The 223,316-nt window shown below is 63.8% G+C and carries 222 protein-coding genes and 3 tRNA genes (1 of these 225 running past the window's edge); 133 read left to right on the top strand and 92 right to left on the bottom strand.

Annotated features, from left to right (window positions below; translation table 11 throughout):
- The 4 genes from EPD66_RS03345 to EPD66_RS03330 form a co-directional block, all read left to right on the top strand.
- Positions 1-135 carry the end of a helix-turn-helix domain-containing protein gene (locus EPD66_RS03345; RefSeq protein WP_185961229.1) on the top strand. The gene continues 219 nt to the left of window position 1, outside the view, so only the last 135 of its 354 coding nucleotides appear in the window; its start codon lies beyond the left edge, outside the window; its stop codon occupies positions 133-135.
- A 56-nt stretch (positions 136-191) separates the two neighbouring features.
- On the top strand, positions 192-1,139 hold the full coding sequence (locus EPD66_RS03340; protein WP_185961228.1) for a site-specific integrase: 948 nt from the start codon (positions 192-194) through the stop codon (positions 1,137-1,139).
- 329 nt (positions 1,140-1,468) lie between these two features.
- Positions 1,469-2,374 carry an alpha/beta fold hydrolase gene (locus EPD66_RS03335; protein ID WP_142847057.1) on the top strand — a complete coding sequence of 302 codons (906 nt, stop codon included), beginning with the start codon at positions 1,469-1,471 and terminating at the stop codon, positions 2,372-2,374.
- 125 nt (positions 2,375-2,499) lie between these two features.
- On the top strand, positions 2,500-3,396 hold the full coding sequence (locus tag EPD66_RS03330) for a LysR family transcriptional regulator (RefSeq protein ID WP_142847056.1): 897 nt from the start codon (positions 2,500-2,502) through the stop codon (positions 3,394-3,396).
- 78 nt (positions 3,397-3,474) lie between these two features.
- Here EPD66_RS03330 and EPD66_RS03325 read toward each other — a convergent pair whose 3' ends face one another.
- From EPD66_RS03325 to EPD66_RS03315, 3 genes are read right to left on the bottom strand one after another with little or no spacing between them, the layout of a single operon-like run.
- Entirely contained in the window at positions 3,475-5,127 is a 1,653-nt protein-coding gene (locus EPD66_RS03325; RefSeq protein WP_142847055.1) for a hypothetical protein, read from the bottom strand.
- The gene (locus EPD66_RS03320; protein ID WP_142847054.1) at positions 5,124-6,398 is read right to left on the bottom strand and encodes a glycosyltransferase; all 1,275 of its coding nucleotides are present in this window, start codon (positions 6,396-6,398) and stop codon (positions 5,124-5,126) included. The genes EPD66_RS03325 and EPD66_RS03320 overlap by 4 nt, the downstream gene beginning before the upstream one ends.
- Positions 6,395-8,668, bottom strand: a complete 2,274-nt coding sequence (locus tag EPD66_RS03315) for a hypothetical protein (RefSeq protein WP_142847053.1) — start codon at positions 8,666-8,668, stop codon at positions 6,395-6,397. Before EPD66_RS03315 ends, EPD66_RS03320 begins: the two co-directional genes overlap by 4 nt.
- Before the next feature lie 176 nt (positions 8,669-8,844).
- On the opposite strand from EPD66_RS03315, the gene EPD66_RS23945 reads away from it, so the two are divergent.
- Positions 8,845-9,168, top strand: a complete 324-nt coding sequence (locus EPD66_RS23945) for a hypothetical protein (RefSeq protein WP_185961227.1) — start codon at positions 8,845-8,847, stop codon at positions 9,166-9,168.
- Positions 9,165-9,740 (top strand): DUF1080 domain-containing protein, encoded by a 576-nt coding sequence (locus tag EPD66_RS23940; RefSeq protein ID WP_185961226.1) that lies wholly within the window; start codon positions 9,165-9,167, stop codon positions 9,738-9,740. Before EPD66_RS23945 ends, EPD66_RS23940 begins: the two co-directional genes overlap by 4 nt.
- A 60-nt stretch (positions 9,741-9,800) precedes the next feature.
- Here the strand turns inward: EPD66_RS23940 and EPD66_RS03305 are convergent, their stop codons facing one another.
- The 4 genes from EPD66_RS03305 to EPD66_RS23935 form a co-directional block, all read right to left on the bottom strand.
- Positions 9,801-10,595, bottom strand: a complete 795-nt coding sequence (locus EPD66_RS03305) for a peptidoglycan-binding domain-containing protein (RefSeq protein WP_142847051.1) — start codon at positions 10,593-10,595, stop codon at positions 9,801-9,803.
- 20 nt (positions 10,596-10,615) lie between these two features.
- Positions 10,616-10,909 (bottom strand): DUF2934 domain-containing protein, encoded by a 294-nt coding sequence (locus EPD66_RS03300; RefSeq protein WP_142847050.1) that lies wholly within the window; start codon positions 10,907-10,909, stop codon positions 10,616-10,618.
- Between the two features lie 135 nt (positions 10,910-11,044).
- Positions 11,045-11,251: a DUF2795 domain-containing protein gene (locus EPD66_RS03295; RefSeq protein WP_185961225.1), complete on the bottom strand. Its 207-nt coding sequence runs from the start codon at positions 11,249-11,251 to the stop codon at positions 11,045-11,047.
- 35 nt (positions 11,252-11,286) lie between these two features.
- Positions 11,287-11,454 carry a hypothetical protein gene (locus EPD66_RS23935; protein WP_185961224.1) on the bottom strand — a complete coding sequence of 56 codons (168 nt, stop codon included), beginning with the start codon at positions 11,452-11,454 and terminating at the stop codon, positions 11,287-11,289.
- A gap of 142 nt (positions 11,455-11,596) precedes the next feature.
- Here EPD66_RS23935 and EPD66_RS03290 point away from each other — a divergent pair, with 142 nt between their 5' ends.
- Positions 11,597-12,019, top strand: coding sequence for a hypothetical protein (locus EPD66_RS03290; RefSeq protein ID WP_142847049.1), 423 nt, complete (start codon positions 11,597-11,599; stop codon positions 12,017-12,019).
- Here EPD66_RS03290 and EPD66_RS03285 read toward each other — a convergent pair.
- Positions 12,009-12,266, bottom strand: a complete 258-nt coding sequence (locus tag EPD66_RS03285) for a hypothetical protein (protein WP_142847048.1) — start codon at positions 12,264-12,266, stop codon at positions 12,009-12,011. The genes EPD66_RS03290 and EPD66_RS03285 overlap by 11 nt on opposite strands.
- A gap of 427 nt (positions 12,267-12,693) precedes the next feature.
- Here EPD66_RS03285 and EPD66_RS03280 point away from each other — a divergent pair.
- From EPD66_RS03280 to EPD66_RS03185, 20 genes are all read left to right on the top strand, one after another.
- Positions 12,694-12,770: transfer RNA gene (locus tag EPD66_RS03280), tRNA-Asp, on the top strand.
- Between the two features lie 219 nt (positions 12,771-12,989).
- Positions 12,990-13,355: an NADH-quinone oxidoreductase subunit A gene (locus EPD66_RS03275; protein ID WP_142847047.1), complete on the top strand. Its 366-nt coding sequence runs from the start codon at positions 12,990-12,992 to the stop codon at positions 13,353-13,355.
- The gene (locus tag EPD66_RS03270) at positions 13,346-13,888 is read left to right on the top strand and encodes an NADH-quinone oxidoreductase subunit B family protein (RefSeq protein ID WP_142847046.1); all 543 of its coding nucleotides are present in this window, start codon (positions 13,346-13,348) and stop codon (positions 13,886-13,888) included. Before EPD66_RS03275 ends, EPD66_RS03270 begins: the two co-directional genes overlap by 10 nt.
- A 24-nt stretch (positions 13,889-13,912) precedes the next feature.
- A complete protein-coding gene (locus EPD66_RS03265; RefSeq protein WP_142847045.1) occupies positions 13,913-14,515 on the top strand; it encodes an NADH-quinone oxidoreductase subunit C in 603 nt (200 codons plus the stop codon).
- Position 14,516: 1 nt separating this feature from the next.
- Positions 14,517-15,701, top strand: a complete 1,185-nt coding sequence (locus EPD66_RS03260) for an NADH-quinone oxidoreductase subunit D (RefSeq protein ID WP_142847044.1) — start codon at positions 14,517-14,519, stop codon at positions 15,699-15,701.
- Entirely contained in the window at positions 15,698-16,330 is a 633-nt protein-coding gene (gene nuoE / locus EPD66_RS03255) for an NADH-quinone oxidoreductase subunit NuoE (protein ID WP_142847043.1), read from the top strand. Before EPD66_RS03260 ends, nuoE begins: the two co-directional genes overlap by 4 nt.
- Positions 16,330-17,619, top strand: a complete 1,290-nt coding sequence (nuoF, locus tag EPD66_RS03250) for an NADH-quinone oxidoreductase subunit NuoF (protein WP_142847042.1) — start codon at positions 16,330-16,332, stop codon at positions 17,617-17,619. The genes nuoE and nuoF overlap by 1 nt, the downstream gene beginning before the upstream one ends.
- 8 nt (positions 17,620-17,627) lie before the next feature.
- Entirely contained in the window at positions 17,628-19,691 is a 2,064-nt protein-coding gene (nuoG, locus tag EPD66_RS03245; protein ID WP_142847041.1) for an NADH-quinone oxidoreductase subunit NuoG, read from the top strand.
- Positions 19,684-20,697 (top strand): NADH-quinone oxidoreductase subunit NuoH, encoded by a 1,014-nt coding sequence (nuoH, locus tag EPD66_RS03240; RefSeq protein ID WP_142847040.1) that lies wholly within the window; start codon positions 19,684-19,686, stop codon positions 20,695-20,697. Before nuoG ends, nuoH begins: the two co-directional genes overlap by 8 nt.
- A 14-nt stretch (positions 20,698-20,711) precedes the next feature.
- On the top strand, positions 20,712-21,203 hold the full coding sequence (gene nuoI / locus EPD66_RS03235; RefSeq protein ID WP_142847039.1) for an NADH-quinone oxidoreductase subunit NuoI: 492 nt from the start codon (positions 20,712-20,714) through the stop codon (positions 21,201-21,203).
- 75 nt (positions 21,204-21,278) lie between these two features.
- Positions 21,279-21,887 (top strand): NADH-quinone oxidoreductase subunit J, encoded by a 609-nt coding sequence (locus EPD66_RS03230; protein WP_142847038.1) that lies wholly within the window; start codon positions 21,279-21,281, stop codon positions 21,885-21,887.
- Entirely contained in the window at positions 21,887-22,195 is a 309-nt protein-coding gene (gene nuoK, locus EPD66_RS03225; protein ID WP_142847037.1) for an NADH-quinone oxidoreductase subunit NuoK, read from the top strand. Before EPD66_RS03230 ends, nuoK begins: the two co-directional genes overlap by 1 nt.
- A 7-nt stretch (positions 22,196-22,202) precedes the next feature.
- The gene (gene nuoL / locus EPD66_RS03220) at positions 22,203-24,131 is read left to right on the top strand and encodes an NADH-quinone oxidoreductase subunit L (RefSeq protein ID WP_142847036.1); all 1,929 of its coding nucleotides are present in this window, start codon (positions 22,203-22,205) and stop codon (positions 24,129-24,131) included.
- 6 nt (positions 24,132-24,137) lie between these two features.
- Positions 24,138-25,652: an NADH-quinone oxidoreductase subunit M gene (locus EPD66_RS03215; RefSeq protein WP_142847035.1), complete on the top strand. Its 1,515-nt coding sequence runs from the start codon at positions 24,138-24,140 to the stop codon at positions 25,650-25,652.
- Positions 25,653-25,664: 12 nt separating this feature from the next.
- Positions 25,665-27,101 carry an NADH-quinone oxidoreductase subunit NuoN gene (gene nuoN, locus EPD66_RS03210; RefSeq protein WP_142847034.1) on the top strand — a complete coding sequence of 479 codons (1,437 nt, stop codon included), beginning with the start codon at positions 25,665-25,667 and terminating at the stop codon, positions 27,099-27,101.
- A gap of 3 nt (positions 27,102-27,104) precedes the next feature.
- Positions 27,105-27,878 (top strand): biotin--[acetyl-CoA-carboxylase] ligase, encoded by a 774-nt coding sequence (locus tag EPD66_RS03205; protein ID WP_142847033.1) that lies wholly within the window; start codon positions 27,105-27,107, stop codon positions 27,876-27,878.
- A gap of 71 nt (positions 27,879-27,949) precedes the next feature.
- Entirely contained in the window at positions 27,950-28,723 is a 774-nt protein-coding gene (locus EPD66_RS03200) for a type III pantothenate kinase (protein WP_142847032.1), read from the top strand.
- Positions 28,720-30,396, top strand: a complete 1,677-nt coding sequence (locus tag EPD66_RS03195; RefSeq protein ID WP_142847031.1) for a ribonuclease J — start codon at positions 28,720-28,722, stop codon at positions 30,394-30,396. The genes EPD66_RS03200 and EPD66_RS03195 overlap by 4 nt, the downstream gene beginning before the upstream one ends.
- An 18-nt stretch (positions 30,397-30,414) precedes the next feature.
- On the top strand, positions 30,415-30,819 hold the full coding sequence (mce, locus tag EPD66_RS03190) for a methylmalonyl-CoA epimerase (protein ID WP_142847030.1): 405 nt from the start codon (positions 30,415-30,417) through the stop codon (positions 30,817-30,819).
- On the top strand, positions 30,816-31,358 hold the full coding sequence (locus EPD66_RS03185; RefSeq protein ID WP_142847029.1) for a DNA-3-methyladenine glycosylase I: 543 nt from the start codon (positions 30,816-30,818) through the stop codon (positions 31,356-31,358). Before mce ends, EPD66_RS03185 begins: the two co-directional genes overlap by 4 nt.
- Before the next feature lie 232 nt (positions 31,359-31,590).
- On the opposite strand, the gene EPD66_RS03180 is transcribed toward EPD66_RS03185, so the two are convergent.
- The gene (locus tag EPD66_RS03180) at positions 31,591-32,880 is read right to left on the bottom strand and encodes an NCS2 family permease (protein WP_142847028.1); all 1,290 of its coding nucleotides are present in this window, start codon (positions 32,878-32,880) and stop codon (positions 31,591-31,593) included.
- A 107-nt stretch (positions 32,881-32,987) separates the two neighbouring features.
- On the opposite strand from EPD66_RS03180, the gene EPD66_RS03175 reads away from it, so the two are divergent.
- From EPD66_RS03175 to lpxB, 20 genes are all read left to right on the top strand, one after another.
- Positions 32,988-33,380, top strand: a complete 393-nt coding sequence (locus tag EPD66_RS03175) for a hypothetical protein (RefSeq protein ID WP_142847027.1) — start codon at positions 32,988-32,990, stop codon at positions 33,378-33,380.
- Positions 33,381-33,484: 104 nt separating this feature from the next.
- On the top strand, positions 33,485-34,768 hold the full coding sequence (proS, locus tag EPD66_RS03170; RefSeq protein ID WP_142847026.1) for a proline--tRNA ligase: 1,284 nt from the start codon (positions 33,485-33,487) through the stop codon (positions 34,766-34,768).
- A gap of 27 nt (positions 34,769-34,795) precedes the next feature.
- Positions 34,796-36,040, top strand: a complete 1,245-nt coding sequence (locus EPD66_RS03165) for a lipoprotein-releasing ABC transporter permease subunit (protein WP_142847025.1) — start codon at positions 34,796-34,798, stop codon at positions 36,038-36,040.
- The gene (locus tag EPD66_RS03160) at positions 36,033-36,737 is read left to right on the top strand and encodes an ABC transporter ATP-binding protein (RefSeq protein ID WP_142847024.1); all 705 of its coding nucleotides are present in this window, start codon (positions 36,033-36,035) and stop codon (positions 36,735-36,737) included. Before EPD66_RS03165 ends, EPD66_RS03160 begins: the two co-directional genes overlap by 8 nt.
- A gap of 172 nt (positions 36,738-36,909) precedes the next feature.
- The gene (gene dnaE / locus EPD66_RS03155; protein WP_142847023.1) at positions 36,910-40,386 is read left to right on the top strand and encodes a DNA polymerase III subunit alpha; all 3,477 of its coding nucleotides are present in this window, start codon (positions 36,910-36,912) and stop codon (positions 40,384-40,386) included.
- A 215-nt stretch (positions 40,387-40,601) separates the two neighbouring features.
- The gene (gene rpsB / locus EPD66_RS03150) at positions 40,602-41,423 is read left to right on the top strand and encodes a 30S ribosomal protein S2 (RefSeq protein ID WP_142847022.1); all 822 of its coding nucleotides are present in this window, start codon (positions 40,602-40,604) and stop codon (positions 41,421-41,423) included.
- 96 nt (positions 41,424-41,519) lie between these two features.
- On the top strand, positions 41,520-42,443 hold the full coding sequence (gene tsf / locus EPD66_RS03145) for a translation elongation factor Ts (RefSeq protein ID WP_142847021.1): 924 nt from the start codon (positions 41,520-41,522) through the stop codon (positions 42,441-42,443).
- A gap of 164 nt (positions 42,444-42,607) precedes the next feature.
- Complete coding sequence (gene pyrH / locus EPD66_RS03140) at positions 42,608-43,333, top strand: UMP kinase (RefSeq protein ID WP_142847020.1); 726 nt, start codon at positions 42,608-42,610, stop codon at positions 43,331-43,333.
- 55 nt (positions 43,334-43,388) lie between these two features.
- Complete coding sequence (frr, locus tag EPD66_RS03135; protein ID WP_221930867.1) at positions 43,389-43,910, top strand: ribosome recycling factor; 522 nt, start codon at positions 43,389-43,391, stop codon at positions 43,908-43,910.
- A gap of 11 nt (positions 43,911-43,921) precedes the next feature.
- A complete protein-coding gene (locus tag EPD66_RS03130; protein ID WP_142847018.1) occupies positions 43,922-44,653 on the top strand; it encodes an isoprenyl transferase in 732 nt (243 codons plus the stop codon).
- Positions 44,654-44,658: 5 nt separating this feature from the next.
- A complete protein-coding gene (locus tag EPD66_RS03125; RefSeq protein ID WP_142847017.1) occupies positions 44,659-45,432 on the top strand; it encodes a phosphatidate cytidylyltransferase in 774 nt (257 codons plus the stop codon).
- Complete coding sequence (locus EPD66_RS03120) at positions 45,423-46,643, top strand: 1-deoxy-D-xylulose-5-phosphate reductoisomerase (RefSeq protein ID WP_142847016.1); 1,221 nt, start codon at positions 45,423-45,425, stop codon at positions 46,641-46,643. Before EPD66_RS03125 ends, EPD66_RS03120 begins: the two co-directional genes overlap by 10 nt.
- Before the next feature lie 42 nt (positions 46,644-46,685).
- A complete protein-coding gene (gene rseP, locus EPD66_RS03115) occupies positions 46,686-47,825 on the top strand; it encodes an RIP metalloprotease RseP (RefSeq protein WP_255448350.1) in 1,140 nt (379 codons plus the stop codon).
- Positions 47,826-47,850: 25 nt separating this feature from the next.
- Positions 47,851-50,157, top strand: a complete 2,307-nt coding sequence (gene bamA / locus EPD66_RS03110) for an outer membrane protein assembly factor BamA (RefSeq protein WP_370511852.1) — start codon at positions 47,851-47,853, stop codon at positions 50,155-50,157.
- Positions 50,158-50,204: 47 nt separating this feature from the next.
- Positions 50,205-50,753: an OmpH family outer membrane protein gene (locus tag EPD66_RS03105; RefSeq protein ID WP_185961223.1), complete on the top strand. Its 549-nt coding sequence runs from the start codon at positions 50,205-50,207 to the stop codon at positions 50,751-50,753.
- 6 nt (positions 50,754-50,759) lie between these two features.
- Positions 50,760-51,782, top strand: coding sequence for a UDP-3-O-(3-hydroxymyristoyl)glucosamine N-acyltransferase (gene lpxD, locus EPD66_RS03100; protein ID WP_142847014.1), 1,023 nt, complete (start codon positions 50,760-50,762; stop codon positions 51,780-51,782).
- A 13-nt stretch (positions 51,783-51,795) separates the two neighbouring features.
- On the top strand, positions 51,796-52,263 hold the full coding sequence (gene fabZ / locus EPD66_RS03095; RefSeq protein WP_142847013.1) for a 3-hydroxyacyl-ACP dehydratase FabZ: 468 nt from the start codon (positions 51,796-51,798) through the stop codon (positions 52,261-52,263).
- Positions 52,263-53,063, top strand: coding sequence for an acyl-ACP--UDP-N-acetylglucosamine O-acyltransferase (lpxA, locus tag EPD66_RS03090; RefSeq protein WP_142847012.1), 801 nt, complete (start codon positions 52,263-52,265; stop codon positions 53,061-53,063). Before fabZ ends, lpxA begins: the two co-directional genes overlap by 1 nt.
- Positions 53,053-53,919: an LpxI family protein gene (locus tag EPD66_RS03085; protein WP_142847011.1), complete on the top strand. Its 867-nt coding sequence runs from the start codon at positions 53,053-53,055 to the stop codon at positions 53,917-53,919. The genes lpxA and EPD66_RS03085 overlap by 11 nt, the downstream gene beginning before the upstream one ends.
- A gap of 65 nt (positions 53,920-53,984) precedes the next feature.
- Complete coding sequence (gene lpxB, locus EPD66_RS03080) at positions 53,985-55,142, top strand: lipid-A-disaccharide synthase (RefSeq protein ID WP_255448349.1); 1,158 nt, start codon at positions 53,985-53,987, stop codon at positions 55,140-55,142.
- A 36-nt stretch (positions 55,143-55,178) separates the two neighbouring features.
- On the opposite strand, the gene EPD66_RS03075 is transcribed toward lpxB, so the two are convergent.
- Positions 55,179-56,147 carry a Gfo/Idh/MocA family protein gene (locus EPD66_RS03075; protein WP_142847009.1) on the bottom strand — a complete coding sequence of 323 codons (969 nt, stop codon included), beginning with the start codon at positions 56,145-56,147 and terminating at the stop codon, positions 55,179-55,181.
- A gap of 106 nt (positions 56,148-56,253) precedes the next feature.
- On the opposite strand from EPD66_RS03075, the gene gloA reads away from it, so the two are divergent.
- On the top strand, positions 56,254-56,658 hold the full coding sequence (gene gloA / locus EPD66_RS03070) for a lactoylglutathione lyase (protein WP_142847008.1): 405 nt from the start codon (positions 56,254-56,256) through the stop codon (positions 56,656-56,658).
- On the opposite strand, the gene EPD66_RS03065 is transcribed toward gloA, so the two are convergent.
- The 3 genes from EPD66_RS03065 to gltX all read right to left on the bottom strand — a co-directional run bounded on the left by EPD66_RS03065 (position 56,659) and on the right by gltX (position 59,663).
- Entirely contained in the window at positions 56,659-56,856 is a 198-nt protein-coding gene (locus EPD66_RS03065; protein WP_142847007.1) for a hypothetical protein, read from the bottom strand.
- A 5-nt stretch (positions 56,857-56,861) separates the two neighbouring features.
- Positions 56,862-58,184: a citrate synthase gene (gene gltA / locus EPD66_RS03060; RefSeq protein WP_142847006.1), complete on the bottom strand. Its 1,323-nt coding sequence runs from the start codon at positions 58,182-58,184 to the stop codon at positions 56,862-56,864.
- A gap of 69 nt (positions 58,185-58,253) precedes the next feature.
- Positions 58,254-59,663 (bottom strand): glutamate--tRNA ligase, encoded by a 1,410-nt coding sequence (gene gltX / locus EPD66_RS03055; RefSeq protein WP_142847005.1) that lies wholly within the window; start codon positions 59,661-59,663, stop codon positions 58,254-58,256.
- Between the two features lie 284 nt (positions 59,664-59,947).
- Here gltX and EPD66_RS03050 point away from each other — a divergent pair, with 284 nt between their 5' ends.
- Positions 59,948-61,894 carry a ComEC/Rec2 family competence protein gene (locus tag EPD66_RS03050; RefSeq protein ID WP_221930857.1) on the top strand — a complete coding sequence of 649 codons (1,947 nt, stop codon included), beginning with the start codon at positions 59,948-59,950 and terminating at the stop codon, positions 61,892-61,894.
- 9 nt (positions 61,895-61,903) lie between these two features.
- On the opposite strand, the gene lexA is transcribed toward EPD66_RS03050, so the two are convergent.
- The 5 genes from lexA to EPD66_RS03025 form a co-directional block, all read right to left on the bottom strand.
- Positions 61,904-62,617, bottom strand: a complete 714-nt coding sequence (gene lexA / locus EPD66_RS03045; protein ID WP_142847003.1) for a transcriptional repressor LexA — start codon at positions 62,615-62,617, stop codon at positions 61,904-61,906.
- 143 nt (positions 62,618-62,760) lie between these two features.
- Complete coding sequence (gene moaC / locus EPD66_RS03040) at positions 62,761-63,237, bottom strand: cyclic pyranopterin monophosphate synthase MoaC (protein ID WP_142847002.1); 477 nt, start codon at positions 63,235-63,237, stop codon at positions 62,761-62,763.
- Between the two features lie 14 nt (positions 63,238-63,251).
- Positions 63,252-64,061 carry an indole-3-glycerol phosphate synthase TrpC gene (trpC, locus tag EPD66_RS03035; protein WP_142847001.1) on the bottom strand — a complete coding sequence of 270 codons (810 nt, stop codon included), beginning with the start codon at positions 64,059-64,061 and terminating at the stop codon, positions 63,252-63,254.
- Positions 64,058-65,107 (bottom strand): anthranilate phosphoribosyltransferase, encoded by a 1,050-nt coding sequence (gene trpD / locus EPD66_RS03030; RefSeq protein ID WP_370511854.1) that lies wholly within the window; start codon positions 65,105-65,107, stop codon positions 64,058-64,060. The genes trpC and trpD overlap by 4 nt, the downstream gene beginning before the upstream one ends.
- Positions 65,104-65,694: an aminodeoxychorismate/anthranilate synthase component II gene (locus EPD66_RS03025; RefSeq protein WP_142846999.1), complete on the bottom strand. Its 591-nt coding sequence runs from the start codon at positions 65,692-65,694 to the stop codon at positions 65,104-65,106. Before EPD66_RS03025 ends, trpD begins: the two co-directional genes overlap by 4 nt.
- A 298-nt stretch (positions 65,695-65,992) precedes the next feature.
- On the opposite strand from EPD66_RS03025, the gene EPD66_RS23930 reads away from it, so the two are divergent.
- Complete coding sequence (locus EPD66_RS23930) at positions 65,993-67,141, top strand: divergent polysaccharide deacetylase family protein (protein ID WP_255448348.1); 1,149 nt, start codon at positions 65,993-65,995, stop codon at positions 67,139-67,141.
- Between the two features lie 70 nt (positions 67,142-67,211).
- Here EPD66_RS23930 and EPD66_RS03020 read toward each other — a convergent pair whose 3' ends face one another.
- Positions 67,212-68,537 (bottom strand): DEAD/DEAH box helicase, encoded by a 1,326-nt coding sequence (locus EPD66_RS03020; protein ID WP_185961221.1) that lies wholly within the window; start codon positions 68,535-68,537, stop codon positions 67,212-67,214.
- A gap of 228 nt (positions 68,538-68,765) precedes the next feature.
- Positions 68,766-69,221 carry a YaiI/YqxD family protein gene (locus EPD66_RS03015; RefSeq protein ID WP_142846998.1) on the bottom strand — a complete coding sequence of 152 codons (456 nt, stop codon included), beginning with the start codon at positions 69,219-69,221 and terminating at the stop codon, positions 68,766-68,768.
- Positions 69,222-69,310: 89 nt separating this feature from the next.
- Between EPD66_RS03015 and EPD66_RS03010 the strand changes: the two genes are divergently transcribed.
- Positions 69,311-69,517 (top strand): heavy-metal-associated domain-containing protein, encoded by a 207-nt coding sequence (locus EPD66_RS03010; RefSeq protein ID WP_142846997.1) that lies wholly within the window; start codon positions 69,311-69,313, stop codon positions 69,515-69,517.
- A gap of 202 nt (positions 69,518-69,719) precedes the next feature.
- Here the strand turns inward: EPD66_RS03010 and trpE are convergent, their stop codons facing one another.
- Positions 69,720-71,240, bottom strand: coding sequence for an anthranilate synthase component I (trpE, locus tag EPD66_RS03005; protein WP_142846996.1), 1,521 nt, complete (start codon positions 71,238-71,240; stop codon positions 69,720-69,722).
- 2 nt (positions 71,241-71,242) lie between these two features.
- Entirely contained in the window at positions 71,243-73,129 is a 1,887-nt protein-coding gene (locus tag EPD66_RS03000; protein WP_185961220.1) for a SurA N-terminal domain-containing protein, read from the bottom strand.
- A 197-nt stretch (positions 73,130-73,326) separates the two neighbouring features.
- Here EPD66_RS03000 and tpiA point away from each other — a divergent pair, with 197 nt between their 5' ends.
- From tpiA to EPD66_RS02970, 6 genes are all read left to right on the top strand, one after another.
- Positions 73,327-74,085, top strand: coding sequence for a triose-phosphate isomerase (gene tpiA, locus EPD66_RS02995; RefSeq protein WP_142846994.1), 759 nt, complete (start codon positions 73,327-73,329; stop codon positions 74,083-74,085).
- 107 nt (positions 74,086-74,192) lie between these two features.
- On the top strand, positions 74,193-74,546 hold the full coding sequence (secG, locus tag EPD66_RS02990; RefSeq protein ID WP_142846993.1) for a preprotein translocase subunit SecG: 354 nt from the start codon (positions 74,193-74,195) through the stop codon (positions 74,544-74,546).
- 137 nt (positions 74,547-74,683) lie between these two features.
- Positions 74,684-76,309, top strand: coding sequence for a CTP synthase (locus EPD66_RS02985; RefSeq protein ID WP_142846992.1), 1,626 nt, complete (start codon positions 74,684-74,686; stop codon positions 76,307-76,309).
- Between the two features lie 10 nt (positions 76,310-76,319).
- On the top strand, positions 76,320-77,165 hold the full coding sequence (kdsA, locus tag EPD66_RS02980; RefSeq protein ID WP_142846991.1) for a 3-deoxy-8-phosphooctulonate synthase: 846 nt from the start codon (positions 76,320-76,322) through the stop codon (positions 77,163-77,165).
- A gap of 32 nt (positions 77,166-77,197) precedes the next feature.
- Positions 77,198-78,472: a phosphopyruvate hydratase gene (gene eno / locus EPD66_RS02975; RefSeq protein WP_142846990.1), complete on the top strand. Its 1,275-nt coding sequence runs from the start codon at positions 77,198-77,200 to the stop codon at positions 78,470-78,472.
- 118 nt (positions 78,473-78,590) lie between these two features.
- Positions 78,591-78,908, top strand: coding sequence for a septum formation initiator family protein (locus tag EPD66_RS02970; RefSeq protein WP_185961219.1), 318 nt, complete (start codon positions 78,591-78,593; stop codon positions 78,906-78,908).
- Between the two features lie 18 nt (positions 78,909-78,926).
- Here EPD66_RS02970 and EPD66_RS02965 read toward each other — a convergent pair whose 3' ends face one another.
- Positions 78,927-79,277: a hypothetical protein gene (locus tag EPD66_RS02965; protein WP_142846989.1), complete on the bottom strand. Its 351-nt coding sequence runs from the start codon at positions 79,275-79,277 to the stop codon at positions 78,927-78,929.
- A gap of 506 nt (positions 79,278-79,783) precedes the next feature.
- On the opposite strand from EPD66_RS02965, the gene pdhA reads away from it, so the two are divergent.
- The 6 genes from pdhA (at position 79,784) to EPD66_RS02935 (ending at position 86,386) form a co-directional block, all read left to right on the top strand.
- Positions 79,784-80,791: a pyruvate dehydrogenase (acetyl-transferring) E1 component subunit alpha gene (gene pdhA, locus EPD66_RS02960; protein ID WP_142846988.1), complete on the top strand. Its 1,008-nt coding sequence runs from the start codon at positions 79,784-79,786 to the stop codon at positions 80,789-80,791.
- An 11-nt stretch (positions 80,792-80,802) separates the two neighbouring features.
- Complete coding sequence (locus tag EPD66_RS02955) at positions 80,803-82,182, top strand: pyruvate dehydrogenase complex E1 component subunit beta (protein ID WP_142846987.1); 1,380 nt, start codon at positions 80,803-80,805, stop codon at positions 82,180-82,182.
- An 11-nt stretch (positions 82,183-82,193) separates the two neighbouring features.
- Positions 82,194-83,492 carry a pyruvate dehydrogenase complex dihydrolipoamide acetyltransferase gene (locus EPD66_RS02950; RefSeq protein WP_142846986.1) on the top strand — a complete coding sequence of 433 codons (1,299 nt, stop codon included), beginning with the start codon at positions 82,194-82,196 and terminating at the stop codon, positions 83,490-83,492.
- A gap of 12 nt (positions 83,493-83,504) precedes the next feature.
- Entirely contained in the window at positions 83,505-84,905 is a 1,401-nt protein-coding gene (gene lpdA / locus EPD66_RS02945) for a dihydrolipoyl dehydrogenase (RefSeq protein WP_142846985.1), read from the top strand.
- A gap of 67 nt (positions 84,906-84,972) precedes the next feature.
- Positions 84,973-85,911, top strand: coding sequence for a lipoyl synthase (gene lipA / locus EPD66_RS02940; RefSeq protein ID WP_142846984.1), 939 nt, complete (start codon positions 84,973-84,975; stop codon positions 85,909-85,911).
- Between the two features lie 7 nt (positions 85,912-85,918).
- A complete protein-coding gene (locus tag EPD66_RS02935) occupies positions 85,919-86,386 on the top strand; it encodes a type II toxin-antitoxin system RatA family toxin (RefSeq protein ID WP_142846983.1) in 468 nt (155 codons plus the stop codon).
- Positions 86,387-86,402: 16 nt separating this feature from the next.
- On the opposite strand, the gene EPD66_RS02930 is transcribed toward EPD66_RS02935, so the two are convergent.
- Both EPD66_RS02930 and EPD66_RS02925 read right to left on the bottom strand, forming a co-directional pair.
- Positions 86,403-86,894 carry a CinA family protein gene (locus EPD66_RS02930; RefSeq protein WP_142846982.1) on the bottom strand — a complete coding sequence of 164 codons (492 nt, stop codon included), beginning with the start codon at positions 86,892-86,894 and terminating at the stop codon, positions 86,403-86,405.
- Positions 86,891-87,394: a phosphatidylglycerophosphatase A gene (locus EPD66_RS02925; protein WP_142846981.1), complete on the bottom strand. Its 504-nt coding sequence runs from the start codon at positions 87,392-87,394 to the stop codon at positions 86,891-86,893. Before EPD66_RS02925 ends, EPD66_RS02930 begins: the two co-directional genes overlap by 4 nt.
- A 279-nt stretch (positions 87,395-87,673) precedes the next feature.
- Between EPD66_RS02925 and EPD66_RS02920 the strand changes: the two genes are divergently transcribed.
- On the top strand, positions 87,674-88,720 hold the full coding sequence (locus EPD66_RS02920; RefSeq protein ID WP_185961218.1) for a M23 family metallopeptidase: 1,047 nt from the start codon (positions 87,674-87,676) through the stop codon (positions 88,718-88,720).
- 6 nt (positions 88,721-88,726) lie between these two features.
- Here the strand turns inward: EPD66_RS02920 and EPD66_RS02915 are convergent, their stop codons facing one another.
- The 3 genes from EPD66_RS02915 to EPD66_RS02905 are packed head-to-tail and all read right to left on the bottom strand — an operon-like array spanning position 88,727 to position 92,348.
- On the bottom strand, positions 88,727-89,698 hold the full coding sequence (locus EPD66_RS02915; protein WP_142846979.1) for a threonine/serine dehydratase: 972 nt from the start codon (positions 89,696-89,698) through the stop codon (positions 88,727-88,729).
- Between the two features lies 1 nt (position 89,699).
- Entirely contained in the window at positions 89,700-90,386 is a 687-nt protein-coding gene (locus EPD66_RS02910) for a haloacid dehalogenase type II (RefSeq protein WP_142846978.1), read from the bottom strand.
- Between the two features lie 6 nt (positions 90,387-90,392).
- Positions 90,393-92,348, bottom strand: a complete 1,956-nt coding sequence (locus EPD66_RS02905; protein ID WP_142846977.1) for a lytic transglycosylase domain-containing protein — start codon at positions 92,346-92,348, stop codon at positions 90,393-90,395.
- Positions 92,349-92,559: 211 nt separating this feature from the next.
- Between EPD66_RS02905 and dapA the strand changes: the two genes are divergently transcribed.
- Genes dapA through EPD66_RS02890 form a run of 3 tightly spaced genes read left to right on the top strand, consistent with a single transcriptional unit; the run spans position 92,560 to position 94,578 of the window.
- Positions 92,560-93,432 (top strand): 4-hydroxy-tetrahydrodipicolinate synthase, encoded by an 873-nt coding sequence (dapA, locus tag EPD66_RS02900; protein WP_142846976.1) that lies wholly within the window; start codon positions 92,560-92,562, stop codon positions 93,430-93,432.
- Positions 93,433-93,439: 7 nt separating this feature from the next.
- Positions 93,440-93,913, top strand: a complete 474-nt coding sequence (smpB, locus tag EPD66_RS02895; protein ID WP_142846975.1) for an SsrA-binding protein SmpB — start codon at positions 93,440-93,442, stop codon at positions 93,911-93,913.
- A gap of 17 nt (positions 93,914-93,930) precedes the next feature.
- Positions 93,931-94,578: a sulfite oxidase-like oxidoreductase gene (locus EPD66_RS02890; RefSeq protein WP_142846974.1), complete on the top strand. Its 648-nt coding sequence runs from the start codon at positions 93,931-93,933 to the stop codon at positions 94,576-94,578.
- A gap of 4 nt (positions 94,579-94,582) precedes the next feature.
- On the opposite strand, the gene recQ is transcribed toward EPD66_RS02890, so the two are convergent.
- Genes recQ through EPD66_RS02875 form a run of 3 tightly spaced genes read right to left on the bottom strand, consistent with a single transcriptional unit; the run spans position 94,583 to position 97,688 of the window.
- Positions 94,583-96,376, bottom strand: coding sequence for a DNA helicase RecQ (recQ, locus tag EPD66_RS02885; protein ID WP_142846973.1), 1,794 nt, complete (start codon positions 96,374-96,376; stop codon positions 94,583-94,585).
- 52 nt (positions 96,377-96,428) lie between these two features.
- Entirely contained in the window at positions 96,429-97,088 is a 660-nt protein-coding gene (locus EPD66_RS02880; RefSeq protein WP_142846972.1) for a uracil-DNA glycosylase, read from the bottom strand.
- A gap of 3 nt (positions 97,089-97,091) precedes the next feature.
- Complete coding sequence (locus EPD66_RS02875; protein WP_142846971.1) at positions 97,092-97,688, bottom strand: NYN domain-containing protein; 597 nt, start codon at positions 97,686-97,688, stop codon at positions 97,092-97,094.
- Positions 97,689-97,877: 189 nt separating this feature from the next.
- Between EPD66_RS02875 and folK the strand changes: the two genes are divergently transcribed.
- The 13 genes from folK (at position 97,878) to EPD66_RS02810 (ending at position 110,503) form a co-directional block, all read left to right on the top strand.
- On the top strand, positions 97,878-98,378 hold the full coding sequence (gene folK, locus EPD66_RS02870) for a 2-amino-4-hydroxy-6-hydroxymethyldihydropteridine diphosphokinase (protein WP_142846970.1): 501 nt from the start codon (positions 97,878-97,880) through the stop codon (positions 98,376-98,378).
- A 77-nt stretch (positions 98,379-98,455) separates the two neighbouring features.
- Positions 98,456-98,869 (top strand): DNA-directed RNA polymerase subunit omega, encoded by a 414-nt coding sequence (rpoZ, locus tag EPD66_RS02865; RefSeq protein ID WP_142846969.1) that lies wholly within the window; start codon positions 98,456-98,458, stop codon positions 98,867-98,869.
- A 146-nt stretch (positions 98,870-99,015) separates the two neighbouring features.
- Entirely contained in the window at positions 99,016-101,163 is a 2,148-nt protein-coding gene (locus EPD66_RS02860) for a bifunctional (p)ppGpp synthetase/guanosine-3',5'-bis(diphosphate) 3'-pyrophosphohydrolase (RefSeq protein WP_142846968.1), read from the top strand.
- Between the two features lie 80 nt (positions 101,164-101,243).
- Positions 101,244-101,855, top strand: a complete 612-nt coding sequence (locus tag EPD66_RS02855; protein ID WP_142846967.1) for a DUF2062 domain-containing protein — start codon at positions 101,244-101,246, stop codon at positions 101,853-101,855.
- Positions 101,855-102,610, top strand: coding sequence for a pyridoxine 5'-phosphate synthase (locus EPD66_RS02850; RefSeq protein ID WP_142846966.1), 756 nt, complete (start codon positions 101,855-101,857; stop codon positions 102,608-102,610). Before EPD66_RS02855 ends, EPD66_RS02850 begins: the two co-directional genes overlap by 1 nt.
- Positions 102,607-103,029 carry a holo-ACP synthase gene (acpS, locus tag EPD66_RS02845; protein ID WP_142846965.1) on the top strand — a complete coding sequence of 141 codons (423 nt, stop codon included), beginning with the start codon at positions 102,607-102,609 and terminating at the stop codon, positions 103,027-103,029. The genes EPD66_RS02850 and acpS overlap by 4 nt, the downstream gene beginning before the upstream one ends.
- A gap of 94 nt (positions 103,030-103,123) precedes the next feature.
- Positions 103,124-103,864: a signal peptidase I gene (lepB, locus tag EPD66_RS02840; RefSeq protein ID WP_142846964.1), complete on the top strand. Its 741-nt coding sequence runs from the start codon at positions 103,124-103,126 to the stop codon at positions 103,862-103,864.
- A gap of 5 nt (positions 103,865-103,869) precedes the next feature.
- Positions 103,870-104,562, top strand: coding sequence for a ribonuclease III (gene rnc, locus EPD66_RS02835; RefSeq protein ID WP_142846963.1), 693 nt, complete (start codon positions 103,870-103,872; stop codon positions 104,560-104,562).
- Positions 104,559-105,455 carry a GTPase Era gene (era, locus tag EPD66_RS02830; protein WP_142846962.1) on the top strand — a complete coding sequence of 299 codons (897 nt, stop codon included), beginning with the start codon at positions 104,559-104,561 and terminating at the stop codon, positions 105,453-105,455. Before rnc ends, era begins: the two co-directional genes overlap by 4 nt.
- Positions 105,456-105,458: 3 nt before the next feature.
- Positions 105,459-106,175 carry a DNA repair protein RecO gene (gene recO, locus EPD66_RS02825; protein WP_185961235.1) on the top strand — a complete coding sequence of 239 codons (717 nt, stop codon included), beginning with the start codon at positions 105,459-105,461 and terminating at the stop codon, positions 106,173-106,175.
- 41 nt (positions 106,176-106,216) lie between these two features.
- Positions 106,217-108,439, top strand: a complete 2,223-nt coding sequence (parC, locus tag EPD66_RS02820) for a DNA topoisomerase IV subunit A (RefSeq protein WP_142846960.1) — start codon at positions 106,217-106,219, stop codon at positions 108,437-108,439.
- Positions 108,440-108,560: 121 nt separating this feature from the next.
- The gene (locus EPD66_RS02815) at positions 108,561-109,106 is read left to right on the top strand and encodes a TRAP transporter small permease subunit (RefSeq protein WP_142847128.1); all 546 of its coding nucleotides are present in this window, start codon (positions 108,561-108,563) and stop codon (positions 109,104-109,106) included.
- Positions 109,107-109,111: 5 nt separating this feature from the next.
- Positions 109,112-110,503 carry a TRAP transporter large permease subunit gene (locus EPD66_RS02810; RefSeq protein ID WP_142846959.1) on the top strand — a complete coding sequence of 464 codons (1,392 nt, stop codon included), beginning with the start codon at positions 109,112-109,114 and terminating at the stop codon, positions 110,501-110,503.
- Between the two features lie 151 nt (positions 110,504-110,654).
- Here EPD66_RS02810 and EPD66_RS02805 read toward each other — a convergent pair whose 3' ends face one another.
- From EPD66_RS02805 to motA, 6 genes are all read right to left on the bottom strand, one after another.
- Positions 110,655-111,764, bottom strand: coding sequence for a TRAP transporter substrate-binding protein (locus EPD66_RS02805; RefSeq protein ID WP_142846958.1), 1,110 nt, complete (start codon positions 111,762-111,764; stop codon positions 110,655-110,657).
- Between the two features lie 272 nt (positions 111,765-112,036).
- Entirely contained in the window at positions 112,037-113,137 is a 1,101-nt protein-coding gene (locus tag EPD66_RS02800) for a TRAP transporter substrate-binding protein (protein ID WP_142846957.1), read from the bottom strand.
- 126 nt (positions 113,138-113,263) lie between these two features.
- A complete protein-coding gene (locus EPD66_RS02795) occupies positions 113,264-114,091 on the bottom strand; it encodes an arginyltransferase (protein WP_142846956.1) in 828 nt (275 codons plus the stop codon).
- A gap of 82 nt (positions 114,092-114,173) precedes the next feature.
- Positions 114,174-114,701: an RDD family protein gene (locus tag EPD66_RS02790; RefSeq protein WP_255448347.1), complete on the bottom strand. Its 528-nt coding sequence runs from the start codon at positions 114,699-114,701 to the stop codon at positions 114,174-114,176.
- Between the two features lie 144 nt (positions 114,702-114,845).
- Positions 114,846-115,745, bottom strand: coding sequence for a flagellar motor protein MotB (gene motB, locus EPD66_RS02785; RefSeq protein WP_142846955.1), 900 nt, complete (start codon positions 115,743-115,745; stop codon positions 114,846-114,848).
- Positions 115,746-115,753: 8 nt separating this feature from the next.
- Positions 115,754-116,614 carry a flagellar motor stator protein MotA gene (gene motA, locus EPD66_RS02780; protein ID WP_142846954.1) on the bottom strand — a complete coding sequence of 287 codons (861 nt, stop codon included), beginning with the start codon at positions 116,612-116,614 and terminating at the stop codon, positions 115,754-115,756.
- Positions 116,615-116,820: 206 nt separating this feature from the next.
- Here motA and EPD66_RS02775 point away from each other — a divergent pair, with 206 nt between their 5' ends.
- The 10 genes from EPD66_RS02775 (at position 116,821) to EPD66_RS02730 (ending at position 126,915) form a co-directional block, all read left to right on the top strand.
- On the top strand, positions 116,821-117,315 hold the full coding sequence (locus EPD66_RS02775) for a flavin reductase family protein (protein WP_142846953.1): 495 nt from the start codon (positions 116,821-116,823) through the stop codon (positions 117,313-117,315).
- Positions 117,316-117,393: 78 nt separating this feature from the next.
- Complete coding sequence (locus EPD66_RS02770) at positions 117,394-118,365, top strand: lytic transglycosylase domain-containing protein (protein ID WP_142846952.1); 972 nt, start codon at positions 117,394-117,396, stop codon at positions 118,363-118,365.
- A 39-nt stretch (positions 118,366-118,404) separates the two neighbouring features.
- Positions 118,405-119,343: a septal ring lytic transglycosylase RlpA family protein gene (locus EPD66_RS02765; RefSeq protein ID WP_142846951.1), complete on the top strand. Its 939-nt coding sequence runs from the start codon at positions 118,405-118,407 to the stop codon at positions 119,341-119,343.
- A gap of 79 nt (positions 119,344-119,422) precedes the next feature.
- Positions 119,423-120,580: a D-alanyl-D-alanine carboxypeptidase family protein gene (locus EPD66_RS02760; protein WP_142846950.1), complete on the top strand. Its 1,158-nt coding sequence runs from the start codon at positions 119,423-119,425 to the stop codon at positions 120,578-120,580.
- An 8-nt stretch (positions 120,581-120,588) separates the two neighbouring features.
- Positions 120,589-121,239 carry a dTMP kinase gene (tmk, locus tag EPD66_RS02755; RefSeq protein ID WP_142846949.1) on the top strand — a complete coding sequence of 217 codons (651 nt, stop codon included), beginning with the start codon at positions 120,589-120,591 and terminating at the stop codon, positions 121,237-121,239.
- Positions 121,236-122,327 carry a DNA polymerase III subunit delta' gene (locus tag EPD66_RS02750; protein ID WP_142846948.1) on the top strand — a complete coding sequence of 364 codons (1,092 nt, stop codon included), beginning with the start codon at positions 121,236-121,238 and terminating at the stop codon, positions 122,325-122,327. The genes tmk and EPD66_RS02750 overlap by 4 nt, the downstream gene beginning before the upstream one ends.
- 50 nt (positions 122,328-122,377) lie before the next feature.
- Positions 122,378-123,928 carry a methionine--tRNA ligase gene (metG, locus tag EPD66_RS02745; RefSeq protein WP_142846947.1) on the top strand — a complete coding sequence of 517 codons (1,551 nt, stop codon included), beginning with the start codon at positions 122,378-122,380 and terminating at the stop codon, positions 123,926-123,928.
- Positions 123,928-124,722 (top strand): TatD family hydrolase, encoded by a 795-nt coding sequence (locus tag EPD66_RS02740; protein ID WP_142846946.1) that lies wholly within the window; start codon positions 123,928-123,930, stop codon positions 124,720-124,722. The genes metG and EPD66_RS02740 overlap by 1 nt, the downstream gene beginning before the upstream one ends.
- On the top strand, positions 124,719-125,486 hold the full coding sequence (locus EPD66_RS02735; RefSeq protein WP_142846945.1) for an MBL fold metallo-hydrolase: 768 nt from the start codon (positions 124,719-124,721) through the stop codon (positions 125,484-125,486). The genes EPD66_RS02740 and EPD66_RS02735 overlap by 4 nt, the downstream gene beginning before the upstream one ends.
- A 106-nt stretch (positions 125,487-125,592) precedes the next feature.
- A complete protein-coding gene (locus EPD66_RS02730) occupies positions 125,593-126,915 on the top strand; it encodes a nitrate regulatory protein (protein ID WP_142846944.1) in 1,323 nt (440 codons plus the stop codon).
- A gap of 200 nt (positions 126,916-127,115) precedes the next feature.
- On the opposite strand, the gene EPD66_RS02725 is transcribed toward EPD66_RS02730, so the two are convergent.
- On the bottom strand, positions 127,116-128,798 hold the full coding sequence (locus EPD66_RS02725; RefSeq protein WP_142846943.1) for a catalase: 1,683 nt from the start codon (positions 128,796-128,798) through the stop codon (positions 127,116-127,118).
- A 359-nt stretch (positions 128,799-129,157) separates the two neighbouring features.
- Between EPD66_RS02725 and EPD66_RS02720 the strand changes: the two genes are divergently transcribed.
- The gene (locus EPD66_RS02720) at positions 129,158-130,153 is read left to right on the top strand and encodes a fatty acid desaturase (protein ID WP_142846942.1); all 996 of its coding nucleotides are present in this window, start codon (positions 129,158-129,160) and stop codon (positions 130,151-130,153) included.
- A 63-nt stretch (positions 130,154-130,216) separates the two neighbouring features.
- Here EPD66_RS02720 and EPD66_RS02715 read toward each other — a convergent pair whose 3' ends face one another.
- Positions 130,217-130,420, bottom strand: a complete 204-nt coding sequence (locus EPD66_RS02715; protein ID WP_142846941.1) for a hypothetical protein — start codon at positions 130,418-130,420, stop codon at positions 130,217-130,219.
- Between the two features lie 164 nt (positions 130,421-130,584).
- On the opposite strand from EPD66_RS02715, the gene mazG reads away from it, so the two are divergent.
- The 3 genes from mazG to EPD66_RS02700 are packed head-to-tail and all read left to right on the top strand — an operon-like array spanning position 130,585 to position 132,806.
- Positions 130,585-131,382: a nucleoside triphosphate pyrophosphohydrolase gene (gene mazG / locus EPD66_RS02710; RefSeq protein WP_142846940.1), complete on the top strand. Its 798-nt coding sequence runs from the start codon at positions 130,585-130,587 to the stop codon at positions 131,380-131,382.
- A gap of 24 nt (positions 131,383-131,406) precedes the next feature.
- Positions 131,407-132,021, top strand: coding sequence for a hypothetical protein (locus tag EPD66_RS02705; RefSeq protein ID WP_142846939.1), 615 nt, complete (start codon positions 131,407-131,409; stop codon positions 132,019-132,021).
- 17 nt (positions 132,022-132,038) lie between these two features.
- On the top strand, positions 132,039-132,806 hold the full coding sequence (locus tag EPD66_RS02700; protein WP_142846938.1) for an SDR family oxidoreductase: 768 nt from the start codon (positions 132,039-132,041) through the stop codon (positions 132,804-132,806).
- A 3-nt stretch (positions 132,807-132,809) separates the two neighbouring features.
- Here the strand turns inward: EPD66_RS02700 and EPD66_RS02695 are convergent, their stop codons facing one another.
- The 12 genes from EPD66_RS02695 to ccsA form a co-directional block, all read right to left on the bottom strand.
- The gene (locus tag EPD66_RS02695) at positions 132,810-133,595 is read right to left on the bottom strand and encodes an inositol monophosphatase (RefSeq protein WP_142847126.1); all 786 of its coding nucleotides are present in this window, start codon (positions 133,593-133,595) and stop codon (positions 132,810-132,812) included.
- A gap of 6 nt (positions 133,596-133,601) precedes the next feature.
- A complete protein-coding gene (gene hflX, locus EPD66_RS02690) occupies positions 133,602-134,879 on the bottom strand; it encodes a GTPase HflX (RefSeq protein WP_142846937.1) in 1,278 nt (425 codons plus the stop codon).
- A gap of 48 nt (positions 134,880-134,927) precedes the next feature.
- Positions 134,928-135,176: an RNA chaperone Hfq gene (gene hfq, locus EPD66_RS02685; protein WP_142846936.1), complete on the bottom strand. Its 249-nt coding sequence runs from the start codon at positions 135,174-135,176 to the stop codon at positions 134,928-134,930.
- 74 nt (positions 135,177-135,250) lie between these two features.
- The gene (locus tag EPD66_RS02680) at positions 135,251-135,919 is read right to left on the bottom strand and encodes an HAD family hydrolase (protein ID WP_142846935.1); all 669 of its coding nucleotides are present in this window, start codon (positions 135,917-135,919) and stop codon (positions 135,251-135,253) included.
- A gap of 8 nt (positions 135,920-135,927) precedes the next feature.
- Positions 135,928-136,782: a D-amino-acid transaminase gene (locus EPD66_RS02675; RefSeq protein ID WP_142846934.1), complete on the bottom strand. Its 855-nt coding sequence runs from the start codon at positions 136,780-136,782 to the stop codon at positions 135,928-135,930.
- Between the two features lie 8 nt (positions 136,783-136,790).
- On the bottom strand, positions 136,791-138,167 hold the full coding sequence (gene trkA / locus EPD66_RS02670; protein WP_142846933.1) for a Trk system potassium transporter TrkA: 1,377 nt from the start codon (positions 138,165-138,167) through the stop codon (positions 136,791-136,793).
- 133 nt (positions 138,168-138,300) lie between these two features.
- The gene (locus EPD66_RS02665; protein ID WP_142846932.1) at positions 138,301-139,698 is read right to left on the bottom strand and encodes a sigma-54 dependent transcriptional regulator; all 1,398 of its coding nucleotides are present in this window, start codon (positions 139,696-139,698) and stop codon (positions 138,301-138,303) included.
- Entirely contained in the window at positions 139,688-141,943 is a 2,256-nt protein-coding gene (locus EPD66_RS02660) for a PAS domain-containing sensor histidine kinase (protein ID WP_255448345.1), read from the bottom strand. The genes EPD66_RS02665 and EPD66_RS02660 overlap by 11 nt, the downstream gene beginning before the upstream one ends.
- A 6-nt stretch (positions 141,944-141,949) precedes the next feature.
- Positions 141,950-143,392: a nitrogen regulation protein NR(I) gene (gene ntrC / locus EPD66_RS02655; RefSeq protein WP_142846931.1), complete on the bottom strand. Its 1,443-nt coding sequence runs from the start codon at positions 143,390-143,392 to the stop codon at positions 141,950-141,952.
- Entirely contained in the window at positions 143,392-144,510 is a 1,119-nt protein-coding gene (locus tag EPD66_RS02650) for a nitrogen regulation protein NR(II) (RefSeq protein ID WP_142846930.1), read from the bottom strand. Before EPD66_RS02650 ends, ntrC begins: the two co-directional genes overlap by 1 nt.
- A gap of 6 nt (positions 144,511-144,516) precedes the next feature.
- Positions 144,517-145,503, bottom strand: coding sequence for a tRNA dihydrouridine synthase DusB (dusB, locus tag EPD66_RS02645; RefSeq protein ID WP_142846929.1), 987 nt, complete (start codon positions 145,501-145,503; stop codon positions 144,517-144,519).
- 94 nt (positions 145,504-145,597) lie between these two features.
- A complete protein-coding gene (ccsA, locus tag EPD66_RS02640; protein ID WP_142846928.1) occupies positions 145,598-146,398 on the bottom strand; it encodes a cytochrome c biogenesis protein CcsA in 801 nt (266 codons plus the stop codon).
- 137 nt (positions 146,399-146,535) lie between these two features.
- Here ccsA and EPD66_RS02635 point away from each other — a divergent pair, with 137 nt between their 5' ends.
- Positions 146,536-147,687: a bifunctional 2-C-methyl-D-erythritol 4-phosphate cytidylyltransferase/2-C-methyl-D-erythritol 2,4-cyclodiphosphate synthase gene (locus tag EPD66_RS02635; protein ID WP_142846927.1), complete on the top strand. Its 1,152-nt coding sequence runs from the start codon at positions 146,536-146,538 to the stop codon at positions 147,685-147,687.
- Here EPD66_RS02635 and cutA read toward each other — a convergent pair.
- The 10 genes from cutA to EPD66_RS02585 all read right to left on the bottom strand — a co-directional run bounded on the left by cutA (position 147,684) and on the right by EPD66_RS02585 (position 154,346).
- Positions 147,684-148,010 (bottom strand): divalent-cation tolerance protein CutA, encoded by a 327-nt coding sequence (gene cutA / locus EPD66_RS02630; RefSeq protein WP_142846926.1) that lies wholly within the window; start codon positions 148,008-148,010, stop codon positions 147,684-147,686. The two genes, EPD66_RS02635 and cutA, sit on opposite strands and share 4 nt — an antisense overlap.
- Positions 148,011-148,217: 207 nt before the next feature.
- Entirely contained in the window at positions 148,218-149,267 is a 1,050-nt protein-coding gene (locus tag EPD66_RS02625) for a hypothetical protein (protein WP_142846925.1), read from the bottom strand.
- Positions 149,268-149,696: 429 nt separating this feature from the next.
- Positions 149,697-149,773, bottom strand: a tRNA-Pro gene (locus EPD66_RS02620).
- A gap of 53 nt (positions 149,774-149,826) precedes the next feature.
- Complete coding sequence (locus EPD66_RS02615) at positions 149,827-150,414, bottom strand: MerR family transcriptional regulator (protein ID WP_142847124.1); 588 nt, start codon at positions 150,412-150,414, stop codon at positions 149,827-149,829.
- A gap of 2 nt (positions 150,415-150,416) precedes the next feature.
- Positions 150,417-150,734, bottom strand: coding sequence for an integration host factor subunit alpha (locus tag EPD66_RS02610; protein WP_142846924.1), 318 nt, complete (start codon positions 150,732-150,734; stop codon positions 150,417-150,419).
- A 122-nt stretch (positions 150,735-150,856) separates the two neighbouring features.
- The gene (locus EPD66_RS02605) at positions 150,857-151,828 is read right to left on the bottom strand and encodes a beta-ketoacyl-ACP synthase III (protein WP_142846923.1); all 972 of its coding nucleotides are present in this window, start codon (positions 151,826-151,828) and stop codon (positions 150,857-150,859) included.
- A 29-nt stretch (positions 151,829-151,857) separates the two neighbouring features.
- Positions 151,858-152,904, bottom strand: coding sequence for a phosphate acyltransferase PlsX (gene plsX, locus EPD66_RS02600; RefSeq protein WP_142846922.1), 1,047 nt, complete (start codon positions 152,902-152,904; stop codon positions 151,858-151,860).
- Between the two features lie 30 nt (positions 152,905-152,934).
- A complete protein-coding gene (gene rpmF / locus EPD66_RS02595) occupies positions 152,935-153,129 on the bottom strand; it encodes a 50S ribosomal protein L32 (RefSeq protein ID WP_142846921.1) in 195 nt (64 codons plus the stop codon).
- Positions 153,130-153,213: 84 nt separating this feature from the next.
- On the bottom strand, positions 153,214-153,762 hold the full coding sequence (locus tag EPD66_RS02590) for a DUF177 domain-containing protein (RefSeq protein ID WP_142846920.1): 549 nt from the start codon (positions 153,760-153,762) through the stop codon (positions 153,214-153,216).
- Positions 153,759-154,346, bottom strand: coding sequence for a ubiquinol-cytochrome C chaperone family protein (locus tag EPD66_RS02585; RefSeq protein ID WP_142846919.1), 588 nt, complete (start codon positions 154,344-154,346; stop codon positions 153,759-153,761). The genes EPD66_RS02590 and EPD66_RS02585 overlap by 4 nt, the downstream gene beginning before the upstream one ends.
- A gap of 154 nt (positions 154,347-154,500) precedes the next feature.
- Between EPD66_RS02585 and EPD66_RS02580 the strand changes: the two genes are divergently transcribed.
- Positions 154,501-154,962 (top strand): outer membrane protein assembly factor BamE, encoded by a 462-nt coding sequence (locus EPD66_RS02580; RefSeq protein ID WP_142846918.1) that lies wholly within the window; start codon positions 154,501-154,503, stop codon positions 154,960-154,962.
- Between the two features lie 78 nt (positions 154,963-155,040).
- Here EPD66_RS02580 and EPD66_RS02575 read toward each other — a convergent pair whose 3' ends face one another.
- The 3 genes from EPD66_RS02575 to EPD66_RS02565 form a co-directional block, all read right to left on the bottom strand.
- Entirely contained in the window at positions 155,041-156,690 is a 1,650-nt protein-coding gene (locus tag EPD66_RS02575) for an acyl-CoA synthetase (protein ID WP_142846917.1), read from the bottom strand.
- Between the two features lie 129 nt (positions 156,691-156,819).
- Positions 156,820-157,020 (bottom strand): HIG1 domain-containing protein, encoded by a 201-nt coding sequence (locus EPD66_RS02570; RefSeq protein ID WP_255448343.1) that lies wholly within the window; start codon positions 157,018-157,020, stop codon positions 156,820-156,822.
- A gap of 46 nt (positions 157,021-157,066) precedes the next feature.
- Positions 157,067-157,873: an undecaprenyl-diphosphate phosphatase gene (locus tag EPD66_RS02565; protein WP_142846915.1), complete on the bottom strand. Its 807-nt coding sequence runs from the start codon at positions 157,871-157,873 to the stop codon at positions 157,067-157,069.
- 163 nt (positions 157,874-158,036) lie between these two features.
- On the opposite strand from EPD66_RS02565, the gene EPD66_RS02560 reads away from it, so the two are divergent.
- The 6 genes from EPD66_RS02560 to cydB all read left to right on the top strand — a co-directional run bounded on the left by EPD66_RS02560 (position 158,037) and on the right by cydB (position 163,918).
- On the top strand, positions 158,037-159,485 hold the full coding sequence (locus tag EPD66_RS02560; protein WP_142846914.1) for a DUF294 nucleotidyltransferase-like domain-containing protein: 1,449 nt from the start codon (positions 158,037-158,039) through the stop codon (positions 159,483-159,485).
- A gap of 115 nt (positions 159,486-159,600) precedes the next feature.
- The gene (locus EPD66_RS02555; RefSeq protein ID WP_255448342.1) at positions 159,601-160,521 is read left to right on the top strand and encodes a lipid kinase; all 921 of its coding nucleotides are present in this window, start codon (positions 159,601-159,603) and stop codon (positions 160,519-160,521) included.
- A complete protein-coding gene (locus tag EPD66_RS02550; RefSeq protein WP_142846912.1) occupies positions 160,508-160,957 on the top strand; it encodes a PA2169 family four-helix-bundle protein in 450 nt (149 codons plus the stop codon). Before EPD66_RS02555 ends, EPD66_RS02550 begins: the two co-directional genes overlap by 14 nt.
- A gap of 165 nt (positions 160,958-161,122) precedes the next feature.
- Positions 161,123-161,329 (top strand): hypothetical protein, encoded by a 207-nt coding sequence (locus tag EPD66_RS02545; RefSeq protein ID WP_142846911.1) that lies wholly within the window; start codon positions 161,123-161,125, stop codon positions 161,327-161,329.
- 148 nt (positions 161,330-161,477) lie between these two features.
- Positions 161,478-162,914: a cytochrome ubiquinol oxidase subunit I gene (locus EPD66_RS02540; protein ID WP_142846910.1), complete on the top strand. Its 1,437-nt coding sequence runs from the start codon at positions 161,478-161,480 to the stop codon at positions 162,912-162,914.
- On the top strand, positions 162,911-163,918 hold the full coding sequence (gene cydB / locus EPD66_RS02535; protein WP_142846909.1) for a cytochrome d ubiquinol oxidase subunit II: 1,008 nt from the start codon (positions 162,911-162,913) through the stop codon (positions 163,916-163,918). Before EPD66_RS02540 ends, cydB begins: the two co-directional genes overlap by 4 nt.
- A gap of 38 nt (positions 163,919-163,956) precedes the next feature.
- Here the strand turns inward: cydB and bioB are convergent, their stop codons facing one another.
- A complete protein-coding gene (gene bioB / locus EPD66_RS02530) occupies positions 163,957-164,958 on the bottom strand; it encodes a biotin synthase BioB (protein ID WP_370511850.1) in 1,002 nt (333 codons plus the stop codon).
- Positions 164,959-165,092: 134 nt separating this feature from the next.
- Between bioB and bioF the strand changes: the two genes are divergently transcribed.
- From bioF to EPD66_RS24520, 6 genes are read left to right on the top strand one after another with little or no spacing between them, the layout of a single operon-like run.
- Positions 165,093-166,274 (top strand): 8-amino-7-oxononanoate synthase, encoded by a 1,182-nt coding sequence (gene bioF, locus EPD66_RS02525; RefSeq protein ID WP_142846907.1) that lies wholly within the window; start codon positions 165,093-165,095, stop codon positions 166,272-166,274.
- Positions 166,271-166,894, top strand: coding sequence for an alpha/beta fold hydrolase (locus tag EPD66_RS02520; protein WP_142846906.1), 624 nt, complete (start codon positions 166,271-166,273; stop codon positions 166,892-166,894). Before bioF ends, EPD66_RS02520 begins: the two co-directional genes overlap by 4 nt.
- Positions 166,891-167,655, top strand: coding sequence for a methyltransferase domain-containing protein (locus EPD66_RS02515; RefSeq protein WP_185961216.1), 765 nt, complete (start codon positions 166,891-166,893; stop codon positions 167,653-167,655). The genes EPD66_RS02520 and EPD66_RS02515 overlap by 4 nt, the downstream gene beginning before the upstream one ends.
- Complete coding sequence (bioD, locus tag EPD66_RS02510) at positions 167,646-168,275, top strand: dethiobiotin synthase (RefSeq protein ID WP_142846904.1); 630 nt, start codon at positions 167,646-167,648, stop codon at positions 168,273-168,275. Before EPD66_RS02515 ends, bioD begins: the two co-directional genes overlap by 10 nt.
- Positions 168,272-169,579, top strand: a complete 1,308-nt coding sequence (bioA, locus tag EPD66_RS02505) for an adenosylmethionine--8-amino-7-oxononanoate transaminase (protein ID WP_142846903.1) — start codon at positions 168,272-168,274, stop codon at positions 169,577-169,579. Before bioD ends, bioA begins: the two co-directional genes overlap by 4 nt.
- A 42-nt stretch (positions 169,580-169,621) precedes the next feature.
- A complete protein-coding gene (locus EPD66_RS24520) occupies positions 169,622-169,753 on the top strand; it encodes a hypothetical protein (protein WP_255448341.1) in 132 nt (43 codons plus the stop codon).
- A 54-nt stretch (positions 169,754-169,807) separates the two neighbouring features.
- Here the strand turns inward: EPD66_RS24520 and EPD66_RS02500 are convergent, their stop codons facing one another.
- Positions 169,808-170,245, bottom strand: coding sequence for a response regulator (locus EPD66_RS02500; protein ID WP_221930856.1), 438 nt, complete (start codon positions 170,243-170,245; stop codon positions 169,808-169,810).
- 46 nt (positions 170,246-170,291) lie between these two features.
- A complete protein-coding gene (locus EPD66_RS02495) occupies positions 170,292-170,804 on the bottom strand; it encodes a bacteriohemerythrin (protein WP_142846901.1) in 513 nt (170 codons plus the stop codon).
- A 147-nt stretch (positions 170,805-170,951) separates the two neighbouring features.
- Here EPD66_RS02495 and EPD66_RS02490 point away from each other — a divergent pair, with 147 nt between their 5' ends.
- The 5 genes from EPD66_RS02490 to metC all read left to right on the top strand — a co-directional run bounded on the left by EPD66_RS02490 (position 170,952) and on the right by metC (position 175,239).
- Positions 170,952-171,608: an NUDIX domain-containing protein gene (locus tag EPD66_RS02490; protein WP_370511849.1), complete on the top strand. Its 657-nt coding sequence runs from the start codon at positions 170,952-170,954 to the stop codon at positions 171,606-171,608.
- Positions 171,609-171,739: 131 nt separating this feature from the next.
- Positions 171,740-172,744, top strand: coding sequence for a cysteine synthase A (locus EPD66_RS02485; protein WP_142846900.1), 1,005 nt, complete (start codon positions 171,740-171,742; stop codon positions 172,742-172,744).
- A gap of 37 nt (positions 172,745-172,781) precedes the next feature.
- The gene (gene sseA / locus EPD66_RS02480) at positions 172,782-173,639 is read left to right on the top strand and encodes a 3-mercaptopyruvate sulfurtransferase (RefSeq protein WP_142846899.1); all 858 of its coding nucleotides are present in this window, start codon (positions 172,782-172,784) and stop codon (positions 173,637-173,639) included.
- A gap of 149 nt (positions 173,640-173,788) precedes the next feature.
- On the top strand, positions 173,789-173,983 hold the full coding sequence (locus EPD66_RS02475; RefSeq protein ID WP_255448340.1) for an entericidin A/B family lipoprotein: 195 nt from the start codon (positions 173,789-173,791) through the stop codon (positions 173,981-173,983).
- Between the two features lie 95 nt (positions 173,984-174,078).
- Positions 174,079-175,239, top strand: a complete 1,161-nt coding sequence (metC, locus tag EPD66_RS02470; RefSeq protein WP_142846898.1) for a cystathionine beta-lyase — start codon at positions 174,079-174,081, stop codon at positions 175,237-175,239.
- Positions 175,240-175,279: 40 nt separating this feature from the next.
- On the opposite strand, the gene znuB is transcribed toward metC, so the two are convergent.
- Genes znuB through EPD66_RS02455 form a run of 3 tightly spaced genes read right to left on the bottom strand, consistent with a single transcriptional unit; the run spans position 175,280 to position 177,342 of the window.
- Positions 175,280-176,074, bottom strand: coding sequence for a zinc ABC transporter permease subunit ZnuB (gene znuB / locus EPD66_RS02465; RefSeq protein ID WP_142846897.1), 795 nt, complete (start codon positions 176,072-176,074; stop codon positions 175,280-175,282).
- Entirely contained in the window at positions 176,067-176,855 is a 789-nt protein-coding gene (gene znuC, locus EPD66_RS02460; RefSeq protein WP_142846896.1) for a zinc ABC transporter ATP-binding protein ZnuC, read from the bottom strand. The genes znuB and znuC overlap by 8 nt, the downstream gene beginning before the upstream one ends.
- The gene (locus tag EPD66_RS02455) at positions 176,845-177,342 is read right to left on the bottom strand and encodes a Fur family transcriptional regulator (protein ID WP_142846895.1); all 498 of its coding nucleotides are present in this window, start codon (positions 177,340-177,342) and stop codon (positions 176,845-176,847) included. The genes znuC and EPD66_RS02455 overlap by 11 nt, the downstream gene beginning before the upstream one ends.
- 75 nt (positions 177,343-177,417) lie before the next feature.
- Here EPD66_RS02455 and znuA point away from each other — a divergent pair, with 75 nt between their 5' ends.
- Genes znuA through EPD66_RS02440 form a run of 3 tightly spaced genes read left to right on the top strand, consistent with a single transcriptional unit; the run spans position 177,418 to position 179,960 of the window.
- Positions 177,418-178,422, top strand: a complete 1,005-nt coding sequence (gene znuA, locus EPD66_RS02450) for a zinc ABC transporter substrate-binding protein ZnuA (RefSeq protein WP_142846894.1) — start codon at positions 177,418-177,420, stop codon at positions 178,420-178,422.
- 57 nt (positions 178,423-178,479) lie between these two features.
- Positions 178,480-178,872: a phosphoribosyl-AMP cyclohydrolase gene (gene hisI / locus EPD66_RS02445; RefSeq protein WP_142846893.1), complete on the top strand. Its 393-nt coding sequence runs from the start codon at positions 178,480-178,482 to the stop codon at positions 178,870-178,872.
- Positions 178,869-179,960, top strand: a complete 1,092-nt coding sequence (locus tag EPD66_RS02440; protein WP_142846892.1) for a GTP-binding protein — start codon at positions 178,869-178,871, stop codon at positions 179,958-179,960. Before hisI ends, EPD66_RS02440 begins: the two co-directional genes overlap by 4 nt.
- 224 nt (positions 179,961-180,184) lie before the next feature.
- Here the strand turns inward: EPD66_RS02440 and EPD66_RS02435 are convergent, their stop codons facing one another.
- The 13 genes from EPD66_RS02435 to rpiB form a co-directional block, all read right to left on the bottom strand.
- Complete coding sequence (locus EPD66_RS02435) at positions 180,185-180,643, bottom strand: MarR family winged helix-turn-helix transcriptional regulator (RefSeq protein ID WP_142846891.1); 459 nt, start codon at positions 180,641-180,643, stop codon at positions 180,185-180,187.
- A gap of 156 nt (positions 180,644-180,799) precedes the next feature.
- Positions 180,800-182,437: a nif-specific transcriptional activator NifA gene (gene nifA / locus EPD66_RS02430; protein WP_142846890.1), complete on the bottom strand. Its 1,638-nt coding sequence runs from the start codon at positions 182,435-182,437 to the stop codon at positions 180,800-180,802.
- Between the two features lie 361 nt (positions 182,438-182,798).
- On the bottom strand, positions 182,799-184,880 hold the full coding sequence (locus tag EPD66_RS02425) for a sodium-translocating pyrophosphatase (protein ID WP_142846889.1): 2,082 nt from the start codon (positions 184,878-184,880) through the stop codon (positions 182,799-182,801).
- A 120-nt stretch (positions 184,881-185,000) separates the two neighbouring features.
- Positions 185,001-185,465, bottom strand: a complete 465-nt coding sequence (locus EPD66_RS02420; RefSeq protein WP_142846888.1) for a hypothetical protein — start codon at positions 185,463-185,465, stop codon at positions 185,001-185,003.
- Between the two features lie 13 nt (positions 185,466-185,478).
- Positions 185,479-186,474, bottom strand: coding sequence for a thiamine-phosphate kinase (thiL, locus tag EPD66_RS02415; protein WP_142846887.1), 996 nt, complete (start codon positions 186,472-186,474; stop codon positions 185,479-185,481).
- Positions 186,458-186,997, bottom strand: coding sequence for a transcription antitermination factor NusB (nusB, locus tag EPD66_RS02410; RefSeq protein ID WP_142846886.1), 540 nt, complete (start codon positions 186,995-186,997; stop codon positions 186,458-186,460). The genes thiL and nusB overlap by 17 nt, the downstream gene beginning before the upstream one ends.
- Complete coding sequence (gene ribH, locus EPD66_RS02405) at positions 186,994-187,455, bottom strand: 6,7-dimethyl-8-ribityllumazine synthase (protein WP_142846885.1); 462 nt, start codon at positions 187,453-187,455, stop codon at positions 186,994-186,996. The genes nusB and ribH overlap by 4 nt, the downstream gene beginning before the upstream one ends.
- Complete coding sequence (gene ribB / locus EPD66_RS02400; protein ID WP_142846884.1) at positions 187,455-188,576, bottom strand: 3,4-dihydroxy-2-butanone-4-phosphate synthase; 1,122 nt, start codon at positions 188,574-188,576, stop codon at positions 187,455-187,457. Before ribB ends, ribH begins: the two co-directional genes overlap by 1 nt.
- A gap of 5 nt (positions 188,577-188,581) precedes the next feature.
- Positions 188,582-189,169, bottom strand: coding sequence for a riboflavin synthase (locus tag EPD66_RS02395; protein WP_142846883.1), 588 nt, complete (start codon positions 189,167-189,169; stop codon positions 188,582-188,584).
- A 13-nt stretch (positions 189,170-189,182) separates the two neighbouring features.
- Positions 189,183-190,295, bottom strand: a complete 1,113-nt coding sequence (gene ribD / locus EPD66_RS02390; RefSeq protein ID WP_255448339.1) for a bifunctional diaminohydroxyphosphoribosylaminopyrimidine deaminase/5-amino-6-(5-phosphoribosylamino)uracil reductase RibD — start codon at positions 190,293-190,295, stop codon at positions 189,183-189,185.
- Positions 190,279-190,743: a transcriptional regulator NrdR gene (gene nrdR, locus EPD66_RS02385; protein ID WP_142846882.1), complete on the bottom strand. Its 465-nt coding sequence runs from the start codon at positions 190,741-190,743 to the stop codon at positions 190,279-190,281. The genes ribD and nrdR overlap by 17 nt, the downstream gene beginning before the upstream one ends.
- A gap of 17 nt (positions 190,744-190,760) precedes the next feature.
- A complete protein-coding gene (glyA, locus tag EPD66_RS02380) occupies positions 190,761-192,044 on the bottom strand; it encodes a serine hydroxymethyltransferase (protein WP_142846881.1) in 1,284 nt (427 codons plus the stop codon).
- 43 nt (positions 192,045-192,087) lie between these two features.
- The gene (rpiB, locus tag EPD66_RS02375; RefSeq protein WP_142846880.1) at positions 192,088-192,540 is read right to left on the bottom strand and encodes a ribose 5-phosphate isomerase B; all 453 of its coding nucleotides are present in this window, start codon (positions 192,538-192,540) and stop codon (positions 192,088-192,090) included.
- Positions 192,541-192,866: 326 nt separating this feature from the next.
- Here rpiB and EPD66_RS02370 point away from each other — a divergent pair, with 326 nt between their 5' ends.
- Positions 192,867-193,322, top strand: a complete 456-nt coding sequence (locus EPD66_RS02370; protein ID WP_142846879.1) for a MucR family transcriptional regulator — start codon at positions 192,867-192,869, stop codon at positions 193,320-193,322.
- A gap of 54 nt (positions 193,323-193,376) precedes the next feature.
- Here EPD66_RS02370 and EPD66_RS02365 read toward each other — a convergent pair whose 3' ends face one another.
- Positions 193,377-193,511 (bottom strand): hypothetical protein, encoded by a 135-nt coding sequence (locus EPD66_RS02365; RefSeq protein WP_255448338.1) that lies wholly within the window; start codon positions 193,509-193,511, stop codon positions 193,377-193,379.
- 147 nt (positions 193,512-193,658) lie between these two features.
- Positions 193,659-194,735, bottom strand: a complete 1,077-nt coding sequence (locus tag EPD66_RS02360; protein WP_142846877.1) for an enoyl-CoA hydratase/isomerase family protein — start codon at positions 194,733-194,735, stop codon at positions 193,659-193,661.
- A 308-nt stretch (positions 194,736-195,043) separates the two neighbouring features.
- Here EPD66_RS02360 and EPD66_RS02355 point away from each other — a divergent pair, with 308 nt between their 5' ends.
- Positions 195,044-196,336: an O-acetylhomoserine aminocarboxypropyltransferase/cysteine synthase family protein gene (locus EPD66_RS02355; protein ID WP_142846876.1), complete on the top strand. Its 1,293-nt coding sequence runs from the start codon at positions 195,044-195,046 to the stop codon at positions 196,334-196,336.
- Between the two features lie 4 nt (positions 196,337-196,340).
- Entirely contained in the window at positions 196,341-197,351 is a 1,011-nt protein-coding gene (gene hemB / locus EPD66_RS02350; protein WP_255448337.1) for a porphobilinogen synthase, read from the top strand.
- 40 nt (positions 197,352-197,391) lie between these two features.
- On the opposite strand, the gene EPD66_RS02345 is transcribed toward hemB, so the two are convergent.
- A complete protein-coding gene (locus EPD66_RS02345) occupies positions 197,392-198,279 on the bottom strand; it encodes an alpha/beta fold hydrolase (RefSeq protein WP_255448336.1) in 888 nt (295 codons plus the stop codon).
- A 128-nt stretch (positions 198,280-198,407) separates the two neighbouring features.
- On the opposite strand from EPD66_RS02345, the gene EPD66_RS02340 reads away from it, so the two are divergent.
- Together EPD66_RS02340 and EPD66_RS02335 are read left to right on the top strand one after the other, a co-directional pair.
- Positions 198,408-200,741, top strand: coding sequence for a penicillin acylase family protein (locus EPD66_RS02340; RefSeq protein WP_142846875.1), 2,334 nt, complete (start codon positions 198,408-198,410; stop codon positions 200,739-200,741).
- The gene (locus tag EPD66_RS02335; RefSeq protein WP_142846874.1) at positions 200,738-201,949 is read left to right on the top strand and encodes a threonine ammonia-lyase; all 1,212 of its coding nucleotides are present in this window, start codon (positions 200,738-200,740) and stop codon (positions 201,947-201,949) included. The genes EPD66_RS02340 and EPD66_RS02335 overlap by 4 nt, the downstream gene beginning before the upstream one ends.
- A gap of 3 nt (positions 201,950-201,952) precedes the next feature.
- Here EPD66_RS02335 and EPD66_RS02330 read toward each other — a convergent pair whose 3' ends face one another.
- Entirely contained in the window at positions 201,953-202,735 is a 783-nt protein-coding gene (locus EPD66_RS02330; protein WP_142846873.1) for a YdcF family protein, read from the bottom strand.
- A 105-nt stretch (positions 202,736-202,840) separates the two neighbouring features.
- Here EPD66_RS02330 and EPD66_RS02325 point away from each other — a divergent pair, with 105 nt between their 5' ends.
- The 5 genes from EPD66_RS02325 (at position 202,841) to EPD66_RS02305 (ending at position 208,835) form a co-directional block, all read left to right on the top strand.
- On the top strand, positions 202,841-205,282 hold the full coding sequence (locus EPD66_RS02325) for a PAS domain S-box protein (RefSeq protein ID WP_142846872.1): 2,442 nt from the start codon (positions 202,841-202,843) through the stop codon (positions 205,280-205,282).
- A 66-nt stretch (positions 205,283-205,348) separates the two neighbouring features.
- Positions 205,349-205,438 (top strand) — tRNA-Ser (locus EPD66_RS02320).
- A 348-nt stretch (positions 205,439-205,786) separates the two neighbouring features.
- Complete coding sequence (locus EPD66_RS02315) at positions 205,787-208,021, top strand: helicase HerA domain-containing protein (protein WP_185961213.1); 2,235 nt, start codon at positions 205,787-205,789, stop codon at positions 208,019-208,021.
- A 74-nt stretch (positions 208,022-208,095) separates the two neighbouring features.
- Positions 208,096-208,356 (top strand): hypothetical protein, encoded by a 261-nt coding sequence (locus tag EPD66_RS02310; protein WP_142846870.1) that lies wholly within the window; start codon positions 208,096-208,098, stop codon positions 208,354-208,356.
- A 44-nt stretch (positions 208,357-208,400) separates the two neighbouring features.
- Complete coding sequence (locus EPD66_RS02305; RefSeq protein ID WP_142846869.1) at positions 208,401-208,835, top strand: GNAT family acetyltransferase; 435 nt, start codon at positions 208,401-208,403, stop codon at positions 208,833-208,835.
- A gap of 197 nt (positions 208,836-209,032) precedes the next feature.
- Here EPD66_RS02305 and EPD66_RS02300 read toward each other — a convergent pair whose 3' ends face one another.
- Complete coding sequence (locus EPD66_RS02300; RefSeq protein WP_185961212.1) at positions 209,033-209,467, bottom strand: PACE efflux transporter; 435 nt, start codon at positions 209,465-209,467, stop codon at positions 209,033-209,035.
- A gap of 620 nt (positions 209,468-210,087) precedes the next feature.
- Here EPD66_RS02300 and EPD66_RS02290 point away from each other — a divergent pair.
- The 5 genes from EPD66_RS02290 to EPD66_RS02270 all read left to right on the top strand — a co-directional run bounded on the left by EPD66_RS02290 (position 210,088) and on the right by EPD66_RS02270 (position 215,904).
- The gene (locus EPD66_RS02290) at positions 210,088-211,323 is read left to right on the top strand and encodes an MFS transporter (protein WP_142846868.1); all 1,236 of its coding nucleotides are present in this window, start codon (positions 210,088-210,090) and stop codon (positions 211,321-211,323) included.
- Between the two features lie 254 nt (positions 211,324-211,577).
- A complete protein-coding gene (locus EPD66_RS02285) occupies positions 211,578-212,552 on the top strand; it encodes a TAXI family TRAP transporter solute-binding subunit (protein WP_255448335.1) in 975 nt (324 codons plus the stop codon).
- Positions 212,553-212,575: 23 nt separating this feature from the next.
- Positions 212,576-214,420, top strand: coding sequence for a TRAP transporter fused permease subunit (locus tag EPD66_RS02280; RefSeq protein WP_142846867.1), 1,845 nt, complete (start codon positions 212,576-212,578; stop codon positions 214,418-214,420).
- 147 nt (positions 214,421-214,567) lie between these two features.
- A complete protein-coding gene (locus tag EPD66_RS02275; protein WP_142846866.1) occupies positions 214,568-215,206 on the top strand; it encodes an exopolysaccharide biosynthesis protein in 639 nt (212 codons plus the stop codon).
- 41 nt (positions 215,207-215,247) lie between these two features.
- Positions 215,248-215,904 (top strand): SPOR domain-containing protein, encoded by a 657-nt coding sequence (locus tag EPD66_RS02270; protein ID WP_142846865.1) that lies wholly within the window; start codon positions 215,248-215,250, stop codon positions 215,902-215,904.
- Positions 215,905-215,916: 12 nt separating this feature from the next.
- Here the strand turns inward: EPD66_RS02270 and EPD66_RS02265 are convergent, their stop codons facing one another.
- On the bottom strand, positions 215,917-216,681 hold the full coding sequence (locus tag EPD66_RS02265) for an SDR family oxidoreductase (RefSeq protein WP_142846864.1): 765 nt from the start codon (positions 216,679-216,681) through the stop codon (positions 215,917-215,919).
- Positions 216,678-217,268, bottom strand: a complete 591-nt coding sequence (locus EPD66_RS02260) for a TetR/AcrR family transcriptional regulator (protein WP_142846863.1) — start codon at positions 217,266-217,268, stop codon at positions 216,678-216,680. Before EPD66_RS02260 ends, EPD66_RS02265 begins: the two co-directional genes overlap by 4 nt.
- 122 nt (positions 217,269-217,390) lie before the next feature.
- Here EPD66_RS02260 and EPD66_RS02255 point away from each other — a divergent pair, with 122 nt between their 5' ends.
- Together EPD66_RS02255 and EPD66_RS02250 are read left to right on the top strand one after the other, a co-directional pair.
- The gene (locus EPD66_RS02255) at positions 217,391-218,500 is read left to right on the top strand and encodes an efflux RND transporter periplasmic adaptor subunit (protein ID WP_142846862.1); all 1,110 of its coding nucleotides are present in this window, start codon (positions 217,391-217,393) and stop codon (positions 218,498-218,500) included.
- 11 nt (positions 218,501-218,511) lie between these two features.
- Positions 218,512-221,598: an efflux RND transporter permease subunit gene (locus tag EPD66_RS02250; RefSeq protein ID WP_142846861.1), complete on the top strand. Its 3,087-nt coding sequence runs from the start codon at positions 218,512-218,514 to the stop codon at positions 221,596-221,598.
- A 54-nt stretch (positions 221,599-221,652) separates the two neighbouring features.
- Here EPD66_RS02250 and EPD66_RS02245 read toward each other — a convergent pair whose 3' ends face one another.
- Both EPD66_RS02245 and EPD66_RS02240 read right to left on the bottom strand, forming a co-directional pair.
- Positions 221,653-222,171 (bottom strand): hypothetical protein, encoded by a 519-nt coding sequence (locus EPD66_RS02245; protein WP_142846860.1) that lies wholly within the window; start codon positions 222,169-222,171, stop codon positions 221,653-221,655.
- 586 nt (positions 222,172-222,757) lie between these two features.
- The coding region (locus EPD66_RS02240; RefSeq protein WP_142846859.1) for a type I secretion C-terminal target domain-containing protein at positions 222,758-223,316 on the bottom strand (559 nt) is incomplete at its 5' end.

Below are 223,316 nucleotides of genomic sequence, written 5' to 3'. Positions count from 1 at the left end.
CAGCGAGATGCTATCCCACCATGTCGGTCTACCGGCCAAAAAACTCGCCGCACTACCACTATGACTTTGTCATCCAAGGTCGTCGCTTTCACGGATCTACAGGCGCAACGGGCCGGGAAGACGCCAAAGCGATAGAAGCCGAGAAACGCCGGGAGGCGGCCAGGCAGATTCATCTTGGGGAAAAACCTAAGATGACCCTAGACCAAGCCTTGGGCCGGTACTGGACGGAGGTCAGCCAGCACAGGGCGAGCGCCAATGACGATTTCGCCCGCATGGCCCGCCTCAACGAATTGATCGGCAAGTCGCGCCTGCTGTCAGAGATCACTGACAACCAGGTAGCCCTGTTTGTGGCCAAGCGCCGGGGACAGAAGGCACGTTACAAGGACACCCTTGTCGCCCCTGGCACCGTGAACCGGGATACTGAGCTGTTGCGCAGGGTCTTCCGCCGCGCGAAGCGTGTCTGGAAAGTCGAGATGGGGGAGGAGATCGACTGGAGCCTGCATCTCCTCGAGGAGCCTGACGAGCGCGTCCGCGAACTGACGGCCGAGGAACAGGAAAAGCTCTTCAAGCATCTGCGCGAGGACATGCGGCCCATGGTGGAGTTCGCCATCATGGCCGGTATGCGCCTGGCTAACGTGATCCGGCTGACCTGGAAGCAGATTGACCTGCAGGCCGGCGTCATCACCATGAAGATGAAGTCTTCCAAGCCCGGCGGGCGCATCCACACTCTGCCCATCACCCCGGCGATGCGCGTTCTGCTGGCCAACCAGGTCGGCCACCACCCGATCTACGTCTTCACCTATGTCTGTGAAAAATCGCGCCAGAGCCGCCAGAAGGGGGAACGCTATCCCTATTCCAAGGACGGGTGGCGCAAAAAGTGGAAAGACGCCCTGAACGCCGCCGACATCGAGGATTTCCGTTTCCACGACACCCGCCATACCGCCGCGACCCGAACCCTGCGCGCCAGCGGGAATCTCAAGGTGGTGCAGAAGATGCTGGGCCACACCGACATCCACACCACCGCGCGCTATGCTCATGCCATGCATGACGACATCCTCGCCGCTATGACAGCCGCCCAGTCCCGGAATAGTCCCGAACAAAAGCCTCAAGCCTCCAAGCGCAAGCGCCAGAAGGCCTAGAAAAATTGCGGATTACAGAGGGAGCGGGGGAGAAGGCAGGCGACTGATCCCAAAGCTGGCGCTCTACCAGGCTGAGCTACACCCCGTGCCGCGCTTTGTAAGGGGTTTTAGACACTTTGGCAAGCCCGCCAAAAGAGGTCGTTTGCGCACTTTTCAGCAGGTTCCGGGACGATAGTCCCGAAATAGACCTGTATAATGTTCTCTTTATGTTCTTTCCTCGTTTCCGTATCTCCTCCCTGCGTTCGGCATAACTGATCATTATTTCCGAACAATTTTTTCGGATGCTCCTGGGATAATGGGAAAGCCATGACTTTCCCGGAGGGGCCGAAATGTTTCAGGGTTTTGTGGAGGAGCGGATCGAAGGCGAAGGCGCTTTCCTGTTTGTCCGCCGTGCCGGTCCCCAGGACGCACCGCCGCTTGTGCTCTTGCATGGTTATCCGCAGACCTCGGCCATGTGGCACCGGGTCGCCCCGGAACTTGCCCGGTCGTATCAGGTCATTTGCCCCGATTTGCGCGGATATGGCCGGTCGGACAAGCCGATCTCCAATCCCTCGCATGAGCCCTATTCCAAGCGCGCCATGGCACGGGACATCGTCGCCGTGATGAGGCGGCTGGGGCATGAGCGGTTTCTGGTGGGGGCTCATGACCGCGGGGCACGGGTGGCCCATCGGCTGGGCCTCGACCATCCGGAACGGGTCATCGCGATGACCCTCCTGGACATCGCCCCCACCCGCGAAATGTATGCCGGGACCACCGCCAAATTTGCCCAGGCCTATTGGCACTGGTTCTTCCTGATCCAGAACCACCCAATCCCCGAGCAGATGATCGGCGCCGATCCCGAAGGCTACTGGAAGCTGAAATGCTTCAATCAGGCAGGCGGCGGGACTCCGTTTGCCCCCGAGGCTTTGGCGGAATATTTGGCGGCATTCTCGGACCCGAGCGCCATTCATGCCAGCTGCGAGGATTACCGTGCGGCGGCGAGCATCGATATCGACCATGACGATGCCGATCAGGGTCGGAAACTCGCGATGCCAGTTCTGGCGCTCTGGGCAAGGCGCGGTGTGATCGAGAGCTGCTTCGACGCACTGGATCTGTGGCGCCAGCGCGCGGAACGGGTCGAAGGGAGGGCCCTCGACGCCACCCATTACATGGCCGAGGAAATCCCGGATGAGATCGTCGCCCAGATGACCAGCTTCTTTGCCCGTCACGTGTCTCCGGAAAAAGCGGGTCGGTGAGCCGGACGCGGACAGGACGAGCGCGTGGAGGTACGCAGGGTGTATGATCCGCGAGGCGGAGTTCGGCGGGCGGAGTGAATGCGCCCCCGTCGGCAGTTCCCTGTCATTGCGTGGAAGGAATCGGCTTGGATATCAGGCAGCTGGAATGTTTTGTTGCCGTCGCGGAAGAACTTCATTTCCGCCGCGCGAGCGAGCGTCTGGGGCTCAGCCAGTCCGCCTTGTCCGAACGCATTTCCGCCCTCGAATACGAGATCGGCGCCCGGCTCCTTTTCCGCACGACTCGTCAGGTCAGCCTGACCCAGGCGGGGGCGGAGTTCGTCAAGGACGCGAAGAAGATTCTCGCGGATATCGAAACATCACTTTCCAACATCCGTCGCACTGCCGAATCCGACCTGCGCCATATCCGGGTGAGCGGGGTGGACGAGGCCATTACCATGTTGCTGCCCCGTGCCTTGCTGGCGTTCCGGAAAACGGACCCGAAGGTGCATGTGCAATTGCTGGAGATCTCCTCTTCCGAACAGCATCTCCAGGAACTGGTCAGTCACCGGACGGATGTCGCTTTCATCCGTTCTCCTTGCGCCGATGACTTCATCGCCAGCGAATTCCTTTACCGTCAGCCTGTCGTGGTGGTGTTGGCCGAGACGAATCCCTTGGCGAAGGCTGCCTCGCTTTCCGTTTCGGACATCTTGGATCAGCCGGTTGTCGGCTATCCCAAACATGCGCGGCCGATCCTGCACGAGACGCTTTGGAGCGGCTTCCGGCAGCTTGGCGCACAGCCGAACATCGTGTGCGAGGTCATGGACAAGTCGACCCTGCTTCGCTTCGTGGCGCATGGCCTCGGCATCGCCTTGGTGCCGGAATGGGTCAAGAATATCGCCCCGCCCGGTGTCACCTTCGTTCCGTTCCAGTCCTGCGGAAATGTGATCGAACTCCACGTCGCATACCGGAAATCCAACACCTCCAACACCCTAGGCAGCTTCCTCGATGTCGTCAGGGAATGTTGCCGGAGCGATCGGGCCTGATCTCCTTTCCGGAACACCCTGCTTCCCAGCCGCCGGAGGAGTTTTCCTTCAGCTCGGATTCCCGAAGGCGATAGCGCTTCACTGCGCCTTTTCGGCTTCGCGTTCGCCGGCTTCGGCCTCTTCCCACCGGCCCAGGAAGCGCAAGGCGGCTTCGTGGAAGACGAGGGGGCGCAGCAGGTCGTGGTCGGGCAGGCGAGTGTCGGGGGGCAGCAGCAGGAAGGCGCTGGTTTCTTCCGGCGAGGCGCCGCCATGGGAGCCGTTCTCGATGGCGAAATTGATTGGGCGCACACCATGGCGCCAGCCGCAGATCACCATGTCTCCGGCATCGACGTGATGGGCCAGGGCGACAAGGTCCTCGGCGGCGGCATCCAGGAAGGGATGGTCCGCCCCCAACAGCTGTACGCGGTCGCGCGGCAGCTGGAATTCCCCTTCCTCGGTCCAGGCCCGGGCGAGGCCGGGGCCGCCGGCGACCAGGACCAGGGGAACCTTGGCCTTCACCGCCAGGGCTTCGGCCAAGCGTTCGCGCTCGCCCTCGGCCAGAGGGCGGCGGGCATAGACCAGCCCCACCGGTCCCAGGGCCGTGACGACGAAGGCGCTGTCGGGATCGTCGTCATCCTCGAGCGTGGTGCCGGGAACCATCTTCTTCAGCCAGCGCAGGTCCAGAAGGTCGGCCCGCTGGTATTGCATGCTGGCTTCGCCGCCCCGGCGCTGTACCCGCAATTCGGAAAAGGCGTCCGAGATGGCGGCTTCGATCATGCGGCCATGGATCTTGTGATAGGAGGTGGCATCGATCTGGCCGTGGTCGGAATAGATCCAGACCTCGTATTCCCGGCCCGCCGTCGGCCCCTTGGCGGCGCGCCAGATGCGGGCGATGGAATCGTCGATGCCCTTCAGCCCCCAATGGGCGAAATAGGAGGAGGGACCACGCCGGTGGGATTGCTCGTCATAGCCCAGGAAATTGAGCTGGACCACGGGCAAGCCGCGGGCGATGTCGATCTTGGCGCCGATGGTGATCAATTCGCGCAGGCCGACCGCGATGGCGACGCGCACGGGAACGAACTTCATTTCCTGGGTCAGGCGGTGGCCCTTCATGATGCCGTGCAGGGCATCCCAGAGGGCGAGGCCGAATTCCAGCATCAGCAGGGCGAAGATGCGCAGGAAGCTGTAGAGATTGGTCAGGACCAGCAGGGCCAGCGAGAAGGGACGGGCCGAGCGCAGGATCGGTCCCAGCCCCAAAGCGGACGAGCAGAAATGCGCTTCTTCCTCGCTGGCGCCACCGGTGAAGATGTTGGAATAGGCGCTGCCGCCGGTCATCAGGGGGCGGCCGCAACTGCACAGGCGGGCTTCGATCTCCGAGGCCGCGCCGGGCGAGAACATGCGCACCACCTGACCGGAATGGCTGTCGCGGAAACTGAAGGCCGGGACGGCCGATTTGACGCCGTAGAACAATTCCGCCTGGACCGCCGGGGTGGTCGAGGGCAGGCCGGAATACATGCGGTGCAATTCGTGATCCTTCTTGCGGATCAGGCGCTTGAGGAACGGCATGCGGTTGTTGGCCAGGGCCCGCTTCAATTGCTCGAAGGCAAGGCCGTCCACCTGGATCAGCACCAGCCCCTTCTGGCTGGGGGCATGGGTGTCGCGCGACAGCCGCAACAGGCGGATGGCGAATTCGCTGCGGTTGAAGCGGCGGCGCAGGCTGCGCCATAGTACGGAAAGGCGGCGTATCTTCATTGCCTGGGCCGTTCGCGATGTTCGCTTCCGGTGGCCGCGCCGACCAAAAGATCCCATTCGGCACGGATCATGCGCAGGGCGGCGCTCCAGCCGCTGAGTTCGGCTTCGCTGTCCTTCTTCAGGCGCCGTTCCAGCGTCAATTCCCGGTAAATCCCCACGGCCCGTTCCACCGACCGTTCCAGCGAGAAGGCCACTGCGGTTTCCCGTACCTCTTGCAGGATACCGGCCCGTTCATCGGGAGAAAGGCGCGACATCCACATCAGCGCCCCGGCGAAGGTCACTTCGTTCTCGGCGGGCAGCAGGCAGCCGTTCCGCCGGTCGCGCACCACTTCGCGGCAGCCGGGCGCATCGACCGCCACCACCGGCACGCCAGCGGCCATGGCCTCGGCCAGGACCATTCCCTGAGTCTCGCTTTGCGAAGCGAAGGCGAAGACGTCCATGGCACGATAGGCGGAGGCCAGCATGGCACCCTCCAACTGGCCGGGCATGTGCAGGCGGCTGGTCAGGCCGGCGCGGACGAAAGCCTCGCGGACCACCTTTTCCGAAGGACCCTTGCCGACCAGCAGGAAATGGGCGCGCGGTTCGGCGGCCATGAAAGCGATCACGGCGCGGGCGAGGAATTCCAAGTTCTTTTCCGGCGCCAGCCGTCCGACATGGCCGACCAGGAAGGCATCGGGTGGAATATCCAGCACGGCGCGCATGCCGGGCCCGCTGCCGCGATCGAATTCTTCCAGCCTGACGCCGGTGGGGATCACGGTGATGGGCGTCTCCACATTGCGCTCGCGGAGGATATCGGCCACCGACTCGCTGGGGGCGAAGATGTGGTCGCAGAGATTGGCGTAGCTGGTCGAGAGATTGACCACGAAACGGCGCAGGGTTTCCGAATCGCCCGGCACGTAATGAGTGTACTGCTCGTACATGGTGTGATGGGTGAAGACCAGCGGCAGGTCCAGGCGCCGCGACAGGCGCAGCGCCGTCGAGCCCAGCAGGAAGGGGTGATGGGCGTGGATCAGCTCCGGGGCGAAGGCCTCGATGGCCTCGTCGAGCAGGCCGGGTACGGGCAGGACGACGGAGAAGTCGCTGCCGTTGAAATGCTGGAGGGCGGGAACCCGGACGACATCCTGCTCATGCTCGGGCATGTCCTCGAATTCCGGGGCGACCACCAGGACCTTGTGTCCGAGGCGGCGGTATGCCTGGGTGAAGGCATCCACCGAGCGGGCCACGCCCCCCACATGAGGGGCGTAGGTATTGGTCATCATCATGATGTTCATGATGCGACACCAACCCTGCCGATGATGACGGAACCGGCCTCGCCGCCGATTTCCACGGGATCGTAGCCGGGCAGACGGACCTGGACCGGCGGCGCCTTGCCGTCATGCCAGTCGGCCTGCCAGGTCACTTCGACCTCGTCCGCATTGCGCATGGCCGCCGTAACGGTGACGGTACCGAAAGTGGTGGGGGCGGGGCCCAGGCTCACCGGTCGTTCTCCCAGCCATTCCTGGGGGACGCCGGAACACAGAACCAGCATGTCTTCTTCCTCGCGCAGGAAACAGTTACGGACCATCAGGACCCATTCAGCGGCCGCCCAGATATGCTGGCCGTCGCCCATGCAGCCGCCGCCGGAATGGGGGTGAATGGCTTCGGGCCATTGTCCGGTGGGCGAGGCGAGATTGGCGACAATGCGCATCAGGTCCCAATAGCGGGGGTCACCGCCACGTAGCAGTACCTGGGCGACATGCAATGTCAAGTAGGCGTTCAGGCCGCTGTGGATCATGTCCTGGAAGAAGGCGCCATCGACGAAGCAGGCATCCATCAGGTATTCCGCCGTATCCAGGGCGCGCTCGTCCCGTGGCGGGCACAGCGCCAGCGGATAGGACAGGACCAGCGAACCGACTGCCCCGGCATCCAGGCGTCGGCCCGGCGCGGCGGGCAGGGCGGGGCGCTTCAGCCGCTGGCGGACCTTTTCCAGGCTGCGGTCGATAGCCTGGGCGAAGGCTCCGGCTTCGCAGGAGAATTCCGCGCGCGTGGCGGAATCGCCCAGGCTGGCGGCCATGCGCATGGCGGCCTGCAATCCGGCCAAGCCCCAGAAATCGTCCCAGTAGTAATAATCGTTGGGGCCCAGATGCTCGGCCGAGAAGCCGGCGGGCAGCAATCCGGCATGCAATTCGTCGCCGCCGCCTTTCAGCCGCTTGCCGCCGATCCAACGGGCACCCTTCTTGATGGACTCCCACCATTCGGACTTGGGCTTGCGGTTGGTCATGCGGCAGAAGCGTTCCAGGATCCAGATGGCCTCGCCGTTGGAATCCCATTCGCCATCCTGGGAATGGTAATAGCCGTTGGCCTTCTGGCGCGAGGGGAAGCGGTCGAGCGACCGTTCGGCGCGGTCGGTCAGCCCGGCGCAGAGCAGGGCATGGATGATGAAGGCGGCATCGCGGAACCAGAAGCGCTTGTAGGTATAGGGGCCGGGATAGATGTCTTCCGAGGAATGCAGCACCAGCGAACGGATGGCCGTATCGTAAAGACGCTGGAAGCGGACGTCGGGAACGGTCAGGCGGCAATGGCCTTCCAGGGCCTTGCTCCAGCTAACGCTGGACGGGGAACCCTCCAGCGGGATGTCCACCACCACCTTCTTCGGCGCGCCGGGCTGAAGGCGGAACAGGGCGGCCACGGTCAGCATACCCACGTCGCATTCGCCCGCGGTCTCGTCGCTGAGGTCGTTGAGATGGATGTAGACGTCGCCATTGCCGTAGGGCGAGACATGATGGCGGTCGGCGGGCTGGTCGAACACGACCGTCTTCCCAGATGTTTCGGGCGTGCCGCCTTCGACGGACCAGCTGCGCCGGTCGCCCGACAGGCGCACCTTCTGTACCAGGCTGACGCCTTCGGGATTGTAGGGCCGCAGGGTGACGATCACCCATCCTTCGGCATCGGCTTCGGCGGTCACCGTCTGCCGGCAGATCTGGCGGCCGCCTTCCTGTGCCACTTCGGCCCGGGTGATCAGGGACAGGCGCTCCTGATTGGTGCGCGTGACGACCGCCAGCCCGTCGCCCAGTTCCAGGCTCTGGTCGGCATGGCCCTTGTCGCCATGGCTGACGCGCGAGGGCAGCAGGATGCGCCCGTCGTCGCTCATCACCCAGGCATCCAGCGACCAGCCGTCGAAGAAGGGAGTGAGCAGGCCGCGCGCGTCGACAATGGGTAATTCATTGTTGTCGGGCATGCCCACGGCCGTCCAGTTGCGCTGGCTCAGATTGACATGGGTGATGGAAAAGGCGCGCGGAACGAAGGAGATGTCCTTGGGGTCGAACTGGCGTTCCACCCAATAGGGCCAGACCCAATCCCGGTTGTGCTGGATCACGCGGCTGTTGATCAGGCCACGGGCATGGAACACCACCCCGGCGCGCAGTAATTCGATGGGCTCGGCGACCTCGGAAGGCTGCGCGAAACCCTGCAGCCGGGCCAGCAGGGCCATGGGATCGATAAAGCCGTGGGCGCGTGCGGCACGGCGCACCATGTATTGCCAGGGGAGCCACTTCCATAGCATGGCCGGGCCTTCCTCCTCTTCTGCGTCGCATGTTGGGCAATGATCCGTAAGAGCATATGGGGCCATCATTCCCGCCGCGCAGCCCTGCCCTCAGGAGAATTGGAAAAGTCGCGTTCGCGGCCACATGAGAGGACAGCGAGAAATATGGATAAACAGCCAAGACGAGGAAGCCGCCCATGACGACCGATCTCGTCCTCATGCTCGTCATATGGGTCGCGGTTCTGGCATTGGCCGTACCCTACGTGAACAGAAAGCGCCATCCGGACCATCAGCCTTTCGCTGCCTGGATGATCTTCGCCAGCGTTTTCACCATTGCGGCGGCGGTGATCTATGCCGTTCTTTCCGCGATCCTGGTGCTGACGGGGGCGTCGAACATCCTGCGGATGGGGGCGGGGACCATCCTGTTCCTGGGGCTGGTCTTCGTGCCCGCCTTCTTTGCCGCGCGGCTGATGATCCTCAAGAAACCGGGCAAAGCCCCGCATACGAGGCCGCCGGGATGACTGAGCCGGGATTCGAGAAGATCGCCTTGGATACGGGCTGGGTGATGGCCGGGCGGGGGAGATTCATTGTCCTCGCCCCTGATCTGGTGCAGAGCGAGGGTGGCACCGGACTCTATTGGTATCCCCACCGTGAATTCGGGGATTTCGTCCTGCGTATCGAATGGATGGCGACGGAGAAAGAGGACAATTCCGGCGTTTTCATCCGCTTTCCCCCCTTGGGCAGGGACAATCCGGACCAGGATTGGAAGCTGGCCGTGGACCAGGGGCTGGAGGTGCAGATCGACGATACCGGGCTCGACCCGCGCAGCGGGGCGCTGGACCAGCCGCTGCACCGCACCGGGGCGATCTATGGATTGGCCCCGGCCGAGGTCCTGGCCTCCAATCCCTTGGGGGAATGGAATGAATTCCAGATTACCGCGGAAGGGCCGGTGGTGACGGTGATGCTCAACGGCATCACCGTTGCCCAATTGACCGAGGATCGCGGAAGGCCAAGAAGTGGTCATCTGGGGTTGCAGAACCATCATCCGGATTCCCGCGTCCGCTTCCGTAATCTGCGGATAAAGGTGATATGAAAAACCGGGAGGGGCTTGCGGCTCCTCCCGGTTTTCAAAGTCTTGCCAGCGCAACCCCGTTCACTGCATCTGGGGCTGCTGCTGTTGCATCGGCACCTGTCCTTGCTGGGGCTGCATACCGGGGGCGGTCTGGCCCATCAGGGTGGACATGCTTTGCTGATCCGGAACGCCGGTAACCGGCAGTCCCTGTCGCGCCTGATAGGCAGCCATGGCATTCAAGGTCGCGGTATCCAATTCCCCGCTGGGCGTCACCTGGTAACCCTGCTGCGCCAGGCGCTGTTGCAGCGCCTGCACCGTTCCCCGGTTCATCCGGCGAATATCCATGGCCTGGCCGCCCATGCCGCCCTGCATCTGGCGGGCACCGGGGCTCATGCGCTGTTGCATGCCCTGCATGCCGGGCTGCTCGGCCATGCCCGCCTGTCCCTGCATGCCCATCGGTTGCCGGCCCTGCATGGCGGCGGCCCCCGGCGTGGAACGTTGCTGCATCTGATCCATGCCGCCGGGCTGCCGCAGGGCCCTCTCCTGACCCGTTACCGCATTTGGCGGGACACCCTGCTGCATGGTGCCGGGCTGGTTGAGGCCTTGCTCGCCGAGGCCTTGCTGCATTGTTCCATGCTGCATGACGTCCGGCTGGCCGCCCCAGCCATGCTGGTCCATGCCTTGCTGCATCCTCCCGGGTTCGGTGCCGTATTGGACATGGCCCTGCTGCATCTGCCCGCCGGTCCGGGGAGTCATGTTTTCCTGCTGCTGCTGTCTCAGCAGGCTTTCCATCTGACGCCGGGGCGCGTCGTCCTGGGCCAGGGCGGGGCCGACGGTGAGACTGCCGGCCAAGGCGATGGCGACGATTGTTCTCATCCTATCCTCCTGCTTCTGAATTATGAGCGCCCTGCGGAGCCCCGCCCGATTCCCGTGTCCAGGGAGGAAGGCGTGCCGCCGCGTTCGTCATGCCTACCGGCTTCCTGTCCCGAAACCGGTCCGGTGGCGGGATCGACGCGGCTGCCGGCCTGGTCGGGAGCTCCGCCCGAAACCTCGCCGCCTTGGCCGAGTATTTCCCTTTCGGCCTGCAGCCAGTGTTCATGTTCCCGTCCGGCGGGGCGGCCTTGGTCTTCCCAAAGCTCGTAGGCCCGTCGGCGAATCTGCTCTTCGACAGGGAAGAGTCGCTGCGGCATGAATCCATCTCCGCTCCAGCATTGCATCCAGACTCAGAACGAATGGGGCGGGGGGATGTTCCCAAGGAGGAGGGATGCAAAAGGCGGGAGCCGCGAGGACCCCCGCCAGGCAACTGACAACGGGACCGGCCAGCCCTACTTGGTTTCGCCAAGGCCCTTCATCACATCGGCCATGTTGCCGTATTCGCGCTGGGGCATCTGTTGCAGGACGTCCAGGACGTCCTTGTCGGCATCGTTGCCCTTGGCATGCTTGACCAGGTCATCCTTCTTTGCCGGGAAGTCCATGTTCTTGAGAAAATGGGCGATATTCGAGGGCGAATGCCCACCCATGCCTCTGGCCATGTCGTTTCTCCTCTAGCAGTTGAATGGCTCCGTGCTCAGTGGCTCTTGTCCTTGTCGCTGGGTCTTTCTTTCTGCTGATTGACCTCGCTTGCCTTGCTTTCGGTCTCTTCGAAATCATCCGGATTGCGGGAGGCGGCCTCGGCCCATTCGCCAGGCGTCATCACCTTGTCGGGTTGCTTCTGGGATTTGTTCTGCTCGGCCATCTGCCTCTCCTTTCGAGCGGGGGTGGTGCAAGAGAGAACAGGCCGCGTGCCTTTTGGTTCACCGGGAATTCTTCTTTCGGAACATGTCATGCGGAACAGTGTTCCGCGCGTATCGGGAATCCGAAGAGGAAAGGAGGCGGTAATGGCGGTCCTGTTCCTGATGCAGGCTGGGCCTGCCTTGTCCCAGGCGCCGGGGAGTCAGGAACAGCGTTTCGACCCCGAAGCGCGGCAATGCTGGACCGAGGTCCTGGACTTCACCCGCCAGTGGTACATCACTGCCTACGGCATAGAAACACAGGAGGAGGAGCGGGACCGGGAACCTCACGGCCAGCCGCTGACGCCGCGGCAGGAAATCTGGCAATTGCGCGAGGCGGCGCGGGTGCTGGCCGATAACGGCCAGGTCGATGAATGCCGGATGCTGCTGGCCGAGATGCGGGAACTGGCGGACGGCTATGCCGCCGGGCAGGAGCCAGGGCTGATGCGCGACCCCATCGAGGCGGCGCGACCCGAGGATGATTCTTCTGACACTGGCGCCGGAGAAGGAGAGGGGGCTGCTACCAGATGACCTTGCTGAGGTCCTCGCCCCTGTCCCGCAAATCGGCGAAGCGGCGCTCGGCCGTGGCGCGGTCGCTCCAGCCGTCTTCGCCGACCACCCGCTCCATTCCCTCGGGCGTGTCCGGTCCCTCTCGCCGGGTCCCGCCCTGCAGGGAATAGACATGGCCGTTGCGTGTCTCGACCAGCGCATAGCGGTCATTCCCGTCGGTGATCAGTCTCAGGCTTCCCGCCTGTTGCAGGATGCTGATCCGCGCCATATATGCTGCCTCCCGATTCCCAGGACCGCCGATAGCGGAGTCTTCATTTCCTTATTCATATAAGGGTGCCCTCGGGTGCGTGCAGGGGGCTCGGCGAGGCGGATGAGGCAGGGGGCGGCTTTCCCTGCTTTTTTCGTGGAAGAGGCCTGGAAATAGGCTATGCCGAAAGCTATATGCGCCTTCAACATCATATTCCCGGGAATGGGTGCCTCCATTGAGCCTCCGCAAGGCATGACTCCGTGACCATCGCTCTGATTCCCGGCATTCATTTGTGAACAGTTAATCGAAAAAACAATTTTTCGGCCGACCCACCGGCAGGGCCGATTCCTACCCGTTGGGGGAGGAAATCGCGGCGATTCTATGGCTTGTCGTCTTGACAGTGACACAGGGCTGGATTAAACCAGCGCCACTCGCGCGGGTTCGCTCCGGGGGTGTAGCTCAGTCGGTTAGAGCGCTGGCCTGTCACGCCAGAGGTCGCGGGTTCGAGCCCCGTCACTCCCGCCATTCCCGGGTATTCTTTCCGGAGCGGGCGGGTCTGTCGCGCAACGATTTAGTTAACGGCTTGGAGGCGTTGCGCGGACCAATTCTTTGGCATCATTTCCCAGACGTTGGCGATTCCTTTGGCTGATTTCATCTCAGTCGCTTGACCGCTGCGTGGTTAACCGTGCCCAGGAAAATGCCGCACCCCGCCACCGGCTTCGTCTTACCTGAAGGGCAGACAAGATGGACGGATTGCTCCTCGAATACCTGCCGATCCTGATCTTCATCGGCATCGCCGTGGTGGTCGCTGGCGCTGCCGTGGCCGCCTCCTATATCGCTGCAAGGCAGCGGCCTGACAGCGAGAAGACCTCCGCTTATGAATGCGGCTTCGATGCGTTCGACGACGCTCGCAGCAAGTTCGAGGTCCGTTTCTATCTCGTCGCCATCCTCTTCATCATCTTCGACCTGGAAGTGGCCTTCCTCTTCCCCTGGGCGGTGTCGCTCGGCGAAGTCGGCATGTTCGGCTTCTGGTCGATGATGGTCTTCCTGGGCGTGCTGACCATCGGCTTCATCTATGAATGGAAGAAGGGAGCCCTGGAATGGGAGTGACCCACGGTAACACCGCCCCCCTGCAGCCCGGCGCCGCACAGGACCGCGTCATGCAGGCTGTGGCTGAAGAGCTCAACGAAAAGGGCTTCGTCCTGGCGAATGTGGACAAGCTGGTCAACTGGGCGCGCACCGGCTCGATGTGGCCGATGACCTTCGGTCTGGCCTGCTGCGCCGTCGAGATGATGCACACGGCCTGTTCGCGCTACGACCTCGACCGCTTCGGCATCGTCTTCCGTCCCAGCCCGCGCCAGTCCGACGTGATGATCGTCGCCGGCACGCTGACCAACAAGATGGCCCCGGCCCTGCGCAAGGTCTACGACCAGATGGCCGAGCCGCGCTGGGTGATCTCGATGGGCTCCTGCGCCAATGGCGGGGGCTATTATCACTATTCCTATTCGGTGGTGCGCGGCTGCGACCGCATCGTGCCCGTGGACATCTACGTCCCCGGCTGCCCGCCGACCGCCGAGGCGCTGCTCTACGGCATCCTGCAACTTCAGAAGAAGATCCGGCGGACCGGCACGATTGCCCGCTGATCCAGGCCTGACCGGCGAGGGACTATGACGCAAGTGCTTCAAGACCTGGGTGATTACATCTCTGCCGCGCTTCCCCAGGAAGTGCTGAAGGTGGAAATCGCCCATGGCGAACTCATGATTACGGTGCGTGCCAGTGCCGTCGTCAAGGTTCTTACCTTCCTGCGCGATGACAGCAACTGCCTGTTCAAGCAGTTGATGGACCTGTGCGGCGTCGATTATCCGGCGCGCGAGCTGCGCTTCGATGTCGTCTACAACCTGCTTAGCCTGAAGCACAACCAGCGCATCCGCGTGAAGATCGAAACCGACGAGGACACGCCCGTTCCGTCGGTGACCGGCGTCTTCTCCACGGCGGCCTGGTTCGAGCGTGAAGCCTGGGACATGTACGGGATCTTCTTCTCCGATCATCCCGACCTGCGCCGCCTGCTGACCGATTACGGCTTCGAGGGGCATCCGCTGCGCAAGGACTTCCCGCTGACCGGCTATGTCGAAGTGCGTTACGACGACGAGCAGAAGCGTGTGGTCTACGAGCCGGTGAAGCTGCAACAGGAATTCCGCAGCTTTGACTTCCTGAGCCCCTGGGAAGGCGGCGGCATGCTGCCGGGCGACGAGAAGGCGGGAGAACGCTGAGATGGCCGAAGCCGAAATCAAGAACTACACGATGAATTTCGGGCCGCAGCATCCGGCGGCCCACGGCGTGCTGCGTCTCGTGCTCGAACTGGGCGGCGAGGTGGTCGAGCGCGCCGATCCTCATATCGGCCTGCTCCATCGCGGTACCGAAAAGCTGATCGAGCACAAGACCTATCTCCAGGCGACGCCCTATTTCGACCGCCTGGACTATGTCTGCCCGATGAACCAGGAACACGCCTTCGTGCTGGCGGCGGAAAAGCTGATGGGGCTGGAAGTTCCCAAGCGCGCCCAGTACATCCGCGTGCTCTTCTCCGAAATCGGCCGCATCCTGAACCATCTGCTGAACGTGACGACCTATGCCATGGACGTCGGTGCCATGACGCCGATGCTCTGGGCGTTCGAAGAGCGCGAGAAGCTGATGGAATTCTACGAGCGTGTGTCGGGAGCCCGGCTGCACGCCAACTATTTCCGCGTCGGCGGCGTCGCTTTCGACCTGCCGGAAGGGCTGCTTGAAGACATCGCCGTGTGGGCGGACGAATTCCCGAAATTCACCGGCGACATGGAAGCCATGCTGACGGGCAACCGTATCTTCAAGCAGCGTACGGTCGATATCGGCATCGTCACGCCCGAACAGGCGCTGGATTGGGGCTTCTCCGGTCCGAATCTGCGGGCCTCCGGCTTTGCCTGGGATCTGCGCAAGGCGCAGCCCTACGATTCCTACGAAGATTTCGAGTTCGATATTCCCATCGGCAAGAACGGCGATTGCTACGACCGGTATCTGGTGCGTGTGGAGGAGATGTATCAATCTCTCTCGATTATCAAGCAGTGCCTCGAAAAAATACCGCAGGCCGAGGGACGCCACCGCATCAACGACCGCAAGGTGTCGCCACCGCCGCGGGCCGAGATGAAGCGTTCGATGGAAGCCCTGATCCATCACTTCAAGCTCTACACCGAGGGTTATCACGTGCCAGCGGGCGAGACCTATTGCGTGGTCGAGGCGCCCAAGGGCGAGTTCGGCGTCTATCTGGTCTCGGACGGCACCAACAAGCCCTATCGCTGCAAGATCCGGGCGCCGGGCTATGCCCACCTCCAGGGCCTGGACTTCATGAGCAAGGGCCACATGCTAGCCGACGTTGTGGCCAATATCGGCTCCATTGACATCGTTTTCGGCGAGATCGACCGATGAGCGCAAGCACTACCCAGACCGAGAAGGCCGATGTCCAGCCGGAAAGCTTCGCCTTCAGCGAAGAGAACATGGCCAAGGCCCGCGCCTTCATCGCCAAGTATCCCGAAGGCCGCCAGCAGAGCGCGGTGATGCCCCTGCTCGACCTGGCCCAGCGCCAGGAAGGCTGGGTGTCGCTGCCGGCGATGAACTATATCGCCGACATGCTGGGCATGGAGCCGATCCGGGTTTACGAGGTCGCGACCTTCTACACCATGTACCAGCTCAAGCCGGTCGGTAAGCATCACCTGGAAGTGTGCACCAACCTGCCGTGCATGCTGCGCGGTGCCGAGGACATCGTCGACGTGCTGAAGCAGGAACTGGGCGTGGATGTGGGCGAGACCACCGCCGACGGCCTGTTCACCCTGTCCGAGGCGGAATGCCTGGGTGCCTGCGCCAATGCGCCCATGATGCAGATCGGCGATTTCTATTACGAAGACCTGGACGCCGAGAGCGTCCGCTCGATCATCCAGGCCCTGAGGAAGGGCGAGCAGCCCAAGCCCGGCTCGCAGATCGGCCGCACCGGCTCCGAGCCGGCCGGCGGTCTGACCTCGCTTTGCGGCGGCTGCGGCCAGAAGGGGGAGAAGTCCTGATGCTGCGCGACCAGGATCGCATCTTCACCAATCTCTACGGTCGTGAGGACTGGCGCCTGTCCGGTGCCCGCGCCCGTGGCGATTGGGACAATACCAAGGACATCATCGCCAAGGGCCGCGACTGGATCATCGAGGAGATGAAGCAGTCGGGCCTGCGCGGCCGTGGCGGCGCGGGCTTCCCAACCGGCGTCAAGTGGTCCTTCATGCCCAAGCAGTCGGACGGCCGGCCCCATTATCTGGTGGTCAACGCCGACGAAGGCGAGCCGGGCACCTGCAAGGACCGCGAGATCATGCGCCACGACCCGCATAAGCTGGTCGAGGGCTGCCTGCTCGCGAGCTTCGCCATGGGCGCCCATGCCGCCTACATCTATATCCGCGGTGAATTCGTCCAGGAGGCCGTTCATCTCCAGGCCGCCATCGACGAGGCCTACGATGCCGGTCTGATCGGCAAGAATGCCTGCGGGTCCGGCTGGGATTTCGACCTCTACATCCATCGCGGCGCCGGGGCCTATATCTGCGGCGAGGAAACCGCGCTGATCGAAAGCCTGGAAGGCAAGAAGGGCCAGCCGCGCCTGAAGCCGCCTTTCCCGGCCGGTGTCGGCCTGTACGGCTGCCCGACCACGGTCAATAACGTCGAATCCATCGCCGTGGCGCCGACCATCCTGCGTCGTGGCGCCACCTGGTTCGCCGGGATCGGCCGCCCCAACAATACCGGCACCAAGATCTTCTCGATCTCCGGCCACGTGAACAATCCGTGCAACGTGGAAGAGGAAATGGGCATTCCGCTGCGGGAACTCATCGAGAAGCATTGCGGCGGCGTGCGCGGCGGCTGGGACAACCTGCTGGCCATCATTCCCGGCGGTTCGTCGGTTCCGGCGCTGCCCAAGCATATCTGCGACGACATGCTGATGGACTTCGACTCGCTGCGCGCCGTCAAGTCGGGCCTGGGCACGGCAGCGGTGATCGTCATGGACAAGTCCACCGACATCGTCCGCGCCATCACCCGCCTGTCGCGCTTCTACAAGCATGAAAGCTGCGGCCAGTGCACGCCCTGCCGTGAAGGCACGGGCTGGATGTGGCGTGTGATGGAACGCATGGCCACCGGCAACGCGACCATCGACGAGATCGACATGCTCGAAGACGTCACCCGTCAGGTCGAAGGTCACACCATCTGCGCCCTGGGCGATGCGGCCGCTTGGCCGATCCAGGGCCTGATTCGTCACTTCCGCCCGGAAATGGAGCGGAAAATCGCGGAATACCGCGCGGCCGCTACCGGCCGGGCGGCCTAGGAGGACCCATGCCCAAACTGACCATCGATGGCATCGAGGTTGAAGTCGAGGCCGGGACGACGATCCTGCAGGCCTGCGAGACCATCGGCGTCGAGATTCCGCGCTTCTGCTACCACGAACGCCTGAATATCGCCGGCAATTGCCGCATGTGCCTGGTCGAGGTGGAGAAGGCCCCCAAGCCGGTGGCTTCCTGCGCCATGCCGGTCGCCGAGGGGATGGTGGTGCATACCGACACGCCCGGCGTCCACAAGGCCCGCAAGGGCGTCATGGAATTCCTGCTGATCAACCACCCGCTGGATTGCCCGATCTGCGACCAGGGCGGTGAATGCGACCTGCAGGATCAGGCCATGGCCTTCGGCGGCGACCGTGGCCGCTATGCCGAGAGCAAGCGCGCGGTGCGCGACAAGGATTTCGGTCCGCTGATCTCGACCTGGATGACCCGCTGCATCCATTGCACCCGCTGCATCCGCTTCTCCAAGGAAGTGGCCGGCGTGCCCGAACTGGGCGCGACGGGGCGTGGCGAGAACATGGAAGTCACCACCTATGTCGAGAAGGCTCTGTCGAGCGAGCTTTCCGGCAACATGATCGACCTTTGCCCGGTCGGCGCCCTGACCAACCGGCCCTATGCCTTCAAGGCGCGGCCCTGGGAATTGCGCAAGACCGAGAGCATCGACGTGATGGACGCCGTCGGCGCCAACATCCGCGTCGATGTGCGTGGCAACGAAGTCCTGCGCGTCCTTCCCCGTCTGAACGAAGAGATCAACGAGGAATGGATCAGCGACAAGACCCGCTTCGCCTGTGACGGCCTGAGCAAGCAGCGCCTGGACCGGCCCTATCTGCGCGTCGACGGCAAGCTGCAGCCCACCACCTGGGCCGCCGCCTTCGCCGCCATCGCCGATAAGGTCAAGGGTCTGCCCGGCAGCAAGATCGCCGCGATCGCCGGCGACCAGGCCGATGCCGAAGCCATGATGGCGCTGAAGGATCTGATGGCCGGGCTGGGATCGGCCAATATCGATTGCCGCCAGGACGGTGCCGCCATCGATGCCTCGACCCGCGCCGCCTATCTGTTCAACAGCACCATCGCCGGTATCGAAGACGCCGACGCCATCCTGCTGATCGGCAGCAATCCGCGCTGGGAAGCGCCGCTGGTCAACGCCCGCATCCGTAAGCGCTATCTGCGCGGCGGCCTGAAGGTCGGCGTGCTGGGCGAGCGCCTGAACCTGACCTATGGCTACGAGCATCTGGGCACGGATGCCGGTCCGCTCCAGTCCATCCTGGACGGCAGCCATGCCTTCGCCCAGGTCCTCAAGGACGCCAAGCGTCCGATGATCATCCTCGGCATGGGCGCCCTGAGCCGTCCCGACGGCGCGGCGATCCTTGGCCTAGCCCGCAAGCTGGCCGAAGCCACCGGCGCCGTGAGCGAGGAGTGGAACAGCTTCAACCTGCTGCACACCGCCGCCGCGCGCGTCGGCGGCCTGGATCTCGGCTTCGTGCCGGGGCAGGGCGGCCGTGATGTCGCCGGTATCCTGGACGGGGCGCAGAAGGGCGAGATCTCGGTGGTCTACCTGCTGGCGGCCGACGAGATCGACACCGCCAAGCTGGGCAACGCCTTCGTGATCTATCAGGGCCATCACGGTGATGCCGGCGCCCATCGCGCCGACGTGATCCTGCCGGGTGCCGCCTATACCGAGAAGAACGCGACCTACGTCAATCTGGAAGGCCGCGTCCAGCGCACCCAGCTGGCCGTCTTCCCGCCGGGCGACGCCAAGGAGGATTGGAAGATCCTGCGTGCGCTGTCCGAGGCGCTGGGCCACAAGCTGCCCTATGACGGCATCGTGCAGCTGCGCGCCCGCATGGCCCAGGTCAATCCGGTCTTCGCCACCGTCGATGAGGTGGTGCCGGCGTCCTGGGGCAGCTTCGGCGGGGAAGGGGAACTGTCCGGCGCGCCTTTCGTCTCGCCCATCAAGAATTTCTACATGACCGACCCGATCAGCCGCTCGTCCAAGACCATGGCCGATTGCTCTGCGCTGTTCGTTAACGGCCAACAGGAGAAGACGGGGACCCATGGCTGACTTCGTCGATGGCTACGTTCTGCCGACGGCCATAATTGTCGCGCAGATTTTGGCGATTGTTCTGCCTCTGCTGGTGGCGGTCGCCTACCTGACCTATGCCGAGCGCAAGGTCATCGCCGCAATGCAGATGCGCAAGGGTCCCAATGTGGTGGGGCCCTTCGGGCTGCTGCAGCCGCTGGCTGACGGCCTGAAGCTGTTCATGAAGGAAACGGTCGTGCCGTCGGGCGCCAACCGTGCGGTCTTCGTGCTGGCGCCGATGCTGACCTTCATCCTCAGCCTGATCGCCTGGGCCGTGATCCCCTTCAACGAAGGCTGGGTGCTGGCCGACATCAATGTCGGCGTGCTCTATCTCTTCGCCATCTCCAGCCTTGGCGTCTACGGCATCATCATGGCCGGTTGGGCGTCCAACTCGAAATACGCCTTCCTGGGCGCCATGCGCTCGGCCGCGCAGATGGTGTCCTACGAGGTCTCCATCGGCCTGGTGATGATCTCGGTCCTGCTGACTGCCGGCACGCTGAACCTCTCGCAGCTGGTCGAGGCGCAGAAGACGGTGTGGTACGTCATTCCGCACCTGCCGATGTTCGTCATCTTCTTCATTTCGGCCCTGGCCGAGACCAACCGCGCGCCCTTCGACCTGCCTGAAGCGGAAGCCGAGCTGGTGTCGGGCTACAACGTCGAATATTCGTCGATGACCTTCGCCCTGTTCTTCCTGGGCGAATACGCGAACATGATCCTGATGAGCGGGATCATGACCATCCTGTTCCTGGGAGGCTGGCTGCCGCCGCTGGACATCGCGCCCTTCAACTGGATTCCCGGCATCGTCTGGTTCGGCCTGAAGGTCGCCCTGCTGCTGTTCGGTTTCCTGTGGGTGCGTGCCACGTTCCCGCGCTACCGCTACGACCAGCTGATGCGTCTGGGCTGGAAGGTTTTCCTGCCGTTCTCGCTGATCTGGCTGGTCCTGACCGCTGGCGTGCTGATGGCAACCGGCTGGGTTCCCACCAAGTGAGAGGGCTCTAGACCATGTCGTTTCTCGATCGCAGCGCTCGGGCCTTCCTGCTGACGGAACTTCTGTCGGGTATGGCTCTCACTCTGCGCTACATGTTCAAGCCGAAGGCGACCATCAACTATCCCTTCGAAAAGGGCCCGCTCAGCCCGCGTTTCCGTGGCGAGCACGCCTTGCGCCGCTATCCCAACGGGGAAGAGCGCTGCATCTCGTGCAAGCTGTGCGAGGCGGTCTGCCCGGCCCTGGCCATCACCATCGAAGGTGACGTCCGTGCCGATGACGGTTCGCGCCGTACCCGGCGCTACGACATCGATATGACCAAGTGCATCTATTGCGGCATGTGCCAGGAATCCTGTCCGGTCGACGCCATCGTCGAGGGGCCGAACTTCGAGTTCGCCACCGAGACCCGGTCCGAGCTGATGTACAACAAGGAAAAACTTCTGGCGAACGGCGACCGGTGGGAAACCGAACTGGCCGCCCGCATCGCGGCCGACGCGCCGTACCGGTAAGGGGATTAGACCGGTTATGACATTCTTCGCATCCAAAAGCTCCGGCACCGCCGGAGCTTTCGCAAGGGGGGCCGCATGATCGTCCAGGCTCTTGTTTTCTACATGTTCGCGGCCATCGCGGTCGCCGGGGGGGTGATGGTCATTTCGGCCCGCAACCCCGTCCATTCCGTGCTCTTCCTGATCCTGGTGTTCTTCAACGCCGCCGGCCTGTTCCTGCTGCTGGGCGCGGAATTCCTCGCCATGGTGCTGGTCGTGGTCTATGTGGGCGCGGTCGCCGTTCTCTTCCTCTTCGTGGTGATGATGCTCGACATCAATTACCTGAAGCTCCGGGAAGGCTTCCTGCAATATCTCCCCACGGGTGCCCTGGTCGGTCTGGTGCTGCTGGTCGAGCTTGGACTGGTTTTGGGAAGCTGGGTCTTCGCGCCCGAAGCCCCGGCCCAACTGGCCGCGCCGACGCCTGCCGACCTCACCAATACCGAGGCGCTGGGTCAGATCGTCTACACCCAGTACGTCTATCTGTTCCAGGCTGCCGGTTTGATCCTGCTGGTCGCCATGGTGGGCACCATCCTGCTCACCTTGCGGGCCCGTGACGGCGTGCGCCGGCAGAATATCAGCCGGCAGATCAGCCGCACCCGCGAGGAATCCGTCGAGATCCGCAAGGTACCGACCCGGGGGGGCATCTGATGGAAATCGGTTTGGCACATTACCTGGTGGTGGCGGCGATCCTGTTCACCACCGGCGTTCTCGGTCTCTTCCTGAACCGGAAGAACGTCATCATCATCATGATGTCGCTCGAGCTGATGCTGCTTGCGGTGAACATCAACCTGGTGGCCTTCTCGGCCTATCTCCAGGACATGGTCGGGCAGGTCTTCACCATGTTCGTCCTCACCGTCGCCGCGGCCGAAGCCGCCATCGGTCTGGCCATCGTGGTGATCTTCTTCCGTAACCGCGGCACCATCGCCGTGGAAGAAATCAGCCAGATGAAGGGGTGAGGCGATCATGTATGTCGCAGCAATCTTCCTGCCGCTGATCGGCTCGATCCTCGCAGGCTTGTTCGGTCGCCAGCTCGGCGACAAGGGTTCCCAGATCGTCACCACCGGGCTGGTCGGCATTTCGGCCATCCTGTCGGTCTTCATCTTCATCGACGTCGCCCTGGGTGGCAATCCGCAGACCATCACCCTGTTCCGGTGGTTCGAATCGGGTGCGCTGGAGGTGTCCTGGGCGCTGAAATTCGACACCCTGACGGCGGTCATGCTGATCGTCGTCAACTGGGTCTCGTTCATGGTGCATATCTACTCGATCGGGTACATGCACCACGACCCGTCGATCTCGCGCTTCCAGTCCTATCTGTCGCTGTTCACCTTCGCCATGCTGATGCTGGTGACGGCGGACAACCTGGTGCAGATGTTCTTCGGCTGGGAAGGCGTCGGTGTCGCCTCCTACCTGCTGATCGGCTTCTGGTACGAGCGCAAATCGGCCAATGCCGCGGCGATGAAGGCCTTCATCGTCAACCGCGTCGGTGACTTCGGCTTCGCGCTGGGCATCTTCGGGGTGTTCTTCCTGTTCGACAGCGTGCATTTCGACACGATCTTCGCCGCCGCCCCGGATTATGCCCAGGCGACGGTGACCTTCTTCGGCGTCGAATGGCATGCGATGACCATCATCTGCCTGCTGCTGTTCATCGGCGCCATGGGCAAGTCGGCCCAGTTGGGCTTGCATACCTGGCTGCCCGACGCCATGGAGGGCCCGACCCCGGTCTCAGCCCTGATCCATGCCGCGACGATGGTGACCGCCGGCGTCTTCATGGTCGCCCGTCTGTCGCCGCTCTTCGAGCTCTCCGATACCGCCCTGATCGTGGTGACCCTGGTCGGTGCCTTCACCGCCTTCTTCGCCGCGACCATCGGCTGCGTGCAGAACGACATCAAGCGCATCATCGCCTTCTCGACCTGCTCGCAACTCGGCTACATGTTCTTCGCCATCGGCGTCTCGGCCTATCCGGCAGCCATTTTCCACCTGATGACGCACGCCTTCTTCAAGGCGCTGCTGTTCCTCGGTGCCGGTTCGGTCATTCACGCCATGTCCGACGAACAGGACATCCGCCGCATGGGCGGCATCGGCAAGCATATCAAGCTGACCACGGCGATGATGTATATCGGCAGCCTGGCCCTGGCCGGTGTGCCCTTCTTCGCCGGTTACTACTCCAAGGACATGATCCTGGAAGCCGCCTTCGCCTCGCATACCGGGGTGGGCTATCTCGCCTACTGGCTGGGTGTCGCGGCCGCCTTCCTGACCGCCTTCTACTCTTGGCGCCTGCTGATCCTGGTGTTCCACGGCAAGCCGCGCGCCGACGAGAAGGTCATGGCCCATATCCATGAATCGCCGCCGGTCATGACGGTGCCGCTGCTGGTCCTTGCCGTCGGCGCCATCTTCTCGGGCTGGGTCGGTTATTCCGCCTTCGTCGGCGAAGGATTCGAAGCCTTCTGGGGTCCCGCGATCTTCATCCTCGAAGGCCGCACCTCGATGGTCGAAGCCCATCACATCCCCGGCTGGGCCATCCTGCTGCCCACCATCATGGGCATCTCGGGCATCGCCCTGGCCTATGTCCTCTACATGCTGATGCCGAGCATTCCCGGCAAGCTGGCCCGCACTTTCGCGCCGACCTACGAGTTCCTGTTGAACAAGTGGTATTTCGACGAACTCTATGACCGCATCTTCGTCAAGCCGTCCTTCTATCTGGGCCGCGGCCTGTGGAAGAGCGGGGACGGTGCGCTCATCGACGGTGTCGGCCCCGACGGCGTCGCCGCTGCCTCTCGCTCGATCGCCAAGAGCATCAGCAAGCTGCAAAGCGGTTACGTCTATCACTACGCCTTCGTCATGCTCATCGGTGTCGCGGCGTTCGTGACCTGGTACATGTTCAATATGGGTTGACGCGCGATGACTGATTGGCCCCTGCTTTCCATCGTCACCTTCCTGCCTCTGGCGGGTGCGCTGTTCATCCTGTTCATCCGGGACGAAAACCCGGATGTGGTGGCGCGCAACTCGCGGAACGTGGCGCTTCTCACCTCTGTCGCGACCTTCCTGGTCTCGCTGTTCGTCTGGGTCAATTTCGACCCGACGACGGCGGCCTTCCAGATGGTCGACCAGGCTCGTTGGCTGCCCGGCCTCAACATCAGCTACCATATGGGCGTTGACGGCATTTCGCTGTTCTTCGTCCTGCTCTCCACCTTCCTGATGCCGATCTGCATCCTGTCGGCCTGGGAAGCGGTGCAGCACCGGGTGAAGGAATACATGATCGCCTTCCTGGTCCTCGAGACCATGATGGTCGGCATGTTCTGTGCCCTGGACATGGTGCTGTTCTACATCTTCTTCGAAGGCGTCCTGATCCCGATGTTCATCATCATCGGTGTCTGGGGCGGTTCGCGCCGCGTCTATGCCGCCTTCAAGCTGTTCCTCTACACGCTGCTCGGCTCGGTGCTGATGCTTCTGGCGATGCTGGCCATGTACTTCCAGGCCGGTACCACCGACATCCCGACGCTGATGGCCTATAACTTCCCGTTCCAGCTCCAGATCTGGCTGTGGCTGGCCTTCTTCGCCTCCTTTGCGGTGAAGATCCCGATGTGGCCGGTCCATACCTGGCTGCCCGACGCCCACGTCGAAGCCCCGACTGCGGGCTCGGTGATCCTGGCCGGCGTGCTGCTGAAGATGGGCGGCTATGGCCTGCTGCGCTTCTCGGTGCCCATGTTCCCGCTGGCGACCGACATGTTCGTGCCGCTGGTCTATACGCTGAGCGTGGTCGCCGTGATCTACACCTCGCTGGTCGCGCTGGTGCAGGAAGACATCAAGAAGCTGATCGCCTATAGCTCGGTCGCCCACATGGGCTTCGTGACCATCGGTATCTTCACGCTGAACCAGCAGGGTATCGAAGGCGCCATCTTCCAGATGCTCAGCCACGGCATCGTCTCCGGCGCGCTGTTCCTGTGCGTCGGCGTCATCTACGACCGCATGCATACCCGCGAGATCGCCCGTTACGGCGGCCTCGTGACCCGCATGCCGAAATACGCCGTCATCTTCCTGCTGTTCACCATGGCCAGTGTCGGCCTGCCCGGCACCTCGGGCTTCGTCGGCGAATTCCTGGTGCTGCTGGGCGCCTTCCAGGACAGCAGCTGGGTGGCCTTCTTCGCCGCCAGCGGCCTGATCCTCGGTGCCGCCTACATGCTGTATCTTTATCGCCGCGTGGTGTTCGGCAAGATGACCCGCGAAGACCTCAAGTCGATCGTCGATTTGAGCCCGCGCGAGGTTGCCATGTTCGCGCCGCTGATCCTGCTGGTCTTCTGGATGGGCATCTATCCTTCGTCCTTCCTGGATCTGATGCACGCTTCGGTGGGCAACCTGATCGACAAGTACGAGCTGGCCCTGAGCGCCTCCGGCGCTGCGGTCGCGGCGCGGTAAGGGGATTTACGAATGGAACTCAACATTCTCCCGGCCCGGCCGGAGATCTTCATCGCCCTCTCGACGATGGCCCTGATGATGATCGGTGTCTTCCGCAAGGATCAGGGTATGCGTCTGCATACCCTGCTGGCGGTGGGTGTCATGGCCGTGGCCGGTCTGCTCGTCCTGTTCGGGACGGGCGAACGGGATCTGGCCTTCGGCGGCCTGTTCATCGCCGATGGCTTTGCCGTCTATACCAAGATCCTGGTGCTGATCGCGGCCGCGGTCAGCCTGGTCATGTCGGTCGGCTTCATCGAGCGTGAGAAGATAGAGCGCTTCGAATACCCGGTGCTGGTGCTGTTCGCTACGCTGGGCATGATGATGATGATCTCGGCCAACGACCTGATGTCGCTGTATATGGGCCTGGAGCTGCAGAGCCTGTCGCTCTACATCCTCGCCGCCTATCACCGTGACAATTCCCGCGCCACCGAAGCTGGTCTGAAGTATTTCGTCCTCGGCGCGCTGGCCTCGGGCCTGCTGCTCTACGGTGCCTCGCTGGTCTATGGCTTCGCCGGCAGCACCAGCTTCGACGTATTGGCTGAGACCTTCGCCTCCGGCGAGCCCCATGTGGGCGTGGTCGTCGGCCTGGTCTTCGTCCTGGCCGGTCTGGCTTTCAAGATTTCGGCCGTTCCCTTCCACATGTGGACGCCCGACGTCTATGAAGGCGCGCCGACCCCGGTCACCGCCTTCTTCGCCGTGGCTCCGAAGATTGCCGCCATGGCCCTGCTGGTCCGCGTCATGATCGGTCCGTTCGGCGACATGATTGCCCAGTGGCAGCAGGTGATCATCTTCGTGGCTGCAGCCTCGATGATCGTCGGCTCCTTCGCCGCCATCACCCAGACCAACATCAAGCGCCTGATGGCTTATTCCTCCATCGGCCATGTGGGCTACGCCCTGATGGGTCTGGCGGCGGGCAGCGAGTTGGGTGTGCGCGGCCTGCTGGTCTATCTGGCCATCTACCTGTTCATGAATGTCGGCGCCTTCGCCATCATCCTGAGCATGCGCCAGAAGGGCCGGGCGCTGGAGGGCATTAACGATCTGGCGGGTCTGTCCAAGACCAACCCGGCGATGGCTCTGGCCATGGCCGTGCTGATGTTCTCGATGGCCGGCATTCCGCCCATGGCCGGCTTCTGGTCGAAGTTCTACGTCTTCCTGGCCGCCATCGAGGCGAACCTGATCACCCTGGCCGTGATCGGCGTGCTGACCAGCGTCGTCGGTGCCTATTACTACCTGCGCATCATCAAGGTGATGTATTTCGACGAACCGACCGAGGTCTTCGACCGTCCGGTGGGCCGGACGATCGGCGTGGTGACGGCGGCCAGTACGATCCTGGTCCTGGTCTTCACCTTCATCCCCGCGCCGCTGGTGGACAGTGCCGGGGTTGCGGCCGCAGCCCTCTTCCCCGGCTGACGGATGGGTTCGGACCTATCGAAAGGTGCCGGGAAGGGCGGTGGCAGCTTGCCGCCGCCCTTCCGTCTTTTGGCACTGGACAGTATCGACAGCACCAATGACGAAGCGCGCCGCCAAGCCGATGCCGGGGCCGGTCATGGTCTGGTGATCATGGCCGCCGAGCAGACGGCAGGGCGTGGACGCCGGGGACGGCAATGGGTGTCGCCGCGAGGCAATCTGCATTGCTCGCTGCTGCTCCAGCCGGGCCGTCCCTTGGCCGAGGCCGCGCAGCTTTCCTTCGCCGCCGGCCTGTCCCTGGCCGAGGCGCTGGAGGGGCTGTGCCCGGGGGTGCGCTTCCAGTGCAAATGGCCCAATGACGTGCTGTGCGAGGGACGCAAGATCGCGGGCATGCTGCTGGAAACGGTGGGGCAGGGGGATCACCTGATTCTGGGACTGGGCGTCGATGTCGTGGCGGCCCCCGATCCGGCTTTGTATCCTGCCATCAGCCTGCGCGAGGCCGGCAGCGAGGTCTCGGCCGAGGAAGTCCTGTCCGCCTTCGTCGCCCGTTTCTCCCATTGGTTCACCCTCTGGCAGTCCCAGGGCTTCGCGCCGCTGCGCGAGGCTTGGCTGGCGAAGGCGAAGGGATTGGGCGAGGAAGTTGTCGTGCGGCTTGACAAGGAAAGCGTAACGGGCATTTTTGCCGGCCTCGACTCCGCTGGCGGCTTGATGCTCGATGTGGCCAATAACGGCGGACGACGCTTGATCCTTGCGGGCGACGTCTTCTTTCCCGTCCGCTGAAAGAGAAGAAAGCGCCAAGCGGGGCCTCCGCATTCCGCCCCGCGGCTTGCGCGATAAAAAGGAGGGGGACGATGCTTCTTGTCATCGATTCGGGGAATACCAACATCGTCTTCGCCGTCTATGACGGGGATGAACTGCGCGGCGAGTGGCGCTCGTCCACGGACGGCAACCGTACTGCCGATGAATTCGGCGTCTGGCTCAGTCATTTGATGGAGTTGCAGGGCCTGAAGCGCGACGAGGTTACTTCCGCCATCATCGCCTCCGTCGTGCCGGCTGTGGTCTTCAGCCTGAAGACCCTGTGTCGGCGCTATTTTAATTGCGAGCCGCTGGTGGTCGGCGACGAGGGGCTCCAGCTCGGCCTGCGCATCCTGCTCGATCGCCCCGAGGAAGTGGGGGCGGACCGTCTGGTGAATGCGGTGGCGGCCCATAAATTCTACAAGGGTCCGCTGATCGTCATTGATTTCGGCACGGCCACCACCTTCGACGTGGTGGACAGCGACGGCAATTACTGCGGCGGCGCCATCGCCCCCGGCATCAACCTGTCGCTCGAGGCGCTGCATTCGGCGGCCGCCAAGCTTCCCCGCGTCGCCATCGGACGGCCCAAGCAGGTGATCGGCAAGGCCACCGTGCCGGCCATGCAATCGGGCATCTTCTGGGGCTATCTGGGCCTGATCGAGGGCCTCGTGGCCCGGATCAAAGCAGAATTCGGCGGCCCCATGACGGTGGTCGCCACGGGTGGTCTGGCACCGCTCTTCGTCGATGCGACCGATGCCATCGACCATCTTGATCACGACCTCACCCTTCGCGGTCTCGTGGAGATCCACCGCCGTAACAAGAGACAATGACAAATTCCAATGGAACGAACTTTCCGCCGCGGGATGAACTGATCTTCCTGCCTTTGGGCGGTGCCGGTGAAATCGGCATGAATCTCAACCTCTACGGCTGCGCCGGAAAGTGGTTGATGGTGGATTTGGGCGTCAGCTTCGGGGACGATTACCTGCCCGGCATCGAAGTGGTGATGCCCGATCCCGCCTTCATCGAAGAGCAGCGCGAGCATCTGGCCGGGCTGGTCGTCACCCATGGTCACGAAGACCATTTGGGTGCCGTCGCCTGGCTGTGGCCGCGCCTGCGTTGTCCCATCTACGCCACCCCCTTCGCCGCCGCCCTGCTGCGCAACAAGCTGCACGAGCATGGCCTGACGGAGGATGCCGAGGTTTCGGTGGTCGAACTGGGCAGCCGCTTCGAGGTGGGGCCCTTCGATATCGAACTGATCACGCTGACCCATTCGATCCCCGAGCCCAATGCGCTGGCCATCCGCACGCCTCACGGCACGGTGCTGCATACCGGTGACTGGAAATTCGACCCGTCGCCCCTGGTCGGCGAGGCGAGCGACCTTGACGCTCTGCGCCGCCTGGGGAGCGAGGGTGTGCTGGCGCTGGTGGGCGATTCCACCAATGTCTTCACGCCGGGACATGCGCGGTCGGAAGCCGAGGTGCGGGAAAGCCTGGTGGAGTTGTTTGGCAGATTCACCGGCCGCATCGCCGTGGGCTGCTTCGCCACCAATGTGGCCCGCCTGGAAAGCATCGCCCATGCCGCCGCCGCGCATGGCCGTCAGGTGGCCTTGGTGGGACGTTCGCTGTGGCGGGTGCAGGAGGCAGCGCGGGAGAACGGCTATCTGGCCGATACGCCGGCCTTCCTGAACGAGCATGATGCCGCCCATCTGCCCAAGGACAAGCTGGTCTATATCTGCACCGGCAGCCAGGGAGAGCCGCGTGCCGCCCTGTCGCGGATCGCGTCGGGCAACCACCCCCATGTCTCGTTGGGCAAGGGCGATGTGGTCGTCTTCTCTTCGCGCATGATTCCGGGCAACGAGAAGGCCATTGCCCGTCTCCAGGATGCGCTGGTCAAGCAGGGCGTCCAGCTGATCACGGAAAAGGATCACTTCGTCCATGTCTCCGGTCATCCCGGCCGCGAGGAACTGGCCGAGATGTATCACATGGTCCGCCCTCAGGTGGCAGTGCCGGTCCATGGCGAGGCGCGCCACCTGATCGCCCATGCCAAGCTCGCCCGCGATTGCCAGGTCCCGAAGTCGGTGGTGATGGAGAACGGCGCGGTCCTGCGCCTGGCGCCGGGCGAGCCCGAGATCGTCGATCATGTCCATTCCGGCCGTCTGGCGGTGGACGGCACCCGCGTCGTGCCCATGCAGTCGGAAATCCTGCGTGCCCGCCATCGTGCCTTGTTCAACGGTTCCGCCGTGGTGACCCTGGTGGTGGACGAGGACGGCCTCCTGCTGGCCAAGCCCAAGCTGACGGCCACCGGTATTCTCGATCCCCATCTCGAAGCCGAGGAACATGAGGCGGTGGTCATGGCCGTGCGCGACGCGGTCGAGGACCTGCCCCAGCGGGAACGGCGCGACGATGCCGCCATCACGGAGGCCGCGCGTCTTGCGGTCCGTCGCTCTTTGCGCGACAGTCATGGCAAGAAACCTATCACTGATGTGCATCTGGTGCGTGTCTGACCAAGGGAGAAATCGCAGATGATCGGGAGGCTCAATCATGTCGCCATCGCCGTTCCGGACCTGGAGGCCGCGTCGGCCCTCTACCGGGACACCCTGGGGGCCAAGGTCTCCGATCCGGTGCCTCAGCCGGATCATGGCGTGACGGTGGTGTTCGTCGAACTGCCCAACACCAAGGTCGAATTGCTGCATCCCTTGGGCGAGGCCTCGCCGATCGCCGGTTTCCTTGCCAAGAACGCTTCCGGCGGCATCCATCACATTTGCTATGAGGTCGAGGATATCCTGGCCGCCCGCGACAAGCTGAAGGCCGAGGGCGCCCGGGTTCTGGGGGATGGCGAGCCCAAGATCGGCGCCCATGACAAGCCGGTCCTGTTCCTGCATCCCAAGGATTTCAATGGAACGCTGATCGAATTGGAGCAGGCTTGAGCGCCTACTGCTTGGCGGCCGTGGGGCATCCGTTCCACGGCCCCTATCACGACCATGAATACGGTTTTCCGCTTGAGGACGAGGCGCAGCTTTTCGAGCGGCTGTGCCTCGAAATCTTCCAGGCCGGTCTGTCCTGGCTGATTGTCCTGAAGAAGCGCCCGGCTTTGGTGGCCGCTTTCGACTCCTTCTCTCCCGACAAGGTCGCCGCCTATGGCGATGCCGATATCGAGCGGCTGATGGCCGATCCCGGTATCATCCGCAACCGGCGCAAGATCATGGCGGTCATCGAGAATGCCCGCCGCGTGGTGGCCTTGCGCGCCAGCCATGGGGGATTGGCGGCCTGGATCGAGGCCCATCACCCGTTGGAGAAAGAGGAATGGGTGCGCCTGTTCCGCAAGACATTCGTCTTCATGGGGGGCGAGGTGGTCGGGGAATTCCTGATGAGCATCGGCTATCTGCCCGGTGCGCATGCCCCGGACTGCCCAGTCTTTTCCCGGATTTCCCTTTTGCAGCCCCCTTGGATGCAAGGGAAAGGCTGATCATCTCGCAGTTGCGAGAAAACGAAAAAGCGGCAGAGTGCCAAGGCATCTGCCGCTTTTCGTTTGCGCCGTGCTGGCCCGTATTCGGGGATCACCCGGCGTCCACCTCCCTAAACTTGGACCACTTCGTTTTTCGAAGCTTTATCCTTTGTTCTGGAGGCAACTTACGAAATTTCGTTCCGCGAGTCCATACCTAATCATTGTATTTCTTACGCGCTATGCCTTTTGGCCACTATAAGAAGGCAAATTTGAGCACGAAAGCCCCGGCGATGAGGTAGATCGCGATCCCCGCCTCACGGGCGCGGCCGCTGATCAGCTTGATTCCGGCATAGGCGATGAAGGCCAGACCGATGCCGGTGGCGATGGAGAAGGTCAGCGGCATGGTGATGGCCGCCACCAGCGCCGGGGCGAATTCGGTGACGTCCTTCCAGTCGATATCGACTAGTCCGCGCGCCATCAGGCAGGCGACGAAGAACAGGGCGGATGCCGTGGCGAAGGCGGGGATGGTGCCGGCCAGCGGTGCGAAGAACAGGGCCAGCAGGAACAACAGGCCGACGACAACGGCGGTCAAGCCGGTGCGGCCGCCCTGCTCGATGCCCGAAAGGCTCTCGATATAGGACGTGGTGTTCGAGGTGCCGAGGACCGAACCGGCGACGGTGGCGGTGCTGTCGGCGAACAGCGCCTTGCCGATGCGGGGCAGGCGGCCCTTTTCGTCGAGCAGACCGGCGGCATGGCCCGTGCCGATCAGCGTTCCGGCGGTGTCGAACAGGTCGAGGAAGAGCAGGGTGAAGATCACCGAGATCAGGGCGGGCTCCAGGGCGCCGGCCAGATCCATCTGCATGAAGGTGGGAGCCAGCGAGGGCGGGGTCGAGACGATGCCCTGCCACTGCACTAGGCCGAACAGCCCGGACAGAACGGTCACGGCCAGAATGGCGATCAGGATCGAGCCGGGAACGCGCCAGGCATGCAGGGCGACCATGATGGCGAAGCCGAGGGCCGCCAGAATCGGTTCCGGACGGGTCAGGTCGCCGATGCCGACCAGAGTGGCGGGATGGGCGACCACGAAGCCAGCATTCTTCAGCGCGATGAAGCCGATGAAGAAACCGATGCCGGCGGCGATCGACATCTTCAGGCTGCGCGGCACGGCATTGATCACCCATTCACGTACCTTGAACAGACTCAGGGCCACGAAGAGGATGCCGGAGATGAAGACGCAGCCCAGCGCCACCTGCCAAGTATGCCCCATGCCGATGACGATGGTGTAGGTGAAGAAGGCGTTCATGCCCATGCCCGGAGCCTGGGCGATGGGATAATTGGCCAGCAGGCCCATGATCATGGTGCCGATGACGGCGGCCAGGCAGGTGGCGGTGAAGACGGCGCCGCGGTCCATGCCCGCATCCGCCAGAATGGCCGGATTGACAAACACAATATAGGCCATGGTGAGGAAAGTGGTGAAACCAGCTAAAACCTCGGTGCGAACGGTTGTTCCGTTCGCTTGAAGATGAAAAAACCTTTCCAACATTACGTTGTCTCCGGCAAGACGAGCATCTTTTGTTTGTGCCTTTAGAGGGCTTGCGGCGCAAGGGGAAACGCGGCAGCCTCATGACGGAACTTGAAATGGAGCCGGCCATGACGCGCTTTCTCCTGGCGATCCTGCTGTTGTGGAGCGGCCCGCTCTGGGCCGAGGATCGGGGGCTTTATATCACCATCACCAAGCCCGCCTGCTGGCGTCTGGTCGAACATCGGCCGGATGACGACGTCGCCTATCAGCCGGGTAGGGATGTCTACGGCAGGCCGGTCGTACCGGCCGATGCCGGGGGATTCCAATGGCAGCCGCCCGAGGAACTGCGCTTTCCCATCGAGGTCGATCTGGCCCGCGGTCTCGGCCTGGGACCTCATGTGAAAGGGCCCGCGCAGGTCGGCACGGTGACGTGGCGCGACGGCGCGGTCTATCTGGACGGGCAGCCGGTGACCAGCGAACAGCAGGCGATGCTGGCCCGGCTTTGTGCGCGAAAGCGATAGTGGGTCCTTGACCTTGGCCACCATTGCCTTCGTCGCGCCCTTGGCCTAGAGTTCCCCCGCTTTTTTCCAGCGCACGCCGACCACCGAAATCTTCGAGGAATTCCATGCGTCTGTCCGCCTATTTCATGCCGACCCTCAAGGAGAACCCGGCCGAAGCGCAGATCGTCTCGCACCGCCTGATGCTGCGGTCGGGCATGATCCGCCAGCAGGCCGCCGGCATCTATGCTTGGCTGCCTCTGGGCTATCGGGTTCTGCGCAAGATCGAACAGATCGTGCGCGAGGAACAGGATGCGGCCGGCGCGCAGGAAATCCTGATGCCCACCGTCCAGCCCGCCGAGTTGTGGCAGCGTTCCGGGCGCTATGACGATTACGGCAAGGAAATGCTGCGCTTCAAGGACCGGCACGAGCGCGAGATGCTGTTCGGCCCCACCGCCGAGGAAATGGTCACCGATATCTGCCGCGAGATCCGCAGCTACCGTGACCTGCCGAAGATTCTTTATAATATCCAGTGGAAGTTCCGCGACGAGGTGCGTCCGCGTTTCGGCGTGATGCGCGGCCGTGAGTTCCTGATGAAGGACGCCTATTCCTTCGACCTGGACAAGGACGGTGCCCGCCGGTCCTACGAGGCGATGTTCCGCGCCTATATGCGCACCTATGCCCGCTTAGGCATGACCGCCATCCCGGTCAAGGCCGATACCGGCCCCATCGGTGGCGATATGAGCCATGAATTCCATATTCTGGCGGAGACCGGCGAAAGCGCCATCTTCTTCGACCAGGAACTGGAAGAGAAGTCGCGCGCCGGCGAACTGACCGTGGATTCCATGAACCAGTACTACGCCGCCGCCGAAGAGAAGCACGACGCGGACAAGTGCCCGGTGCCGGCCGAGCGCCTGCGCACCATGCGCGGCATCGAGGTCGGCCATATCTTCTATTTCGGTACGAAATATTCCGAGCCGATGGGCGCGGTGGTGCAGGGCCCCAACGGCGAGACCATCGCCGCCGAGATGGGATCCTATGGCATCGGCGTGTCGCGCTTGGTCGGCGCCATCATCGAAGCCTCCCATGACGAACGCGGCATCATCTGGCCGGAAGCGGTTGCCCCCTTCAAGCTGGGCCTGATCAACCTCAAGAGCGGCGATGCCGCCTGCGACTCGGCCTGCGAGGACATCTACCGCACCCTGTCGGAACAGGGCGTCGAAGTGCTGTACGACGACCGCAACGAGCGCGCCGGGGTCAAGTTCGCCGATATGGACCTGATCGGCCTGCCCTGGCAATTGGTCATCGGCCCCAAGGGATTGGCGGCCGGTGTGGTCGAGCTGAAGAACCGCAAGAGCGGCGAGAAGCAGGAAGTCTCGCTTGAAGCAGCCCTGGCCCGGCTGACGGCCTAACTTCATTAAGCCTAAAAGGACATCTGCATGGTCTTCGACGCCTTCGAACGCATGGTTGCGTTCCGGTATCTGCGGGCGCGGCGCAAGGAAGGCTTCATCTCGGTCATCGCCGGCTTTTCCCTGTTGGGAATTGCCTTGGGGGTGGCCACGCTGATCATCGTCATGGCGGTGATGAACGGCTTCCGGGCCGAGCTGATGAGCCGCATCCTCGGCCTCAACGGCCATATCAGTGTCTATGCGGCCGGTGCGCCCATGACCGATTTCGACGATCTGGCGGAGCGCATCCGCCAGATGCAGTCGGTCCATCGGGTGGTGCCGACGGTCGAAGGCCAGGTCATGGCGACCAATCAAGGGGCTTCGTCCGGTGCCATGGTCCGTGGCGTCCGTCCCTCCGACCTGCTTTCCCGCGAGGTGGTGGCCGAGGGACTGCATGGCGATCCCTCGCAATTCACCGGCGATGACGCGGTGATCGTCGGTTACCGCCTGGCCCAGAAGCTGGGCCTGTCGGTGGGTGACAACATCACCCTGATCTCGCCACAGGGGACGGCGACCGCTTTCGGCACGGTACCGCGCATGCGGGCCTATCGCATCGTGGCGACCTTCGACGTGGGCATGTTCGAATACGATTCCGGCTTCATTTTCATGCCGCTGGAGGCCGCGCAGGTCTATTTCCGCCTGCCCGAAGCGGTGACCTATCTGGAAGTCTTCGCCACCACGCCCGAGGCCGTCACGGCGCTGCGCAGCGCCATTCCGAACAATGCCGACCGGCCGGTGACCCTGTATGACTGGCAGCAGGCCAATGCCAGCTTCTTCAATGCCATCCAGGTGGAACGGAACGTCATGTTCCTGATCCTGACGCTGATCATCCTGGTAGCGGCCTTCAACATCATTTCCAGTCTGATCATGCTGGTGAAGGACAAGGGCCGCGATATCGCCGTGCTGCGCACCATGGGGGCGACGCGGGGCATGATCATGCGCATCTTCTTCCTGTCGGGGGCCAGCATTGGCGTGGTCGGTACGGTTTCGGGTGTCATCCTGGGGCTGTCCTTCGCGCTGAACGTGGATAGGATCCGGCATTTCCTCGAAGGCATAACGGGCGTGGATCTGTTCGCCGCCGAAATCTACTTCCTGTCCCAGCTTCCCGCCCGGGTCGATCCCATGGAAGTGCTGTGGGTGGTGGGGATGGCGCTGGGCTTGTCCTTCGGCGCTACGATCTATCCTGCCTGGCGCGCCGCGCGCCTCGATCCGGTGGAGGCCCTGCGCTATGAATAAGGTCAATGTAAGGACCGATGCCGCCTTGCACCTGGACGGTGTCCACCGCTGCTTCAAGCAGGGCCGCGAGACGCTGGACGTGCTGCAGGGCGCCAATCTGGAGGTCCGCGTCGGCGAGATCGTCGCCCTGGTCGGCCCTTCGGGAGCGGGCAAGTCCACCTTGCTGCATATCGCGGGTCTGCTGGAGCGCCCGGATGCCGGTGAAGTCATGGTCGGCGGGGAAGGGACGGCCAAGCTGTCCGACGACCGTCGCACGGAATTGCGGCGCAGCCATCTGGGCTTTGTCTATCAGTATCACCACCTGCTGCCGGAATTCTCGGCTATCGAGAATGTGATCCTGCCGCAGATGATCGCCGGCAAGACCCGTAAGGCAGCCGCCGAACGGGCGATGGAATTGCTGACCAAGATGGGGCTGGCCAAGCGTGCCGAACACCGTCCCGGCCAGTTGTCGGGCGGCGAGCAGCAGCGCGTCGCCATCTGCCGCGCGCTGGCCAACAAGCCGCGCCTTCTGCTGGCCGACGAGCCGACCGGCAACCTGGACCCGCATACGTCGGAAGGCGTCTTCGACGAATTGCTGCGCCTGGTCCGCGACCAGGGGCTGGCGGCCCTGATCGCTACCCATAATCCCGATCTGGCACGCCGCATGGACCGGACCATCACCCTGCAGGAAGGGACCCTGGTCGAAGTGGCGCGGTAATTTTTGGGAGGGGCTTCCCGCGCCGGAAAAGCTTCGTCATGTCCGCATTCGCGGGCATGACGAAGGAAAGCCGTGAGGTCCGGGTGACTCGTTCCCGCGGCAGTGCAAGGCAGCGCTGCGCAACTCGGCCGGAACGTGACTTGCGCGGCGATTTCCCCTATCCTCTGTCGCCATGCCTCATGCCGATTTCGTCCATCTCCGCGTCCATTCCGCCTATTCGCTCTCCGAAGGTGCGATCAAGCTCAAGGAGCTGATCAAGCTTTGCGTCAAGCATCGCATGCCGGCGGTGGGCATTGCGGATACCAATAATCTTTTCGGTGCGCTGGAGTTCTCCTCCGCCTGCGCCGATGCCGGGATTCAGCCCATTGTCGGCGCCCAGCTTTCGATCCGGCGCGAGGACGATCCGCGCGGCGGAGCGGGGCGGGAAGGCCGCAAGCCCGATCCGGATTCCCTGGTGCTGCTGGCGCAGAACGAGGCCGGATACCAGAACCTGCTCAAGCTGGTCTCCAAGGCCTATCTCGGCACTGATGCGGGCGAGGCGCCCCAGGTTTCGGTCGCCGATCTGGAGCAGCGCTCAGCGGGGCTGATCCTGCTGACGGGCGGCCCTTCCGGACCGGTAGGACGCATGCTGTCCGAGGGGCAGAAGGACAAGGCCGCGGCGATGCTGCAGCGCCTTGCTGCCGCTTTCCCCAGGCGGCTCTATGTCGAGCTGATGCGCCACGGCCTGGAGGTGGAGGACCGGATCGAGGGCGATCTGGTGGACATGGCCTATGAATACGACCTGCCACTGGTCGCCACCAACGAGCCCTTCTTTCCCGACCGGGATATGTTCGAGGCCCACGATGCCCTGATCTGCATCGCCGAGGGCGCCTATATCTCGCAGGAAGAGCGCCGTCGCCTGACGCCGGAGCATTATTTCAAGTCCGCCGAGGAGATGCGGACCCTGTTCGCAGACCTTCCCGAAGCGGTGGACAACACCCTGGTGGTGGCCCGGCGCTGCGCCTATAAAGTCAACAAGATCAAGCCGATCCTCCCACCTTTTAAAGTAGACGGCATGACCGAGGCGGAGCTTCTGCGCCAGAAGGTCCTGGAAGGGCTGGAAGACCGGCTGAAGGTCCATGTCTTCAAGCCGGGAATGAGCGAGGAAGAGAAGGCCCAGCTTGCCAAGCCCTATCGCGAGCGCGTCGATTACGAGCTGGGCATCATCGAGCAGATGGGCTTTCCCGGCTACTTCCTGATCGTGTCCGACTTCATCCAATGGTCGAAGCAGCAGGGCATTCCCGTCGGTCCGGGTCGTGGCTCCGGGGCCGGCTCGGCGGTGGCCTGGGCGCTGACCATCACCGACCTCGACCCGCTGCGCTTCGCCCTGCTGTTCGAACGCTTCCTGAACCCGGAACGCGTCTCGATGCCTGACTTCGATATCGACTTCTGCCAGGACCGGCGCGAAGAGACGATCCGTTACGTCCAGCAGAAATACGGCTACGATCAGGTCGCCCAGATCATCACCTTCGGTAAGCTTCAGGCGCGTGCGGTGCTGCGCGACGTGGGGCGCGTCCTGCAGATGCCCTATGGCCAAGTCGACCGTATCTGCAAGCTGGTGCCGAACAATCCAGCCAATCCGGTCACCCTGGAACAGGCGCTGGAAACCGAGCCGCTGTTGCGCGAGCAGCGCGAGGCTGACGAGAACGTGGCCCATCTGCTCGATCTCGGCATGAAGCTGGAAGGCCTGTACCGCCACGCCTCGACCCATGCCGCCGGCGTGGTGATCGGCGACCGCCCGTTGGACGAACTGGTTCCGCTCTACCGCGATCCGCGCTCGGATATGCCGGTGACCCAGTTCAATATGAAATGGGTGGAATCCGCCGGTCTGGTCAAATTCGATTTCCTAGGCCTGAAGACCCTGACGGTCATCTCGACGGCGTTGAAGCTGATCAAGCAGACCGAGGGCAAGGACATTGATATTTCAGCCTTGCCGCTGGACGATCCCAAGTCCTTCGAGCTTCTGGCGCGCGGCGAAACGGCCGGGGTGTTCCAGCTGGAAAGTTCGGGCATGCGCGACGTGCTGCGCAAGATGCGGCCCGACGTCTTCGAAGACATCATCGCCGTGGTGGCGCTCTACCGCCCCGGCCCGATGGACAACATCCCGATCTACATCGCCGTGAAGCATGGCGAGATGCAGCCCGATTACCTGCATCCCACACTGGAGCCGATCCTGAAGGAAACCTACGGGATCATGATCTACCAGGAACAGGTGATGCAGATCGCCCAGGTCCTGTCCGGATACTCCCTCGGCGCCGCCGACCTGCTGCGCCGTGCCATGGGCAAGAAGATCAAGGAGGAGATGGATGCCCAGCGCAAATTGTTCGTCGATGGCGCGGTGGCACGCGGCGTCGATGCGCAGAAGGCATCGGACATCTTCGACCAGGTCAACAAGTTCGCGGGCTACGGCTTCAACAAGTCCCATGCCGCCGCCTATGCCCTGGTGGCCTATCAGACGGCTTGGCTGAAGGCCAACCATCCGGTCGAGTTCATGGCCGCGTCGATGACGCTGGATATGCACAACACCGACAAGCTGGGGGCCTTCCGCCAGGAGCTGGATCGCTTGAAGATCAAGCTCTTGCCGCCCGATATTAACAAGTCGCGTGATGACTTCACCGTCGAGCGTCTGCCCGACGGGCAATTGGCGGTGCGCTATGCCCTGGCGGCATTGAAGAATGTCGGGCAGGCGGCGATGCAATCGCTGGTGCAGGAACGCGACAAGAATGGTCCTTTCAAGGACTTGAACGACTTCGTCAACCGGTTGGACACGAAGCAGATCAACAAGCGCCAGATGGAAAACCTGGTGCGGTCGGGTGCTTTCGATTCCATCCATCAGAACCGGGCACAGCTCTTCGCCGGACTGGAAAGCTTGATGCGTCATGCGGCCACGGCGGCCGAGGAACGCGAAAGCGCCCAGGTCTCGATGTTCGGCATGGCCGGACCCCAGGCGCCGAAGATCGCCCTGCCCAAGGTGCCCGACTGGCCCCCGGCCGAAAAGCTGAGCCAGGAATTCGGCGCCATCGGCTTCTATCTCTCGGCCCATCCCATGGATGCCTATGCCAAGAGCCTGGAACGTCTGGGCGTAATCAAGGTGGCGGAATTGCCGCGCCATCTCGCCGGGGGGGGCAATTCGCGGGTCAAGCTGGCGGGCAACATGCTGTCCAAGCAGGAGCGCACCTCCGCAAAGGGCAGCCGTTACGCCTTCGTGACCTGTTCCGATGCGTCGGGGGTGTTCGAGGTCACCCTGTTCTCGGAGATCCTGGCCCAGGCGCGGGAATTGCTCGACGCCAACGTGCCGCTTCTCTTCACCGTGACCGCGCGCATCGAGGACGAGCAATTGCGCATGACCGCCCACCAGGTGCAGAACCTGGACCAGGAGGCGGCCAAGGCGGCGGCGGGGCTCAAGATCTTCTTGCGCGACGAGGCTCCCCTGCCTGCCATCCGTGAATTGCTGGCGAAGGAGCGCAAGGGCGCGGGCCAGATCAAGCTGGTCGCCGAATTCGGGAACCGCCGGGTCGAGATCCAGCTCGATCAGCGTTTCGCCCTGTCGCCCAACATGATCGGGACGCTCCGGACCATCCCGGGCGTGGCCGATCTTCAGGAAATATAGACGATCGGGAAAGGACTGGCCTTGCGGCCAGGGTCCGTAAGGGCTTGCCAAAGCCTTTCTCAGACGTTATGTACCCGACCACAAATCCGCACGTGGGAGCGCGGCCGCGAAGAAGCATCTTCTCTGCGGTCGCTCCGGTGTCGGCTCCGGCCTCTTGGCCGGGCTGCCGACTCATCTCCTACGGAGGTTCAACCGGAGAAACAAAGGATTCTCTTATGTCCGCTCTGCCGACCTTCACCATGCGTCAGCTGATCGAAGCTGGCGTTCATTTCGGTCACCACACCCGCCGCTGGAACCCCAAGATGGCTCCGTTCATCTTCGGCGTCCGCAACAACATCCACATCATCGACCTGCAGCAGACCGTTCCGATGCTGCATCGCGGCATGCAGGCCGTGCGTGACGTGGTTGCCGCCGGTGGCCGCGTGCTGTTCGTGGGCACCAAGCATCAGGCCGCCGACGTGGTCGCCGATGCCGCCCGCCGTTGCGGCCAGTACTATGTCAACCATCGCTGGCTCGGCGGCATGCTGACCAACTGGAAGACCATCTCGCATTCCATCAAGCGCCTGCGCGAAATGGACGAGCAGTTTGCCCAGGGCAACCTGCAGGGTCTGACCAAGAAGGAACAGCTGAACCTTGACCGCGAGCGCGAGAAGCTCGAGCGCGCCCTGGGTGGCATCAAGGAGATGGGTGGCCTGCCGGACATCATCTTCATCATCGACACCAACAAGGAAGCGCTGGCCGTTCAGGAAGCCAACAAGCTGGGCATCCCGGTCGTCGCCATCCTGGACAGCAACTCCGATCCGAACGGCGTGACCTTCCCGATCCCGGGCAATGACGACGCCATCCGCGCCATCACCACCTATTGCGACCTGATGGTCGGTTCGGTGCTGGCCGGTATCCAGGCTGAAATGACCCGTTCGGGCGTCGATGTGGGCGAGCAGGCGGAAACCATTGCCGAGCCGGCCCTCGAGGAAGAAGGTGAAGTCGAGGCCAACCCGGCCGCCGTCGAAGCCGCTTCCGAACAGCCCGGCGCCTGATTTAAAGTCGCCGAAAAAAGATGGCGGCGGCGCAGGTCGCCGCCATTTCTTTAAGCGAAGTCTTACGAAATTCGAATTCTGCGAGAAGAGGGACCCATGGCCGAGATCACCGCCGCGCTCGTCAAGGAACTGCGCGAAAAAACTGGCGCCGGCATGATGGATTGCAAGAAGGCGCTGAACGAAACCTCGGGCGACCTGGAAGGCGCCATCGACTGGCTGCGCAAGAAGGGCCTGGCCGCTGCCGCCAAGAAGGCCGGTCGCGTTGCCGCCGAAGGTCTGGTTGGTGTGGTCACCGAAGGCAAGAAGGGTGCGGTTCTGGAAGTCAATTCCGAAACCGACTTCGTCGCCCGCAATGACAAGTTCCAGGATTTCGTCGCCAATGCCACCAAGGTGGTGCTGACCGCCGGTGCCGATATCGAGCAGGTCAAGGCTGCTCCCTACGGCAACGGCAAGAGCGTGCAGGACGAACTGACCGCCCTGATCGCCACCATCGGCGAGAACATGAACCTGCGTCGCGGCCAGGTGCTGGAAGTGGGCCAGGGCGTCATCGCCTCCTACATCCACAATGCTGTCGCTCCGGGCTTGGGCAAGATCGGCGTTCTGGTCGCCCTGGAATCGTCCGGCGACGAAGCCAAGCTGCAGGAAATCGGCAAGCAGATCGCCATGCATATCGCTGCCGCCCAGCCGCAGTTCCTCGACACCAGCTCGGTGGACCAGGATGCGCTGAACCGCGAGCGCGACGTGCTGACCGAACAGGCCAAGGCTTCGGGCAAGCCCGAGGAAGTCATTGCCAAGATGGTCGAAGGCCGTCTGCGCAAGTACTACGAGGAAGTGGTGCTGCTTGAGCAGGTCTTCGTCATCGACGGCGAAACCCGCATCAAGAAGGTGATCGAGAACGCCGCCAAGGAAGTCGGCGCTCCCGTCGCCATCACCGGTTTCGCCCGTGTTGTCCTGGGCGAGGGCATTGAGAAGGAAGAAAGCGACTTCGCCGCCGAAGTGGCGGCTCAGGCCGGTCGCTAAGTTTTCCGGTCCTTCGGGCGGCGGATTTTCGCCGCCCGAAATGGGCGCGCGACACGAAGCGGGAATGGTGTATCATCCCTCGGCGCGCCAATATGTTTGATTGATGATAGTCTTCTCCTGCGGTTCTCGCAGGTCATTCAGCGACGGACGATCCGAGGCCCGACATGCCCAACGATATGAAATACCGCCGCGTTCTTTTGAAAATTTCCGGCGAGGGCCTGATGGGCTCGCGCGAATACGGCCTGGACAATGAAACCGTTTCGCGGCTGGCCCGCGAGATCAAGGCGGTGGTTGAGGCCGGGGTCGAAGTCTGCATGGTCATCGGCGGCGGCAACATCTTCCGGGGGGTCTCGGGAGCAGCCACCGGAATGGAGCGGACCAGCGCCGATTACATGGGCATGCTGGCGACCGTCATCAACGCGCTGGCCGTCCAGAGCGCGCTGGAGCGCGTGGGCGTCGCTACCCGCGTCCAGTCCGCCATCCCCATGTCTATGGTCTGCGAGCCCTATATCCGCCGCCGGGCCGTGCGGCATATGGAGAAGGGGCGGGTGGTCATTTTCGCCGCCGGGACTGGCAATCCTTTCTTCACGACCGATACGGCGGCCGCTCTGCGCGCCGTCGAAATGAACTGCGATGCCCTGCTCAAGGCGACCCAGGTGGATGGTGTCTACAGTGCCGATCCCAAGAAGGTTGCCGATGCCTCGCGTTACGAACAGCTGACCTATATGGACGTGCTGGCGAACGATCTGGCGGTCATGGACGCCTCGGCGGTGTCGTTGTGCCGCGAGAACAAGATTCCGATCCTTGTCTTCTCGTTGCACAGTGAGGGCGCCTTCAGCGAGGTCCTGGCGGGCCGCGGGCGGTTCACCATCATCAAGGAAGAGGAATAACAACGTGTCCGCAGCAGGGAATTACAGCGATCTTAAAAAGGACATCAAGCACCGTATGGACAATACGGTGGAGGTCCTGAAGAAGGAGTTCGGCGGCCTGCGCACGGGTCGTGCGTCCACCAGCCTGCTCGAACCGGTGATGGTCGACGCCTATGGCAGTTCCATGCCGATCACCCAGGTCGGCACGATCGGCGTGCCCGAACCGCGCATGCTGACCGTACAGGTCTGGGACAAGGGGCTGGTGAAGGCGACCGAAAAGGCGATTCGCGATTCCGGCCTGGGCCTCAATCCCTCGACCGATGGCCAGATCATCCGCGTGCCGATTCCGGCCCTGAACGAAGAGCGCCGCGTCGAACTGACCAAGATCGCCGGAAAATATGCCGAACAGGCTCGCGTTGCGGTGCGTAACGTCCGCCGTGACGGGATGGACACGCTCAAGAAGATGGAAAAGGACAGCGTTATTTCGCAGGACGAACAGCGGAAATACGCCGACGAAATCCAGGCCCTGACCGACGAGACGATCAAGAAGATCGACGACGCGCTGGCGCAGAAAGAAAAAGAAATAATGCAGGTTTGAGGAAGAGACCGATGGTTGCGGTCTCCTCCAAGGACGAGGGTCTTCGTCCGCCGGTTCATGTCGCCATCATCATGGATGGCAACGGCCGCTGGGCGAAGGCCCGCGGCTTGCCGCGCACCGCTGGTCACAAGCGGGGTGTCGATGCCGTGCGTACGGTGATCGAGGCCGCAGGCAAACTCGGTATTTCTTATCTTACCCTGTATGGTTTTTCCTCCGAAAACTGGCGGCGTCCGGAAACGGAAGTCCGCGACCTCATGGGGCTGCTGCGGCTGTTCCTGCGCAGCCAGATCGCCGATTTGCACAAGAATGGCATCTGCCTGAAGGTGATCGGCGAGCGGAATCGCCTTGCTCCTGACATTGTGCGCCAGATCGAAGAGGCCGAAGCCCTGACCGCCGCCAATAATGGTTTGGTGCTTACTGTAGCTCTGAGTTACGGCGGGCGTCAGGAATTGGCCGAGGCGGCCCGCCGTCTGGCGGCGGACGTGGCGGCGGGGCGGATGACGGTCGATCAGATCGACGAGGAAAGCCTGGGGGCGCGTCTCTATACGGCGGGAACGCCCGACCCTGATCTTATCATCCGGACCAGCGGCGAACAGCGCATCAGCAATTTCTTGCTGTGGCAGTCGGCTTACGCCGAATTCGTTTTTGTCGATACGCTGTGGCCCGATTTTTCCGCGAGTGATCTCGAGGCCGCCATCGGTACCTTCCAAAGGCGAGAGCGGCGCTACGGCGCCGCTGGCTGACTACCTTGCTACGCACACGCATCCTTTCGGCTCTGGTCCTGGCACCCCTGGCCCTGGCCGCCATCTGGTTCGGCTCTCCCTGGTTCACGTTGCTGGCGGCCCTGGCGGGTGCCATCATGGGATGGGAATGGGCGCGGATCGTCACCGATCGCTTTGGCAAAGCTGGCTTTGCCTTGTCCGTCTTGGCGGCGGCTGCCGCCGTCCTGGCCCAGATCGAACCAGCTTTCGCCTTCCTGGTGCTTGCCCTCGCTGTTGCCGGCGGCTACAGCCTTGGCAGGGAACAACGCGACTGGCTGGGCCTGGGGGCTTTCTATATCATCCTGCCGGTGATCGCCCTGGTCTGGCTGCGCAATCTGGAGGGCGGGCTGGAAACCGTTCTCTGGCTGATGCTGCTGGTCTGGGCGACCGATACCGGTGCTTATTTCGCCGGCCGGACCATTGGCGGGCCGAGGCTGGCGCCCCGGATCAGTCCGAAGAAGACCTGGGCCGGATTGATCGGTGGAATGCTGTCCGCAGCCCTCGTCGGTGCGGCCGTTGCGGCTTTCTGGAACCTCTCCGTAATCGTCCTCGTGGCGGTGAGCGCCCTGCTTGCAGTGGTGGCGCAACTGGGTGATCTTGGCGAATCTGGGGTCAAGCGCCATTTCGGCGTGAAGGATTCGAGCGCCATCATCCCCGGCCATGGTGGTGTGCTGGACCGTGTCGACGGTATCATGCCCGTCGCCGTGGTCGTTGCCGTCGTGGTCCTGGTGATGGGCGGTGGAGTGCTGCAATGGCATTGACGTTTTCCGAGGTCGAAGCTTCTGTCCTGGCCGTGGCTGGCGAGGATGAGCCTCGCGCCGTCACCATTCTTGGCTCGACCGGTTCCATCGGCTGCAATACCGTCGATCTGCTTGCGCGTGAGCCGGGCCGCTGGCGGGTCGAGGCGCTGACGGGCAACCGCAATGTCAGCCTGCTGGCCGAGCAGGCCCGTCTCCTGAAGCCCCGTTTCGTCGCCATTGCCGATGAAAGCTGCTTCGCTGCCTTGCGCGAGGCTTTGGAGGGGACAGGCATCGAGGTCGCCGCCGGACGTGCCGCCGTGATCGAAGCCGCCTGCCGCCCTGCCGATTGGGTCATGGCGGCCATCGTCGGAGCCGCCGGGCTCGAGCCGACATTGGCGGCGGCGCGGCGCGGTGCTGTCGTGGCCCTTGCCAACAAGGAATGCCTGGTCTGCGCCGGTGAGTTGATGATGGCCGAGATGAACGCCCATGGCGCCACACTGCTGCCGGTCGATTCCGAGCATAGCGCCATCTTCCAGGTCTTTGATTTTTCCCAGGCCGAGAAGGTGGAGCGGATCGTCCTGACCGCCTCTGGCGGTCCGTTCCGCCAGAGCAGCCTGACCGAGATGGCCAGGATGACGCCGTCGCAGGCCGTGGCTCATCCCAATTGGGAGATGGGTGCCAAGATCTCCATCGATTCCGCCACGATGATGAACAAGGGCCTGGAACTGATTGAGGCTCATCACATTTTCGCGGTTCCGGAAGAGAAGATCGATATCCTGGTCCATCCCCAATCGGTCATTCATTCCATGGTGTCCTATGTGGACGGATCCGTGCTCGCTCAGTTGGGCACGCCGGACATGCGGACCCCCATCGCCTATGCGTTGGGCTGGCCCCAGCGGATGACGGCCCCTTCGCCGCGCCTTGATCTGGCGGCCATTGCCAGCCTGACCTTCGAACAGCCCGATCCGGAACGCTTCCCGGCGCTGCGCCTGGCTCGCCAAGCCTTGCGCGCAGGGGGTGCTGTCCCAACTCTATTGAATGCCGCCAACGAGGTAGCGGTGCAGTCCTTCCTGGCTGGCGAGATCGGCTTCCTCGATATCGCCCGCACGGTGGAGGAGACGTTATCGGCGGTCGCCAATACGTCGCTGACCTCGATCGAGGACGTCCTCGACCGTGACCGTGCCGGACGTGAGGCGGCGGTGCGGATCGTGGCCGGCTTGTCCGGCCGCTAAGACAGGCTTGCGCGTGAGCGCACTATCGTAAGGTAAAAGGGCGTGTTCGAATTTCTGTTCGGTTTCTGGAACTACGTCATCGTCTTCCTCGTCATCCTGACGGTAGTGGTCTTCGTTCACGAGATGGGGCATTACCTGGTGGCCCGTTGGAATGGCGTGAAGGTCGAAGTCTTCTCGGTCGGGTTCGGCCGTGAATTGTTCGGCTGGAACGACCGATCCGGCACACGCTGGCGGGTGAGCATGCTGCCGCTGGGCGGTTATGTGAAGATGTTCGGCGATGCCGATGCCACCAGCACCACGGGCGAGAAGCGCGAGCTGACGGCCGAAGAGAAGGCGGTGTCCTTCCATCACAAGCGCGTCGGCCAGCGTGCTGCCATCGTCGCTGCCGGGCCGATGGCCAATTTCATCTTCGGCATCCTGGTCCTGGCGATCATGTTCTTGGTCCTGGGGCAGCCCCGGACGGCTCCAGTGATCAGTGAGGTGCGTCCGGAGTCGGCGGCGGCGGAAGCCGGTCTCCTGCCCGGTGACCGCATCCTTGCCGTCAATCGCAGCGAAGTCGGATCCTTCCAGGAGATCCAGCAGATCGTGCGTCTGCGGCTTGGCGAGACCTTGACCCTGCGTATCGATCGCGACGGCCAGATCATCGAGATTCCGACCCAGCCGCGCATGGAAGAGGTGCGCGACGCCCTGGGCAATCTCCAGATGGCGCCGGTTCTCGGTATCATGGCCGAGGCGGGCGCGACAGAGATCGTCAGGCACAATCCATTCACCGCCACTTGGGAGGCAACCAAGGAAACGGCGGGGATGATCAGCAATACCTTCACCGCCTTGGGCCAGATGATCGTCGGTACCCGCGGCACGGACGAATTGGGCGGGCCGCTGCGCATCGCCAAGGGGGCAGGGCAGGCGGCCCAACTGGGTATCGGAACGGTTGTATTCTTCACCATCCTGCTGTCGATCAATCTAGGGCTGATCAACCTTTTCCCCATCCCCATGCTGGATGGCGGACATCTTTTGTATTACGGCATCGAGGCCCTGCGCGGCCGTCCCCTGAGTGAAAGAGCCCAAGAATATGGTTTCCGAATCGGGCTGTTTCTGGTATTCGGCTTAATGCTTTTTGCCACCCGGAACGATCTCATCGACCTTAGGGTATGGGACCTTCTGAGGGGGGTCGTGAGTTAGCGCCGAATCTTTTGGGGGGCCTTAGGTGAAACTTCTCCGCACGCTGGCGCTGTACAGCGCCGTCGCTGTGTCTGCCACTCTGCCTTCCGCCTTGCATGCCCAGTCCTTGATGGAAATCGCCCAGGCGGGCGGTACCATCCAGGCTATCGTCGTGGAAGGCGTGCAGCGCATCGAGCCAGAGACGGTACGCTCCTATATGGGCCTCAGTGAGGGAGAACCCTTCGACCCCCTGCGCATCGACGAGGCGTTGAAGAATCTGTTCGCGACCGGCCTGTTCGCCGATGTGGCCTTGCGCCGCGAAGGCGACACGTTGATGGTGCGGGTGGTCGAGAATCCAATCATCAACCGCATCGCCTTCGAGGGGAACCGTCGCGTCCGGGACGAGGTGCTGGAACGCGAGGTGCAGCTGCGACCCCGTGTCGTCTTCACTCGCACCCGCGTCCAAAGCGACGTGCAGCGCCTGCTCGACATCTACCGCCGTTCCGGTCGTTTCGCCGCCACCGTTGAGCCCAAGGTCATTCAGCTCGAGCAGAACCGCGTCGATCTGGTCTTCGAGATCGACGAGGGGCCGGCGACCAATGTCCAGCGCATCAATATCATCGGCAACCGTGCCTTCAGCGATTCCCGTCTGCGCGAGGAACTGTCGACTCGTGAGTCGCGCTGGTATCGTTTCTTCTCCACAGATGACACCTATGACCCCGATCGCTTGACCTTCGACCGGGAATTGCTGCGCCGCTTCTATCTGCGTCATGGTTATGTGGATTTCCGCGTGGTGTCCGCGGTCGCCGAACTGACCCCCGATCGCGAAGCCTTCTTCATCACCTTCACCATCGAGGAAGGGGAGCGCTATCGCGTCGGTGACGTGCAGGTGGATGCCCAGTTGCGCGACCTGGATTCAGCAACGCTGGAGCCGCTCGTGCTGACCCAGACCGGGGACTGGTACAACGCGGATCGCGTCGAGAATACCATCCAGGCCCTGACCGATGCCGCCGCCAGCCGTGGCTATGCCTTCGCCGAGGTGCGCCCGCGCCTGGAGCGCCAGCAGGATGAGCGCGTCATCAACCTGGTCTACGAGATCCTGGAAGGTCCGCGTGTGTATGTGGACCGGATCGACATCCAGGGCAATGTCCGCACGCTTGACCGCGTCATCCGCCGCGAGATGCAACTGGTCGAAGGCGATGCCTTCAATGCCGCGAAGCTGCGCCGCTCGCGCCAGCGCATCCAGGATCTCGGCTTCTTCGAGCGCGTCGAGGTGACGGAAACGCCGTCCGACACTGCCCCCGACCGGGCGAATGTCGTGATCGACGTGCAGGAACGTTCCACCGGGGAACTGAGCTTTGGCGTGGGCTGGTCGACCTCGGCCGGCCCCTTGGCGGAAGTCAGCGTGCGTGAACGCAACCTGCTGGGCCGGGGCCAGGACCTGCGCGCCTCCTTCAGTGTGGGCGAGCGCCGCAACCAGTTGAGCCTGGGCTTCACCGAGCCCTATTTCATGGACATGCCGGTTGCCGCAGGCTTCGACCTGTACCACATCAACCGCAAGCTCCAACGCGAAAGCTCCTACGATTCCCGCACGACGGGCGGCTCCCTGCGTCTGGGCTATCAGCTTGATGAATACCTGCGCCAGGACTGGTCTTATACCCTGCGCCAGACCACCATCGAGAATGTGGATGCCGACGCCTCGCGCTACATCCAGGACCAGGAGGGGACGAGCGTGCTTTCCTCGGTGGGACATAGCATCACCTATGACCGCCGCGACAGCCGTCTTGATCCCACCGAAGGCTACATGCTGCGCTTGAGCACCGAATTCGCCGGTCTGGGCGGAACCGAGACGTTCCTGCGCAACAATCTGGCGGCGGCGCATTACTGGCCCTTGGCGGACCAGGTCGTGTTGCAGGTCGGGGGTACCGCTGGCTATATCTTCGGGATCAACGGCAAGGACGTGCGCATCAGCGAGCGCTATTTCGTCGGGGGCGACGATGTCCGCGGATTCGAATCCGCCGGTATCAGCCCCCGCGACCCGGCAACCGGGGATGCGCTGGGGGGCGTGTGGTCCTATACTGGAACCGTGCAGGTGGACTTCCCGCTGGGCCTGCCGCAGGAATTGGGCTTTACCGGCCGCGTCTTCACCGATTTCGGCGCGATCGGTCCGACCGAGAAGACCTCGGCCGGCGGGAGTGTCGAGGAGGCCTCCAGTGTCCGCCTGTCGATCGGCACGGGTGTCCGCTGGCGTTCGCCGATGGGGCCGATCAATGTGGATTTCGGCTTCCCGCTGCTTAAGGAAGACTTCGACAAGACGGAAACCTTCCGTCTCAACTTCGGCACGAGGTTCTGATTATGTTTTTCCCCAAGGGTCTTCGACGTGTTGCCGGGGCTGCGCTGATGGCGATGGCTTTTCTGGCGCCGTCCCTGCCGGCTGCTGCCCAGCAGGCACAAGGCGGAACTCCGCCGGCTGCTGTCGTGCTGGTCATCGACCTGCAGGAGATCTATCAGAAGGCCAAGGCCGCGCAGGGTGTGCGGGCGGAGCGCGAGAAGCTGGCGCAAAGCTATCAGGCCGAGTTCTCGAAGGAAGAGGATGCCCTGCGCAAGGCCGAGCAGGATCTGCTGAAGCAGCGTTCCCTGCTGTCGCCCGAGGCTTTCGCCGAAAAGGCCCGGGCTTTCGAGCAGCAGGCCGGGAGCTTTCAGCGGCGTGTCAATGAACGGCGGGAGGCGTTGGAGCGGTCCTTCGGGACGGCGATGAACCAGGTCCAGGACGGCCTGATCAAGGTGATGGACGAGATCGCGACGCAGAAGGGCGCTAACATGATCCTCTTCCGCAGCCAGACCTTCCTGTTCGATCCGGCCATGGACGCGACCGACCTGGCGATCGAACGCCTGAACGCCACGCTGCCTTCGGTGGCTTTCCCGACGCCGCAGACGCCCGCCCAGTAGATTGTCATGGCAGATCCCCGCTTCTTCGCAGTCGCCGGCCCCTTCACGCTAGGGCGGCTTGCCGAACTCGCCGGGGCGGAGCTGGCGCCGGGCGCCGATGCCTCCGCCCTTTATCGCGACGTGGCACCGCTGGACGTGGCGGGGCCGGAAGAGGTTAGTTTCTTCGACAACCGGCGCTATCTCGATGCCTTCACCAGCAGCCGGGCCGGTGCCTGCATCGCCCGGCCGACGGATGCCGACAAGGCTCCCGCCGGAATGGCGCTGATCCTCGCCATGGACCCGCATCAGGCCTATGCCCGCATCGCCCAGGCCTTCTATCCCCGCAAGGCGCCGGAGGCATGGACGGCACCCACGGCTTGGGTCGATTCTACGGCGAAGATCGGGGAAGGGTGCCGCATCGAGCCGGGCGCCTGCATCATGGCCGGAGCCGAGATCGGGCCGCGCTGCCTGATCGGGGCCAATGCGGTGATCGGGGAAGGGGTGGTGCTGGGTGAGGATTGCACCATCGGCGCCAATGCCTCGGTGTCCCATTCCTTGATCGGCAAGCGCGTGACCATCTATCCGGGGGCGCGCATCGGCCAGGACGGTTTCGGTTTCGCCATGTCCCCGCAGGGCCATCTCAAGGTGCCGCAATTGGGGCGCGTGGTGATCCATGACGATGTCGAGATCGGCGCCAACACCACCATCGATCGGGGAGCCGGGCCGGATACCGTCATCGGCGCGGGATGCTGGATTGATAATCTGGTGCAGATCGGGCACAACGTGCAGCTTGGTCGAGGCTGTGTCGTGGTGGCGCAGGTCGGTATCTCCGGCAGCACGAAGCTGGGCGATTTCGTCGCCTTGGGCGGGCAGGCCGGTGTCACAGGGCATCTGAAGATCGGAACGGGCGCGCGGATCGCCGCTCAGTCCGGCGTGATGCGCGATGTGGAAGCCGGCAGCACCGTTGCCGGCAGCCCCGCCCTCGATGCCAAGGAACATTGGCGCCAAATGGCGGCGCTTGGAAATCTGGCCAAGAAAAAGGCCCGCTGACGAAGCAGGAAACATGGATACGACCGTGGAACAATCCAGCCAGAAGATCATCGATATCAACCGGATCATTCAGATGATCCCGCACCGCTACCCTTTCCTGCTGGTCGATCGGGTGACCCAGGTCGTGCCTCATGAAAGCGCGGTCGGCATCAAGAATGTGACGATCAGCGAGCCGTTCTTCCAAGGCCATTTCCCTCAGCGCCCGGTCATGCCCGGCGTCCTGATCATCGAATCCATGGCCCAGACGGCGGCGGTCCTGGTGGTGGAATCGCTGGGCGAATCCGCCGAAGGCAAGCTTGTCTATTTCATGTCCATCGACAGCGCCCGCTTCCGCAAGCCTGTCGTCCCGGGCGACCGCATGATGATCCATGTGGCCAAGGAGCGCAGCCGCGGCAATGTCTGGAAATTCCGGGCGGAAGCGCGCGTTGATGACACCTTGATGGCGGAAGCCACCTATTCCGCGATGATTCTGGACAACTGATGCCGATTATTCATCCCACCGCCATTGTCGAAGATGGTGCGAAGATTGCCGACTCCGTCCAAATCGGTCCCTTCTGCCGCGTCGGTCCCAATGTGGAACTGGGCGAGGGGGTCGTGCTTGAGTCCCATGTGGTCATTGCCGGCCATACCAGCATCGGCGACCAGACCCGTGTTTTTCCCTTTGCTTCCCTGGGCCACCAGCCGCAGGACCTGAAGTACAAGGGCGAGCCGACCCGTCTGGTGATCGGTCGGAACAACGTCATCCGGGAACAGGTGACGATGAATCCAGGCACCGTCGGCGGTGGGGGCCTGACGGAGGTGGGTGACAACGGCCTGTTCATGGTCGGTGCCCATATCGCCCATGACTGCCGGGTCGGCAACAATGTGGTGATGGCCAACAACGCCACCCTGGGCGGCCATGTTTCCGTCGGCGACTACGCCTTCCTGGGCGGCCTGTCCGCCGTCCACCAATTCGTCCGCATCGGCAAGCAGGCGATGATTGGTGGCATGACGGGTGTCGAAGCCGATGTGATTCCCTTCGGCCTGGTGATGGGCAACCGCGCCTCGCTGTCCGGCTTGAACCTGGTCGGGTTGAAGCGTCGGGGCTTTTCGCGCGACGACATCCATGCCTTGCGCAATGCCTATCGCATGCTGTTCGCCCAGGAAGGGACCTTCCTGGAGCGTCTGGCCGATGTGGCCGAGATGTTCGGCGGGAATGCGACGGTGATGGAAGTCGTCGATTTCATCCGGGTCGATGCCCACCGTTCCCTGTGCCATCCTAAGGCGGGTAATGGCGCGTAAACTGGGAATCCTGGCCGGCGGTGGCGATCTGCCGGCCCAACTGATCAATGCTTGCCGCGAAACCGGGCGTGACTTTTTCGTCATTGCCTTTGAAGGCTTCGCCGAGAAGAGCATGGTCGAAGGGGTTCCCCATGTCTGGCTGCGGCTGGGCGAGGCGGGAAGCGGCTTCAAGATCCTCCACGACCAGGGCGTCGAGGATGTGGTGATGGCCGGGCCCGTGCGCCGGCCTTCCCTGCGCGATCTGCGTCCGGACTGGCAGACGACCCGGTTCCTGGCGCGCATCGGCATGTCGGCCTTGGGCGATGACGGCTTGCTGCGGGCGGTCATCCGCGAACTCGAGGACGAAGGCTTCCGCGTTGTCGGCATCGATGATGTCCTGTCCGATATCCTGGCCCGTCCCGGCCTCTACGGCAGTATCGAGCCTGATGAACAGGCGCGAGTCGATATCGCGCGCGGCCTGGAAGTCGCGCGCGGCCTGGGACGGCTGGATGTGGGGCAATCGGTCGTGGTCCAGCAGGGCATCGTGCTGGCTGTCGAGGCGGTTGAAGGCACCGATGCCATGATCGCGCGGGCTGGCGAACAGCGCAGGCCGGGACCGGGGGGCGTGCTGGTCAAGACCTGCAAGCCGGGGCAGGAGCGCCGCGCCGACCTGCCCACTGTCGGCCCCCGTACGGTGCAGAACGCGATCCGGGCCGGATTGCGGGGTATTGCCATCGAAGCCGGTTCCACCCTTATGGTCGGCACGGAAACCATGGTGGCCGAAGCCGATGCCGCCGGGCTTTTCCTGATCGGCATCGAGAGCATGAGCGGGCTTCCTTCCGCGCCCGGCCGGAGCGATACTCCGGGCGCTTCCTGAGGCCTTGGGAAAGGGATTGGGACTCGATTGATCCTGTCCCTTCCAGAAAAAAACGGATCGCGCCTGTGTCCAGCAATGCCCCACCTTTGATCTATGTAATTGCCGGCGAGCCCTCGGGGGATTTGCTGGGCGGGCGCATGATGGCTGCCCTGTCGCATCTGACCGATGGTCAATTGCGCTTTGCCGGGATCGGCGGCGAGCAGATGCGCGCCCAAGGACTGGACAGCCTGTTTCCCATGTCGGAATTGTCGATCATGGGGCTGGTCGAGGTCCTGCCGCGTGCGCTGAAGCTGCTGCGGCGGATCGACCAGACGGTGGAGGCCATCATCCAGGCGCGTCCGGCGGCGGTGGTGACCATCGATTCCCCCGGCTTCACCTGGCGGGTCGCACGGAAACTGCGCCAGCGCAAGGTGGACTTCCCGCTGATTCATTATGTCGCCCCTCAGGTCTGGGCCTGGAAGCCCGAACGGGCCGTGGAAACGGCGCATTTGTTCGATCGGCTGATGGTGTTGCTGCCCTTCGAACCGCCCTTCTTCGAGAAAGAGGGGCTGGCGACGGATTATGTCGGTCATCCGGCCATCGAAAGCGTGAAGGGGGATGGCCCGGCCTTCCGCGCGCGCCATGGCATCAAAGAGGATGCGACGCTTCTGGGCGTGCTGCCGGGAAGCCGCCAGGGCGAGGTGACCCGTCTGTTGCCGGTCTTCGGCAAGGCGGTGGCCCGCCTGGCGCGGCGCTATCCGGATCTGCAGGTGGTGTTGCCGGCCGTTGCCTCGCAGGCGGCGCGTATCAAGTCCGTGGTTGCGTCCTGGCCGCTGCCGGTCACCCTGATCGAACCTGGCGAACGTTATGATGCCTTCGCTGCCTGCGACGTTGCCATGGCGGCTTCGGGAACGGTGACGCTGGAACTGACGCTGTCTGGGCTGCCCTTCGTCACCGCTTATAAGGTCAATCCCATCACGGCGGCGATCATCCGGCGGGCGATTAAGGTGGATTATGTCACCTTGTCCAATGTCATCCTGGGCCGGCCGGCCATTCCGGAATTGCTGCAGGAATGCTGCACGCCCGAGACCTTGGAACAGGCGGTGGCGCGGCTTTTGTCCGATCCCCAGGCCCGGCGGGCGCAAATGACGGCTTTCGCGGAAGTCCGTTCCGCCTTGGCCCATGGCGATATTCCGCCCTCGGAACAGGCCGCCCGCGCCGTGCTGCGGGCCATCGAAGGCTAGAGGAAAGGCGGGAAGATGACTTCCCGCCTTTCCTCCTTAGACCAGCCTGGAACTCACCAGAGCCAAGTGTTCGCGCAGCTTGGTGGTGATGTCGATGGCGGTTTCCAGGGCCCGCAGGCCGGCCTCGCCATTGACCAGGGGTTCCTTGCCGTTGGCGATGCAATCCAGGAAGGATTCGATCTGGCTCTTCAGCGGATCGTCGCCTTGGAATTCCTGGTTCTCGAATTCCACATTCGGGAAACCGGCCAAGCCCTCGCCGGGTTTCTTGCGGGCGATGGCCATCTTGTTGGCGGCCATGTCCACCGAGATATAGGCATCGGGCTGGAAGATGCGCAGCTTGCGTTCCTGCTTCATCGCGATACGGCTGGCGGTGACCGTGGCCACGCAGCCATTCTCGAAGCGCAGGCGCGTATTGGCGATGTCTTCATGGCCGGTCAGGACAGGCGCGCCGATGGCATCCACATGCACCACCGGCGAATCCACCATGCTGAGGATCATGTCGATATCGTGGATCATCAGGTCCAGGATGACGCTGACATCGGCGACACGCGGCTGGAAAGGCGTGATCCGCGTGGATTCGATGTAGAGGGGATCCTTCAGCACCTTCTCCAGCGCCAGGCGCGCCGAGCGGAAGCGCTCCAGATGGCCGACCTGAAGGACGAGGTTGTTCTCGCGGGCGATGCGGATCAGCTCCCGGGCCGTCTCGGGCGTATCCGTGATGGGTTTCTCCATCATCACATGGATGCCGTGTTCCAGGAGGTAGCGGCCCACTTCGTAGTGAAGGCTGCTGGGGACGGCGATGGAGACGGCATCGACCTTGCCGGGCAGGTCGCGATAGTCGAAGATGGCCTCGACCCCGCGCTCGGCCGCCATGGCTTGGCAGTGGTCGCGATTGGCGTCGCAGATGGCAACCAGCTGCGATGCGGGAAGTTCGGCATATTTATTGACGTGGTAGCGCCCGAAATGTCCGGTGCCGACCACAGCAGTCCTGATTTTATTGGTCATCCCTGCCTTCCCATAGGGGCTCTAGCTGAACGGCCAGGGATGCAATCACCCTGCCGCAGGCCCACACTATCCTGCATTACCGGCCTGGGGCAATGAGAGGAGAGCAATGAGCAATACCGAAGGCTTCCGCCTGCTTCACACCATGATCCGCGTGCGTGACCTGGAGAAGTCCCTGGACTTCTATACGGGGAAGCTGGGCATGCGTCTTTTGCGAAAAAAGGATTATCCCGAGGGCAAGTTCACGCTCGCCTTCGTCGGCTATGGCGACGAGGCGGATCATTCCGTGATCGAACTGACCTATAACTGGGATCGGGAGGAGCCCTACGAGCTGGGTACGGGCTACGGCCATATCGCGCTGGGCGTGCCCGATATCTACGGCACCTGCGAGCAACTCGCGGCTGCCGGGGTCAACATCACCCGGCCGCCGGGGCCGATGAAGCATGGCACAAGCGTCATCGCCTTCGTGGAGGACCCCGATGGCTACAAGATCGAATTGATCCAGCGTAGCTGATCAGAAGGACAGGCCGGCGGCGAGCAGGGAGATGGCTCCCGCCGCCACGGCCAGAACCAGTGCGGCCCGCTTGAGGCGAAGTGGCAAAGGCCAGTGATTGTCGTTTGCCGCGACCAGACGCATCGGGACGTTGGCGGAGGCTTGGGGCCTCCGCCAGGTCTCGGTGCTCTTGCGTGCAGTATTGCGACGCTGAGCCATAGGCATTAGCCGCGCGCGTGCAGGGGCACGAACTTGCGATGCGTATAGCCGGTGTAGAGCTGACGCGGACGGCCGATCTTCTGGGCCGGATCCTCGATCATTTCGCTCCACTGGGCGATCCAGCCGACGGTACGGGCGACGGCGAACAGCACGGTGAACATGCTGGTCGGGATGCCCATGGCGCGGAAGATGATGCCCGAATAGAAGTCCACGTTCGGGTAGAGCTTCTTCTCGACGAAATAGGGATCCTCCAGCGCGATGCGCTCGAGTTCCATCGCCAGTTCGAGCAGGGGCTCGTCGCGCACACCGAGTTCGTCCAGCACTTCGTGGCAGGTGCGCTGCATCACCTTGGCGCGCGGATCGTAGTTCTTGTAGACGCGGTGGCCGAAGCCCATCAGGCGGAAGGGATCGCTTTTGTCCTTGGCGCGCTTGATGAATTCCGGAATCCGCTCCTTGCTGCCGATCTGCTCGAGCATGTTCAGCACGGCTTCGTTGGCGCCGCCATGGGCGGGACCCCACAGCGAAGCGATGCCGGCGGCGATGCAGGCGAAGGGATTGGCGCCCGACGAACCGGCCAGACGGACGGTCGAGGTCGAGGCATTCTGCTCGTGGTCGGCGTGCAGGATCAGGATCTTGTCCATGGCCGAGGCCAGGACCGGGTTGACCTTGTATTCCTCGCACGGCACGGCGAACATCATGTGCAGGAAGTTCTCGGCATAGGACAGCTCGTTCTTCGGATAAACGAAGGGCTGGCCGATGGAGTACTTGTAGGCCCAGGCGGCAATCGTCGGGATCTTGGCGATCAGGCGATAGCTGGCGATCATGCGCTGATGCGGATCGCGGATGTCCAGGCTGTCGTGATAGAAGGCCGACAGGGCGCCGACCACGCCGCACATGATGGCCATCGGGTGGGCGTCGCGACGGAAGCCGCGATAGAAGTTGTTGATCTGCTCATGCACCATGGTGTGGCGCGTGATGTCGCTCTCGAACTTCTTCTTCTGCTCCGACGTCGGCAGTTCGCCCTTCAGCAGCAGATAGGAGACTTCCATGAAGTCGGCATGTTCGGCCAGATCGTCGATGGCATAGCCACGATGCAGCAGAACGCCTTCGTCACCGTCGATATAGGTGATCTTCGATTCGCAGCTGCCCGTCGAGGTGAAACCCGGATCATAGGTGAAATACCCGGTGTCGCCGTAGAAAGAGCGAACATCCATGACCTTGGGACCGACAGTGCCGGAAATCAGCGGCAGTTCGAACGTACGTCCGGTCGAATTATCCGTAAGGGTCACCGTCTCTTTCTTGTCGACGGCGGCGGAATTCTGCGTCATGTGCACCATTCCCTGTAGTTTAGCGTTGATGATGAACGAACGTCGTCATTCCACGACGGCCCTTGTCTTTCATGCCGCCCGCGTGACGGCGTCACCGATGCGGGCGAGCGTTTCTTCTTTCCCCAATATCTCCATGACTTCGAAAATCGGCGGCGACACCGTGGAGGCGGTGAGCGCAGCCCGCAGCGGCTGTGCCAGTTTGCCGAGCTTCAGTTCGGCTTCCTCGGCCAGCTTGCGCGTTTCTTCCTCCAGGGCTTCGGCACGCCATTCGGCGGCGGCAGCGAAGCGCGAGGCTAAACGGTCAAGCAGGGCGCGGCCATCGGCGTCGAGAAGCTTGGCGGCCTTCTCGTCGGGCTGGAGCGGGCGAGAGCGCACGTAGAACAGGGCGCTCTCGGCCAGTTCGACCAGGGTCTTGGCGCGTTCCTTCAGACCCTTCATGCCGGCCAGCAGGCGGGCCTTTCCGGTTTCATCCAGCGGCTGGCCCAGCGCCGTTTCAAGGCGCGGTACGATCAGATCGACCAGACGCGCATCATCGGCTTGACGGATGTAATGGCCGTTCAGGTTGGTCAGCTTGACCATGTCGAAGCGAGAAGCCGAGCGGCCCACGCCGTCGAGGTCGAACCATTCGATCGCCTGTTCGGTCGAGATGATCTCGTCGTCGCCATGGCCCCAGCCCAGGCGCAGCAGGTAGTTGCGCATGGCTTCGGGCAGGAAGCCCATGTCGCGGTAGGCTTCGGCGCCCAGCGCACCGTGACGCTTGGAAAGCTTCGCGCCGTCGGGGCCGTGGATCAAGGGAATATGGGCGAAGACCGGCACGTCCCAGCCGCAGGCGGCATAGAGCTGGTACTGGCGGAAGGCATTGGTCAGGTGATCGTCGCCGCGAATGACATGGGTGATGCCCATGTCATGGTCGTCCACCACCACCGACAGCATATAGGTCGGCGTACCGTCGGCGCGCAGCAGGACCATGTCGTCGAGCTGTTCGTTCGCCACCCGCACTTCACCCTGGACCAGGTCCTGGATGACCGTCTCGCCGCTTTGCGGTGCCTTCAGGCGCACCACGCCCGGCACGCCGGGAGGCGCTTCCGACGGATCGCGGTCGCGCCAGATGCCGGGATAGCGCATGGGCTGTCCCTTGGCCTTCTGCTCTTCGCGGATGGCGGTCAGTTCGTCGGGCGTGCAATAGCAGTAATAGGCTTTCCCTTCGGCCAGAAGACGCTGCGCGACCTCGGCATGGCGGCCGGCGCGCGAAAACTGGAAGACGGGTTCCTCGTCCCAGTCCAGTTCGAGCCAGCGCAGGCCGTCGAAGATGGCGTCCACGGCTTCGGGAGTGGAACGGGCGCGGTCGGTGTCCTCGATCCGCATCAGGAATTTGCCGCCGTGATGGCGGGCGAAAAGCCAGTTGAACAGTGCCGTGCGGGCACCGCCGATATGAAGGAAACCAGTAGGGGAAGGCGCGAATCGCGTGACGACTGTCATAACGTCAGCAAGACCTCGTACTCCGTGAGTAGCCGTTGGCGCGCTTTGTGTAGCATATTCTTCCCGCGGGTGCAGCATGGGTTTGCTCTGGGATGGGAAATAACCTGCCCGATAGGATGGGCGCAAGCCTCGTTATGAGCTTGGGCTGGAAAATCGTCCAAACGAAAGAATCTTTCCTTTCGGTCTTCTATGACGAGAGGGAGCGGTGGTGCCTATGGCTCCCGGTATTCCTCGGGGGTGGGGTGGCGTTTTATTTCTCCCTACCCGTGGAGCCACCCGTTTGGTTGGGCCTGCTTCTCGTCCTGAGCCTCTGTATCCTGCTGTATATGACCCGCCGCCGCCCCGGAATGACGGTGCTGCTGCCGGGGGGTGTGGCAATGGCGCTCGGTTTCGCTGCAGCGCAAGGCTGGGCCTGGAATGCAGCGGCGCCGGTGGTCGAGCGTCAGGTTACCTGGTCCCTGTCCGGCACGGTCGAACATGCCGAGGAAACGCCGAGGGGACAGCGCGTGATCATAAGCGATCTGTCCGTCCAAGGGCAGGAGAGCCTGCCCCGGCGGGTGCGCGTGCTCCTGACCGCGCGCAGCGAGAAGGTCGAGCCCGGCCAGCGGGTATCGGTCAGGGCCGTCCTGATGCCGCCGCCCCTCCCGGCGCAGCCGGGGGCCTACGACTTTTCCCGCGACGCATGGTTCCGGGGAATCGGCGGCGTCGGTTATGCCGTTTCGCGCGTGCAGATCCTGCCGCAGCCGGACGCGACGGGACTGGCGGCCCAGGCTGGGCACAAGCTGGCGCGGTTGCGCCATACCATTACGGGCCGTATTCGCGAAGGCGTCGGGGGCGAGGAGGGCACCATCGCCACGGCCTTGATGACGGGGCAGCGTGCGGCGATACCGTCGCATCTGCTCGAAGCCTATCGGAATTCGGGTTTGGCCCATCTTCTGGCGATTTCAGGCCTGCATATGAGCCTGGTGGCGGGACTGGTCTTTGTCGGGGTGCGCGGAGTCCTGGCGCTGGTGCCATCGGTGGCCCTGCGCCATCCCATCAAGAAGTGGGCCGCCGCCGTGGCCTTGCCGGTAACCTTCTTCTACCTGCTCATCGCAGGTGCCCCGGTGCCGACCCAGCGGGCTTTCCTGATGACCGGGATCGTCTTGTTGGCGGTGATGGTGGACCGCAATCCCATCTCCATGCGGCTGGTGGCCTGGGCAGCGGCGCTGGTGCTGCTGTGGCAGCCGCACAGCCTGACCGGGCCCAGCTTTCAGATGTCCTTCGCCGCCGTCATCGCCCTGGTGGCCCTGTACGAGATCCTGGCCCCGCGCATGGCGTCCTGGCGCGGCCTGAGCGAAAGCGTGGCGGGACGGATGGGGCTGTATCTGTTCGGCGTGATGACGGCGACGGCGGTGGCCGGTTTCGCGACGGCGGCCTTTGGCCTGTTCCACTTTCACAGCGCCGCCTTGTGGTCCATTCCCGCCAATCTGGTGGCCGTGCCGATCATGGCCTTCTGGACCATGCCCTGGGCTGTGCTGTCCTTCCTGCTGATGCCGCCGGGGCTGGAAGCCTGGGCGCTGATCCCGATGGGGTGGGGTATTGCCTGGGTCAATCAGGTCGCCCTGACCGTCTCGTCCTGGCCCGGTGCGACGTTGCAACTGCCTGCCATGCCGGTCTGGGGGCTGGCCGTTTTTGCCTTGGGCGGGGCGTGGCTGTGCCTTTGGCGGCAGCGCTGGCGGTTGCTGGGTCTGCCCTTGATGCTGCTGGGCCTGCTTTCTCCGGGGATGAACGAGCGGCCGGACCTGCTGGTGGATGGCGAAGCGGAAGTGCTGGCGGTGCGGGGCGGCGACGGCCTGCTGGTGATGTCGGAAAAGCGCAAGGCGGAGTTCATCCGCGATATCTGGCGCAGGCGCGATGGCGGGTTGTCCGGGCAGGACTGGCCGACACAGGGAAGCGGAGCGGGCGGGGTTCTGTCCTGCGATTCCCTGGGCTGCCTCTATACCGCGCAAGGCAAGGTGATCGCCCTGGTACGCAATGAAGGCGCCCTGTCCGAGGATTGTGCCGCCGCCGATGCGGTGATCGCGCTGGTGCCGGTTCGCCGCCGCTGCGCCCCCGTCACCATCGACCGTTTCGATCTTTGGCGGGAAGGGGGGCATGCGGTCTTCGTCACCCCGAATGGCATCCGGGTCGAAAGCGTGGCGGCTTATCAGGGCAAGCGGCTATGGAGCCGCCAGAGAGGACGCCAATAGGGAGAGAGGTCAGTAATTCCGCAGCAGCCCGACCAGACGGCCCTGCACGCGCACGCGGTCGGGGCCGAAGATGCGGGTTTCGTATTTCTTGTTGGCCGGTTCCAGGGCGATGGAGGCACCCTTGCGGCGCAGGCGCTTCAGGGTGACTTCGTTCTCGTCCACCAGGGCGACGACGATGGAGCCGGTTTCTGCCGTGTCGCAGCGGCGGATGATGACCGTGTCACCGTCGAGAATGCCGGCCTCAATCATCGAATCCCCGTCCACCGTCAAGGCGTAATGCTCGCCGCTGCCGATCAGCCCGGCGGGAACGGCGATGGAGGCGCTGTTGTCGCGCAGGGCTTCGATGGGGGTGCCCGCGGCGATCTTGCCGTAAAGGGGCAACTGGACGGCTTCGGCATCGCCGTCGAAGGACGGGGCACCGGTCAGGCTGGGTTTGAAGTCGCCCCGGATGACATTGGGCGAAAAGCCGGAGGCGGAGGGCGTGGCGGCCGGCTGGCCGGGCGGCGCGTTGTCGGGCAGGCGCAGCACTTCCAGCGCGCGGGCGCGGTGGGGCAGGCGCCGGATGAAGCCGCGTTCCTCAAGCCCGGTGATCAGGCGGTGGATGCCCGATTTGGACTTCAGGTTCAGGGCGTCTTTCATCTCGTCGAAGGACGGCGAAACTCCGGTCGCGCGAAGGCGCTGATCGATGAACATCAGCAATTCGTGCTGTTTGCGCGTCAGCATGGCCGCTCCCTGGGAACTGAAAGAAGACGAGGGGGAGGTATCTGGAACAAACCAAAAACCTCCAGCCTTGTTCTAGTTTAGTTCCTTGCTTCCGTCAAGCCCCCTGCGGGCTTCGGGCGATTTTCCAGGAGGGAGGGAAGGCGTCAGGCAGCCTCGAAAACACCCGATTTGCCGCCGCTCTTGTGGGTCAGGCGGATATCGGTGATGCGCATGCCCTTGTCGACCGCCTTGCACATGTCGTAGACGGTGAGGCAAGCGATGGAAACCGCTGTCAGGGCTTCCATTTCCACCCCCGTGCGGCCCTTAAGCTTGCAGGTCGCCGAGACCAGGACGGCGCTGCGCGCAGGGTCGAGGGAGAGTTCCACCTTGACCGAAGTCAGGGCCAGGGGATGGCAGAGCGGGATCAGGTCCGGTGTGCGCTTGGCCCCCATGATCCCGGCCAGTTGGGCGACGCTCAGCACATCGCCCTTCTTGACGCCGCCTTCCTGGATCAGGGCCAGGGTCGCGGGCTGCATCAGGATGGTGCCCTGGGCCGTGGCGATACGTTCCGTCTCGGCCTTGTCCGAGACGTCCACCATCACGGCATTACCCTCGGCGTCGAAATGGGTGAAGTCCGACATGGCTCGCTCGTTACTCAGGCGGAAAGGGGCAGGGGATCGGCCAGGAGCTGGCGCGTGGCGGCTTCCACATTGCCTTGGCGCATGATCGATTCGCCGATCAGGAAGCGACGGGCACCTACCCGCGCCATGCGGCTCAGGTCGGCGGGGGTCTTCAGCCCGCTTTCGGCCACCAGCACGCGCCCTTCCGGCAGCATGGCGGCCAAACGTTCCGTGGTGCCGATATCGGTGACCATGGTCTTGAGATTGCGGTTGTTGACGCCGATCAGCGAAGATTTCAGCTTCAGCGCCCGCTCGAACTCGGCTTCGTCATGGACTTCGATCAGGACATCCATGCCGAGCTCGGTCGCGGCTTCCTCCATCTCGGCGGCCAGACCGTCCTCCAGCGCCGCCAGGATCAGCAGGATACAGTCCGCCCCCAGGGCCCGGCTTTCATAAACCTGGTAAAGATCGACCAGGAAGTCCTTGCGGAGACAGGGTAAATCCACCGAGGCGCGGGCATCGGCGAGATATTCGTCGGCCCCTTGGAAGTAGGGTTCGTCCGTCAGCACCGACAGGCAGGCGGCGCCTCCGGCCTGATAGGCGGTGGCCAGGGCGGCGGGGTCGAAATCGGGGCGGATCAGCCCGGCCGAAGGCGAGGCCTTCTTGATCTCGGCGATCAGCCCGTAGCCCCCGGCCTGGACCTTGCGCGCCAGGGCGGCGGCGAAGCCACGGGTAAGCCCGGCGCGGACAATGGAGTCACGCAGGGCGCCCAGGGGCTTGGCCGCCTTGCGGGCGGCGACATGTTCGCGTTTATCGTCACAGATGCGGCGGAGAATATCGCTCATTGAGCCGCGACCTCGCGGTTGGTGATGTCGGCCAGTCGGGCCAGGGTCTTGGAGGCGGCGCCGGAATCGATGGCCTGGGCGGCCTGGATCAGGCCGGAAGCCAGATCGCCGGCCTTGCCGGTTACCACCAGGGCGGCGGCCGAATTCAGCAGGACGATGTCCCGATAGGCGCCCTGCCGGCCTTCCAGCACGGCCCGCAAGGCCGCCGCATTGGCTTCGGCATCGCCACCTTTCAGCTCTTGCGGATCGGCGCGGCGCAGTCCCAGGCTTTCCGGTTCGACCTGGAAGGTGTTGACGCGGCCCTGATGCCATTCGGCAACGAGGGAGGGGCCGGTCGTGGTCAATTCGTCCAGGCCGTCGGAGCCATGCACAACCCAGGCGCGTTCGGCGCCCAGGCGGCCCAGCACATCGGCGAGCGGCTCGACCCATTGGGCGGAGAAGACGCCCATGACCTGGAAGCGGGTTCCGGCGGGATTGGACAGCGGACCGAGCAGATTGAAGATGGTGCGGGTCCCCAGCTCGACGCGCGGCCCGGCCACGTGGCGCATGGCATTGTGATGGCGCGGAGCCATGAGGAAGCCGAGATTGTTCTCCCACAGGCTCTCGCGCACCAGCTCCATCTCGGCATCGATCTTGACGCCGAGTGCGGTCAGCACGTCGGCCGAGCCGGATTTGGAGGACAGGGCGCGGTTGCCGTGCTTGGCGACCGGCACGCCGCAGGCGGCGACCACGATGGCAGCCGCCGTCGAGATGTTGTAGGTGCCCGAGGCATCGCCGCCGGTGCCGCAGGTATCCACCGCGCCGTCAGGGGCGTCCATATGGAAGGCCTTGGCCCGCATGACCCGGGCGGCCCCGGTGATTTCGTCCACCGTCTCGCCGCGCACGCGCAGGGCCATCAGGAAGCCGCCGATCTGGGCGGGGGTGGCATCGCCCGACATGATGATCTCGAAGGCCTGGGCGGCCTGCTCCTCGGTCAGGCGGGCGCCGCCGCCGACATGGGCGAGCAACTCTTTCATGCTGCTCAAGCTGTTGTAGGCGGTCATCAGGCGGCACGCCCCTTGTCCTGGCGCGACAGGTCCAGGAAGTTGCGCAGGATCTGGTGGCCGTGCTGCGAGGCGATGCTTTCCGGATGGAACTGCACGCCATAGATCGGCAGTTCCTTGTGCGCGAGGCCCATGATCAGGCCGTCCTCGGTCTCGGCGGTCACTTCCAGGCAGTCGGGCAGGGTCGAACGCTCGACCACCAGCGAGTGATAGCGCGTAGCCTGGAAGGGCGAGGGCAGGGCGGCGAAGACGTTGTGGCCGGTATGGATGACGGGGCTGGTCTTGCCATGGACAGGCATGGGCGCCCGGATCACTTTCCCGCCGAAGGCCTGGCCGATGGATTGATGGCCGAGGCAGACGCCGAACAGAGGAATGCGGCCGGCGGCGCGGCGGATCAGGTCCAGGCAGATGCCGGCGCGGTCAGGATCGCAGGGGCCGGGCGAAATGACGATACCCTGGGGCGCCATCGCCAGCACTTCGTCGGTGGTGACGGCATCGTTGCGGCGCACGACGACCTCTGCACCCAGTTCGCCCAGATAGTGCCAGAGATTGTAGGTGAAGCTGTCGTAGTTATCGATAAGCAGGAACATGCCGCAACCCAAGCCCTTGTTTCAATTCGTCTTTCCTCCGCGCAATCGCCCTGTTTACTCCGTCCCTTACGCGGTGTGGCGTGAAATGCATGCGATCACAAAAGAACGATAGCGCAGAATGCAACTCATCCCCCCAGGCGTCAAGCGCGCGGCCGGGCGAATATTCGGCACCGCCCGGGTGTGGATCAGACGCTGGAGGAGGAAAACTCCGTTCGTGTCTGATAATGCTCACTTTGCGCGCTCCTCCTGCTTGGTTATAAGGGGCTTCTTTCTTTTCGCAGCCCGCCAGGAGACAGACGTGGCGAACCGGCCCAGCCGCAAACCCCAGAAGAAAACCACGCGCCGCAGGACGACGGCGTCTCGCAGGGGCAAGGCGAAGGCCTTTCCCCTCAAACGGGCCGCCCTCGCCGCGTTCCTGCTTGTCGCTCTGGGCATGGCGTTGGGCCTGGCTCTTTCCGCTTGGACTCGGGACGATGGTGCGGCTCCGGTCGTGGCCGAGACGGTCGTGGAACCGCCGCCTCCCACTATCCGCACGCCTATGCTGGAAAAGCAGGATAACCTGCCGCCCTTGCCGCCGCCGCCTCCTCTGGCGGTGGATCCGGCTCCCGTGGTGATACCGCAGCAGCCCGCCGTCCCGCCCAAGGCAGCCGCCGAGCCGTCTCGGGTGGAAGAAGCCGCCTTGCCGCCGCCGGTTTCGCCGATGCCCGAGAAAAGCGAGGAGCTTCCGCCCTGGCAGCGTTATGCGGTGCCGATGCCGCAGACCAACGGACGGCCCATGATCGCCATCGTCATCGACGACATGGGGCTGGATCGCCGCCGCTCGGACCTGATCGCCGCCCTGCCGGGCCCATTGACCACGGCCTGGCTGCCCTATGCCCGCGATCTGCCCCGCCAGACGGCTGCAGCGCGGGCACGCGGGCATGAACTGATCGTCCATGTGCCGATGGAACCCCAGAATCCCAATGTGGACGCCGGGCCGGACGTGCTGCGGGTAGGGCTGCCGCCAGAGGAGATCCGCCGCCGCCTGATCAGCGGCCTGGAAAGCTTCGACGGTCATATCGGCATCAACAACCACATGGGCAGCAAATTCACTGAAGACTTGGCCGGCATGTCCGTGGTGATGGAGGAATTGAAGGAACGCGGCCTGATGTTCCTGGATTCCCGGACCAGCCCCGTCAGCGTCGGCGTCAAGGCAGCCCAGCAGGCCGATGTGCCCAATGCGGGCCGCCATATCTTCCTTGACAATGACGACGACGCCACTCTGGTCCTCGGCCAGTTGGCGAAGACGGAGGAAGTGGCCCGTCGGCACGGCATGGCGATCGCCATCGGCCACCCCCGCGACGGCACCATCGAAGCGCTGCGTCAGTGGCTTCCGACGCTGGAGCAGAAGGGATATGTCCTCGTTCCGTTGAGCGCGATCATCCGGAAGCGATACGCAAAGGGATAACAAGAAAGGCCGCCAAGACATTGTCCTGGCGGCCTTTTTTATCGGAACTGGTCGGGCTGTTCCCCGGCGCTTACGCCGCGCGGGATGGACGACGCGGGCGGGAACCGGCCGGAGCCTGCGGCCGGGCATTCTTGTTCCCGGCGGCAGGACGGGGCTTGGCCGCCTGAGGCTTGCCGCCTTGCGGCCGGGCCCCTTGCGGGCGGCTGCCTTGGGGACGCTTCGGCGGCACCTTCAGGCCCTTCTGGTGGCGCAAGGCTTCGACCGCCGGATCGTGCCAAGCATGTTCGGTATCGGCGGGGACGGTCTGACGGATGGTCTTTTCGATCTGCGTCAGCAGCGGCACGTCCTCGGGATCGACCAGCGAGAAGGCGATGCCGTCGGCCCCGCCGCGGGCGGTGCGGCCGATGCGGTGGACATAGCTTTCAGGCTCGTTGGGCAGGTCGAAATTGATGACATGGGTCAGGCCGTCGATATCGATGCCGCGTGCGGCGATATCGGTGGCGACGAGAACGCGGATGCGCCCTTCACGCAGGTCCAGCAACGCCTTCTGGCGGGCGTTCTGCGACTTGTTGCCGTGAATGGCGGCAGACGGCAGGCCGTCCTTGACCAGGTTCTCGGCCACGCGGTTGGCGCCGTGCTTGGTGCGGGTGAAGACCAAAGCGCGGTCGATGCCTTGCAGCAGATGGGCCAGCAGGGCGCGCTTGTCGCCGCGATTGACGAACAGCACCTTCTGCTCGACCCGGGCGGCCGTGGTGGCGGCCGGGGCCACTTCCACGCGCTCGGGATTGTGCAGGATGCTGGCGGCCAGCTTGGCGATGTCGTCGGGCATGGTGGCCGAGAACATCACCGTCTGACGGCGTGCCGGCAGCTTGGCGGTGATGCGGCGGACGTCATGGACGAAGCCCATGTCGAGCATGCGGTCGGCCTCGTCTAGGACATAGGCCTCGACCGAGGACAAGTTCACATGGCCCTGGTTCATCAGGTCGAGCAGGCGGCCCGGCGTCGCCACCAGGATGTCGAGGCCGCCCTGCAGCGCCTTGATCTGGGGATTCTGGCCGACGCCGCCGAAGATCACGGCGCTGCGCAGGCCAAGGCCCTTGCCATAGGTGGCGAAGCTTTCGGCCACCTGAAGGGCGAGCTCGCGGGTCGGGGTCAGGATCAGGGCGCGCACATGGCGCGGCGCATGGCGGCTGCGGTCGGCCGAAAGACGCTGGAGCAGGGGCAGGGCGAAGGCGGCGGTCTTGCCGGTGCCCGTCTGGGCGATGCCCAGCATGTCCTTGCCGGCCAGCAGATGGGGAATGGCGCCGGCCTGGATCTTGGTGGGCGTGTCATAGCCCTCGGCGGTCACAGCAGCCAGCAACGGCGCGATCAGGCCGAGTTCGGAAAAAGCGGTCATGGAAATCCTCGGTGGGCGCGCACAGGCAGTGGACTGAAGCACAGTTCCGGCCTTGCGCGTTGCGCGTCCGCCCGGGCGCGCAGCCGAACGGTAGAGCGATGTGTGTAAGGGAAATCTCAGGACGGGCTGCCACCGGCACTGTTGGCCGGGGCGCCTGCGCGCAATCGCGAGACGTCGGGGAGATGCCTACAGCAAGCCAGTCGCCCTGTCAAAGGAATAGGAAGCGTCCTATCCTTCGCGCTTGGCGGCCTGCACCATGGTATCGAGCGCCGAGAGGAAGCGCGAGCGGTCGTTCTTGCCGAAACTACCCGGCCCGCTGGTGATCTCGCCGATCTCGCGCAGATGGGTCATCAGATTGCGGGTGGCCAGGACATTGCCGATGGAGGCTTCCGTGAACGGCTTGCCGTTGGGGGCCAGGACGCGGGCCTGGTTGGCGATGCAACGGGCGGCCAGGGGGATGTCGCTGGTGATCACGATATCGGCAGGTCCCGCGCGTTCGGCGATCCAGTCATCGGCCTTGTCGGGACCTTCGGGAACCACCACCGGGCGGACCAGCGGATGTCCCATGGCGAAGCGCAGATAGGCATTGCTGACCAGATGGACCACCAGGTCGTATCGTTCGGCTACGCGCAGCACCTCGTCCTTGACCGGACAGGCATCGGCATCGACGAAGATTTCGGGCACGGGCGTCTCCGTTTAGGGGCTTGACCTTCCAATCGTGGAAAGGCCCATAATATCCCTATCTGTAGCATTTCATCGGCAGCGAGGACATCATGGCCAAGACTTACCGAGTTTCCGGCATGACCTGCGGCGGCTGCGCCCGCTCGGTCGAAAAGGCGATCCAGACCAGTGTTCCCGGCGCACAGGTGACCATCGAGCTGCAATCGGGCCGCGTGACTGTGGAAGGAGCCTGCAGCGACGACCAGATCGAACGCGCCGTCACCGAAGCCGGTTTCGACTACGAGGGCGTGGCCTCGTAAGCATATTCCGGGCCCTGTCCGGTCCTGCCAAAGGCCTTGGCCCTTGAAACCCGTTGATTTCCTTCGTCCTTCCCGCGAAAGCGGGAATCCATGCCGCATCATCTTCCGAAGATGACGTGGACTCCCGCTTCCGCGGGAGTGACGCAACAGGGAATGGTTTCAAGAACCCGAGGTCCTTTGGCGGGTCCGGGGCAAAGCCCTGTTAATTCCCCCGCACCTCGAACTTCACCGCCTCCTCGGCGGCGCGGATCAGGGCGCGGGCCTTGTTCCAGCTTTCCTGGTATTCGGATTCGGGATCGCTGTCGGCGACGATGCCTGCACCGGCTTGGGCATACATGATGCCGTCCTTGACCAGGGCCGTCCGCAGCGCGATGCAGGTGTCCAAGCTGCCGTTGGCCGCGATATAGCCGATGCAGCCGGCATAATAGCTGCGCCGTTCTGGCTCCAGTTCGTCGATGATTTCCATCGCCCGCACCTTGGGAGCACCCGAGACGGTGCCTGCGGGGAAGCCCGCGAACAGGGCGTCCATGGCGTCGTGTTCGGGAGCGATCTCGCCTTCGACGTTCGACACGATGTGCATGACCTGGGAATAGTACTCGATCACCATCTGCTCGGTGACCTTGACGGTTCCCACCTTGGCGACCCGGCCGACATCGTTGCGGCCCAGGTCCAGCAGCATCAGATGCTCGGCCAATTCCTTGGGATCGGCCAGCAGATCCTCGGCCAGGGCCTTGTCCTCGGCGGCATCGGCGCCGCGCTTGCGGGTGCCGGCCAGCGGGCGGATCGTGACCTTGCCGTCGCGCAGGCGGACAAGGATTTCCGGGCTGGAGCCGACGATGGCGAAGCGGCCGAAATCGAGAAAGAACAAGAAGGGGCTGGGATTGGTCCGGCGCAGGGCCCGGTACAGGGCGAAGGGCGGCAGGCGGAAGGGCACGGCGAAGCGCTGGGACAGCACCACCTGGAAGACGTCGCCGGCCAGGATGTAGTCCTTGGCCCGCGCCACCATGGCGTGGAAGTCCTCGCGCGACATGTTGGGCACCGGCACCGGCGGCTCGCCGCTGTCCTCGCCGCGTTCATGGCGATAAGGCAGGGGACGGTCGAAATCGGCCACCACGTCGGCCAGGCGTTCGCAGGCTTGGCCGAAGGCGGCGCGCGCGCCCACACCGGCCTTGGGACGGACCGGCGTGACGACGATCACCTTGTCCTCGACCGAATCGAAGATGGCCATCACCGTGGGGCGAAGATAGATGCCGTCCGGAACATCGATGGGGTCGGGATTCTCGTCGGGCAGCTTCTCGACCAAGCGCACGACGTCATAGCCCATATACCCGACCAGACCGGCCGCCATGGGCGGCAGGCCCTCGGGCAGGTCGATGCGCGATTCCTCGACCAGGGCGCGCAGCGAGGCGATGGTGCCCTGCGCGGCCGCGACCGGGCAGGGCTCGAAGGCATCGGCATCGAAGCGTGCGTCGCGGTTGATCTCCGCCCGATTGCCCCGACAGCGCCAGATCAGATCAGGCTTAAGCCCCAGGATGGAATAGCGTCCGCGTACCGCCCCGCCTTCCACCGATTCCAGAAGAAAGGAATTGGGGCGGCCCGCCGCCAGTTTCAGCATGGCCGAAACCGGCGTTTCCAGATCAGCGACCAATGTGGTCCAGACGACCTGGGCCTTTCCCGCCTCATAGGTTGCGGCAAAGCTGTCGAAGTCGGGCAAGACCTTCATAATCAGTTATCGATCCGGATCTGTTGCGGGTTGATCTGCACGTCATAGCGGCTGCGCAGGGCGGTGAGGAACTGCTCGAACATGTCCGAAGCCTGCGCCTGACGCAGTTGTTCGCGCAGGCCTTCGATCTCGTCGGGATTGGCGGCGGGGTCGGCCGGCTGGATTTCCGCCAGGCGGGCCACCACGGCACCATTCTCATAGCTGCCGGTGACGACTTCGCCGGGCTGGGCCTGGAAAAGCTGGTTGATCACCGGCGGCGACAGGTCTTCGGTGCTTTCCTGGCGGGTGAAGGGATCGGAGGTGCGGCTCGTCAGCCCGAACTCTTCGGCGAGGGCTTCGGGCTGCTGCCCTTCGCGCAGGCGCCCGGCGATCTCTTCGGCACGTTCGGCAGCCAGTTCCTGGCGGCGTTCGCCCTGCCATTCCACCAGGATTTCCTCGCGCACCTGTTCGAAGGGGCGGCGGGCCGGCGGCGTTACGCCGTCGACGCGCAGCACGAAGAAGCCGCGGCGGTCCTCGTATTCCACGGTCTGGCTTTCCATGCCCTGAGGAGTGCTGAAGGCGGTTTCCAGGAAACGGCGGTCGCGGGGCATGTCCGGGGGAACGTCGCCCTCGGGATCGTGTCCGGCGATATCGACGGCGGGAATCTGCACGAGGCGAAGATTCTGGCCTTCCGCCACTTCCTCCAGCGTGGCGCCACCGGCCAAGGCATCGTCCAGGCGATTGGCGGCATCATAAAGAAGATCGGCGGCGCGTTCGGCCTGGATATCCTGGACGATCTGGTCGCGCACCTCGTCCAGCGGGCGGGTGGTGCCGGCATCGATGGCCGAGACGCGCAGCACGTGCCAGCCCAGCGGAGTCTGCACCGGCTGCGAGATCTGGCCTTCCTCCAGTCCGAAAATCACGTCGGCCAATTGGGGCAGGGTGTCGTCGCGGCTCATCCAGCCGAGCTCGATGATATCGACCGGCTGCGGCGCGGCCTCGGCGGCGATCTGCTGAAGGTCGCTGCCTTCCTCGATCATGGCGCGGGCGCGCTCGGCCTCTTCCGCGCTGTCCAGCAGGATCTGCTGGACGTTGCGGCGCTCGGGCGAGCCGAATTCGGCGAGGCGCTGCTGATAGGCGGCTTCGATCTCTTCTTCCGAGACCACGACTTCCTCGGCCACGTCGCCGGCCTGCACCACCACGGCGGTCACCTGGCGGTATTCGGGGGCCATCCAGCGTTCGGCCTGCTCCTCGAAGCGGGCGCGCAGGACGTCGTCGCCGGGATCCTCGGGAGCGGGGAAGGATTCGGCGGGCACCGTCATCACCTGGGCCACGCGCTGTTCGGCGCGGAAGCTATAGAGCGGATCGGCCAGCATCCCGGGCGCGGGCACGTCACCGGCACCGGTGACGGCTTCCATCAACTGGGTGCGCAGCATGTCGCGGCGGACGAGCGTCTCGTAACGCTCTTCCGTGAAACCGGCGGAGAAGAGGGTCTGGCGATAGAGATTGGGGTCGAACTGCCCCAACTGGTTCTGGAAGGCCGGGGTCCCGGCGATCTCGCGGCGCAGGGCGTCGACATCGGCGACCATGTTCAGGTCGCGTGCCGCCTGGTCGATCAGTGCACCGGTCACCAATTGGTCGATCACGCGGTCGAGCAGGCCCAGCTGGCGTGCCTGCTCGGCATTGAGCTGGCCGCCGAACAGGGGCTGAAGGCGCTGGATCTCGCGCTGGAACTCGGCGGTGACTTCCTGTCCGCGTATCTCGACCTCGCCGACGCGAATGGCCGGGCGATCGTTGACCCGCCCACCGACCATGTCACCCACGCCCCAAACGGCGAAGCTGAGGGCGATGATGATGAGGAAAGCCCTGAAGAACCAGGACTTGGAATGTTTGCGAATGGCTTCGAGCATACGGGGGATGTTTCCGTGACCAGCAGGACAGCCCATATCGGGCGTTGATGGGCGGCATCATAAAAGCCGACCCCCGCCCCGGCAATACGGAAGTGGGATGGGCCCCGACGGCGTGTCGCCTGCCGGTGGAAAAGCGGGGGTGGCTATGCTAAAGCATCGTACCCATCGAAAGATCAATATTTGCAACGAGGTGGAGGATGACCGTGAGACGGCCGCTGATCGCAGGCAATTGGAAGATGAACGGCCTCCGCGCCGATGGCGTGGCACTCGCCGAAGGGATTGCCGCCAAGGCCAAGGCGGAAGCCGGCCTGAAATGCGACCTCCTCGTCTGCCCTCCGGCGACGCTGATCGCCGATGTGGCCCGCGCCCTGGATGGCGCCCCGGTCGCCGTCGGCGGCCAGGATTGCCATATGGACGAGAAGGGCGCCCATACCGGCGATATCGCCGCGCCGATGCTGGCGGACCTGGGCTGCCGCTATGTCATCCTGGGCCATTCCGAGCGCCGCGCCGATCACGGCGAAAGCGACGAACTGGTGAAGGCCAAGGCCCAGGCGGCCTTGCGCGCAGGCTTGGTCGCCGTCATCTGTATCGGCGAGACGGAAGGCGAGCGCGATGCCGGCAAGACCATTGAAGTGGTGGCGGGTCAATTCAACGGCTCGCTGCCCGAGGGCGCCAGCGCGGCCAATGTGGTGATCGCCTACGAGCCGGTCTGGGCGATCGGCACCGGCCGCACCCCGACCACGGCCGAGGTGGCCGAGGTGCATGCCGCCATCCGCGCCGAGGCGCGCAAGCGCATGGGCGGCGAGGCCGACTCGCTGCGTATTCTTTACGGCGGTTCCATGAAGCCCTCGAATGCGGCGGAATTGCTGGCGCTGGAGGATGTGGACGGCGGCCTGATCGGCGGCGCCAGCCTCAAAGTGGAAGATTTTTGGGCCATCGCGCAAAGTTGCCCCTAGCCTTTGTGGCTCATGGCGACTAAAAAGCCCCCTGACGGTTTTACCGCCCCGGATGCGATGGCCCTCCTGGCCCCGCCTCCGGGGTGGCTGCTTTGTTGGTGAAGGACATGATTACAGTCATTCTGGTCGTTCATCTGCTCATCGCCATCGCCCTGGTGGCAGTCATCCTCCTGCAGCGCAGCGAAGGCGGTGCGCTGGGGATCGGTGGCGGCGGGGGCGGCGGCATGATGAGCGGGCGCGCGGCGGGCAACCTGCTCACCCGCACCACGGCCATCCTGGCCGCTGGTTTCTTCGTGACCAGCATGACGCTGGCCCTGCTTCAGGATCGTGCCACCGGCCCCTCGTCGGTGATGGACCGCCCCGGGCCGATCGAGCCCTTCGGCGGCTCGCAGCCGCCGATGGCGCCCGTGGTTCCGGAAACCCCAGCGGCTCCTGCTGCTCCGGCTGCTCCGGAACGCTGATCTGGCAGGAACACCCCGAGGCGGCGATGGCCGCCTCGGCTCTTTTTGAACCGCTGTTCACACCGCCCCGCCCGGGCCTGCGCTCCTTGCGGGCGTGCTCTTGGGCTGGGCTTCCTCTTGGATTACAGTAACGGTCCATGACGCGATTCATATTCATCACCGGCGGCGTGGTCTCTTCCCTGGGCAAGGGCCTCGCCTCCGCCGCCCTGGGTTCGCTGTTGCAGGCCCGTGGCTTCAAGGTGCGGCTGCGCAAGCTGGACCCTTATCTGAACGTCGACCCCGGCACCATGAGCCCCTATCAGCATGGCGAGGTCTATGTCACCGATGACGGTGCCGAGACCGACCTCGATCTGGGCCATTACGAGCGGTTCACCGGCGTTGCCTCCCGGCAGAGCGACAACGTCACCACCGGACGCATCTACTCCAACGTCCTGGCGAAGGAACGGCGGGGTGATTACCTGGGCGCCACCGTCCAGGTGATTCCCCATGTCACCGACGCCATCAAGGAATTCGTCCTGTCGGATGTGACCGACGAGGATTTCGTGCTGTGCGAAATCGGCGGCACGGTGGGCGATATCGAAAGCCTGCCCTTCCTCGAGGCGATCCGCCAGTTGGGCAACGAACTGGGCCGCGACCGGGCCATGTTCGTGCACCTGACCCTGCTGCCCTATATTCCCTCGGCCGGTGAACTGAAGACCAAGCCGACCCAGCATTCCGTCAAGGAATTGCTGTCGGTGGGGATTCAGCCGGACATGCTGATGTGCCGCTCCGACCGTCCCATCCCGCAGGGCGAGCGGCGCAAGATCGCGCTGTTCTGCAACGTGCGTGAAGAGGCGGTGATCCCCGCTTTGGACGTCGACACCATCTACTCGGTGCCGCTGTCCTATCACGAGCAGGGGCTGGACGCGCAGGTCTGCAAGCATTTCCGCATCGATGCGCCCGAGCCGGACCTGACGCCCTGGCGCAAGGTGGTGGAGCGCATCCGCCAGCCCGAGGGCGAAGTCACCATCGCCGTGGTCGGCAAGTATACCAGCCTGCTCGACAGCTATAAGTCGCTGGCCGAGGCCCTGCAGCATGGCGGCATCGCCAACAATGTGCGGGTGCGCCTGAACTGGATCGACAGCCAGATCTTCGAGAGCGAGGATGTCGTCCAGTATCTCGACGACGTTCACGGCATCCTGGTGCCCGGCGGCTTCGGCGAGCGCGGCGCGTCCGGCAAGATCGAGGCCGTGCGTTTCGCCCGCGAGCGCAAGGTGCCCTATTTCGGCATCTGCTTCGGCATGCAGATGGCGGTGATCGAGGCGGCCCGGAACCTGGCCGGCATCCCCAAGGCCAGCTCGACCGAGTTCGGCCCGGCGGAGGAACCGTTGGTCGGCCTGATGACGGAATGGGTGCGCGGCAACCAGCTGGAGAAGCGCAGCCAGGCCGGTGACCTGGGCGGCACCATGCGCCTGGGGGCCTATGAATGCCGCCTGACGCCCGGTACCCATGCCCATCAGATCTATGGTGCGGACATCATCAGCGAGCGCCATCGCCATCGCTATGAGGTCAACATCAATTACCGCGAGCGGTTGGAGGCGGCCGGTCTGGTTTTCTCGGGCATGTCGCCCGACGGCCTGCTGCCCGAGATCGTCGAGTTCCCGGACCATCCCTGGTTCATCGGCGTGCAGTTCCATCCGGAACTGAAGTCCAAGATCTTCGACCCCCATCCGCTCTTCACCTCCTTCGTGAAGGCGGCCGTCGAACAATCCCGCTTGGTGTGAGGAAGCTTCCATGACCAGCCAGTCGCGTCACGTCCAGATCGGTTCCGTCACCCTCGGCAATGACTTGCCCCTGGTGGTCATCGCCGGCCCCTGTCAGATGGAAAGCCGGGACCACGCGCTGGAGACGGCCCAGGCGCTGGTCGAGATGACCGGCGCCCTGGGCATGGGGCTGATCTACAAATCCTCCTTCGACAAGGCCAATCGCACTTCACTGTCAGGTAAGCGGGGCATCGGACTCGACGGGGCTCTGCCGGTCTTCGCGGAGATCAAGGAACGCTTCGGCTGCCCGGTCCTGACCGACATCCATACTGAAGAGCAATGCGCCAAAGTCGCCGAAGTGGTGGACGTGTTGCAGATCCCGGCCTTCCTGTGCCGCCAGACCGATTTGCTGCTGGCGGCCGGGCGCACCGGCCGGGCGATCAATGTCAAGAAGGGGCAATTCCTCGCCCCCTGGGACATGGCCAATGTCGCGGCCAAGATCGAAAGCACGGGCAACATGAACGTGACCCTGTGCGAGCGCGGCGCCAGCTTCGGCTACAATACCCTGGTGACCGACATGCGCAGCCTGCCGATCATGGCCAAGACCGGCTGCCCGGTGGTGTTCGACGCCACCCATTCCGTGCAGCAGCCGGGCGGGCAGGGCACGTCTTCGGGCGGCGACCGCCGTTTCGCCCCGGTCCTGGCCCGCGCCGCCGTCTCGGTGGGGGTGGCGGGCGTCTTCATCGAATGCCATCCCGATCCCGATTGCGCGCCGAGCGACGGGCCGAACATGATTCCCATGGCCCAAATGCCCGAGCTTCTATCCACGCTGGCCCAATTCGACCGGCTGGCGAAATCGCATCCGTTATCCATCTGATATTCGAAATTCGTTTGAGCCGGAGAGATCGCATGAGCGCCATTACCGATATCCACGCCCGAGAGATCCTCGACAGCCGTGGCAATCCCACCATCGAAGTTGATGTCGTTCTGGAAAGCGGTGCTTTTGGCCGCGCGGCCGTGCCCTCGGGGGCCTCGACCGGGGCCCATGAGGCGGTCGAACTGCGCGACGGCGATGCGAGCCGCTATCTCGGCAAGGGTGTGCAGCAGGCCGTCGAATCGGTGAATGGCGAGATCTACGACGCCCTGGCCGGCATGGATGCCGACGAGCAGGTGATCATCGACCAGACGATGATCGACCTGGATGGCACCCAGAACAAGTCCCGCCTGGGCGCCAATGCCATCCTGGGCGTCAGCCTGGCCGTGGCCAAGGCGGCCGCCGAGGAAGCCAACCTGCCGCTCTACCGTTATGTCGGCGGCGTCTTCGCCCAGACTCTGCCGGTGCCGATGATGAATATCATCAATGGCGGCGCCCATGCCGACAATCCCATCGATATCCAGGAATTCATGGTGATGCCGGTTTCGGCCCCCAGCATGGCGGATGCGATCCGCATGGGTGCCGAGATCTTCCATAACCTGAAGAAGCTCCTGAAGGATGCCGGCCATAACACCGCCGTCGGCGACGAAGGCGGTTTCGCCCCCAATCTGGCGAGCACCGACGAAGCCCTGTCCTTCGTCATGAAGTCCATCGAGAAGGCCGGCTATCGCCCCGGCGAGGACGTCATGCTGGCGCTCGACGCCGCTTCGACCGAATTCTTCAAGGACGGCAAGTATGTCCTGGCGGGCGAGGGCAAGACGCTGGATGCCGAAGCCATGGTGAAGTATTACGAGGCCCTGGTCTCGAAATATCCGATCCTGTCCATCGAGGACGGCATGGCCGAGGATGACATGGATGGCTGGGCCGCCCTGACCGAAGCCCTGTCCAGCCGCGTCCAGCTGGTCGGTGACGACTTGTTCGTGACCAATCCGCAGCGTCTGGCCGACGGCATCGCCAACGGCCTGGCCAATTCGATCCTGATCAAGGTCAACCAGATCGGCACCCTGTCCGAGACCCTGGAAGCCGTCGAGATGGCGCACAAGGCCGGCTACACCGCCGTCATGTCGCACCGTTCGGGCGAGACCGAGGACGCGACCATCGCCGACCTGGCCGTGGCGACCAATTGCGGCCAGATCAAGACCGGTTCGCTGTCCCGTTCGGACCGTCTGGCCAAGTACAACCAGCTGATCCGCATTGAGGAACAGCTGGGTTCCGCCGCCCGCTATGCCGGCAGCCGCATCCTGCGCTAGAGGCAGGCCCTGACCGGGGCGCGGATTTTTCCCTCCGCACCCCGTGGTTACGTATTCACGGCCGTTTGCCGTCGTCTTCTCCATTGACGGCGGAAAACGGCCGTGATTCATTAGAGCCATGAACATCCTCGGGGAAATCCGCCGCCGGTCGCGCCACATCATCGGCCCCTTGCTGGGGGTGAGCGCCATCGTCTATTTCGGCTATCACACGATCCAGGGCGACCGCGGCCTGCTGGCCTGGCACCGCCTGGGCCAGGAGATCAAGGAAGCCGAGCAGGTGCTGGCGCGCGTCCAGGAGGAGCGCGATCAGCTGGCTCATCGCGTCTCGCTGCTGCGGCCCGAATCCCTTGATCCCGACATGCTGGAAGAGCGGGCGCGGATGATGCTCCACATGGGGCGGGATGACGAGATCGTGATCCTGACGCCGACCCGCTGATTTCCCTTCTCCTGCCGGTCATTCTTCCAGGCTGTTGCGGGACATCTCTTCATAGGCCTTCATCAGCCCCGCTATCTCCAGCCCCAACTGGCGGCTGAAGAGACGGCCATGGCAGGCGGTGGCGCAGCCGTGACATTCCTCCACGATCCGCTCCGTCAGGCCCGGAATGCGGTAATGGCATTCCGTCCGCTTTTGCGCGTGCATTTCCAGCAGCGCCAGGACGCGCATGATCAGCCATTGGCTGGTGTCGCTCTTGCCGGGGCAGCTTTCCAGGGTCCAGGCAAGCTCGGCTGCGATCGCTTTCGATGCCCGCAGGGCAAGCTCATGCGCCGTCTCGTCCGGCACTTCCGGGAACGGGGGAAGGCTCATCTCGCCGCCTGTTCTGAATGGTTCCATCCGTTCCGAAATGGGGGCGGCGCTGACGCATTCGAGTAGGAGAGAGGGAGGGGCGGCGGAATGGCGGATGGCTCCCCGCCGTCACAGATCATCCGTGGGTGATGTCTAGGCCCATCGGGGATGACGGGGCTGCCTGCGCTATCCATCCGGGCGAGGGGCACGGTCTTTCCATCTTCGCCTTTCCCTTCGGGTGACCCTCACTATATGCCGACAAACCCGTCCGTGACCCGGGAAGAGGGGTGGGTTCCCTCCTGGATGAAGTCCTACTGCTTTGGGCTGGTGGACAGACAGGGCAGGGGAAAGGGATTATGCCGGGAGAGGGAAGCTTCCAGCGTCATGATTAACCAAAACCCCGTTAATTGCTATTTGTGCATTGCAAAACAACGACTTAATCAAGTCCTAAAGCTTGCAGCTTTCGGTCTTTCAGGGTAGGAGTTGCCGAGCCGGCGGTGCCGGCTTCAGCCCAATGGGGAGTGAACATGGCCACGCAAAAACGTAGATCCAAGGCGGTTGCGTCCGAGCCTTCGGGCGAGGACCTGATCCGCTATTACCGCGAGATGCTTCTGATCCGCCGCTTTGAAGAAAAGGCGGGCCAGCTTTACGGCATGGGGCTCATAAACGGCTTCTGCCACCTCTATATCGGCCAGGAAGCCGTGGTGGTGGGCATGCAGGCCTGTATCGAGACCGGCCATGACACCGTCATCACCAGCTACCGCGATCACGGCCACATGCTGGCCTGTGGCATGGACGCGAAGGGCGTGATGGCCGAGCTGACGGGGCGCCGGGGCGGCTATTCCAAGGGGAAGGGCGGCTCGATGCACATGTTCTCGCGCGAGGCGGGATTCTATGGCGGCCATGGCATCGTCGGCGCGCAGGTGCCGCTGGGGGCCGGTCTGGCCTTCGCCCACAAATACCGCGGCGATGGCGGCGTGAACCTGTGCTATCTGGGCGACGGCGCCGTCAACCAGGGCCAGGTCTATGAATCCTTCAACATGGCCGCGCTGTGGAAGCTGCCGGTCGTGTTCATCATCGAGAACAACAAATACGGCATGGGCACTTCGGTCGAGCGCGCTTCGGCGGGCACCGAACTGTTCCGCCGCGGCGAAGCCTATGGCATTCCCGGCCGTGCCGTCGACGGCATGAACGTGCTGAGCGTGCGTGAGGCCGGCATGGAAGCCGTGGCCCATGCCCGTGCGGGCGAAGGCCCCGTGGTCCTGGAGATGAAGACCTACCGCTATCGCGGTCACTCCATGTCCGACCCGGCGAAGTACCGCTCGAAGGAAGAAGTCACCCGCATGCGGTCGGAGCACGATCCCATCGACCAGTTGCGCAAGGTGCTGGAAGAGCGCCAGCTTCTCGACGAAGCGCGTCTCAAGGAAATCGACCGCGAGGTCAAGGCCATCGTCACCGAGGCCGCTGACTTCGCTCAAACCTGTCCGGAGCCCGATCCGTCCGAGCTGTGGACCGACGTGCTGATCGAGGCCTAGGGGAAACGCCAATGCCGATCCAAGTATTGATGCCTGCGCTTTCGCCGACCATGACCGAAGGCAAGCTCTCCAAGTGGCTGAAGAGCGAGGGTGACGCGGTAAACTCGGGCGACATCATCGCCGAGATCGAAACCGACAAGGCGACGATGGAATTCGAAGCCGTCGAGGAAGGCGTGCTGGGCAAGATCCTGGTCGCCGAGGGCACCGAAGGTGTCGCCGTCAACACGCCCATCGCCATTCTTCTGGAAGAAGGCGAGGATGAAAAGGCCCTGACCCGCGCAATGGAAGACCCCACGCCGTCGGTCGCCGCGCAGCCGGTCGAAGCTAAATCCGAGGCGCCCGCCACCCAGATGCCTGCTCCGGCGGTGCTGTCGGGCGAGGTCGAGGCCGAACCGGAATATACCGGCAAGATGGTCCGCCAGACCATCCGCGAAGCCCTGCGCGACGCCATGGCCGAGGAAATGCGCCGCGACGACAAGGTCTTCCTGATGGGCGAGGAAGTCGGCCAGTATCAGGGCGCCTACAAGGTCAGCCAGGGCCTGCTCGACGAATTCGGCCCGCAGCGCGTGGTTGACACTCCGATCACCGAAATGGGCTTCGCCGGTCTGGGCGCGGGCGCGGCTTTCGCCGGCCTGAAGCCGATCGTCGAGTTCATGACATTCAACTTCTCGATGCAGGCCATCGACCACATCATCAATTCGGCGGCCAAGACCCTGTACATGGCCGGTGGCCAGATGGGCTGCCCCATCGTCTTCCGTGGCCCGAACGGCGCGGCGTCTCGCGTCGGCGCCCAGCATTCCCAGTGCTATGCCTCGTGGTACGCCCATTGCCCGGGCCTGAAGGTCGTCGCCCCCTATTCGGGCGCCGATGCCAAGGGCCTTCTGAAGGCCGCCATCCGCGACCCGAACCCGGTCATCGTGCTCGAACACGAACTGATGTACGGCCAGAGCTTCGATGTGCCGGAAGACCCGGATTTCATCATCCCGATCGGCAAGGCCAAGATCGAGCGTAAGGGTGAGCATGTCACCATCGTCGCTTTCTCGCGCATGGTGCAGCTGGCCCTGGAAGCCGCCGAAGCCCTGAAGGGCGAAGGCATCGAAGCCGAAGTGATCAACCTGCGTTCGATCCGTCCGCTCGACATCCCGACGATCGTCAATTCGGTCAAGAAGACCAACCGCATCGTCACCATCGAGGAAGGCTGGCCCTTCGCCGGCATCGGCTCGGAAATCGCGTCGGTGATCATGGAGAACGCCTTCGACTACCTCGATGCCCCGGTGACCCGCGTACATGGCGCCGACGTGCCCATGCCCTATGCCGCGAACCTGGAGCGCCTGGCCCTGCCGCAGGTCGATCAACTGGTCGCCGCCTGCAAGGCCGTCTGCTATCGCTAAAGGGGAACGAGATGCCGATTGAGATTTTGATGCCGGCTCTCTCGCCGACCATGAGCGAGGGGAAGCTGGCCAAGTGGCACAAGAAGGAAGGCGATCAGGTCTCCTCGGGCGATGTCATCGCCGAGATCGAGACCGATAAGGCGACCATGGAATTCGAAGCCGTGGACGAGGGCGTGATCGGCAAGATCCTGGTGCCGGAAGGCACCGAGGGCGTGGCCGTCAACGAACTCATCGCCCTGCTGCTGGAAGAAGGCGAGGACGCCTCGGCCCTGGAAGGCGCCGGCAAGGCGAAGGCTGCCCCCGCTCCGGCCGAGGCCGGCTCTTCCCAGCCGGCAGCCTCCGAGGCGGCCGTTTCCGCTCAGGCGGCAGCGCCTCAGCCGGCGGCTCGCAGCGGTGGCCATGGCGGCGCGCGCATCTTCGCCTCGCCGCTGGCCCGGCGCATCGCCAAGGAAGCCGGCCTCGACCTGGCGGCACTGAAGGGCTCCGGCCCCCATGGCCGTATCGTCAAGGCCGATGTCGAGAAGGCCAAGGCCGAAGGAACGGCCAAGGCTGCTCCGGCTGCCGCCGCCGCTCCGCAGGCTGCCAAGCCGGCGGCTCCGGCGCCCGCTCCGGTGCCGGAATTCGGCCCCAAGTTCCACGAAGTGCCGCATTCCGGCATGCGCAAGACCATTGCGCGCCGCCTGTCGGAATCCAAGCGCGACGTGCCGCATTTCTACCTGACCATCGACTGCAATCTCGACGCGCTGATGGCCCTACGCAAGGACCTCAACGGCCGTTCGGATGCCTACAAGCTGTCGGTCAACGACTTCATCATCCGCGCCTCGGCCCTGGCCCTGCGCAAGGTGCCTGCTGCCAACGTCTCCTGGACGGACACGGCGATGCGGGTCTACGAGGAAGTCGATATCTCGGTCGCCGTGGCCACGCCTGCGGGCCTGATCACCCCGGTCATCAAGAATGCCGACCAGAAGGGCCTGGCCGCCATCTCCAACGAGATCAAGAGCCTGGCCGCCCGTGCCCGCGAAGGCAAGCTGAAGCCCGAGGAATACCAGGGCGGCGGCTTCACCATCTCGAATCTGGGCATGTACGGCATCAACAACTTCGCCGCCATCATCAACCCGCCGCAGGCCTGCATCCTGGCCGTCGGCGCGGGCGAGCAGCGTCCGATCGTCAAGGACGGTGCCCTGGCCATCGCTACGATGATGACCGCGACATTGTCCGTGGACCATCGCGCGGTCGATGGGGCTGTCGGCGCCGAATATCTGGCGGCGCTGAAGCAGCTCATCGAAGATCCGCTGACCATGCTGCTGTAAGGGGGCCATGGCATGTCGAACACTTCCTTTGACCTCGTCGTCATCGGCGGCGGCCCCGGCGGCTATGTCGCCGCCATCCGCGCTGCCCAGCTGGGCATGAAGACGGCGCTGGTCGAGCGCGAGCATCTGGGCGGGATCTGCCTCAACTGGGGCTGCATCCCGACCAAGGCGCTGCTGCGTTCGGCCGAGGTCTATCGCAACATGAAGCATGCGGCGTCCTATGGGCTGTCGACCCAGGGCCTGTCCTTCGACCTGGACAAGATCGTTCAGCGTTCGCGCGGCGTGGCCAAGCAGCTCAATTCGGGCGTCAAGAGCCTGCTGAAGAAGAACAAGGTCGAGGTCTTCGACGGCCATGGCCGCCTTGCCGGCAAGGGCAAGATCGCCGTCGAGAAGGACGGCAAGGCCGTGGCCGACATCCAGGCCAAGAACATCATCCTGGCGACCGGTGCCCGTGCCCGCGTGCTACCGGGCCTGGAGCCGGACGGCAAGCTGGTCTGGACCTATCGCGAGGCGATGGTTCCGAAAACCATGCCGAAGTCGCTGCTGGTCGTCGGCTCGGGCGCCATCGGCATCGAATTCGCCAGCTTCTACAACGAGTTCGGCGTCGATGTGACGGTGGTCGAGGTGATGGATCGCGTGGTGCCCGCCGAGGATGAGGAAATCTCGGCTTTCGCCCGCAAGGCCTTCGAAAAGCAGGGCATGAAGATCATCACCGGCGCGACGGTCAAGAAGCTGGACAAGGGCGCCGACAACGTCACCGTCACCATCGAGACCGGCGGCAAGGCACAGCAGGTCACGGTGGACCGGGTGATTCTGGCCGTGGGCATCGTCGGCAATGTCGAGAATATCGGCCTCGAGAACACCGCGGTGAAGGTCGAGAAGACCCATGTGGTGGTCAACGAATGGCTGGAAACCGGCGAGCCCGGCGTCTATGCCATCGGCGATCTGGTGCAGGGGCCGTGGCTAGCCCACAAGGCCAGCCATGAAGGCGTGATCTGCGTCGAGAAGATCGTGGGCCTGCCCGATGTGCATCCGCTCAACATCCGCAACATCCCGGGCTGCACCTACTGCCATCCGCAGATCGCCAGCGTCGGCCTGTCGGAAGCCAAGGCCAAGGAACTGGGCTACCAGGTCAAGGTCGGCCGCTTCCCCTTCATCGGCAACGGCAAGGCCATTGCGCTCGGCGAGGCCGAGGGCCTGGTCAAGACGGTGATCGATGCCAAGACCGGCGAATTGCTGGGCGCGCATATGATCGGCGCCGAGGTGACCGAACTGATCCAGGGCTATGGCATCGCCAAGACCCTGGAGACGACGGAAGCCGAACTGATGCATACGGTCTTCCCGCATCCGACCCTCTCGGAGATGATGCATGAGTCCGTGCTTGACGCCTTCGGTCGTGCCATCCATTTTTGAGTAAGCATGATCCCCGGCCGGTTTCTTCCGGCCGGGGCCTCCTTTTTCTCTTAGTTTCGGTGCCGTCGTGACCCATCAGCTGCGCCATCCCGAAAAAGCCAAGAATCCCGACAGCCCGCGCGTGCCCAAACCCGACTGGATCAGGGTCAAGGCGCCGACCTCGAAGGAATATGGCGAGACCCGACAGTTGATGCGCGAGCGCAACCTGCATACGGTCTGCGAGGAAGCGGCCTGCCCGAATATCGGGGAATGCTGGTCGAAGAAGCATGCCACCGTCATGATCCTGGGTGACATCTGCACCCGGGCCTGCGCCTTCTGCAATGTCGCGACCGGCAAGCCCAAGGGGCTGGACCCGATGGAGCCGGAGAATCTGGCCATCGCGGTGGGCCAGATGGGGCTGAAGCATGTCGTCATCACCTCGGTGGACCGCGACGACCTGGAAGACGGCGGGGCGAACCATTTCGTGCGCAGCATCGAGCGTATCCGCGAGACCGCGCCGGGCACCACCATCGAGATCCTGACTCCCGATTTCCTGCGCAAGGACCCGGACCTGACCTGGAAGCGCATCGCCGCCGCCCGTCCGGACGTCTTCAATCACAATCTGGAAACGGTACCGCGTCTCTATCCCTCCATCCGTCCCGGTGCGCGCTATTTCAACTCGTTGCGCCTGCTCGACGACGTGAAGAAGGCCAATCCGGAAGTCTTCACCAAGTCGGGGATCATGGTCGGTCTGGGCGAGACCAAGGAAGAAGTCTATCAGGTCATGGACGACCTGCGCGCCGCCAATGTGGATTTCCTGACCATCGGCCAGTATCTCCAGCCGACGCCCAAGCACGCCCCCATCGACCGCTTCGTCACGCCCGACGAATTCGCGGAATATCGCAATGTGGCGCGCTCCAAGGGCTTCCTCCTGGTGGCCGCCACTCCTATGACGCGGTCGTCCTATCATGCCGACCGTGACTTCGCTGCCCTGCAGGAAGCGCGTCGGCGCAGCTTGGCTGGTTAATACAGGAATGCCCACACACGCCGAACGGCGCCCGCTGCCTTATACGCCGCAGCAGCTCTTCGACATGGTCGCGGATATCGAGCGTTATCCCGAGTTCCTGCCCTGGTGCGTGGCGGCCCGCATCCGCCGCCGCGAGGGCAACACCATCTGGGCCGACCTGATGATCGGCTTCAAGATGGTGCGGGAACGCTTCACCTCGAAAGTGGTGCTCGATCCCGAGGCGAAGAGGATCGACGTGACCTATGCCGAGGGTCCGTTCAAGTACCTGAACAACCACTGGATCTTCGAGCCCGGCCAGGATGGCGGCACGGTCATCGATTTCTATGTGGATTTCGAGTTCCGCTCGCGGATCCTGCAAAGCATCATGGGGGCCTTGTTCAACGAAGCCGTGCGCCTGATGGTTTCGGCTTTCGAGAAACGCGCCCGCCAGCTTTACGGTCCCGACGGCCGCCCCGGCGCCACGTCGGGAAGCTGACGCGGCCTTCTCCGTCCTATTCCGCCAGTTCCGTCATCATCGCCAGGGCGACCCGCAGGGTCTGTTCGCGCACGGCATCGCGGTCGCCGGGGAAGACCTCCCGCCGGTGCAGCAGCTTGCCGTCCCGGTGGGCGGCCGCCAGATGAACGAGCCCGACCGGCTTCTCAAGGGTGCCGCCGCCCGGCCCCGCTATCCCTGTGACGGCGACGGAGAGGGTGGCCTGGCTGCGCTCCAGGGCGCCTTGGGCCATGGCGCAGGCCACCTCCTTGCTGACGGCTCCCTCTGCCGCGATCATTCCGGCCGGAACGCCCAGCATGTCCTGCTTCGCCTGATTGGAATAGGTGACGAAGCCGCGATCATAGACGGCGGAGGAACCGGAGACGGCGGTCAAGGCCGCGCCGATCAGGCCGCCGGTGCAGGATTCGGCGGTGGCGACCATATAGCCTGCCGCGCTGCAACGGTTGATCAATTCGGCAGCCTGATCAATGACTTCTCGTGGAATATTCATGTCATCCTCCAGGGATCGATCCAGCCCACGATGAAATAGAGGGCGATGGCGGCGTAGACGGCGGCCAGCATGTCGTCGACCATGACCCCCAGGCCGCCTTTGATGCGCCGGTCCGCCAAGCTGGCCGGCCAGGGCTTGATGATATCGGCGATACGGAAAAGGACGAAACCGATCAGGTAATGCAGCGGGTCGAGACCGGCCAGCAGCAGGACCAGCCATTGCCCGGAGACCTCGTCGATGACGATGGCACCGGGGTCCTCCAGCCCGCTCCGCTGCACATAGATTTCCGAGGCCCACCATCCCGCCAGGAAGGTGACCACGACGCCGACGGCCAAGGCGGCATGGCCGCCCCACCAGACGATCAGCCAAGCCACGGGGAGGGCGGCCAGGGAGCCCCAGGTTCCCGGCGCTCCGGGCAGGCGGCCTGAGCCGAACCAAGTGGCGATCAGGAAGGCCGGGTGCCAGACTGGCAGATGGACGGGCTGTCGGTCGGGGAACATCTGACGCCTTCTCTCCTCATTTTCGTGGCGGTCATATCCGAATTCGCTATCTTCGCTTTGACGGCGCGACATTAGCACTAGCCACATGAGAGCGCCATTTTCTCCAGTCGATGCGCCCTTTAGAGAGGTCGATCAAATTCGTCTGTTTCGTACATGATCGAAGCAGGCAGAAGTGGAGTTGACATGCGCGGGTCACAGCCACCGATCGGTAGGACGTTGGGAAGGCTTCCGGATATTCGGGTTCTTGCCACCGCCCTTGCGATTATCCTTACGGGATGTGTGCCTGCGTCCATCATTGCCCATCACCGCGAAGTCGCCATCACCACCCATGACACCGATATCGCCCAGCTGCGCCAGCGCCTGGACCAGGTGACCTGGGAAACCAATGTCCTGCGCGAACGGATCATGACGGTGCGGGGACGGCTGCCCATGCCCATCGACAAGCCGGGGCTGATCCTGCACGACCAGTTGGGCAGGATGGAGCGGCGGCTCCAGGGGCTGGCGGTCCGGGGAGAGGTGGCCTCCACTTGGCTTGATCCCCTGGAGATGCGACAGAGTGTCGATTATTGGGCCCTTCCCAAGCGACGCCAGCGTGTGGAGACGGTGGAAGCCTTGCTCAAGGGGATGGAATACGGCAAGCGCCAAGTCCTCAGTCAGTTCGGTTCGCTGGCCGAAGGGACCATCAACGATCTGCAACGCACCATCGCTGCAACAGGATTGGACCCCAGGGATTTTCTCGAAGGGCGGCTGCGGATCGGGCAGGGCGGCCCGTTGGTGAATGTGGAGCCCCTGGGGCGCGGCTTCGTGCCGTTGCCGTTCAACCTGCCGCGCTGGGACGAATTGTCGGCCGACCCGACGGCAGTGCTGGCTCTGCTGCAATTGCATGTCGAGCGCTGGGACGGTCTGTCGTCCCTGCTTGAGTCGCTGCCCTTGGGATCGCCGCTGGAGCAATACACGATCACCAGTCACTATGGTCTGCGCAGCGATCCCTTCCGCCGCACCCGCGCCCTTCATACCGGCATCGATCTCTGGGCCCCCCGGCGGACACCGGTCTATGCGACCGCCGCCGGCAAGGTCATTACCGCCGGCTATTATTCAGGCTGGGGCCGTCTGATCGAAATCGACCACGGCAATGGCGTGGTCACCCGCTTCAGCCATCTGGACAGAATGTATGTGATGCCGGGTCAGCGGGTCAGCAAGGGCGACCGCATCGGCCTGCTTGGCAATACCGGCCGCAGCACGGCTCCGCATCTTCACTACGAAGTGGTGGTGCACGGCATTCCCCGCGACCCCATAAACTTCATATCCGCCTCGTCCCGTTCCTGATCCCGCTCAGCCAGCGATCGCCCGGGCGAAAGTGGCGCTGTCCACATTGCCTCCGGAACAGATGACGGCGATTGTGCGGCCCCGGCAGTCGATGCGACCGTTCAGGACGGCGGCCAGGGCGACGGCCCCGCCCGGCTCGACCACCAGCTTCAGGCGCTCGAAGGCCAGCTTCATGGCCTGGGAGACCTCGGCGTCCGAGACGGCAAGGCCGCCGGACAAGAAGCGCTGATGGATGGGGAAGGTGATTTCCCCCGGCATGGGGGCCATCAAGGCATCGCAGAAAGAGCGGGATTGGCCGTCATTGGCGACGCGCTGTCCGGCCTCGAGGGAGCGGCGCAGGTCATCGAAGCCTTCCGGCTCCACGCCATAGATCTCGGCTTTCGGGAATTCGGCCTTCACTGCCAAAGCCACGCCGGCGACCAGCCCACCGCCCGAGACGGGGACGAGCACCGCATCCAGACCGGCCCCCAGGGCCTTGGCCTGGCGCGCCAGTTCCAGGCCGCTGGTGCCTTGCCCGGCGATGATGTCCGGGTCGTCGAAGGGCTTGACGAGGACGCTGCCGCGTTCCTCGGCGATGCGCCCGCCGATGGCTTCGCGGCTTTCCGTCCAGCGGTCATAGAGCACGACCTTGGCGCCATAGGCGCGGGTATTGGCGATCTTCATGGCGGGAGCGTCGGCAGGCATGACGATCACCGCCGGAATGCCCAGCATCTTCGCCGCCGCCGCCACACCCTGGGCATGATTCCCCGAGGAATAGGCGACAACGCCGGATTTTCTTTCTTTTTCCGTCAGTTGCGAGAGCTTGTTGAAGGCGCCGCGGAACTTGAAGGAGCCGGTGAGTTGCAGCATCTCGGCCTTGACCAGCAGCCGCCCGCCGATCAGGTCATTCAGGTCCGGGCTTTCCAGTACAGGCGTAGCGACGGCATGGCCGGAAAGGCGTTCCGAAGCGGCGAGGATGTCGTTGTAGTCAGGGGGCATGTCAGAGACCGAGAAGGGGGGGAATGTCGGTAAGGCCGCTGACCACATGGTCCGGGCCGGCGGGAAGGCGTTCGGGCTGGATGCCCTGGCGATTGACCCAGATGGCATGGAAGCCGAAGAAAGCCGCACCGGCGACATCCCAGCCATTGGCCGAGACCATGGCGATCTGCTTGGGCGGCAGGTCCAGGGCATTGGCCGCCATCTCATAGACGGAAGGATGGGGCTTGTAGATGCCCAGATTGTCGACGCTCAGCCTGACATCGAGCAGGTCGTAGAGATCGGCTGATTTCACCCCGGCCGTCAGCATGGTCTTGGAACCATTTGAAAGAATGGCCGTTTTCCTGCCGCTGGCCGTGATGCGCTGCAAGCAGCCGGCGGCATCGTCATAGGCCTTGGGGCGAAGCCAAAGCTGCATCAGGCTGGCGCGGAAGGCGGGATTCTTCAGGCCGTGGGTTTCCAGGGCGTAGTCCAGCGCCTCGCCGGTGACATGCCAGAAATCCTGGAAACGCCCCATCAGGCTGCGAAGCCAGGAATATTCCAGCTGTTTACGCCGCCATAGGTCGAGCAGCGCCGGAGCCTTGTCTCCGGCGCCGTTGCGGCAGACATCGATCATGGCCCCCAGGTCGAACAGGGTGCCATAGGCGTCAAACAGGACGGCCCGAATATCCTCTGGCTTTGCGAAAGTCATGGAACCTCAACGTTTCAAATCACCTTCCAGCGAGTGAACGAAGCCGGTTTCACCAAGTCGCGAACGATAGACTTGCACGCTTTCCAGCACGCGCTGGATATAATTCCGAGTTTCATAGAAGGGGATACTTTCGACCCAGTCAACGGCGTCGACGTCCGGACTGCGGGGATCGCCATATTCCTGCAGCCATTCCCGCGCCCGCGACGGACCGGCATTGTAGGCCGCCAGGGCAAGAACGTAGGAGCCGTTGAAGCTCTGCAGCAGGTTCTCGAGATAGGCGCTGCCGATTTGCACGTTAAGGTCCGGATCGCCGGTCAGGTGGCTGGGATTGAAGTCGATGCCCAGCGATTTCGCGACCTGGCGGGCCGTCGAAGGCAGGACCTGCATCAGCCCCATGGCCCCGGCCGAGCTGACGGCGCCGTGATGGAAGCCGCTTTCCTGCCGGATGAGGCCGAGCACCAGGGCCCGTTCCGGCTTGTCCACGGTCTTCAGCGGGGGAATGGGGAAGGCGGAACCGATCAGCGGAATGCCGTCGCGGTCGGAACGCTTGGCGAGGTTCACCGCCCAGTCGGGGCGGTTCAGGCTGTTCGCCAGCGAGGTTACCAGGGCGCGCTGTCCCGGCGTGGTCATGCTGTCGTTCAGGCGCGTCAGGAAGGGCTGCACGGCATCGACCATGCCGACTTCGCCCAGCATGCGCGCGACGCGGGTCAGCTCGTTCTTGTCGAAGGCCTCGATATCCTCGGCCGAGGGCAGGGGATCGGCGGGCAGGACCCATTGCCGGTCCTTGCCCAGCCGCCCGGCGGCAAGTTGCCCGTAATAGGTGGTGATATGCTCGGCGGCGCGGGAATACCACTCGGCCGCCTGTTCCTTCTTGCCCATGGCTTCGGCGGCGCGGCCGGTCCAGTAGGCCCCGCGGGCGCGGCTGACGGGGAAGCTGACCCCTTCATACAGGCGCTTGAAATGGTCGAAGGCCTTTTCGGGCTCCTGCAGGAAGCGCAGGGCGATCCAGCCCGACAGCCATTCCGCATCGGCGAAACCGACGCCTTCGGTCTGGCCGTGATCCTTGGCGATGTTGTAGGCAACCGAGATATTGCCTTCCCGCAGCGAGCGGCGGGCCAGGATTGCCCGCTCGGTCCACCAGCGGTCCGGCCGGACCTGATTGCGCGACGGATGGGACAGCAATTCGATGGCGGTGTCCGTCAGGTCCTTCTGGCGGCGCCAGCGCAGGCGCTCGTAGACTAGGCCGGGATCGTTCTGCAGCTCCTTCGGCACCTGAGCGATCAGGCCGTTGACGTTTCCGGCCATGGCGATCAGGCCGAAACGGGCTTCGGCCAGTTTCTTATAGGAGGCATTGACGCGCGGAACCATGCGCTTTGCCGCGTCGATGTCGCGGTCCCACAGCAGCCGGTCCAGCCGCGCCCAATGGTCGTCATGGGTCAGCAGATTGCCGAAGGTGGAGGCGAAGTTGCGTTCCTGGAGGACACCGAAGGTGCCGTTGATCCAGGCGTCGCGGGCGACCTCGACGGCTTTCTCCTTCTGTCCGGAATTCAGATAGGCCTTGGCCAGGGCCATGCGTCCGTCCACGGTCAGGGGCTTGCGGTCGGCGAACCAGGCGAGGATCTGTGAATCCGGCGTTGCCACGGTGATCGCCTCTTCCGCGCGGCGCTGCATCGTCCCCATCTGCGGCCAGTCGGGATTGGCGTCGATGAAGGCGGTGATGTCGGCGAAGGTGGCGCCCGAGCGGGGGCGGATCAGTTCCTGCCAGCGCACGACCTTGGCCAGCAGCTTGTCCTTGGCCTGGGCGGCGACCTTGTTGGCCTCGTCGAACTTCCCTTCCTGGGCCAGGGACAAGGCCTGGGCATAGAGCTTGCCGTCCTCGGGCGACAGCAGGGCGGCATGGCTGGCGGCAGGCACGGCGAAGAGAGCGGCGGCCACGATGAAAGCGGCGGCAGTGGTTCTCACGGCAAAGGCCTCATGAGCTGTGTCGCCCGCTGGAGCGGACAGAAATTGGTGGAAAAAGTCGGTTCCGCCTAATGGCGGGTAGTCTGCCTTCGAAGATACCTCGAAGGGGGGCTGCGCAGCAAGTGCGGCGGCATGAGATGGCCCGCTTGCCCAGGCGTCTCTTCCCGGCTATGGTCGCAATCTTTTCATGCTGCGTATTTCGGAGTTTGGCATGTTCAAGGGTTCGATTCCCGCGCTTATTACGCCCTTCCGCGACGGCCGTGTCGATGAGAAAGCCTTCCAGGATTTCGTTGAATGGCAGATCGTCGAGGGCAGTAGTGGTGTCGTCCCCTGCGGCACCACGGGCGAGTCCCCCACGCTGAGCCATGACGAGCACAACCGCGTGGTCGAGTTGTGCGTCGAAGTGGCGAAGGGGCGGGTGCCGGTGATCGCCGGCACGGGGTCGAACTCGACCGATGAAGCCATCTACATGACCCGCCACGCGAAGGAAGTGGGGGCCGATGCGGCGCTGATCGTCACGCCCTATTACAACAAGCCGACCCAGGAAGGGCTGTACCAGCACTTCAAAGCCATCCACGACGCCGTTGATCTTCCTCTCATCATTTACAACATTCCGGGTCGGTCTGTCGTAGACATGACGGTGGAGACGATGGCGCGTTTGGCGAAGCTGCCTAATATCGTCGGGGTGAAGGACGCGACGGCCGACCTGGTCCGCCCGCTGCGCACCCGCATCGCCCTGGGGCCGGATTTCTGCCAATTGTCGGGCGAGGACGCCACTATCACCGCCTTCATGGCGCAGGGCGGCCATGGCTGCATCTCGGTGACGGCCAATGTCGCGCCGCGCCTCTGCGCCGATCTGCATGCCGCCTGGGCCAAGGGCGACTTCGCCACGGTCAACGAGATCCGCGACCGCCTGCTGCCGCTGCATGACGCCATGTTCTGCGAGACCAGCCCGGGCCCGGTGAAATATGCAGCCGAATTGCTGGGCAAGTGCAGCAGCGAGATGCGTCTTCCCATGGTCGAGATCGCCGATGCCAGCAAGCGGCGCGTCGAGGCGGCCATGCGCAGCGTCGGACTGATCTGACGGGACCATGGCGAAGAGCACCCTTATAGCCGGCACCATCGCCGCCCAGAACCGCAAAGCGCGTCACGACTACAGCATCGATTACACCGTCGACGCCGGCATCATGCTGGTCGGCACCGAGGTCAAGTCGTTGCGCACGGGGCGGGCGAACATCACCGAATCCTATGCGGGGCAGCAGGACGGCGAATTGTACCTGTTCAACGCCTATATCCCGGAATATCAGTCAAACGCGGCCTTCGGCCATGAAACCCGCAGGCCGCGCAAGCTGTTGGTCCATAGGCGTGAGTTGCGCAAATTGTTGGGGGCGATGAGCAAGGAAGGCATGACGCTGATCCCCTTGAGCATCTTCTTCAACGAGCGCGGCATCGCCAAGGTGCAGTTGGGTGTCGCCAAGGGCAAGAAGGCCTATGACAAGCGGGCGGCAGTCAAGGAGCGGGAATGGAACCGCGACAAGGCACGCCTGATGCGGGACAAGGGCTGACACTCACGCGAGGGCGCATGGACGAGAAGCGGGAAAAGCTGATCCGCAGCAAGCAGCAATGGGCCGCCGAAGGGCGGCTGCTGACGGGACGCAAGGCCGATCCTTCCCGCGAGCGCCTTCCGCCCGGCCAGCGCCTGGTGAAGGACTGGCCGGTCCTCGACCTGGGCATCCATCCCGAGATCGCGCCCGATGACTGGAGCCTGACGGTCGGAGGTTTGGTGGAAGCGCCCTTGCGCTGGGATTGGGCGGCCTTCATGTCCCAGCCGCAGGCCGAAAGCGTTTCCGACATCCATTGCGTGACATCATGGTCCCGCTTCGACAATCGTTGGACCGGCGTGGCGACGCGGCACCTGATCGACCTCGTGAAGCCCAGACCCGAGACGCGCTTCGTCCTGCTGAAGTCCTTCGACGGCTACACCACCAATCTGCCCTTCGAGAATTTCGCGGCCGAAGACGCCCTGATCGCCCATTCCTGGGAGGGCAAGCCCCTGAGCCGCGAGCATGGCGGCCCGGCCCGTCTGGTGGTGCCCAGCCTCTATTTCTGGAAAAGCGCGAAATGGCTGCGCGCCATCGCCTTTGCCGAACGCGACGAGCCCGGCTATTGGGAAAAGCTGGGCTATCACGACGTGGGTGATCCCTGGAACGAAGAGCGCTACCAGGACTGAACGCTTATTTCCTGTGGCTCAGCAGGACGTCCAGGAAATCCTGGCCGTAACGTTCCAGCTTGGACGCACCGATGCCGTCCAGGGCGGCCATCTCGTCCAGGTCGGCTGGACGATGGATGACCATGTCCAGCAGGGTGGAATCGTGGAAGATCACATAGGGCGGCACCTTCTGGCGCTGGGCCAGGTCCCGGCGGCATTTGCGCAGCGCCTCCCATAGCGGTTCGTCCTCGGCCGAGACCATGCCCGGCGTTCCGCCCTTGGGCCTGCGGGTGCGCGCGGCTTCGGGGTCCTTGCGCAGCATGACCTTGCGTTCGCCCTTGAGGACCGGGCGGGACTCTTCGACCAGATGGAAGCCGCCATGCTCGTCCACCCCCATCAGCCCCTGGGCGAGGATCTGGCGGAAGACCGACTGCCATTCCTTGCTGGTCAGGTCCTTGCCGATGCCGAAGGTGGATACCTTGTCGTGGCCGTTCAGGCATACCTTCTCGGTTTCCAGGCCCAGCAGAACCTCGATCAGATGCCCCATGCCGTGGCGCTGCCCGGTGCGGTAGATGCAGGACAGGGCCTTCTGCGCGGCAAGGCTGCCGTCCCATTCCAGGGCCGGATTCAGGCAGGTGTCGCAATTGCCGCAAGGCTCGCCCTTCCCCTCGCCGAAATAGGAGAGCAGGATCTGGCGGCGGCACTGGGTGGTTTCGCAATAGCGTAGCAACGCGTCAAGCTTGGCCCGCTCGATCTGGCGACGCTGCGGGTCGCTGTCATTGGCCGCCAGCATCTGGCGCATGGCGACGACATCGCCGAAGCCGTAGGCCATCCAGGCATGGGCGGGCAGGCCGTCGCGGCCGGCGCGTCCGGTTTCCTGGTAATAGGCCTCCAGCGAGCGGGGGGCGTCGAGATGTGCGACGAAGCGCACGTCGGGCTTGTCGATGCCCATGCCGAAGGCCACCGTCGCCACCATCACCAGCCCTTCCTCGTTGAGGAAGCGGTCCTGGTTGCGCTGGCGGATGGCCGGGTCCAGCCCGGCATGATAGGGCAGGGCCTCGAAGCCGCGTTCGCACAGCTTGGCTGCCGTCTCTTCCACCTTGGCCCGGCTCATGCGGTAGACGATACCCGACTGGCCCGCGAAACCGCTTCGGATGAAGGAGGTCAGCTGTTCCAGCGGGCTGCGCTTAGGCACGATGGTGTAGCGGATATTGGGGCGGTCGAAACCGGAGACGAATTGCCGGGCTTCTTCCAGTTGCAGGCGCTGGACGATGTCCTTGCGCGTCGGGCCGTCGGCGGTGGCGGTCAGGGCGATCCGGGGCACGTCGGGGAAGCGTTCGTGCAGGATCGAGAGCTGCAGGTAGTCGGGGCGGAAATCGTGCCCCCATTGCGAAACGCAATGGGCCTCGTCGATGGCGAACAATCCCAGGCGGCAGCGTTCCATCAGATCGAGGAAGCGCGGCTGGCTCAGGCGTTCGGGGGCGACATAGACCATGTCCAGCTCGCCGGTGAACATGGCGCGTTCGATCTCGCGCTGTTCCGGCAGGGACAGGGTCGAGTTGAGGAAGGCAGCCTTGACCCCGGCCTGGCGCAGGGTCTCGACCTGGTCGCGCATCAGGGCGATCAGGGGCGAGACGACGATGGCCAGTCCCTCGCGGCACAGGGCGGGAATCTGATAACACAGGGACTTGCCGCCCCCGGTGGGCATCAGGACAAGGGCATCGCCGCCTTGGACGACATGATGGACGATTTCTTCCTGCGGACCACGGAATTTGTCGTGGCCGAAGACGCTGCGCAGGATTTGGAGCGGTTCCGGCATGGCCGGGAAGCTATCCCTCCGTTCCCGTTCCTACAAGCCTAAACACCGCGCTTCAGCCAAGCTCGCGGCGCAAGGCGGCAAAGACCGAGCGGAACATCTCGGGCGTCAGGCGGCCGGTATTGGTGTTGTAGCGTGAGCAATGGTAGCTGTCGGCCAGCAGCAATCCCCCCGGCAGGACATGGCGGGCGCCGTGGGCGAAGGGGAAATCCGCCTGCCGCCCCTTCAGCGTTGCCACCACCGAATTGTGGGAGATGGATCCCAGGGCCAGGATGGCGGCCAGATTGGGCATGGCCGCGATTTCCTCGACCAGGAAGTCGCGGCAGGACTTGATCTCGGCGCCCACCGGCTTGTTTTCGGGCGGTACGCAGCGCACGGCATTGGTGATGCGGCAATCGGTCAGGCGCAAGCCGTCGTCCGGCCGCCGTTCGTACCGGCCCTCGGCGAAGCCGAAATCCACCAGCGTGTCATAGAGAAGGTCGCCGGCATAATCGCCGGTGAAGGGCCGGCCAGTGCAGTTCGCCCCCCGCAATCCCGGCGCGAGGCCGACGATCAGCACGCGGGCGGACAGCGGCCCGAAGGGGGAGACGGGGGCGTTGTGCCAATCGGGATGGGCTTGGCGCTGGGCCTCGCGGAAGGCAACGAGGCGGGGGCAGCGGGGACAGTCGCGCCCCGGTAGGGACGGGGCGGCGGCCTGGGAAGAGGGGAGGTGCATGGATCAGGCTTGTTGGTCGTCATCGTCGCGCGGAGCATAATTCTCGCGCGGCTGGGGGGATTCACGGTGGATGGGCGCCCGCGCGATGTCGGGTTCCAGTTCCAGCAATTCCACAAAATTATCGGCTTGGCGGCGCAATTCGTCGGCGACCATGGGCGGCTGGGACCGCACGGTCGAGACCACCGTGACCCGCACCCCCTTGCGCTGCACGGCATCGACCAGCCGGCGGAAGTCGCCATCGCCCGAGAACAGCACCACGTGATCCAGATGCTGGGCCATCTCCATCACGTCGATGGCCAGTTCGATATCCATGTTCCCCTTGATCTTGCGGCGGCCGGTGGCGTCGGTGAATTCCTTGGTCGGCTTGGTGACCATGGTATAGCCGTTGTAGTCCAGCCAGTCGACCAACGGGCGGATGGGGGAGTATTCCTGGTCTTCAACCAAAGCAGTATAGTAAAAAGCGCGAACCAGATGTCCCTTGGACGCAAACAGTTCAAGAAGTCGTTTGTAATCGATGTCGAAGCCCAAGGCGCGGGCAGCGGCATAAAGGTTCGACCCGTCTATAAAAAGGCCGAGCCGCTCTTGCGGATAAAATATCATGGCTTTTTACTCACAAATGAATCTGAGGTAGTCATATGGCAGACGGCCGAGAAGCAGTGCCGAATTTTCGCTGCCGGGCCGGATCAGGCTATGGTAAGTCCTCACATAACATGACTAAGGTAAGTGGCACGGGTAAGCGCCGCAAGGGTTTCCCCAGGACATAGCACGGTAATAAAAGGGGATGAAAACGTGATTCTCATCGGCCTGGGTGCCAACCTTCCCAGCCGCTACGGCTCCCCCCGCGAGACCCTGGAAGCGGCCTTGGCCGAGATCGAGCGGCGAGGGGCTCGGGTGGTGGCTTGTTCCCGCTGGTGGAAGACGGCGCCGGTGCCGGTCTCGGATCAGCCCTGGTACGTGAACGGCGTCGCCAGGGTGGAAACCGGGATGACGGCAGCGGAATTGCTGGCGCTTCTCCATGACGTTGAGCGGGAATTCGGGCGCGTGCGCGGCGAGCGCAACGCCGCCCGGGTGGTCGACCTCGACCTGCTGGCCTATGGGCGGGAACGGATCACGGAAGGGCTGGAGGTGCCGCATCCTCGCCTGGCCGAGCGCGCCTTCGTTCTGTTGCCCCTGGCCGAACTGGCTCCGGATTGGGTACATCCCGTGACCGGGAAGGGCATCGGAGAGATGATCGCGGCCCTGCCGCCAGGGCAGACGGCAGAACCGGTGATTCAAGGGGAAGAGATATAAGTCTCTTTCTTGCTTTCGCCGCTCTGCCCAAATATATATCCTAATTAATTGTCCATGAGATTTGGAGAAGCTGTTCCATGGCTCGCGTAACGGTCGAAGATTGCGTCCAGAAGGTTCCTAATCGCTTTGAGCTGGTGCTCCTTGCCGGCCAGCGCGCTCGCGAGATTTCGTCGGGCGGTCCTCTGACCGTCGATCGTGACAACGACAAGAACCCGGTCGTCGCTCTGCGTGAAATCGCCGAGGAAACGGTCGATCTGGATCACCTGCGCAATGCGGTGATTTCGGGCCTGCAGCGCCATGTCGAAGTGGACGAGCCCGAAGAGGACGAAATGGAAGCCTTCGCCGCCGAGCGCGACATGGCGCTCGACCAGAGCGAAGCGGCCATTGACGAAGAACTGGCCGAAGATGTGCTTTCGGTCAACGAAGACGGCACGTCGTTCGACGGCGACGCCTTCGGCATGGACGACCTGGGCGATTCCGTCGAGGACTGAATTTTGATAGGGGGCAGCATGGAAGATTCGTCAGGTTCCGGCTGTCCCCTGTTCCTCATGTCATATCGTCATAGTCTTGCGCCGTTAGGCACGCAACGGCGGCAGGTCATCGCATTTGCGAGCCATATCTCCAGGCCCGTCCGCCCATGATGCGCCAGTTCGAACTCGTTGAACGCGTCAAAACCTACGACTCGTCAGCCGACGAGAGCGCGATCAACCGTGCCTATGTCTTCGCCATGAAGATGCACGGGTCGCAATTGCGGGCTTCGGGCGACCCCTACTTTTCCCATCCCATCGAAGTGGCCGGCATTCTGACCGGCTATCGCCTCGATGCGGCCTCGATCATCACTGCCCTGCTGCATGATACGATCGAGGACACGCCGGCGACGCTGGAAGACATCGAGAAGCTGTTCGGCAAGGAGATCGGGCGGCTGGTCGATGGCGTCACCAAGCTGACGCGGATCGAACTGCAATCGGATCATTCCAAGCAGGCGGAGAATTTCCGCAAGCTCGTGCTGGCCATGTCCGAGGACATCCGCGTCCTGCTGGTCAAGCTGGCCGACCGGGTGCACAATATGCGCACCCTGCATTACATCTCCAAGCCCGAGAAGCGCCGCCGCATCGCGCTCGAGACGATGGAGATCTATGCGCCGCTGGCCGAGCGTATCGGCATGCAGGAGATGAAGAGCGAGCTGGAAGACCTCGCCTTCGCCGAACTTCACCCCGATGCCCGCTCCTCGATCATCGCGCGCCTGAACTTCCTGCGCGACCAGGGGGGCGATCTGATCGGGCGCATCCTTGAGGAATTGCGCAGCATCCTGGACGAGGCGGGGGTGAAGGCCACCGTCTCGGGGCGCGAGAAGACGCCCTATTCCATCTGGCGCAAGATGCAGCGCAACAATGTCGGCTTCGAGCAGCTTTCGGACATCATGGCGTTCCGCGTGGTGGTGGATTCCATCGAGGACTGCTATCGCGCCCTGGGCGTGATCCATTCCCGCTACCCGATGGTGCCTAACCGCTTCAAGGACTACATCTCGACGCCCAAGCCCAACGGCTATCGCTCGCTGCATACCGGCGTCTACGGCCCGGAGCGCCATCGCATCGAGGTGCAGATCCGCACCCAGGAAATGCACGAGATCGCCGAGCTGGGCGTGGCGGCCCACTGGCAGTACAAGCAGGGCGGCAAGGTCACAGAAGGGCGCCAGTATCGCTGGCTGCGTGAATTGCTCGACATCCTGGAACATGCGGCGGGGCCCGAGGAATTCCTCGAGCATACCAAGCTGGAGATGTTCCAGGACCAGGTCTTCTGTTTTACGCCCAAGGGCGACCTGATCGGCCTGCCGCGCGGTTCCTGTCCCGTGGACTTCGCCTATGCCGTCCACTCGGAGGTGGGCGATACCTGCGTGGGGGCCAAGATCAACGGCCGCATCATGCCGCTGCGCACCCAGCTGGGGAATGGCGACCAGGTCGAGATCATCACCTCCAAGGCGCAAACGCCGTCACCGACCTGGGAACGCTTCGTCGTCACCGGCAAGGCCCGCGCCCGTATCCGCCGTTTCATCCGCACCCAGCAGCGCAGCCAGTATCTGGACCTGGGCCGCGCCATCCTCCAGAAGGCCTTCAAGCAGGAAGGCTACGATTACACCGAAAAGGGCCTGGAAGGCGTCTTGAAGATCTTCAAGGCGAACAGCCTGGACGATCTGCTGGCGGCGGTGGGCGAGGGCGTGCATACCGGCCGCGAAGTGGTCCAGGCCGTCTATCCCGGCATCAAGACGGTGGCGCGTGCCGGAACCGACAACGTGGTGCCGCTCAAGCGCGCCAGCAAGAAGCCCGACGGCAAGCACGCCGTGCCGATCAAGGGGCTGATTCCCGGCATGGCCATGCATTTCGCGGGCTGCTGCCATCCCTTGCCCGGCGACCGCATCGTCGGCATCGTGACCACCGGCAAGGGCGTGACCATCCACACCATCGACTGCGATACGCTGGAGCAATTCGCCGACGCGCCGGAACGCTGGCTCGACCTAGCCTGGGAATCCGACGTGGATGGGAACGACGTCCATCTGGGCCGCATGCATCTGGTGGTGGCCAACGAGCCGGGCAGCCTGGGCAACCTGTCCACGGTGATCGCGAAGAATCTCGGCAACATCACCAATTTGAAGATCACGAACCGCAATCCGGACTTCTTCGAAATGATCATCGACGTCGAAGTCCGGGACGTGAAACACCTGACCCATATCATCGCCGCCTTGCGCGCCACACCGGCTATCAATTCGGTGGAGCGGGCGCGCAATTAAGATGATTTCCAGAGTGGCGTGGGTCATGATTTCTCCCATAATTTTGGGCGAAGGCCCAGATGGGAGAGCCGTGAAGTAACATGCTGTTTCGACGCCGACAAAAGCCGGGCTTGGCCCGTCGTCTGAGCGACCTTGTATGGCCCCGCTCAGGCTGGAGCCGTGCAGCGCGCTATGTGGGGCATCGCCTAGCCCGTTTGCCGGGCACGCCCTACGGCATCGCGGCCGGTTTCGCTTGTGGTGCCGCATCCTCGGTGCTGCCGTTGGTGGGAGCGCATTTCATCCTCGCCGCCCTGGCCGCCTGGGCGATCCGCGCCAATGTGGTGGCCTCGGCCATCGGGACTGTGGTGGGCAATCCCTGGACCTTCCCGGCCATCTGGTGGTCGACCTATTGGCTAGGTGACTGGATCCTGGGGGATGCCTCCCCGGCGGTTTCGAGCAGGCCAGATTTCGTCGGTATGTTCACTGGCCTGTGGCAGGCCGTGATCTTTCTTGATCTCCAGCAGATCGGCGGCAAGATCTGGCCGGTCCTGGCTCCGATGCTGGTGGGCAGCATTCCCTTGTCCATCATCACCGGAATTGCGTTCTATATTCCCCTGCGCCGACTCGTGGCCAGTTATCAGCATCTGCGCTTGACCCGCCGCCTCAGCAAGGTGGCCGTGCTGCGCCAGGCCAGCAAACAGGAGGGCCAGTGATGAAGTACCCGTTGCGCCTTGGTGTCAATATCGACCATGTCGCGACCATCCGGAATGCACGCGGAGGCGGCCATCCCGATCCCGTCCGCGCCGCCCGGATGGCTGCCCAGGCGGGAGCGGACGGCATCACGGCGCATCTGCGCGAGGACCGGCGCCATATCTCGGATGAAGACATCCTGCGCCTGGTCGAGGAGATCGACCTGCCGCTGAACCTGGAAATGGCTGCCACGCCGGAAATGCTGGAGATCGCCCTGCGCCATCGTCCGCATGCAGCCTGCATCGTGCCCGAGCGGCGCGAGGAGCGGACGACCGAGGGCGGCCTGGATGCCGCCGGTCAGATGGAGCAACTGCGTCCCTTCGTCGGCGCGCTGCGTGAGGCGGGCATCCGTGTTTCCCTGTTCGTCGAGGCGGACCCTCGCCAGCTCGACGCCGCCGTGGCGCTGGGGGCGCCGGTGGTCGAGTTGCATACCGGCGCCTATTGCGACGCTCCGGCCCATCTGCACGGCCGCGAACTGGACCGGCTTGCCGCTGCCGCCGCCCATGCCGACGCGTTGGGGCTGGAATGCCATGCCGGTCATGGGCTGACTTTCGAGACGGTACAGCCGGTCGCCGCGATTCCCACTCTCGTCGAGTTGAATATCGGCCATTTCCTGATCGGCGAGGCCATCTTCGGCGGGCTGGACAGCGCCATCAAGCGCATGCGCGCCCTGATGGACCAAGCCCGCGCGGAAAGCACCGGCGAGCGTTCGGCATGATCATCGGCCTGGGAAACGATCTCGTCGATATCCGCCGCATAGAACAGACCCTCGAACGTTTCGGCGAGCGCTTCGTCGGGCGCATCTTCACCGCTGCCGAGCGCAGCAAGGCGGAACGCCGGGCGGGCGCGCCGCGTCAGCTGGCCTCGACCTACGCCAAGCGTTTCGCCGCCAAAGAAGCTTGCTCCAAGGCCCTGGGAACGGGGTTCCGTGACGGCATCTTCTGGCGCGACATGGGCGTCGTGAACCTGCCCTCGGGCAAGCCGACATTGGCGCTGACGGGCGGGGCGGCCGAGCGTCTGGCCGCCATGACGCCGCCGGGCATGGTGGCGCAGATCGACCTGACGATGACGGATGAATACCCCCTGGCCCAGGCCGTGGTCATCATCTCTGCCGTGCCGGCCGGGCATGCGACTTGACAGATGGGGCCCAGGCTGGCTTGATCTGCCGGTCCGATGACATCGGACTTTCCATTCTTTTTATTTCCTTTCAAATATTTAGAGCTAGCAGTTAATGTCGGGAAAGAAGCCGGGCGGAGTTGCGGAAACGGTCAAGACGATCGTTTACGCCGTACTGATCGCCATTTTCGTCCGTACCGTGGCGTTCGAGCCGTTCAATATTCCCTCGGGTTCGATGATCCCGTCCTTGCTGGTCGGCGATTACCTGTTCGTCTCGAAATATTCCTACGGTTACAGCCGCTATTCCTTGCCCTTCGGCCTGCCGCTTTTCGAGGGCCGCATCATGTTCACGCCGCCCGAGCGCGGTGACGTGGTGGTCTTCAAGCTGCCGACCGATTCCTCGAAGGACTTCATCAAGCGCGTCGTCGCCCTGCCGGGCGAAACGGTGCAGATGGTCGGGGGCGTGCTGCATATCAACGGCGAGCCGGTCCAGCGCCGCCAGATCGAGGATTACGTGGTCCGCGGCCCCCTGGGTGGCGTCGAGCGTATTCCGCAATATATCGAGACCCTGCCCAACGGCACCGAGCACCGCATCCTCGAAGCCCATGGCGACCGCGGCATGATGGACGAAACCCGCGTCTATCACGTTCCCGAAGGCCATTACTTCATGATGGGCGACAACCGCGACAACTCGCAGGATAGCCGCTATCCCGAGGTGGGCTTCGTGCCCGTCGACCATCTGGTCGGCCGTGCCGAGGTGCTGTTCTTCTCCACCGACCGCAGCGCCGCCTTGTGGGAAGTGTGGAAATGGCCGTGGGCGATCCGGTGGGAGCGCATCTTCAGCAGGATCGAGTAGCCGCCATGGCGAAGGAACGGGCACGGCTTCATCAGGCGCTGGAATACAAATTCTCCAATCCCAGGCTTCTGGACGAGGCGCTGACCCATCCCAGCGCCTTGCAGGGACGCCAGGGCCGCGCCTCGGGGCGCGGCGGCTATGAGCGGCTGGAATTCCTGGGCGATAGGGTGCTAGGGTTGGTGGTGGCTGAAATGCTGTTCAACGCCTTCCCCAATGAGAATGAAGGGGCCCTGGCGCGGCGCCATGCCGCTCTGGTCCGGCGCGAGGCGCTGGCCCGGGTCGCCGCCGAGATCGGGCTGGGTGCTTGCCTGGCCATGTCGCGTGGCGAAGAGGAAACGGGGGGGCGCAATAATCCGACGCTGCTGGCCGATGCCTGCGAGGCGGTGATCGGCGCCCTCTATGCCGATGCCGGCTTGGATGTGGCCGCTTCCTTCGTACGCCGCCATTGGGAACCGTTGATGGGCGAGGCCCTGACGCCGCCCAAGGATGCCAAAACGGCCTTGCAGGAATGGGCGCAGGGACTGGGCCGCAAATTGCCCCTCTATACGACGCTGGGGATGGAAGGGCCACCGCACGAGCCTATCTTCCTGGTGGAGGTGATGGTCGAAGGCGTTGAAAGCGTGACCGGCCGAGGCACCTCGAAACGGGCGGCCGAGCAGGCCGCCGCGCAAGCCATGTTGGAAAAGGTGAAGTCGTGAGCGAAACCCGTTGCGGCTTCGTCGCCCTGTTGGGGGCACCGAATGCCGGTAAATCGACCCTGATGAACCAGATGGTGGGGACCAAGGTCTCCATCGTCTCGCCCAAGGTCCAGACCACGCGCTCGCGCGTGCTGGGCATCGCGATGGTCGATGAAGCCCAGATCATCTTCGTCGATACGCCGGGCATCTTCACGCCCAAGCGTCGTCTGGAACGGGCCATGGTGGCTGCTGCCTGGACGGGGGCCGGCGATGCCGACCGCATCGCGCTGCTGATCGATTCCGCCAAGGGCCTGGACGAGGATACCCGCAGCATCCTGGACAAGCTGTCGGAATCCGGCCGCAAGGCGATCCTGGTGCTCAACAAGGTCGATCTCGTCAAGCGCGAGACCTTGCTGGGCCTGGCCGACCAGTTGAACCAGACCGGGCTGTTCACCGATGTCTTCATGGTCAGCGCCCAGACCGGCGACGGCGTGGCCGATCTGCTGAAATTCTTCTCCGGTATCCTGCCGCCCGGGCCGTGGCTTTATCCCGAGGACGAAGTCTCGGACATGCCCATGCGCCTGCTGGCCTCCGAGATCACCCGCGAGAAGGTGTTCCTGCAGCTTCACCAGGAATTGCCCTATTCCATCGCCGTCGAGACCGAATCCTGGCAGGACCGCGACGACGGCAGCGTCCGCATCGATCAAGTCATCTATGTCCAGCGGGAAAGCCAGAAGCCCATAGTGCTGGGCAAGCAGGGCCGCCAGGTGAAGGCCATCGGCGCTGCTTCGCGCACGGAACTGGAACATATCCTGGAACGCCGGGTCCATCTGTTCCTGCATGTGAAGGTGCGGGAGGATTGGCTGGAGCGCCGGTCCCATTACAGCGACATGGGCCTGGATTTCGACGTCTAGCCGCTGATGGAATGGAGCGAGGAAGCCATCCTGCTTTCGGCCCGCCGTCATGGCGAGGCAGGGGCGGTGGCGACGCTCTTCGCACGTGGCAAGGGCGTGCATGCCGGCATGGTGCCGGGCGGGGCGAGCCGGGCCATGCGGGGCGTGCTCCAGCCCGGCAATCTGGTCCTGGCGACATGGCGGGCGCGGCTGTCCGAGCAATTGGGCAGCTTCCATCTCGATCCCCTCCGCGACGTGGCCGGGGCGTTACTGAGCGACGCCGCCCGGCTTTCTGCCCTCAGTTCGGCCTGCGCCCTCGTCGAGGCGGCCTTGCCTGAGCGCGAGGCCCATCCCGCCCTGTGGGATGCCACCCGCGCCCTGCTCGATGCCTTGCCCTCCGAATCCTGGGCCACCGTCTATGTGCATTGGGAATTGGCCCTGCTGCGCGAATTGGGCTTCGGCCTGGACCTCTCGGCCTGCGCGGCGACCGGCGTGACCGAGGAATTGTGTTGGGTCTCTCCCAAGAGCGGGCGGGCCGTCTCGCGTCAGGCGGGCGAGCCCTGGCGGACCAAGCTTTTGCCTTTGCCCGCTTTCCTGCTGGCGGGCGGCGAGGGCAGGGCGGAAGACCTGCTGGCCGGACTGGCCTTGACGGGATATTTCCTTGACCGGCATGTCATGGCGGCCCATGGCCTGTCTCTGCCCGCGGCCCGGTCCCGTTTGGTTGACCGGCTGCGTCCATAAGCTAGTATACTGGCCATCTTTCTCGATTTGTTCAGGTTAGCATGCCGAAAACAGCCCCCGCCGATCTTGTTCAGGACGTGAAGCTGTCCGACGCCCTGGGCGAGCGTTACCTCGCCTATGCCATGTCCACCATCGTCTCGCGCTCGCTGCCCGATGTGCGCGACGGCCTGAAGCCGGTCCATCGCCGGCTGCTCTATGCCATGCAGCAATTGAAGCTGGATCCCGATGCCGGCTTCAAGAAATGCGCCCGTGTGGTCGGCGATGTGATCGGTAAGTACCACCCCCATGGCGACGTCGCGGTCTATGACGCCATGGTCCGTCTGGCCCAGGATTTCGCGGTACGCTATCCGCTGGTCGAGGGGCAGGGCAATTTCGGCAATATCGACGGCGACAATGCTGCGGCCATGCGTTACACCGAGGCGCGGCTAACGGCGGTGGCCCAGGCCCTGATGGACGGGCTGGACGAGGATGCGGTGGACTTCCGCCCGACCTATGACGGCACCGAGCAGGAGCCGGTGGTCATGCCGGCGGCCTTTCCCAATCTGCTGGCCAACGGCTCCTCGGGCATCGCCGTGGGCATGGCGACCAATATCCCGCCGCATAATGTCGGCGAGCTGTGCGACGCGCTGGTCTACCTGATCGCCCATCCCGATTGCGCCGTGGACGCCTTGTTGCCGCTGGTGCCGGGGCCGGACTTCCCCACGGGCGGCGTGCTGGTGGAAACCGCCGAGAATGTGGCCGAGGCCTATCGTACGGGACGCGGCAGCTTCCGCCTGCGTGCGCGGTGGAGCCAGGAAAAGCTGAGCCACGGCCTGTATCAGATCGTCGTGACCGAAATCCCCTATCAGGTCCAGAAGTCCAAGCTGATCGAGAAGGTGGCCGAGCTTCTGGCCCAGCGCAAATTGCCGCTTCTGGCCGATATCCGCGACGAATCGGCCGAGGACGTGCGGATCGTGCTGGAGCCGCGCAACCGCAGCGTCGACCCCGAAGTCCTGATGGAACAATTGTTCCGCCAGACCGATTTCGAGGTGCGTTTCGGCCTCAACATGAATGTGCTCGATGCCGATTCCACGCCGAGGGTGATGAACCTGAAGGAAGTGCTGCGCGCCTTCCTCGACCATCGCCATGAAGTGCTGCTGCGCCGGTCGCGCCATCGTCTGGCCAAGATCGAGCGCCGCCTGGAAATCCTCGAAGGCTATCTGATCGCCTATCTCAACCTGGACGAGGTCATCCGCATCATCCGCGAGGAGGACGAGCCCAAGCAGGAGATGATGCGGCGCTTCAAGCTGACCGAGATCCAGGCCGAGGCCATCCTGAACATGCGCCTGCGCAGCTTGCGCAAGCTCGAGGAAATCGAGATCCGTACCGAGCATGACAAGCTGTCGGGCGAAAAGGCGGAACTGGAAACCCTGCTCTCGGACGAGAAGCGCCGCTGGAAGGTCATCTCGAAGCAGATCGCCGCGACGGCTAAGCAATTCGGCAAGAACACCGAACTGGGCCGCCGCCGTACCGAGCTGGGGGCGGCTCCTTCCGTGGTCGACGTGCCGCTGGAAGCCTTCATCGAGAAGGAGGACATCACCGTCATCCTGTCCGAGAAGGGATGGATCCGGGCGGTGAAGGGGCATGTTTCCAGCGTCGAGGACATGAAGTTCAAGGACGGCGATTCGCTGCTCTTCTCGGTCCAGGCCTCGACCACCGACAAGATCCTGTTCTTCGGCAGCAATGGCCGCTTCTACACCCTTTCAGGCGACAAGATCCCGCGCGGGCGCGGCTTCGGCGAACCGTTGCGCCTGTCCGTCGACCTGCCCAACGACGCGGAAGTCGTGGCGATGCGCGTCCACCAGCCGGGAACCAAGCTGCTGGTGGCGTCGAACCTGGGCAAGGGGTTCCAGGTCGATGAAAGCGAGGTCCTCGCCCAGACCCGCCAGGGCAAGCAGATCCTCAACCTGCCCGAAGGGACGAAAGCCGCCTTCTGCCTGCCCGTGGAAGGGGATGCCGTGGCGATTATCGGCGAGAACCGCAAGATGCTGGTGTTCAAGCTGGAGGAAGTTCCGGTGATGACCCGGGGTCAGGGCGTCATCTTCCAGAAATACGCCGCCGGCGGGGTCGCCGACATCAAGATCTTCACCCTCGCCGAAGGATTGCGCTGGAAGAGCGGCGAACGCGAACGCCATGAACCGGACCTGACGGCATGGCTTGGCAAGCGCGCATCCGCCGGTCGTCTGCCGCCGACCGGATTTCCCCGTGCAAACCGGTTTACCTGAAGGTCCGGGACTGCTATTACCACCAACGTATAAGAACGATTCGTAATGTTGCGGATGTTCTGTTTTTGCAATCGTTGCGGCCGGCATGACGCCGGCCGTAATGCAGCACGGGGGGGTGAATGTGATCGCGCTGGCTGGCCTCGTCCGCTTGATATGCACAATCAATAAAATCCTCGGACATATCTTTTCCTGGTTCACGCTGGGAATCGTCCTGATCTGCTTCACGGTCGTCGTCATGCGTTACGCCTTCTCCACCGGTTTCGTGTGGATGCAGGACCTTTACGTCTGGCTCAATGCCATGATGTTCACGGGAATCGCGGGCTATACGCTGATGCGGAACGGTCATGTGCGCGTCGATATCTTCTATCGCCCTGCTTCGACGCGGCGAAAGGCGATGGTCGATCTGCTGGGCTTCTTCGTGTTCCTGCTGCCCTTCGTGACGGTGATCTGGCTCTATTCCTGGTCCTTCGTGATGCGGTCCTGGACCTTTGCCGAATCCTCGAGCAATGCCGGCGGCTTGCAGGGGCTGTATGTCCTGAAATCCTTCATCCTGGTGTTCTGCGTCGTCGTCGGCCTGCAAGGTCTGGCCATGGTCGGACGCAGCATCCTGGTCCTGACGGGTAACGAACATCTGCTCCCCGAAGATCTGCGCTACGAAGGAAACTAAGGACCATGGATACCGTTCTGATCGGCGAGATTCTCAGCCTGGTGATGTTCTTCGGCATCATCCTGGTGCTGATGCTCGGTTATCCGGTGGCCTTCGCGCTGGCCGGCACGTCTCTTATCTTCGGTGGCATCGGCTGGTTGCTGGGAGCCTTCGATCCCTCCAATCTGGGTGCGCTGGCCACGCGCTATACCGGCATCATGGTCAATGAAGTGCTGGTTGCTGTGCCGCTGTTCATCTTCATGGGCGTCATGCTCGAGCGCTCCAAGATCGCCGAGCAATTGCTGATGACCATGGGCCAGCTTTTCGGCAGCCTGCGCGGCGGCCTCGGCCTGTCGGTCGTGGTGGTCGGCGCGCTGCTGGCGGCCTCGACCGGCATCGTCGGCGCCACCGTCGTCACCATGGGCCTGCTCAGTCTGCCGGCCATGATGCGCGCGGGCTACGACCCCAAGCTCGCTTCGGGCGTCATCTGCGCCTCGGGCACGCTGGGGCAGATCATCCCGCCCTCGACCGTGCTGATCTTCATGGGCGACATGCTCTCGGGCATCAATGCTCAGGTGCAGATGGAGAAGGGCAATTTCGCGCCCGATCCGGTGTCGGTGGGCGACCTCTTCGCCGGTGCCTTCCTGCCCGGCGTCCTGCTGGTCCTGCTGTATATGGGCTGGGTGATGGTCAAGGCCGTCATCGATCCCAAGAGCTGCCCTGCCATGCCCATGAACGAGACCGAGCGCAAGAATATCGTCCGCCAGGTCGTCGTGGCCTTGATCCCGCCGCTGGCCCTGATCGTCGCCGTGCTGGGTTCGATCCTGCTGGGGATTGCCACGCCGACGGAATCGGCTTCGGTCGGCGCCGTGGGGGCGAGCGTCCTGGCCGCCCTGCGCGGACGCCTGACCTTGCAGAATCTGCGGGACGTGATGAAGTCGACGGCCGAGATCACCTGCATGGTCTTCATCATCATGTTCGGTGCGACCGTCTTCTCGCTGGTCTTCCGCATGATGGGCGGTGAAGCCCTGGTCGAGGAATTCCTCTCCTCGCTGCCCGGCGGCGCCCTGGGTGCGGTGATCTTCGTCATGCTGCTGATGTTCGTGCTGGGCTTCATCCTGGACACGTTCGAGATCATCTTCATCGTCATGCCGATCACGGCACCGATCCTGCTGATGATGGACGTCAACCCGATCTGGCTCGGCGTGATGATCGGCGTGAACCTGCAGACCAGCTTCCTGACGCCGCCTTTCGGCTTCTCGCTCTTCTATCTGCGCGGCGTGGCGCCCAACAGCGTCTCGACCTTGCAGATCTATCGCGGCGTGATCCCCTTCGTGGCGTTGCAGATCCTGGCGCTGGCCGCCCTGTTCATGTGGCCCAACCTCGCCACTTGGCTGCCGACCATGATCTTCCGCTGATCGCGGCAATCATCCGGCCCTGATTACAAGGCCCGCGTCCGATGGCGCGGGCCTTTCTTCTTTTCTTGTCTCGCCGGGTCTCCATCCAGTCATGAAAAAAGGCCCGCACCTTGGGGTGCGGGCCTTGCCCTCAGGTCGCTTGTGGGAAGGATCAGCTGAGATTGGTGAAGAACTTCTCGCGGGCCTGCAAGAAGGCCATGTCCACGTTCTGCGTGCGCTCACGCAGCAGGGTCATGGCCTTGATGAAGGATTCGGCGGTCTTCTGGGTCAGGGGATCGCCGCCTTCGCGCAATTCGCGCAGGATATCGGCCGAGGCCTTGGCACCGGCTTCGACGATCTCCTCGGGGAATTGATGGACCTGGACGCCATGCTTTTCGACCAGGACACGCAGGGCCTGCGGATCATGGGCATAGAAATCGGCGGTGACCTGCTCGTATTCGGCCTGGCAGGCGATCTCGACGATCTTCTGCAGGTCCTTGGGCAGGGCCTCGAACTTGGCCTTGCTGACGGTCAGTTCCGTCGCCATGCCCGGCTCGATGAAGCTGGGGAAATAGTAGTTCTTGGCGACCTGGTGGAAGCCCAGGGCGAGGTCGTTGTAGGGGCCGACGAATTCGGCGGCATCCAGGGCACCCGATTGCAGGGCCTGGAACAGTTCGCTGGCCGGCAGGTTGACCACGGTGGCGCCCAGACGCTCCCACACCTGGCCGCCGAGGCCGGGGGTGCGGAACTTCAGGCCGCGGATGTCCGACAGGCCGGTCAGCTCGCGGCGGAACCAGCCGCCCGCCTGGGTGCCGGTCTGGCCGCTCAGGAAGGCCTTGACGCCGAACTGGGCATAGACCTCGTCCCAGACTTCCTGACCGCCGAGATAGCGGATCCAGGCGCTGAGTTCGTTGGCCGTCATGCCGAAGGGCACGCCGCTGAAGAAGTTCGCCGCGCGGGACTTGCCGTGCCAGTAATAGGGGGTGCCGTGGCTCATCTCGGCCGAGCCTTCGATGACCGCATCGAAAGCCTGCAGGGCGGGCACCAGCTCACCTTGGGAATAGACGCGCACCGTCAAGCGACCGTCGGACATTTCGGTGATACGCTGGCCCAAGCGGGCGGCGCCGACGCCGATGCCGGGGAAATTCTTGGGCCAAGTGGTGACCATGCGCCATTCCTGCTTCCCCTGGGCGATTGCTGGCTTGGGGAAGGAGGAGGCGGCGAAGGCGGCACCTGCGACGCCGGTGACAGCTGCACCGGAGAGGAATTCGCGACGTTTCATATTTCGTAATCCTCCCTGAGGGTCGGAGTGTCGAGACCATCCCTGCAGCCAAAGAAACGATGACGCTGGGGCGTGTCCCGAGCCGATCTACTTTCTGCAAGGCATTGCGGATAAAAGGCGGCCATATAACGAGCCGGGCGGGCATTATAGGGACAAAAGTTGGGGGTGCAATGCCCAGTCGTATGCCGAAGGCCTTGGTTTTGGCTGCCCAATAGTAAAAGAAGGCCCGTGCCTTGCGACACGAGCCTCCTTCCTATCCGGTGAGCCGGCGTTTAGCTCAGACCGTTGAAGAACTTCTCGCGCGCCGCGAGATAAGCCATGTCCACGTTCTGGGTGCGCTCGCGCACCAGGGCCAGGGAGGTGGCGTAGGAATCGGCGGTCTTCTTGGTCAGGGCGTCGCCGCCTTCGCGCAATTCCCGCAGGAGATCGGCCGAGGCCTTGGCGCCGGCTTCGATGATGTCCTCGGGGAATTGGTGGATCTTGACCCCATGCTTCTCGACCAGCGTGCGCAGGGCTTGCGGGTCGTGGGAATAGAAGTCGGCAGTCATCTGCTCGTATTCGGCCTGACAGGCGATCTCGACGATCGTCTGCAGGTCCTTGGGCAGGGCCGTGAACTTCGACTTGCTGACGGTCAGTTCGAAGGCCAGGCCGGGTTCGATGAAGCTGGGGAAGTAGTAGTTCTTGGCGACCTGGTGGAAGCCCAGGGCGAGGTCGTTATAGGGGCCGACGAATTCGGCGGCATCCAGGGCACCCGATTGCAGGGCCTGGAAGATTTCGCCACCGGCCAGGTTGACCACGGTGGCCCCCAGGCGTTCCCACACCTGGCCGCCGAGGCCGGGGGTGCGGAACTTCATGCCCTTGATGTCATTCACCGATGACAGTTCGCGGCGGAACCAGCCGCCGGCCTGGGTGCCGGTCTGGCCGCAGAGGAAAGCCTTGACACCGAACTGGTCGTAGACTTCGTCCCAGATTTCCTGGCCGCCGAGATAGCGGATCCAGGCACTGAACTCGTTGGAGGTCATGCCGAAGGGAACGCCGCTGAAGAAGCTCGCCGCCCGCGACTTTCCATGCCAGTAATACGCGGAGCCATGGCTCATTTCCGCCGAGCCTTCAATGACCGCATCGAAGGTCTGCAAGGCGGGAACCAGTTCGCCGGCGGAATAGACGCGCACCGTCAAGCGGCCGTCGGACATTTCGGTGATGCGCTGAGCCAGACGATTGGCGCCGACCCCCATGCCGGGGAAATTCTTGGGCCAAGTGGTGACCATCCGCCACTCTTGCTTGCCTTGAGCAATGGCAGGAGTCGCAAAAGTGGCAGAGGCGGCGGCGACGCCCGTCACGGCGGCGCCGGTCAAAAAATCGCGGCGTTTCATTAAAGGTCTCCTCCCGGGGACTTATTATGATCTGTTTATGATCTGGCAAAGCGGTGATGGAGACATATCCATCCTCGCGCGCAGCCCCTGGGGGTTGATCCTTACCTTGGGGTTGCGTTTGACGAATTATAAATACAAATCGCCCGAACGCAACTGTCCTCCTTTAGCGGTATCCTCAAGAACTTGCCGCTCTTTCTGCTCTTCGCGCTTTCTGGCCGCGTCGGTCTGCGCCTTGGCGTCGATGACGCGCCATCCGCCGGGGCCGAAGGCTTCCAACGGGGCGAAGCGGGCCTTGTAGGCCATCTTGCGGCTTTCGGCGATCCAATAGCCCAGATAGACATAGGGCAGTCCCAGGCGCTTGGCCTCCTGCACCAGCCACAGGATCACATAGGTGCCCAGGCTGCGCTCGGGCTGGGTCGGCTCGAAGAAGCTGTAGACGGCCGACAGGCCGTCGCTCATGCGGTCGGTCAGGCAGCAGCCGATCAGTACCCCCTGCGGGTCGCGGAACTCGATCAGGACGGTGTCGATGGGGCTGTCCTCGACCATCGAGCGGTAGTCGTAGAAGCCCATCAAGGCCATGTCGCCGCCGGAATGGCGGGAGTCCTGGTAGCGCGAGAACAGGCGGTACTGTTCCGAGGTAGCGCGTGCCGGCACTTCCGAGGCGCGCAGGTCGCCGTTGATCTTCTGCAGCCGCCGCATGGACCGCTTGGAGGTGAATTCATCGACGACGATGCGCACCGGGACGCAGGCATTGCAGCCGGGGCAGGCGGGAGTATAGGCGATGGAATGGCTGCGGCGGAAGCCGGCCCGGGACAAGGCTTCGTGGAGGACTTCCGAATCCGGCCCCGTCAGTTCGGTGACGATTTTTCGTTCCAGCCTTCCCGCAATGTAGGGACAGGGCAGGGGTGCTGTGGTGAAGAAGAAATGTGGCCGCTTAAGGGGAATATGATCCATTGTCCTGCATCGGTCCCGCTTGTTCATACAGTCCCAATATGGTGCTGCGTGGTAAGTCCTGCCAGCATCGACAAGAGGCAGGTCACCTGCCTGTCTCGGAGGAGAGAGCATTTACCACGATCGTACCTGACAGGAAGTCGTGCAAGGTCCGACGGCGGGGGTTGAAGAACACCACGAGAAGAATAAGTGCGCCGGTCAGGGCCAGGGAGCCGTAGAAGCAGATCGTCTGGATCGCCGCCTGAAGCAGGGTCGGCGGCGTCTGGGCCACCGGGGCTGGGCCGACCAAGCTGCGGACATGCAGGCCCATGACCCGCATCCCCAAGGTGGCAGAGCGGCGGCCGCCGATCAGCAGGATGTGGTAGGCCAGCGGCGTCAGGGCCGTAGCCAGGGCCTGGAACGGCGCGAGAAGGCCGAAGGTCAGCAGCGTCGCCATGCCCGTCAGCAGCCAGACCCCGGCGATGAGGAAGAACAGGATCACCGCATCCAGAAGATAGGCGAGGCAGCGCTTGAGGGTCACGCCGTCATAATATTGCGGCTGACGCACCGGGTCGGGCGCTTCCTGCCGTGGCGAGGTGCTGCCGTTTTCGAAGCTGGGCATGGAACCGGACATGGACGAAGACCCTCCCTAGCCGCGGCGGAACTGGGCCGCGGCGCCAGTACGGTTCCCGCCGGGGCGGGAACCGTGAAAACCATGCCACCTATCTGGCGCTGCCCGGGGACAATTGAAGCCCGGACCGGCTAAAGGAAGGGCCCTTTAGCGGCTTTCCACCCGCAGAACCCCGGGCACGGGCTGTTCGCGCAGCAGGACGATGCTGATCCGGCGATTGCGGGCATCGCTGGGATCGTCGGCCACCAGCGGGTCCTGGTCGGCCCGGCCGACGACGCGGTCGATGCGTTCCTCGGGCACGCCGGCCATCATCAGGACGCGCCGGCTCGCCAAGGCACGGTCAGCCGACAATTCCCAGTTGGTGTAGCCCGAGCCGTCGGCGAAGCGGGTCGCGTCGGTATGGCCGGAAATGGCGATCTGCTTGGGCAATTGCTGCACCACGCGGCTGACCAGTTCCAGAAGCGCACGGGTATGGCCGTACATATTGGCGCTGCCGCGCGGGAACATCGCCAGGCCTTCCTGGTCGACGATCTGGATCCGCAGTCCTTCCGGCGTGTTGTCCACCATCAGGCTGTCCTTGAGCTTGGCGAGCTCGGGGATCGACTGCATGGCCTGTTCCAGCGCCTGCATGGCCCGTTCGAACTGCTGCTGTTCGCGTTCGGCCATGGCTTCTTCGAACTCTTCCTGGGTCAGCCCTTCCGACGGGTCCGTCAGGTCCTCGCCGCCCGAGCCGATGGTCGGCGGCGGCAGGGAATGGCGAATGGCGGGCGAGCTCAACTGGCTGGTCATCGCGCCTTCGCCGATGGTCATGCCGCCCAGCATGCCACCGGCGCCGCTGCTCGAACGGGACAGGGATGCCGGCGCGAAGTAATCGGAAATCCCCTTCAGCTGCTCTTCCGTGACGGCATTGAGCAGCCACAGCAGCAGGAAGAAGGCCATCATGGCGGTCACGAAGTCGGCGTAGGCCACTTTCCAAGCGCCGCCATGGTGGCCGTGGCCACCCTTCTTGATACGCTTGATGATGATTGGCTGGTTGCTGTCGGCCATGATCGTTATCAGTCAGGAGGCAGGTTGGTGACCGTATCCTCGACCTCCGAGAAGGAGGGGCGGACTTCCGGGGGCAGGGTCTTGCGAGCGAATTCGATCGAAACCTGCGGGGCGTAGCCCTGCATATGGGCCAGCAGGCCGGCCTTGATGCATTGCATGTAGCGGGTTTCGGAGTCGAAGACCTTGGCCATGCTGTTGCCGATCGGGCCGACGAAGCCGTAGGACAGCAGAACGCCGAGGAAGGTCCCGACCAGGGCCGCGCCGATCAGGCCGCCCAGCACTTCCGGCGGTTCGGTGATCGAGCCCATGGTGTTGATGACGCCCAGCACGGCGGCGACGATGCCAAGCGCCGGCAAGCCGTCGGCCATGGTGGTGACCGCCCCGGACATGGCGTGGGCTTCCTCGTGGTGGGATTCGATCTCGGCGTCGATGATCGCTTCCACCTCGTGGGCATTGTTGGTGCCCAGGGTCAGCAGGCGCAGATAATCGCAGAGGAAATCGCGGCTGTGATGGTCGGCGGTGAATTTCGGGAACTTCTGGAACAGCGGGCTTTCGTCGGGCTTTTCCACATGGCTTTCCAGGGCGAGGTCGCCCTTGGTCTTGGCCAGCTTGAACACCGAATAGAGCAGGCTGAGAAGCTCGATATAGCTGGCTTTGTCATGGCGCGGGCCGCGGAAGATCAGCTTGATGTTCTTGACGGCCCCCATCCAGACCGGGCGGGGATTGCCCAGGATGAAGGCGCCGATCGCGGCCCCGCAGATGATCAGCACTTCGAAGGGCTGCCACAGGATGGACAAGTTACCGCCATGCGCCCCATAGCCCACAAGGACCGAGCTCGCTACGACAACCATGCCGATGATTGCAAACATACTGAAAAACCCTGAAGTGTGGCCGGTGGGGCCTATAACCCATTAGAGGTAGCTATAATTCCCGTTGCGGTGCACAAGTCAATGGAAGATATGCCTTAACGAGCGATACCCGAGCACGGCAAAGGGCCTTATTGCTAGCTTTATCCTTCCATCCGTTTCCTGTATGAAGCATTAACGACCAATCGATTTCGACCGGAACGGAGCTCATGACTGTCGATCCGCGCAGCTTTCGCAAAGCCCTGGGTTGCTTTCCCACGGGAGTGACCGTGGTGACCACGGTGAGCGAGACGGGGCAGCCGGTCGGCGTTACCGTCAGTGCCTTTTCTTCGCTTTCGCTGGAACCGCCGCTGGTTCTGTTCTGCCTGGACAAGAAGAACAACAGCCTGGAAGCGCTGCGGGCTTCGGGTCACTTCGTCATCAACGTCCTGCGCGACGATCAACGGGAATTGTCGATCCGCTTTTCTTCCCGCATGGAGGAAAAGTGGAAGGGCCTGTCCTATGACAGCTGGGTCACGGGCTCGCCTGTTCTTCCCGGTTGCCTTGCCAACATCGAATGCCGTACCAGCGAAGTCATCGACGGGGGCGACCACGCCATCTTCATTGGCCAGGTGGTGCGGCTGGAATCGCGCCCGGCGGGCCAGCCGCTGGTCTATTTCCGGGGTGCCTATGCCGATATCGGCTGCACCGCCGGTTTGCCCTAAGGGGCCGGAACCGCCTCTGTTCGCCTTTTCCGCCATCGAGGCTTTGCGGCCGATGCGCCCTTTGGAAGAGGAGGTTGGATGTTGAAGGCCTTGCGCCTTGCCGCCGCGACCACATTGCTGCTTGCCGGTATGGCCCTGCCGGTTTCGGCCCAGGAGGACTTCGCGGCGTTCCTCGAAGGGCTCAAAGCCGAGGCGCGTTCGGCCGGAATCAGCGAGGCCACGATCGAGGCCGCGTTGAGCGGAGTGGAGCCGGTGCCGCGCGTGATCGAACTGGACCGCAGCCAGCCCGAGCGCACCCTGACCTTCGAGCAATACCGCAACCGCATCGTTTCCCAGGAACGCATCGCCCGGGGACGGCAGCTCTACGACGAGAACCGCGAATTACTGGAGGAGATCGGCCGCCGCTATGGCGTGCAGCCGCGCTTCATCGTGGCGCTGTGGGGAATCGAATCCGATTACGGCCGCGTGACCGGGGACTTCCAGGTGGTGCCGGCCCTTGCCACCCTGGCTCATGAGGGGCGCCGGGCGGCCTTCTTCCGCCAGGAATTGCTCGCCGCCCTGCGGATCCTCGATGAAGGGCATATCCCCGTCGGGCAGATGACCGGTTCCTGGGCCGGGGCGATGGGCCAAAGCCAGTTCATGCCTTCGAGCTTCCTGCGCTTCGCACAGGACGGCAACGGCGACGGCCGCCGGGATATCTGGAATTCCCGTCCCGATGTCTTCGCCTCGATCGCCAATTACCTGTCCCAGTCGGGCTGGAACCGTAACCAGACATGGGGCAGGGAGGTGCGCCTTCCGGCCGGATTCGACCAGCGTCTGATCGGAACCGCCACCCGCCGCAGCGTCAATCAATGGCAGGCGCTGGGTGTGCGCCGTGCCGATGGCGGCAATCTTCCTTCCAGCACGATTCAGGGCTCGCTGGTAAGGGCCGGGGAGGGCGGGCCGGTCTTCCTCGTCTACGACAATTATCGCACCTTCCTTACCTGGAATCGGTCCACTTTCTTCGCAGCATCGGTCGGATTACTTGCGGACGCGATCGGCAGTCAGTAAGGTCTACCACCTAAGTGGGGACATTGCTGAAGGTCGTTGATGATGCGAAAGGCTGTCTGGACGAAGTTGCTCGCCATCTCGGTGGTGGGCGGCATAACGGCAGGTTGTGCCCAGACAGAGCTGGCCGTTCATACGGCCAAGACCCTGACCCCGGCCCCGAGCACCAAGAGCACGGGCAACTACAAGGTCGGGAATCCTTATCAGATCAGGGGCGTATGGTATTACCCTGCGGTCGATTACAATTACGACGAGACCGGCATCGCCTCGTGGTACGGCCCGGGCTTCCATGGCAAGCAGACCGCCAACGGCGAGATCTTCAATCAGAACGACATAACGGCGGCGCATCGTACCCTGCCGATGCCTAGCCTCGTGCGGGTAACCAATTTGGAGAATGGCCGGTCGATCGTCGTGCGGATCAACGACCGGGGGCCCTTTGCCCATGGCCGCATCATCGACCTGTCGCGGCGCTCGGCCCAGCTTTTGGGCTTCGAGCAGCAGGGCACGGCCAAGGTGCGGGTGCAGATCCTGGCCGAGGAAAGCCGCCTGATGGCGCAAGGGCAGGACCCGGGGACGCCCGCTCCGTCGGCCGCGCCGCGCGTCACCGTCGCCGCCGAGACCCTGCCGCCGCCGGGAAGCAACGAAAGGCCCCAGCCGGTGGTGCATACGCCTCCGCCGGAACGTCTTTCCCCGCCGCCCGCTCCCGAAATGGTCCTGGAAAACCAGACGGTGCTTCAGGGAACGCCGGTCAACACCCAGGTCTATGTGCAGGCCGGGGCCTTTTCCCTCTATGACAATGCCAATCGCCTGAGCGCGCAATTGTCCGGCCTGGGCATGGCCCAGATTTCCACCGTCCATGTCAATGGCTCGGAGTTATACCGCGTCCGTCTTGGTCCCTTTGCCAGTGTCGAGGAAGCCGACCGTCTACTCGCCACGGTGATCCATTCGGGCTATACCGATGCAAGGATAATCGTCGATTAACGGATGCGCGTCATACTTAAGGCGCAATCTAGGTCTATGGACGCCGTTGATCCGTCTCCAAGCACAGGCATCGAGAGTAATGGTAGCAATCACGCCCTCCTTCCTCCGTCGACCGCTCGCCGCAGTCATTACCGCCACGCTTCTCGTGGTTGGCTCCGCCGCCCATGCGGTCGAGGTCGAAACTGCCGCCCGCGAGGCCATCCTGGTGGATTTCGCCACCGGGAAGGTTCTGTTTGAGAAGAACGCCGACGAGCTGATGCCGCCGTCCTCGATGAGCAAGCTGATGACCAGCTACATGGTCTTCGACCATATCAAGGACGGCAGCCTGTCGTTGGAAGACACTTTCCCGGTCAGCGAGCGGGCTTGGCGCAAGCAAGGTTCGAAGATGTTCGTCCATGTGGGCGACCAGGTCAGCGTCGAGGACCTGCTGCGCGGTGTCATCGTCCAGTCCGGTAACGATGCCTGCATCGTGCTCGCCGAGGGACTGGCGGGCAGCGAAGAGGCCTTCGCCGAGCGGATGAACCGCCGGGCGCGTGAGATCGGCCTGACCTCCTCGACCTTCCGCAACGCCACAGGCTGGCCGGATGAAGGCCATCTGATGACCGCCCGCGACCTGGCGACCCTGGCGCGGCGTCTGATCATGGACCATCCGGAATATTACCACCTCTATTCCGAGCGGAATTTCACCTATGCCGGCATCACGCAGGGCAACCGCAACCCGCTGCTTTACCGCAACATGGGAGCCGACGGCCTGAAGACCGGCCATACCGAGGCCGCGGGCTATGGCTTGACCGCCTCGGTGCAGCGCGACGGCCGTCGCCTGATCCTGGTGGTCAACGGCCTGAAGAGCATGCAGCAGCGCGCCGACGAATCCGCCCGCCTGCTGGAATGGGGCTTCCGCGAATTCGATAATTACACCCTGGCCGAGGCCGGCGAGGCCTTCACCGAGGCCGAGGTCTGGCTGGGCCAGAAGGCCACCGTGCCGCTGATCGCCGCCGACAAGGCCGTGGTCACGCTGCCGCGCCGTGCGCGTGAGAACATGGAAGTGAAGGCGGTCTATGAAGGCCCCGTCGCCGCCCCCATCCGCAAGGGTGACCAGATCGCCAAGCTGGTGGTGTCGGTGCCCGATCAGGCCCCCATCGAATTGCCGCTCTATGCCGGCGCTGATGTCGAACGCCTGGGCTTCGTCGGCCGTATCGGGGCCGCCCTGCAACATGTGGTCTTCGGACCCAACTGACGGATGTCATGACCACCACAGGACGGCGCGGCCGTTTCATTACGCTGGAAGGCGGCGAGGGAGGGGGGAAATCTACCCAGACCCGTCTGCTGGTCGAAGCGCTGCGCCGGTCCGGTCATGCGGTGGTCCAGACCCGCGAGCCGGGCGGATCGGCCGGGGCCGAGGAAATCCGGCGCCTTCTGGTCGAGGGGGCGACGGATCGCTGGGACCCGATGACCGAGGCCCTGCTGCATTACGCCGCGCGCCGTGACCACGTCCTGCGGACCATCGAACCGGCCCTGGCCGCCGGGCAATGGGTGGTCAGCGACCGCTTCGCCGATTCCACCCTTGCCTATCAGGGCTTCGGCCATGATCTGGGGGCAGAGGCCATCGAGCGGCTGCATCATGCCGCCATCGGCGATTTCGCTCCGGACCTGACCCTGATCCTCGACCTGCCCGTGGAAGAGGGGCTGAAGCGCGCCCTTGGCCGGGGCGGCGCCGAGGACCGTTACGAACGCATGGACAGGGATTTCCATCAACGCATGCGGGACGGTTTCCTCTCGATCGCCCGCAGGCAGCCGCAACGCTGTGTGGTCCTGTCCGCTCTGGGGAGCGTGGGAGAGGTCCATGGGCGGGTGATGGAGGCAGTGGCCGCCAAGTTCGACCTTGCACTGTCATGAGTGCCGACATTCCGCTTCCCCGTGAGACGCCGCTTCTGCTCGGACATGCGGCAGCTGAACGCGCCCTGGTCGATGCCTGGTCTTCCGGGCGCATGGCCCATGCCTGGCTGATCTGCGGCCCGCGCGGCATCGGCAAGGCCACCCTGGCCTATCGCTTCGCCCGTTTCGTGCTGAGCGGCGGTGCGGCGGAGCAGGGCGGGGGCTTGTTCGGCGATGCAGTCCCGCCCGGCCTGGATATGGCTGCCGACCATCCGGTCTTCCGCCGTGTCGCCGCCGGAGGCCATGCCGACCTGAAAGTGGTCGAGCGCGGCTGGAGCGACGACAAGCAGACGCGCAGACGCGGCGAGATTGTGGTGGAGGACGTCCGCGGCGTCGGTGCCTTCCTGTCCTTGACCGCCGCCGAGGGCGGCTGGCGCGTGGTCATCATCGACGCTGCCGACGAGATGAACCGTTCCAGTGCCAATGCCGTGCTGAAGGTGCTGGAGGAACCGCCGCGCAACGCCTTGCTGCTGCTGGTGGCCCATAGCCCGGGACGGCTGCTTCCGACCATCCGGTCGCGCTGCCGCCGCCTGATGCTCCAACCGCTGTCCGAAACCACCGTGCTGGAACTGCTGCGGCGCAATCGGCCAGACCTGAGCGATGACGATGCCAGGGCCTTGGCGCGGCTGGGCGAGGGCAGTGTCGGCCGGGCCCTGGCCTTGGCGGGCGAGGGCGGGCTGGACCTCTACCGCGACATGGTCGGGCTGTTGCAGGGCCTGCCCCGGCTGGATATTCCCGCCTTGCATGCCTTCGGTGACCGGGTGTCGCGCAGCGGCGCCGATCAGGCCTGGCGCACGGTGACCGAGCTTTTCGGCTGGTGGCTGGCCCGCGTCATCCGCACCGGAGGCGCCCGCCAGTCCATCGCCGAGGTCGTACCCGGCGAGGCGGAGGTGGCCGAACGGCTGCTTTCGGCGGCCAGCCTTGATCAATGGGTTGAGGTGTGGGAAAAGAATACTTCCTTGTTCGCCCGCGCCGACGCGGTGAACCTCGACCGCAAGCAGGTCGTTCTAAACGCTTTTCAGACCGTGGAGCGGCTGGCGCGCCCTTGACCCGCCGGCCGGGACCCATAGGTCTTCTATAGCCTTCTCGGGAGAGACCGATGTCCGGGCCGAAGCCCTTCTACATCACCACGCCGATTTACTACGTCAACGACGTCCCGCATATCGGCCATGCCTATACCACCCTGGCCTGCGATGTGCTGGCGCGTTTCAAGCGGCTGGACGGCTATGACGTCAAGTTCCTGACCGGTACCGATGAACACGGCCAGAAGGTGGAGAAATCCGCCGCGGCCAAGGGCATCGCCCCCCAGGCCTTCACCGATACGGTCTCGCAGAATTTCCGCGATCTCGCCGTGCGGATGAATTTCTCCAACGACGACTTCATCCGCACCACGGAGCAGCGCCACAAGCAGGCCTGCCAGGCCTTGTGGAAGCAGTTGATCGACAAAGGCGAAATCTATCTGGGCGCTTATGCCGGCTGGTATTCGGTGCGTGACGAAGCCTTCTATGGCGCCGACGAACTGAAGGACGGTCCCGACGGGCAGAAGATCGCCCCCACCGGCGCGCCGGTGGAATGGGTCGAGGAGCCGAGCTATTTCTTCCGCCTCTCGGCCTGGCAGGAGCGGCTGCTCGACTTCTATGAGAAGAATCCGGATTTCATCGCCCCCAATTCCCGGCGCAACGAAGTCATCAGCTTCGTCAAGGGCGGCCTGACCGACCTGTCGGTGTCGCGCACCAGTTTCAAATGGGGCGTGCCGGTGCCCGGCGATGACCAGCATATCATGTATGTCTGGCTCGATGCCCTGACCAACTACATCACCGCCGTCGGCTATCCCGAGACCGGTGGCGAGTATGCCCGCTACTGGCCCGCCGACCTGCACATGGTCGGCAAGGACATCCTGCGTTTCCATGCCGTCTACTGGCCGGCCTTCCTGATGGCCGCGGGCTTGGAGCCGCCCAAGCGCGTCTTCGCCCATGGCTGGTGGACGAATGAAGGCCAGAAGATTTCCAAGTCGCTGGGCAATGTGATCGATCCGCTGCAGCTGATCGAGCGCTACGGCCTGGACCAGGTGCGTTACTTCCTGCTGCGCGAAGTGCCCTTCGGCAATGACGGCGACTTCTCGCATCGCGCCATGGTCAACCGCATGAATGGCGAACTGGCCAACGACCTGGGCAATCTGGCCCAGCGCGTGCTGTCGATGATCGCCAAGAATTGCGAGGGCAAGGTGCCGGAGCCCGGCGCGCTGTCCGGCGACGACGAGGACCTGCTGAGCGAGGCCGGGGCGCTGCTGGAACGGGTGCGCGACCTGTTCGACCGCCAGCTTTTCCACGATGCCCTGGAAACCATCTGGGTGGTGGTGCGCGCGGCCAATGCCTATGTGGACCGTCAGGCTCCCTGGGCGTTGCGCAAGACGGATCCCGACCGCATGAAGACCGTCCTCTACGTCCTGGCCGAGACCATCCGCCGCATCTCGCTGCTGATGCTGCCGGTGGTGCCGGATTCGGCGTCGCGGATGCTCGACCAATTGGCGGTGGGCGGTGAGGAGCGGACTTTCGCCGCTTTCGGCACGGCCTTGGTGGCCGGGACGGATCTGCCCAAGCCGCAGGGCGTGTTCCCGCGTTTCGTCGATGCCGAGGAGGATGTGGCCTGATGCTGGTGGATAGCCACTGCCATCTGGATTTTCCGGACTTCGCCGAAGAATTGGATGATGTCGTGGCCCGCGCCGGCGATGCCGGCGTCGGGCTGATGCTGACCATCTGTACCCATGTCACCCGTTTCGAGCAGGTCCTGGCGGTGGCCGAGCGCTATCCGCAGGTCTATTGCACGGTCGGCATCCATCCCCATGAAGCCGGGAACGAGCCCGATACCGATGCGGCCCGGCTGATCGAGATGGCCCAACATCCCAAGGTCGTGGGGTTCGGCGAGACGGGGTTGGACTATTTCTACGACCACAGCCCCCGCGATCGCCAGCAGGCCAGTTTCCGTGCCCATATCCGCGCAGCCCGGGAAACCGGCCTGCCGGTCGTGATCCATACTCGCGATGCCGACGAGGATACCGCCCGGATCATCACCGAGGAAATGGGGCAGGGGGCTTTCCCCGGGCTCATCCACTGCTTTAGCTCTGGACCAGAACTGGCTGATATCGCAGTGAAGAACGGGCTTTACATCTCGCTGTCCGGTATCCTGACCTTCAAGACGGCGGAGCCTATTCGCGAGACGGTGAAGGGCCTGCCGCTGGACAAGTTGCTGGTGGAAACCGACTCTCCCTTCCTGGCGCCCATCCCCAAGCGGGGCAAGCGCAACGAGCCGTCCTTCGTGGCCTATACGGCCGCCAAACTGGCTGAACTGAAAGACACGGATTCCGCGGCCATCGCCGAGGTGACGACGGAGAACTTCTTCCGCCTCTTCGCCAAGGTGCCGCATAGCGCGAAGGTGCCGGGGTGAAAGTCACGATCCTGGGCTGTGGCGCGGCCGGCGGCGTGCCGGTGATCAGTGTCGGCTGGGGCGATTGCGATCCCGGCCAGCCCAGGAACCGGCGCAGGCGCCCCTCGATCCTGGTGGAGGAGGGGGGCACGGCCATCCTGGTCGATAGCGGCCCCGACCTGCGCCAGCAATTGCTCGATGCCCAGGTGCGGCGCCTGGATGCCGTCTTCTATACCCACGATCACGCCGACCACGTGCATGGCATCGACGAGTTGCGCGAGATCAACCGGCTGATGAACGGCCCGCTCGACGTTTTCGCCGAGCCCCAGGTCCTGGACTCCATCCGGGGGCGGTTCGGCTATGTCTTCGCCGAACTCGATACCGGCAAATACCCGATTTACAAGCCGCTGTTGATTCCGCGTCCCCTGACCGCCCCGGTCGAGGTCGGCGGCATTGCCGTCAGCTTCTTCGAGCAGGACCATGGCTGGAGCAAGAGCACCGGCTTCCGCTTCGGCGATTTCGCCTATTCCACCGACGTGGTGAACCTGCCCGAGGAATCCTTCGCGGCTTTGGCGGGCGTGAAAACCTGGATCGTCGGCTGCCTGCAGTTCAAGCCCCACCAGACCCATGCGCATCTGGACAAGGTGTTGGAATGGGTCGCGCGCGTGAAGCCGGAACGCGCCATCCTGACCCATATGGGGCCGCGCATGGATTACGACCATGTCCGCGCCCTTTGCCCGCCGGGTGTCGAGCCCGGCTATGACGGCATGGTGATCGAAGTCTGATCCGCCGCCTTCCTTTCCTGGCATCGAACTTGCGTAGCGTGGGCACCATCAAGCGGTGCAAGCCCCACCCTTGGTGCCTTTGTTGTTGGGATTGGATGGGGAAAGCATGGTCGAGGATCTTCGAACTCCTCAAAGCGGCTCTGCATTGCGTTTTCTGATCTCAGCCAAACAGAGCGAAATCCGCAGCCTGGAACAGCTGGCCGTGATGAGCGAGCTGGTGCAAGGCTTCAGCGTCTTGACCCATGCCATGCAGAAGGAGAGGGGGCTTTCCAGTCTCTATCTCGGGTCGCGGGGAGGGCGCTTTGCCGATCAGCTTGCCCAACATGTGAGCGAGTGCCTGAAAACGGAGCAAAGCCTCCGGCTTTGGCTGGATCGCTTCGTCGAGGATAGCGGCAGCATGAATGCCGGGGCGCGCCTGCTCAGCCGTATCGCCTATGTACTGCACAAGCTCGATGCTCTGCCGGGCATTCGGGCGCAAATCCGGCGATTGGCCATTGCGCCCCAGGACGTCGTCACGGCGTTCAGCGAGATTGTCGCGGGGCTTCTGGCCGTAGTGTTCGAAGCTGCGGATACGGCTGCCGATCCCGAGGTTTCACGGGCCTTGGTGGCCTTGTTCAACCTGATGCAGGGCAAGGAATTCGCCGGGCAGGAAAGGGCGATCGGCGCCGCAGGCTTTGCGCTGGGGCGGTTCGAGGCGGCCCAGCATCAGCGTTTCCTGCATCTGATCGAAGCCCAGCACCGTTCCTTGCAGATTTTTAGCGAATTCGCCCAGGCGGATCAGGCGGAATTCAGCCGCGATATCCTGTCGGGGCCGGAAATCGCCGAATTCGAGCGGATGCGCCGTTTGGCCTGCGTCGGCGGTTTGAGCGGGGAACTGAAGGGCGTGGAAAGTACGGCCTGGTTCGATCAGGCCACCCGGCGCATCGACGCCATGCGGTGCGTGGAGGAGCGCCTTGCCGGCGATTTGCAGGTGTTGTGCACGGCCAAGCTGGAAAAAGCGCGCGCCGATCTGCATAGCCAATACCATCATCTGGAAAGCCTGACACCCGGCACCGCGACCGACAGCACGCAATCGGTCGCCATTTTCCTGGGGAAGGCCGATCCGGCACTGATCGAAGGCGCCATCGAGACGGGTGTCAGCGTCTACAGCGTCGATGGCCTGAGCCCGCAATTGGGACGTTCTATCCTGGATCTGGTCCAGGCGCAGTCGCGTCGCCTTCAGGACATGAGCGACGAACTGAAAATGGCGCGTGCGGCCCTGAACGAACGCAAGGTGGTTGAACGCGCCAAGGGATTGCTGATTACTCATCGCGGCCTGACAGAGGATCAGGCCTACAAGCTGTTGCGGCAGATGGCCATGAACCAGAACAAGCGCTTGGTCGAAGTGGCCGAAGCCGCCTTGGCCATGGCCGACGTTCTGAAAAAGTAGAGGGAAAAGCGCCGGAAGACGTTCCAGGCGAAAGTCGCATAATTCTCTGTATGAAGCCAAAGCCGTGAAAGCCAGATGGCTTCACCGCTTTCTCTCCATAATATACATTATGCGACAATTGGTGATTAGGCTTTTACGCCTTCTGATGGGATGGTGCAGCCGCTTTGGCTACGCCATCCCAGAAAGAAGCTCCCTTCCCGTTAGGTTTTAATCATGCCGCTCAGGACTTCCTCGGCGCTTGCCTGATAGTTCTTCACCGAGCTGGTCCACTGGCCCCAGATTTCAGTGTCGATCGTGTCGCCGTTATTGCCGAGATTTTGCAGGCGGCGCTGGTCCTCTTCGGTCAGGACCTGTTTCGGCAAGGGTTCGAGATGCCGGACATCCTCGGCGGTGAGCCCGATGGCCTTCCCTACCCTGTTTCCGTAATCGTCATGGACCAGCAGCAGATGCCAGAGCATGCGTTCCTGCACGTCGCGTTCGCACTGGCTCAGCATCTCTCCCATGTTCTTGACGAGGTCGTCGCGCTCCCAGTCCATCATGGTCACATAGCGCCCGCGGGCCTGCACATAATCGTTGCGCCGCTCGATGACGGTGCGTGTCAGGCGCCCCTTTATTTCCGGCGGCAGATTGGGTCCATCCTCGGGCGCTTCCTTCAGGCCGCTATGGAGGGACGGCTCGTAGTTGACATGCGGGTTCTGCCCCGGCGCCAGGTCCACATGATACGACATCTGCCCGCCGCGCTGATTGGTCGCAACTTTCTTGGCGGCATTCTTGGGCTGGTTCACCGGAAGCTGCAGATAGTTCGGCCCGACGCGATAGCGCTGGGTGTCGGAATAGGAAAAGGTCCGGCCGACGAGCATCTTGTCGTCCGAGAAGTCGAGCCCATCCACCAGGACGCCGGTCCCGAAGGCGATCTGTTCGTTTTCATTGTGGACGTCCTGGATGTTGCGGTTCAGGGTCATCACCCCGACATGCCGCAACGGGAAGTCCTTCTCGGGCCAGATCTTGGTGTCGTCGAGCGGATCCCAGTCCAGTTCCGGATGTTCGTGGTCTTCCATGATCTGCACGAACATGTCCCATTGCGGGTAGTCGCCCCGTTCGATGGCCTCGTACAGATCCTTGGAGGCGCTGCCCAGGTCCTGGCCCTGCACCTTGGCCGCTTCGGCCGCCGTCAGGCTGGCGATGCCCTGACGTGGGTGAAAATGGTATTTCACCAGCACCGTCTCGCCTTCGGCATTGACCATCTTGTAGGTGTTGACTCCGAAGCCCTCCATATGCCGGTAGGATGCCGGAATGCCGCGCGGGCTGAACAGATGCGTCAGCATATGCATCGATTCGGGCGTCTGGCTCATGAAGTCGAAGATGCGGTTCGGCTCCTGGCGGAAGGTCACCGGATCTGGCTTCAGCGAGTGGATGACATCCGGAAACTTGATGGCGTCGCGGATGAAGAACACGGCCAGATTGTTTCCCACCAGGTCCCAGTTGCCGTCCTCGGTATAGAATTTCACGGCGAAACCGCGCGGATCGCGGGCGACTTCCGAGGAATCCCGCCCCCCGATCACGGTGGAAAACCGGATCGCCAGATCCGTCTTCTTCCCCGCCTGCTGGAAGATCTTGGCACGGGTATATTTCGAAGCCGGTTCATCCCCGATCTTGCCGGTCGCCTCGAACTCGCCATAAGCCACGAAGCCCCGGGCATGGACCACGCGCTCGGGGATGCGCTCGCGGTCGAAATGGCTGATCTTTTCTAGGAATTGATAATTTTCCAAGGTCGCCGGGCCGCGGCTTCCGACCGTGCGCTGTGACTGGTTGTCGATGACGGGGTGGCCTTGGCGATTAGTCAGGATGCGGGGATCGTTCCCCTTGTCATCATTGCTGCTCATCGCGATCTCCTTGGCTTGGCTTCCAGGGAAATGGGGCCTTGCCTATCCCCGTCAACACGCCATGCGGGAAGCGTGGACTACGAATGGGGGGCTTTGCCGCGTCCTTGCTCTTATTAGCGCTTGGGTTCTCCCGACGACGGCAGGCCGGGGCACCGCACGAGGAAGGGGATCGGCTTGCCGGCGCTTGTGCGAGCCCTACTTTTGAACCATCTCCTATTCGCGGGAATCCGAGATTATGTGTCGCATCCTCCTCTTTCCCCGAAATAACAAAAGCAATATTGCCTCTAAAGAGATAGATTGCGGCCCTCCCCGCTTCCTTTCTGCCCCTGGGTGAACACGAGGACCTATCATCCGTGTCAATGACGTCCATAAATGCTTGGAACAGGCGGCTTTCCGCTTATGCAGCCCCTGTTGCCTGGCGCAGCTTCACCCAGTTGGGGGTGACGCTCTTTCTTTTCGCGATCGCCATCGTCGGCGCGCATGCCCTCTACCAGTTGTCCTGGGCCCTGGCCCTGCCATCGAGCATCGCCGCCGGCCTGCTGCTCGTCCGGCTGTTCATCGTCCAGCATGATTGCGGCCATTATTCCTTTCTGCGCAGCCGTGCTGCTTGCGACTGGATCGGCCGTGGCCTCTCGATCCTGACCTTCACCCCCTATTATTTCTGGCGGCGGGACCACGACAAGCATCACGCCACCTCGGGCGACCTGGACAGACGGGGCGTCGGCGACATTGATACGTTGACGGTCAAAGAATACCGGGCGATGGATTTCTGGGGACGGTTCCGCTACCGCCTCTACCGGCATCCGGCGGTCCTGTTCGGGATTGGCCCGGCCTGGCAGTTCATCATCCGCAACCGCCTGCCTCTCTGGCTGAGCGGCAAGACCGCCCGCAAGGCGGCGCGCAGCATCCTGCTGACGAATGTCACGATGGTGGTCTTCTTCGGCGGCCTTGGCTGGCTGCTGGGCTATGGCGAGGTTGCGGCGGTGTGGCTTCCGGCCATCCTGGTCGGCGCCTCGGTCGGCGTGTGGCTGTTCTACGTCCAGCACAATTTCGAACACACCTATTGGGCCCGGCACGAGGAATGGACCTATGTCGATGCCGCCTTGCGGGGATGTTCCTATTACAAGCTGCCGGGCTGGCTGCACTGGCTGACCGGCTATATCGGCTTTCACCACATCCATCATCTGTCGGCGAAGATCCCGAACTACAACCTGCCCCGCGCTTTCGCCGAGGTCAGCGAATTGCAGGATGTCCGCTCGATCGGCCTGCTGGAAAGCCTGGGGGCGGTCCGGCTGGCCCTGTGGTGCGAAGAGCGGCGCCACATGGTGTCGTTCCGCGAGGCGGCAGCAGCCTGACCGCTTGACGGCAATGGATTTTTAGATCGGGGGCGTTCGGCAAGGACGCCCCCGATTTCTTTTTCAGCGCTTGACGAAGCGGGCGAGCTTCAGGATGACCCGCAGCGTGCGCAGGACCGGCCCCAGCTTGCGCATGGAGGGCAGGCCCAGCCCTGGACGGGCCGCCGGTGCACTCGCCCTGGCGGCGGGGCGGCGCTGGCGCGCGGCGGATTTGGCGCGGCCCGTGGAAGGAACGGAACTGCGCCGGGTGGTGTTCGACTTCTTCATGAAAAGCCCCTGGAGAGCATGAGACGGTGGGCTTCGTTTGTAGGGCCAGGATTCGGGCTTATCAAGCCCTTGCTGCGGCCTCGCCCTGCCCGCCTTCCCTGCCCGTTTGACACGGGCTTTGCGATCGGCCTTTAATCGCCGGCACAGCAACGACCGGAAAGACCATGTCGGAAACTCCACTCGACCGCCTGCTTCAGATCATGGCCCGCCTGCGCGATCCCGAAACCGGCTGCCCCTGGGACCTGGAGCAGACTTTCGCGACCATCGCACCCCATACCATCGAGGAAGCCTATGAGGTGGCTGACGCCATCGCGAAAGGCGACATGGCGCATCTGAAGGACGAGCTGGGCGATCTGCTGTTCCAGGTGGTCTTTTACGCCCAGATGGCGCGCGAGGAAGGACATTTCGATTTCCAGGATATCGCGGCCGCCGTCGCCGAGAAGATGCTGCGCCGTCACCCGCATGTCTTCGGCGATGCCGAAATCGGCTCGGCCGAGGCCCAGACGCGGGCTTGGGAAGAGACCAAGGCCGCGGAACGCGCCGCCAAGGGGCAGGAGGAACAGGGCGCCCTGGCAGGGGTGGCGCTCGCCCTGCCCGCCCTCACCCGCGCCCTGAAATTGCAGAAACGCGCCGGACGGGTCGGATTCGACTGGGCCGAGGCCCATCAGGTGCTGGACAAGATCGAAGAGGAAATCGCCGAACTGCGCCACGAGATCGACGAGGGGGCGCCGTCCGACCGTCTGGAAGACGAAATCGGCGATGTCCTCTTTGCTTGCGTCAATCTGGCGCGTAAGCTCGACCTCGACCCGGAAGGCGCCTTGCGCCGGACCAATGCCAAGTTCGAGCGGCGGTTCCGCCATATCGAAGCTCGACTCGCCGCGCAGAATCGTTCTCCGAAGGACGCCTCTCTCGACGAGATGGAGGCATTGTGGGTCGAGGCCAAACTGGCCGAGCGTCAGTAGGATTGCATAGGGGAACGGGGCAAAATGGGGGCGTTGTATCGTGGGGGGCGTTTCGCCCTGCTGTCCGGGCTGTTGGTCTTGCTGCTTTCCGGCTGCTACCTGCCCAACAAGTTCATGGCGGAGCTGCGCATCAGCCGGGCTGGTGCCTATGCCTTGTCCTATAACGGCGAGCTGATCTACGGCCCGCTCTTCCGCGATGCCATGACCGGGAAGGTCAGCATGGCGGAGGCCCGCGAGAAGGTGCCGCTCTACGAGCGCGACCTGAAACGGGATGCAGCTTTCAAGACGGTCCAGCCCGTCGGCGATACCGGGGTCTATCGGGTAAGCTACGAGCGGGAATCCGTGCTCGATCCCAGCCAGTTGGTCAGCTTCGTGCGCCGCAATGCCGAGATCTTCTCGCTGCGTGCCGTCGATGACGGCCGCGTCATCCTGCAAGGCCGCACCCTGTCCGTGGCGGAAGCCAACCGGATGATGGCGCTCGGTTTGAATGTCGAGGGCGAATTCCGCGTTGTCACCGATGCCCGCGTGCTCGAACACAATGCCGGCGAAGTCCGGTCCTATGCGGGGTATCTGGTCTATATCTGGAAGATCGAGAACGCGCTGTCGCCTGCCCCTCGGCTGGTGCTGATGCGCGGATGACGGGAGAAGAAAAGATCATGAGCGATTTCACCGGCCGTACCGTCTTCATCACGGGTGCCACCGCCGGCTTCGGCCAGGCTGCCGCGCGCCGCTTCGCCCGGGCCGGAGCCAAGCTGGTCATCTGCGGCCGCCGCACCGATCGGCTGGAGAATCTGAAGGGGCAACTGGACGTGCCGGTCCATGCCCTGACGCTCGATGTCCGCGACCGCGAGGCCGTTCTCGCCGCCGCCGCGTCCCTGCCTGCCGATTTCGCCGAGATCGATGTGCTGGTCAACAATGCCGGTCTGGCCCTGGGGCTGGAACCGGCCCACAAGGCCAGCCTGGACGACTGGGAGACCATGGTCGACACCAACATCAAGGGGCTGATGTACTGTACCCGCGCCCTGCTGCCGGGCATGGTCGAGCGCCAGCGCGGCCATGTCATCAATATCGGTTCGGTCGCGGGCACCTATCCCTATCCCGGCGGCAACGCCTATGGCGGCACCAAGGCCTTCGTGAAGCAGTTCTCGCTGGACCTGCGCGCCGACCTGAGCGGCACGGGCGTGCGCGTCACCAATATCGAGCCGGGCCTGTGCGAGACCGAATTCTCGATGGTGCGCTTCAAGGGCGATGCGGAAAAGGCGGGCAAGGTCTACCAGGACACCACGCCGCTTTCAGCCGAGGACATCGCGGACTGCATCTTCTGGACGGCCGCCCTGCCCGCCCATATGAATATCAACCGTCTGGAAGTCATGCCGACGGTGCAGGCCTTCTCGCCCTTCTCCATCACCCGCAAGACTTCCTAGCCGTCAGGGCGAGGTCTGCGCGATCAGCGGCCGCAACTCTTCCCAGCTTTGCCGCCCGGGGGCCAACAAGGCGCCCCCGGCATTGCTGGGCAGCGGACGATAGGGAGTGCCGTCGAGCAGGGCGCAGAAGCCGCCTGCCTCGGTGAACATCAGGATGCCGGCGGCATGGTCCCAGGGGTTGAGGCGCTTGTAATAGGCGAAATCGAGGCGCCCCCGCAGCATCTCCAGATAATCATGCGCGGCGCTGCCGTGGCGGATCAGCCCCTTGACGGCGGCTTGCAGGGGCTTGTTCCTGCGGAACCCCAGCGAACCGGTCATCTGGTCGAGGGGAGATTCGGCAGGGATGGTGACGCGCCGTCCGTCCAGCCAGCTCCCCTGCCCGCGCACCGCCGTGGCCATCACCCCATTGACCGGATCGTGGATCCAGCCCGCCATGGTCCGCGCGCCCATGACCAGGGCGACGATGACGCCGAAAACCGGCGTGCCGTGGGCGAAATTGCGGGTGCCGTCCACCGGATCGATGATCCAGACCGGCTGATCGCCCGACAGCAGGTCGAGGACGCGGGGATCGGCGGCCACCGCTTCCTCGCCGACGACCAACGAGCCCGGCAGCAGTTCGGGCAGCAGGCGCGAAAGCAGCTTTTCCGTCTCGGTATCGGCCTCCGTCACGAAATCGCCCGGCGACTTCTCGCGGATCTGGTGGGCTTCAAGGGCCTTGAAGCGGGGCAGGATCTCGGTCTCGGCAGCCTGGCGGATGAGATCCGAGACGTGGTCGATATCGGGAAGCATCACTGACTAGGGTCCTGAGTTGTCTCCATCCCTCCGCCGCAAGCGGTGGAGCCGCTGGACGTCGGCCGCATCGAGGCGCACCATCATATAGGCGTGATCCTCGTCGTCGCGACGTTCGACCACTTCGCCATGCTGATACAGCCAGGAAATAGTGGCCCCGTCGGTCAGGCGCAGGGAAACCTCCACCATTTCGCGGTTGGCGGCCAAGCGCTGGTCAAGCAAGTCGAGCAAGGCGGCGCTGCCCTCGCCGGTCAGGGCGGAGATCGGCATGATGCCTTCGGCGCGGCTGGCCTGGTTGAGCACCTCGGCCCGGCGATGCTCGTCGAGCAGGTCGATCTTGTTCAGCACCTCGACCAGGCCCTTGTCCACCTGCTCGCCGATTCCCAGTTCCCGCAGCACGGTTTCCACATCCTGTTTCTGCGCCTCGGCGTCGGGATGGGCGACGTCGCGGACATGGACCACGATATCGGCCTCCAGCACCTCTTCCAGCGTGGCGCGGAAGGCGGCGACCAGTTCGTGCGGCAGGTCGGAAACGAAGCCCACCGTATCGGACAGGATGACCCGGCGGCCAGACGGCAGGACCAGGCCGCGCATGGTGGGGTCCAGCGTGGCGAACAACTGGTCCTTGGCCAGCACGTCCGACTGGGTGAGGCGGTTGAACAGGGTGGACTTGCCGGCATTGGTGTAGCCGACGAAGGCGACGATGGGATAAGGCACGCGGCGGCGCGCCTTGCGGTGCAATTCGCGCGTCCGCTTGACCTCTTCCAGCTCGCGTTTCAGCTTCGTGATGCGCTCGCCGATCATGCGGCGGTCGGCCTCGATCTGCGTTTCGCCCGGGCCGCCCAGGAAGCCGAAGCCACCGCGCTGGCGTTCGAGGTGGGTCCAGGACCGCACCAGGCGCGAGCGCTGATAGGACAGCGAGGCAAGCTCGACCTGCAGCCGCCCTTCCCGCGTGCGGGCGCGCGCGCCGAAGATCTCCAGGATCAGGCCGGTGCGGTCTATGACCTTGCAGTTCCAGGCCCGTTCCAGGTTGCGCTGCTGCACGGGCGAGAGATGGGTATCGACCACCGTCACGCCCACCTGTGCATCATGCACGACCTCGGCCAGGCGCTCGACCGCCCCCTGCCCCAGCATGGTCGCGGGACGGATCTTGGAGACGGGCACCACCTCGGCATGGACGACGGCGAGATCGATGGCCTCGGCCAGACCGACCGCTTCGTCCAATCGGGATTCAGGCAGACGGCTTCCCTCCGCCGCCGATTTGACGGCGGGGTGAACCACCATGGCCCTTGCGGGAAGTTTGGACTCGCTGCCTGCCGCTTCGCCGCCCACTTATTCTTCGCCGGCTTCTTTACCGCCGTCGAAAAGCTGGACGGGCGCCGACGGCATGACCGTGGAAATGGCGTGCTTGTAGACGAGCTGGGTATGGCCGTCCCGGCGCAGCAGGACGGAGAAATTATCGAACCAGGTGACGATCCCCTGGAGCTTCACCCCGTTGACCAGGAAGATCGTGACCGGGGTCTTGTTCTTGCGGATGTAATTCAGGAAGACGTCCTGAACATTTTGGGATTTTTCCGACATGGGTGTTGCCCGTTGTTATTGCCCCAAGGAAATGGGACAGGAATTACCCTGCCCCCGAACGGAAGTCGTTAGCATCAAATCGGGGATATGGGAACCGATAGTTCATGCACAAGGGCGGCAAATTCGCCACAGCCGATTACATGACGCTTGGGAGGATAGGCGTCGAACTCGCCCTCGCCCGGCCGATGCTCGCGCATGAGCACGGGAACGCAGCCGGTCGCCAGCGCGCATTGCATGTCCACCACCGCATCGCCGAGGAACCACACATCCTCGCCCGGTTCGATGCCCGATCCTTCCAGGGCCATGAAGACCGGCGCGGCGCTGGGCTTGTCCTGGGCGGCATCGGTGGCCCCGACCAGACGCCCGAAATAGGGCGTCCAGCCCAGATGCTCGGCCTCGCGGCGCAGGAAGGCGCCGTTCTTGTTGCTGACCACGGCGAGATAGAGGCCCGCCTCATGCAGGCCGCGCAGCATTTCGGCGGCTCCCGGCAGCGGCTTCAGGCGTTCGATATGGACGGCGGCGAAGCTGGCATAGAAGACGTCGCGCGCTTCCATCCAGCGATCGCCGAAGAGAATGGGGAAATGATCCCGCAGCGACAGCGCCACGCGCGCCCGCGTCTCTTCCAGGCTCCATTCGGGATGGCCCATATGGAGCATGGTCGCGTTCAGGGCTTCATGGATGCAGCCCCAGCTATCGACCAGCGTATTGTCCCAGTCGAAGATCACGGCACGCGGTTGCTTCATGGATTTCGTTAAACTCCCAGACCGATGGCGTCGAGATAGAGCGCGCGCAGGCGCTTGGTGGTTTCGCCGGGTTTGCCGTCGCCGATGGCGCCGCCGTCGAGGCGGGTGACCGGCAGGATATGGTTGGTGGTGCTGGTGATGAAAGCCTCGCGTGCCGCCTTGGCTTCTTCCAGCGTGAAGGCGCGCTCGACCAGACGCAGCCCCTGCTCGGCGGCAAGCTCCAGCACGGCCCGGCGGGTGACGCCGTTCAGGATGGCATTGCTGGCGTCGCGGGTAACGAGTTCACCATCGCCGGTGATGATCCAGGCATTGGTGGCCGAGCCTTCGGTGACGAAGCCCTCGTCGTCCACCAGCCAGGCCTCGAACGCCCCCTGTTCCTTCGCCGCCTGTTTTGCCAGGACATTAGGAAGAAGCGACAAGGATTTGATATCACGGCGTTTCCAGCGGATATCGGGAACCGAGACCACGGCGATTCCCCGGTCCAGAACGGCCTGCGGCGTCGGCTTCTTGCTGCGGGCGAAAATGACCAGGCCTGGGCGGGCGTGAAGCGGGAAAACATGATCGCGCCGGGCGACGCCGCGCGTGACCTGCAGATAGACATAGCCGTTCCGCACGCCGTTACGGCGGATAACCTCGCGCATCACCAGCATCAGGGGCGCGCGCTCCATGGGCTGGGCCATGCGCAATTCCCGCAGCGACCGGTCCAGGCGGTCGAGATGGCGCTCCTCGTCCACCAACTGCCCCTTGACCGCGGCAATGGCCTCGTACACCCCGTCGGCGAACTGATAGCCCCGGTCCTCCACATGGACCTTGGCCTCCGCATAGGGCTGGTAACGGCCATTCACATAGATGATGCGCGACATGACGGCTCCTAGAAGTATTCCAGCCGGACCGTGAACATCTTCTCGACCTTCTTCACCGCCTCGGCCGTGGAGAAGAGTACCACCCTGTCGTCGGTCTGCACCACGGTATTGCCGCGCGGGCTGATGACATGGCCGTCACGGACGATGGCGCCCAGCAGCACGCCATTGGGCAGCTTGATCTCCTTCAGCGGCTTGCCCACCAGCGGCGAGGTCTCCAGCGCATCGGCCTCAATCAGTTCGCCGAAGCCCTCATGCAGCGAATGGACAGCATGGATGCGGCCCCGGCGCACATGCTGGAGGATGGTGGACACGGTGATGGCGCGCGGGCTGATGACCACGTCCACGCCCAGCGTACTGACCAGCGGGTTGTAGGTGTTCTTATTGATCAGCGCCATGGCGCGCTTGGTGCCGAAGCGTTTTGCCAGCAATGCGGAAAGGATGTTAGTCTCGTCGTCATTGGTGACGGCGACGACCGTCTCGACCTTACGGACATTGGCTTCATCCAGGATCTCGGGATCGAGGACGTCGCCATTCAGCACCACCGTGTGATGCAGGGTCTTGGCGACATATTCGGCCCGCTCGCGCTCAAGCTCGATGACCTTGACGTTGACGCCCTGATGGGTCGCCTCCAGCTGCTGCGCCAGGAAGAGGCCGATATTGCCGCCGCCCAGGATCAGCACGCGGCGGGCTTCCTGCTCCTCATGGCCGAAGGCGCTCATCGCCCGGTCGGTATGGGAGGTGTCGACGACGAAATAGACCTCGTCGCCGCATAGCATCTGGTCGTCGGGGGTGGGCACCAGGGCACGGCCCTGGCGGACGATGCCGATGATGACGATGTTCAGGTCCGGGAACAGCACGGTCAACTGGCGCAAGGGCGTGTTGATCAGCGGGCATTCCTCGGAACAGCGCACGCCGATCAGCCTCACCTTGTCGTTGGCGAGCGGAATGACTTCAAGCGCTCCAGGCACTTGCAGGCGTCTGTTGATGGCCCGCGCGACCTCGATCTCGGGCGAGATGATCACGTCGATCGGCATGTTCTCGCGCGAGAAGAGATTGGCCCAGACCGGCTGGAGGTAGCTCTGATTGCGGACGCGGGCGATCTTGGTGGGAACGTTGAACAGGGAATGGGCCACTTGGCAGGCGATCATGTTCACTTCGTCGGCATGGGTCACGGCGACGATCATGTCGGCGTCTCCGGCGCCTGCCTGCTCCAGCACCGTCGGGTGGGAGGCATAGCCAAGCACCGCCTGCACGTCCAGCGTATCGCTGATCTTGCGGATCAGTTCCGGGCGCTGGTCGATCACGGTCACGTCGTTGTTCTCGCTGGCCAGGTAGTGGGCGATGTTGAAGCCCACCTGACCGGCGCCGCAGACGATCACCTTCATAAATTGCTCCTAACAGCGTTTCGTGCCGCGCTCGACACGCCCCCCATCGCCTCTCTTCCCGGGCAAGTGGGCGGCCCCCTGGCGGGGCTCGGGCTTCAAAGCGCGGCTCTTTCGCGCAAGGGATAAACTTGCTCTAGACGCTCCGTACCTTCTCGTCGGCCACACCGAGCATCTTCAGCTTGCGGTGCAGGGCGGAACGTTCCATCCCGATGAAGGCCGCGGTACGGGAGATATTGCCGCCAAAACGGGTGACTTGGGCAAGCAGATATTCGCGTTCGAACATCTCGCGGGCCTCGCGCAGCGGCAGGGTCATGATTTCTCCCGACTTCTCCCAGCGCAGGACATTGGGCGTGATGGCGCCGATTTCAGCGGGCAGCATGTCGGCGCGGATCGGCTCCCGCGCGTCGCCCGGCGCCATGATCAGGACCCAATCCATGACATTGCGCAACTGCCGTACATTGCCCGGCCATTCATAACCTTGAAGCGCGGCCAGGGCGTCCTCGCCCAAAGGCCGGGCGGGCAGGCCCGCGGCCTGGGCGGCGCGGGCCATGAAATGACGGGCCAGCAACGGGATGTCCTCGCGCCGCTCACGCAAGGACGGCATGCGGATCGGCACCACGTTCAGCCGGTAGAACAGATCCTCGCGGAAGCGTCCGGCGGCGATTTCGGCCTGGAGATCGCGGTTGGTGGTGGCGACGACGCGCACATCGACCTCGACGCGCCGCGAGCCGCCGACCCGCTCGAAGGATTGCTCCTGCAGCACGCGCACGATCTTGCCCTGCGTTTCCAGGGGCATGTCGGCCACTTCGTCCAGCACCAGCGTGCCGCCATGGGCCTGTTCCAGCGTACCGGTCTTGCGCGGGCTGTCCGGCGCGTCATGGCCGCTTTCCATGCCGAAGAGTTCGATCTCCATGCGGTCGGGATGCATGGCAGCGCAGTTCAGCACGACCAGCGGTCCCTGGGAGCGGCGCGAGCGGGAATGGAGCATGCGGGCGGCCACTTCCTTGCCGCTGCCCGCCGGGCCGGTGATCAGGACGCGGGAGCCGGTCGGAGCGACCTTTTCCAGCGCCTGGCGCACCTGGATCAACGGCGCGCTTTGCCCAAGCAATTCGTCACCGGCCCCTGCCCGGCTTTTCAATTCCTCGTTCTCGCGGCGCAGGCGCGCGGCCTCGATGGCGCGTTCGACGATCAGCAGCAGGCGGTCGGACTCGAAGGGCTTCTCGATGAAGTCGTAGGCACCGCGCTTGATGGCGCCGACGGCGGTTTCCACCGTGCCGTGGCCGCTGATCATCACCACCGGCACCAGCGGATGGTCGCGCTTGATGGCGTCCAGGATCCCCAGGCCATCGAGGCGGCTGCCTTGCAGCCAGATGTCGAGAATCACCAGGCTCGGCCGCCGTCCCTGGATGGCTTCCAGCGCTTGGTCGGCATCGCCGGCTTGCCGGGTACTGTAGCCTTCATCCTCCAGGATGCCGGAAATCAGCATCCGAATATCGGCTTCGTCATCGACGATCAGAATGTCATGCGCCATGACTGGCTTCTTCCGCTTCCGTCGTAGCTGTCATTGCAACCATATCGGGTCCGGTAAAGATCAGTCCGACCCGTGCGCCCCCTTCGGGCATGTCTTCAAGAATGAGGCCACCGCCATGGTCTTCCATGATTTTCTTCACAATGGCAAGGCCCAAGCCGGTTCCCTTCGCGCGGGTGGTGACATAGGGCTCGGTCAGGCGGTCGCGCTCTTCCTTGGGCAGCCCCTTACCGTTGTCCTCGACCAGGATCGCCACATGGTCCTTCTCGACGACCAGCCTGGTCCGCACCAGACCGGGCGGTGCATCGGCATCCTTGCGCCCCTGGATGGCCTCGACGGAATTCTTCAGCAGATTGGTCAGGGCCTGCCCTATCAACCTGATATCGCAGGACAATTCGACTTTTCCCGCAGGCAGTTCGGTTTCGAAGGCGACATCCGGATAGCCGTTGCGGGTCAGGAAGACCGTCTGGCGCACCAGATCGCCGAGATCGGCCTGCTTCATCACCGGAGCGGGCATGCGGGCGAAGGAGGAGAATTCGTCGACCATGCGCCCGATATCGCCCACTTGGCGGATGATGGTGTCGGCACAGGTAACGAATGTCTCAGGATCACTCTGTATCTCTTTGAGGTATTTACGTTTCAGCCGCTCGGCGGAAAGCTGGATCGGGGTCAGCGGATTCTTGATCTCATGGGCGATACGGCGGGCCACATCGGCCCAGGCGGCCTTGCGCTGGGCCGAGAGCAGTTCGGTGATGTCGTCGAAGGTGGCCACATAGCCCACGACTTCCGATCCCAGGCGTTCGGAAGCGAGGCGGACCAGCAGGGTGCGCGGCCGGCCCTGGCGGGTGATGCGGAGTTCCGCCTGGACGGGCCGGTCCGGGCGGCGCATCACGGTTTCCACCAGTTCCGCGGCTTCCGGCAACAGCTCCGACAGCGGCAGCCCGGTCATGGCTTCGGGTTCCATTTCCAGGAATTCCGCCGCCGAACGGTTGGGCAGATGGACCCGTGCCTCGGTGTCCAGGCCGATGACGCCGGCGGAAACACCGGCCAGCACCGTCTCGGTGAAGCGGCGGCGTTCATCCAGTTCCCTGTTGGCCTCGATCAGGTCGCGTCGCTGGCTGTCCAATTGCTGGGTCATGCGGTTGAAGGCGCGGCCCAGCGAACCCAGTTCGTCCGCCGCCGTCTCGCCGACCCGGGCCCCCAGGTCGCCCGCCCTCACCCGCTCGGCGGCATCGATCAGGTCGGCAATGGGCCGCGCCAACTGGGTGGCATAGCTGAGGCCGACCCAGACCGCCGCCAGCAGCAGCAGTAAGGCCACCAGTACGAAGATCATGGTGAAGGTGATCTCGATGTCCGACCGGTTGCCTTCCAGGCGCTCGAACTCGGCGACGGCGCTGGCGGCACGATCCACATGGCCGACCACCTTGGGATCGATGAAGCGGCCGACATAGAGATAGATGGGCGACAGGTCCCCCCCCAGCTGGACCAGGGCGCGCACGCGGTCTTCGGTGTCGGTGGTCATGACCGGCACATCGCCCCGCGCCGCCCGCTCCAATGCCCAATAGGGAATGGTGTCGATGGACATCTCGATGGCGAAGGAGAAGCCCGACCGCGCCAGGACCCGGCGTTCGGAATCGAAGACCACCGCCTCGGTCAGGGCGCGGATGGCGGCCTGGGAGGAGACGATCTGGTTCAGCGCCTCGCGGCTGCGGAAAAGTTCGGGGCCTTCGCGGTTGATGTCGTTGGCCATGGCCAGCAGGTCGCCAACAATGACCCGCTGGTGTTCCTCGAGATAGGCCACCGCCACCGCCTTGCTCTCTTCGAGTGCCGTGCGGACGCGCTCGGAGAACCAGGTTTGCAGGCCGAAATTGAAGAACAGCGCCGAGAAGACGGTCATCAGGATGGTCGGCGTCACCGCCACCAGACTGAACAGGAAGACCAGGCGCACATGCAGCCGCGATCCTGCCGAACCGCTGCGCCGGTAGACCCAGATACGCACAAGGCGCCGCGCCACGATCGCCCCCAGCGCCAGCAACAGCACCAGGTCGATGTTGAGCAGGATCAGGACCTCGGTCGGACCGGCATAGGGCAGCCATCCGGCAAAGGCGCCATAGGTCAGGAACCCCGACAGGATGGCCGCCACCATCAGGGCGATGGCCAGCTTGCGTCCCAATCCTACCTGCCGGGACCACAGCGCTAGGCTATGCACGAACCTGCGCAGGGAGGAATTGGCGATGGGTACCACCACGGAAACCTATTTCAAACCCCGCACCACCTGTATGTCCAGATCGCGGATCTTCTTGCGCAGGGTGTTGCGGTTCAGGCCCAGGACATGGGCGGCCTTGATCTGGTTGCCCTTCGTCGCGTCGAGCGCCAGGGTAATGAGCGGGCGTTCCACCTCGCGCAGGATGCGGTCGTAGAGGCCCGCCGCCGGCAGGCCGTCGTCATGGGCGGCGAAATATTCCCGCAGATGGCGCTCGACTGCTCCGCTCAGCCCTTCGCCCTCGATGGGGCCGGAGGATTCGGTCATCGGCGAAGTGCCCGACAATTCGGCCTCGATCACCTCGATCCCCAGGACTTCCTGGGAATAGAGGGCCGCCAGGCGCCGCATCAGGTTCTCCAGTTCGCGCACATTGCCCGGCCAGCGATGGCGCTTCAGCCGGTCCATGGCGACCCCGTCCAATTGCTTGGGCGGCAGGCCCTCGTTGGTGACGAGGGTCAGGAAGTGGCGGGCCAGTTCGGGAATGTCCTCCACGCGCTCACGCAGGGGCGGCAGGCGGATCGGCACCACGTTCAGGCGATAGAACAAGTCCTCGCGGAACAGGCCCTGGCGGATCAGCTGGGTCAGGTCGCGGTGGGTAGCGGCGACGATGCGCACATTGGCGCGGATCGGCGTGCGCCCTCCGACGGTGGTGTATTCCCCTTCCTGCAGCACGCGCAGCAGGCGGGTCTGCGCCTCGGGCGGCATGTCGCCGATTTCGTCGAGGAACAGCGTGCCGCCCTCGGCCTGCTCGAAGCGGCCGGCGGCGCGCGCCGTGGCGCCGGTGAAGGCGCCCTTCTCATGGCCGAACAGCTCGGACTCGATCAGTTCACGCGGAATGGCGCCCATGTTGACGGCCACGAAGGGGCCGTTGCGCCGCTTGCCGTAATTGTGCAGGGCGCGGGCGACCAGTTCCTTGCCGGTGCCCGACTCGCCGTTGATCATCACCGTCAGGTCGGTGCCCATCAGGCGCGCCAGGGTGCGGTAGATTTCCTGCATCGCCGGGGAGCGGCCGATCAGCGGCAGCTTTTCCTCTTCCTCCTGGCTCACCGGCTCGCTGGCGCTGGCCTTGGGCAAGGAAAGGGCGCGCTGCACCACGCCGACCAGTTCCTTCAGGTCGAAGGGCTTGGGCATGTATTCGAAAGCGCCGCGCTGGGTCGCCTTCACCGCCGTCAGCAGGGTGTTCTGGGCGCTCATGACGATGACGCGCAGGTCCGGGCGGATCTTCTTGATGCGCGGAATGAGGTCGAGGCCGTTCTCGTCGGGCATCACCACGTCGGTGATGACCAGATCGCCTTCGCCATCCGCCACCCAGCGCCACAGCGTCGAGGCATTGCCCGTGCTGCGCACTTCATAGCCGGCGCGGCCCAGGGCTTGGGAAAGGACGGTGCGGATGCCGCGATCATCGTCGGCAACCAGGATAGTCGAAGGCGACATCAGTAGTTATCCTCGTTTTGGACCATGGGCAGCATCACTTTGAAGGAGGTCCGTCGAGGTTGGCTGTCCACTTCGATGATCCCCCCGTGATCGCCGACGATCTTCGCGACCAGTGCCAGCCCCAGCCCGGTCCCCGACGCCTTGGTGGTGACGAAGGGATCGAAGAGATGGGGACGCAGATCCTCGGGAATGCCCGGCCCGTTATCCGTGACCGAAACCAGCAGCGGCAGATGCACGCGCATGTCGCTGCCCGGCACCGCCAGGCGGACGCCATGCTGATAGGCGGTGGACAGGACGATCTCTCCTCCGTCCTCGGGCACCGCCTCGGCGGCATTCTTGATCAGGTTCAGGAAGACCTGGACCAACTGGTCGCGGTTGCCCAGCACCGCCGGCAGCGAAGGATCGTAATGTTCATGGAAACGGACGCGGCGGGCGAAACCGTTCTCCGCCACGCGACGCACATGCTCGAGCACGCGATGGATGTTGACCGGGCCCCGGTCGAGCGGACGCTCGTCGGAGAAGACCTCCATGCGGTCCACCAGGGCGACGATACGGTCGGCCTCGTCGCAGATCAGGCGGGTCAGCGTCTGGTCCTCGGGCTCGGCATTCTGTTCCAGAAGCTGCGCCGCGCCACGAATGCCCGACAGCGGATTCTTGATCTCGTGAGCCAGCACGGCGGCCATGCCGGTGACGGAGCGGGCGGCGTTGCGGCTGGAAAGCTGCTGGCCGATCTTCAGCGCGATGGATTGCTCGTTGATGGCGATGACGACCCAGCCCGGAACTTCGGGCAGGGTCGAGACCTGCACATTGATGACGCGATGGCCGGTGCGCGGCGTGTCCAGGGTGATGCCGTATTCCGAAACCATGGATTCGGAGGTCAGGGACTGCAGCACCAGCGAGAAGATCGGGCTGTCATGGGGCAGCAGGTCGCTCAGCGCCATGCCGCAGAGATGGGCGGCGCTGGATTCGAAGAGATGTTCCGCTCCGGAATTGACGTAATGGATGACCCCTTCTTCATCCACCACGATCACTGCCGAGGCCAAGGCATTGAGAATGGCCGAAGATTCAATGTTTGGTGCTGACGGCTTGCGACGTAGGAGAGCCAGTTTCTTCGCCATGATGCCTCAGGCAGCCTCGCGTTCGAGAAGCGGGGTATAGAAGTCATGAACCAGGTGGCGCACCGAGTCCACATCCGTGCATTTGTTGACCGCGGCCCGGAATTCGGTGGAGCCGCGCAGGCCCCGGCTGTACCAGGCCACATGCTTGCGGGCCATGCGCATGCCGGTATCGCTGCCGTAATGCTCGAGCATCGACTCGAAATGCTCCAGCAGCATGTCGCGCTGGGTTTCGAGGTCCGGATCCTCGATCTTCTCGCCGGTCTTCAGGTAATGCGCCACCTGCGCCAGGAACCACGGGCGGCCATAGGCGCCCCGTCCCACCATCACGCCATCGGCACCCGATTGCCGCAGGGCCTCGGCCGCATCCTCGACCGTGCAGATGTCGCCATTGACCACGACCGGAATGGAGACGGCTTCCTTGACGCCGCGCACGAACTGCCAATCGGCGGTGCCGGTATAGAACATCTGCCGGGTGCGGCCATGGACGGTGACCATCTTGATACCGCATTCCTGGGCGATGCGCGCCAGATTGGGGGCATTAAGGCTCTTGTGGTCCCAGCCCATGCGCATCTTCAGGGTCACCGGCAGGTCGACCGCCTTGACCACCGCCTCAAGGATGCGTCCGGCCAGGATCTCGTCCCGCATCAGCGCCGAGCCCGCATCGCCCTTGACCACCTTCTTGACCGGGCAGCCCATGTTGATGTCGATGATGGCGGCGCCCCGGTCCTGGTTGAGGCGGGCGGCCTCGGCCATCACCTCGGGTTCGCAGCCGGCCAGCTGCACCGACATGGGATGTTCCTCGGCGCAATTGCTGGCCATCTTCATGGTCTGGCGGTTGGCACGGATCATCGCCTGGCTGGCGATCATCTCCGACACCACGAGCCCCGCCCCGCAGCGCTTGACCAAGCGGCGGAACGGCATGTCCGTGACACCGGACATGGGGGCAAGGATGACGTTGTTGTCCAACGTGACGGGGCCGATCTGAATGCTCATGTGATTACGATCTCCTCACCTGCATAATTATTATGCAATGATGCTGGAGGCAATGGGAAAATTGATGTTCGCTTGGGCAGCGGCGACGGAATGCCTAGCCTATCAGCACGCCGGTGACGAATTTAACGCCAGGGAAGGCGAGTGTCAGCAGCAGATAGGCCAGCAGCATGAAGCGGGCTGCCAAACGCCCGCGCACTCCGGTCAGTCTTTGTGCAGCCAGCAAGCCGCCGATCACCGCGAAGGCGAAGAGCGACAGCAGGGTCTTGTGATCGAAGCGCAGGATCTCGGCCGTCTCGAAATACTGGGTCGCCATGCCGGTAGCGACGCCAAAGCCCATGACCACCCAGGCCAGGAACAGCATCTTGGAGGACAGGGCCTCGCTGTCCAGGACCGAAGGCAGCATGCGGGTCAGCCCAGTGGGCCGCTTGGTCTTCAGCGCCCTTTCCTGCAGGAAGGCCGCCAGGGCCGCGACGGCCGCCATGGTCACCAGGCCATAGGCGACGACCGAGACGCCGATATGGATTTCAAGCCAGCCCAGCGGCGCGGTTTCCGCCAAGGGGCGTCCTTCGGCCCGGTCGAAGATCGAGGCCAGCACGCCGAGCACCAATAGATAGGGCAGTAGCAGCGGCGCCAGACGCCAGGCATCGCGCACCGTCGCGGACACAGCCGCGAACAGGGCGATGCTGACGGCGATGCTGATCCACAGAGCGGCCGTCAAGCCGGTGCGCCAGCTATCGCCGAGTTGGGTGACGATCCACAGGGCGGGTCCCGCGACGGCAAGGGCGATGACGGCCCAGAACAGGCCGTCGCGCTGCCCGTCGCGGCGCATCGGGACAAGGGCGGCCGGCACCAGCGAAGCCAGGGCGGCCAGATTGAGCATGGTCGAAGTCAGCATGGGGCAGACTATAGCATCCTTTTCAGACTCGGAAAGAGTCGCACTTTCGGTTGGCCCCTTGGCAAGGGCCTGAGGCGCGATTACCGTGGCGCCCGGGACCAATGGAATCGCTTAAATCTCTGGGAAAGGAATGCAGCATGGCCCGGTGCGTGGCTTTGGTGGTGGCGGCAGGACGCGGGCGCCGGTTCGGGGGCGATCTGCCCAAGCAATATCGCGATCTAGGCGGACGGCCGGTGCTGCGCCATTCCCTGGCCCTTCTGTCCGCGCATCCCCAGGTCTCGGCGGTGCGCTGCGTGATCCATCCCGACGACCGCCCCCTCTATGAAATGGCGGCGGCCGGTCTGGGGCTGGCCGAGCCGGTCGCGGGCGGCGAAACCCGCCAGGATTCCGTCCGGCTGGGCCTGGAAAGCTTGGCGGAGATGCGGCCCGACCTGGTGCTAATCCATGACGGCGCCCGCCCCTTCCTCGATGCCGGTACCGTCTCGCGCGTGATCGGCGCGCTGGGCAACCATCCCGGCGCCGTGCCGGCGGTGCCCGTGGTCGATACCTTGAAGCGGGAAGCGAGCGGTATGGTAGCCGCCACCCAGGACCGCAGCGGACTCTGGCGCGCCCAGACGCCCCAGGGCTTCCGCTATCAGGACATCCTGTCTGCCCATCGTTCCTGCGCCGGCTACGAACTGACCGACGATGCCGCCGTGGCCGAGCAGGCCGGGCTGGCGATCGCCCTCGTCCCGGGCAGCGAGGACAATGTCAAGATCACCACTGAAAGCGATCTTGCCCGCGCTGCTCGTGCTTTCGCAGGTCCCGGCGAGACGCGCATCGGCAGCGGGTTCGACGTCCATGCCTTCACCGAGGGCGACAGCGTCACGCTGTGCGGCATCGCCGTGCCCCATGACAAGGCGCTGGAAGGCCATTCCGATGCCGATGTCGCCATGCATGCCGTGACGGACGCCCTGCTGGGCGCCATCGCGGCAGGGGATATCGGCCATCACTTCCCGCCTTCGGACCCGCGCTGGCGCGGTGCGGCCTCCGAACTGTTCCTGGCCCATGCCGCCAGTCTGGTGCGGGCCTTGGGCGGGCGCATCGTCAATATCGACCTGACCATCATCTGCGAGCGCCCGCGCATCGGTCCCTATCGCCCGGCCATGGCGGCCAATCTCGCCCGCATCCTCGATATCGGCCAGGAACGCGTGGGGGTGAAGGCGACGACCACCGAGGGGCTGGGCTTTACCGGGCGGCGCGAAGGCATTGCCGCCCAGGCCATGGCGCTGGTCCAGCTGCCTCGCTAAGGCAACGAGGTGGCGGTTTCGCTCTCGATCCAGGCGAGGAAACCGGGATTACCTTGGCTGACAGGCAAGGCGAGGACGCAGGGGCAATCGTAGCTGTGCAGATCGCGCAGGCGGTCGGTGGCTTTCGCTACCAGTTCCTCGCGGGTCTTCAGGATCAGGACCGCCTCGCTGCCCTCCTCGACCTTCCCTTGCCAATGATAGATCGAGGTCATGCCGTCGAGCACATTGACGCAGGCCGCTAGTCGTTCCTCGACCAGGGCTCGCCCCAGGCGCAGAGCCTCCTCGCGTGACGATGCCGTAACGTAAAGCAGAAAAGCAGCCATTTTCCGTCCTCCTGAAGTAGATCAGGTCCTTTTTAGACGAAAAAAAGGCGGGCGACGAATCGCCCGCCTAAGTCTCGGGTTGAGGAAGGCTACCTCAAGAAGAGGAGACGAGGCAGTTGCCAAAGGCTGATCTGCGCCGTCTACGAATAGATAGTCAAAGCCAAGCCGATTTCGATGCCGCTTGTCCGCGAAAAAGGATTAACCTTTTCAGGTGGGGCAGCCGGGAAGCCAGGTTTTTGCCAGAAGGGATTCCATGATATCGGCGGCTTCACTGATCCCTGTGGCCTTTACTGGCGGCTTCGGCGGCAAGGCCAGCACGGACTGGAGGTGATCCCCCAATTCCTTCGCCAGCATTTGCTCCACATCCAGGGGAAGGGCGCGTGCATGGCGGATCAGCCAGTCTTCCAGCGGCGGCCCCTCGGGCCAGTCCGGGCGCTTCAGGAAAAGGGTCGGCACGCCATTCACCGCCGCCTCGGCGAAGGTGCCGTACCCCGTCTTGGTGATTAGGGCATCGCAGGAGGCCAGGACATCCGTGGTGGGCATCTCCAGCGCCTCGAGCGGAACCATGTCGTCGCGGCCCGGTGGCGGTGGTGGAGCCATGATCCAGCGCCAGCCCGGCAGCCGCGGCCAGCATTCCAGCGGCAGCGCGATATTCAGGCCGCCGAAGATGACCAGGGCCGCGCGTTCCCCCTGCCCCAGTCCCAGGCGCGCCGAGACCTCGTCCCGTCTCCGGCGCCCCGCGCGGGCGATGGGGCCGATGGCGCGGGCATGCGGGAAATCCTCCATCGGCATTGCGGGTTGCGGGCGCAGGATGACCTTGGCGCGGCTGTAGCAATCCATCATTTCCCGGTGAATCCGGGATGCCCCCGGCATGGCGGCGCAATAGGACCGGTAGATGTCCGCCCAGTTGAGGGAAGACAGGCCGATCACCGGCACGCCCAGGCGCGATGCCGCCTCCATGGTCACATAGGGGATGTTGGACAGTACCAGATCCGGGGCCAGGGCCCGCAGACGCTCCGTCTCCGCCGTGATCACCTGCTCGAGCCGGTCATGGAGGCGGTGATAGCGCTGATGGCTTTCCTCCGGCAGCACGCCGATCGCCGAGCGCATCTCCATGCCGAAATCAGGCGTCTCGCAGACTAGGTCGAACGGACCCTCGAAGCGGCTCTCCAGGAACGGGCGGGGAACCTGGGTCTGGATGATCAGATGAAGCCCAGGCAGACGCTCGCGCAGGCAATTGACCGCGGGCGCCGTCATGGCCGCATGCCCATAGCCGTGGGGAGTCAGGGAAACCAGAAGCCTCTTGGAAAGCAGATCGGAGGATCGGTTGCTGAAAACCATATGAAAGGAAACTCTTCCAAGGCATGGACAGGCGGTTGCGTCGGAAGCGGTGCGGAATGCTGACGAAGTCCCTTTTCTGCGTCATTCCCCACGCTGGTGGAAAGCCATGGATCGGAGGGCAACGTCACAAGTCTCCCGCTTTTACGGAGGTGACGAATGAATGCCCAAGGAAAACCGCTCTCATCCTAATTTGGGGCGCCGAGTCAGATTATAATCCATCCAGAAGGATGGCGGGATGCGGCAGGCGTCGCGCGCCTTTTGGAAGCGGCAAACACGAAAGCGGCGGATGACCGAAGGCCCAAAGCAAAAAAGCCGCCCGGGAAGGGCGGCTTTTTTGAGAGAAGATGGTCGGAGCGGCGGGATTCGAACCCACGACCCCCGGTCCCCCAGACCGATGCGCTACCGGGCTGCGCTACGCTCCGACCGTGTCCCACCGGGTTGGTTCCGTGTGGGAGGCGCAATATACTCAGATGCCCTACCCTTGGCAACTCTCAGTTTGAACTTTTTTCAGAATTTTTTTCAGCTCCAGCAACTCTTCCAAAATACCGTTCAAGGCCTGGCGTTTCTTCTCGCTCAGGCGCGGCGGCGCAGGCGGCTCGGGCTCGATTACCGGAGAAACCGGTGCCGGCGCAGCCTCGGCTTGAGGCTCCATGGGCGCGGGCTGCGGAGCGGCAGGCTGAGGCGGCATCTGCGGGGCGACGGTCGCAGCCGGAGGTGTCGGCTCGGCGACGAGTGGCGCCAGACGAGGCTTGGTGCTCGGCGGCGCCTTCCCCCCGTTCTCGCGCAGCAATTTCTGCACGCCCTTGATGGTATAGCGGTCTTCGTAGAGTAGCTCGCGGATGCGGCGCAGAAGCTGGATGTCTTCCGGCCGATAGTAGCGGCGCCCCCCTCCCCTCTTCAGCGGACGGATCTGGCTGAACTTGCTTTCCCAGAAGCGCAGGACGTGCTGCGGCACGTCCAATTCCTCCGCCACCTCGCTGATGGTGCGGAAGGCGGCTTCGGACTTGCCGCTGCGCCGCCCTTCTTCGGGAGCGGACGCCTGGGTCTGCTGGGGAGTGAGGATGCTCACGCCGGTTTCCCTGCCTTGGCGAGGCCGTTGTTGATCCGGGTCTTGAGCAATTGCGAGGGCCGGAAGACGAGAACGCGGCGGGGCAGGATCGGCACTTCCTCGCCGGTCTTGGGATTGCGTCCGACACGCTGGCCCTTTTCGCGGACCGAAAAGCTGCCGAAGGACGAGATCTTGACCGTCTCTCCACGCTCCAGCGCGTCGGAGATTTCGTCCAGCACGAGTTCCAGCAGATCAGCCGATTCGTTACGCGACAGTCCGACCTCTTGGTAGACGGCTTCGCTCAACTGGGCGCGGGTGATGGTTTTCTCTGCCATGTCGTCCAATCCACAGGTTTCCGACATTCCTGCCAGACCCTACGCCAAACGTAGAAAACCGTCAATATCAAAGGGATGTTGACACACCTTGCAGCGGAAACTCAGCTTCCGCCGCGTCCGGACTACATGCGGACGAGGCAGGAGCCCCAGGTGAAACCGCCGCCCATGGCTTCCATCAGCACCAGCTGGCCGGGACGGATCCGGCCATCCGCGACGGCCTCGGCCAGCGCGAGGGGAATGCTGGCGGCCGAGGTGTTGGCATGGCGGTCGACCGTCACCACCATGCGGTCGAGCGGCAGGCCGAGCTTGCGCGCCGTGCCCTCGATGATGCGGCGGTTGGCCTGGTGCGGCACCATCCAGTCGATGTCCTTGGCGGCCAGGTTGTTGGCCTCCAGGGCCTCGTTGATGACGCTGGCCAGATTGACCACGGCATGGCGGAAGACTTCGCGTCCCTCCATGCGCAGATGACCGGCCTGGCCGGTCGTGGACGGCCCGCCATCGACATAGAGCATCTCGTAGTGACGGCCGTCGGAATGCAGGTGGGTCGAGAGGATGCCGCGATCGGCCGTCGTGCCTGCCCCCGCGCTCGCGCGCAGCACCACGGCACCGGCGCCGTCACCGAACAGGACGCAGGTGGTGCGGTCCTTCCAGTCGAGGATGCGCGAGAAGGTCTCGGCACCGATTACCAGGGCGGTGCGGGCCTGACCGAGCTTCAGGAAGTTGTCGGCCACCGTCAGGGCGTAGACGAAGCCCGAGCAGACGGCCTGAACGTCGAAAGCCGTGCCCCGGGTCATGCCCAGGCGGGCCTGGACCTTGGTCGCGGTGGCGGGGAAGGTGTTGTCGGGCGTGGCCGTGGCGACGATGATCAGGTCGATGTCCGACCCTTTCATGCAGGCCGCTTCCAAGGCCCGTTCGGCGGCGGCGAAGGCGAGATCGGAAGTGCTCTCGCCCTCAGCCGCGATATGACGCTGCCGGATTCCGGTTCGCTCGACGATCCATTCGTCGGAGGTATCCACGATCTCGGCCATTTCGGCATTGGTCAGGACCCGCTCGGGCAAATAAGCGCCGCAACCGACGATCTGGGATCTGAGCATTCTTTATCCGATAGAGGACGGGGTGAAGATCACCCGTTGGCGACTTGTTGGGCAGTATCCTGCGCCTTCAGCGCGGCAAAATCATGACGAATGCGCTGGATGTAGTCGTTGGCGACCAGATCGATGGCCGCGCCCAGGGCATTCGCGAAACCGACCGCATCGGTGCCGCCATGGCTTTTGACGGCGATACCGTTGAGGCCCAGGAACATGGCACCGTTGTAGCGGCGCGGGTCCGTGCGCATCCTGACCTTGCTGAGGGCCGACTTAGCGAGAAGATAGCCCATCTTGGCCACCAGCGAGCTGCCGAACGCATCGCGCAGGAAGCTGGTATAGAGCTTCGCGGTCCCCTCGGCGGTCTTCAGCGCGACATTGCCGGTGAAGCCGTCGGTGACGATGACATCCACCGTACCCAGGCCGATATCGTTGCCTTCCACGAAACCGTGGAACTTGATCGGCAGCGAACTCGTCCGCAGGATATTGGCTGCCGCACGGACGGCGTCATTACCCTTGATGTCTTCCGAGCCGATATTGAGGATGCCGATAGTCGGCTGCTCGACACCCAGCAGGGCCCTGGCGAAGACCTCGCCCATCACGGCGAATTCGACCAGATTGGCGGCACTGCATTCCACATTGGCGCCGAGGTCGAGCATGACGCTCTCGCCGCGCAAGGTGGGGAAGAATCCGGCGATGGCGGGACGGTCGATGCCGGGCAAGGTGCGCAGCACAAATTTCGACACCGCCATCAGCGCGCCGGTATTGCCCGCCGAAACCACCGCAGCGGCTTCGCCGCTGGCAACGGCATCGATGGCGGCCCACATGCTGGACTTGCGCCCGGTCCGCAGCACCTGACCCGGCTTGGCATCATTCTTCACCACCTCTTCGGCGTGTCGAATGGTGCAGACCTCCGCCAAGGCCGGATCCGCGCCAACGAGTTCCCGCAGCTTGGCCTCATCGCCGAACAACAGGAATCTCGCCTGCGGGAACCGCGTGCGTGCGATCTTCAATCCCTCGACAACCACGACGGGGGCGTGATCGCCCCCCATGGCATCGACGGAAATGGTCAAGCGTCCGGTCAAGGTGTCACCTTCGCGGCTTGAACCCGACCGTTACGCAGCAGCTTCGACCGTTTCGGAGGAAACGACCTCACGGCCATCATAATGACCGCAAGAACCGCAGACGTGATGCGGGCGGGTCATTTCACCGCAATTCTTGCACTCTTGGTAGGACGAGGCCGGCAGCGCGTCATGAGCACGACGCATGTTACGGCGGGACTTCGAGGTTTTCTTCTTAGGGACGGCCATTTTACCAACTCCCGTTGCGGGGCAAATTCGGAAAGGCAGGTTTATTATCGAAAAATGTTCGCGGGGGCAAGCCGAATGCCTTGCTTAACGTTCTTTTTTTCGTAACGCCTCGAGTGCGGCGAATGGATTTCGCTTTTCTTCGACCTCCTCGCCTGCCTGTTCGGCGGTTTCAGGAAATTCCGCGCCGGGGGCCCGGGGGAACGGATCGAGCGCCAGGGAAAGGTGCTCGGCCACGGCCTCGCCGATGTCGATCTTGCCGTTGACGATGGGGTCCGGCGGATCTTCGGCATCGACGAAGACTTCGATGTCGCCCCTCTCCTCCTGCTGTTCCGGCGCGAAGGTCATTTCGAATTCGTCCTCGATGGTGGACGGCACCGGCTCGAGGGTCACGACGCAAGCCTGGACCACCTCGGCCCGGAAGGTGCCGCGCAGGCGCAGGAGCGAGCTTCCGCCCATGGGCTTGAGGCTGATAGTCGCCGTCAGGCTGTCCAGGCTCAGCAGATCGAAGCGGCGGGCAAGAGCGGCGCGCTCTTCCTCGTTGGCCTCCAGTTCCACGACGGTCCCGGAGGCGGGCAGCCGCTCGGCCGCCACCGGGCGGGAGAATTCCGGCTGGATTTCGTTCGGCCCCGTCATGCCTGGTTGCCTCCTCCTTCCACGGCTTCGGGCGCCGTGAAGGTCACGCGCCCCGCCATCAGGTCTTCGGCCGTTTGACCGGCCAGAAACTTGTCCTGCCGACGCATATAGGCGGCCATGGCCGCCACGGCATCATCGGTCACGTCCATCTTGCGGTAGAGATTGCGCCGCAGAGCCTTTTGCAGGCTGTCGCCGTCTTCTTCCGTGATCTCGCTCTCCAGCCCGGCTTCATAGGCGGCGACGCGGCCATAGAATGCCTGGGCCATTTTCTTGACGCGGGTACTGACACCCATATCCCCCACGCCCATTTCGCGCAGGTTGACGTCCATATCCGCAAACATGAGATCGAAGAGGGCCTGAGACAAGTCCGCCGCATCGGGAGTCCCTGCCGCGGCCGCGATCTTGAGGCGGCGCATCACCAGGAAAGCGTGGATGGCGAGCAGGTCGAAGCGGCCGTCCACGGTGTCTTCCACGCCATATTCGGTATAGAAGATGGGAAGGCGCGACTGGCCGACCAGGCTGGCATAAAGATCATGGGCCTCGTTTTCAAAGCGGGGCCGTTTGAACAGGCGAAAAAAGGGCATCTCGTTTCTGCTACCAGGGCCTATTGCAGGCATCGGCACTGCGCAGGCGTTGACAAGGGGTTCACGCGGGTTGCATGTTGGGCCCACTATCTGCGCGAGGCCGGTCATTCGTCAACCCGCCGACCCGCGTGACAGCGCTGGAAGTTTTCTCCGCATGAGCAGACACATGGTTTTCCGCCCTCTCCTGCTCGCCGTCACCATGGCGGCGACCCTCGGCGCCTGCAGCCCGACCATCGAGACGCGCGGCGCCTTGCCCGATCCGGATCAGCTGGCCCTGGTGCAGCCCGGGCGGCTCAACCGGGACGATATCGCCGACATGCTGGGATCGCCCTCCAGCCGCTCGGCCTTCGGCGACGAGACCTGGTACTACATTACCAGCAAGGTCCTGCGCGAGCCCTTCGGCGAAAAGGAACTCGAACGCCAGGTCGTGGCGATCGACTTCAACGAGAACGGCATCGTCAGCGACGTCCGCACCTACGGCCTGGATGACGGCCGCGAGGTCAGGCTGGTCGGCCGCGAGACCCATACCGCTGGTCAGGACATCACCATTCTGCAGCAGCTTCTGGGCAATGTGGGACGGTTCGAGGGCAGCAGCGAGCCGGGCACCGGCCGCTGAAAATCCTTTCCCCGCGAGAAACAGAAAGAGGGGCCGGAGCGCAATGCTCCGGCCCCTTTTCCTTGATGCCGCCCTGCCCTATTCCTCGTTGAGGGCGCGCGCGCGGTCGCGCAGGACGAATTTCTGGATCTTGCCGGTCGAGGTCTTCGGCAGATCGCTGAACACCACCGTCCGCGGACATTTGAAATGGGCCAGATGGCTGCGGCAGAAGGCGATGATGTCCGCCTCGCTGACCTTGTGGCCTTCCTTCAAGGTGATGAAGGCACAAGGGGTCTCGCCCCATTTCTCGTCGGGGCGGGCCACCACGGCCGCCTCCAGCACCGCCGGATGCTGGTAAAGCACGCCCTCGACCTCGATGGTCGAGATGTTCTCGCCGCCCGAGATGATGATGTCCTTGGAACGATCCTTCAGCTCGATATAGCCGTTGGGATGCATCACGCCCAGATCGCCGGTATGGAACCAGCCGCCGGCGAAGGCCTCGCTGGTGGCGGTCGGATTCTTGAGATAGCCCTTCATCACGATATTGCCGCGGAAGAACACCTCGCCGATGGTCTTGCCGTCGGCGGGCACCGGCGCCAGGGTCAGGGCATCGGCGACCATCAGCCCGTCCTGCAAGGTGTAACGCACGCCCTGACGGGCCTTCAGGATAGCCTGTTCCTCGCGCGGCAACTCGTTCCACTCGTCATGCCAGGCACAGACGGCGGCGGGACCATAGGTTTCGGTCAGGCCGTAAACATGCACCACCTTGAAGCCCATCTTTTCGATATTGTCGAGCACCGCGGCGGGCGGCGCGGCCCCGGCGGTCATGACGTTCACGGTCTGGGGCAGCGGCAGCTTCTTCTCGTCCGGCTTGGCGTTGATCAGCATGTTCAACACGATCGGCGCACCGCACATATGGGTCACGCCAGTCGAATGGATCAATTCGAAGATCCGCCCCGCCTCGACGCGCCGCAGGCAGACATGGGTACCGGCCATGGCGGTGATGGTCCAGGGGAAGCACCAGCCGTTGCAGTGGAACATGGGCAGGGTCCACAGATAGACCGGATGATGGCCCATGCCCCAGGTCACCACGTTGCCCACCGCATTCAGGGCGGCGCCCCGGTGATGATAGACCACGCCCTTGGGATTGCCGGTGGTGCCCGAGGTATAGTTCAGCGCGATGGCTTGCCATTCATCCTCGGGCCGCGTCCAGGCATAGTCGGGATCGCCGGTTTCCAGGAATTGCTCGTAGGTCATCTCGCCCAGCAATTCGCCGTCGCGCGCCTGGGGATCGTCGATGTCGATCACCAGCGGCCGCTTGGGCAGCAAATGCAGGGCCTTCTTGACCACGTCGGAGAATTCCCGGTCGGTGATCAGGACCTTGGCTTCGCCATGCTGCAGGATGAAAGCCACGGATTCGGCGTCCAGGCGGATATTGATGGCGTTGATCACGCCGCCGGTCATGGGAATGCCGAAATGGGCCTCGAAATGGGCGGGCACGTTGGGCGCCAGGATAGCGACGGTGTCGCCCTTGCCGATGCCGCGCTTCGCCAGGGCCGAGGCCAAGCGGCGGCAGCGCTCGTAGGTCTGTTTCCAGGTATAGCGTTCGTCGCCATGCAAGACGGCCAAGCGGTCCGGAAAGACCGAAGCAGCCCGCTCGATATAGGTCAGCGGCGTCAGCGGCTGGTAATTCGCCTCATTCTTGTCGAGCATCTCGTAAGGGTTTGTGGCGACTTGCGACACGCCCATGTTTCTCTCCCACATTGGCTTTTTCCAGTGGCCGCCTAGCCCGAAAAGCCAGGGCAGCATCTGAGCATGTCCTGCCCGGGTATGCTTTGCAACAACCAGAACGCGCTATGCCGCGGGAAGAGAAGGACGTCAGCTGCCCAGGCTTTTGGTCAGGATGATCAGGACCAGGATCAGCAGGACAAGTCCCTGGGTGGCGACACGCAGATTCATCATGCGGTTGCCGTGACGGCGGTGGAACTCGCCCCCACGCGCGAAGGCCGCGATCCCCGTGAAGAGGATCGCGACCAACGCGGCAAGAGCCAGCCCGAGGAGGATGTTGAGGATGCTCATTGTCTCCATGTGGGTAAGGTCCGGCCGGGGTGCAACCGGGCCGAAGTCAACTTCCTTGCGAAAGCAGCAGCGCCAGCATCACGACGCCGATGAAGATGCGGTAAATGGCGAAGGGAATGAAGCCGTGCTGACTGATGAAGGCCACCGCCGCCCGCACCACGACGAAGGCCGCCGCGAAGGCCGACAGGAAGCCGACGGCGATCACCATCGCGTTCTCGACGTCCAGGACCGCCCAGTTCTTGTAAAGATCGTAGACGGTCGCGCCGAGCATGGTGGGAATGGCGAGGAAGAAGGAGAATTCCGTGGCCGCCTTGCGGTCCACCCGCATCAGCAGCGATCCCATGATGGTGGCGCCGGAACGGGAAACGCCGGGAATCATGGCCAAGGCCTGGGCGAGGCCGATCCTCAATGCCAGGCCGAAGGAGAATTTCTCGATCTCGTGGTGGCGCGGCTCCTTGACCGTCTTCTCGATGAGGATGATGGCGACCCCGCCCAAGATCAGGGCGACGGACACCACATAGGGCGAGAACAGCACGGTCTTGATGAAGTCGTGCAACAGCGCCCCCAGCACGGCAGCGGGCAGGAAGGCCACGACGATATTGCGGATGAAGTTTCGCGCCGCCGGATCGGTGGGAATATGGACCACCGTCCGCACCAGCCGCTCGCGATAGAGCCAGCAGACCGCCAGGATCGCCCCGAGCTGGATGACGATCTCGAACACCTGCCCCGCCGGGCCCTGGAAACCGATCAGGTCGATCAGCAGGATCAGATGCCCTGTCGAGGAAACCGGGATGAACTCCGTCAGCCCCTCGACGATGCCGAGAAGGATGGCTTGAAGCAGGATGATGTCCATTGAGGGCAATCCAGGGCAGGCGGGAGGAGTAGTGGCGCAGCATCATGCTTTGCCCCTTGGCCAAAGGCAACCGTCCGCGAGATCTGTGTGAATCTTCTTGCCGCCCGCCGCCTCTCGGCGGAACCTGGGGCATGTCCATCTTTCCGGAGGGGACTTGCCCGCGATGATCGACTCCGCCCCGCTTTCGCGTATCGACAGCTTCGCCTATCGCCATCGCCTGGCAGACGTGATGGCAAGTCCCGCCGTGACCGGCAATGCGGCGATGACGCTCCAGCAGGCTTGCAAGCGCATGTATGCCGAAGGGGTCTCCTCGCTGGTGGTCACCGACGGGCAAGGACGCTGCGCGGGCATCCTCACCGAACGCGACCTGCTGGGGCTGGTCTCGCGCAAGGGGGTGGCGGCCCTGGACCTGCCGCTGGGCGAGATCATGTCCTTCCCGGTCCACAGCGTTCCCGCCGATGCCTTCCTATTCGTCGCCCTGGGCCGCATGACGCGGCTGGGCCTGCGCCATCTGGTGGTGGTGGACGACGAGAACCGCCCGCTGGGCATGGTGACGGGGCGGGCCTTGCTGAAGATACGCTCCAGCGAAGCCCTGGCCATCGGCGATTCCATCCAGGAAGCCGATCGGGTGGAGGAACTGGCCCAGGCCCGCGCCACCCTGCCCCGCGTCGCCCGGGGGCTTCTGGCCGAAGGCGTGTCGGCGCGCAATGTCGCTGCCGTGATTTCCGGAGTGGTGCGCGACCTGACGGCACGGGCGGCGCAGCTTTCCGAACGGAGCATGACCGAGGATGGCTGGGGCCCCGCCCCTGCCCGCTGGGCCCTGCTGGTGCTGGGATCGGGCGGCCGGGGGGAGAGCCTGCTGGCCTTCGACCAGGATAATGCCATCGTGCATCAGGGCAACGAACGCGACGATCTGTGGTTCGCCGAGATGGGACGGCGCGTTGCCGACATGCTCGATGCCGCCGGCCTGCCCTATTGCAATGGCGGCGTGATGGCCAGGAACCGGGAATGGCGCCGCTCCCTTGACGAATGGCAGCGGGAAATCCGCAGCTGGGTCTTCGCCCCCAGCGAGCAGAAAGTACTGAACATCGACATCTTCTTCGATTTCCAGCCGGTCCATGGCGATCGGCAGTTGGCCGAGGAATTGCGCGGCTTGGCCCTGGACACCGCACGTCAGTCGGAATTCTTCCTGCAATTCCTCGCCTTCAATGCCTCCAGGCAGGACAACGCACTGGGTCTCTTCGGCCAGTTCGCGACCAAGCGCGGTCGCCTGAACGCCAAGAAGTTCGGCCTGCTGCCCCTGGTCAGCGCCGCCCGGGCCAAGGCGGTGCGTTCGGCCATTACCGCCACCGGCACGGCGGAGCGCTTCGGTATGCTGGCAGCCCAGGGGAAGCTGCAGCAGGACGACCTGCGGGACCTGACCGATATCCTGGACTTGATGATGCGCCTGATCCTGGAACAGCAATTGCTCGATCTTGAGAACGGCCAGCGCCCCTCGGCACTGATCGAACCCCGCCGCCTGCCCCGCGACACGAGACGGCGCTTGAAGGAGTCCTTCCGACGGCTGCGCATGCTGAAAAGCCTGCTGGGCGGCATGGCGTTGATGCAATAGCGCCCTCTTCTCTCCTTTCTTCCGCCCTTCCTCAGAGAGAGTGGAACAAAGGCGGTCTTGGCGCGTTCTCACCTTCGCTGATGCCGATGCGGCTCCTTCTGCGCCATGGATGATCGTGCCCCGCAAGACCGCCCTGCTGATCGTCAATCCCCACTGCCGACACGGCAATGCCGATATGTCGGAGGCGCGCGCATCCCTGCGCGAAACGGGCTGGGACGTGATCTTCCAAAGTCCGCAGGACCCTGGCCGCATTCCCGAACTGGTGCGACGGCATGGCGGGGAAGCCGATGTGATCATCCTGGGGGGCGGCGACGGTACGATGAACACCGCCATCGAAGCCCTGCTGGAGGTGCGGAAGCCCTTGGGCGTGCTGCCTCTGGGAACGGCAAACGACCTCGCCCGCACCCTGGGTCTGCCGCAAGATCCGCTGGATGCCATCCACAGCCTGGCAAATGGCGTCAGTTATGCGGTGGATTTGGGCTGGGTCAACGGCAAGCATTATTTCAATGTGGCGAGCCTCGGGATCAGTGCGCATATGACCAACAAGCTGGACCCGGCGGTCAAACGGCGCTGGGGGATATTGGGCTATCCGGTCAAAGCATTGGAGGCCCTGCGCGAAGCCAGGCCCTTCACAGCCGAGGTCACATGCGACGACATGCATCTGCGCCTGAAGGCGGTGCAGATCGCCGTGGGCAACGGCTGCTATTACGGTGGCGGGATGAGGGTATCGGAAGATGCCGGTATCGACGATGCCAGCCTCGACCTCTATGCCATCCGGCCGCGCAGCCTGTGGGGCTATTTTACCTTGGCCCTTGCCTTGCGCAGCGGCCGCCAGGGCCATTCTTCGGGGGTGCATATGCTGCGCGGCCAGGCGATCACGATCACCACCAGGCATCCGCAGCCCGTCAATACCGATGGAGAACTGACCACGACCACCCCGGCACGCTTCCGCGTCGTGCCGGCGGCGCTGCCCGTCCTGGTGGCGCCGGATTATGCGGCTCGGCGACGCAAGGAGGTGACGGATGTTACGCGATGATCTTGAACTGACGCTGGACCAACTGATCTCGCTGTGCAACGACGCCTGGGAGGATTACGAAGAGGCTGCGGCGGCGACCGAGGATGCCGAAATGTCCGCCCTTTTCACGGAATTGGCCATGCAGCGCCGGGAGATGGCGGAAGTCCTGAAGCGCCAGGTGCGCCGCATGGGCGAAAGGCCGCGTGACCGCGACACCAATCTGGGGGCCGCCGAACGGCTGCTGACCCGCATCCGGGCAGCTTTTGCCCGCGACCCGCGCCTGGCGCTGCTGGAGGAATGCGAACGGGCCGACGGGCGGATCGCCGCCAAGATGGCCCATGCGCTGAACACGGTGGACCTGCGGGCCGAGGATCGGGATATCCTGACCCGCTATCATGGCGATGTGACGGCCTCGGTTGGACGTCTGGCAGCCTTGCGCACCCGCCTTTTTCCGTGATCCCCTCTCTTTCCGCAATCCCATAGGTTGGACCACCCCCTACCGAATTCGTGTCTCCTCCCTCCTTCTCGGTTATGGATCGATGGAGCGGGAGACACGAAATTTGGTACTCGCGTTCGCGTGCATTGCCACCGGACCAGAGCCTGTCTGTGGGAGGTATTGGACGTGTTCAACAAACAGAAAATCGCCATTGGCGACCGTTTCCAGAAGACCGGCAATTTCCAGAGCGCCGTCTGGGTGGTCTCGCGCATCTTTCAATTGCCGTCGGAACCGCCGCACGCCTATCTCGATAAGGAAGGCGATTCCTATGAATCCCTGACCGTATCGGTGCCGGCCCTGGGCGATCCCAAATTCTTCCGCCGCTTGAACTGAAGGCATCCAGCCGGGCCGGCCTGCGCGCGAAGGAGGCCCGGCTGCACCTCTTATAATCGTACTACCCGTAAGGTGAAGGGATCTTGATGGCCTTCACCTGTCAAGCCACGTCTCCGGCACATGGCAATCGGGCGGAGCGATTCGATTAATGGATGACGCGCTTCTGCTGTCGCGCTGGCAGTTCGCTTTTACCATCGCGTTTCACATTTTGTTCCCCTCCCTGACCATCGGCCTCGGGCTGTTCCTGGTCACGGTCGAGGCCTTGTGGCTGAAGACGCGCAACGAGATCTGGTTCCGGCTCTACCGTTTCTGGTCGAAGATCTTCGCCTTGGCGTTCGGTCTGGGCGTGGTCACCGGCATCGTCATGTCCTTCCAATTCGGCACCAATTGGAGCCGCCTGTCCCATGTGGCCGGAGACATCCTGGGACCGCTGTTGGGCTATGAGGTGCTGACGGCCTTCTTCCTGGAAGCGGGTTTCCTGGGGATCATGTTGTTCGGCTGGCGGCGCGTGCCGCCGGGCTTGCATTTTGCCGCCACCTGCCTGGTCTCCCTGGGCACCCTGATCTCGATGTTCTGGATTCTGTCGGCCAATTCCTGGATGCATACGCCGACGGGCCATATCCAGCTGGAGGATGGCCGGCTGATCGTCGGCAGTTGGTGGGACATCGTCTGGAATCCGTCCTTCCCCTATCGCTTCACCCATATGCTGGGCGCCACCATGCTGACCACCGCCTTCGTGGTGGCCGGTGTCTCGGCGCTGCACCTGCTTCAGAACCGCCATGTCCCACTGGCCCGGCACGGCTTCTCGCTGGGCTTGGCGGCGGCGGCGGTCGCCGCACCCCTGCAGATCCTGCTCGGCGACCTGCACGGCCTGAACACCCTGGCCTACCAGCCCATGAAGATCGCGGCGATGGAGGCCATCTGGGAGACCGGCCCCGGCCTGCCGCTACTTCTGTTCGCCTGGCCCGATGCCATCGGCGAGCGAAACCTGTTCGAGATCGGCATCCCCTATGGAGCAAGCTGGATCCTGACCCATGACCCAGTCGGGGTCATCCAGGGGCTGCGCGAGGTTCCGCCGGAAGACCGCCCCCCTGTGATGGTGGTCTTCTTCTCCTTCCGCATCATGGTCGGGATCGGCTTCCTGCTGTTCCTGGTGGCGATGATCGGCCTGTATATGCGCCGCAAGGGGCGGATGTATGATGCCCGCTGGTTCCAGCGCCTGGTGCTGCTGTGTTCTCCCTTGGGCTTCGTCGCCATGCTGGCCGGTTGGGTGACCACCGAGGTCGGGCGTCAGCCCTGGGTGATCCAGGGCATCCTGCGGCGCGAAGACGCCCTGACGCCGACCCTGACGGCGGGAGCGGTGTGGTCGTCCTTCCTCCCCTTCATCGTCATCTACAACCTGCTGATGATCGCCTTCCTGTATTACCTGTGGCGCGTCGTCCTGAAGGGGCCGAATTACGACGAACCCCTGCCCCATCGCGGCGAGTCCAAGGGCCGGATCGGCTTCCTCACGCTGTGGCTGCCCGAGCCGGGTAACGAACATTCCCCACCCGAGCACCGCGCGAACGAGGAGAATCGCCGATGACCGCCGAAACCTTGGCCCTGGTCTGGTCGGCAGTGATCGTGCTGGGTGTCGTCATGTATGTGATCCTGGATGGCTTCGACCTGGGACTGGGCATCCTCTTCCCCTTCGCGCCGAACGACCAGGCGCGCGACACCATGATGACCAGCGTGGCGCCGGTCTGGGACGGCAACGAGACCTGGCTGATCCTGGGGGGAGCCGCGCTGTTCGGCGCCTTTCCGGTAGCTTACAGCGTGTTGCTGCCAGCCCTCTACATCCCGGTGATGCTGTTCCTGTTCGCCCTGGTCTTCCGGGGCGTCGCCTTCGAGTTCCGCCACAAGGCCTTCCGCTCGCGCTTCATGTGGTCGATGTCCTTCAATGTCGGCTCGACCGTCGCGGCCTTCTTCCAGGGCCTCATCCTGGGCGCCTTCATCCAGGGATTCCAGGTCGAGAATTACGAATATACCGGCGGCCTGTTCGACTGGCTGACGCCCTTCAGCGTCCTGACCGGCTTCGCCCTGGTGGCAGGCTATGCCCTGCTGGGTGCGACCTGGATGATCATGAAGGCCGAAGGGCCGCTTCAGGAGTGGTGCTATGGTGTCGCCAAGAAGCTGCTTTTCGCGGTGGCCATGGCCATCCTGGCCGTCAGCGTCTGGACGCCGCTGATCGACAGCGATATCGCCGCGCGCTGGTTCACCTGGCCCAATCTTCTGTGGCTTTCGCCGGTGCCCATCGTCACCGCCGGAGTCGTGCTGGCCTTGTGGACTTCCTTGCAACGCAAGGCGGAACGGACGCCTTTCCTCTATTCGATCGGGCTGTTCCTGCTGTCCTTCATCGGCTTGTGGGTCAGCCTGTGGCCCTATGTGGTGCCGCGCGCCGTGACGATCTACGACGCCTCTTCTGGTGTCGCCTCGCAGGTCTTCCTGCTGGTCGGGGTGCTGATCCTGCTGCCCCTGATCCTGGGGTACACCGCCTATGCCTATTGGGTGTTCCGCGGCAAGACGAAGGTGGATGAGGGCTATCACTGACAAGGAAAAGGGCGGCCCGAGCCGCCCTTTTTGCCGTCTTACGCAGCGCCTTCGGGCTTCAGCCCCAGGCGGTCGAACAGCGACCTGTCCCGCCCCGGTGCGGCATTCTTCGCCGTCAGCAGCTTCTCGCCGCAGAAGATCGAGTTGGCTCCGGCCAGGAAGCACAGGGCCTGCATTTCGTCGCTCATATCCTCGCGCCCGGCCGAGAGGCGGACATAGGAGGTCGGCATCAGGATACGCGCCACGGCGATGGTGCGGATGAAATCGAAGGGATCGGGGCGTTCGGCCTCGGCCAGCGGGGTGCCCGGAATCGGGATCAACAGGTTGATCGGCACGCTTTCCGGCGGCTTGGGCAGGTTGGCGAGCGTCTGGAGCATCTTCGCCCGGTCCTGCTGCTGCTCGCCCAGTCCGACGATGCCGCCGGAACAGATATGCATCCCGGCATCGCGCACATGGGCCAGCGTGTCGAGGCGGTCCTGATAGCTGCGCGTGGTGATGATCTCGGAATAATGCTCTTCCGAGGTGTCCACATTGTGGTTGTAGTAGTCCAGGCCCGCGGCCTTGAGCTGACGCGCCTGTTCCGAGGACAGCAGGCCGAAGCTGGCGCAGGTTTGCAGGCCCAGCCCCTTCACCCCTTCGATCATCGCCAGGGCGGTCTCGAAATCCTCGCCACGCGGGCCGCGCCAAGCCGCGCCCATGCAGAAGCGGGTGGCCCCGCCTTCCTTGGCGGCGCGGGCGGCTTCCAGCACCTGTTCGACCTTCATCAGCCTTTCCTTCTCGAGGCCGGTGTCGAAATGGGCGCTTTGCGGACAGTAGTTGCAATCCTCGGGGCAGCTGCCGGTCTTGATCGACAGCAGGCGGCTCATCTGGATGCGGTTGGGGTCGAAGTGGCGGCGGTGGATCGTTTGTGCTTCGAACAACAGATCGTTGAAGGGCAACTCGAACAGCGCCATGATCTCATCCAAAGACCATTGACGGCGCTCGGCCCCGACAGGCTGCACTTGCTCGACGTCACCGATGGCGGTTGCGCTTGCCGACACTTGCGGTACTCCCATCCTCTGGCGTTATTTTTCCGCCCCAGCGGGCGGGTCGGAAAATTGACAGTATAAGAGCACCTTTGCAACGGTCGTGAAAAGCCTCTAGAAGGCAGGTCTTCAAAAAGCGGATCAGGGGCATGAGCGATTTCGACCAGGCGTTGCGGCTTCATCTCGACACCCTCGACAAGGCGGGGCGTCTGAGGCGGCTGAGGAATGTCGACGGCGTGGACGGCGCCCATATTTCCCTCGAAGGGCGCGAATACATCAATTTCTCTTCCAACGATTATCTCGGCCTGGCCGGTCATTCCGCCCTGGTGGAACGGGCCTTCCGCTTCGCCGAGGCCTGGGGCGCGGGCAGCCGGGCCTCGCGCCTCGTCTGCGGCAATATCGCTCCCTTCGAGGCCGTCGAGGCCAAGATCGCCGCCGGCAAGGGCAGCGAGGCGGCGCTGGTGATGGCTTCAGGCTATCAATGCAACGCCTCGGTCATTCCGGCCCTGCTGGACCGCCAGGTCTGGGGGGCGGAGCCGCTGGCCTTCTGCGACCGCCTCAATCATGCCAGCATGCATATGGGACTGGCGGCGGCCAATCTGCGCCAGATTCGCTATCGCCATAACGACCTGAACCACTTGGAAGACCTGCTGAAGGCCCATCAGGGCGAGAAGGCGGCGCGCTTTATCCTGACCGAGAGCGTCTTCAGCATGGACGGCGACCGCGCCGACATCCCCGCCCTGGTGGAGTTGGCCGAGCGTTACGGAGCCTTCCTCTATGTCGACGAGGCCCATGCCACCGGCGTCCTGGGCGAGAACGGCTTCGGCTTGACCGAGGGGCTGGCCGGACGGATCGGCCTGGTGATGGGCACCTTCAGCAAGGCCCTGGGCAGCTTTGGGGCCTATGTCGCCTGTTCCTCCGCCGTACGGGACTATCTGGTCAACCGCTGCACCGGGCTGATCTATGCGACGGCCTTGCCGCCCTCGGTGCTGGGGGCCATGGACGCGGCGCTTGACCTGATCCCGGAACTGGGCGGCGAGCGCCTTCGCCTGGCGGCGCTGGGCGAAAAGGTGCGCCGGGACTTCCAGGCCGCCGGGCTCGATACCGGCCCATCGAGCACGCAGATCATTCCGGTAATCCTGGGCGAGGAAAGCCGCGCCTTGGCGGTTGCCCGCGCGCTGGAGGACGAGGGCATCCTGGGCATCGCCATCCGTCCCCCCACCGTTCCCTCCGGCACCAGCCGCATCCGTTTCGCCCTGTCGGCCAAGCATCGCGACCAGGACGTGGAACGCCTGATCGCCGTCGTGACGGATCTGGCCGGCGCCTCATGACCACCTTGTGCTTCATCCATGGCTGGGGTTTCTCTGCAGAATTCTGGCAGCCTTTGGCGCAGGCGCTGGAGGATGTGCCGAGCCTTGCGGTCGATCTGGGCCATGTCGCCCCGCCCCATCAGCCCGCCCTGCCCCCCGGCCCGGTCGTCGCCGTCGGGCATTCCCTGGGCTTTGCTTGGGCGCTGCGAAGACGGCGGGATTTCGCCGGGCTGGTCGCCATCAACGGCTTCGCCCGCTTCACCGCCGCCCCGGATTTCCCGCAAGGTGTGCCCCCCCGTCTGCTGGAGCGCATGATCAGCCGCTTCGCCGATCATCCTTGTGCCGTCTATACCGATTTCATGCGCCGCTGCGGCATCGATGAGCCCGATTGCACGGGCTTGCGGCCCGACGCCCTGGAAGCCGGGCTGCGTTTCCTGGGCAGCGTGGACGAACGCGAGGCCCTGGCGGATCTGCCGCTGCTGGCCCTGGCGGGCGGGCAGGACCCCATCCTGCCGGAAGCCATGAACCGCGCGACCTTCGAAAGGGTCGAAATAGCCGCGGACGGGGGCCATCTGCTGCCCCTGACGCATACGCAATGGTGTGCCGCCCATATCCGGGCCTTCCTCGGGAAACTGGCATGAGCGGGCGCAAGGACGGCATTGCCCGCGCCTTTTCCAGCGCCGCCGGATCCTACGAGGGGGCGGCCCGGCTCCAGCGTCTCGTGGCCGAACGCTTGGCCGACAGGATTTGCCGCCGTCCCCTGCCCGCCGATCCGCATGTGCTGGAAATCGGCTGCGGCACCGGGCTGCTCAGCCGCGCCCTGCTGTCCCGCATTGCCGGCGGGGAATGGCTGCTGACCGATCTGTCGCCGGGCATGATCGAACGCAGCCGTGCAAGCATTGACGCCCCCCGGGTGACCTGGGGCATCATGGATGGCGAGTTTCCTGAATTCTGCCCGAGCGGTTTCGATTTGATCGTTTCCAGTCTTGCCTTTCAATGGTTTGGCGACCTCAACGCCGCCATTGCCCGGCTGGCGGCGCTGCTGGCTCCGGGCGGAGCCCTGGTCTTCGCCACCATGGGGCGGGACAGTTTCCTGGAATGGCGCCGGGCCCACGACGAGCTGGGCCTGCCCTGCGGGACACCCGCCTATCCGGGAGCGGAGCAGATCGCATGGCCCTCCGGCGGACGCGGCAGGGTCGAGGAAGAGCATATTCCCATGGACCATCCCGACGCCCACAGCTTCGCGCGCGGGCTGAAAGACATCGGCGCCCAGACGCCCCATCCCGGTTACCGGCCCCTGGCGCCGGGAGCGTTCCGCAAGGTGCTGCGCCGGTTGGGAGACAGCGCCACGGTCACCTATCACATTCTCTATGGCAGCTTCGAGGCAGAGCCATGCCGATAAAAGGAGTCTTCGTCACCGGCACCGATACCGGCGTCGGCAAGACCTTCGTATCCGCCTGGGCGGTGCGTCACTGGAACTGCGATTACTGGAAACCCGTCCAATCCGGCACCGTCGAGGGCTGGGATTCCGCCGAAGTCATGCGCCTGGCGCAATTGCCCCTGAAACGGGTCCATCCTTCCACCTATGCCCTGGTCGAGCCGCTTTCGCCTCATGAAGCCGCCCGCCGGGAAGGCGTGAAGATCGAACTGGACGCCTTCACCCTGCCCGAATCCCACCATCCCATCGTGGTGGAAGGCGCTGGCGGCGTCATGGTGCCGCTCAACGATCAGGCCTTCATCATCGACCTGATGGCCCGGCTCGGTCTGCCGGCCCTGGTGGTGGCGCGCAGCACGCTCGGCACCATCAATCACACGCTGCTGACGCTCGAGGCCATCCGGGCGCGCGGACTGCCCATCCTGGGCGTGGTGGTGAACGGCCCCCTGGATCCGCATAACGTGCTGGCTATCGAATATTACGGCCGCGTGCCGGTCCTGGCGCAGCTTCCCCATCTTCCCTCGCCTGACGACGAGGCGATCATGAACCTGCCTGCCCCGCCGCCGCTGGAGACATTGCATTCATGACCACCGACCTGTCGGCTCAGGACCGGCGCCATGTCTGGCATCCCTTCACCCAGGCGGGCACCGCTCCGCCTCCCATCGTCATCGAAAGGGCAGAAGGCGCGCGGCTGCATGCGGCCGACGGGCGCGTCTTCCTGGATCTGGTGTCGAGTTGGTGGGTCAATCTGCACGGCCATGCCCATCCCGCCATCGCCGAGGCCATCGCCGCCCAGGCGCGCAAGCTGGAACAGGTCATCTTCGCCGACTTCACCCATGAACCGGCGGTGCGTCTCGCTACCCGTCTGGCCGAGGAATTGCCCGGGGCGCTGAACAAGGTCTTCTATTCCGACAACGGCTCGACCGCCGTGGAAGTGGCGCTGAAGATGGCGCTGCAATACTGGGACAACAAAGGCCAAGGGCAGCGCACCCGCTACATCGCCTTCGAGGGCGGCTATCACGGCGACACCGTGGGCGCCATGTCCGCCGGGGCCTCCTCGGGCTATTTCCGTGCCTGGGAAAGGCTGCTCTTTCCCGTCCATTTCGCCCCCTTCCCCGCAACCTGGGACGGCGACGAAGAGGCCGCGGCCAAGGAGCAAGCGGCCCTGGATGCGGTCAAGGCGATCCTGCGCGCCCATCCCGGGGAATTCGCCGGTTTCATCATCGAGCCCCTGGTCCAGGGAGCCTCGGGCATGCGCATCTGCCGCCCCGGCTTCCTGCGCGCCTTAGCCGAACTGGCGCGGGAAGAAGGCGCCTTGCTGATCTTCGACGAGGTCATGACCGGATTCGGCCGCACCGGTCCCACCTTCGCCTGCCAGCGGGCCGGGGTGGAACCCGATCTGATCTGCCTGTCGAAAGGCATCAGCGGCGGCTTCCTGCCGCTTTCAGTGACCGTGGCGAGCGACGAAATCCACGATGCCTTCCTCGGCCGCGACCTGGACCGGGCCTTCCTGCACGGCCATTCCTATACCGCCAATCCGCTGGGCTGCGCCGCCGGTCTCGCTTCGCTGGACCTGACCCTGTCGGAGTCCTGCCGGCGACGACGCCAGGAGATCGAGGACCTTCATCGCGGCCGGATCAAGGGCTTGGCCGGCCATGGCCGCGCCTCCCGCCTGCGGGTCATGGGAACCATTGCCGCCCTCGACGTGACCGGCGGCGAAAGCGGCTATGCCGCCGCCGTCGGACCGAAGCTGAAAGCCTTCTTCCATGAGCGCGGCCTGCTGCTGCGCCCGCTGGGCAACGTCGTCTACCTGCTGCCACCGTATTGCGTCTCCGATGACGACCTGCACAGGGCCTGGGACGTCATCGGCCAAGCCCTCGACGATCTTTGAAAATCCGTTTGCTGACCTTTCGCCTGCCCCAAAGGAGCCCCCATGGCCGAAATGCCCGAGAACGAAAAGCCCTCGCCTGATTCGCACCGTCCCTACAGCCGCAAGGAAGGGCTGCTGTTCTGGGTTCTGTTCCTGGGAGGCGGCGCGGTGGTGCTGTGGCTGTTCTTCCGCTGAGGTGAGCCATATCCCCAGAGCCTGGGCCGCATCAGGCTCTGGGGATGGCAAGGATCAGCCCGCCGGAACGGCCTGCTTGGCTTCCATCATTTCCTTCAAGGTCAGGCCGTTTGACATGACGCGGACGATCTTCTGCATCAGCGTCTTCGTCGTGAAGGGCTTGGCGACGAAATCGTTGGCCCCGGCCTCCTTGGCGGCATGCAGGCGCTGCAGGTCGGCATAGCCGGTGACGACGATGATCGGCAGGCGCTTGTTGTCCGTATCCAGTGTGGACCGCACCTTCTTGGTGAATTCGATGCCGTCCATGCCCTCCATCACGTAATCGACCAGCACCAGGTCTGGCTGCCATGTGGAGAGGATTTCCAAGGCCTGGGCACCGCTTCCGGCTTCCATGGTTTCCTTGATATTCATGCTGCGCAGGATCGTGTGTATCAGGCGGCGCATATTCGCATTGTCATCGACGATCAAGATTCGAAGATTCTGAAGCTTCATCTCTGTTGCTCCCCCAGGTCCCATCCATCCCGTATGGGTGCCGGCCTCAGGCCGGAAGGTCTTCGGTTTTTTCCATGAAGAAATCGAGGCCGATGGATTTCATCGCCTCGCTGGCCTTCGGGTTGTTTTCGGCATAGGGCCGGTACTGGGCATCTTCCCTGAGGATATGCTCGACAATCCAACAACGCAGGAAGGTGGCGAGTTCGCCGATATCGACCTGCGCCGGGTCTTCCTGATAACGGCGCAGATAGGCCATGACCTGCTCCTTGAGCCGGTCATGGCCCTGCTTGTGCTCCTTATGGTCGGGATAGCCGATGGCGCGCTGCATCCGCTCTTCCCGCTCGAAGTGATAATCGGTGTAGTCGTACAGCGCGTTCAATACGGTGCTGACGACCATTTGGGATTCTTCGCCGCTGGCCGCGCCGTCGATCATGCCAATCAGCTCGACCAACACCATATGATCGGCGTCCACTTCGGGCACGCCGACGCTGTAGGCGTCGGACCAGGTGAATGGTTCGCTGGCCTGTTCCTTGGCGACAGTCTGTGCGCTTTTGTTCATTTTTTTACCCTCTCTTAAGGCGGATTCTTATGCCCCGCCTCCCCCATCGAACCGGTTTTTGCTTCCGGTAAGACCCGAAAGATAACATGGTTTTTATGGATATTGCTAAATTTCAACGGTCTTGTCAGCACGCATAGCACGCTATAGGTGAGTAAACCCATTCTTGGCTTCAGGGAGATGATGGTGACCAGCGAGGACGTGGAAGTCGTTGAACGCAGCACGGTCTATCAGGGCTATTTCCACATCGACCGCTACCGCCTGCGCCACCGGCGCCATGACGGTGGCTGGAGCGACGAAATCAGCCGCGAGATCTTCGAGCGCGGCCATGCGGTGGCCGTGCTGCTCTATGATCCCGACCGGGACAAGGTGGCCCTGGTCGAACAATTCCGTCCCGGAGCCCTGGCGGCAGGCTGGTCGCCCTGGCTGATCGAACCGGTGGCCGGCATCATCGAGGAAGGCGAGACCGCCATCAGCGTCGCGCATCGGGAATCGCGAGAAGAAGCCGGATGCGAGGTGATCGAACTGGTGCCCATCGCCCGCTATCTGGTGTCGCCCGGCGGCAGTTCTGAAACCGTGGAATTGTTCTGCGGCCGGGTGAATTGCGAGCATCTGGGCGGAATCCACGGCGTGGCATCCGAGGGTGAGGACATCCGCGTCCTCGTCGTTCCGGCCGACGAAGCCATCGCCTGGCTGGGCGAAGGCCGGGCAAACAACGCCATGACGCTGATTGCCCTGCAATGGCTGGCCCTCAACCGGAGCATGCTGCGACGGCGCTGGCTGGACGAATTGGGCCTGAACCAATAGCACCTCGCCCGCAGAAGACGGCCGGGCGCTCGGTCTTGCGCCGCGCAGAGAGTGCCGGTACTCTCCGCCTAGCACGTAAATTGCCCGTGATTCCACACAAGGAATGGGGGCCAAGAGACCAGGGAAGAGTCATGCTCGACATCCGCGAAGGCTTTCTCGACAGCATCGGGAATACGCCGCTGATCCGCCTCAAGATCGCTTCCGAAATGACCGGCTGCAACATCTTGGGCAAGGCCGAATTCCTCAATCCCGGCGGTTCGGTCAAGGACCGTGCCGCCCTGGCCATCGTGCGGGATGCCGAACAGCGTGGCGTGCTCAAGCCCGGCGGCGTGATCGTCGAAGGCACGGCCGGCAATACCGGCATCGGCCTGTGCCTCGTCGGGAATGCGCTGGGCTATCGCACCGTCATCGTCATGCCCGAGACCCAGAGCCAGGAGAAAAAGGACATGCTGCGCCTGATCGGCGCCGATCTGCGCCTGGTTCCGGCGGTTCCTTACGCCAATCCCGGCAATTATGTCCGTTATTCCGAGACCCTGGCCAACGAGCTGGCGAAGACCGAACCCAATGGCGTGATCTGGGCCAACCAGTTCGACAATGTCGCCAACCGTCTGGGCCATTACCACACCACCGGCCCGGAAATCTGGCGCCAGACCGGCGGCAGCGTCCATGCCTTCACCTGCGCTGTCGGCACCGGCGGCACGCTGGCCGGCGTCGCCATGGCGCTGAAGGAGCGTAACCCCGACGTCAAGGTGGTGCTGGCCGATCCCATGGGATCGGCGCTCTACAACTACTACGCCAATGGCGAATTGAAGGCCGAGGGCAATTCCATCACCGAGGGGATCGGCCAGGGCCGCATCACCAAGAATCTGGAAGACGCCCCCATCGACGATCAGGTCCGTGTCACCGACGAGGAAGCCCTGCCGATGATCTTCCGCATGGTGAAGGAAGAAGGCCTGGTGCTGGGCGGTTCGTCGGGCATCAACGTGATGGCGGCGATCAAGGTCGCGCAGAAGCTGGGTCCGGGCCATACCGTGGTGACCGTGCTGTGCGATTACGGCACGCGCTATCAAAGCAAGCTTTTCAATCCCGCCTTCCTGCGCGAGCATAAGCTGCCTCAGCCCGACTGGCTGGATTGACAGGTATAAGAAGCCGAAACGAAGAGGGGGAACCGACATGGATTATGCGCGACCCGATGCCCTGGTCAGCACCGAATGGCTGGCGCAGCATCTCACCGCGCCGGATGTGCGCATCGTCGATGCCAGTTGGTTCCACCCCTCGCAGCAGCGGAATGCCCGGGCCGATTACCAGGCCGGGCATATCCCGGGCGCCGTCTTCTTCGATATCGACGAGATTTCCGACAGCACCAATCCCCTGCCCCACATGCTGCCGCCGCCCGAGAAATTCTCGAGCAGGGTGCGCCGCCTCGGCCTGGGCAACGGCAACCGCGTCGTTGTCTACGACGCCACGGGCTGCGCCTCGGCCGCCGCGCGGGTATGGTGGATGTTCCACGTTTTCGGGCATAGCGACGTGGCCGTCCTGGATGGCGGCCTGCCGAAATGGCTGCAGGAGCAGCGCCCCATCGAGGACCTGCCGCCCATGCCGCGCGATCGCCATTTCATCGCGCGGACCAACGCCACCCTGGTCCGCGATGTCGAGCAGATGAAGCAGAATCTGCAGACCGGGCGCGAACAGGTGATCGATGCCCGCTCCGCCGGGCGCTTCCGCGGGGAACTGCCGGAACTCTGGCCTGGCAAGAAGGTCGGACATATTCCCGGCAGCCTGAATCTTCCCTATACGGAACTGTTCGACCCCAAGGACAAGACCTTCCTGCCCGCCGACCAGCTACGGGCGCGTTTCGAGGAAGCCGGTGTGGATTTCACCAAACCAGTGGTCGCTTCCTGCGGCTCGGGCGTCACTGCTTGCGTGCTGGTCTTGGGGCTTTACCTGCTCGGACGCGAGGATGTGGCCGTCTATGACGGCTCCTGGGCCGAGTGGGGCTTGCGTGACGATACTCCCGTGGAACAGGGCTGAAGGCGGCCCGCAAGCAAATAGGAGAGTTGGACTACTCCTCCTGCCATAAAGGCGAGTAGCCCTTCCGCGCGCTATCGGGTGGTTGATGCGCGCTTTTCATAGCCCCACGTGTTGTCTCAGCCACCTTTTCGACAATGCGAGGAGGAATTATGGAAAAGCGCAAATCTCGCTCTGCCAGCAAAGCAGTGCGCATGGATAATCGTGCCTATCTCGTTCCCTTTACTGTTGTGATGTTCCTCGCAGCCGCCCTGCTTTCGGGCTGCAACACTATGGCCGGTTTGGGAGAGGACACCCAAGCTGCCGGCCGAGCCGTTGAAGGACAGGCCAGAGACGTTCAGCGCTGACCCTCAGGCTGAAAATTTTGTAAAGGTCTGGCATTGCATGGGTGCCGGTGACAAACTGCCGGCCCCACTTCCTTGGATCGCATTGCCGGGGCCAGATGAAAAAGGACACTCTCATCGTTCATGCCGGGCGTCATCCCGAGCAGCAACATGGTGCGGTGAACCCTCCGGTTTACCGGGCTTCCACCATCACCTTCCCCTCCATGGCCGCCCTCGAGGAGTCGAGCAAGGCTCCCTTCGAAGGGGTGCGCTATGGCCGCTTCGGCACTCCCACCACCTTCGCCTTCGAGGAAGCCGTCGCCGCCCTGGAAGGCGGCTGGCGCAGCATCGCCACCTCGTCGGGTCTGGCGGCCATCACCGGCGCCCTGACGGCACTGCTGTCGGCGGGCGACCATCTGCTGATGGTGGATTCGGTCTATGGCCCGACACGCAAATTCTGTGACAGCGTCCTGCGCCGTTTCGGTATCGAAACAACCTATTACGATCCGCTGGTGGGAGCCGGAATCAACAGCCTGATCCGCACCAACACCAAGGTCGTCTTCGTCGAATCGCCCGGCTCGCTGACCTTCGAAGTGCAGGACATCCCCGCCATCGTCGAAGCGGCCCATCGCCACGGCGCCTTGGTGGTCATGGACAATACCTGGGCCTCGCCGCTTTTCTTCCAGCCCTTCGCCCATGGCGTGGACGTTTCGGTACAGGCCGCAACGAAATACATCGTCGGCCATTCCGATGCCATGCTGGGAACCATCACCACCACCGAGGAATTGTGGCTGAAGGTGAAGACGGCGGTGGCGGCTTTCGGCTATGCGGCAGGTTCGGAGGAAACCTATCTCGGCCTGCGCGGCCTGCGCACCCTTGGCGCACGCCTGCGCCAGCATCAGGAAAGCGGCCTGGCCGTCGCCAGGTGGCTGCAATCCCGCCCGGAAGTCACCCGCATCCTGCATCCGGCCCTGCCCGATGACCCCGGCCATGCCTTGTGGGAACGGGATTTCTCTGGCGCATCAGGGCTTTTCGGGGTGGAGTTGAAGCCGGTTTCCAAGACCGCCCTGGCCGCGCTGATCGACGGGCTGGAGCATTTCGGCCTGGGCTATAGCTGGGGCGGCTTCGAAAGCCTGATCATTCCCGCCCATATCCAGCGCACTGCCAGCAACTGGAAAGCCGAAGGGCCGGTGATCCGTCTGCATATCGGCCTGGAGGATCCGCAGGACCTGATCGCGGATCTGGAGAAGGGCCTGGAGAGGATGAGAAAAGCTTCGTAAGAAATTGAAAAGGCGTGGGAAATGTCCCGCGCCTTTTCTCTTATCGCCGACGAAGGGCGGCGCCGGCGACTTCCGCCAGCAGGAACAGCAGCAGCGCCACCACGACGATGGAAGGCCCCGAGGGCGTGTCCCAGGCCAGCGAGGCATGCAATCCCCCGGTCACGGCGGCGGCACCGGCGAGCGAAGCCAGGATCGCCATGGCTTCGGGGGTCACGGCGAAACGCCGGGCCGCGGCGGCGGGAATGATCAGCAGGGATGTGATCAACAGGATTCCCACGATCTTCAACGCCACGGCCACCACCACCGCCATCAGCAGCATCAGGGCCAAGCGCCCGGCCGCCACCGGCACCCCTTCCACCTGGGCCAGTTCCTCGTTGACGGTCATCGCCAGCAAGGGCCGCCACAGCACCGCCAGGACGCCCAGGACCAGAAAGCCGCCGCCGAAGATCAGCAGCAGGTCGGCATTGGAAATGGCCAGGATGTCGCCGAACAGATAGGCCATCAGGTCGACCCGCACCCAATCCATGAAGGCCAGGGCCACCAGCCCGATGGACAGCGTGCCGTGGGAGAGGATGCCGAGCAGCGTATCCACCGCCAGCCGACGCTGGCGCGTCATCAGGGCCAGGACCACGGCCAGCAGGCCGGAAACGGCGATGATCGCCAGCGTCAGGTGGATTTCCAGCAGCAGCCCCAGCGCCACCCCCATCAGCGCCGCATGGGCCAGGGTATCGCCGAAATAGGCCATGCGCCGCCAGACGACGAAGGCGCCCAACGGCCCGGCCACCAGGGCCAGGGCCACGCCGCCCACCAGGGCGCGCAGAAAGAAGTCATCCATGGGAGCAACCGGGACCGTGTGTGCAGCCGCCATCGCCGAGAGGCTTGATCTCGCTCCCGACATGGCGGTGATCATGGTGATGTTCGTAGACGGCAAGGCTGGCGCCCACGCGGGTTCCGAACAGGCTGAGATATTCGGGATGGCGGCTGACGGCCTGGGGCGTACCGGCGCAGCAGACATGGCCGTTCAGGCAGACCACCTGGTCCGTCGCGGCCATGACCAAGTGCAGATCATGCGAGACCATCAGCACGCCGCAGCCGGTCTCGTCGCGCACCTTGCCGATCAGGTCGTAGATTTCCGCCTGTCCGGTGACGTCCACGCCGGCGACGGGTTCGTCCAGTACCAGCAATTGCGGACGGCGCAGCAGGGCGCGGGCGAGTAGCACGCGCTGCATCTCGCCTCCCGACAAATCATGGACCTGGGCATCCAGCAGATATTCCGCCCGCACCCGCGACAAGGTGTATTGCAGGTGGCTGGCGCTTTCCCGCCAGTTCAGGGCCAGGGTGAGGAAGCGGCGGACGGTTAGCGGCAGGGTCCGCTCGATGGTGACGCGCTGGGGCACATAGCCGATGGTCAATTTCCCGCGCCGCGTCACCTTGCCATGGCTGGGGCTTTGCAGGCCCAGGGCAACCCGCAGCAGGGTGGATTTGCCGCCGCCATTGGGGCCGACGATGGTGAAGATGCCGCCCTCGGGAATGTCGAGCGAGACCCCGCGCAGAACATGCTGGCGGCCGAAACTGACATGCACATCGGCAAGCGACAGCAAGGCCTCAGCGGCCATTCCCGGACCTCCGGCAATCGGGGCACAGCCCTTCCAGTTCCACTGTCTTGCCCCGCAATTCGAAGCCAAGGGCGACGGCGGCCTGGGTCAGGGCTCGGTCGATGGCCGGGTCGTCAATCTCAGCCGCCAAGCCACATTCGGAACAAATAAGGAACTGACCGGAATGCGGGGCATCGGGCTGGCCGCAGCCGACGAAGGCGTTCAGGCGCTCGATACGGTGCACCAAGCCCTGTTCCTGAAGAAAGTCCAGTGCCCGGTAAACCGTGGGCGGCGCTGCCGCCATGCCCTCGCTGCGCAAGGTATCCAGCAGCGCGTAGGCCCCCACAGGACCGTGACGTTCCCATACGAGTTCCAGCACGCGGCGACGGATTTCGGTCAGGCGCAGGCCGCGGCTGCGGCACAATTCCTCGGCCTTGGCCACGGCATGGGCGACACAGCTTCCATGATCATGGTCGCTGGAAGGAAAGGCGGTACTGGCCTCGGTCATGATGTCTGTCCTTGCCGTCGTCTCATTGCAACATTATAACATATCCTCCTCCTGAGCGACAATCCGAGGATAGATATGTTCAAGCGTAGCCTCATAGCGGCCGTGATCGCCCTTCCCTTTCTCGGCAGTTCGGCTTCGGCTGAGCCGCCGGCAGTCGTTGTTTCCATCAAGCCGCTACATTCTCTTGTCGCGTCGGTCATGGACGGCGTCGCGCAGCCGCGCCTTTTGGTGCCGGGCGGTGCTTCCCCTCATACATATTCCCTCCGCCCCTCCGATGCCAAGGCCCTGAACGAGGCCAATGCCATCTTCATGGCGGGTGACGGACTGGAGATGTTCCTGGAAAAACCCTTGAACAATCTTGAAGGACGCGTGCGCGTCGTGGCAATGGCCGAAGCTCCGGGCGTAACCCTGCTGCCGGTCCGCGAGGGCGGCGTGTGGGACGAGCACGACCATGGGCACAACCATGACCACGCGCACAACCATGATCATGGGCACGAACACGGACATGATCACGGCCATGGGCACGATCATGGGCATGGAGATGCGCACGACCATCATCATGGAGCCTATGACATGCATCTCTGGCTCGATCCGGCCAATGCCAAGGCTTTCGTCGCGACGGTCAGCGCCACGCTCGGGGAACTGGACCCGGCCAATGCCGAAGCTTATGCCCGCAATGCCGAAGCCACCGCCGCCCGTCTGGATGAGCTGGATGAAAAGCTCCGCGCCGAATTGCAGCCCATTGCCGGCCGTCCGTTCCTGGTCTTCCATGATGCCTATCAGTATTTCGAGCAGCGCTACAACCTGACCGCCGCCGGTTCGGTGACCGTCGATCCCGAGCGCCGCCCCGGTGCCAGGCGCCTCAGCGAAATCCGTCAGCGCATTACCGAGGGCAATGTGGTCTGCGTCTTCCGCGAACCGCAATTCAGCCCGGCCGTCATCGAGACGGTGGCCGAGAACACCCAGGCCAAGGTCAGCGTCCTCGATCCGGTCGGTGCCGAAATCGCCGAAGGTCCGGATATGTATTTCGCACTGCTGGAAGGCCTCAGCCGCAATCTGCGCGACTGCCTGGCCGGTTGACAGAAAGGGGCGAAGGGAGGTTTGCTTCCTCCCCGCCCCCCTAACGGAAATCAGATCATGCTTGACGCCACCGCAGCCCTTTCCGCCATCTCCTTCAACGCCGACGGCCTCGTTCCGGCCATCGCCCAGCAGCATGACAGCGGCGAGGTGCTGATGATGGCCTGGATGAACCGCGAGGCGGTGGAGGAAACCCTGGCCACCGGCCGCGTCTGCTATTGGTCGCGTTCGCGCGGCAAGCTCTGGCGCAAGGGCGAAAGCTCCGGCCAGATGCAGATGCTCAAGGATTTCCTGATCGACTGCGACGGTGACACGATCCTGCTGCTGGTGGACCAGACCGGCCCGGCCTGCCACACCGGCCGGCGCACCTGCTTCTATACCTCGGTCGGCGAAACGGGCCTTGCCACCATCGCCGACGTGATGATCCCCCCCGAGGAGCTTTACGGCAAATGAGCGACGATCTTCAGCGCGAAGCGGCCTCGGCCATTCCGGTCACCATCCTCACCGGCTTCCTGGGCAGCGGCAAGACCACCCTGCTCAACCGCCTGCTGGCACGGCAGGAAATGGCTGAAACCGCCGTGCTGATCAATGAATTCGGCGAAGTCGGGCTGGACCATCTGCTGGTCGAGCATGTGAGCGAGGATATCGTCCTGCTCAATTCCGGCTGCCTGTGCTGCACCGTGCGCAGCGACTTGGTCACGGCCATGCGCGACCTGTTCCTGAAGCGCGTGCGCGGCCTGATCCCGGAATTCCGCCGGGTGCTGATCGAAACCACGGGGCTGGCGGACCCGGCCCCGATCCTTCACACCATGATGACCGATCCGCTGATCGGCGCGCGTTACCGGCTGGACGGCGTGATCACCACGGTCGATGCCGTCAATGGCTCCCGCCAGTTGGACTGCCACCCCGAATCGGTCAAGCAAGCCGCCGTGGCCGACCGGCTTGTCCTGACCAAGGCCGACATCGCCGATCCGGTGGCGGTCGAGGTGCTGCGGGCGCGCCTGCAGGAACTCAATCCCGGAGCCCCGGTCATCGTGGCGGCGAACGGGGAGGTCGACCCTTCGGTCATCCTGGATGCCGGGCTGTTCAACGCCCGCAGCAAAATCCCCGACGTGGAGCGCTGGCTCAACGAGGAGGCCTATCGCGATCGCCACGATCATCATCATGATCACCACCATAAACATGGAGATGGCCATGCGCACGGCCATCATCACCACGACGTCAACCGCCATGACGAACGCATTTCGGCTTTCGTGGTAACGCGGGACGAGCCGGTTTCCTGGCAGAAACTGGTCAGCGCCCTGGAATTGCTGATCGCCACGCGGGGCGAGAATCTGCTGCGGATCAAGGGCATCGTCCATGCGCAGGAGTCGGAGAAACCGCTGGTGGTCCATGGCGTACAGCATGTCTTCCACCCGCCCGTCCCCCTGCCCGCCTGGCCCAGCGAAGACCACCGTACCCGCTTGGTCTTCATCACCCGTGACCTGCCGCGCCAGGTGGTGGATGCCTTGCTGACAGCCGTCCTCGGGGAGACAGCTTAGAACGGAAAAAGGGGCGGCTGCGGCCACCCCTTTCTTTCCTAGTTTTGAATCGATCCAGGAATTATCCGCATTGCACAATCACGCAATGCGGGTTAAGTTGAGTAGTGATGTTGGCCTTTCCGAGGTCAGCTTCCCTCTCTTAAGAAGCCTCTTCCAGGCCGTTCGCGTCATGCGAACGGCCTTCTTTTTGACTCGGATATCGCCTGTTCCGGCAGGCGCTTCCGTCAGGCCGCGACGCTGCTCGAGAGCAATTCGTCGAGCTTGCCGGCGAAGGATTCCAGACGCTGCTGTTCGCCCAGGGTCGCGAAGAAGTTCCGCTCGGCGGCGCGGACCCGCATGGTGGCCATATTCACCGTCCGGCGGCCAGCTTCGGTCAGGCACGGGAACTTGGCCCGATGATCCATGGAATTGTGCCGCCGCTCGACCAGCCCCTTGCGCTCCAGCGTGCAGAGTATCTGCGAGGTGGTGGCCACATCCATCATGCAGTGACGCGCCAGCGCGATCTGGTTGACCTGGCCCTCGCGGGTCAGGCGCTCGAGACCCGACATGATCATGAACTGCGGATGGGTCAGACCCACTTCCTGCAGCGATGCCTCGGCCTGCCGGCGCCAGGCGGCACCCGCTTGCGTCAGAAGCATTCCCAATTGCACTGCGTTCTCTTCGACGAGAAATTCAGCAGTCACCTTTACCCCCAGTAGGCGCCCTACGCGCCTGTATTGTCGACGTCGTTGCTGATTCGCATTTTAACTTTTCTGCCGGGGCCGCACCCCTATCGACCTTGGGAGGTGACGCGAACTATCAATGTGTGCTAACATTACACCTTTACCGTGCCTAGCAGGCTACAGCCGCTTCACCTCGATATTGTACTTCTTGAGGGCGTAGCCGATCTGGCGCGGCGTCAGGCCGAGCAGCCGGGCGGCCTTGGCCTGAACCCAGCCGGCCTTTTCCATGGCACGCAGCAATCTGTCACGCTGGGTCAGCCCCTGCCCTTCCTCGAAAAACAGGTCGTCCCCGGCATCTTCGTCGCGCTCGTCGATATTGGCAAGCGCCGGTTCGGGCTGGCGGAACGTGTTGGAAGAATGCTTCCAGAGCTGCGCCGACAGGCAGAGATTGCGCTGGCAAGGCAGGTCCACGTCGCGCACCACGTCGCCGCGGCTCATGGTCGCGACGCGGTTCACGCAATTCTCCAGCTCGCGCACATTGCCGGGAAAGTAGCAGTTCAGCAGGACCTGCATGGCTTCCTCCGAGACGTTGACATGACGCGCATTCTCCTGGTTGAAGCGCCTGATGAAATGCTCGACCAGCATGGGGATGTCCTCCTTGCGCTCGCGCAAGGGCGGCAGGAAGACCGGCACCACATTGATGCGGTAATACAGGTCGGCGCGGAACTCGCCGTTGGCGACCATCGCCTCGAGATTGCGGTTGGTGGCCGCGATCAGGCGCACATCGGTGCGGATGGTCTTGTTGCCGCCCACCCGCTCGAATTCGCTTTCCTGGAGGACGCGCAGCAGCTTGGCCTGGAAGGAAGGGGAAATCTCGCCGATCTCGTCGAGGAAGAGCGTGCCGTGATTGGCCAATTCGAACCGCCCCTTGCGCTCGGCGGTGGCGCCGGTAAAGGCGCCCTTCTCATGGCCGAACAATTCCGATTCCAGCAGCGTCTCGGGCAGGGCCGCGCAGTTGAGCTTGATGAAGGGGCCGTCCTTGCGGGTGCTGAGGCAGTGGATGGCCCGCGCGATCAATTCCTTGCCGGTGCCGCTTTCGCCCCGCAACAGCACGGTCGAGCGCGAAGGCGCGATCTGGTGGATCTCGGCATAGACATCCTGCATGCGCCGCGACACGCCGATGATGTTGTCGAGCCCCACGCGCTGCTGCGCCTGTTCGCGCTGCACGACCAGGGCCTTTTGCAGGCGATGCTGCTCCTCGATCAGACGCTCGCGCTCCGAAGCCACATGCTGATGCATGCGCACGGTCTGCCCGATCAGATTGGCGACCATGCTCAGGAAGCGGACATCGGCCTCGTAGCTGACATCCTTGCGCGCGGCATCGAAGACGCGGTCGATGGACAGCACGCCGAAGGGCTTGTCCGTGGTCTTGATCGGCACCCCGATGAAAGAAATCGCCTCGCCATCCAGCGTGTCGTCCAGCCATCCCTCGTATTGCAGGCCGGGCTCGTCGCGCAGATCGGGGATGACGATGGGCATGCCGCTGGACAGAACCTGTCCGGCGGCCGACTTTTCCAGGCTGCCTCCCATCTTGCGGATCGCTGCCGGCGACAGCCCCGAGGCCGCCACGACATCCAAGGCGCCCCCGTCCCCGACCAGGCTGATCATGCCGTGGCGCATCTGCAGGTAGGAGGACAGGACGTTCAGGACGTCGCGCAGCGTTTTTTCCAGATGAAGGGAGGAGGAGAGAATCTTGCTGATCTCATAGATGCTGATCAGCGACAGGGCGGTGCTGTTTCGATTTTCCGCGAGCATGGAATAAACCTCCTGACGCCAACGATGCGCCGCTCCGGCTCCCGCGAAATTTGTCGTCAACAGGACATGCGAGGCCGCCAGGCTTCTTTAAGATTCGCAAAATCCGCGCCAAATTGAACGAAACGGGAAAGAACATTGCGCAACAATAGGTTGCTTCCCTTACCCGATCCCCTTTGGTCACTGCATGAGCGACAGTATATGCCTGTGATTTGAACAGCGCATCATAAAAGCACAAATTTTGTGCGGATTCTGACAGGCTTCGGGGAAGATCGGGATTCACGGCGAGGACGTCCCCGCCATGCCGCAACAACGACCCGCAAACCTTTTATTTAAAAGGAATTTTCCCAGGAAATTTCTTATCCTACCCCGCCACCAGGGCGAGAAGCAGGATCGCCACGATATTCGTGATCTTGATCATGGGATTGATGGCCGGACCGGCCGTGTCCTTGTAGGGATCGCCCACCGTGTCGCCGGTCACGGCTGCCTTGTGGGCGTCCGATCCCTTGCCGCCGTGATGGCCGTCCTCGATGAATTTCTTGGCGTTGTCCCAGGCACCGCCGCCCGAGGTCATGGAGATGGCGACGAACAATCCGGTGACGATGACCCCCATCAGCATGGCCCCCAGCGCGGTCAGGGCCTGTTCCTGTCCGCCGAAGAGCAGCACCACGACATAAAGCAGGATCGGCGCCAGCACGGGCAGCAGCGAGGGCAGGATCATCTCCTTGATCGCCGCCTTGGTCAGCATGTCCACCGCCCGGCCGTAATCGGGCTTCGCGCTGCCCTCCATGATGCCCGGAATCTCGCGGAACTGGCGGCGGACCTCGACCACCACCGAACCGGCGGCACGCCCCACCGCCATCATGCCCATCGAGCCGAACAGATAAGGCAGCAGCCCCCCGGCGAACAACCCGATCAGCACCCAGGGGTCGTCCAATCGGAAACTCAGGGCCAGATCGGGGAAATAGTGATGGATGTCCTGGGTATAGGCACCGAACAGCACCAGCGCCGCCAGCCCGGCGGAACCGATGGCATAGCCCTTGGTCACGGCCTTGGTGGTGTTGCCGACGGCATCTAGTGCATCGGTCACCTTGCGTACATCCTCGGGCAGGTCGGCCATCTCGGCGATGCCCCCGGCATTGTCGGTGACCGGGCCATAGGCGTCCAGCGCCACCACCATGCCCGCCAGTGCCAGCATGGTCGTCGCCGCGATGGCGATGCCATACAGGCCTGCGGCGGCAAAGGAGGTGACGATACCGAAACAGATAACCAGCACCGGCAAGGCCGTCGCCTCCATCGAGACGGCCAGGCCCTGGATGACATTGGTGCCGTGCCCCGTGGTCGAGGCATGGGCGACGCTGCGCACCGGGCGGAAATCGGTGCCGGTATAATATTCCGTGATCCAGATGATCAAGCCGGTGACGACAAGGCCGATGACCGCACAGAGGAACAAGGCCATCGGTGTGATGATGCGCCCGTCGGTCATGGGCAGCTCGACGCCGCCACCGCCGAACAAGATGGTGACCACCAGGGCGATCAGCAGAAGCGACAGACCGGCGGTGACGATGAAGCCCTTGTAGAGGGCGGTCATGATCCGCGCCTTCGCCCCCAGGCGGACGAAGAAGGTGCCGATGACCGAGGCGATGATGCAGACGGCGCCGATGACCAGTGGCAGCATCATCGCCAGGTCCTGCAAGGGCCCGGTGAAGAAGATCGAGCCCAGCAGCATGGTGGCGACCACCGTGACCGCGTAGGTCTCGAAAAGATCGGCCGCCATGCCCGCGCAATCCCCCACATTGTCCCCCACATTGTCGGCGATGACGGCGGGATTGCGCGGATCGTCTTCGGGGATGCCTGCCTCGACCTTGCCGACGAGATCGGCGCCCACATCGGCGCCCTTGGTGAAGATGCCGCCGCCGAGGCGGGCGAAGATGGAGATCAGCGAGGCGCCGAAGCTGAGCGCCACCAGCGATTCCAGCACCTCACGCAGGGGCATGGCGGCTGCACGCAGGATGATGTAATAGACTGCGACACCCAGCAGCCCCAGCCCGACCACCAGCATGCCGGTCACGGCGCCCGACTTGAAGGCGACGTCCAGGGCCTGGGCCAAGCCGCCGCTGCGGGCGGCCTCCGCCGTGCGGACATTGGCGCGTACGGAGACATGCATGCCGATATAGCCCGCCAGGGCCGAAAGCACGGCCCCCAGGAAATATCCCACCGCCACCGGCAGCCCCAGCCTCAGCCCCAGCAGGATGCCGATCACCACGCCGACGATGGCGATGGTCCGGTATTGCCGGTTGAGATAGGCCCCTGCCCCTTCCTGGATCGCCGCCGCGATTTCCTGCATGCGGGGCGTGCCGGCGGGTGACGCCATCACCGAACGGATGGCATAGGCTCCATAGCCAAGGGCGATGATTCCGCAGAGGATGACGAACGCATAGGCCATGGCGCACCTCCGGCCGGGCAGGTCTCATCCCACGATGCCGGAGAAACGGGCGCCGCGCAATCTGCCCTTCGGACAGAAGAGCTTGAGAAAGCAGCGCTTTCTTTCGGCTAGGAACCGGGATTAGCGCAGGCTGACTTCCCTGAAGACCACATCGCGCACCGCTCCTTCGCCGACGATGCGGTTGCCGATGATGTTCAGCCGGTACTTGACGGCATTCTCGTCGGGCTGCGGGTAATATTGCAGATGGGCCGGCAGGAAGGCATGGAAGTCGCGCAGGAAGCCGTCACGCAGGCGCGGCATGGCTTCGGTCACCCTGCTGCGATAGGCCGGATCGACCTCCAGCTGCATCACCAGGAAGACCTGCCCCAGCAATTCGCCGTCCCGGATGATCGGGACCAGGAAGGGTTCCAGGTCGATAAAAGCGGACTGGGGCGGCGGAGGTGCCGCCGGTGGAGGTTTTTCTTCCGAACCGCTCTGGGCGTTCAGGATATTCTCGAAGGGAGTGATGCCCATATAGGCCATCCCACCGACCGCTGCGGCAATCAAAGCCACCAGCGCCAGGACGCTCATTATGATCGTCTTCATGGATGGGCCTATCCTATCCCTCGAAATGACGCCAACCGGCCCGCCCCAGGAACAGCTTTACACCGTCACCCCCATAGACGACAACCGGTTCGTCACCATCCTGCCCGGTCACCCGCCCGATTGCCGTCAGTTCCACGCCCGTTCTATCGGCCAGGGCCGCGACGGCGGCGTCCTGTCCTGCCGGGGCGGTAAACAGCAATTCGTAATCATCGCCTCCCGACAAGACCGGCGCAAGACCTTCGCGCGTCAGTTCCAGCGCGGCACGGGCTGCGGGAGACAAAGGCAGTCTTTCGGCATGGATTTCGGCTTTGACGCCCGAGGCCCGGCAGATATGGGCGAGATCGGCGCACAGCCCATCCGAGATATCCATGGCGGCCGTTGCCAAGCCGTGCAGACAGGCCCCCAGGGCCAGGCGCGGCCTGGGCAGGCGGTAGCGGTCGGCCAGGAAAGCGGCATGATCCGCCGCCAGCCCCCGCACCTGCCCCTGCAGGACCTTCAGCCCCAAGGCGGAATCGCCCAGGCTGCCCGAAACCCAGATGGTGTCGCCGAGTTGGGCGCGGGAGCGGCGCAATTCGCATCCCTGCCCAACCGTTCCCAAGGCGGTGACGGTCAGGGTCAGCGGTCCCGGCGTCGAGACGGTGTCGCCGCCGATCAGCGGCACGGCGAACTCGGCCACGTCGGCGGCCAGGCCGGACGCAAAGAGACGCAGCCAGTCTTCTCCGGTATCGCGCGGGAAAGCGGCGGCCAACATCAAGCCGACCGGGGACGCTCCCATGGCGGCGAGATCGGAAAGATTGGTGCGCAGAACCTTGCGCGCCACCAGATCGGCGGGATCGTCGGGAAGAAAATGAACGCCGGCAACGACGGCGTCACTCGTGACAACCAATTGCCGCCCCGGCGGCACGCTCAGCAGGGCGGCATCGTCCTTCAGCCCCAGCGCACCGGGACAACCGGCAGCCAGGGGCGCGAAAAACTCCTCGATCAGCGAGAATTCATCGAGCCCTGGCATCGCTGCCGTCGCCGCCCAGTTCCTCGGCACGCAGCACCCGCGCGATGCGGTCGAGGACTGCATTGACGAGACCCGGCTCGCTGCCGGCATAGAAGGCCTTGGCCACGTCCACATATTCGGAAATGGCGACTCGTGCCGGTACGTCCCGGCGTTCCTTCAATTCATAGGCGCCGGCGCGCAGGACGTTGCGCAGGACCGCTTCCAGGCGCTCCATGGACCAGTCGCCGCTCAGGGACTTGGCGACGATCTCGTCCAGTTCCTCGCGCTGGGCCAGGGAACCGCGGACCAGGAAGGTGAACAATTCGCTGTCGGGCTCGATCAGCGGCGCATCGAATTCCGCGCCTTCTTCATGGTCGGTGACGCTGCCCTCGCCGCCGATCAGGCGGTCGGCGAAATCGCGCAGGATGCCGTCAGGAGTCGCTCCGGTCAGTTCGACCTGATAGAGCGCCTGAACGGCGGCGAGCCGGGCGGCGCTGCGGCGGCGCACGGCTTTGGAGATGGGACGGCCGGATTTGTTGTTCATTTGGGTATGAGACGCAACTCGCGTTTGATGTCGATCATGCGCAGGCAGGCGCGTGCGGCTTGGCCGCCGAAATTCTTTTCGTCCACGCGCGCCCGCGCCAGGGCCTGTTCCTTGTTATGGCAGGTCAGGATGCCGTTGCCCACCGCCAGGGTGTATTGCAGGGCCAATTGCTGAATGCCGCTCATCGCTTCGCGGCAGACGTGATCGTAATGATCGCTTTCCCCGCGCAGGGCGCAGCCGAGCGTGATGTAGCCGGAATAACGGTCGTCGGTGGCGCGCAGTTCCATCGCCCGGATGGCATAGCGGATCGCCGCCGGGATTTCCAGGATCCCCGGAACGATGATGCGTTTGTAGCCGGCGCCGACGGCGGCCAGTTCCTTGACCGCCCCCTTGACCAGTTGATCGGTGATGTCGTCGTAGAAGCGAGCTTCGACGATCAGGATGCGCGTGCCCGACATTATTCCCCCTCCTTGAAGATGATCGGCTCCTGCGCCACGACCGACAGGCCATAGCCTTCAAGGCCGATGATGGTCTTCTTGGTGTTGGACAGCAGAATCATGTCCCGCACCCCGAGATCGAGCAGGATCTGCGCGCCGATGCCGTAATCGCGCAATTCGCTGCCCTGCCCTCCGCCATCCAGGCGGGCGCGGACCCGCTCGGTCAGGCTGTTGGGCTTGGGCTCACGGATCAGGACGACAACGCCCCGGCCGCGCTCGGCGATCATGCGCATGGCGGCATGCAATTCGCCGGTCTTGTGGCTGTCGCGGTCGCCCAGCACGTCGTCGAGCACGTTCAGCGCATGGACGCGCACCGGCACCGGCCCATCCACTCCCAGATCGCCTTTCACCAGGGCGATATGCTCGGCATAGGCGACGGTATTGACATAGACGACCATGCGCCATTCGCCGCCGTAAAGCGAGTTGAACCGCGAGTCCAGCTTGCGTTCGACGATCTTGTCATGCTTGCGGCGATAGGCGATCAGGTCGGCGATCGTACCGATCTTCAGGCCATGATACTGCGCGAACTTCACCAGATCGGGCATGCGCGCCATGGTGCCGTCGTCGTTCATGATCTCGCAGATCACGCCGGAGGGATTGAGCCCGGCCAGACGAGAAATGTCGACCGCCGCCTCGGTATGACCGGCGCGCACCAGCACGCCGCCGTCGCGGGCGACCAGCGGGAAGACATGGCCCGGCGTCGCCAGATCGGCGCGGCCCTTGGCCGGATCGATGGCCACGGCGACCGTGCGGGCGCGGTCCGAGGCGGAAATGCCGGTGGTCACGCCTTCGCGCGCCTCGATGCTGACGGTGAAGGCGGTCTGGTGGCGCGAGGCATTCTCCTGCGCCATCAGCGGCAGCCCCAGTTCCTCGATCCGCTGCCGGGTCAGCGACAGGCAGATCAGGCCGCGGCCATGCTTGGCCATGAAATTGATGGCATCGGGCGTGGCCATCTGGGCCGGAATGACCAGATCGCCTTCATTCTCCCGGTCTTCGTCATCGACCAGGATGAACATGCGCCCGTTGCGGGCTTCTTCGATGATCTCGTCGATCGAGGACAGGTAGTCGTGATAACCAGACAAGAGGTTCAATCCTTCCCGAGCAGTCGCGCAACATAGCGCGCCAGCATGTCGATTTCCATATTCACCGCACTGCCCACCTCATATCCGCCGAAGGTGGTGACCGATTGGGTGTGGGGAATGATGTTGACGCCGAATCGCCGCCCCTGCACCTCATTGACGGTGAGGGAGACGCCATCCAGCGCGACCGAACCCTTCGGCGCGACGAAAGGCGCCAGGTTTTCCGGAACTTCGAAGACATAACGCAGGGACTGGTTCTCGGGCGCGATCTCGACCACATGGGCGACACCGTCGACATGACCCGAAACGATATGGCCGCCCAGTTCGTCGCCGACTTTCAGCGCGCGTTCCAGGTTGATCCTCTGGCCTTCGGTCCAGCTGCTAAGGGTGGTCTTGGACAAGGTTTCCTGCGAGGCCTCGACGGCAAACCAGCCATCGCCCTTCTCGACCACGGTCAGGCAAACGCCGTTATGGGCGATGGAAGCGCCAATCTCGATCGTATCCGTATCGTAGCCCGTGGCGATGGTGAAACGGGTTTCGCCGCGCTTCTCGATCCCGCGCACACTGCCCAGATCCGTGATGATGCCGGTAAACATGGCCCATTCCCCTTCAGACACGCTCGTAATATTCGATCAGATCGGCACCGGCCTCGGCCATGTTGCTACGCCTGAAATGCGGCGTCTGGCCCAGCACATCCACTCCGAAGGCGGAGGCGGCGGGCATGCCGTCACCGCCCATCAGGCGCGGCGCGCGGAACCAGGCAAGCCGGTCCACCAGGCGATGGCGCAGGAAGGCAGCGGTCACACGGGCGCCGCCTTCCACCAGCAGGCGCGTGATGCCCCGGTCCCCCAAAGCCAGGCTCACCGACTTCAGGTCCGGATAGCCCTCCTTGTCCGGCGGTATCTCGATCACCTGTACACCGCAGGAGCGGAAGGCGGCGATGCGGGCGGCATCATTGCCGGGCAGGCAGACCAGCCAGGTCGGCACCTGCTGCGCGGTCGCCACCAGTTTTGCCGTCAGCGCCAGACGCAGATGACCGTCCAGTACCACACGCACCGGCGAGCGCTGCTCAAGCCCCGGCAGGCGGCAGGTCAGCATGGGATCATCGGCCAGCGCCGTCCCCGCCCCGACCAGGATGGCGTCATGCTCGGCGCGCAGACGATGACCATGGGCGCGCGCGCCCTCGCCGGTGATCCACTGGCTTTCGCCGCCATGGGTGGCGATGCGCCCGTCCAAGGTGGTGGCGGTTTTCAAGGTGATCAGCGGACGGCCCTGGCGCACGCGCAGGAAGAAGCCGGCATTGATCTCTTCGGCCTCCTCGGCACCCAGCCCCAGCTCGACCGCCACTCCGGCCTCGCGCAGACGCCGCAGGCCGTTGCCCGAGACGCGCGGATCGGGATCCTCGACCGCCGCGACGACACGGGCGATACCGGCCTGGACCAACGCATCCGCGCAGGGAGGGGTCTTGCCGTGGTGGCTGCAGGGTTCCAGCGTCACATAGGCGGTCGCACCCTGCGCCGCCGCCCCGGCCTGAGCCAGGGCCACGGTTTCCGCATGGGGGCGTCCGCCCGGCTGGGTCCAGCCCCGCCCGACCACGCGGCCGTCCTTGACGATGACGCAGCCCACCGCCGGATTAGGCCAGACTTGCCCCAGCCCGCGCCGGGCCAGACCCAGCGCGGCGCGCATATGCGCCAGGTCGCCGTTCTCAGATATGGTCGCCATCCCCGCCGAGCTTTCCGACGAAGTCCTCGAAGTCCTTGGCCTCGTGGAAATTGCGGTAGACCGAGGCGAAACGGACATAGGCGACCTTGTCCAGGTTATAGAGCGCGTCCATCACCAATTCGCCGATCATCGAGGACGGGATTTCCGTCTCGCCGCTGCTTTCCAGGCGGCGCTGGATGCCGTTGATGATGCGCTCGACCCGCTCGGAATCGATGGGCCGCTTGCGCACGGCGATGGCGATGGAGCGTTCCAGCTTGTCCCGGTCGAAGGGATTACGCTGCCCGTTCTTCTTCACCACGATCAATTCGCGCAATTGCACGCGTTCGAAGGTGGTGAAGCGCGAACCGCAAGCAGGACAAAGGCGGCGGCGGCGGATGGCGGCATTGTCCTCCGTCGGCCGCGAATCCTTGACCTGCGTGTCATCATGTCCGCAGAACGGGCAGCGCATCGATCTTCTCCCGAGCCTTACAGGCCGCTATAGATGGGGAAGCGGCGGCACAATTCGCCGACCTTTTCCCGCACCGCGCGTTCGGCCGCCGAGTTGTCCTCGGGATTGGCCGACAGGCCGTCGAGCACGTCGCCGATCAGGTTGCCGAGCTGGCGGAATTCCTCGGCCCGGAAGCCGCGGGTGGTCGCCGCCGGCGAACCCAGGCGGATGCCCGAGGTCACGGTCGGCTTTTCCGGATCGAAGGGAATGCCGTTCTTGTTGCAGGTGATGCCCGCGCGCTCGAGGCTCTGCTCGGCGATATTGCCGGTCAGCTTCTTGGGACGCAGGTCCACCAGCATCAGATGGGTGTCGGTGCCGCCCGAGACGATGGCGAGGCCGCGGCTGACCAGCACCTCGGCCAGGATGGCGGCATTTTCCTTGACCGCCGCCGCATAGGCCTTGAATTCATCGGACAGGGCTTCATTGAAGGCCACGGCCTTGGCCGCGATGACGTGCATCAGCGGGCCGCCCTGCATGCCGGGGAAGACGGCCGAGTTGAACTTCTTGCCCAGGTCCGGGTTGTTGGACAGGATCATGCCGCCACGCGGACCGCGCAGGGTCTTGTGGGTGGTGGTGGTGACCACGTCGGCATAGGGCAGCGGGCTGGGATGCGCGCCACCAGCGACCAGACCGGCGAAATGCGCCATGTCCACCATCAGATAGGCGCCCACCTTGTCGGCGATCTCGCGGAAGCGCTTGAAGTCGATGACGCGCGGATAGGCGGAGCCACCGGCGATGATCAGCTTCGGCTGGTGTTCCAGGGCCAGACGCTCGACCTCGTCGTAATCGATCAGGTGATTGTCCTCGCGCACGCCATATTGCACGGCGTTGAACCACTTGCCCGACATCGCCGGCGGGGCGCCGTGGGTCAGGTGGCCACCGGCGGCCAGCGACATGCCCAGGATGGTGTCGCCGGGCTTGACCAGCGCCATCTGCACGGCGCCGTTGGCCTGGGCGCCGGAATGGGGCTGCACATTGACATAGGCGCAGTCGAACAGCTTCTTGGCGCGCTCGATGGCCAGATCCTCGGCGATGTCGACGAACTCGCAGCCGCCGTAATACCGCTTGCCCGGATAGCCTTCGGCATATTTGTTGGTCAGCACCGAACCTTGGGCTTCGAGCACCGCGCGCGAGACGATGTTCTCGGAGGCGATCATCTCGATCTGATCCTGCTGACGGCCCAGCTCCTTACGGATGGACTGATACAGGTCGGGATCGGAATCGGCCAGGGAGGCGCCGAAGAAGCGATTGGCTGAGGACATCTTGACGGGTCTTTCTTTCGGTTCTTCTACGGAAGTGAAGAGATCAGCAGCAGCCGGGCTCGCCGCCCAGCTTGGCGACGCGCCGGGCATGGCGGCCGCCTTCGAATTCCGTGTCGAGGAAAATGCCCAGGCAGTCGCGCGCCACTTCCACGCCGGTGGTGCGCCCACCGAAGACGATGACATTGGCGTCATTGTGCTGGCGGCACATGCGCGCGCCATAGGCGTCGTGGATCAGGGCCGCGCGAATATGACGATGACGGTTGGCGGCGATGCTGATGCCGATACCGGAGCCACAGACGAGAACGCCCCGCTGGGCGCGGCCGTCGGCCAGGGCCTGGGCCAGTTTGTCGGCGTAGTCGGGATAGTCCACGGATTCGCCGGGCTGAGTGCCCAGATCCAGCACCTCGATCCCGCGTTCGGCGAGGAACTCGCAAAGAGCCTGCTTGAGTTCGACGCCGCCGTGGTCGGACGCAACGGCAATTGTCTGTGAGGTCATGTCACTATGTTCTTGAGCGGTGGGGGACGGATTGAGGGCTTGATACCATATGTCGACGGATATTGCCAATGCGACACAAGGCCTCGCTTGGAACTATCTTGACGAAGCGAATCGTCCGAGGAAACCGCCCCCTCTTTTCCGCAAGAAAGATAACCCATCCTTGCGATACAGACCAATGGGGTATTCCGGCCAGCCAAGGACCAGCTTTTACTAAAGCTAAGGCAGCCAGTAAGAACTCGTTATTCTGGCTGTTCAGAATTGACAAGCAAGCCGGAACATGCGATCTCTCATTTCGGACATTCATAAAAACATTCGGTCGAACGAACATGAACGAGAACACCGCCGAAAAGTCGTCCAGGGAGGAAATTCTGCGCATGGCCGTGGATGTGGTTGCTGCATATGTCAGCAAGAATCCGCTGCCCGCAGGTCAGATCCCGGAAGTGATCCAGACTGTTTTCAGCTCGTTGAATTCTCTTGAGAACGACGCGCAGGAAATTAAAGCCGAAGCACCGCGTCCCGCCGTGCCTGTCCGCAAGTCTGTCACTCCCGACTATATCGTCTGCCTGGAGGACGGAAAGAAACTGAAGATGCTCAAGCGGCATCTTCGCACCACTTACAATATGACGCCAGACGAATATCGGGCGAAGTGGAACCTGCCGCCGGATTATCCCATGGTGGCGCCCAATTACGCTGCGCAGCGTTCCGATTTCGCGAAGAAGATCGGCCTGGGCCGCAAGGTCGAGGAAGAACCGGAAGTGCGCGGCCGCGCCCGCCGCAAGTAATCGTCAGTATCCTGGCGCCGAGGCCGCAACGGCGCCAGGGTTCTGGGATGGATTTCAGCGCCTGACTTTTTCCTGGCGCTTTTTCTCGAGCACATATTCCAGCTTGCGCCGCGCCGTCGCCTTCAGCATGGCCTCGCCGGCATCCGGGGCGCCGACGATGCTGATTTCGGTCAGGGTCGCAGGGTCCATGGCCGTGACTTTCACATAGGCCCCTACCCTTCTGAATTCAAAGATGATTTCCTTCGGGCGAGTCATGGCGGACGAGATCCGTGAATGGCGGGAAAGGGCTATCATCCCCATGTCGCCGGGGAAGTCCAGCCCTTCCTGCCCGCTTGATCAAAGCTCGATGAGAGTCAAGTCGCCGCCGTCCAGCGGACGGAAATAGGCATCGACTTCCGACGGATCGATCTCCTCCAGGCTGGCGGGCTGCCAGCGCGGCGCATGATCCTTGTCCACCAGCAAGGCCCGCACGCCTTCATAGAAATCGTGGCCGCGCATGAACCGCTGGGACAGGCGGTATTCCAGGATCATCGCCTTGTCGAAATCGATCATGGCCCCGGCCTGCATCTGGCGCAGCGTCACCATCAGGCTGGTCGGCGATTTCTGCGCCAGCTGCGCCAGGGTCTCCTCGGCCCAGGCGGACTTCTCCTCCTTCAGCGCCGCGATGATTTCCGGCACCGTGCGCTTGGCGAAGCAGCGGTCGATGGCGGCGCGATGAAGGATCATCTCGGCCTCGCCCGGGGCCTCTTCCTGATACATCTCGATCATACAAGAAAAGGCGCTAAAGGCTTGTTCCTGCGTGATATCGTCGGCCACCGACAAGGCTTCCGCCAATTCCTCCATGCGGGCCGCCGGAACGAAATGGGTGGCGAGGCCCAGATGCAGGAGGTCCGCCGCCTTCAGGCGGGCGGAGGTCAAAGCCAGATAGGTGCCGACGGCACCGGGGCAGCGCGACAGGAAATAGGTGCCGCCGACATCGGGGAAGAAGCCGATGCTGGTTTCCGGCATGGCGAACAGCGTGCGCTCGGTGACGACGCGATGGGACCCATGAATGGAGATTCCGGCGCCGCCGCCCATGACGATGCCGTCCATCAGGGCGACATAGGGCTTGGGATAGGTCTTGATCAGGCGGTTCAGCTGGTATTCGGTGCCGTAGAAATCCGTCAGGAACTGCAGGTTCCCCGCCTTGCCCGCTTCATACATGGCACGGATGTCGCCGCCCGCGCAGAAGGCCTTCTCGCCCGTCGCGGCGATCACGACGGCGCGGATGGAAGGCTCCTTCGCCCATTCCCGCAGCTTGGCCAGCATCGCCTCGACCTGGGCGAAGGACAAGGCATTCAGGACCTTGGGACGATTGAGGGTGATCCGGCCGACACCGCCGCCGGTCTCGAAGAAGATATCCTGTTGTTCCATGAACTCACTCGCTGAGGAGACGGCGGGCGGCGCTTGCCCGCATGATCTCGTGGGCCTTCCAGGGGTCTGATGGGCGCGCAGGCCAGTCGACAGGCACGCCACAGTGGGACGTTCTATATACCCCTTTCCGCCACGAAGTTGCAGGCCTCATGTGCGGATGCGAAAATGCCGTCATTCCCGTCCCTCATCAAAAAACAATATATGAATGTTATATTTAAACATTCCACACTAGATAAATCGTAATAACTTGACTTGCGGGACCTCCTGGTGTTTATGGGAAGCAGCAAAAAATAACCCGGAGAGCGTCCATGACCTTCGACAGCCGCAATCCCGAAACCATCGTGCTGCATGCGGGCTATCGCGCCGATAGCCGGACCAAGGCGGTGGCCGTGCCGATCTACCAGACCACCTCCTATCAGTTCGATAGCACCGAGCACGCAGCCAACCTGTTTGCGCTGAAGGAACTGGGCAACATCTACAGCCGCATCATGAATCCCACCAACGACAGCTTCGAGCAGCGCGTCGCCGCGCTCGAAGGCGGCGTGGCGGCTCTAGCGGTGTCGTCCGGCCAGGCGGCCAGCACCTTCGCCATCCTCAACTTGTGCTCGTCGGGGGATAATTTCATTGCTGCGACAGACCTTTACGGCGGCACGTGGAACCTGTTTGCGAACACCTTCAAGCAATTGGGCATCGAGGTCCGTTTCGTCGATCCGGCCGATCCCGAGAACTTCCGCCGCGCCGTGGACAGCCGCACCCGCGCCTTCTATGCCGAAACCCTGCCCAATCCCAAGCTGCAGGTCTTCCCCATCCGCGCAGTCGCCGCCATCGGCGAGGAGCTGGGCGTTCCGCTGATCATGGACAATACCGCCGCCCCCGTGATCTGCCGCCCCATCGAGCATGGCGCCCATGTGGTGCTGTATTCGGCGACCAAATACATGGGCGGCCACGGCACGACCATCGGCGGCGTGATCGTCGATAGCGGTAAGTTCGACTGGGAAAAGCACGCCGATCGCTTCCCCCTGCTCAACCAGCCCGACCCCAGCTATCACGGCGCGGTCTGGACCCAGGCGGTCAAGCCGCTGGGCCCCATCGCCTACATCCTGCGCATGCGCGTGACGCTGCTGCGCGACATGGGCGCGGCACTCAGCCCCTTCAATTCCTTCCAGCTGATCCAGGGCATGGAGACGCTGCCGCTGCGCATGCGCGCCCATTGCGAGAACGCGCAGAAAGTGGCGGAATTCCTGGCTGCCCATCCCAAGGTGACGAAGGTCATCTATCCGGGGCTTGCCGAAGGCGAACAGCGCAAGCGCGCCGATGCGCATCTCTCGCGCGGCTATGGCGGCCTGCTCGGCTTCGAGTTGAAGGACGGCAGGCAGGCCGGACAGCGCTTCATCGATGCGCTGCAGATGTTCTATCATGTCGCCAATATCGGCGATGCCCGCTCGCTGGCGATTCACCCCGCTTCGACGACGCATTCGCAGCTCTCCGAGGAAGACCAGCTTGCCACGGGCGTTTCGCCGGGTTATGTGCGTCTTTCCATTGGCATTGAACATATCGACGACATTCTCGCCGATCTCAAACAGGCACTGGAGGCCGTATAACCTCGTGACCGGCACGATTGGACTGGGGGCATTCCCCCGCACCCGCATGCGCCGCAACCGCCGTGACCAATGGTCGCGGCGGCTGATGGCCGAGAACACCCTGACGGTAAACGACCTGATCTGGCCGGTCTTCGTCGTCGAAGGCGAAGGCATCCGGGTCGATGTCGCGTCCATGCCGGGCGTGTGCCGCTACTCCATCGACGAATTGCTCGTCGCGGTGGGCGAGGCCCAGGCCCTGGGCATTCCCGCCATCGCCCTCTTCCCTTACGTGGACCAAGCGCTGAAGACGCCCGACGGGCGCGAGGCGACCAATCCCGACAACCTGATTTGCCGGGCCGTCCGCGCCTTGAAGAAGGCCTATCCCGGGCTGGGCGTGATCTGCGACGTGGCGCTGGACCCGTTCAACAGCGAAGGCCATGACGGACTGGTCGTGGACGGCTATGTCGTCAACGACGAAAGCGTCGACATCCTGATCGAGCAGGCCCTGGTTCAGGCCCATGCCGGCTGCGACATGCTGGCCCCGTCCGACATGATGGACGGCCGCATCGGGGCCATCCGCGACGCCTTGGACCGCGACGGCCTGCAGCATGTGCAGATCGTCTCCTATGCCGCCAAATATGCCTCCGCCTTCTATGGCCCTTTCCGCGACGCGGTGGGTTCGGGCGGCGCGCTGAAGGGCGACAAGAAGACCTATCAGATGGACCCGGCCAATACCGACGAAGCCCTGCACGAGGTCGCCCTGGACCTGAAGGAAGGGGCGGACATGGTCATGGTCAAGCCGGGCATGCCCTATCTGGACGTCATCCGCCGGGTGAAGGAGACCTTCACGGTGCCGATCCTGGCCTACCAGGTCAGCGGCGAATACGCCATGCTGAAGGCCGCCGTCGCCAATGGCTGGCTCGACAACGACCGCGTGGTGCTGGAAAGCCTGATGGCCTTCAAGCGCGCCGGTGCCGACGGCATCCTTACCTATGCCGCGATCGAGGCGGCGAAGCTGCTGCGCGGCCAGAAATAGCCGGGAACGGGGGATGTTCCGGCATCCCCCTCCTGCTTCTTTACTTTTCCAGCCAGTCCCGCACGACGTTTATCTGTTCCTCATCCATGAGCATGGGGGCATGCCCCACGCCACGGAATTCGACCATCCGGCAATCGGGATGGCGGCGGCACATTTCCTGCGCAGTGTCGTGGGTCAGGATATCGGACTGGGCGCCGCGCAGGATCAGGACGGGGCAGCGCACGGCCTCGAAAAGCGGCCACAGGTCCACGTCGCCGGCATCGCCCTTGGCCACTCCCTCGACGATGCCGGGGTCGTAATGCAGCCGCAGGCCGTCCTCTTCCCGCCGCACCGCATGGCGCGCCAGATGGGCCCATTGCTCGTCGGTGAAGCGGCCGAAGCTCCTCAGCGCCGTGCGCAGCGTCGCCTCCACTTCCCCGAGATCGGCGAAAAGCGGATTCCAAGACACCACCTCCCGGATCCGCGCCAGCCCTTCCTTGGGAATGAAGGGGCCGATATCGTTCAGCACCAGCCGGCGGATGGGCGAGCCGGGCTGGCTGGCCAGGCCCATGCCGATGATCCCACCCATCGAGGTGCCCACCCAATCCACCTGCTCGGCCCCCAACCGGGCCAGCAAGGCGGCGCAATCGGCCATGTAGAGGGGGAAGTCGTAATCCGTCTTGACGCTCAGCCATTCGCTGGCGCCGCGCCCGGCCATGTCGGGGCAGACGACGCGGCGGCCCGTGCGGGCCATGGCATCTGCGAAGATATCGAAGTCGCGGGAATTGCGGGTCAAGCCGTGGACGCAGACGATCGGGCAGGCATCATCCTCCCGTCCCCATTCCGTATAGGCGATCTTGTGAAAACCGCGAGGTCCGAGGCTGGAAAGGCTGCGTTCCATCATCTTCACGCTCTCTCCGTCATTGCTGGCAGGGGCTACGATAGCCATGATAGCAACCGAATGGATCGGCCCGGACAAGGATTTTCCCGCCGGCAGTCCTTTGGTTCAAGATGAAGAAGAGGACATAAGGCATTGCTATACCTTATGTCATTGACTGAAAGGAAGGGTAGGCCGGCATGCGGACGGCAGCGAAGATTCTTGGAGCCTTTGTCCTGGTTCTCGTCCTTGTCGCCACCGGCGCCCTGGCTTGGCTGCATACGACGCTGCCGCGCACGCAAGGCAGCATGGCCCTGGAAGGCCTGGATGCGCCGGTGGACATCGCCCGCGACCGCTGGGGCATACCCCGCATCACCGCGCAAAACGAACAGGACGCCTATTTCGCCCTGGGCTACGTCCATGCGCAGGACCGGCTGTGGCAGATGGAGACCCTGCGTCGTGTCGGTGCGGGACGGCTGTCCGAGATTTTCGGGGAACGGACCCTGCAAACCGACCGCATGATGCGGATGCTGGGCCTCTACCGCCTGGCCGAGAATACGGTAGCGCTGCTGGACGAAGAGGTCCGTGAAGCGCTGGAGGCCTATGCCGCCGGGGTCAATGCCTTCATCGCCCAAGGAGAGGGATCCTGGCGGGCGCATCTGCCGCCGGAATTCCTGATCCTGCGCCACAAGCCCGAACCCTGGCGCCCGGCCGATACGCTGGTCTGGGGACGGCTGATGGGAATGCAGCTGGCGGGCAATTGGCGCGAGGAATTGCTGCGGACGGAACTGGCCCGCATCCTGCCGCCCGAGCGCATCGCCGATCTGTGGGCCGAACCGGAAATCCGCGAGCAGGCCCATCTGGAAGGCATCCCCGCCGCCCAGCTGCTGGCCGCCCTGCCCGAGGCGATCAAGCCGCGCCTGGCGTCGAATGTCTGGGCGCTGGCCGGAGACCGCACCACCACCGGCGCGCCGATTCTGGCGAACGATCCCCATCTCGGTTTTTCCGCGCCCAATCTATGGTATCTGGCCTCGATCGAAGCCCCGGGCCTGTCCGTCACCGGGGCCACGGTGCCGGGAGTGCCGTTCCACCTGCTCGGCCATAACGGCCACATCGCCTGGGGCATCACCACCACCCATAGCGACACCATGGACCTGTTCGTCGAACGCTCCGCCGGGCAGGACCTCTACGAGACACCGCACGGGTCGCAGCCCCTGGACATCCGCAATGAGACCATTCACGTCAGGAACGGCCCGCCGGTCCAGATGGTGGTCCGCCACACCCGCAACGGCCCGCTCGTTTCCGATGTCCTGGGTCCCCGCGCGGATGACGCCCTGCTGGCGCTGTCGGCGGCCCAGCTTCAGCCCGACGACCTGACGCCCCAGGCCATCTACCGTCTCAACCGGGCGCGGGATTGGGAAGAATTCACCGCGGCCTTGCGGGAATTCCTGTCGCCCCAACAGAACTTCTTCTTCGCCTCGGTCACGGGCGATATCGGCTTCTACGTTCCGGGCCGCGTTCCCCTGCGCCGTTCGGGCGACGGCACCCTGCCCCAGCCCGGCTGGACCGGCGAGGCGGATTGGGTCGGCTGGGTGCCTTTCGAGGAACTGCCCCATGCGCTCAATCCGGCGGGCGGCGTGGTCCTGAATGCCAACAACCGCATCACCCCGCCCGGCTATCCTCACATGATCACCGCCCATTGGCCCGAACCCTTCCGCGCCGAACGCATCCGCGACGTGCTTGCTGCCCTGCCGCGCCACGACATCGAGGACACCATCCGGCTTCAGCACGATGCCCTGTCGGGGCTGGCGGAACGCTTCCTTCCCTTGCTGCTGTCGGTGGAGCCCGACGGCGAGCGGGAGGCCGAGGCCCTGCGCCTGATCGCGGAATGGGACGGCATGATGGCGCGCGAGTCCGCACCGGCCCTGATCTTCCAGACCTGGATCAACATGCTCTACAGGGCGGTGATCGAAGACGATCTGGGCGAGCAGGCCGGGGCCATGGTCCAGCTGCGCCCGGTCTTCCTCGAGAACGTGTTGCGGACGAACAGCCCCTGGTGCGATGACATGCGCACCCCCGAGACGGAGGATTGCGCCACCATGATCCGCCGCAGCCTGACCCAAAGCCTGGAACAGCTTGCCGCTGCCCATGGCGAGGACATGACCGCCTGGCGCTGGGGCGCGGTGCATCGCGCCCGCTTCGATCATCCCGTCTTCGCACAGATCCCGGTCATCGGCAGGCTGACCGAGATCGCCCCGGCGACCGACGGCGACGACTTCACGGTCAATCGCGGCACCTACAGCTACAACCCCGAGACGGGCGCCTTTCCCCATCTCCACGGCGCGGGCTTCCGGGCCGTCTACGACCTGTCCGACCTCGGAAACAGCCATTATCAGGCCGCCACCGGGCAATCGGGCAATCCGCTTTCATCGCATTGGCAGGATCTGACCGAGGATTGGGCCGAAGGACGCATGATCACCATTTCCCCCACAGATCCCGTCGAGCGCATCCTGCGACTGGAGCCTGCGCAATGACCCTGTCGGACGTGCAGGAGGCTGCGGCGAAGCTGCAAGGCACGGTCTTGCGGACGCCCCTGGTGGCAGCCCCTGCCCTGTCGGCCGCCTTGGGCGCCGAGATCTGGCTGAAGCTGGAAAATTTCCAGTTTTCCGGCTCCTTCAAGGCCCGGGGCGCCCTGGTCAAGCTGCTTTCGCTGGATCAGGCGCAGCGTCAGGCGGGCGTGGTCGCCATGTCGGCGGGCAACCATGCCCAAGGCGTGGCGCTGCATGCGGGGCGGCTGGGCATCCCTGCCCTGATCGTCATGCCGCTGGCGACGCCCTTCACCAAGGTCGAGCAGACCCGCCATCTCGGCGCGCGGGTTGTGCTGCATGGCGAGACATTGAGCGAGGCCCAGGCCCATGCGCGCCAATTGGCGGAACGCGACGGGCTGGTCTTCGTCCATCCCTATGACGACCCGCAGATCATCGCCGGTCAGGGCACCGTGGCGCTGGAAATGCTGGAGGACCAGCCCGAGCTGGAAGACGTCGTGATTCCCATCGGCGGCGGCGGGCTGGCCGCCGGCATGGCCCTGGCGGCCAAGGCGCTGAAGCCCTCGCTGCGCCTATGGGGGGTACAGAGCGCGCTTTATCCGTCCATGCTGCCCGGCGGCTCGGTCATGCCGGCCGGTGGGCCGACCATCGCCGAGGGCATCGCCGTCAAGACTCCCGGCCGTCTGACCCGCCCCATCATCGAGGAGCATCTGGAAGACGTCCTGACGGTCGGGGAAGCGGCCTTGGAACGGGCCGTGCAAATGCTTGTCGAGAAGCAAAAACTGGTGGCCGAAGGGGCGGGCGCGGCACCGCTCGCCGCCCTGCTGGAGCATCCAGGGCGCTTTGCCGGGCGCAAGCTGGGATTGGTGGTGTCCGGCGGCAATATCGATTCCCGCATCCTTGCCTCGGTGATGATGCGGGGGCTGATCCGGGCCGGACGCATGGCCCGCCTGCGGATCGAGATCGCCGATGCGCCTGGACTGCTGGCCCGCGTCGCCCAGGTGATCGGCGCGGAGGGCGGCAATATCATCGAAATCTATCACCAGCGCCTGTTCCACGACGTGCCGGTGAAATTCGCCGAACTGGACGTGGTGGTCGAAACCACCGGCCACGAGCAATTGCAGGCGGTGATCGCTAGCCTTACCCGCGCCGGCTGGCGGGTGCGGCAATTGGGCAACACGACCCTGGACGGCTGAACTTCACGGCGCCGGGTAAAGGCTGTCCGTCCATCCGGCGAGGCGATAGACGATCAGTCCCCGCCATTCGCGCAAGGCCTCGGAGAGGTCGTGCAGCCCGTGCAGCGGCGCGAAGACGGGCGCCCTTTCCCTGCCGGTGGTGCGGTAATCGACGGGATAAGGGATGACCGGCCAACCGGCGGCGCGGAAGACGCCCACGGACCGGGGCATATGGCTGGCCGAGGTCACCAGCAGCCAGTTTTCTCCCGGCTTCGGCCGCATCATCTCCAGGGTGAAGAGGGCGTTCTCCCGCGTGTTGCGCGATTCGCCTTCGAACAGGATGCGTTCCGGCGGCAGGCCGATGGCCGCGAAGACCTCGGCGGCGGCATCAACTTCCTTGACATCCTGGTGCAGCAGGCGGCCGGAGCCCCCGGTGAAAACGATCCGCGCCTCGGGATAGCGGCGGGCGAGGTCGGGCACGACCAGCATCCTTTCCGCCGCCGCCGTCACCGCCATCTGTCCACGCGCCGCGCGGACCACCTGATCCACTCCACCGCCGAGGACGAGAATGCCGTCCAGTCTCTCCGGCAGGTCCGGCGGCGGGAAACGCTCTTCGAGACCGGCATTGATCCAGGCCCCGACCGGCAGGCTGGCAACAGCCAGCCAGAAAAGGGCGACGAAGGCGACGAGCCCCCGCCCCCATCGCCGGAAGCGGGTAAAGCATAATCCGGCTCCCGCCATCAGCAACAGCATAAGTATTGAGACTGGGTCGGTCAGGGGACCGGCGAGCTTGGTGAAAATAAACATGCCAGCCTCTTACCTCGACTGTCTTTTGCGTACAACCCTTGCACAAAAGGCTAAAGCATCACCACATGATTCATGGTCGCGGACCGACAGTGAAAGGACGGAGACTTGCCTTTTGCCGGAACGGTGATGCTGATGGCCCTTGGGGTTTTGCTGGCGGCCTTGATGCTGGCGGCAATCCTGGCCTGGAGACGCGCTGAAACCGCACGCCAGGCCGCCCTGCAGGAATTGAACTTGCGGAACACCGAATGCCGCGCCATCCGCCACGACCATGACAGGCTGCGCGCCGTCCTTGACGCCTCGCCGGTGCCCATCTGCTATGTCGACCGCAATCTCAATGTCCAGGCCGGCAACAGCCGTTGCGCCGAATGGCGCGGCATCGCGCTGGAGGACCTGGAAGGCTGCCCCCTGGACACGCTGCTGCCCAACCCCTTGATGGAGGCCGTGCGCGCCCGGCTCGGCTCCGTGTTCACCGGCCATTCGGTGCGCATGGACAGCCCCTGCCCCGGCGATCTGGCGGAGTACATGGTTGCCGTCACCATGACCCCGCATCGCGATACCGACGGCGCGGTGACCGGTTTCTCCATGACCTTCGAGGACATGAGCGAATTGCAGCGCGTCGAAAGCGAGCTGCGCCATCACCGGGCGACGGCCCGGGCGATTCTCGACGCCGCCGTGGACGGTGTGGTGACCATCGACGAGAACGGCATCATCGAGGATTTCAACCGTGCCGCCGAAGCCATCTTCGGCTACCAGGATTGGGAAGTGGTGGGCAAGAATGTCAGCATCCTGATGCCCGAACCCTATCGCAGCGCCCATGACGACTATATCCGCCACTACCTCGCCACCGGCGAGGCGCGCATCATCGGCAGCGGGCGCGAAGTCAGGGGGCGGCGCAGGGACGGCACCACCTTCCCCATGGACCTGGCCGTCGGCGAAAGCCGCGTCGGCGGGCGGCGCCTGTTCGCCGGCATCGTCCGCGACATCACCGAGCGCAAGCGCACCGAGGACCGCCTGCGCAGCAGCGAGGAACGCTTCCGCCTGCTGGTCGAGGGCGTCACCGATTATGCCATCACCGTCCTCGACACCCAGGGCCATATCACGAGCTGGAATGTCGGGGCGGAACGGCTGTATGGCTGGCAGGCTGGCGATATCCTGGGACGCCATTTCTCCTGCTTCTATCCCGAGGATGCGATGAAGGCGGGAGAACCGGCCCGTACCCTGTCGATCGTCCAGCAATTCGGCCGTTTCGAGGAGGAAGGCTTCCGCCTGCGCAAGGACGGAAATTGCTTTTGGGCGCATGTGGCGCTTTCCCCCCTGCGAGACGAAAGCGGGCGGCTGCGCGCCTATGTGCAGGTGGCCCGCGACATGACGCAGCACAAACGCGCCGAGGAGGATTTGCGCCGGGCCAAGGAGGAAGCCGAGCGGGCCAATCTCGCCAAGTCGCATTTCCTGGCGGCGGCCAGCCACGACCTGCGCCAGCCCGTCCAGGCCCTGGTCTTCTTCACCAGCGCCCTGTCACTCAAGATCAGCGATCCCCAGGCGCGCAGCGTGCTGGCCGACCTGGAACGGTCGGTCGAGGCGCTGAACATGCTGCTCGATTCCCTGCTCGATATCTCGCGCCTGGATGCCGGACTGGTCACGCCGAAATACACCGATTTCTCCATTTCGACGGTGATCGAGCGCATGGAGGCGGATTTCCGTCCCGCCGCCCAGGACCGGGGGCTGGAATTCCGCGTCGTTCCCTCCTCCATGATCGTGCGCAGCGATCCGGCCCTGCTCAGCCGCATCGTCCAGAACCTGGTCGCCAATGCCGTCCGCTATACCCAGCGCGGACGCATCCTTGTCGGCTGCCGCCGCCGGGGCAAGGTCCTCAGTATCGAGGTTTGGGATACCGGCATCGGCATCGAGAACAGCCGTCTCGACGAAATCTTCGAGGAATTCACCCAGATCGGCAATCCGGAACGGGACCGCAGCCAGGGCCTCGGCCTGGGGCTGGCGATCGTCAAGCGTCTGGCCAACCTGATGGGCCACAAGATCGAGGTACGCTCGGTGCCGGGCCGGGGCTCGGTCTTCTCCATCCAGGTCGGACTGGGGGAAACACGTTCCCAGGCCAATCCCATGCGCGGCCTGCTCGGCCAGACGCCAGCGGTACCAGACGCCAAGGAACTGGTGGTGATCATCGACGACGAGGCGACGATCCTGAAAGGCCTGCGCCTAGTTCTGGAAAGCTGGGGCTATGAAGTCCTGGCGGCCTCATCCGAGGACGAGGCACTGGCCCTGCTCGCCGGCTTGGACCGCCGCCCCAGCGCCATCCTGGCGGATTACCGCCTGCGCGAAGGCCGCACGGGAACCCAGGCCATCCGCCATATCCGCGACCTGTTCCACGCGCCGATTCCCAGCATCATCATCACCGGCGACACCGCGCCCGAACGCCTGCGCGAAGCCGAGGCCAGCGGCCTGCGCATCCTACACAAGCCCATCCAGCCGCCCGAACTCCACCTGCTGCTGAACCAGACGCTGCGAACCAACAACAACACCGTCCATTGACGGCACCGCCGCTTCGGTCTTGCCGCCATCGCCGGAACCGGGTATCAAACCAACGCCTGCTTTGCTGGATGGGTGGCCGAGTGGTTTAAGGCAGCGGTCTTGAAAACCGCCGTGGGTGCAAGCCCACCGTGGGTTCGAATCCCACCCCATCCGCCAATCGCCGCCGATTGCCGCACAAATTGGCCGGTCATTTCTCTTATTATCAAGCGGAAAGCGCCTTACAGCGCGGTTTCCCTACGGACGGAGGTTCTCGCATGCTCTATCAAGGGCATAGCTCCATGCGTACAACCGCCGATAATCCGCTAAAGTGACCTTCGCGGTCTCCCGCGTTCAGAATGAGATTGCTAATATCGGCCGCTCTAAACAGTGCGAATCCGTGTCTTTTTCGTCTGGACGAGAGATCAGATTCGCAATAGGAATTCTATAGGGAAGAGGATATAAGAGGTCGACACGACTGATACTATCCTCCAACTTCCTCACAGCGGCAAAATGCACAAGGGGGCGATGATGGAGGCTGCAGGACGACAGACGCGACATAGGGTCGTTGGCCTATTAATTTATGCCGCTTTGCTGGGGGTAGTCCAGTATTCGGTGGTCACGACGGGCTTTACGCCCAACGAGAACGCCATCTGGCTGTATAGCGGATTCGCCAGTCTCCTGTTCGGCAGTCGCCTTCTCAATCCGCACTTTACGCCCCCGGCGGATGCGGCCACGAACGCATTCATGGCGCTCGCAGCGCTGATAGCAGGGTCACTCGGCGTTGCGCCAGACAGCGCCGACTCCACATTACTGTGGAGCGTCATAGCGCTTTGCACCGCGATCTGCATTGTGTCGGTCCTAGTCCTGCTCATCAGGCCCCCGGTTGGCGCGGAAACCCGCCGCATCGTTCGGCTTGCGGACAAGGCGGTTCGTAGCCTGGGAAGCCCGGTAGTGATCTTCACGATCGTCATCTTGCTGTGCGTCTGGCTCTTTCACCGAACGCGCGCGGACGAAGTTGCGGTTATTCTCAGCGCCTGGGCTGTGATCGTCGTGCTACGACCGGTGGAATCGGTCCTCGGCTTCGTCGACTGGGCCAGAGAACAATGGGGCGTGGTAAGAGCCGATCAGGTTATCGGCGCAATAGCAGCTTATCAGTCGCCTGGAATCGTTCTGGTGCGACAGCTTGGCGATAACAGCGTGCCACGCGGTACACCGATGGTGGTCGCCGACAATAACGGACCGTGGATGCTGGGCATCGCGCTGAACTATGTCGGGCGCGACGAAGGCAATCTACTTCGTGTACTAACCGTGCGGCTGCCGGAAGGCCTAAAAAGCCGTATCAGCAAGCTGCCAGAGACAAGGGGCACAGGTATTGCGCTTGCCCTATCTGCCACGCCCGAAGAACTGGCTGACGTGCCAGCAATCCAATGGATCAATCGTCTGTGCGGCGTTGTCGTCAGCGACTCAAATCTCGACTACGTGCTGTTTGAGGTGACGGAAGACAGGGGCCTTGCGGAGGGGCGGCTGGTGGAAACCCGCGTTGGCGACCATCACGTAATTTTCCAGATCATCGACGGATTGACGCGCGAAGACATTGTCCAGCAGAAAAACACCTACGGCTATGCACGGGCCAAGGCCCGGAAGATTGGTCGATGGGACGCGGATGCCGGAAAATTCATGCCTGTGAAATGGCTGCCCCGGATCAATACGCCCGTCTTCCTGCTCGAATCCGACCAGCATGTCATCTCTCCCAGAGCAGTCGGACATTTCCCAAGCACGAGTTTCGGCGTTGGCCTGAATATCTCGGACGCGGTGACGCATAACACTGCAATCCTCGGCATTCTCGGCATTGGCAAGAGCTACCTGTCGATCGAGTTGGTCGAGCGGATGATCGCCGACGGAATAAAGGTAATCTGCCTCGATTTGACGGACCAGTACGCCAAGCTGCTGAGCGAGTTCTTGGATGACGCCCATGAAAAGCAGCTGGATGACGAACTGCAAAAGGCTGGCGGTCGAGGCAAAGCCGAACTGAACCGCGAGGAAGGCGGTACTATTAATCAATTTTCGCAGAAGCTCGCGGAACAGCTACGCGCGTTCGTTGTCGAGGATGGCCGCAATCTGCGCGTTTTGAATCCCGCAGCGTTCGATGTGTGGAGGCAAACGGGCTTCAAGGACTACAAGACTGGCGACGCATCTATGGCGCCCTTAACGCCCACCGAAATAACAGCGATCATATCAGATGCCGCCCTAACGGTGTGCCAGGAACTCGGCATGATCGACCAGGCGCGGGTCTGCCTCGTCTACGAAGAAGCACATTCACTTGTCCCTGAATGGAACTCGGTGGTTGCAGAAGGAGATAAGGCGGCAACGGCGCGGAGCGCGCGGGCGATCCTGCAAGGACGCAAATACGGTCTCGGCTGTCTGCTCATCACGCAGCGCACGGCCAATGTGACCAAGACGATCCTCAATCAATGCAACACAATCTTCGCTATGAGAACCTTCGACGATACGGGAAAGGAATTCCTGTCCAACTACATCGGCCGCGACTATGCAAGCATACTTCCCAGTCTCGAAGCGCGACATGCCGTAATTTTTGGTAAGGCGTCGTCCTGCGAGAATCCAGTCCTCGTGCGACTGAATGATCGCCAACCTTTCCTCAACGCGTTCCGCGCGGCGCAAGAACTTCTTGCTGCAGAAATTCAAGAAGCGCTGGAACCTGATGTACAGGAAAATCAAACCGACGGCCAAGTTTCTTTCTAAGCCGAATGCTCTCTAGGGTTGTTATTGCATGCAGATTGAGTAGGTTAAAAGTGGGATACGCAGGGTAGGCAGTCATGGCTTTCAAGCTCGCTGCTTCAGCACTTGAGGAAGCAATCAAGCATCTATGCAAATACGATTACCCTAATGTGTTCCCACATTTTCCGGAGCTTGCGCTCTTTCGGGATGAACGCGCAGCCATTGTGACCGAACTAAAAGGCTTGACCTTGATTTCTTTAACCCATCTGGGGCGTTCGAGGTTCTTGCGCCAAAGAGCCCTTTCGGCTTCCGAATACTCATCAGTTGAGCACTGTAGACATGGTCTTGCTCCTCCTTGAGCGTCTCGTGCCGTATAAGTGCCGATCTGCCAGTTGGAACCGCCATGCCACAACTTACCATCCGAAGCGCCGAACCTTTCGACCAAACACGCGTCGTCGAACTTTGGCGTGACTGCGGTCTTGTCGCGAGCTACAACGATCCGAATACAGACTTCCGGTTCGCAAAGGATGGAACCTGTTCCGACGTTCTTGTCGGCGAGGATAAAAACGGCCGAGTTGTCGCAAGTGTTATGGTCGGGCACGATGGTCATCGCGGCTGGCTCTACTACGTCGCCACCGATCCTTGGTCTCAAGGTCTTGGTTTCGGGCGACAAATGGTTGAGGCTGGGGAGGCATGGCTTCGTGATCGGGGCGTTGTAAAGGTCCAGCTTCTGGTGCGCGAGACGAATACCAAGGTCGTGTCGTTCTATGAGCATCTGGGCTTCGAGGTCGCGCCCCGGACCGTCATGGCAAAATGGCTGATTGAACCGTCCGAATGACTGGCCACAACACCGGTTTCCTAAACATTCTGCGCATTTGATTGTCCGGCTGCTATCGCCCCATTTTCATCTTTCGATGTTGCAGCCACGACCGCACAAGCGGACATGATCCTTCTCTCAGACTTTCGAGTCGCATAGCGCCGTTGGGTAAGAAGAGCGGAGCGGGCCCGCTCTTCCTGCCGCCAAAATTGGGATAATCACGCTTTGGCGTAGCCAGTGGGCAATTTGACGATGACGTCGAAAATCCACGTGAACAGGAACGTGTAGACCAGGAAGAAGAGGAGGATTGCCACTTCCATCTTCGCGGCTTCCCATAGCCCAACCCCATACCAGAGCATGTAGAGCGGTATGATCAAAAGAAACAAACCCGCTTCGAACCCGAACGCGTGACCCGCGCGGACCCACACTGTTCGCTCCGTTACTCCTCGCCACCGCTCCCAGGTCTCAAAAAGCAAGTTGTACGTGTAGTTCCACGCAACTGCGATCAGCGACACGGCTGCCGCTACGGGAAGTGAGCCTTTCGCGTCGCCTCCGGCCATCGACATCAGCAGAACCGTCGACAGCGCAATCGCGAAGACTTCGAAGGTCAGCACATAGACGATACGCCGCGTGAGCGGTTTCAGAGAGATCATTTCCTCGACTCCACGGGCCTCCACGGCCCTTGCTTGAAGAGCCGGTCCGTCCCGGTCGTTTTGGAAACACTGGCGCTCAAGCGCCTTGCGCGGCTACGGTTTCTGCCTGCGCGAAGCGAAGTATACGGGCTGCAATGGGAACATCAACCTTCTCATTCATATTCCCATAGTGCTTTGAACCTTATCTCTCCCGCGCAGAGTCAGCTTGTGACGTTTTCTGACCGCCGATTTCACGGCCTTCCTGTTGAGCGACGCGGCCAGCTGGATCACCGGCCAGGTGGTGCAGGTGGCCGGTGGGCATGCCCTGTGAAGGAAGAGGACAGCCACCTTCCCCCTGCTTTCCGGTATCAACGGCCGGTGTGACAAAGGCGCGGGAAAGTGCTATGGGATTGGGCTGGAACAAAGGCCGTCCTGCCGCCAAGCGACGCGAAAGACAGACTTTCCGTCTTCCCGCTGAATAATCCAAAGGTATTGCAAAGCGTCTCCTTGCCAACAAGGAATGGACGTGGCCTATAGTGCGGCCATATCATCAAGAACGAGAGGGGGCGGAGCAATCTGCCTCTTCTTTGCGCATTCTTTTTGCATGCCTCCCAGACGTTCAAAGTGAGGAAAAAGCGACAATGTCTTCTGCTGCCTCGGATCCCGCAATTCTCCGGCGCGACACGATCATCATGGGGCTTGTCGGACTGGCGCATTTCTGCAGCCACTTTTTCCAACTCAGCTTCGCCCCGATGATCCCTCTGCTGCGCGAGGATTTCGGGGTCAGCTATGTCGTGCTGGGGTCGGTGATCACCACCTTCTACTTCACCTCGGGCATCGCCCAGGCGTTTGCGGGGATTCTGGTGGACCGCTGGGGGGCGCGGCCCTTGATGATCGCCGGGGTGGCGATCATGGCAAGCTGCATCGCACTGGCCGGTCTGGTCACCGAATTGTGGATGCTCTATCCCTTGATGATCCTGGCGGGCCTCGGTAACAGCGTTTTCCATCCCGCCGACCTGTCGCTTCTTTCAAGCCGCATCAGCCCCATCCGCCTGGGGCGTGCCTATAGCGTCCATGCCCTGTCCGGCACGCTGGGCTATGCCATGGCGCCCATCGTCGTCGGCGCCCTGGCCTATTACGGCGGCTGGCGCTTCGCTTTGATCAGTGCGGGCCTGCTGGGCTGGCTGGCGGTGCTGCTGCTGCTCCGCTATGGCCGGCACCTCAAGGACGAGGCCGTCCCCGCCGGGGAACGCCAGACTAGCGAGGTCAAGCATTTCTCCTATGGCCGTCTGCTGCGGACCCCGGCCATCGTGCTGGCCTTCGCCTATTTCATCCTGACCGGCATGTCCGGCACCGGTTTCCAGACCTTCTCGACCTCCTCGCTGGTGGAGTTCTACGACATCACGGTCAAGACCGCGACCTTCGCCCTGACCGCCTTCCTGGTCTGCTCGGCGGTGGGCATCCTGTTGGGTGGCATCATCGCCGACAAGACCACCCGCCATGCCCGGGTCGCCGCCTTCGGGCTGGCCGCAGCCGGGGCCTCCATGGCCGTGATCGCGACGGGAATGCTGCCCTACGCCCTGGTCCTGGTGGTGGTCGGCATCGCCGGGCTGTGCCAGGGAATGACCGCACCCTCGCGCGATATCCTGGTGAAGTCGGCCACGCCCCCCGGCTCCGCCGGCAAGGTCTTCGGCTTCGTCTATTCCGGTCTGGATGCAGGATCGACCCTGTCGCCGCTGATCTTCGCCGCCATCCTCGACCATGGCAGCTACCAGCTTTTCTTCGCCGCCATGGCCGCCATCTTCACCATGATGATCTTCTCCGTCCTGTCGGTCGCCAAACCGAAGAGGGCGGTACAATCCTCCCAAGTCTCATGAGGCGCTGCCTCATGCAGCAGGCACAGGCGGGAGAGAATTCTCCCGCACTGCCACATAAGTCCTGATTTCCTTTTCTCCCCCTGGGACCTCTATTTCCTCGGCATATCAACCCAGAGGAGCGGAATGACGAATTTCCGCTCCTGATTATTCTTCTCGGCTTGGCCCCTCTTTTGGGCTATGTCATCTTTCTTTTTTTTGCCGCCTGAGAGGGGGCGGTAATGGCCGGAACAAGCCAGAAGCCAGGGAGAAACGAAGTGCAGAAGAAGATGATCATGGGCGGCCTGTTCGGGGCCATGGTGGCGCTGACCGCCGGTGCCTCGCAAGCCTGGGCCGAGACCCGCGTGGTGCTGAAGTCGGCCACGTCCAGCTCCTCCTACTACGTCATGATGGTGCAGGTGGCCGAGGCCTTGCAGAAGGCGTCGGACGGCAAGATCAGGGCGACCGTCGAGGAAAGCCAGGGATCGGTCCAGAACCTCAAGGAAGCCGCCAAGCGGCCCGGCAATTTCGTCTTCACCACGCCGCCCAACCTGCTGCAGGACGCTCTCGCCGGCAACAAGCCCTTCGAAGGCGAAAGCGGCTACGACCAGGTCCGCGCCCTGTTCGTGGTGCCGCCGATCACGGTGCATTTCGTGGTACGCGAGGATTCCGGCATCGACGACATCACCCAACTGGCGGGCAAGACCTTCATCGCCGGCGGCAAGGGCACCTTCTGCGAAGGCCGCACCAGCAAGATTTTCAGCATCCTCGACATCGCCGATAAGGTGAAGACCGTGGACAGCGAACTGGCCGCGGCCTCCAACGCGCTGCGCAACCGCCGCATCGATGGCTATGCCACCTGCAGCTCCCACCCCACCCCGGCGGTCCAGGAACTGGCGACCTCGATGTCGCTGAAGATCCTGCCCTTCACGCCGGAACAACTTGCGAAGGTGGTCGCGGAAGACCCAGCCTCGGGCCCGGTGACCATCGATCCCGGCACCTATCGCGGCATGGACGAGCCGATCCAGACCGTCGGCATGCCTGTCGGCGCCTTCGGCACCACCCGCATGGACGACGACACCGCCTATGCCATCACCAAGGCTTTCTGGGAACAGCGCGACCAGATGGCCCAGTCCAGCCCCTGGTGGAATGCGGTGAAGCCGGAACTGGTCGCTTCGCTGCGCGCCGAGATCCATCCCGGTGCCGCCCGCTATTATCGTGAAATCGGCGTCGATCTTCCGGCGGCGAACTGAATAGAACTGGGTGATTTGATTCAATGACCGTTACCAGTGCCGGCCCCGGGGCGTCCCGCCCCGGCGGTCAGGGTTTGGGCGATGCCGTCTCCGCCAATTGGCGTGAGACGGCGATTCTGCTCCTTGGCCTCATCACCGTCGGTTTCCACGTTCATGTGGTCTTTTCCGGCCTCATCCCCAACCTGATCACCCGCCCCGGCCATCTGGCGGTGGCGCTGCCCTGGATCTTCGTGGTCGGCGTCGCCGGCTCGCTGGGCTATCGGCTGGTCAGCTATCTGCTCTGCGCCATCGGCCTGGCGGGCTGCGGCTACATCATGCTGAACCGCCCGATGCTGGTGGACCAGTATGGGGCCCTGGACGGCTGGTTTCAGTATGTGGTGGCCATCGCCCTGATCCTGGTGGTGCTGGAAATGGCCCGCCGCGCCATCCAGCCGGTATTGCCGGCGGTGGCGCTGCTGGTCCTGATGTATGGCATCTTCGGTCAGCACCTGCCCGCCTCGATCGGCCATGCCGGAATTCCCATGGATTATTTCCTGGGAACGCTGGTCATCGCCGAGGGCGGCCTGTGGGGCTCGCTGACCGGGATCTCCATCGACCTGATCGTGCCCTTCCTGATCCTCGGCGCCATCGTCAGCGCGGGCGAGGCCGGCAAGGGCTTCATGTCCCTGGCGACCCAGCTGGCCGGGCGCTTCCGCGCCGGTTCGGCCAAGGTCTCGGTCCTGGCCTCGGCCATGTACGGCACCATTTCCGGTTCGGCCTCGGCCAATGTGGCCTCGACTGGCGCCATCACCATTCCGGCCATGATCCGGCTGAAATACCCCGCCCCCTTCGCCGCTTCGGTGGAAGCCGTGGCCTCCACGGGCGGCCAGATCATGCCGCCGGTCATGGGGGCGGGCGTGTTCATCATGGCCGAGCTGCTGCGCGTGCCCTATACGGAACTGATGGTCGCCTCCATCCTGCCGGGCGTCCTGTTCTTCCTGGCGGCCTGGGCCGGGGTGCATTTCTTCGCCCTGCGCTACGGCCTCGGTGCCCTCGATCCCCGCGACCTGCCGGGCTGGGCGCTGGTCGGCCGCACCACGCCCTTCTTCCTGCTGCCCTTCGTCATCCTGATCTGGATGCTGTTCGGCAGCGACTACTCGCCCGGCTACATCGCCCTGATCGCCGCCGGGGTCTCGCTGGTCCTGCTGGCGGCCGACGACCGGCTGCGCATCTCGCTGGGCCTGTTCTGGCAGCGCGCCCGCGTCGCCCTGATCGATGCCTCGCGCCAGATCGCCATGATCGCCGCCATCATCATCTGCGCCGGCATCATCACCGGCGTGTTCCACGCCACCGGCCTTGGCGTCAAGATCACCTCGCTGATCATCGGCATTTCCGGCGGGCAGCTGTGGCTGGCGCTGCTGCTGACGGCGGCGGCCTGCATCATCCTGGGGATGGAGTTGCCGACCACGGCGGCCTATCTGATCTGCATTTCCGTGGCCGGACCGGCACTGATCCAGATGGGACTGCCCGAACTGCATGCCCATCTCTTCGTGTTCTGGTACGCCCTGCTCTGCACCATCACGCCCCCCGTCTGCGGCAATGTCTTCATCGCCGCCAGCATCGCCCGCACGCCCTGGATGCCGGTATCGCTGTCGGCCATGCGGATCGGCCTGGGCCTGTTCATCATTCCGGTCGGTTTCGTTGCCAATCCGGCATTGCTGACCCTGGCCACCGATCCGGCCATGGCGCTGCTGGCTGCGGCGAAGCTGGGGCTGGGGCTGATCCTGCTCAGCTATGCCACCATCTGCGGTGCCGTCAATCCGGTCCGGGCCTTCCTGCTGGGTGTCGTCGGCGTCGCCGTCATCTTCCTGTTCGGCGTGGGGGCCTGATCTCTTCTCGTCTCGCACAACGCCCGGCCAAGCATCCCCTTGGCCGGGCGTTGTTATGATCTGTTCTCGAACGTTCTGTGCAATCCGGCTCTGGTCGAATCTACCTCCCCTTCCCATCTCTCTGCGGTCAGGCAGCAGAAAACCAGAATGCACCTTTCTGAGAACGAAGACGTTCCACGCCGCGAACCGGCCTCCACCATCCTGGCCGAGCTGGCTCGCGACTGGCCCGAAGAGAAGATCACTCTGGGCGACCTGACGGACGCCCTGGGCGACCGCGCCTATGCGCTGCTCTTGCTGGCCCTGGCCCTGCCCAATATGGTCCCGATCCCGGTTCCGGGCATTTCCAGCATCTTCGGCCCGCCCTTGATGATCGTCGCCGCGCAATTGGCCTGGGGACGGCCCTATCCCTGGCTGCCGGGCTGGCTGAGCCGGCGCAGCATCCGTCGTGACGACTTCCGCCGCATAATGGCACGCATCCTGCCACGCCTGGTCCAGGGGGAACGTTATCTGCGGCCCCGCCTGTGCAGCCTGACCTCGCCCGTCGCCGAACGCCTGCTGGGCCTCCTCTGCGTCGTGCTGGGCGTCTCCATTAGCCTTCCCATTCCCTTCGGCAATTTCCTGCCTGCCCTGGCGGTGGTGGTTCTCGCTTTGGGACTGGTGGAACGCGATGGCGTGTTCATCTCCGTCGCGCTGACCATCTCGGCCATCGCCGCCGCCATCGTCGCCGGTGTCTTCTTCGTCGGGATCGAGGCGGCCATGTTCCTGGTCACGGAGCTGTGGAGTTGACCGGCCTGCACCCTCGGGAATAGCATGGCCGCCAGCACTGAATGCGTATAGCAGCCATGACCGTGATGCCGGACTCCAGCAGGAACACGCCTTATCCGCCGCCCAATCCGGTGCCGCCTTTCCTTGCCCAGCCCCTTGAAATCGACGCTGCCGAGCAAGACGGGGATACAGCGCCGGGAACGGCCAAGCGCGGCTTCCTCGCCCGGACGGGGACCGTCCTGGCCGCGATGGTTGTCGTTTTGTTCCTTGGCGGCACCCTCTTCGGGATCGGCCTGTATGGCTCTCCTGCCTCCTCCGACCCCGGAGCGGGAGCGGAAATGCAGGTGGCGGAATCCATGCCCATGCCGCCGCCTTTGCCGCCTCTCTCCGAGCCCGTCGCCGAGGAGGCTCCCCCCGCGTCCGCACCGGCCACGCCCGACTCATCGGAGCCCCCGCCGCCCGCCGCCGAACGGCCGGCCGATGCGGGCAGCCATGTGATCCGCGTCGGCGTCTTCTCCCGGCAGGAGATTGCCGCGGATTGGGCTGGACGGATGGAGAAGGAGGGATTGCCGGTACTGCTGGAGAAACGCCAGGGCAAGGAACGCGACCTCAGCTTCCTGTTCGCCGGTCCCTTTGCCGACGAGGCCGCCGCCAAGGCGGCCCTGCCCCGCGTGATCTCGGCCACCGGCGCCAAGGACGCCCATGTCGCCCCGCGCTGAGGGAAAATTCCCTCAGAAATGCGATAGATAGCCCCCGTCGACGGCCAGGGTCTGCCCGGTCACATAGGACGCCGCCGCCGAAGCGAGGAAGACCACCGCCCCGGCGATTTCCTCCGGATGGCCCCAGCGCTGGAGCGAAGTGCGTTTCTCCAGCCAAGCCGCGATTTCAGCATTGGCAACCATCTCGGCATTGGCTTCGGTGGCGAAGAAGCCCGGAGCCACGGCATTGACGGTAATTCCCATAGGTCCCAATTCCGCCGCCAGGGCCCGCGTCAAGGCATCCAGCCCACCTTTCGCGGCGGTATAGGCAGGATCGCCCGCCCGTGCGATGGGACCGGCGATGGAAGTGACATTGATGATTCGCCCGCTACCCTGCGGCGCCATCAGCGCCGCCGCCCGCCGCGAAAGGTGAAGCGGCGCGACAAGGTCCACGTCCAGCAGGTGGCGCAGGGACGCAAGATCCAACTCGGCCAGGCTACGCCGGTCGCGTAAAGCGGCATTGTTGACCAGGATATCCAGGCCTCCTCGGCTCTCTCCGATCTCGGCGAAGGCCCGCGCCACCTCGTCTTCCTTGGCGATGTCGAAGCAAAGAGGCTGTGCGTTCCCCCCTTGTTCCCGCAAGATCCGTACCGCGTGGTCCAGCTTGTCCGGGTCGCGGCCATTGACCAGCACCTGGGCACCGGCCGCCGCCAGGGCGCGGGCCATCTCGAAGCCCAGCCCCTGCCCGCCTCCGGTCACCAAGGCGATCTTGCCCTCCAGTGAAAAAGCCTTGGTCATTTCTTTTGCCCGTCGGCCTTCCGATCGCCTGCCAGTGCCAGGATGCGTTCCGCGATGGCCTGGCGCTTGGCGCTGTCGAAGGGCTCCATTCCCATCATGTCGAGAAGCATCAATCCCTCCACGGCCAGCCACAGGATATGGGCCATGTCCGGATCGTCGCTCTCTTCCGCGAAATCCGCCAACTGGCATTGCTGGACCGTGCGGCAGGGATCGAGCAGACGGGGATTTTCGGCAATCGCCGCCAACATGCTGGCGGCGGCCTTGCGGTCCACCGCCGGGGCATAAAGCCGCGCCTTCAAGGCGGCGCGCAAGGCGAGATTCGGACCGGGCTCCAGGCTTTCCCGCGCTTTCTGTTCGAGTTCCGCGGTCTGTTCGAGGAACTGATCGACCATCCCCCGCAGCAATTCTTCCTTGGTCGGGAAGTTGTAGAGCAGCCCTCCCTTGCTGACTCCGGCCCGTTCCGCCACGGCATCGAGCGTCAGGCGCGCCGTGCCGACCTCGGCGGCGATCTCGGCCGCTGCCTCCAGAACCTTTTGCCGTGAACTCGGGCGTCCGCGTCGAACTGTCTTGTTTTCACTCTTTAGCATTATCGTCTCCTGACGCTGGACATTACCGTCTAGACGGTACATATATTCGGCTGCAGCAGCAGTCAATCACCCTCTTGCCCCGATTCGGCTGATGCACGGCTGTCACACGAAAGATCCCGGTTATGATCAAACGTTTTATCATCGCGACCCTCCTTGTCGCCATCGTCTGTGGTGGCTTGGTCGGTTTCAATCTCTTCCGCGACCAGGCGATTGCCGATTTCTTCGCCAATCGCCCCGAACAGGAGGTGGTGATCACGGCGAGCGAGGCCGCGGCCGGCGCATGGCGGCCCGGGATCGAGGCTGTGGGCACCGCCAAGGCTTCGAGCGGCGTGGAAGTGCCGGTCGAGGCGGCGGGCGTGGTACGGGAAATCCTGTTCCAGGCCAACAGCCGTGTCAGCAAGGGCCAGGTGCTGGTGCGCCTGAGCGACGAGGTGGACCGTGCCGAACTGGCCGCCCTGCGGTCGCGCCTCCAGACCAGCGAAGCCCAGTTGATGCGTGTGCGCGAGTTGCAGGAACGCGGCGTCTCCACCCAGGCCGCCTATGACGAAGCCTTGACGCAAGTCGATACCGCCCGCTCCAGCCTGGCGCGGCTTGAGGCGGTCATCGGACAGAAATCCATCGAGGCTCCCTTCGACGGCGTTATCGGCATTCCGCGCCTGGACATCGGCAGCTATGTGCAGCCCGGCGCCCTGGTGGCGACCTTGCAGGACCTGGACGTGATGCGGGTGGACTTCACCGTGCCCGAACAGCTTGCCGGCAGCCTGCGCATCGGCCAGACCGCCAGCTTCGGCTCCGGAACCGGCAAGATGGACTATCGCGGCCATATCATCGGCATCGAGCCGCGCGTGGATCCGCAGACCCGCCTCGTCGCGGTGCGGGCTGAGTTGGACAACCGCGAGGGCACTTTGCTCCCCGGCCAGTTCGTCCATGTGCGCGTCGACCTGCCCGAGGAACCGAACGTGGTCACCCTGCCGCAGACCGCCGTCGTGCCCAGCCTCTATGGCGACTACGTCTATATCGTCGAGGAATCCGGTGAAGGCGAGGCCAAGCGTCTGCGTGCCCGCCAAGCCTTCGTCAAGCCCGGACGCCGCAACGGCGACCAGATCGAAATCGTCAGCGGCCTGCAGCCCGGCCAGATGGTCGTCACCTCGGGCCAGAACAAGCTATCGAACAACGTGCCGGTGAAGATCGACAATCGCATCGACCCTGCCCGTCTCGCCAGCATCCAGTAAGGCGCCCGCCCATGTCCTTCACGGAACTTTTCATCCGGCGGCCGGTTCTTTCCATCGTGGTCAGCCTGTTGATCCTGCTGCTGGGGCTGCAAGGCATCTCCAGCATGCAGGTCCGGCAATATCCCGAGGTGGATGAGACCGTCATCACCATCACCACCGCCTATCCCGGCGCCAGCGCCGACCTGATCCAGGGCTTCATCACCGATCCCCTGGCCAAGGCCGCCGCCACCGCCGAAGGGGTGGATTACGTCACGTCGCAAAGCGCGCAGAGCCTGAGCACGGTCTCGGTCCACATGCGCCTGAACACCGACCCCGACAAGGCGTTGACCGAGGTCATCTCCAAGACCCAGCAGGTCCGCCGCCAGTTGCCCAGCGAGTCCGAGGACCCCATCGTGCAGAAGGGCACGGGGCAGACCTTCGCCTTGATGTATCTGGCCTTCACGAGCGACCAGATGACCGGCGAACAGGTCACCGAATACCTGACCCGTGTCATCCAGCCGCGTCTGTCCACCATCGAAGGCGTGGCCGATGCCCAGCTGCTGGGCGCGAAGACCTTCGCCATGCGCGTCTGGATCGATCCCATCCGCCTGGCCTCGCGCAACGTCACCGCCGCCGAAGTGACGGCGGCGATTCAGAGCAGCAACTTCCTGGCCGCGCCCGGCAAGACGGAAAACAGCCTCTTCGCCTATTCGGTCGAGACGAATACCACGCTGCAGACGCCGGAAAGCTTCGGCGAATTGCCGATCCGCACCAATGGCGACGAAGTCGTCCGCCTGCGCGACGTCGCGCGCGTCGAGCTGGGCAGCGAAACCGATGACATGCGGGTGAGCTTCGACGGCCAGGAAGGCACCTTCATCGGCATCTATTCCACGCCCTCGGCCAATCCGCTGGACACGGCGGCGGCGGTCCAGCAGGCCCTGCCGCAGATCCAGGCGGAACTGCCTCAGGGCATGAATGCCAGCATCGTCTACGATTCCACCACCTTCATCGATGCGTCGATCCACGAGGTCTTCAAGACCATCGGCGAGGCGGTGGTGATCGTCATCCTGGTGATCCTGCTCTTCCTGGGCTCCTTCCGCTCGGTCGTCATCCCCATCGTGACCATTCCGCTGTCGCTGATCGGGGTGTGTTTCTTCCTGTTCCTGCTGGGCTATTCGCTCAATACCCTGACCCTGCTGGCGATGGTGCTAGCGATCGGTCTGGTGGTCGACGATGCCATCGTCGTGGTCGAGAACATCCACCGCCATATCGAGGAAGGCTTGTCGCCGATCCAGGCGGCCATCACCGGCATGAAGGAAATCTTCGGTCCGGTGGTCGCCATGACCGTCACCCTGGCGGCGGTCTATGCCCCGATCGGCTTCATCCAGGGCCTGACCGGCGCCCTGTTCCGCGAATTCGCCTTCACCCTGGCCGGGGCCGTGGTGATCTCGGGGATCATCGCCGTGACGCTGTCGCCGATGATGTCCTCGCGCCTGCTCAAGCCCCACAAGGCAGGAACGGGCGGCTTCGCCCGCCGGGTCGATGCCGTCTTCGAGCGCCTCAGCAACTGGTACAGCCGCCGCCTGGCCGGCAGCCTGAATTATCGCCCGGTCCTGTTCTTCATCGTCGCGGCCATGCTGGCGACCACGGTCTTCCTGTTCATGAAGACCTCCTCGGAACTGGCTCCGCAAGAGGACCAAGGCGCATTGTTCGCGATGGTGACGGCGCCCAGCTATGCCACCTCGGACTACACCCAGGCCTTCGTCGAGGATTTCGGCAAGGTTACCGCCGACATCCCGGAAGTCGAAACCGCCTTCTCGATCGTCGGCATGGGTGGCAACACCAATTCCGGCATCGCCATCTGGAAATTCCTGCCCTGGGGCGAGCGCGACCGCAATGCCCAGGAGATGCAGGAAGACATCCAAAGCCGCATCGACACGGTGGCGGGCGTCCAGGCCTTCGTCTTCTCGCCCCCTTCCCTGCCCGGTTCGGGCGGCGGCCTGCCGGTGCAGATGGTGGTGCGCTCGACCGCCAGCCCCGAGCGCGTCTATGAAGTGGCCGAGGAGATCAAGGCCAAGGCGCTGGCCAGCGGCCGCTTCATCGTGGTGCAGAACGGCCTGTCCTATGAGACGCCGCGCGCCCGCGTCGTCATCGACCGCGACCGCGCCAATGCCCTGGGCGTGCGGATCAGCGATATCGGCACCACGCTGAACGTTCTGCTCAGCAACGCCGCCGTCTCGAAATTCGACCGCGACAACCGCAGCTACGACATCATCCCCCAGGTCGAGCACCAGGACCGGCTGAACCCGGAAAGCCTGAACCGCTTCCATGTCCGCGGCAGCGGCGACACCATGATCCCGCTGTCCTCGGTGGTGCGGATCGAAACCAGTGCCGCCCCGGCCGCCGTGCATCAGTTCAACCAGTTGAACTCGGCCACCCTGTCGGCCCTGCCGCTGCCCGGCGTGACCCTGATGGACGGCCTGGACGTGATGCGCGACATCGCCGAGCAGACGATGCCCGACGGCTTCTTCCTCGACTATGCCGGTGAATCCCGCCTGGCGGTCCAGGAGGGCAATTCCATCGCCATGGCCTTCGGCCTCGCCATCATCGTGATCTATCTGGTCCTGGCCGCCCAGTTCGAGAGCTTCCGCGATCCCTTCATCATCATGATGTCGGTGCCGCTGTCGATCTTCGGCGCCATGATCCCGCTCAATCTCGGCGTGGCGACGCTGAACATCTACACCCAGGTCGGCCTGATCACGCTGATCGGCCTGATCACCAAACACGGCATCCTGATGGTGGAATTCGCCAATCAGCTGCGCGAGGAGAAAGGCTTGTCGCGGCGTGCCGCCATCGAGGAATCGGCCAAGGTGCGCCTGCGCCCGATCCTGATGACCACGGCGGCCATGGTCCTGGGCGTCTCGCCCCTGCTGATCGCCGAAGGGGCCGGGGCCGGAGCCCGCTTCTCCATCGGCCTGGTGATCGCCTCGGGCCTGTCCATCGGCACGCTCTTCACCCTCTTCGTGGTGCCGATGTTCTATACCATGATCGCCAAGCCCGACCCCAAGGAGCAGGAGGCATCTCCTGCCCTGCCTGACGGGGCCGCCGCCAAGGCATGACAAAAAAGGCTCCAGGATCGCTCCTGGAGCCTTTTTTCATGAGCCTTCTTTCTCTCAAGGCCGCTCGTCGAAGAGATCCCGCCGCATCTGTCCCAGGAAATCGCGCAAGCGCCGGTCTTCCGGCCCTTGCAGGTTGCGCACCCAGCCGCTGACATGGGACAGGACCTGATCGCGGCTGCAGAAGACGGCCATGGCATCGACACGGTCCGGCTGGCTTTGCGGCTGGGTGCGGATGCGCCCTTCGCAAAGCTGGGCCGGCGAGGCATCGGTGGCCGGAAAGAAGACCAGGATGGCGCGCAGATCGGGGGCCGAGACGGCCTGTTCCACGTCGCGCGTGAAGGTGATCCGGCGGGGTCCCACGGCACCGGCGAAGTTCCGGAAGATCCAATCCTCCCTCTCCGCCCCGCCGCCGAAAGGCGCATTGTGGACTTCCAGCAGCATCGGGCCGTGTCCGGCGACATATTCGAAATGGCTGTAGGCTGCCGGGGAACGGGCCGCGCCGGGATTGGTCACCGGTCCATCGCAGGCCGTCGGCAGCAGGGCGGCGGCGGCAGCCACCAGTCGCTTGAACATTCCTTCTCCCTCGAAGATCGGCGGGAGCGCCGAACGAGCGTCCCGGGCCAGACAATGTCAGCCTGCCGCGGGCCAGGCGCAAGCCCCTGTCTTCGTCATTCGCCCGCCCTCCGGAGAAGGGAAGCGCGGGAGGTCGAGCCCGGGTTCAGCCGAAGCGCCCGCAGGCCCTTTCGCAATCCGCCTGCCTGACCGCAGACTTCTCCACCTGCGACAACAGATCGTAAGTTGCCGCCAAGTCGGAAAGAACCGGCGCCGCCGGCGGATGATCAAGAGCGATGGCACGCAAAGTGCGGGCCAGATCGGTTAGCTGACCGGGCGAGAGAGTTAACCTGTGCCCCATATGTCTTCTCCTCTTGGACATAGGCCTGTCGAAGAGTTTTTCACGGCTACTCATCCGCGTCTACGACGACATCATGCCTATGGATCATCTCTTTCAAGACCAAGGAGACATCGGGAATGTGGCGCAATTAGGACCGCAAGTGGAAAGACGCTGACTGCGCTGCGCCAGATGCGGAAGGATAAGGCAAAAGAAACGGGGGGAGCCAGCAAGCTCCCCCCGCGTCATGGTTCCGGCTAGGCCGCTGGATCAGGCGATGCCCATCCAGTGGTCGACATAGTCGGCGAGGTCGTTGGCGTCGACGCCCTCGATGGTGGCCAGGGTGTCGCCGGCACGGCCGGTTCCGGTGACGTCGACCTTGACCAGGGTGTTGTTGCCCTGCTGAACCAGCGAGACATAATCGCCGTCGGCCTTGGCGTTGAGGCTCTTCATCAGCGGCCGCAGGTCGAGCATGTCGGCGCCCACCTGGAAGTTCTTGATGACATCGCCCCGGTCGACGATCGAGGTGTAGACGAAGATGTCCGCCCCCGGGCCCGAATAAATGGTATCGGCCCCGGCACCGCCGGTGATGATGTTGTTGCCGCCGACGGCATGGATGACGTCCTTGCCGTTGCTGCCGTTGATGATGTTGTCCAGCTCGTTGCCGTGCACCGTGCCAGAGCGGCCCATGTTGAGGTTCTCGACATTGGCCGGCAGGCGGTAGTCGGCCCAGGTCTCGACGGTGTCGATGCCTTCGCCGGGCTTCTCGATGATGACGTCGTCGGACTGGCTGATGACGTAGAAGTCATCGCCCTTGCCGCCGATGGCG

The organism is Telmatospirillum sp. J64-1 (genome assembly GCF_006980715.1).
Taxonomy (GTDB): domain Bacteria; phylum Pseudomonadota; class Alphaproteobacteria; order Rhodospirillales; family Magnetospirillaceae; genus Oleiliquidispirillum; species Oleiliquidispirillum nitrogeniifigens.
Note: the sequence above shows the minus strand (reverse complement) of the source record. Positions and strands in the feature narration are given on the sequence as shown.

What these genes read in the sequence shown, in the direction of transcription:
- EPD66_RS03340 (WP_185961228.1), top strand. Translation starts at nt 192, where the DNA reads ATGACCCTAGACCAAGCCTTGGGCCGGTACTGGACGGAGGTCAGCCAG.
- EPD66_RS03335 (WP_142847057.1), top strand. Translation starts at nt 1,469, where the DNA reads ATGTTTCAGGGTTTTGTGGAGGAGCGGATCGAAGGCGAAGGCGCTTTC.
- EPD66_RS03325 (WP_142847055.1), bottom strand. Translation starts at nt 5,127, where the DNA reads ATGAAGATACGCCGCCTTTCCGTACTATGGCGCAGCCTGCGCCGCCGC.
- EPD66_RS03320 (WP_142847054.1), bottom strand. Translation starts at nt 6,398, where the DNA reads ATGAACATCATGATGATGACCAATACCTACGCCCCTCATGTGGGGGGC.
- EPD66_RS03315 (WP_142847053.1), bottom strand. Translation starts at nt 8,668, where the DNA reads ATGCTATGGAAGTGGCTCCCCTGGCAATACATGGTGCGCCGTGCCGCA.
- EPD66_RS23945 (WP_185961227.1), top strand. Translation starts at nt 8,845, where the DNA reads ATGACGACCGATCTCGTCCTCATGCTCGTCATATGGGTCGCGGTTCTG.
- EPD66_RS23940 (WP_185961226.1), top strand. Translation starts at nt 9,165, where the DNA reads ATGACTGAGCCGGGATTCGAGAAGATCGCCTTGGATACGGGCTGGGTG.
- EPD66_RS03305 (WP_142847051.1), bottom strand. Translation starts at nt 10,595, where the DNA reads ATGAGAACAATCGTCGCCATCGCCTTGGCCGGCAGTCTCACCGTCGGC.
- EPD66_RS03300 (WP_142847050.1), bottom strand. Translation starts at nt 10,909, where the DNA reads ATGCCGCAGCGACTCTTCCCTGTCGAAGAGCAGATTCGCCGACGGGCC.
- EPD66_RS03295 (WP_185961225.1), bottom strand. Translation starts at nt 11,251, where the DNA reads ATGGCCAGAGGCATGGGTGGGCATTCGCCCTCGAATATCGCCCATTTT.
- EPD66_RS23935 (WP_185961224.1), bottom strand. Translation starts at nt 11,454, where the DNA reads ATGGCCGAGCAGAACAAATCCCAGAAGCAACCCGACAAGGTGATGACG.
- EPD66_RS03290 (WP_142847049.1), top strand. Translation starts at nt 11,597, where the DNA reads ATGGCGGTCCTGTTCCTGATGCAGGCTGGGCCTGCCTTGTCCCAGGCG.
- EPD66_RS03285 (WP_142847048.1), bottom strand. Translation starts at nt 12,266, where the DNA reads ATGGCGCGGATCAGCATCCTGCAACAGGCGGGAAGCCTGAGACTGATC.
- EPD66_RS03275 (WP_142847047.1), top strand. Translation starts at nt 12,990, where the DNA reads ATGGACGGATTGCTCCTCGAATACCTGCCGATCCTGATCTTCATCGGC.
- EPD66_RS03270 (WP_142847046.1), top strand. Translation starts at nt 13,346, where the DNA reads ATGGGAGTGACCCACGGTAACACCGCCCCCCTGCAGCCCGGCGCCGCA.
- EPD66_RS03265 (WP_142847045.1), top strand. Translation starts at nt 13,913, where the DNA reads ATGACGCAAGTGCTTCAAGACCTGGGTGATTACATCTCTGCCGCGCTT.
- EPD66_RS03260 (WP_142847044.1), top strand. Translation starts at nt 14,517, where the DNA reads ATGGCCGAAGCCGAAATCAAGAACTACACGATGAATTTCGGGCCGCAG.
- nuoE (WP_142847043.1), top strand. Translation starts at nt 15,698, where the DNA reads ATGAGCGCAAGCACTACCCAGACCGAGAAGGCCGATGTCCAGCCGGAA.
- nuoF (WP_142847042.1), top strand. Translation starts at nt 16,330, where the DNA reads ATGCTGCGCGACCAGGATCGCATCTTCACCAATCTCTACGGTCGTGAG.
- nuoG (WP_142847041.1), top strand. Translation starts at nt 17,628, where the DNA reads ATGCCCAAACTGACCATCGATGGCATCGAGGTTGAAGTCGAGGCCGGG.
- nuoH (WP_142847040.1), top strand. Translation starts at nt 19,684, where the DNA reads ATGGCTGACTTCGTCGATGGCTACGTTCTGCCGACGGCCATAATTGTC.
- nuoI (WP_142847039.1), top strand. Translation starts at nt 20,712, where the DNA reads ATGTCGTTTCTCGATCGCAGCGCTCGGGCCTTCCTGCTGACGGAACTT.
- EPD66_RS03230 (WP_142847038.1), top strand. Translation starts at nt 21,279, where the DNA reads ATGATCGTCCAGGCTCTTGTTTTCTACATGTTCGCGGCCATCGCGGTC.
- nuoK (WP_142847037.1), top strand. Translation starts at nt 21,887, where the DNA reads ATGGAAATCGGTTTGGCACATTACCTGGTGGTGGCGGCGATCCTGTTC.
- nuoL (WP_142847036.1), top strand. Translation starts at nt 22,203, where the DNA reads ATGTATGTCGCAGCAATCTTCCTGCCGCTGATCGGCTCGATCCTCGCA.
- EPD66_RS03215 (WP_142847035.1), top strand. Translation starts at nt 24,138, where the DNA reads ATGACTGATTGGCCCCTGCTTTCCATCGTCACCTTCCTGCCTCTGGCG.
- nuoN (WP_142847034.1), top strand. Translation starts at nt 25,665, where the DNA reads ATGGAACTCAACATTCTCCCGGCCCGGCCGGAGATCTTCATCGCCCTC.
- EPD66_RS03205 (WP_142847033.1), top strand. Translation starts at nt 27,105, where the DNA reads ATGGGTTCGGACCTATCGAAAGGTGCCGGGAAGGGCGGTGGCAGCTTG.
- EPD66_RS03200 (WP_142847032.1), top strand. Translation starts at nt 27,950, where the DNA reads ATGCTTCTTGTCATCGATTCGGGGAATACCAACATCGTCTTCGCCGTC.
- EPD66_RS03195 (WP_142847031.1), top strand. Translation starts at nt 28,720, where the DNA reads ATGACAAATTCCAATGGAACGAACTTTCCGCCGCGGGATGAACTGATC.
- mce (WP_142847030.1), top strand. Translation starts at nt 30,415, where the DNA reads ATGATCGGGAGGCTCAATCATGTCGCCATCGCCGTTCCGGACCTGGAG.
- EPD66_RS03180 (WP_142847028.1), bottom strand. Translation starts at nt 32,880, where the DNA reads ATGTTGGAAAGGTTTTTTCATCTTCAAGCGAACGGAACAACCGTTCGC.
- EPD66_RS03175 (WP_142847027.1), top strand. Translation starts at nt 32,988, where the DNA reads ATGACGCGCTTTCTCCTGGCGATCCTGCTGTTGTGGAGCGGCCCGCTC.
- proS (WP_142847026.1), top strand. Translation starts at nt 33,485, where the DNA reads ATGCGTCTGTCCGCCTATTTCATGCCGACCCTCAAGGAGAACCCGGCC.
- EPD66_RS03165 (WP_142847025.1), top strand. Translation starts at nt 34,796, where the DNA reads ATGGTCTTCGACGCCTTCGAACGCATGGTTGCGTTCCGGTATCTGCGG.
- EPD66_RS03160 (WP_142847024.1), top strand. Translation starts at nt 36,033, where the DNA reads ATGAATAAGGTCAATGTAAGGACCGATGCCGCCTTGCACCTGGACGGT.
- dnaE (WP_142847023.1), top strand. Translation starts at nt 36,910, where the DNA reads ATGCCTCATGCCGATTTCGTCCATCTCCGCGTCCATTCCGCCTATTCG.
- rpsB (WP_142847022.1), top strand. Translation starts at nt 40,602, where the DNA reads ATGTCCGCTCTGCCGACCTTCACCATGCGTCAGCTGATCGAAGCTGGC.
- tsf (WP_142847021.1), top strand. Translation starts at nt 41,520, where the DNA reads ATGGCCGAGATCACCGCCGCGCTCGTCAAGGAACTGCGCGAAAAAACT.
- pyrH (WP_142847020.1), top strand. Translation starts at nt 42,608, where the DNA reads ATGCCCAACGATATGAAATACCGCCGCGTTCTTTTGAAAATTTCCGGC.
- frr (WP_221930867.1), top strand. Translation starts at nt 43,389, where the DNA reads ATGGACAATACGGTGGAGGTCCTGAAGAAGGAGTTCGGCGGCCTGCGC.
- EPD66_RS03130 (WP_142847018.1), top strand. Translation starts at nt 43,922, where the DNA reads ATGGTTGCGGTCTCCTCCAAGGACGAGGGTCTTCGTCCGCCGGTTCAT.
- EPD66_RS03120 (WP_142847016.1), top strand. Translation starts at nt 45,423, where the DNA reads ATGGCATTGACGTTTTCCGAGGTCGAAGCTTCTGTCCTGGCCGTGGCT.
- EPD66_RS03105 (WP_185961223.1), top strand. Translation starts at nt 50,205, where the DNA reads ATGGCGATGGCTTTTCTGGCGCCGTCCCTGCCGGCTGCTGCCCAGCAG.
- lpxD (WP_142847014.1), top strand. Translation starts at nt 50,760, where the DNA reads ATGGCAGATCCCCGCTTCTTCGCAGTCGCCGGCCCCTTCACGCTAGGG.
- fabZ (WP_142847013.1), top strand. Translation starts at nt 51,796, where the DNA reads ATGGATACGACCGTGGAACAATCCAGCCAGAAGATCATCGATATCAAC.
- lpxA (WP_142847012.1), top strand. Translation starts at nt 52,263, where the DNA reads ATGCCGATTATTCATCCCACCGCCATTGTCGAAGATGGTGCGAAGATT.
- EPD66_RS03085 (WP_142847011.1), top strand. Translation starts at nt 53,053, where the DNA reads ATGGCGCGTAAACTGGGAATCCTGGCCGGCGGTGGCGATCTGCCGGCC.
- EPD66_RS03075 (WP_142847009.1), bottom strand. Translation starts at nt 56,147, where the DNA reads ATGACCAATAAAATCAGGACTGCTGTGGTCGGCACCGGACATTTCGGG.
- gloA (WP_142847008.1), top strand. Translation starts at nt 56,254, where the DNA reads ATGAGCAATACCGAAGGCTTCCGCCTGCTTCACACCATGATCCGCGTG.
- EPD66_RS03065 (WP_142847007.1), bottom strand. Translation starts at nt 56,856, where the DNA reads ATGGCTCAGCGTCGCAATACTGCACGCAAGAGCACCGAGACCTGGCGG.
- gltA (WP_142847006.1), bottom strand. Translation starts at nt 58,184, where the DNA reads ATGACGCAGAATTCCGCCGCCGTCGACAAGAAAGAGACGGTGACCCTT.
- gltX (WP_142847005.1), bottom strand. Translation starts at nt 59,663, where the DNA reads ATGACAGTCGTCACGCGATTCGCGCCTTCCCCTACTGGTTTCCTTCAT.
- lexA (WP_142847003.1), bottom strand. Translation starts at nt 62,617, where the DNA reads ATGCTGACGCGCAAACAGCACGAATTGCTGATGTTCATCGATCAGCGC.
- moaC (WP_142847002.1), bottom strand. Translation starts at nt 63,237, where the DNA reads ATGTCGGACTTCACCCATTTCGACGCCGAGGGTAATGCCGTGATGGTG.
- trpC (WP_142847001.1), bottom strand. Translation starts at nt 64,061, where the DNA reads ATGAGCGATATTCTCCGCCGCATCTGTGACGATAAACGCGAACATGTC.
- EPD66_RS03025 (WP_142846999.1), bottom strand. Translation starts at nt 65,694, where the DNA reads ATGTTCCTGCTTATCGATAACTACGACAGCTTCACCTACAATCTCTGG.
- EPD66_RS03020 (WP_185961221.1), bottom strand. Translation starts at nt 68,537, where the DNA reads ATGACCGCTTTTTCCGAACTCGGCCTGATCGCGCCGTTGCTGGCTGCT.
- EPD66_RS03010 (WP_142846997.1), top strand. Translation starts at nt 69,311, where the DNA reads ATGGCCAAGACTTACCGAGTTTCCGGCATGACCTGCGGCGGCTGCGCC.
- trpE (WP_142846996.1), bottom strand. Translation starts at nt 71,240, where the DNA reads ATGAAGGTCTTGCCCGACTTCGACAGCTTTGCCGCAACCTATGAGGCG.
- EPD66_RS03000 (WP_185961220.1), bottom strand. Translation starts at nt 73,129, where the DNA reads ATGCTCGAAGCCATTCGCAAACATTCCAAGTCCTGGTTCTTCAGGGCT.
- tpiA (WP_142846994.1), top strand. Translation starts at nt 73,327, where the DNA reads ATGACCGTGAGACGGCCGCTGATCGCAGGCAATTGGAAGATGAACGGC.
- secG (WP_142846993.1), top strand. Translation starts at nt 74,193, where the DNA reads ATGATTACAGTCATTCTGGTCGTTCATCTGCTCATCGCCATCGCCCTG.
- EPD66_RS02985 (WP_142846992.1), top strand. Translation starts at nt 74,684, where the DNA reads ATGACGCGATTCATATTCATCACCGGCGGCGTGGTCTCTTCCCTGGGC.
- kdsA (WP_142846991.1), top strand. Translation starts at nt 76,320, where the DNA reads ATGACCAGCCAGTCGCGTCACGTCCAGATCGGTTCCGTCACCCTCGGC.
- eno (WP_142846990.1), top strand. Translation starts at nt 77,198, where the DNA reads ATGAGCGCCATTACCGATATCCACGCCCGAGAGATCCTCGACAGCCGT.
- EPD66_RS02970 (WP_185961219.1), top strand. Translation starts at nt 78,591, where the DNA reads ATGAACATCCTCGGGGAAATCCGCCGCCGGTCGCGCCACATCATCGGC.
- EPD66_RS02965 (WP_142846989.1), bottom strand. Translation starts at nt 79,277, where the DNA reads ATGAGCCTTCCCCCGTTCCCGGAAGTGCCGGACGAGACGGCGCATGAG.
- pdhA (WP_142846988.1), top strand. Translation starts at nt 79,784, where the DNA reads ATGGCCACGCAAAAACGTAGATCCAAGGCGGTTGCGTCCGAGCCTTCG.
- EPD66_RS02955 (WP_142846987.1), top strand. Translation starts at nt 80,803, where the DNA reads ATGCCGATCCAAGTATTGATGCCTGCGCTTTCGCCGACCATGACCGAA.
- EPD66_RS02950 (WP_142846986.1), top strand. Translation starts at nt 82,194, where the DNA reads ATGCCGATTGAGATTTTGATGCCGGCTCTCTCGCCGACCATGAGCGAG.
- lpdA (WP_142846985.1), top strand. Translation starts at nt 83,505, where the DNA reads ATGTCGAACACTTCCTTTGACCTCGTCGTCATCGGCGGCGGCCCCGGC.
- EPD66_RS02935 (WP_142846983.1), top strand. Translation starts at nt 85,919, where the DNA reads ATGCCCACACACGCCGAACGGCGCCCGCTGCCTTATACGCCGCAGCAG.
- EPD66_RS02930 (WP_142846982.1), bottom strand. Translation starts at nt 86,894, where the DNA reads ATGAATATTCCACGAGAAGTCATTGATCAGGCTGCCGAATTGATCAAC.
- EPD66_RS02925 (WP_142846981.1), bottom strand. Translation starts at nt 87,394, where the DNA reads ATGTTCCCCGACCGACAGCCCGTCCATCTGCCAGTCTGGCACCCGGCC.
- EPD66_RS02915 (WP_142846979.1), bottom strand. Translation starts at nt 89,698, where the DNA reads ATGCCCCCTGACTACAACGACATCCTCGCCGCTTCGGAACGCCTTTCC.
- EPD66_RS02910 (WP_142846978.1), bottom strand. Translation starts at nt 90,386, where the DNA reads ATGACTTTCGCAAAGCCAGAGGATATTCGGGCCGTCCTGTTTGACGCC.
- dapA (WP_142846976.1), top strand. Translation starts at nt 92,560, where the DNA reads ATGTTCAAGGGTTCGATTCCCGCGCTTATTACGCCCTTCCGCGACGGC.
- smpB (WP_142846975.1), top strand. Translation starts at nt 93,440, where the DNA reads ATGGCGAAGAGCACCCTTATAGCCGGCACCATCGCCGCCCAGAACCGC.
- EPD66_RS02890 (WP_142846974.1), top strand. Translation starts at nt 93,931, where the DNA reads ATGGACGAGAAGCGGGAAAAGCTGATCCGCAGCAAGCAGCAATGGGCC.
- recQ (WP_142846973.1), bottom strand. Translation starts at nt 96,376, where the DNA reads ATGCCGGAACCGCTCCAAATCCTGCGCAGCGTCTTCGGCCACGACAAA.
- EPD66_RS02880 (WP_142846972.1), bottom strand. Translation starts at nt 97,088, where the DNA reads ATGCACCTCCCCTCTTCCCAGGCCGCCGCCCCGTCCCTACCGGGGCGC.
- EPD66_RS02875 (WP_142846971.1), bottom strand. Translation starts at nt 97,688, where the DNA reads ATGATATTTTATCCGCAAGAGCGGCTCGGCCTTTTTATAGACGGGTCG.
- rpoZ (WP_142846969.1), top strand. Translation starts at nt 98,456, where the DNA reads ATGGCTCGCGTAACGGTCGAAGATTGCGTCCAGAAGGTTCCTAATCGC.
- EPD66_RS02860 (WP_142846968.1), top strand. Translation starts at nt 99,016, where the DNA reads ATGATGCGCCAGTTCGAACTCGTTGAACGCGTCAAAACCTACGACTCG.
- EPD66_RS02855 (WP_142846967.1), top strand. Translation starts at nt 101,244, where the DNA reads ATGCTGTTTCGACGCCGACAAAAGCCGGGCTTGGCCCGTCGTCTGAGC.
- EPD66_RS02850 (WP_142846966.1), top strand. Translation starts at nt 101,855, where the DNA reads ATGAAGTACCCGTTGCGCCTTGGTGTCAATATCGACCATGTCGCGACC.
- acpS (WP_142846965.1), top strand. Translation starts at nt 102,607, where the DNA reads ATGATCATCGGCCTGGGAAACGATCTCGTCGATATCCGCCGCATAGAA.
- lepB (WP_142846964.1), top strand. Translation starts at nt 103,124, where the DNA reads ATGTCGGGAAAGAAGCCGGGCGGAGTTGCGGAAACGGTCAAGACGATC.
- rnc (WP_142846963.1), top strand. Translation starts at nt 103,870, where the DNA reads ATGGCGAAGGAACGGGCACGGCTTCATCAGGCGCTGGAATACAAATTC.
- parC (WP_142846960.1), top strand. Translation starts at nt 106,217, where the DNA reads ATGCCGAAAACAGCCCCCGCCGATCTTGTTCAGGACGTGAAGCTGTCC.
- EPD66_RS02810 (WP_142846959.1), top strand. Translation starts at nt 109,112, where the DNA reads ATGGATACCGTTCTGATCGGCGAGATTCTCAGCCTGGTGATGTTCTTC.
- EPD66_RS02805 (WP_142846958.1), bottom strand. Translation starts at nt 111,764, where the DNA reads ATGAAACGTCGCGAATTCCTCTCCGGTGCAGCTGTCACCGGCGTCGCA.
- EPD66_RS02800 (WP_142846957.1), bottom strand. Translation starts at nt 113,137, where the DNA reads ATGAAACGCCGCGATTTTTTGACCGGCGCCGCCGTGACGGGCGTCGCC.
- EPD66_RS02795 (WP_142846956.1), bottom strand. Translation starts at nt 114,091, where the DNA reads ATGGATCATATTCCCCTTAAGCGGCCACATTTCTTCTTCACCACAGCA.
- EPD66_RS02790 (WP_255448347.1), bottom strand. Translation starts at nt 114,701, where the DNA reads ATGTCCGGTTCCATGCCCAGCTTCGAAAACGGCAGCACCTCGCCACGG.
- motB (WP_142846955.1), bottom strand. Translation starts at nt 115,745, where the DNA reads ATGGCCGACAGCAACCAGCCAATCATCATCAAGCGTATCAAGAAGGGT.
- motA (WP_142846954.1), bottom strand. Translation starts at nt 116,614, where the DNA reads ATGTTTGCAATCATCGGCATGGTTGTCGTAGCGAGCTCGGTCCTTGTG.
- EPD66_RS02775 (WP_142846953.1), top strand. Translation starts at nt 116,821, where the DNA reads ATGACTGTCGATCCGCGCAGCTTTCGCAAAGCCCTGGGTTGCTTTCCC.
- EPD66_RS02770 (WP_142846952.1), top strand. Translation starts at nt 117,394, where the DNA reads ATGTTGAAGGCCTTGCGCCTTGCCGCCGCGACCACATTGCTGCTTGCC.
- EPD66_RS02765 (WP_142846951.1), top strand. Translation starts at nt 118,405, where the DNA reads ATGATGCGAAAGGCTGTCTGGACGAAGTTGCTCGCCATCTCGGTGGTG.
- EPD66_RS02760 (WP_142846950.1), top strand. Translation starts at nt 119,423, where the DNA reads ATGGTAGCAATCACGCCCTCCTTCCTCCGTCGACCGCTCGCCGCAGTC.
- tmk (WP_142846949.1), top strand. Translation starts at nt 120,589, where the DNA reads ATGACCACCACAGGACGGCGCGGCCGTTTCATTACGCTGGAAGGCGGC.
- EPD66_RS02750 (WP_142846948.1), top strand. Translation starts at nt 121,236, where the DNA reads ATGAGTGCCGACATTCCGCTTCCCCGTGAGACGCCGCTTCTGCTCGGA.
- metG (WP_142846947.1), top strand. Translation starts at nt 122,378, where the DNA reads ATGTCCGGGCCGAAGCCCTTCTACATCACCACGCCGATTTACTACGTC.
- EPD66_RS02740 (WP_142846946.1), top strand. Translation starts at nt 123,928, where the DNA reads ATGCTGGTGGATAGCCACTGCCATCTGGATTTTCCGGACTTCGCCGAA.
- EPD66_RS02730 (WP_142846944.1), top strand. Translation starts at nt 125,593, where the DNA reads ATGGTCGAGGATCTTCGAACTCCTCAAAGCGGCTCTGCATTGCGTTTT.
- EPD66_RS02725 (WP_142846943.1), bottom strand. Translation starts at nt 128,798, where the DNA reads ATGAGCAGCAATGATGACAAGGGGAACGATCCCCGCATCCTGACTAAT.
- EPD66_RS02720 (WP_142846942.1), top strand. Translation starts at nt 129,158, where the DNA reads ATGACGTCCATAAATGCTTGGAACAGGCGGCTTTCCGCTTATGCAGCC.
- EPD66_RS02715 (WP_142846941.1), bottom strand. Translation starts at nt 130,420, where the DNA reads ATGAAGAAGTCGAACACCACCCGGCGCAGTTCCGTTCCTTCCACGGGC.
- mazG (WP_142846940.1), top strand. Translation starts at nt 130,585, where the DNA reads ATGTCGGAAACTCCACTCGACCGCCTGCTTCAGATCATGGCCCGCCTG.
- EPD66_RS02705 (WP_142846939.1), top strand. Translation starts at nt 131,407, where the DNA reads ATGGGGGCGTTGTATCGTGGGGGGCGTTTCGCCCTGCTGTCCGGGCTG.
- EPD66_RS02700 (WP_142846938.1), top strand. Translation starts at nt 132,039, where the DNA reads ATGAGCGATTTCACCGGCCGTACCGTCTTCATCACGGGTGCCACCGCC.
- EPD66_RS02695 (WP_142847126.1), bottom strand. Translation starts at nt 133,595, where the DNA reads ATGCTTCCCGATATCGACCACGTCTCGGATCTCATCCGCCAGGCTGCC.
- hflX (WP_142846937.1), bottom strand. Translation starts at nt 134,879, where the DNA reads ATGGTGGTTCACCCCGCCGTCAAATCGGCGGCGGAGGGAAGCCGTCTG.
- hfq (WP_142846936.1), bottom strand. Translation starts at nt 135,176, where the DNA reads ATGTCGGAAAAATCCCAAAATGTTCAGGACGTCTTCCTGAATTACATC.
- EPD66_RS02680 (WP_142846935.1), bottom strand. Translation starts at nt 135,919, where the DNA reads ATGAAGCAACCGCGTGCCGTGATCTTCGACTGGGACAATACGCTGGTC.
- EPD66_RS02675 (WP_142846934.1), bottom strand. Translation starts at nt 136,782, where the DNA reads ATGTCGCGCATCATCTATGTGAATGGCCGTTACCAGCCCTATGCGGAG.
- trkA (WP_142846933.1), bottom strand. Translation starts at nt 138,167, where the DNA reads ATGAAGGTGATCGTCTGCGGCGCCGGTCAGGTGGGCTTCAACATCGCC.
- EPD66_RS02665 (WP_142846932.1), bottom strand. Translation starts at nt 139,698, where the DNA reads ATGGCGCATGACATTCTGATCGTCGATGACGAAGCCGATATTCGGATG.
- ntrC (WP_142846931.1), bottom strand. Translation starts at nt 143,392, where the DNA reads ATGTCGCCTTCGACTATCCTGGTTGCCGACGATGATCGCGGCATCCGC.
- EPD66_RS02650 (WP_142846930.1), bottom strand. Translation starts at nt 144,510, where the DNA reads ATGGCGAAGAAACTGGCTCTCCTACGTCGCAAGCCGTCAGCACCAAAC.
- dusB (WP_142846929.1), bottom strand. Translation starts at nt 145,503, where the DNA reads ATGAGCATTCAGATCGGCCCCGTCACGTTGGACAACAACGTCATCCTT.
- ccsA (WP_142846928.1), bottom strand. Translation starts at nt 146,398, where the DNA reads ATGCTGACTTCGACCATGCTCAATCTGGCCGCCCTGGCTTCGCTGGTG.
- EPD66_RS02635 (WP_142846927.1), top strand. Translation starts at nt 146,536, where the DNA reads ATGGCCCGGTGCGTGGCTTTGGTGGTGGCGGCAGGACGCGGGCGCCGG.
- cutA (WP_142846926.1), bottom strand. Translation starts at nt 148,010, where the DNA reads ATGGCTGCTTTTCTGCTTTACGTTACGGCATCGTCACGCGAGGAGGCT.
- EPD66_RS02625 (WP_142846925.1), bottom strand. Translation starts at nt 149,267, where the DNA reads ATGACGGCGCCCGCGGTCAATTGCCTGCGCGAGCGTCTGCCTGGGCTT.
- EPD66_RS02610 (WP_142846924.1), bottom strand. Translation starts at nt 150,734, where the DNA reads ATGGCAGAGAAAACCATCACCCGCGCCCAGTTGAGCGAAGCCGTCTAC.
- EPD66_RS02605 (WP_142846923.1), bottom strand. Translation starts at nt 151,828, where the DNA reads ATGCTCAGATCCCAGATCGTCGGTTGCGGCGCTTATTTGCCCGAGCGG.
- rpmF (WP_142846921.1), bottom strand. Translation starts at nt 153,129, where the DNA reads ATGGCCGTCCCTAAGAAGAAAACCTCGAAGTCCCGCCGTAACATGCGT.
- EPD66_RS02590 (WP_142846920.1), bottom strand. Translation starts at nt 153,762, where the DNA reads ATGACGGGGCCGAACGAAATCCAGCCGGAATTCTCCCGCCCGGTGGCG.
- EPD66_RS02585 (WP_142846919.1), bottom strand. Translation starts at nt 154,346, where the DNA reads ATGCCCTTTTTTCGCCTGTTCAAACGGCCCCGCTTTGAAAACGAGGCC.
- EPD66_RS02580 (WP_142846918.1), top strand. Translation starts at nt 154,501, where the DNA reads ATGAGCAGACACATGGTTTTCCGCCCTCTCCTGCTCGCCGTCACCATG.
- EPD66_RS02575 (WP_142846917.1), bottom strand. Translation starts at nt 156,690, where the DNA reads ATGGGCGTGTCGCAAGTCGCCACAAACCCTTACGAGATGCTCGACAAG.
- EPD66_RS02570 (WP_255448343.1), bottom strand. Translation starts at nt 157,020, where the DNA reads ATGAGCATCCTCAACATCCTCCTCGGGCTGGCTCTTGCCGCGTTGGTC.
- EPD66_RS02565 (WP_142846915.1), bottom strand. Translation starts at nt 157,873, where the DNA reads ATGGACATCATCCTGCTTCAAGCCATCCTTCTCGGCATCGTCGAGGGG.
- EPD66_RS02560 (WP_142846914.1), top strand. Translation starts at nt 158,037, where the DNA reads ATGATCGACTCCGCCCCGCTTTCGCGTATCGACAGCTTCGCCTATCGC.
- EPD66_RS02550 (WP_142846912.1), top strand. Translation starts at nt 160,508, where the DNA reads ATGTTACGCGATGATCTTGAACTGACGCTGGACCAACTGATCTCGCTG.
- EPD66_RS02540 (WP_142846910.1), top strand. Translation starts at nt 161,478, where the DNA reads ATGGATGACGCGCTTCTGCTGTCGCGCTGGCAGTTCGCTTTTACCATC.
- cydB (WP_142846909.1), top strand. Translation starts at nt 162,911, where the DNA reads ATGACCGCCGAAACCTTGGCCCTGGTCTGGTCGGCAGTGATCGTGCTG.
- bioF (WP_142846907.1), top strand. Translation starts at nt 165,093, where the DNA reads ATGAGCGATTTCGACCAGGCGTTGCGGCTTCATCTCGACACCCTCGAC.
- EPD66_RS02520 (WP_142846906.1), top strand. Translation starts at nt 166,271, where the DNA reads ATGACCACCTTGTGCTTCATCCATGGCTGGGGTTTCTCTGCAGAATTC.
- EPD66_RS02515 (WP_185961216.1), top strand. Translation starts at nt 166,891, where the DNA reads ATGAGCGGGCGCAAGGACGGCATTGCCCGCGCCTTTTCCAGCGCCGCC.
- bioD (WP_142846904.1), top strand. Translation starts at nt 167,646, where the DNA reads ATGCCGATAAAAGGAGTCTTCGTCACCGGCACCGATACCGGCGTCGGC.
- bioA (WP_142846903.1), top strand. Translation starts at nt 168,272, where the DNA reads ATGACCACCGACCTGTCGGCTCAGGACCGGCGCCATGTCTGGCATCCC.
- EPD66_RS24520 (WP_255448341.1), top strand. Translation starts at nt 169,622, where the DNA reads ATGGCCGAAATGCCCGAGAACGAAAAGCCCTCGCCTGATTCGCACCGT.
- EPD66_RS02500 (WP_221930856.1), bottom strand. Translation starts at nt 170,245, where the DNA reads ATGAAGCTTCAGAATCTTCGAATCTTGATCGTCGATGACAATGCGAAT.
- EPD66_RS02495 (WP_142846901.1), bottom strand. Translation starts at nt 170,804, where the DNA reads ATGAACAAAAGCGCACAGACTGTCGCCAAGGAACAGGCCAGCGAACCA.
- EPD66_RS02485 (WP_142846900.1), top strand. Translation starts at nt 171,740, where the DNA reads ATGCTCGACATCCGCGAAGGCTTTCTCGACAGCATCGGGAATACGCCG.
- sseA (WP_142846899.1), top strand. Translation starts at nt 172,782, where the DNA reads ATGGATTATGCGCGACCCGATGCCCTGGTCAGCACCGAATGGCTGGCG.
- EPD66_RS02475 (WP_255448340.1), top strand. Translation starts at nt 173,789, where the DNA reads ATGGAAAAGCGCAAATCTCGCTCTGCCAGCAAAGCAGTGCGCATGGAT.
- metC (WP_142846898.1), top strand. Translation starts at nt 174,079, where the DNA reads ATGAAAAAGGACACTCTCATCGTTCATGCCGGGCGTCATCCCGAGCAG.
- znuB (WP_142846897.1), bottom strand. Translation starts at nt 176,074, where the DNA reads ATGGATGACTTCTTTCTGCGCGCCCTGGTGGGCGGCGTGGCCCTGGCC.
- znuC (WP_142846896.1), bottom strand. Translation starts at nt 176,855, where the DNA reads ATGGCCGCTGAGGCCTTGCTGTCGCTTGCCGATGTGCATGTCAGTTTC.
- EPD66_RS02455 (WP_142846895.1), bottom strand. Translation starts at nt 177,342, where the DNA reads ATGACCGAGGCCAGTACCGCCTTTCCTTCCAGCGACCATGATCATGGA.
- znuA (WP_142846894.1), top strand. Translation starts at nt 177,418, where the DNA reads ATGTTCAAGCGTAGCCTCATAGCGGCCGTGATCGCCCTTCCCTTTCTC.
- hisI (WP_142846893.1), top strand. Translation starts at nt 178,480, where the DNA reads ATGCTTGACGCCACCGCAGCCCTTTCCGCCATCTCCTTCAACGCCGAC.
- EPD66_RS02440 (WP_142846892.1), top strand. Translation starts at nt 178,869, where the DNA reads ATGAGCGACGATCTTCAGCGCGAAGCGGCCTCGGCCATTCCGGTCACC.
- nifA (WP_142846890.1), bottom strand. Translation starts at nt 182,437, where the DNA reads ATGCTCGCGGAAAATCGAAACAGCACCGCCCTGTCGCTGATCAGCATC.
- EPD66_RS02425 (WP_142846889.1), bottom strand. Translation starts at nt 184,880, where the DNA reads ATGGCCTATGCGTTCGTCATCCTCTGCGGAATCATCGCCCTTGGCTAT.
- EPD66_RS02420 (WP_142846888.1), bottom strand. Translation starts at nt 185,465, where the DNA reads ATGAAGACGATCATAATGAGCGTCCTGGCGCTGGTGGCTTTGATTGCC.
- thiL (WP_142846887.1), bottom strand. Translation starts at nt 186,474, where the DNA reads ATGCCAGGGCTCGATGAATTCTCGCTGATCGAGGAGTTTTTCGCGCCC.
- nusB (WP_142846886.1), bottom strand. Translation starts at nt 186,997, where the DNA reads ATGAACAACAAATCCGGCCGTCCCATCTCCAAAGCCGTGCGCCGCCGC.
- ribH (WP_142846885.1), bottom strand. Translation starts at nt 187,455, where the DNA reads ATGTCGGGCACGCGCATCCTGATCGTCGAAGCTCGCTTCTACGACGAC.
- EPD66_RS02395 (WP_142846883.1), bottom strand. Translation starts at nt 189,169, where the DNA reads ATGTTTACCGGCATCATCACGGATCTGGGCAGTGTGCGCGGGATCGAG.
- ribD (WP_255448339.1), bottom strand. Translation starts at nt 190,295, where the DNA reads ATGGCGACCATATCTGAGAACGGCGACCTGGCGCATATGCGCGCCGCG.
- nrdR (WP_142846882.1), bottom strand. Translation starts at nt 190,743, where the DNA reads ATGCGCTGCCCGTTCTGCGGACATGATGACACGCAGGTCAAGGATTCG.
- glyA (WP_142846881.1), bottom strand. Translation starts at nt 192,044, where the DNA reads ATGTCCTCAGCCAATCGCTTCTTCGGCGCCTCCCTGGCCGATTCCGAT.
- rpiB (WP_142846880.1), bottom strand. Translation starts at nt 192,540, where the DNA reads ATGACCTCACAGACAATTGCCGTTGCGTCCGACCACGGCGGCGTCGAA.
- EPD66_RS02370 (WP_142846879.1), top strand. Translation starts at nt 192,867, where the DNA reads ATGAACGAGAACACCGCCGAAAAGTCGTCCAGGGAGGAAATTCTGCGC.
- EPD66_RS02365 (WP_255448338.1), bottom strand. Translation starts at nt 193,511, where the DNA reads ATGGACCCTGCGACCCTGACCGAAATCAGCATCGTCGGCGCCCCGGAT.
- EPD66_RS02360 (WP_142846877.1), bottom strand. Translation starts at nt 194,735, where the DNA reads ATGGAACAACAGGATATCTTCTTCGAGACCGGCGGCGGTGTCGGCCGG.
- EPD66_RS02355 (WP_142846876.1), top strand. Translation starts at nt 195,044, where the DNA reads ATGACCTTCGACAGCCGCAATCCCGAAACCATCGTGCTGCATGCGGGC.
- EPD66_RS02345 (WP_255448336.1), bottom strand. Translation starts at nt 198,279, where the DNA reads ATGGCTATCGTAGCCCCTGCCAGCAATGACGGAGAGAGCGTGAAGATG.
- EPD66_RS02340 (WP_142846875.1), top strand. Translation starts at nt 198,408, where the DNA reads ATGCGGACGGCAGCGAAGATTCTTGGAGCCTTTGTCCTGGTTCTCGTC.
- EPD66_RS02335 (WP_142846874.1), top strand. Translation starts at nt 200,738, where the DNA reads ATGACCCTGTCGGACGTGCAGGAGGCTGCGGCGAAGCTGCAAGGCACG.
- EPD66_RS02330 (WP_142846873.1), bottom strand. Translation starts at nt 202,735, where the DNA reads ATGTTTATTTTCACCAAGCTCGCCGGTCCCCTGACCGACCCAGTCTCA.
- EPD66_RS02315 (WP_185961213.1), top strand. Translation starts at nt 205,787, where the DNA reads ATGATGGAGGCTGCAGGACGACAGACGCGACATAGGGTCGTTGGCCTA.
- EPD66_RS02310 (WP_142846870.1), top strand. Translation starts at nt 208,096, where the DNA reads ATGGCTTTCAAGCTCGCTGCTTCAGCACTTGAGGAAGCAATCAAGCAT.
- EPD66_RS02305 (WP_142846869.1), top strand. Translation starts at nt 208,401, where the DNA reads ATGCCACAACTTACCATCCGAAGCGCCGAACCTTTCGACCAAACACGC.
- EPD66_RS02300 (WP_185961212.1), bottom strand. Translation starts at nt 209,467, where the DNA reads ATGATCTCTCTGAAACCGCTCACGCGGCGTATCGTCTATGTGCTGACC.
- EPD66_RS02290 (WP_142846868.1), top strand. Translation starts at nt 210,088, where the DNA reads ATGTCTTCTGCTGCCTCGGATCCCGCAATTCTCCGGCGCGACACGATC.
- EPD66_RS02280 (WP_142846867.1), top strand. Translation starts at nt 212,576, where the DNA reads ATGACCGTTACCAGTGCCGGCCCCGGGGCGTCCCGCCCCGGCGGTCAG.
- EPD66_RS02275 (WP_142846866.1), top strand. Translation starts at nt 214,568, where the DNA reads ATGCACCTTTCTGAGAACGAAGACGTTCCACGCCGCGAACCGGCCTCC.
- EPD66_RS02270 (WP_142846865.1), top strand. Translation starts at nt 215,248, where the DNA reads ATGCGTATAGCAGCCATGACCGTGATGCCGGACTCCAGCAGGAACACG.
- EPD66_RS02265 (WP_142846864.1), bottom strand. Translation starts at nt 216,681, where the DNA reads ATGACCAAGGCTTTTTCACTGGAGGGCAAGATCGCCTTGGTGACCGGA.
- EPD66_RS02260 (WP_142846863.1), bottom strand. Translation starts at nt 217,268, where the DNA reads ATGCTAAAGAGTGAAAACAAGACAGTTCGACGCGGACGCCCGAGTTCA.
- EPD66_RS02255 (WP_142846862.1), top strand. Translation starts at nt 217,391, where the DNA reads ATGATCAAACGTTTTATCATCGCGACCCTCCTTGTCGCCATCGTCTGT.
- EPD66_RS02250 (WP_142846861.1), top strand. Translation starts at nt 218,512, where the DNA reads ATGTCCTTCACGGAACTTTTCATCCGGCGGCCGGTTCTTTCCATCGTG.
- EPD66_RS02245 (WP_142846860.1), bottom strand. Translation starts at nt 222,171, where the DNA reads ATGTTCAAGCGACTGGTGGCTGCCGCCGCCGCCCTGCTGCCGACGGCC.